Below are 230,686 nucleotides of genomic sequence, written 5' to 3'. Positions count from 1 at the left end.
CGGGGTCACCCCCGGCCTGGTGCGGCTGGCGGTCGGTATCGAGGGCATCGACGACATCCTGGCCGATCTGGAACGGGGTTTCGCCGCGGCCCGGAAGGCCGGCGCGCGGACGGCGGCGGCAGTGTGACCGTGTCAGACACCCGCCCCGTCGTGTCCCTGCCGGCCGAAGGCGAAACCGGTCTCGTCGATATCGGTGCGCTGACGCTGGAGAACGGCGCGGTGCTCGATGACGTCACCATCGCGGTGCAACGCTGGGGCGAGCTGTCCCCCGAGCGCGACAACGTCGTGATGGTGCTGCATGCGCTGACCGGCGACTCGCATGTCACCGGTCCGGCGGGCCCGGGTCACCCCACGCCGGGTTGGTGGGACGGGGTGGCCGGCTCGGGCGCCCCGATCGACACCGACCGGTGGTGTGCGATCTCGACCAACGTGCTCGGTGGCTGCCGCGGGTCCACCGGCCCGAGTTCGCTGGCCCGTGACGGTAAGCCGTGGGGTTCGCGCTTCCCCGCCATCACGATCCGCGATCAGGTGAACGCCGATCTGGCCGCACTGGCCGCCCTGGGTATCACCCGGGTGGCGGCGGTGATCGGCGGCTCGATGGGCGGAGCCCGTGCGCTGGAGTGGATCATCGGTCACCCCGACACGGTCCGCACGGCACTGGTGCTGGCCGTCGGGGCGCGTGCGACCGCCGACCAGATCGGCACGCAGAGCAGCCAGGTCGCGGCCATCAAGGCCGATCCCGACTGGCAGGGCGGCGACTACCACGGCACCGGACGGGCCCCCACCGCCGGGCTGGAGGTCGCGCGGCGGTTCGCTCATCTGACGTATCGCGGTGAGGCCGAACTGGATTCGCGATTCCGCAACGATACGCAGGGCGACCTCCAAGGTGACGATGACGCCCGCTTCGCGATCCAGAGCTATCTGGAATACCAGGGCGAGAAGCTGGTGGCGCGCTTCGATGCGGGTACCTATGTGGCGCTGTCGGATGCGCTGTCCAGCCACGACGTCGGCCGCGGTCGCGGCGGCGTGCCCGCAGCGCTGGAGTCCTGCCAGGTGCCGGTGATCGTCGGCGGGATCACCTCCGATCGGCTGTATCCCATTCGCCTGCAACAGGAACTGGCCGACCTGCTGCCCGGCTGTGCCGGGCTCAACGTCGTCGATTCGATCTACGGCCATGACGGATTCCTGGTCGAGACGGACTCGGTGGGTGCCCTCATCCGGCAGACGCTGAAGCTCGCGGCGCAATGACCGATTCCGCGCGCAGTCGGTCACTGTCGTTCGGAGAGGAGGCCGCGGCGTACGAACGCGGCCGGCCGTCGTATCCGCCGGAGGCCATCGACTGGTTGCTGCCGCCGGGCGCACACACGGTGCTCGACCTCGGCGCCGGTACCGGCAAGCTGACCGTCCGGCTCGCCGAACGGGGGCTCGACGTGATCGCCGTCGACCCGATCCAGGAGATGCTGGAGGTGCTCAGCGCGTCGCTGCCGGACACTCCCGCCCTGCTGGGTACGGCCGAGGACATCCCGCTGCCCGATGACAGTGTGGATTCGGTGCTGGTGGCCCAGGCCTGGCACTGGTTCGACGCCGATCGTGCGGTGCGTGAGATCGCCCGGGTGCTTCGTCCCGGCGGGCGGCTGGGCCTGGTGTGGAACACCCGCGACGAGCGGATGGGCTGGGTGAAGGATCTGGGCCGGATCATCGGCCACGAGGATCACGCCCTGGAGCAGAAGGTGAGTCTGCCCGAGCCGTTCGCGGTGGTCGAGCGCACGCAGTTCGAGTGGACGAGCTACCTGACCCCGCAGGCCCTGATCGACCTGGTGGCCTCGCGCAGTTACTGCATCACCTCACCGGCCGAGGTGCGTACCCGGACCCTGGACCAGGTCCGCGAGCTGCTGAAAACCCATCCCGCGCTGGTCAATACGTCCGGTCTGGCGCTGCCCTACGTGACGGTGGGCATCCGGGCGACGCTGGGCTGACCGCACCAGCGGGCGAGCGCGGCGCGCAGACCCGAGACGGCCGGCGCGTCGACGCTGTCGGCAGCCCAGGCGACGTAACCGTCGGGCCGGAGGAGCAGCGCCGCGGGAGCGTGCCGGCAGGCTCCGGTCACCACATCCACCCGCTCGGGGAATTCCGCCACATCGAGCGCCCCACCGGAGAGGTCCAGTACGACCGGCCGGGCCTCATGCAGCAGATCGGCGACGCGGCGACCGTCGTCGAGGGTCAGATCGGGCACCAGCCGACCGGCCCACGGGTGGTCATCGCCGACGTCATAGCGCACATCGGAGCCGGCCAGCAGGTGGGCGAGGTGCCCGGCCACCTCCGGTTTGGCGGCCAGTTCACCGAAAAGCGTGCGTAGCGCGCCGACTTCGGGTCCGGGGGCCGCGAGCGCCAGTTGTGCCATCGAGTGCATCATCACCCGCTCCCCCACCGGGTGTCGCTCGCTCTGGTAGGTGTCGAGCAGGCCGTCAGCGGCCCGTCCGGCGATGACATCGGCCAGCTTCCACCCGAGGTTGACGGCATCCTGCAGGCCCAGGTTCAGGCCGGGGCCACCCATCGGCGAGTGCACGTGCGCGGCATCGCCGAGCAGCAGCACCCGCCCGACGCGGTAACGCTCAGCCTGGCGGGAGTTGATCCCGTCGAGTCGCCGAAGTGCATGTGCGCCCGGCTTTCTCGGGGGCTGGACCGGGACGTCCACGCCGAGGATCCGCCGCAGGCTGTCCCGCAACTCGGCCAGCGAGATCGGCCCTTCCTGGCTTCCGACCGTCCAGCCGTACTCGATGGTGCCGATCATCGGCCGGTCCGGCTCGAGCGGGAAGACCACGATCGAGCCGTTCTCGAATCTGCTGTTACCGAAGGGCAGCAGACCGAAACCGGGCAGTTCGTACCCGCGGCCGGGAACCAGGAGCTCGTCGGGAAGATACACATGAGCGATCCGGCTGACGATGTCCGAGGTGTGACCGACAAAGCCGACGCCGAGATTCTTGCGCACCATGCTGCGGCCACCGTCGGCACCCACCAGATACCCGGCGACCAGTTCGTCGGTCCGGTCGCCCGTGCGCACCGCCACGTGCACGGCGTGCTCGTCGGTCCGGAAATCCACCACCTCATGACCCCACCGGATATCCACCCCGAGATCGCGGGCCCGCGTTTCCAGCAGGCGCACCAATCGGGGCTGCGGCAACAGCAGCGCGTACATCGGATTGTCCGGCAACCCCAGAAACCCCAACGAGATCCCGGCGAACATCCAGCCGTAGGCAGGCTTCGGCGGTCCGTTGTCGCCACCGAACAGGTGAAAGAGGCCGCGCATATCGAGTTGCCGGATCACTTGTCCGACAAGGCCATTGGCCTTCGGCTCAGCACTCGGACCCGGCAGCCTGTCCAGCACCACCGGCCGGACGCCGGCCAGCGCGAGTTCACAGGCCAGCATCAGCCCGTTCGGGCCGGCACCGGCGATCACCACCTGCTCAGTCATGGGTTCCTTCCGGTTGGGTCAGACCGCCCGCGACGGCGGCGAACCCCTGTCGGAGCAACTCGGGGAAGGCCACCGGCGGATCGGCTTTGGCGTAGGCGTCGGCGGCGGCGTCGCCGACCGCGTGCACCACGCCGGCCACCAGCCGCGGATACATGTCGCGATCCGGATCGGTGCCGGTGCGCTCGGCGATCACCGTGATCCACTCCTCGATGAGCGCCCTGCCCACGACGCCACGAATCTCCGGACTCATCAACAGTTTCCGGACCTCGACGAGTTCGGCTCGGGTGGGCACGGCGTTTTCGGGGCCCGCCGTGGCGAAGTCCTCGTCGACCGGGATGAGGATCGATTCGGTGATCGCCGTCCACAGCGGCTCGCCGGCCGGGCGCTTTTGCAGCTCGGCGATGCTGCGCCGGACCCGTTCGGTCTGACGGTAGGCCAGGGCCTCGTACTTGCCGGTGAAGTAGTTGTTGAACGTCCGCAGCGACACCCCGGCCACCCGGGCGATGTCCTCGCGGGTGACGTTCTCCAGGCCGTGCCGGAACGTCAGTTCGAGTGCGGCATCGCTGAGCGCCCGGCGGGTATCGGCCTTCTTGCGTTCTCGCAGCCCCGTCATGACGACCACGTTAGGCAATTTTTGCCTAACGTGCAAAATTGCCCGGTGGGCAGGTTTCTAGCTGGTGCCCAGCGGGTCGATGGTCCAGGCGATGTACAGCATGACCGCACTCACAGTGGCCGTCGTGGCGACGTCGATCACCCTGGATCGCACCACCAGCAGCCCGGCCCGATCCTCGGTCAGGGCCAGGCGCAGCGCGGCGGCCACCCCGACCCCGATCGCGATCACCAGCGCGCCCCGGCGCCAGTAGCCGGCGACCACCAGCACGAAGGCCAGCACGAAAATCAGCCCGACCGCCAGGATGGGCCACTGCCCGCCGAAAACCTTGCGGGCGAAGTCCTTGAGCGTCACGGCTTTCTGGCTCTTCGCGCCAGCGCTCATCGGTGCGCTCGGCTCTTCGCGCCAGCGCTCATCGGTGCGCTCTGCTCTTCGCGCAAGCGCTCATCGGTGCGCTCTGCTCTTCGCGCAAGCGCTCATCGGCCCATCTCCGCGCGCTCGACCACGTTGGTCAGCAGGAACGCCCGCGTCAGCGGACCCACCCCACCGGGGTTGGGCGACACGTGGCCCGCCACATCCCACACGTCCGGAGCGACGTCGCCGGTCAGTTTGCCCTCCACCCGGCTCACCCCGACATCGACCACCGCCGCACCGGGTTTCACCATGTCGGCGGTCACCATGTACGGCACGCCGACCGCGGCCACGATGATGTCGGCCTGGCGGGTCAGCGCGGCCAGGTCACGAGTTCCGGTGTGGCACAACGTCACCGTGGCGTTCTCGGACCGGCGGGTCAGCAGCAGGCCCAGCGGACGGCCCACCGTCACGCCACGCCCGATCACCACGACATGCGCACCGGCGATCGGGACGTCGAACCGCCGCAGCAGATGCACGATGCCGCGCGGGGTGCAGGGCAGTGGCGCTTCTTTGCCCAGCACCAGCCGGCCCAGGTTGGTCGGATGCAGCCCGTCGGCGTCCTTGTCCGGGTCCACCCGTTCCAGTGCCGCGTTCTCGTCGAGATGCTTGGGCAACGGCAACTGCACGATGTAGCCGGTGCACTCCGGGTTGGCGTTGAGCTCGTCGATGGTGGCGTCGAGTTCGGCCTGACTGATATCGGCCGGCAGGTCCCGGCGGATCGAATTGATGCCGACCTTGGCGCAGTCGGCATGCTTGCCGCGCACATAGGCCTGCGAGCCCGGGTCGTCGCCGACCAGGATCGTGCCCAGCCCGGGCGTCCGCCCCGAAGCAGTCAACTTCGCGACGCGCTCTTTGAGATCGACGAAAATCTCGTCGCGCGTGGCCTTGCCGTCCAACGTAATCGCACCCACGGGTGCCATTCTGTCAGGCGCCGTGGCAGGCTCCGTCTATGAACAGTCCGCAGAATGTGTCCACCGATGTGTTCGGCGCAGCCCGGCTCGGTCCGGTGACCCTGCGTAACCGCATCATCAAGGCCGCCACCTTCGAAGCCGCCACGCCAGATGCCCTGGTCACCGACGATTTGATCAACTACCACCGGCTGCCCGCCGCCGGTGGTGTGGGGATGACGACGGTGGCGTATTGCGCAGTCTCCCCGGGCGGCCGCACCGACGGCTGGCAGCTGTGGATGCGCCCCGAGGCGGTGCCGGGACTGCGCCGCCTCACCGACGCCATCCACGCCGAGGGCGCGGCGATCAGCGCACAGATCGGCCACGCCGGCCCGGTGGCCAACTCCCGCACCAACAAGGCGCAGGCCCTGGCGCCCATGCGATTCTTCAACCCGCTGTCCATGCGCTTCGCCAAGAAGGCCACCAAGGACGACATCCGCGAGGTGATGGCCGCGCACGCCAACGCCGCGCGGCTGGCCATCGAATCCGGCTTCGACGCCGTCGAAGTCCACCTCGGGCACAACTACCTGGCCAGTTCGTTCCTGAGCCCGCTGCTCAACCGCCGCAGCGACGAGTTCGGCGGCTCCCTGGAGAACCGCGCCAAGGTGGCGCGCGGACTGGTGCGCGCAGTACGCGAAGCCGTCGGGGACCGGATCGCGGTGACCGCGAAGCTGAACATGAGCGACGGCGTGCGCGGCGGCATCAACACCGAGGAATCCCTGCAGACGGCGAAGTGGCTCGAAGAAGACGGTGGCCTGGACGCGATCGAGCTGACCGCGGGCAGTTCCCTGGTCAACCCGATGTACCTGTTCCGGGGCGATGCCCCGATCAAAGAGTTCGCCGCCGCGTTCAAGCCACCCATCAGTTGGGGCATGCGGATGACCGGTAACAAGTTCCTCCGCCAGTACCCGTACCGCGAGGCCTACCTGCTGCGCGAGGCCAAGCTGTTCCGCGCCGAGTTGAAGCTGCCGCTGATCCTGCTCGGCGGTATCACCAACCGCGACACCATGGACATGGCGATGGCCGAGGGATTCGACTTCGTCGCGATGGGACGCGCGCTGCTCGCCGAGCCCGACCTGATCAACCGGATCAAAGACGCCGAAGACCCAAGCTCGGTCCGTTCGACGTGCACGCACTGCAACCTGTGCATGCCGACCATCTACAGCCACACCCACTGCGTGGTGACCGGCGCCCCCGACGCCCTGGTGCACTGACCTCGGCCCCGCCGATACCGAATCGGCATGTACGCCGCCCCATACGACGGCGCCGCTACCGATAGAGTTGCAGACGATGAGCCGACCCGCCGCGCCCGCCCTGTCCGTTCGCTACGACGGGTCCGCACGGACCTTCTCCGCCGGCAACGATGTCGTCGTCGGTCGTGACCTGCGCGCAGACGTCCGGATCGCCCACCCGCTGATCTCCCGTGCGCACCTGGTGCTGCGCTTCGACCAGGGCCGCTGGATCGCCATCGACAACGGCTCCCTCAACGGGATGTACGTCAACGGCCAGCGGGTACCCACCATCGACATCACCGACGGCCAGCGCCTCAACATCGGTAACCCCGATGGTCCGCTGCTGACCTTCGAGGTGGGGCGCCACCAGGGATCGGCCGGTACGCCGCCGCAGACCGCCTCCATACCCGTCACCGCGCGGCAGAGCACGGCGTGGCCGACACAGCCGCCGTCGTCCAGCCCCTGGCCCACAGCGGGACCGCCGGTGTCACGGCCGCAGCCGCAGTACCCGTCGGCTCCCGGGGTGCCGGCCCAGCCGCACTACCCGACCGGCCCGCACTACCCGTCCGGCCCGCAGCCGAGCGCGCCGTACCCCGCCCAGCAGAGCGCGGCGCACCCGACCTACCCGCCGCCTGCGCCCGCCGCCGACGACTACCCGCCGCCGACCACCATCGGGCCGACCGCGGTGCCGCGCAGTGGCGGCGGCGACAACATCGGCACGACGATGCTCAAGATCCTGCGCCCGGGCCGCTCCCCCGAGGTGCCGCCGGGCGGGATCAAGATCGGTCGGGCGACCGACAACGACATCGTCATCCCCGACGTGCTCGCCTCGCGGCATCACGCCACCTTGGTGCCCGTGCCGGGCGGCACCGAGATCCGCGACAACCGCAGCATCAACGGCACCTTCGTCAACGGCCAGCGGGTCGACGAGGCGACGCTGCGCGACGGCGACGTCGTCACCATCGGTAACGTCGACCTGGTCTTCGCCGGCGGCACCCTGGCCCGGCGCACCGAGACCGAGGCCGACACCCGGACCGGCGGCCTGGAGGTCCGTGGCCTCACCTGGACCATCGAGGGCAACAAGACCCTGCTGGACAACATCTCCCTGGACGCCCGACCCGGCACCCTGACCGCCGTGATCGGGCCGTCCGGCGCCGGTAAGTCGACGTTCGCCAAGCAGGTCGCCGGGTACACCCACCCGACCAGCGGCACCGTCACCTTCGAGGGCCACGACATCCACGCCGAGTACGCCTCGCTGCGTTCCCGGATCGGGATGGTCCCCCAGGACGACGTGGTGCACGGTCAGCTGACCGTCAAGCAGGCCCTGATGTACGCCGCGGAACTGCGGCTGCCGCCGGACACCACCAGAGAAGACCGCGAGCAGGTCGTCATGCAGGTCCTCGAAGAACTCGAGATGACCAAACATCTGGAGACCCGCGTCGACAAGCTGTCCGGCGGTCAGCGCAAGCGCGCCTCGGTGGCGCTGGAACTGCTGACCGGTCCGTCGCTGCTCATCCTCGACGAGCCGACGTCCGGTCTGGACCCGGCGCTGGACCGCCAGGTGATGTCGATGCTGCGCCAGCTGGCCGATGCCGGCCGTGTGGTGCTGGTGGTGACCCACTCGCTGACCTATCTGGATGTGTGCGACCAGGTGCTGCTGCTGGCTCCCGGCGGCAAGACGGCGTTCGCCGGCCCGCCGAACCAGATCGGCCCGCAGCTGGGCACCACGAACTGGGCCGACATCTTCAGCAGTGTGGCCGGTGACCCGGCCGAGGCGTATCGCCGTTATCTGGAGCGCAGCGCACCGACACCCCCGGCGCCGCCGTCCGAGCAACCCGGCGATCTGGGCAAGCCCGCGAAGACCAGTCTGGTGCGCCAGTTCTCGACGATCGCGCGCCGCCAGTTCCGGTTGACCATCTCAGACCGCGGCTACTTCATCTTCCTGGCGCTCCTGCCGTTCATCATGGGCACACTGGCGCTGACGGTGCCCGGCGACGTCGGGTTCGGCCTTCCGGTGCCCGCGATCAAGGGTGGTGAGGCACCCAACGAGCCGGGGCAGATCCTGGTGCTGTTGAACGTGGGCGCCATCTTCATGGGTACCGCGCTGACCATCCGCGCCCTGATCGGCGAGCGCGCGATCTTCCTGCGCGAGCAGGCCGTCGGGTTGTCGACGACCGCCTACCTGTTGGCCAAGGTGGCCATCTTCACCGTCTTCGCGCTGGTGCAGTCCGCCATCGCGGTCACCATCGCCATCCTCGGCAAGGGCTGGGGCGAGGGTGCCGTCGCGACCGGTCTGCTGCTGCCGCGCAGTCTCGAGCTCTACGTCGACGTCGCCGCCACCACCGTGTGCGCGGCGATGGTCGGTCTGGCGTTGTCGGCGCTGGCCAAGTCCAACGAACAGATCATGCCGCTGCTGGTGATCGCGATCATGTCCCAGTTGGTGTTCTCCGGCGGCATGATCCCGGTGACGGGCCGCATCGTGCTGGACCAGATGTCCTGGATCACCCCGGCCCGCTGGGGTTTTGCGGCAACGGCATCGACGATCGACCTGACCCAACTCGTGCCCGCCCCGCTGTCGCCCGACGATTCGCACTGGAAGCACACCACCGGGACCTGGCTGTTCAACATGGGGATGCTGGCGGGCCTGTCGCTGTTCTACGTCAGCTTCGTGCGGTGGAAGATCCGCCTCAAAGCGGGCTGATTCCCTGCGATTTGTGCACGTTTACCGGCGGGCAGCGCCGCTGAACGTGCACAAATCGCCCGGTTTACTCGCCGTGGATGTCGAGGCCGTGCGCCGCGGCGTAGGCCAGCCCCTGCGGAATGTCGATCCGGGCGCCCCGCACCTTCGCGGTGGTCCAGAAGGTCGGATCCAGCCGGGCGCCCCGCAGATCCGCCTGCTCGAACTTGGCGTCCTGGACCCGCACGCCGGACAGATCGGCCTGCCGCAGCACCGCCTTGCGCAGGTCCGCACCCACCAGGCTGGCCTCCCGCAGCCGTGACCCGGACAGGTCGATCCCGCGCAGATCGCAGCCACCGAGGACGGCCAGGGTCAGGTCGACCTCGGTCATGACCACCGGCCGCAGCCGGGCCTCGGTGAACACCGACCCCAGCAGGCTGCAGTTGGTGAACGTGCTGTGCCACAGCGTGGCCCGGCGGAAGTTGCAGTTGCGGAACGCCGACCCGACGTGCACCGACTCGGTGAGGTCCACGCCGCTGAAATCGCATTCGTCGAACACGGTGCGCTCGGTGCGGATCCGGCTCAGATCGTCATCGCGAAAGTCGTGTCCGGTGAACTCGCGGTCCACCCAGACCTGTTCGGGTTCGGTCATGATGGCAGCGCAGCCAGGGCGTACTCGGTGACGGCGATCAGGGCGTCCCGCGCCGAGTTCCGGTCGCGGGCATCGACCGTGACGATCGGGATGGTGTCCGACAGCGCCAGGGCCTGACGGATCGCCGCCGCGGGATGCCGCGCTCCCCCGTCGAACTCGTTCACCGCGATGATGAACGGGAGCTTGCGCGCCTCGAAGAAATCGACCGCCGCGAAACTGTCCTGCAGCCGGCGCACGTCGACCAGGATCACCGCACCGATGGCCCCGCGCACCAGGTCGTCCCACATGAACCAGAATCGCCGCTGGCCCGGTGTGCCGAACAGGTACAGCACCAGATCCTCGGCCAGGGTGATGCGGCCGAAGTCCATGGCCACCGTGGTGGTGCTCTTGTTCGGGGTGGCCTCCAGCCCGTCGACACCGGCCGACGCGTTGGTCACCAGCGCCTCGGTGCGCAGCGGCATGATCTCTGAGACCGCGCCGACGAACGTCGTCTTGCCCGCGCCGAAACCGCCGGAGATGACGATCTTGGTGGAGGAGGAGCGCTTGCGCGACGACAGTGGAGGATGTGCGGTGCCTCCTTCAAAGAGCCCGTAGGCCACGCAGAGTCCTTCCGATCAGTTCGCGTCGTTCATCGGCCGATGCCGAGTCACCGAGAGTCGCGTGCACTCTCAGATACCCCTGCGTGACGAGATCCCCGATCAGGACACGCGCCACACCGAGCGGCAACGATAGACGAGCGGCGATCTCCGCGACGGACGGACCATCCCTGCCGAGTTCCAGTATCCGCGCGCGGACGTCATTGCCGGGCCAGTGCGGCGCCGGGCCGAAATCCAGGGTACGGATCGGCGCCTCCCAGGGCAGGTGGACGGCGGACTCGGTGCGCCCGGCGGTCAGCGTGTACGGCCGCACCAGGTTGGGTTCGCCGACGTCCGATTCCCACTCGTCCACGAGCGTGGCTTACGAAGGCCGGCCGGCTCGCCGGGCCGATTGGATGACGGTGCCGACGCGTTCGACGAGGATGGCCATCTCGTAGCCGATCTGCCCGATATCGCAGGACCGGGCGGCCAGCGTCGCGAGGTTGGACCCGTCGCCGACCCGCATCAGCAGCAGGTAACCGTTCTCCATCTCCACGATCGACTGCATGACGTGGCCACCCTCGAACAGCTGCGCGGCCCCGGTCGACAGGCTGGCCAGCCCGGAGGCCACCGCGGCCAACTGGTCGGCGCGCTCGATCGGCATGTGCTCGCTGGCCGCCATCAGCAGGCCGTCGGCGGATACCAGCACGGCGTGCGTCACCCCGGACACCTCGTGGGCGAACTTGGAGACCAGCCAGTCGAGAGACTCACGGGTCGTCGTCATTCGGGTTCCTCCACGGGGGCGAGCGAAGCGACGGGATATTCGCCAGGGGCGAGCGCGACGGGATGTTCGCCGTCGCGGGCATGGGTGCGGCCCGCGTGCACACCGCCGAAGTGGCTGCTCAGACTGGCCCGTACGGCGGCCGGGTCCGGCAGCGGTCCGGTGTCGAACTCGTGGTCGGCGGAGTCAGATGCTACCGGGGTCCCGGTGTCGCCCGCCTGACCCGCCCCGGGTACCAACCGGGCACCGGGCCGGCGCACCGGGAGACCGTCGGAGGTGTGCTCGGTGACCGGCGCGTCCTCGGCGGCCGCGGCGGCGGACCAGCCGTTGTCCCACACCGACTTCCAGTCCAGGTCGGCGCTCGGCCCCAGATCGGTCGGATCGACCAGCCATTCCGACAACATCTTCTGGTAGATGGCGTCCTCGGAGCCGCTGCCGGATTCACCGTGCGCCGCTGGCGCGGGCTGGTCGTCGCGCACCTGTGCCCGGGCGGCGAAGAACGCCGAGGTGTCGGCGGGCTGGTCGACCGGCCGGACCTCCGGCTCGACGTCCGGGGGGCCGCCGGCGATCCCACTGGCCCCTGGATGACGTTGCGGGAGAAGGAGACTCTGCTCTTCGACGGTGGGTTCAGGTTCGGGTGCCGCGATGGGCGGGTCGAACACCGGCGGCGCCACCGAGGTCACCGGCGCAGGCACGAAATCGGCGAACGGGGCGGTGGCGAAACCGCCGACAAGCAGGGCCTGCGGAACGTACACACCGGCGGTGGTACCCGATGCCGGATTCCCGGCCTCGGTGCTGCGCAACCGCACCACCAGCCCGTGGGTCACCGCAAGGCGCCCGATGACGAAGTGCCCCATATGCCGCGCGGTGTACGGGTTGATCTCACCCCCGGACTGCAGCCGGATGTTGGCGACACGGAGATCGGCCTCGGTCATCCCCAGCCCCTCGTCGCCGACCTCGATGACGAGCGCACCGTCGCCGGTGTGGACGGCCGACACCCGCACCGTGGTGCTGGGCGGCGAGTACCGCAGCGCGTTGTCCATCAACTCGGCCAGGACGTGCACCAGGTCCGCGGCCACCGCGCCACTGATCTCGCTGTCGGGTACGGATCCGGTGACCACCCTGGTGTAGTCCTCGACCTCGGACGCCGCGGCGTGCACCACCGCTGCCAGCGGCACCGGACCGGACTGCTCGCGGGACACCTTGGTGCCCGACAGCACCAGCAGGTTCGCGCCGTTGCGGCGCATCCGCGCGGCGAGATGATCCAGCCGGAACAGGCTCTGCAACCGTTGCGGGTCGGCCTCATCGCGTTCGAGTTGATCGATCAGGGCGAGCTGCTGATCCACCAGCGACCGGCTGCGCCGCGACAGCGTCTCGAACATGTCGCCGACCTGAAGCTGCAGCCTGGCCTGCTCGCCCGCCAGCAGGACGGCCTGTTCGTGCAACTCGTCGACCGCGTGCGCGACCTGGCCGATCTCCTCGGTGGTGTGCACGGGCAGCGGGCGGATCGGACCGGGATCGCCACCGGAGCGCACCTGCTCCAACTCGCGGGCCAGGTCCTTGTGCGCGACCTTGAGCGCGCCGTCACGCAGTCGGCGCAAGGGCCGGACCAACGAACGCGCGGCCAGGGCCACCACCGCCAGGGCAACCAGGATGGCCCCGACGACGACGATGGCGTCCCGGACGGCGGTGGTGCGCTGCTTGGCGGCCTGGCTCTCCACCGCGGCCGTCACCGACGCCGAGGTATCGGCGATGATCTTGCCGGCGATCTCGTTGGTGACCTGGATCGACTGGGCGAGGTCAGGATTGTTCGCCAGTACCGCCGCCGGGTCGGACATCATGCCCATCCGGCGGACCATCTGTTCCTGCAGCTTCTGCGCTTCCGCTGACCCGACACCGAGCACCTGGCTCATCCCGAACAGGGTGGACGGTTCGGTACCGGCCAGGGTGATCATCGAGGTGCGCAGTTCCGGCTCGGGCAGCTCAGCACCGCCATTGACCAGCAGCTGCTGCATCATCATCTGCCCGCGCGCCCCGACGGCCCGGGACAGGCCCAGCGTTTCGGCACGGATCTTCTCGTCCTCCACCCGCACCGAGCCGTTGATCGCGTCCTCCGCGGTCAACAGGATGGGCGCGTAGGTGGTGATCCGGTCGCGCAGGCCGATGCTGTTGGAGCTCACCCCGTCGAGCAGTTGTCGACCACCCTGCAGAATCGCATCGACGCCTTTGACGACGTCGGGCACCGCGTCGGTGCCGGTGAGCTTGTCCGCCAGGGCCTTACGGCGCGAGTCGAACGCACTCAGTGCCTGCTGCGCGTCGGTTCCCGTGGAGTTGGCCAGCAGCGCGGAATCCAGCGCAGCCATGTAGTCGGTGATCGCGGGCACCAGTTCGGCGCGGTCGGCGGCGCGCCGCAACTCGGCGGCGGTGCTGAATCCGGAGTAGATCCGCAAGCCGCCGAGAACGCCGGCGAGCACGAGCGGAACCAGGGCGATGGCAAGCACTTTCCAGCCGACGGGCCAGTTGCTCAGCGCCCAGCGCGACGGCCTACGGACCGGAGGCGCCGCGTCTTGCGCTGTGGCGTGGGTGAATTCGTCGCTCATCGGCTTCCTGCTGCGTTTGCCCGCACAGGGGCCGGCGTGGCACGCCTGTCGCAATTTTTCGAGTATGACAGCCGTATGCAGCGCTTTCTACAGTTCACAGGTAACGCGCACAGTTCGTGACCGAGATGTTGCTCTGTTGTGTGATAGCGCGGATGACATCATCGTCGGATGTTCCGCGTGCTGTTCTACTCACCCCGGATCGCGCCGAACACCGGAAACGCGATCCGGATGGTGGCGGCGACGGGGTGCGAACTGCACCTGGTCGAGCCGCTGGGCTTCGATCTGTCCGAGCCGAAGCTGCGCCGGGCCGGGTTGGACTACCACGACCTGGCGTCGGTCACGGTGCATGCCGACCTGGCCTCGGCGTGGGCATTGCTGATGCCGGCCTCGGTGTACGCGTTCACCGCGCACGCCGACACATCCTTCGCCGAGGTGTCCTACCAGCCCGGCGATGTGTTGATGTTCGGCCCGGAGCCGACCGGCCTGGACGCCCAGACGCTCGCCGATCCGCATATCACCGCCCGGGTGCGTATCCCCATGCTGGACGGCCGGCGCTCACTGAATCTGTCGAACGCGGCCGCGGTGGCGGCGTACGAGGCATGGCGCCAGCACGGGTTCGACGGCGCGGTGTGACCGTTACCAGGTGTCCCAGTGCGCGAACTGTTCCGCCGGCAGCCGCTTGGCCTTCTTGAAATCGGCGCCCTTGGTGTAGGCGATCGGGAACAGGCCGGCCTGTGAGTACTTCTCGAACGGGATACCGAGCAGTTCGGCGGCTTGCTTCTCGCCGTCGCCGAGCAGGTGCAGTGTCGTCCACGCCGAACCCAGCCCGCGGGCGCGCAGCGCGAGCATGAAACTCCACACCGCGGGCAGCAGCGACCCCCAGAACGAGGCGCTCAGCCCGGCGGGCGCACCGTCGGGCCGGCCCTCCAGGACCGGGATCAACAGCACCGGGGCCTTCTCCATGTTCTCGTTCAGGTAGCTCGCCGAGGAGCGCACCGCGTCGATCTGCTCATCGCGGGCGTCACCGAAGGAATCCTTGGGCGAGGCCAGGTACGGGGTGGCGTTGGTGCGGTAGATGTCGGCGATGGCCTTCTTCTTGGCCTCGTCCTCGACGAAAACCCATTGCCAGCCTTGGGCATTGGAACCTGTCGGCGCTTGTAACGCCACGTCCAGACATTCGAGCAGCACCTCGCGGGACACCGGTTTGTCGAAATCGAGACGCTTGCGCACCGAACGCGTGGTGGTGAGGACTTCTTCCGCGGACAGGTTGAGTGTCATACCGCGAGACTACATTCGCGTCCATGACCATTGAGTTGACATCGGATATCGCAGACCGGCTGAGAACCGACGACTACGGCTGGCTCACCACCGTCGCCAAATCCGGCCAGCCGGTGCCCAAACTGGTGTGGTTCTACTTCGATGGAACCGACATCGTCGTCTACACCACGCCGAGTGCCGCCAAGGTGCGTCACATCCGCAACCACCCGCAGGTAAGCCTGAACCTCGACTCCGACGGCCACGGCGGCGGAATCGTCGTGATCGGTGGCGCCGCCCGGATCGATGCCGACGGGGTCGACGGTCGCGAGGACGCGCCGTACTGGGCCAAGTACGAGGCGGCCGCCGCACAATTCGGGCTGACCGAGGCGATGTCCGGGTACAGCACCCGCATCAAGATCGGCATCGACAAGGTGTGGACCACCCCGACCGAGGGCTGACACACCGAAAGCCTCTCCCCCGTCCGGGAAGAGGCTTTCGGTGGTTGATCAGTGGTTCTGCAGGTGCGCGATACGGGCCGGGCCGTGGTTGTTGTGCCAGCCGGGCATGGCGGTCGGGGCCGGGTGGGCGTAGGTGTCGGGGCTGTAGGAGTAGCCCGGCCCGCTCGGGGCGGTGGTCGTGGTGGCCGCGGCGGCGGTGCCGGCCAGGCCGAGGGCGCCGGCGCCCACGATGCCGGCGGTGACGATGCTGAGTCCGAGGGTCTTGATCATGTTCGTAATCCTTTGTGTGAGTGAGGCTTTGGTGTGTCTTGTCGGCTTGTTTCGCCGTTGAGACAAGAATGCCCCGGTTCACGCCCGAGATCTGTCGGGTGACCGGTGGATGCACCGGGTGAACTGCGTGTCCCCCGATCGGAGGAAGCCGCCGGTCAGCGGAAATCGCGGGACCGCGACCCCACCCGCAGATCCACCGGCGCCATCCGGTCGGCCACCACGGTGACCGCCCCGCTCGCGTTCTGCACGATGCCCCGGATGATCAGCGCCGACGCGGTCTGGGCCAGCTTGCGATGCCGCGACCACACCCCGGGCGAGCACAGCACGTTGACCATGCCGGTCTCGTCCTCCAGGTTCATGAACGTCACCCCCGCCGCCGTGGCCGGCCGCTGCCGGTGCGTCACCGCCCCCGCCACCAGGATGCGGGTCCCGTCGGGCACCTCCAGCAGCCTGCCCGCGGGGACCACCCCGAGCTCGTCGAAGTTCTCCCGCAGGAACTGGGTGGGATAACGCTCCGGGGACACCCCGGTCGCCCATACATCGGCCGCGGTGAGTTCCAGTTCCGTCATCCCGGGCAGCGACGGGATATGCGAGGAAGCACCCACCCCGGGGAGCCGGTCCGGGCGTTGCGTCGCGGCCGCTCCTGCCGACCACAACGCCTCGCGGCGGGAGATCCCGAAACAGTCCAGTGCGCCGGCGGTGGCCAGCGCCTCGGTCTGCGGGACCGACAGCTGCACCCGTGCAGTCAGATCCAGCAGTGAGGCGAACGGTCCGTGCGCCTCGCGTTCCTCGACGATGCGCTGCGCCAGCCCCTCGCCGATATGCCGGACGGCGCCGAGCCCGAGCCGCACGTCCGATCCCTCGTTCTCGCAGGTGGCATGCGGACGGCTGGCGTTGACGCACGCACCGTGCACGGCGACACCGTGCCTGCGGGCGTCGGCCACCAACGATTGGGGTGAGTAGAACCCCATCGGCTGGGCTCGCAGCAGGGCCGCGCAGAACACCGCGGGATGATGCAGTTTGAACCAGGACGAATAGAACACCAGCGACGCGAAACTCAGTGAATGGCTTTCCGGGAAACCGAAATTGGCGAAGGCCTCCAGCTTGTCGTAGATGCGGTCGGCGATATCCCCGGTGATGCCGTGCTTGTCCCGCATCCCGTCGTAGAACCGGCTGCGGAGCCGGCGCATCCGCTCGGTGGAGCGTTTGGAGCCCATGGCGCGGCGCAGCTCGTCGGCCTCGGCGGCACTGAACCCGGCGCAGTCGACCGCCAACTGCATGAGTTGCTCCTGGAAGAGCGGCACCCCCAGCGTCTTCTTCAGCGCCGGCTCCATCGACGGGTGGTCGTAGGCGACCTCCTCCAGTTCGTTGCGCCGCCGGATGTAGGGATGCACCGACCCGCCCTGGATCGGGCCGGGACGGATCAGCGCCACCTCGACCACCAGGTCGTAGAACTCGCGGGGCTTCAGCCGCGGCAGGGTCGCCATCTGGGCCCGCGACTCCACCTGGAACACCCCGACCGAATCGGCGCGCTGCAACATCTCGTACACCGCGGGCTCGGAGAGATCCAGCTGCGCCAGGTCGACCTTGAGCCCCTTGTATTCGGCCGCCAGGTCGATGGCGTAGTGCAGGGCCGAGAGCATACCGAGTCCGAGCATGTCGAACTTCACCAAACCTATTGCCGCGCAGTCATCTTTATCCCACTGCAGCACGCTGCGGTTTTCCATCCTGGCCCATTCCACCGGACACACGTCGGCGATCGGACGGTCGCAGATCACCATGCCGCCGGAGTGAATACCCATATGACGGGGCAGGTTGGAGATCTGCGTGGCCAGGTCCACCACCTGGGCGGGGATATCCTCTACATCAGGTGAGTCGGCGAGGCCGTTCCACCGGCTGATCTGCTTGCTCCACGCGTCCTGCTGCCCTTGCGAGAAACCCAGGGCACGCGCCATATCCCGGATCGCACTGCGCCCCCGGTAGGTGATGACATTGGCGACCTGCGCGGCGTAGTCCCGTCCGTACTTCTGATAGACATACTGGATGGCGTTCTCGCGCAGGTCCGATTCGATATCGATATCGATATCGGGCGGGCCATCCCGGGCCGGGGATAGGAACCGCTCGAACAGCAACTCGTTCCTGACGGGGTCGACATTGGTGACCTTGAGGGCGTAGCAGACCGCCGAGTTCGCCGCCGATCCCCTGCCCTGGCACAGGATGCCGTTCTCCCGGCAGAACCGGGTGATGTCGTGCACCACAAGGAAATAGCCCGGGAAGTTCAACTGCTCGATGATCTTCAGTTCGTGCTCGATCTGCGCATAGGCTTTGGGCGCCTGCTGCGGCGACCCGTAGCGTTCAGCGGCGCCGGCGTCGACGAGGTGGCGCAACCAGCTGTTCTCGGTGTGCCCGTCCGGCACCGCGAACGGGGGCAGCCGGGGTGCGATGAGCCTCAGCTCGAAGGCGCACTGCTCGCCGAGATCCACTGCCGCCGAGACAATATCGGGGCCGAACAGCCGCGTCATCTCCTCTCCCGAGCGTAGATGTGCCCCACCCAGCGGGGCCAACCAGCCGGCCGCGGAGTCCAGCGAGTGGCGTGACCGGATGGCTGCCATCGCCATGGCCAGCCGACCACGGGACGGCTCGGCGAAATGCGCACCGGTGGTGGCCACCACGCCCACCCCGAACCGCGGCGCCAATGCGGCCAGCGCGGCATTGCGCTCGTGATCGCGCGGATGACCGTGGTGGCTCAGCTCGACACTGACCCGATCGCGTCCGAACCGGTCCACCAGGTCGGCCAACGCGCGCACGGCCGCGTCCGGGCCGCCGTCGGACAATGCTTGGCGGACATGCCCTTTGCGGCAGCCCGTGAGGATGTGCCAGTGCCCACCCGCGGCCTCGGTGAGCGCGTCGAAGTCGTAGCGCGGTTTACCCTTCTCCCCACCGGCCAGATGCGCGGCGGCCAGCTGACGGGACAGTCGCCGGTATCCCTCCGGCCCCCTTGCCAGCACCAGCAGGTGCGGGCCGGGCGGATCGGGATCCTCGGTGCGGGCCACGTTACCCAGCGACAGTTCAGCCCCGAACACCGTGGCCACGTTGAGCTCGCGGGCGGCCTCGGCGAACCGCACCACCCCGTAGAGCCCGTCGTGGTCGGTCAGCGCGATGGCCCGCAGATCAAGCCGGGCCGCTTCCTCGACGAGTTCCTCCGGCGTGCTGGCCCCGTCCAGGAAGCTGTATGCCGAATGCGTGTGCAGTTCGGCGTACGGGACCTTGGACCGGGCCCGTTCGACATCCGCAGGACGGTAAGCACCGCGCTTGCGCGACCAGCCGGGGCTGTCCCCGCCGTCACCCGGCGGGGCCTCGATCCGGCGGGGCCCGCCACCCTCGGCAGGCCGAGGGAACCGGCCAGAGAGCACCCGCTCCATCTCCGACCAGGTCGGCGGTCCGTTGTGCCAGCCCACCCGACCCAGAGTAATCGAACATTTGTTCGATGACCAGTCGGGTTCGGGCCGGTCCATCGCGGAGGTCAGGACTTGTCGGTCCCCTCTGCGATGATGGGTTCATGTCCGGTACCGCAACACCTTTGGCCGCCGGACAGCGGCTGGAGGTGTTGTTCGACGAGATCGCCGAGTTGTGCGGGCAGCGCAATGCCATCGACGGGCGCTTGGTGCAGATCGTGGCCGAATTGGAGCGCGAGGAGCTATGTGGCCTGACCGGCGCACGGTCGGTGTCGGCGTTGGTGGCGTGGAAGACCGGGGTCGCCCCGCGTAACGCCGAGACCGTCGTCGCGGTGGCACGGCGGCTGGAAGAGTTTCCGCGCTGCGCCGAAGCGCTGCGTGAGGGGCGGTTGTCGCTGGATCAGGTCGGGGTGATCGCCGAACGTGCCGCCGAGGGCTCCGATGAGCATTACGCCGAACTGGCGTCGGTGGCCACGGTCAGCCAGCTGCGCACCGCGGTGACGATGGCACCGCGTCCCGATCCTGAGACACCGACCGAATCGGGGCCGGAGGTCACGAAAACCTCCACCGGGGACCGGTACACCACCTACCGGATCCGGCTACCCCGGCTGGAAGCCGCGACATTCGATGCCGCCGTGCAGTCCCACCACGATGCGTTGATCGCCGAACACCCCGCCGACACCGAAGAACCGTTCCCGACTCGGGTGGATGCGTTCATGAGCCTGGTCGAAGCCGGCTGGGATTCTGATGTGGCCCGGCGCCCGCACGGCCAGCACACCACCGTGGTGATCCATCTCGATATCGACAAGCCCGCCGCTGCACTGCACCTGGGCCCGGTGCTGTCCGAGGATGAACGGCGCTACCTGCTCTGCGATGCCACCTGCGAAATCTGGTTTGCACGCCACGGCCAACCGATCGGCGCCGGCCGGGCCACCCGCACCATCAACCGCCGCCTGCGCCGGGCACTCGAGCACCGCGACCGCTGCTGTGTGGTGCCCGGCTGCGCTGCCACCCGCGGACTGCACGCCCACCACCTCCAGCATTGGGAAGACGGCGGCCCCACCGAACTGTCCAACCTGGTGCTGCTCTGCCCGTTCCACCACCGCCTGCATCACCGCGGCGGCCTCACCCTCACCGGCCCCGCGGACCGGCTGGTCGTCACCGACAGCGACGGCCGAAAACTCGACGGCGGAGCCTTGGCCCGCCCACCCACCACACCGGCACCGAATGTCCCGCCCTACCCCGGACCGACCGGCGAACGCGCCCAATGGTGGTGGTACCCACCCTTCGAACCCCAGTCGCCGCCGAACGACAACTGATATGTAGAGAACTTTGTCAAGGGGCATGGGGAGGCGCCGTCGGGGAGCTACCCCGACGGCGCCTCGTTGCTTCCTTGGCGAGTCCGTGTGGTGAGCGTGTCGTTGGCGACGCGCGGTCAGACTGATATTCGCGGGTTGGCTACCGCAGGACGGGGTTTCGGCTGGATCGCATCCGCGGGTCTAGTGTCGAGCGTCGACCCGAAGGTCTGCTCATAGTTGGGTCGCGGGTCGATCCACGCGCTGCTACCACCGTGCTCGCGAGGAAGCAGTCAGGTGGCGGTCAGTCGTCCATGACCGCCAGTGACCAGCACCAGCCGGCCAGTTCACGGGCGATCGCAACGTTGGCCACGGTGGACCGCTTGCGCCGCGCCAGGAAATCCACCCACCGGTTGTGCAGACGACGGTTGCCCTCGTGACCGCGAGCACGGGCCGCCGCGGGGGCCTTCTCCCACCGTGCACGCATGACCGCTCGCGCCTGATACTTGGGTCGGTGATGCCAGGCGGCTTCGACCAGTAGTCGGCGCGCGTGAGTGTTTCCGGTCTTGGTGATCGGTCCCTGCGATCGCGTGGAACCCGACGAGGACTCCGAGGGCACCAGCCCGATGAACGCACCGATCGTGTTGCCGGTGAACCGGTTCCAGTCGCCGATCTCGACTGCCAACGCGAACGCCGTCAACGTGCCCACCCCGCGCAGGCAGGACATCCTGCGCACCACGGGGGTGAACTCACTGTCGGTGGCGATGTTCTCGATCGCCGAGTCCAGACCTCGGCGCCTGGCCTGCAACATCAACACCTGCTCGTAGTCGGAATCGAAGGCCATCCGGGTCGCCAGCGTCGGCAACTGCGGTGCCACCCGGCTCCTGAGCCACCGATCGTGCGCATCGGTCCAGGCCGCACCTTCGTAGTAGACGATGCCGTGGCGTAGCAGCAGCTTGGACAGTCGATGCCGTGCCCTCATCAGATCACCGCGGCAGTCTTCGCGTGCACGTACCAGATCACGGGCAGCTTCCTGGTTCACACTGGGGATCGACACCGAGGTGACCTCGTCCAGGCGCAGTAAACGCGCCAGATGCAGCGCATCCCGCGCATCGGTCTTTACCCGGTCCCCGGCGGGCTTGTGCAGCTTTGACGGCGCCACGACCTCGCATCTGACGCCCGTATCGGTCAGTGCCCGATACAGCCCGAAGCCGGTTGGGCCCGCCTCATAGGCCACCGCCACCGGACCAGGCAACTCCGCAATCCACGACTGAATGTGCTCATAGGACGGCGTCAACCTGGCCCGGATCACCTCCCCGGTGACGCCGTCAATCGCTGCGGCCACGACAGAACGTGCGTGCACGTCCAGCCCAATACTCGTACGCTCAGTGAACACCGGGGCCTCCCACCACTGTTGGATAGACCGGGCGGACCACTACCCACCCGGTAACCCACGAACATGGGTGAGCGAGGCCCCGGCCCGCAACCCCCTGCCACAAACGCCGACGGTCACCCCATACCGTCTAGCGTTACGGCGCCCGGCCGACGATCTCCGGACTCATGCTGCCCTCGTCCCGGTACGGGGTTCGGGGAACCACGACGATCGGGACTTCGACGACGCGCAGTATCTTGGCCGCGGTCGATCCGAGAAAGAGCTTGCGCGGCGCGGCCAGCCGGCTGGACCCGACCATGATGAGATCGCCGTCGCGCCAGGGCAGCTTGTTCACTGCGTCTTCCACGGTCGAGCCATCGGTCACTGTCGCCGTCACCGGAAAGTCCTTCGGCAGAGATTCTTTGGCGGCGTCCAGCACCTGGCGTCCATGCGTCAGGGCGTGTTCACGCACCGCGTCCGGGTCGTCGCTGCGCAGCCCACCCAGCATCGGGTCCAGCGCCACCAGAGAGACCAGTCGCAGCGGCGTGCCCGCGGCCCGGCTGGCCGCCACCGCCGTGTCCAGCAGCACGTCGGCGCCGGCGCGCTCACCGAGTGCGCAGGTGACCTCACGGACCCGTTCGACGCCGGAGAGTCGAATTCCCCTGGGTGCCACGGCCACCGGAACGGGTGCCGAATGCAGCAGTTCGTTGACCACCGAGCCCAGCGACAACCTTCCGGCCAGGCCGCCGCCGGCGCCACCCACCACGATGGCCACGGCATCCAGTCGCAGCGTCTCACGGATCAGCCCGTCGGCGAACGAATCGCTGAAGCTCACGTGCGGGTTCACCACGACATCGGCAGGCACACCGGCCATCGCCTCGGCGAGCCATTCCTGCGCCTGCCGGGACAGCACCTGTTCGTAACCACCGGCATTCACCAGTGCGGGCACCATCCGGTCCGGCGGCAGCACGACGCACAACTCGATCTCGGCACCCAGAGTCCGCGCGAACCGGACTCCGAGTGCCAGCGCATCAGCGCCACCGGGGGTGGCCAGATATCCGACAACCAGTCTCATCGGCTCGAGTACTCGGCGGCCCCGTCGTCGAGGACCACCCGCGCACCGGATCCGTCCGGCGCGGCGGCCTCGGTGCGGAACACCGCGCGCCCGTCCTCGGTGCGCCAGATCGAGGTGGTCAGCGTCTCACCGGGGAAGACCGGCGAACTGAAGCGGGCGGCCACCGCGTGGACCTTCGTCGCGTCACCGCCACCGAGTTCGGCGACCAGCGCGCGGCCGGCCACCCCGTAGGTGCACAGGCCGTGCAGGATCGGCTTGGGAAAGCCGGCCAGGGTCTGGGCGAACCAGGGGTCGCTGTGCAGCGGGTTGCGATCGCCGGAGAGCCGGTACAGCAGCGCCTGGTCCTCGCGGGTGGGCAGGGCCACCGTCGCATCGGGTGCCCGGTCGGGGAACTCGGGGGCGGTCGGTCGCCGGCCGGGCTGCCCGCCGAATCCGCCTTCGCCGCGGATCACCACCGTGGTCAGGGTTTCCACCACGACCTCGCCGGTCTCCGGGTCGGCGCCGTAGCCCTTGAGCATCACCACGGCGTTCTTGCCTTCACCCTTGTCCTGGATATCGGCGACCTCGGAGTGCACACGCAGCCGGCCGGCCGGGGGCAGCGGCTTGTGCAGCCGGATCTCCTGGGACCCGTGCAGCAGCATGCCGAAGTTGAAGCTGCCGATCTTGAGCGCCGCCGCGAACGGTGAGCACGCGATGATCGCGAAGGTGGGCAGCACCTGTTGTTCGATGTCGTGACTGTTCTCGGTGGTGAAGGCCAGATCGTCGACGCCGGCGCCCACCCCGAGTGCGTAGAGCAGGGTGTCGCGGTCGGTCCAGGTGAAGTCCTGGGGATCGGTTGTGGCGCCGACGGCGCGCGGATCGATCGGCATGGCGGGGTCTCCCTTTTTCGTCAGGCGAGGCGGTGTGACGAGCTCGTGTCGAGACGCTAGTTGACTGTAGATTCTCAGATCCTTTGTCATATGGCGATGCGCTGAGCTGCGGCGATTCGGGAGGGTTATCTCACGAGATTCAATGGAATCTGTCTCAGATTCGTGTCATATCCCATAAGCCCGCATCGGGCCGGCTCGATGCGGGCATCGAGCCGGCCAGTCCCACACCAGCGTCACCCCGGCAGGATGCCGAAGGTCGATGCACCGGTGTCGGGGATCCCAGCTCGTGCGGCAGTCCGGTCGGCCAGGTTCAGTAGTCGTCGAATTCGGCCTGCAACAGTGTCTTTGGTCATCGGTGGCTGGGCGCGGCCACCCAATTCGGTCAACGTCAGGCCGGGATTGGCCAGGCGTAGCGCTGCGACCTCTTTGAGATGTTCGGGTGCGGTGTCACCCAGGATGTGCATCGCTCGCTGCACACGTGCTGTGGACTCGGCTGCCGCCGCGGCCGCGCGCCTGGTGTTCGCCGACTCAAAGGTGGGGCTTCGTCCGGTTCCGGTCTGGGATGCGAGCCGATGGTGGTGGCGCCGATTCGACCATTGGGTACTTGTCTGTGGCGCTCCGATTTGCGCCAGCAGTGTGGTCACGGCGTCGTCGCCGCGCACGACGATACAGTCGCGCCCGCGGTCTTCGCGTCGCTGCGCAGTGACCCCGAGCCGGCGCGCCAAGCCGACCAGTGCCAGCGCCGCTTCCGGGCCCGGGCTGGACACGGTGAGCCCTTGGCGATGCCCGGTCAACGACAGGCGCCCGGTAGCGAGAATCGCTCCGCGCCAGGCCGCTTCGACCTCGTCGCGGGTACCACGGATGATCCACGGGGGCATCCCGCTGATGGGTCGTCCGCGGTGGTCGATGAGCCCGGTCTGCCGGGCGAGGTTCTCGGCGTGGGTGACGCGCAGTAGGTAGTGGTCGCTGCTACGCGTGCTGTTTCGCATGGTGTGCAGCGCCGGTATGGAGCCGTAAAGGGTATGGACAGCGCTGACCAGGCGTTGGGCACTCGGGAGGTGATCGAGTTCGGCGTCGACGACGACCTTGTTGCCAATGATGGCGAGCCCACCGGCCAGCCGTAGCATCGCCGCGACCTCAGCCTTGCGGGCATGTGCCCTTGCCACCGCTACGGAACTGAGCTCGTCTTTGACCAGGTTCACCGGTTGCGTTGATGGCATGGACTACTTTGCCGCTCGTGCAACGAGTCGCTGGGTATCGAGGATGGTCAGGCCGCTGGAGTCGAACAGGATCCAGCCCCGGACCGCGAAGTCGGCCAAGGTCTTGTTGACCGTTTCCCTGGACGCGCCGACCAGCTGAGCTAGTTCGGTTTGCCGCAGACCGTGATGGACCCGCAGGACCGAGCCCTGTTGCGTGCCGAACTGCCGCGCCAGATGCAGAAGCTGTTTGGCGACACGACCTGCGACGTCGGTGAAGATCTGGTCCATGATGGCGTCGTTGGTTCGGCGTAGTCGCCGGGCCAGGACACGCAGCAGTTGCTCGGAAATTTCGGGCCGACCACTAATCCAGCTGCGCAGGACCGCCCGGTCCATCGACACAGTGCGGACGTCAGTGATCGCGGTGGCCGTGGAGGTGCGTGGACCAGGATCGAATAAGGCGAGTTCACCGAACATGTCCGAGGGCCCCATGACCGCGAGGATGCTTTCTCGATCGCTGGTGGTGGCGTCGCTGATCTTCACTTTGCCCGAGGCAATGATGTACAGCCGATCCCCGCTGTCGCCCTTGGCGAAGATCACTGTGCCCTGATCGAAGTCGATCGGCATGAGCTGACCAGCGAGTGCGTCGACCGCTTCGGTACCCACCCCATGAAAAATGGCTGCACGGCGCACCACGCTATCCACTGATATCCCCGTGCAGCGTCCTCATCCCCAATCGATGTGCTCTGCGGATGCCAAACGTGTCGGTGTAACAACACTTTTCGTCATCGCCAACGATGGCCCCGACGGCCCACTGTGGGCGGCCTCGCTCTCGTGAGCCCGTAACACGGCGGCGGCGAACGCTATCAGCGCGGCCACCCACGCGAGAACAACGACAATGCGCCAGACAGCGGCACTCATCTCGCTTCCGCAGCAGGGCCTTTCGGGATCTCGGCGCCCGGTACAGCCCGGCCCCCTGGAACATCGGCCGTACACACAGCGGTGAAACCTGAATGCGCACAGCGATCCTTTCGTCGGAGGGGCACCGGTGGCCGGGAACTGCGGTGAAGCTTGCGGCGAATCGCCGGCCATCGAAGCCACCACTGCCGGCGCAGGACGGTGTTGCTCACCGCGTGGGTGAAGCCAGGGTTGTCCTCGATGAGCACGGTGACATCGGTGGGACCCGAGACCGGATAGTCCGCCGGCGGATCGCTGAAGTGGATCACCTCGTCGGCGGTCTCCACCAGCACCGTGACCCGCAGTGTGGCGGGGATTCCGAACAACAGCTGGCGATCCGGGTTGCGGGCCTCACCGATCGCCAAAACCCCACTGGCAATAGTGAACTCACCTCGGTACACCGGCCTTCCAAGTCCTCGGGTGTCGGTGCCGACCAGGACCCGCACCCGAACCTGGTGACCGAGAAGCTCACCGTCGAGCATGCTCATGGTGTGCACCCAGATCGCATGCATAGGTCGGGGCGGAGTCACGACACAGCCCATCGCCTCGTGCGCATAGAGCCCCGGCACGCCACGAGCACCGACATCCTCGATCACCACGACAGCACCGTCGGGTGTCACCTGCGCATCACAGAGCACCGTATTCGTCATCATGGATAGACCCCCAACCCTGTGTTCAGCCATCCCGCGACTGAACACACCCCCCGGTGTTTCACCCTGACGCACACTCTGTACGACCATCGCATATGCCGACTGACGCGTCAACCCGACACCGACCGATCTTTGCCGGGCTCCGCCATGACCCAGCCTGGCGGCGACCACGTGGACAATTCCACAGCCAGCCGACGGCTGGCACCGAGCGAGCTGAACGCCACAGCGATCTCACGCAACGGCATTCTCGCCCAATGCGGCCATTCACCCGAGCTGAAATAGCTGAAGCCCGACTAGAACACCGTGATCGACAAAGTCGCTGCCGGTCAGCGGTGGACGGCTGGCGATGAGGACGCCAAGGTTGGAGTCTCCGTCAAAGGTGAGGCGGAGACCCACTCGGCCACCCAGGTAGTCGCCAATCCGGGCGAGTGCGATGGTGATGACGTACATGCCTGAGAATCGCCAGTTGACGTCCGGCGCCCCGAGGACGACCATGACCGCATGAATTATGTCGTTACCGGCGGTACTGGGTTTATCGGCCGCCGCATCGTGTCCCAGCTCGTGCATGACCGCGACGACGCGCAGGTGTGGGTGCTGGTGCGACGGGAATCGCTCGGCCGGTTCGAGCAGCTCGCCCAGACCTGGGGACCCCGGGCGAAACCGCTGGTAGGAGACCTGGCAGAAGCCGGCCTGGGCCTCAGCGAGGACGCGATCGCCGAACTCGGGGATATCGATCACGTGGTGCATTGCGCGGCGATCTACGACATCACTGCTCCGGAGGCGGCGCAGCGCGCCGCCAACGTCGACGGCACCAACGCCGTCATCGAGCTGACCCGGCGCCTGGACGCCACCCTGCATCACGTGTCGTCGATCGCGGTGGCCGGTAGCTATCCGGGCGTCTATACCGAGGACGATTTCGACGTCGCCCAGAACCTTCCGACGCCGTACCACCAGACCAAGTTCGAGGCCGAACAACTGGTTCGCGGCAGCGGGCTGCGGCACCGGATCTACCGGCCCGCGGTGGTCGTCGGCGACTCCCGCACCGGCGAGATGGACAAGGTCGACGGGCCGTACTACTTCTTCGGGATTCTCGCGAAGCTCGCCGTGCTCCCCCGCTTCACCCCGATGGTGCTGCCCGATACGGGCCGCACCAACATCGTGCCGGTCGACTACGTGGTCTCAGCGATCGTTTCGCTCCTGCACAGCCCCGGGCGCGACGGGCAGACCTTCCACTTGACCGCACCGAAAACCATTGGCCTGCGCGGGATCTACCGCGGGGTGGCCAAGGAAGCAGGTTTGCCGCCGCTGCGCGGATCCCTGCCGACGGCGACGGTGACACCGGTGCTCAAGGCCACCGGTCGGGCCAAGGTGCTGCGCGATATGGCGGCCACTCAGCTCGGCATCCCCGCCGAGATCCTCGACGTCGTCGACCTGGCGCCCACCTTCACCGCGGACCGGACCGAAGAGGCGTTGCGCGGCACCGGGATCGAGGTTCCCGATTTCGCCTCCTACGCCCCGAAGCTGTGGCGCTACTGGGCCGAACACCTGGACCCGGACCGGGCCCGCCGCGATGACCCGGGCGGTCCGTTGGTCGGTCGGCACGTCATCATCACCGGGGCCTCCAGCGGTATCGGGCGCGCCTCGGCCGTCGCCGTGGCTCAGCGCGGGGCGACGGTGTTCGCCTTGGCGCGCAGCGCCGACGCGCTCGACGATCTGGTCGCCGAGATCCGTGCCGCGGGCGGTCAGGCCCACGCCTTCACCTGTGATGTCACCGATTCGTCGTCGGTGGAGCACACCGTCAAGGACATCCTGGGCAGGTTCGGGCACGTCGACTATCTGGTGAACAACGCGGGCCGGTCCATCCGCCGGTCGGTGTCGGCCTCCACCGATCGCCTACACGACTACGAACGGGTGATGGCGGTCAACTACTTCGGTGCGGTCCGCATGGTGCTGGCACTGCTACCCCATTGGCGCGAAAGACGTTTCGGCCATGTGGTCAACGTGTCCAGCGCGGGGGTGCAGGCCAACAGCCCCAAGTACAGTGCGTACCTACCGAGCAAGGCAGCCCTGGACGCCTTCTCCGAAGTGGTCGGCACCGAGACGTTGTCGGACCACATCACGTTCACCAATATCCATATGCCGCTGGTGAGCACGCCGATGATCGCGCCGTCGCGCCGGCTCAATCCGATACCGCCGATCACCGCCGAGCACGCAGCCGCGATGGTGGTCCGCGGCCTGGTGGAGAAGCCGGCCCGGATCGACACCCCGGTCGGCACCCTGGCCGACCTGGGCACCTATTTCACTCCCCGGTTGTCGCGGCGAGTGCTCCATCAGATCTACCTGGGCTACCCGGATTCCGCGGCGGCGCGGGGTGAGGCCGCACCGCAACCTGCCCTCGACTCGCCGCCCCCGGTGCCGCGCCGCCCCAAGCGCGCGGTCCGCGCCGCGCGTACCGCCCGGGTACCCCGCCCGGTGAAGCGGGCCGTCCGACTGATTCCAGGGGTGCACTGGTAACCGACGGGTCCTAAGGTGAGCGACGTGACGGGCGCAGTGAGGCAGCCGGTGTTCGCCGACGTGGATACGGGAGTCGATGACGCGATGGCGTTGGCGTACCTGTTCGCCAGCGCGGACGCCGAGGTCGTGGGCATCGGGTCGACAGCGGGCAATGTGCCGGTCGAGCAGGTATGTGAGAACAATCTGGGCCTGCTTGAACTGTGCGGAATGACCGGTATCGAGGTGTCCAAGGGCGCCGACGGCCCGCTGAGCATTCCGTTGCGCACCGCCGAGGACACTCACGGCCCCGCAGGCCTGGGCTACGCCCGGCTGCCGGCGAGCCGGCAGGTGCTCGCGCCCTATACCACCGCCGACGCCTGGGTCGGCGCCGCGCACGCGTACCCCGGTGAGCTCATCGGGCTGGTCACCGGACCACTCACCAATCTCGCGCTGGCGCTGCGCAAAGAGCCGGCCCTGCCGAAGCTGTTGCGCCGCCTGGTGATCATGGGCGGTGCGTTCGACTACCGCGGTAACACCACGGCCGTCGCGGAATGGAACATCAGTGTCGATCCGGAGTCCGCGGCCGAGGTGTTCGCCGTCTGGGGTGCGGCATGGGGTCTGCACAAACCCACCCATCTGCCGATCATCCTGGGGCTCAACCTCACCGAGAACGCGATCATGACTCCGTCGATCCTGAGCCGGCTCGCGGTGGCGGCGGGGTCCCCGTCGGCTCAGATGAGCGTCCTCGACGATCGCGGTACCCCGTCGGCCGCGAGCAACCCGCTGATCCGGGTACTCGAGGATGCGATGCGGTTCTATTTCGAGTTCCACTTCGACCAGGGTGAGGGTTATCTGGCTCATCTGCACGATCCGCTGGCCGCCGCCGTGGCCCTGGATCCCGACCTGGTGCGGTACCGGCAGGCCACCGTGGATGTCGAGTTGACCGGTACCCTGACCCGCGCCATGACGGTGGCGGACTGGAACGGACGGTGGGGTCGCGACCTCAACGCCCATGTCGGGATCGAGATCGACCCGGCGGCGTTCTTCGACCGATTCATCGATCGGGTCGGACCGTTCGCGCAGAGGCTCGGCTAGACCGGGATCTGCGGTGCCGGAAAACTATTCATAGATCCCCTCCACATACCAACGGCGCTGCCGGTAACACAGCAGCATGGCCGGACCGGGTTCGGCCATGCTGCCGAGTAGCACCTGCGCCCGCGCGGTCCGACCGGCCCGCGGCGACCCTGGATCCCACCACCGCTCGTCCACCGGCCAGGGCCCGGCCCACCACTGCAATACCGCGGCCGACTCCGGTGATCTCAGGTGCACCGGATCGGCGGAGAACAGCCCACGGTTGGTCACCCGCACCGGATTGCCCTCCGCGTCAAGCAGTTCCACCGGATCGTCGAGCAGGACAGCCGGCGCGGGCTCGGGTAGCTGCCCCGGCCATGGCTGGTGCGGATCCGCCGCAGGCGCCGGTTCGTCCCCCAATGCGGTGAAGGTGATCCGCTCGGCCGGTCCGCGGCCCCCGCTGAGCACCGGTACCTGCACCGCCTCCGGCCCGAGCAGACCCTGCACCCGCACCAGTGCGCACCGGGCCCGCAGTCGGTCATCGTCGCCGGAGGACCCCCACAGCGGAAGCTGGAGTGCGCCCGCCGACACCACCTCCACCGGATGCAACCGCAGCGTGGTGATCGGGCCGGTGGGCCCAGCGGGACCGTTCCTCAGCGCACGCTTGGTCAGCCAGCCGTCCAACTGCCAGCGCACCCGATCCGCGGTGGCGTCCTCGGTCAACGGTTCGGCACACCGCCAAACCCGGTTCAGCTCTTCCCCGTTGGCGGTGACCGCCTGGATGGCCAGCCTGGTGCAGCCTACGCCCGCCGACTCAAGACTGCGATGCAGCTCACCGGCCAGGGATCGGCCGGCGAAGGCCGCCGCGTCCACCCGATCGATCGGTGGGTCGCAATGCCGCACCGCATCGAGATCGCGTTCCGGCTCACGTCCCGACGGGCCGCGGGACTGCTCACCGCGGGCGAACCTATGGGCGACGATCGCGTCGGCGCCGAACCGGGACGCGACATCGGTGCGCGACAACTCGGCGAACTGACCGATATTGCGAATACCCATGCGCCAGAGCAGATCCGTGAGCTCGCCACGTCCAGCCGAGGCCAGACTCGGCTCGGTGGCCAGTTCCCGGATGGACAGCCCGGACAGGAACCGGGCATCCTCCCCCGGCTCGACGATCCGGCCCGCCCGTGCCGCGAACACCGCGGTGGCCAACTGGTCTGCGATCCCGGTCTGGCATTCGGCCCCGGCCGCAGCCACCGCGTCGACCAACCGTTCCGCCGCGGCATGCTCGGACCCGAAATAGCGGGCGGCACCGCGCACCGGCATCACCAGCAGGCCCGGCCGCAGTACCTCCGCCCGCGGCACCACCTCGTCGACCGCCGCCGTCACCTCCTCGAAATGCCGGGCGTCGCGCGCCGGGTCCGCAGTGCTGACATACAGCTGTGGGCATCGGGCCTGGGCCTCCCGGCGCCGCAGGCCACGCCGCACCCCGACGGCCCGCGCCGAGGCCGAACAGGCGATGACCCGGTTGGCAAGCGTCACCGCGACCGGATCCGTCGCGGTCAGGCCGGCCGCCGAAGCCGCCGCCACCGCAGGCCAATCCATGCACCAGAGCGCGAGGACCCGGGACACGCTAGCCACCCACGGCGGCCACGCGCGGCAAGCCGGGGATCCGGCCGCGGGCACGGGTGACCAACCGCACCCGGCCGATCCGTCCGCACCCGGGCACCGGCCCGGCCTCACCCGCGCCGACCACCTCGTAACCGCTGACGGTGGCATCCAGCCGGACTTGGGCGCCAGACCAATCACCTCCGGTGACCAACAGCGTGCACCCCTTCTGCCGGGCCCTCGCCGTCACCGCACGAGCCCGGGCACCCGGGACAGAGCGGCCGCCCAGATCGAGCACCACCAGATCCAGGCCGTCCAGCAGCACCGCGGCCACCTCGACCGGATCAGCACCGGGGTCCGGGATGACCGCGACCCGGCTCAGGTCCGCCCCCATCTCGACCGCGGCCAGCAGGCCCGCCCGTGGCTGGCCGATGATCGCGGCGTGCCCACCGGCAGCCGTCACCGCGGCCACCATGCTCAGCGGTAGCGAGCGGGCACCGGTGAGCACCGCCACCACTCCTCGCGGCAACGCGGCGGGGACCCTCTCGGCAAGGGTTTCCGGAACCTCCAGCAAACTTTCCGAGGCGGGGGTCGGGTCGCCCGTGTGCACCCTTCCCTGACTCCGGGTACCTATCTTGGCGGAGACTTCCGCCATCCTGCGGCGCAGATGTTCGACCTGATCAGCGCGGCTTACCAGGCGCGATTCAAGGCTTGAAGCCGCTGTCACAGCAGCACCTCCCGCACCACCAGATTCGATCGTATTCGAACACATGTTCGATCACTCGAGTAAACACCGCACCGGAACCGTCGTCAAGCGCAGTCCCCCGGCCTGCCCAAACGTCACACCACACCGTCGACCAGCGCAGGAAGGCCTGTGGAATGCCTGTGCGGCACGGTGAACGCTGCGCTAAAGTCTGGGCACCAGAACCCCGCTTCGGAATGGGACTGGTGTGCGGGAACACAGCGAATCACCAGGTAGGCTGTTTATGAACCGTGCGGAATCGATATCGATTTCCCGAAGGCCGGCTCATACACCACTCGGGGGAGAGGTAAGGACCGCAACATGAACTCACATCTGACCCGTCGCGTCTCAGCAGCAGTCGGGGGCGTCGCCATCCTGGCCATGATCGGCTTCACCGCTGCGTGCGGGAACGAGGAGAAGAAGACTCCCGAAACGTCGACGACCACCACGACGACGACCAGCACCACCGCCCCTTCGGTCGAGCCGACCGAGAAGTCGATCAGCCCCAGCGGTGGCAACAAGTTCACGCCCACCGTCAAGGCGCCGCCGGCTCCGACCGCCATCCCCGGCGACAACTGACCGGCGACAACCGACGTAGGCACGAGCGAGCCGGGTCTGCTGACATGCGGGCCCGGCACCTCGGAACGTGAACCGCCACCACACGGGCATCGCCCACTGGCTACCGGCGCTGGTGCTCGCCGGTGTACTGGTCTTCGCCTCTGATCTTCCGATCAGTCGTCACTTCTCCGGGCCCCACGTCATCGACGGCCCCTATGCGTCGCTGTTGGCCGCCTCGACCGACCTCGGTCCGGCCCGGCCGCAACAGATCCAGCTGACGGCCGCCCTCACCGATCAGCAGCGCCCCAGCGAGCTCATCGACTGGACCCATGATCATGGACTCTCGGTCTCGTGGCGCCCCAGTGACAACTGGGCCATCGTCGAGGGCACCCCGGATGCCATAGCGCGCGCCTTCGATGTCACCGTGCACGACTACCGCGGCCGGCAGGGGCAGCAGTTCTACGCGTCACCGCAACAGCCGGTGGTGCCCGAAGCGCTGCGCGACGAGGTCGCCGAACTCGGACGCATCCTGGGCTACACGCCGCACCACGTGTCCCGCCCGGAGATCGCGCTGGACGTCCCGGATCGCGGACTGACCCCGAGCGCCCTGCTCACCACCTACAACGCGGACAAACTGGCCACCGCCGGCTTCACCGGCAAGGGCACCACCATCGTCATCTTCGCGTTCAGCGGTTACGACCAGAAGGACCTCGACAGCTTCTCCGCCATGTCCGGCCTGCCCCGGTTCACCCCGGAGACGCTCGGTGAGCCGCTCCCGGTGGCGCACGGTGAGACGACGATGGATCTCGAACTGGCACATGCCGTGGCCCCCGATGCACGCAAGGTCGTCGTGAACGCCCGGCCGACCGTCCAAGGCGATGGTGCCTATCAGAAGATCGGCACGCTGTTCGAGGACACCGACCGCGCCTATCCCGGCGCGATCTGGAGCCTCTCGATCGGCTGGGGTTGCGACAAGCTGCTCACCGCGGCGGACCTCGCCCCGGTCCGATCGGCGCTGCGCACCGCGCAGTCGCACGGCACGACCGCCTACAACGCCAGCGGCGACCTCGCCGGCCTGGAGTGCAAGGGCGGCACCGACTGGGATTCGGTGCCGGGACCCGACGATATCGGGCTGGACTCGGTGTCCTCGATTCCCGAGATGACCAGCGTCGGAGGCACCACCCTGTCCACCGACGACCGTGGTACCTGGCTGGCCGAGCAGACCTGGTTCGACGTCCCGCTGTCCCAGGGCACCGGCGGCGGGCTGTCCGCCCTGTTCGACCTGCCACCCTGGCAGCGAGCCGCGGCCACGCAGGTGTCCCCCGCGCGCAACACCGGCAAGCGGATGACCCCGGACATCTCGGCCGTGGCGGACCCGTTCACCGGCGTGAAGATCGTGCTCGACGGCAACGTGGTGATCGGTGGCGGTACCTCTCAGTCCGCCCCCATCTGGGCCGGCCTGACCGCCGTGATGGACCAGTACCTGCTCGCCAACGGCGGCAACCTGATCGGTGAGATCAACCCCCTGCTGTACCGCATCGCCACCGGTGCGCCGCTGCCGGCGTTCCGGGATATCACCCTGGGCGCCAACGCCGTCGACGTTGCCGGCCCCGGCTATGACCTGGTCACCGGATTGGGTACGCCCGATATCGACAACCTGGTCCGCAATCTGCTCATCGCACAGAGGATCCAGGCCTGATGACCACCACCTCCGACGGTCCGGATACGTCGCCGGCTCCCGGCATGGTCGAATGCCCCATCTGCCGGGTCGACGTCCCCGCGGGCAAGTACTGCGGGCTGTGCGGGGTACCGCTCTCCGAGCACCAGGCCGGTGACGGCCCGCATTGGCTGCGGGCCCGGACCTTCAGTGCCGCACCCGGCCAGCATCTGCTGACACCGTCCATCACCAGCTCGCTGTTCCCGCATCTGTCGCCGCGGTCACGCAAGGCATTCCTGCTGGGGCTGGCGATGCTCGTCGCGGCACTGATCATCGCGACGGTGTTCCGGTTGCCCGCCGCACTCATCACCGTGGCCTCCCTCGGCCTGCCGTTGTTGTTCGCGATGTACATTCGCGAATCCGATCTCGCCAAGGACATTCCGCGCAGCACGCTGGCACTCACCGCGGTACTCGGGATCGGGCTCGGCGTGATCTGGGTACTGCTGACCGGAGCCGCGGTGGCGCGCGCCTACGGCGTACCGCTGGGTGCGGGCATCGCCGGGGGCCGCATCATGCGCGACGGTATCGGCATCCCTGTCGGCGCCATGATCATCATGCTCGTCCCGGCGGTGGTGGTGCGTCTGTCCCGGCCCGGTACGCGAGAAGCCCTGGACGGCTACGCAATCGGCGCCCTGGGTGCGCTGACCTTCAGCGGCGCGGCCACCTTGACCCGGCTGGCCCCGCAGTTCACCACCGGCATGGTCGCACGCGCCCGGCCGCTGGACGGCCTGCTCGTCGAGGCGGGTATCCGCGGGATCGCCGTCCCCCTCACCGCGGCCGCCGTCGGTGGCCTGATCGGCGCAGCCCTGTGGTTCAGCCGGCCCCCCTCCAAGGTCGGCAAGAACCGCGGGTTCGTGCGCTTGACCCTGATCTCGACCGCCGTGGTCGTCATCGCCGTCTATGCCGGGTTCGGCCTGATCGACGTCGCCCGGGTGCCCCAATGGCTGCAATTGGCCGTGCATTTGACGTTATCGCTGCTCGCCCTGCTGGCCCTGCGTATCGGCCTGCACCTGGCACTGCTGCACGAGGCCCAAGACGAGATGCGGGCCGACGAACCGATGCTGTGCAACGAGTGCAATCACGTCGTGCCGGATGCCCCGTTCTGCGCGAACTGCGGCGCGGCGATGCACGCGTCGTCGCGATCCTCCCGGAACTCCCGGCGTGAGGAACGCCCGATCCGGCTCGCCGAAGAGGCGCCGACAGGTGAGATCGTCGTCGGCCTGACACCGGGCTACTCGCTTCATTCCGGGTCCTTCACCGCCCCACCGCCGTCCAAGACCACGTTCCGCTGGATCGCACTGGTGCTCAGCACCACCATCCTGGTGGTGGCCGGTGGGCTCGTCGGACTGTCCGGACTGCTGGCCACCCCGTCCGCGCGGTACGTGTGCCCGCCGGACTGCGGCCGCCCACCGATGGGGCAGCCGGTGAACGTCAACCCACGTTTCATCGCGGCGGACGGATCCTTCTCGGTGTCCTACCCCTCCCCCGATTCGGCCTACGCGGTCACCAAGACCGACAACAGCGTGACGGCCGTCTTCCAGGCCAGCGACGGCGGCACCCTGCGCCTGTTCAGCGAGCCGGCCCGCGGCCGGTCCCCCCGCGATATCGCGAACACGCTGCTGAAGCAGACCTTCCCGGACACCAAGATCGCCTACGAGATTCCCAACGCCATGGTCGGCTACCAGCCCGGCTACGGGCTGGTAGCCGACTGCTGGCCCCAAGGTGCGATGAGCAGCTACACGCGGATGCGGGTCGTCGTGCTGGTCTCGGTGAAGAACGACGTCGCACTGGTCGCCGGAGCGGTCGGGCCCTATCACGCTTTCGGCCCGGATTTCGGTTCCGGCAAACCGTCGGCGGTCGGCCTGGAGATCGCCCTGGACATGGGCAAATACGTCAACAGCTTCAGCTGGCGCGGAGACCCGCCCCGCTGATTCTCCGGTGACCCGCGGAGCACCACTCGTCCGCCAACACTGACATTGACAAATGTCATCAATCGTTGGTGTACTCGACGGAGGCTTCGACCAAGGGAGGTCCAGATGCCCACACACCCCACCCGCCGCGGCACCACGGAGCTTCCCCCCCGCGGATTGCTGCAGTCACGGGCAGCGGCCACCGTCGGCGGCTTCACCCTCCGCCCGCTGAGTGGACTCCTTCCGGCCGAACAATTCTGGGGCGTGTGGGCGGCCCGGCAGGTCATCGCCGGGGTGATGGACACCTTCGGCCCCTCGCTGTCCGGCACCAGGGTCGAACCCGTCGATGTGCGCTTGGCCGATGGCCGCCGGGTGGTCGGCGAATGGGTATACGGCCGAGGCGTCCCGGGGAACCACGACAGTGCGATCTACTACCTGCACGGCAGTGGATACGTGCTGTGCTCACCCCGCACCCACCGCAGGCTGACGGCGTGGTTGTCCCGGCTGACCGGGCAGCCGGTGTTCTGCGTCGACTACCGGCTGGCACCGAAGTACCGATTCCCCACCGCCGCAACCGATGTGCGTGCCGGCTGGGACTGGCTGCACACCGAACTCGGGATCGCGCCGGATCGCATCGTGATGGCCGGCGATTCCGCCGGCGGACACCTGGCCGTCGACCTGCTGCTGCAGCCGGGCGTCCCGCATCCCGCGGCGCTCGCGTTGTTCTCCCCGCTCTTCGATATGACCTTCGGCCTGGCCCGCACCCGCGATGCGCTGCGCCGTGACCCGGCGATCAGTCCGCGTGACGCCGCCCGGCTGGTCGGCTTGTACTGCGGCGCAGCCGATATGGCCCACCCGGGATTGACGCTGGACGTCAGGAACGGACGCCGGCTACCACCGACGCTGATCCAGGCAGGCGGGGCGGAGATGCTGCTCGGCGACGCCCGCAGATTGCACGAGGATCTGCGCGCCGCCGGCGCCGACTGCGAACTCCAGGTCTGGCCCGACCAGGTGCATGTCTTCCAGGCCCTGCCCAAGCTCAGCCCCGAGGCCCGCCCGGCGATGCACAGCGCGACCGCATTTCTCGCGGAGGCCTTGCACCGCAACACCATCGCCGACGTCGCCGGATGACCATCGTCGTGGCCGCCCCGCCGGCTGCACCCGCGCACGCTGCGCACGCCGCGCTCACCGCGCTCAGCGGGCCCGCGTAGATGCCGCCACCCCAGCCGCCCCGGCCCCAGGCCGGCGCCATCGCGGCCATCCTGGGCGGTCTGCGCCGGGCACCGCAGCAGATCCGCCGGAGCTCACGCGATGTGGTGGAGACCGCGGTATCGCAGTTGTTCGACGCGGCAGTCCAGCCGCACGGGGTGGCGGCATCCGGTGAGTACCGCATCGAGGAGTTGGCACGACTGGCCGGCAGCACCACCCGCAACATCAGGGTGTATCGGGACCGCGGGCTGCTACACCCCCCGCTGCGGGTCGGCCGCATCGTCCTGTTCAACGACACCCATCTGACCCGGCTGCGGCTGATCACCTCGATGCTCGACCGCGGGTACACCATCGCCCATGTCCACGAGATGCTCAACGCATGGGAGCAGGGCAAGGACATCGGTGATGTGCTCGGCTTGGAGAACGCCATCGCGGGCAGCTGGGCGACGGAGAAATCCGAGCGGATGCCGGTGGCGCAGGCCAGGGAACTCATCGACGACGACGCGGCCTTCGACCGGCTGTGTGACAACGGTCTGATCAAGCTGGCGGGCGAAGACGCAATCATCCTGCGGCCCAAGTTGATCGAGGCGTTCAACGATATCCGTCGGTACGGCATCGGTATCGACACCCTGATCGACGTCCACGAACGGGTGCTGCCCCACGTGGACGAGATCAGCTCGATCCTGGTGCAGGCCGGGGTGGATCATCTCGCCCACCGGATCAAGCCGGGCGAACCTCTGCCCGCCGATACCGAGGTCGCCGAGCTGATCACGATGCTGGTCCGGTTCCGCACCCAGGCGGTGGCCGCGGTGACGGCGACGCTGGCCGTCTCGATCGAGTCGACGATCGAGAACGTCGTCGCTCAGATGCTCACCGAATACCTCGGGAAGGATCCCGGCGCGGACGAGCCGACGTAATACCGCCGGCACGTCACGGCGCGGCCCACCGTCCCGGCCGGCGCGGGAAGTGCGCCACCATCCCGGCCCCGTCCGAACGCGGGTCGGATGCCGCGGCCATGTCATCGCCCGCGACGAACACGACATTGCTCTGTCCCATCGACTCGGTGTGCTGGGGCACCTCCCGCACCGCCAGACCCGACCTGCGCAGCGCGTCCCGCCCCTGGTCGCACAGCTCTGCCTCCACGGTCACGGTGTCGGGGGTGTCACCGTCGGCCTGGCTGCCGACGATCGCCCGGGGCTCGGACACCGCGTCCGCGGCGGACGCTCCCTCGACGGCCCGCAACAGCACCTGGGTCAGAATCTGGGGCTGGCCCTGACCACCCATGGTCGCCAACACGTGGCGCACCGTCCCGTCGTGCGTCGTCATGGCCGGCATCAACGTGTGTGCGGGCCGTTTGCGCGGTGCGAGCACATTTGGCGATTCGGCGGCCAGCGAGAAACTCGTGCCGCGATTGTGGAACAGCACACCGGTGGCCGGATCGATGAGACCGGACCCGAAGGCGTGATAAACGCTCTGGATCAGGGACACCGCATAGCCGTCGCTGTCGGCGACCGCGATACCGACTGTGTCGCCCTTGGGTACCAGCACGGGCCCCGGTACCGGCTCGGTCACGCCGAGCTCACCCAGTGCATCGTTGACCAACGCGGCGCTGTCGACACCGATGTGACGTGGGTCGGCCAGATATGTCGAACGTAACCGGTTGCCGTGCAGAAAGATCCGCATCAGGGTGCCGATATCCGCGGTCAGCGGGTGGCGCAGCCGAAGTTCCTCGATGGCACGCAACGCCCGCAACATCAGGAACCCATGGGTGTTCGGCGGGCTGGTGAAGACCGTCAGGTCGCCGAAGCGAGCAGACAGGGGTTCGACGACATCCGGTACGTAGTCAGCGAAATCCTCTGCCGTCAAACATGATCCGCAGCGGCGCAGGTATCCGACCATACTGTCGGCCAGAGCGCCGGTATAAAAGGCGTCGGGGCCGTCGTGGCGCAGCGCGGCCAGGGTGGCGGCCAGCTCCGGCTGAACCAGGACGTCCTCGGCGGTCAACGCCCGACCGCCGGGCCGGAACACCCGGCAGTAGTCCTGCACCTCGGCAAGATCGGTGTTCTCCGGGTCCGCGATATGGCGGGCCAGCGATGGCGCCACCGGCACACCACGTTCGGCGACCCGCTGGGCACGTTCCAGGTTCTGCGACCATGGCAGCCGCGCGCCCAGTCCACGCAACACCTCCCACCCCCGGACCGCGCCGGGGACCGTCACCGAATCGGCGCCGCGCAAGGGCAGGGCCGCGCCGTGCCGGGATCTCATCCCGGCGGCGGTGCTGCGCCGGCCCGACCAGCCGGAGGCATTGACACACCGCACCATCGCGTCCGGGGTGCGCACCAACGCGATGAGGTCACCGCCCAGCGCGACATTGTGCGGATAGACGACGGTGAGAACGGCGGCAGCACTGATCGCGGCGTCGATCGCGCTGCCCCCTTCGGCGAAGGCGGCCATCCCCGCGTCGGTGGCCAGGGCGTGCGGTGCCGCCAGCGCACCGGTGAAAGTGGACACGATGTGTCGAGCTCCTAGTGAATGGTGGACAGAAATGCCTTGGTACGCGCATGGCGCGGGCTGCCGAACACCTCGTCCGGCGGCGCGTCCTCGATGATGCGGCCGGCATCCATCACGATGATCCGGTCGGCCACCTCACGGGCGAAACGCATCTCGTGCGTCACGACCACCATCGTCATATGTTCGGCGGCGAGCTCACGCATCACGGCGAGCACCTCGCCGACCATCTCGACATCCAGTGCGCTGGTCGGCTCGTCGAACAGCATCACCTTGGGCCGCATGGCAAGTGCACGGGCGATGGCCACCCGCTGCTGCTGGCCACCGGAGAGCTGACTCGGCCGCGACGACGCCTTGTCGGCCAATCCGACGCGTTCCAGGAGGGCCAGCGCATCCTGTTGCGCCTTGCCTTTCGGCGTACCGAGCACTCGGACGGGACCGCTCCACACGTTCTCCAGCGCGGTCATGTGCGGGAACAGGTTGAAATGCTGGAACACGAAACCGATCTCGCGGCGCCGTTTGGCGAGCTCGGCGGTGCCGACCTTGCGCATGCTGGTCAGATCTCGATGTCCGATCGGCATCCCGGCGATCAGGATCTCACCATTGTCGACCTTCTCGAGATGGTTCAGCGAGCGCAGCAGTGTCGTCTTGCCGGCACCCGAGGGTCCGATCAGGACGACGACCTGTCCACGCCGGACATCCAGGGACACGTCATCGAGGACCTTTCGACCACCCAGCGTGCAGGACACCCCACGCACCGAGACGACTGTTTCGGCAATCGCATCGCTGTCGCTCATCATGCTCTCTTTCAACATTTTTCAGCTCACCCCGGCCGGCTGCGGCGATGCGTCCGAGGTCCGGCGGGCGCCCAGGAGCCGTCGACTGATCGGCACCCGCTGTTCGATACCGAGCTGGCGGGCCAACCGGTTCTCGATGCCGGCCTGGATGAACGTCCAGACCGTGGTGAGGGCCAGATAGTAGATCGCGGCGACAATGAAGATCTCGAAGGTGTGGAACGTGGCGGAACTGATGGCCTGGGTGACCAGGAACATCTCACTGACCCCGATCACGCTGAGCACCGAGGTCGTCTTCATCAGCCCGTTGAACGAATTGCCCAGCGGGGGCACCATGACCCGCAGCGCCTGCGGGACGATGACCCAACGCATCAGCTTCACCGGTTTCATCCCGAGTGATGCGGCGGCCTCGAACTGCCCCTTCGGCACGGAATCCAGACCGGCCCTGATGATCTCGGCGATATAGGCGCTCTCGTTGACCATCAGGCCGATCACCGCAGCCTGCACGGCGGCCTTGACCGACAAGCCCAGGATCGCCACATCACGGAATTGATAGAGACCCACGGCCGCCAGACCGGTGTAGATCAGCACCAACTGCACCAGCAGGGGTGTGCCCCGGATGGACCAGATGTACACACCGGCCACCCAGCGCAGCGGCGCCAGGGCGGACCGCCGCATCAATGCCACGACGAGCCCCGTCGCCGTCGCCAGCACCATCGCGACGACCGAGATCACCACGGTCAGAACCAATCCGTCGAGGAACGGAGCACTGGGTGTGAGCAGACTCTTCCAGAAGAACGGCCAGTCGAAGTTCATACCGATTCAGGTCACTTCTCGATCGACAGATCCGTCTGGCCCCACTGGGCGAGGATCTTGTCGTAGGAACCGTCGTTCTCCAGCGATTGCAACGCCTGCTGGATCGCGTCCCGCAGGACGGTGTTCCCCTTCAGGGTGGCGGCACCGATCTTGATGGTGCCGAACGGCCGGCCCGCCAGCTGGATCTGCGCGCCGGTCTTGGTCGCGTAGTACCCGAGCGTCTCGGCGGTGTCGAGGTAGGCGTCGACCTGACCGTTCTGAACCTGCTGTATCGAGACGTCGGCGTGGTTGTTGCGGTTGATGTCGATGGCCTGTTGCCCGGCTGCGGTGCATTTGTCGGACTGATCCTGGGACAGCGCCTCGGCCGTGGTGCCGACCGCGACCATCACTTTCTTACCGCACAAGCTGTCGTCCATTCCGGTGATCGCCGCGGGGTGCTGTTTGGCCACGGCGATACCGGTTCCCGAGTAGACATACGGCACGAAATCGACGACCTTCTCGCGCTCGGGCTTGATGTAGAGCTGCGCCATGATCACGTCGCATTGCTTGGCCTGCAGGGTCGGAATGACTGCGGCAAAAGCGGATTGGACGAATTGCGGTTGCAGGCCCAGATTCTGGGCGATCGCCTTGCCGAGGTCGACCTCGCTGCCCACCAGAGCGCCGGTCTCGTCGTGGTAGACGTTGGGCGGCGTGCCGTCGTTGGGGGCACAGATCTTCAGCGTGCCCGCCTCCAACAGGGCCGGTGGCGCCACCTTGGCCGGGCCGGAGGCGACCGGCGCCGAGGGGGTGGGCGACGAACAGCCCAGTACGAACAGCGCGATACCTGCCGTGACGGCACCGAGTGCGGTCTTCCTCACGATTCCTCCCGGATCCATCAGGCCGACTGCTCGCGGCCCTCTCTATCGAACGATAGGGGACTATCGGTCGATAGGGGCGCCGAATCGGATCACTTCATGAGGAATTAACAACAACCGTCGAGACGAGGGCGCAGGTCAGCCGCCGGCCGGGACCGCGGCCTCACTCAGCCGGCGCTGCGTCACGGCGCGGATCCGGTCCAGATCGGCAGGCTCGACCAGCAGCGCGCGCAGCACGAAGTCCGCAGCTTGCAGTGGTCGCTGCACCCGCATCCGGCCCCTCGGTCCGCCCTGTTCACGAAGGGTCTCGAACAGCACTCCGTTGGCCGCGCGCAGCACGAAGCCGGCATCGCATTCGACGAATTCCCCGTCGCGCGTGCCCGAACGGATGAGTTCCTCGACCAGATCGTGGAATATCTCGATACCGCGCTTCTCCTGCACGAATTCCGACATCGCCAGCACCGCGTCCTGGTACAGGCCGCGCGCGTCGAAGGGCTGCACCAGCATTTCGCGGACGTCACTGGCGACGGTCAGATGCAGCTTCTCCCCCCACGTCGTCTGTTCGGTCAGGCGGCTGCGCACCCGGCCGATGGACGGGCCGAGGTCCATGTCGATCAGGGTCCGGAAGATCTCGTGCTTGGCGCTGAAATGGTGAAACAACGACGGTTGGCGAATCGCGACCGCTTCGGCGATATCCCGCGTCGAGGTACCGAAATAGCCGCGCTGGGCAAACAATTCCGAGGCGGCGAGCAGGATCCTGCCTCGTGTCGAGGTCCAGTCCACCGGCGTCGGCTGCCAGTCCGCCATGTACTTCACCGGGCCGGCTACTCCCACTCGATGGTGCCCGGCGGCTTGCTGGTGATGTCCAGCACCACCCGGTTCACCTCGGGCACCTCGTTGGTGATGCGGGTCGAGATGCGCTCCAGCACGTCATAGGGGACCCGGGTCCAGTCCGCGGTCATGGCGTCCTCGCTGGACACCGGTCGCAGCACGATCGGGTGTCCGTAGGTGCGGCCGTCGCCCTGCACACCCACCGAGCGGACATCGCCGAGCAGCACCACCGGGCACTGCCAGATCTGGTGGTCCAGGCCGGCGGTGGTCAGTTCCTCACGGGCGATCGAGTCGGCGCGGCGCAGGGTGTCCAGCCGCGAGGCGGTCACCTCGCCGACGATGCGGATACCCAACCCGGGGCCCGGGAAGGGTTGGCGCGCAACGATTTCCTCGGGAAGGCCGAGCTCTCGCCCGACCGCACGGACCTCGTCCTTGAACAGCAGCCGCAGCGGCTCGACGAGCTTGAACTTCAGGTCGTCGGGCAGGCCGCCGACGTTGTGGTGGCTCTTGATGTTCGCCGTGCCGGTGCCGCCGCCGGACTCCACCACGTCCGGGTAGAGCGTGCCCTGCACCAGGAAGTCGATATCGAATTCACTGAGCGAATCGCGCACCGCACCTTCGAAGGCGCGGATGAACTCACGGCCGATGATCTTGCGCTTGCCTTCGGGATTGGTGACCCCGGTCAGCGCCTCCAGGAAACGGTCGGCGACATCGACGGTCACCAGGTTGGCCCCGGTGGCGGCGACGAAGTCCCGCTGCACCTGGGCCCGCTCCCCCGCCCGCAGCAGGCCGTGGTCGACGAACACACAGGTGAGCCGGTCCCCGATGGCGCGCTGCACCAGCGCCGCGGCGACCGCGGAATCCACGCCGCCGGACAAACCGCAGATCGCCCGGCCGTCGCCGATCTGTTCGCGGACCTGCGCGATGAGCTGGTCGGCGATATTGGCCGGCGTCCACGTCGCACCGATCCCGGCGAAATCGTGCAGGAACCGGCTCAGCACGTGCTGGCCGTGCGGCGAATGCAACACCTCGGGGTGGTACTGCACACCCGCCAGGCGCCGAGCCCGGTGCTCAAAGGCGGCCACCGGCGCGCCGGCGCTGGTGGCGACCACGTCGAATCCGTCCGGAGCGTCGGTCACCGCGTCACCATGGCTCATCCACACCGGCTGGGTGGCGGGCAGCTCCGAATGCAATTGCCCGCCGGAGACTTTCAGCTCGGTGCGGCCATACTCGCTGGTGCCGGTGTGCGCGACGGTGCCACCGAGCGCCTGGGCCATGGCCTGGAAGCCGTAGCAGATACCGAAGACCGGGACATCGAGGTCGAACAGTGCGGGATCCAGTTTCGGCGCCCCTTCGGCGTAGACACTGGCCGGACCGCCGGAGAGCACGATGGCTTGCGGGTCGCGGGCCTTGATCTCCTCGACCGTCGCGGTATGCGGGATGACCTCGGAGAACACTCTGGCTTCGCGCACGCGCCGCGCGATCAACTGGGCGTACTGAGCCCCGAAGTCGATAACCAGGACAGGGCGGGTCTGCGATGACGCGCTCGCGCGAAGAGCGTCTTCCGAAGCTGATTCCACCTGCTCAGTCTAGTGAGGGGCCGCGCAGCGCCGCCCTCTCGGCTCGGGTTTGTCACGCACGCCGCAGGGTACCCACCCAGCGGCGTCGTCCCCGACACCCCGGAGACACCACCCACGAGACGCCGCACGAAAGGAGCCACGGTGACCGGAAACCAGCCCACTCCGACGACCACGGACGCCGGCATCCCCGTCTACAGCGACGAGCATTCGCTGACCATCGGCCCGAACGGCCCGATCCTGCTGCAGGATCACTACCTGATCGAGCAGATGGCGACCTTCAACCGGGAGCGAATCCCGGAACGCCAGCCGCACGCCAAAGGCGGCGGCGCCTTCGGCCATTTCGAGGTCACCCACGACGTCAGCGCCTACACCAAAGCGGCGGTGTTCCAGCCGGGCACCAAGACCGAGACGCTGACCAGGTTCTCGACCGTGGCGGGGGAACGTGGCAGCCCGGACACCTGGCGGGACCCGCGTGGATTCGCGACCAAGTTCTACACCGCCGACGGCAACTTCGACATGGTCGGCAACAACACCCCGGTCTTCTTCATCCGGGACCCCTTGAAATTCCAGCATTTCATCCGGTCGCAGAAGCGCCGCGCCGCCAACAACCTGCGCGACCACGATATGCAGTGGGATTTCTGGACGCTGTCCCCGGAATCGGCGCATCAGGTGACCTGGCTGATGGGCGACCGCGGCATCCCGAAGGACTGGCGGCACATGAACGGCTACTCCAGCCACACCTACAGCTGGATCAATGCGGCCGGCGAGATCTTCTGGGTGAAGTATCACTTCAAGTCCGACCAGGGCGTCGAGTTCCTGACCCAGGACGAAGGTGACGAGCTGGCCGGCGTCGACGGTGACGCCCACCAGCGCGATCTGTACGACGCGATCGAGCGCGGCGAGTTTCCGAGCTGGACGCTGAAGATGCAGATCATGCCGTTCGAGGACGCGAAGGACTACCGGTTCAACCCGTTCGATCTGACCAAGGTGTGGCCGCATGCGGACTATCCGCTGATCGATGTCGGCAGGCTGACCCTGAACCGCAATGTCAGCGACTACCACACCGAGATGGAGCAGTCGGCGTTCGAACCCAACAACGCGGTGCCGGGTACCGGTTTGAGCCCCGACAAGATGCTGTTGGCCCGCGACTTCGCCTACGCCGACGCGCACCGCGCCCGGCTCGGGGTGAACTACAAGCAGATCCCGGTCAACACGCCGAGAACCGAGGTGCACAGCTACTCCAAGGACGGCGCCATGCGCGTCAAGAACGTGACCGACCCGGTGTACGCACCCAATTCCTACGGCGGCCCCCAGGCCGACCCGGCGCGGACCGGCGAGCCGCTCTGGCACGCCGACGGCGACATGGTTCGCGCCGCGTACTCCTTGCATGCCGAGGATGACGACTGGGGTCAGGCGGGCACTCTGGTGCGCGATGTGCTCGATGACGCCGCTCGGGATCGGTTGGTGTCCAACATCTCCGGCCACCTGTCCAAGGGTGTGTCCGATCCGGTGCTGGAGCGCGCGTTCGAGTACTGGCGCAATGTCGACAAGGATCTCGGCGATCGGGTGGCGGCCGCCGTCGGCAAGGGCAGCTGATCAGTCCGGGGTGAGGATCCGCGCGGCGGCTGCCGCGGCCGAGGTGTGCACGGCCGCGTCGGGCACCTCGGCCAGACCCGTGGCCGACCGCAGGAACGGTTCGAACAGGCGCCAGCCCAGTTGCAGGGCAACGGCATTGGCGACGGCCAGCCGGCCGGCTTGCTCGTCTGCGAACTCCGGCAGCACCCGGTCCAGCAGCAGCGCAACGTTGGGGAATTGCGTCTGCAGCCGGCCCACCGGATAACCGTCGAGCAGAGCCCTGGCCATGACGCGGGTGTGCCGGTCGGTGGCACGTTCGATGTCCTCGGCCGGGGCGTCGGCGGCGACCAGGACGCGCAGGGTGGCGCCCAGATGGTCCAGCACCGCGCCGACCAGTCGTTCCTTGGTGCCGAAGTGGCGGTACACCAGGCCGTGGTTGACCCGGGAGCGGGTGGCGATATCGCGAATGGAGGTGGCGGACGGCCCGCGGTCGGCGAAAAGTTCGGCCGCGGCGTCCAGGACGGCCGCGACCACTTCCTCGCGGCCCGCTGGTGGCGCGTTTGTAGTCACTTGACTACGCTAGCCCATATCGCGTGTAGTCAACTGACTACACCGCCTCGGCCAGCGCAAAGGATCGACATGACCATCACCGTGACCCAGCTCGGCAGCCGTATCGGCGCCCGCATCGACGGCGTGGAGCTGACCGGCGATCTCGACGCCGGCACGGTCGCCGAGATCCGCGCCGCCCTCCTCCGGCACAAGGTGGTGTTCTTCCGCGACCAGCACCACCTCGACGACGACCGCCAACAGACCTTCGCCCGACTGCTGGGCAGCCCCGTCGGGCACCACGCCTTCACGCGGCACGGCGGGGTCATCGCGCCCATCGATTCCGAGTACGCCAAGGCCACCCGCTGGCACACCGATGTCACCTTCATGCCGGACTATCCCGCCATCTCCGTGCTGCGCGCGGTGACCCTGCCCCGCTACGGCGGTTCGACGCTGTGGGCGTCGACCGCCGCCGCCTACGACCACCTGCCGGCACCGCTCAAGCACCTCGTCGAGAATCTGTGGGCACTGCACAGCAACCGGTACGACTACGCCGCGGCGCAGGGCGAGATCACCGACACCCAGCGCGCCCTGCGGGAGGCGTTCGAGAAGCCGGATCTGCGCGCCGAGCACCGGTGGTGCGGGTGCACCCCGAGACGGGCGAACGGACCCTGGTCGCCGGCGATTTCGTCCGCGGCCTGCTCGGCCTGGACAGCCACGAGTCACATACCCTACTGGAACTGCTCCAGCGTCGGATCACCTTGCCCGAGAACACCATTCGCTGGAACTGGGTACCGGGTGACGTCGCCATGTGGGACAACCGGGCCACCCAGCATCGCGCCGTCGACGACTATGACGACCAGCGCCGCGTCATGCACAGGGTCACCCTGGCCGGCGACGTGCCCGTCGACGTGTACGGCCAGCGCAGCCGCGCCGTCGGCGACACCGTGTACCAACAAGCCGGCTGACGTCACCACATCGCCGAGCATGCCCACAGCCGGAAACGGGCATGGTGGAGTGGTACCCGTCCGCCACCGGAAAGCGAGGGCTGTCATGCTCGGCCTGCCCAAGAACGTGCACGCGTGCCTGTTCGACCTCGACGGTGTCCTCACCGACACCGCCAGCGTGCACAAAACGGCATGGAAGGCGATGTTCGACCAGTACCTGCGCGAGCATGCCGACCGCACCGGTCAGTCGTTCGTCCCGTTCGACATCGACCAGGACTACCTGAGCTACGTCGATGGCAAGCCCCGCGAGGACGGTGTGCGCACCTTCCTGAACAGCCGGGGTATCGACCTGCCCGCGGGCACACCCGACGACGGTCCCGACGCCGAGACGGTGGCCGGTCTGGGCAATCGAAAGAACCAGATGTTCCAGAAGGTTCTGCACACCGAGGGTGTCGAGGTGTTCGACGGCTCCCGGAGGTATCTGAAAGCGGTCGCCGCCGCCGGCCTGGGCGTGGCGGTGGTGTCGTCCAGCGCCAACACCCGCGAGGTCCTCGAGGTGACCGGGCTGGCCCGGTACGTGCAGCAGCGCGTCGACGGCGTCACCCTGCGCGAGGAACACCTCGACGGCAAACCGGCACCGGACTCGTACCTGCGTGGGGCCGAATTGCTCGGCGTCGCGCCCTCGGCCGCCGCGGTGTTCGAGGACGCCCTGTCCGGGGTCGAGTCCGGGCGAGCCGGACACTTCGGCCTTGTCGTCGGGGTCGACCGGGTCGGTCAGGCCGACCAGTTGCGCGCCCATGGCGCCGATATCGTCGTCACCGACCTCGCCGATCTGCTGGAGGCCGGCCGATGATCGACCACGACGCCTTCCCCATCGAACCCTGGCGTATCCGCGAGACACGGCTGGACCTCGACCTGCTGGCTCAGTCCGAATCCATCTTCGCGCTGTCCAACGGGCACATCGGGCTGCGTGGCAACCTCGACGAGGGCGAGCCGCACGGACTACCGGGAACCTATCTGAACTCGTTCTACGAAACCCGGGCCCTGCCCTACGCCGAGACCGGCTTCGGCTATCCCGAAGCCGGCCAGACGATCGTCGACATCACCAACGGAAAGCTGCTGCGCCTGCTGGTCGACGACGAGCCGTTCGATATCAGGTACGGCGAACTGATCGACCACGAACGGGTTCTCGACCTGCGTGCCGGCATCCTCACCCGGGTGGCCCAGTGGCGCTCCCCCGCCGGCAAGCAGGTGAAGATCACCTCGACCAGGTTGGTGTCGCTGACGCAGCGCAGCGTCGCGGCGATCGAGTACGTGGTCGAGGCGGTCGACGAATTCAGCCTTGTCACAGTGCAATCGGAGTTGGTGGCCAACGAGGACCAACCCGAGATGTCCTCGGATCCGCGGGTGGCCGCGGGACTCGATCACCCGCTGGAGGCGGTCTCGCACGAGCACACCGAACACAGCGGCCTTCTGGTGCACCAAACCCGCAACAGCGGCCTGATGATGGCGGCTGCGATGGACCACGAGGTCGAGGTGCCCGGGCGCGTCGAGGTGACCACCGAGGCGCGTGCCGATGTGGCGCGTACGACGGTGATCTGCGGTCTGCGGCCCGGTCAGAAACTGCGCATCGTCAAGTATCTCGCCTACGGATGGTCCAGCCTGCGGTCGCGCCCGGCGCTGCGCGACCAGGTCGCCGGGGCATTGGCGGGCGCCCGCTACAGCGGTTGGCAGGGTCTGTTGGATGCCCAACGCGCCTACCTGGACGAGTTCTGGGATGCCGCCGATGTCGAGGTGTGGGGTGATCCGGACAGACAGCAGGCCGTCCGGTTCGGGTTGTTCCACGTGCTACAGGCCAGCGCCCGCGCCGAGCGCCGGGCCATCGGCGGTAAGGGGCTGACCGGAACGGGCTACGACGGCCACGCTTTCTGGGACACCGAAGGGTTCGTGCTGCCGGTTCTGACCTACACCAAACCGCATGCCGCCGCCGATGCCCTGCGCTGGCGCGCAGCGACGTTGGATCTCGCCAAGGACCGCGCCGAGCAGCTCGGGCTCGCCGGCGCCAGTTTCCCCTGGCGCACGATACGCGGTGAGGAGTGCTCGGCCTACTGGCCGGCGGCCACGGCCGCCTGGCATATCAACGCCGATATCGCGATGGCCTACGAGCGCTACCGACTGGTGGCCGGCGACGACAGCCTGGAACGCGAATGCGGGCTGTCGGTGCTGGTGGAGACCGCGCGACTGTGGATCTCGCTGGGCCACCACGATCGGCACGGGGTATGGCACCTCGACGGGGTCACCGGTCCGGACGAATACACGGCGCTGGCAAGCGACAATGTGTTCACCAACCTGATGGCCGCCCTGAATCTGCGGGTGGCGGCCGACGCATGCCGGCGCCATCCCGACGGCGCCGCGGCCATCGGGGTCACCACCGAGGAGACCGCGGCGTGGCGGGATGCCGCTGCGGCAGTGCACATCCCGTTCGACCGCGAACTCGGGGTGCACTCCCAGTCCGAGGGTTTCACCAGCCTGGCCGAGTGGGATTTCACCGAGAACACGAACTATCCCCTGCTGCTACATGAACACTACGTCCGGTTGTACCCGGCCCAGGTGCTCAAACAGGCGGACCTGGTACTGGCCATGCATTGGCAGAGTCACGCCTTCACCGCCGAGCAGAAGGCCCACAATGTCGACTATTACGAGCGCCGCACCACCAGGGATTCCTCCCTGTCGGCGTGCACCCAGGCGGTGCTCTGTGCCGAGGTGGGCCATCTGGAACTGGCCCACGACTATGCCTATGAGGCGGCCCTGATCGACCTGCGCGATCTGCACCACAACACCCGCGACGGCCTGCACATGGCCTCGCTGGCCGGCGCCTGGATCGCGCTGGTGGCCGGGTTCGGTGGCCTGCGTGACGACGAAGGCGTGCTGACGCTGGACCCGCACCTGCCCGACGGGATCGACCGATTGCGATTCCGGTTGCGCTGGAGCGAATTTCGCCTGACCGTCGATGCCACGCACGCAGAGGTGATCTACAGCCTGCGCGACGGCCCGCACTCGCACCTGACAATCCGGCACGCCGGGGCCGAACTCACCGTCAGCACTCAGGAGCCGACCACCGTCGCCGTGCACGTGCGCAAACCCCTGCTGCCCGCGCCGTCGCAGCCGCCCGGCAGGGAACCGATCCGGCGCCGGCTCGGTTCGGACGTCACATCTTGATCGCCGGCATCAGCCGGGTCATGTTCCACATCCGGTTGCGCCGGGCCGACAGCGAGGAGATCACAAACGCCCCGGCCCAGATGATCAGCAGTGCGATCACGGCCTGCCACAACCGGTGATCGATACCGCCGAGGATCAACTGGCGTAGTCCGTTGACCCCGTAAGTCATCGGGTCGTAGTTGTGGAAGACCTGGAACGGCCGCGAGGTGGTCTCCACCGGGTACATGCCACCGGCGCTGACCAGCTGGAGCATCAGCAGCGCCATGATCAGCACGCGCCCCACCGCCGGTCCGACGAGGGCGTTGATCGCTTGGGTGGCCGCGACGAACGCGCACGAGATCAGCACCATGAAGGCCAGCATCGCCACGGGGTGAGCCGCGTGCATACCGAGCGCGAACCGCACCACGCAGTACAGGATCACCGCCTGGCACAGCCCGATCGCCACCGCCGGCAGATAACTGGCCAACACCACCCGGATGGCCAGGACCTCCGCGGCGATCGGCCGGGTCTGCAACGGCCGCAGCACCATCCAGAGCACCAGGGCACCGAAGAACAGCGCCAGGGTGATGAAGAACGGGGCCATACCCGTGCCGAAGTTGGGCGCGGCGTTCTCGTGCGCGGTTTCCAGATGCACCGGACCACCGATGGTGTCGGCGATCGACTCCTTCTGCTGCGCGCTCCAGTCCGGGACTTGCTTGGCACCGTCGGCGAGCTTGGTCGCAAGCTCTGCCGATCCGGCGCGCAGCTGGCCGGTGCCCGTCTTCAACTGCTGGGCGCCGTTGTCGAGTTTGACTATTCCGCTTGCCAATTCGGCGCTGCCGGAGGCGAGCTTCTGGGCGCCGCCACGCAGTTCGTTGAGTTTGTCGGTGAGTTCCTGGCCCTTGGCCCCCACCTGATCCAGGCCGGTGCCCAGCGGGCTGCCCGGGGTGCGCATCGACGAGGTCATGGATATCGCGGCGTTCTCCGCGTCGGTCAGCTGCTGACGGATCTGCGGGGTGAACTGGTGCGCCTGCAACTGGTCCTGCACACCACGCAACGTTCCGGCGGCACTGTTGGCCAACGGATCTGCGCTGGTGGAGAGCTGGTTGATCACCGCGGTGAGCGAGTCGGCCGCGGTGTCCTGAGCGGTGGCGATGGCACCGATCTGGTCGTTGGCCTGCCGCAGGGCGGCCGTGCCCTGTTGCAGCTTGTCGGTGTCACCACCCATCTGCGAGAGGGCCCGGGTGACCGCGACCAGCGGGTCGGTGGCCTTGGTGATGCCGTCGGAGAGCTGTTGGGCGCCGGTGGCCAATTGCGCCGAACCGGACCGCGCGGTGTGCAGACCCGTGGACAGTGCGGCGGCGCCGTCGTCGACCTTGACCGCGCCGTCGGCGAGCTGGTGGGCCCCGTCGGCCGCCTGTTTGATGCCGGCCCCCGACGAGACCACCACGGACAGCACCTGATTGACGGCCTGCCCGGAGATTCTGGTGGACACCGCATTGAGCACCTGGTCGGTGGCGGTGCGCCCGATACTCGACGAGATGTAGTTGTTGGCGTCGTTGTAGACCGCGATCAGGTTGGCCTGTTTCGGCTGCCCGGTCAGCGGTGAGGCGATGGCTTCGCTGAAGTCCGAGGGCAATTCGAGCATGAAGTAGTACTTGCCGTGTTCGACCCCGGTGCGCGCCTCGTCATCACTCACGACATTCCAGTCCATGCTGCCGTCGGCGGTCAGGCTCTTGGCGATCTCGTCTCCGACGTTGACCTGCTGCCCGGACACCACCGCGCCGCGGTCCGAATTGACCAGTGCGACAGGCATTTTGTTGACATGGCCGAAGGGATCCCAGTAGGCCCACAGGTACAGCGCGCCGTACACCAGGGGCAGCAGCATCAGCACCACGATCGCCACCCGGGTCAGCCGGCTGCGGGCAAAGCGTTTGATCTCGGAGCCGAAGGCGAGTCCTGCCAGCGGGGATGAGCCGCCGCTTGCGCGAAGACCTTTCAGCATCAGGAGTCCTTTCCGGTCAGGCTGCGGTGATCGTGGAGGTCGTGGTTGGGTGCATCCGCGCCCAGCGGATTGGTCACGCCCACCACGACGGTCTGCGTTTCGGCGAGGGCGCCGAGCCGCTGGACGGCCAGCGCGCGGCGGGCGTTGTCCCGAACCTGTTCGAGATCGCCGACCACCAGGATCGGCCGATCCGAGAACCGGGCCAGGGTGACCCGCAGCAGGAACAGGTCCAGATCGGACAGTTCACTGATGAAGGTCGTGGCCGACGGCGCCGGGATCTCACCGAACACCTCACGCAGGGCGGTCTCGCCGGCCTCGATCGGCACCTGCCGGTACCACGGCGCCAGCCAGCGGCGCTGCTCGGCGAGCACGGTCGCCACGGTCACCGAGTCCTCCAACTCGTCGATATCGTCGAACGCCGCGATCGAGCAGTGTCTGCGGATGTCGCGCGGCCGGGTGTCTCCGCAGACGGTGACGGTGCCGTGGGTGGGTTTCAGGCGGCCCGCCAGGGTCAGCAGGAGCGCGGTCTGGCCCCAGCCGCCGGGCATCTGGATGGCGTGGAAACCACTGCTCAGCTCGAGATCGATATCCGAGAACAACGGTCCGTGTTCGCCGTCGACGCCGAGCCCGACGGCCGTGATCAGCGCCGGAGCGGCGTCGACGGATTCGTCGGCGGCCAGGGTGTCCTGCGCGTCTGCCATCTCTCAACCTCTCCGCACCTTTCGATACCGACTGGTATCGATTCGATACTGTCGAGTATGCTGTCGTCCATGTCCTCTGTCAAACCCGCACGGACCCGCCCCACGCGCGATGAGGTGCGCGATCGGATACTCGACGCGGCGCTGGAGGTGTTCGCCGCGGAGGGTTTCGCAGGCACCACCATCGACGCGATCGGCCAGGCGGCCGGCTTCACCAAGGGTGCGGTGTACTCCAACTTCGAATCCAAGGACGAGCTGTTCCTGGCCTTGCTCGACCGCCAGTTCGAGACACGCAGCGCCTTGATCGCGACGGCGTTCGGTGCCGGCCGTGGCGACATCAAGGCGACAGCCGAGGCACTCAGCCGATCCATGCTCGGGTCGATCCACGACGAGAGCCAGTATCAGCTGGTGCTTTTCGAGTACTGGCTGCGCGCCGTACGCGACCCCGCACTACGCGACCGGCTCATCGCACGCAGGCGCGCCGCCGTCGAACAGGCCATGCAGGTCGTCGAGGGCGCCCAGACCGGGCTACCCAGTCAGCGGCTGGCCGACCTGGCCCAACTCGTAGTCACCGTTACCGCGGGTGTCGCGCTGGAAGAGATGCTGCAACCCGGGGTCATCCGCGCCGACATGATCGAGCGCCTCATCACCAGACTGCTCGAATCGGTACCCGGTGAACCCGTCAGCCCGCAGAGCTGACGGGGTGAATCGGCAACCGGCGCAGGGCACCCGGCGCGTCGGCGGGGACCACCGGACGGACCGGCGCGACCGGAGCCAGACGCTGATAGGGCTCCCCCTGCGCGGGACGCTGGTCCTGCTCACCCTTGTTCGGCCACATCGAGGCCGCGCGCTCGGCCTGCGCGGTGATCGAAAGCGACGGATTCACACCGAGATTGGCTGAGATCGAGGCGCCGTCGGTGACGTAGAGCGTCGGATAGTTGTACACCCGGTGATACGGGTCGATGACACCGGTCTCGGCACTGTCACCGATCGCCGCCCCACCCAGGAAGTGCGCGGTCAGCGGAATGTTGAACAGCTCGCCCCAGGTGCCACCGGCCACGCCGTCGATCTTCTCCGCGATCCGGCGGGTCACCTCGTTGCCGACGGGTATCCACGTCGGGTTGGGCTCACCGTGGCCCTGTTTCGACGACAGCATCCGCTTGCCCAGCGGCCCGCGTTTGGTGAACGTGGTGATCGAGTTGTCCAGGTGCTGCATCACCAACGCGATGACGGTGCGCTCACTCCAGTGCTGCGGATTGAGCAGCCGGATCATGCCGCGCGGATCCTCGCCGGCCAGGTTCAGGAACTGCCGCCACCGCGGGGTGTCGGTGCCCTGCGGCCCCGCGCCGTCGGTCATCAAGGTCTGCAACAGGCCCATGGCATTGGAACCCTTGCCATAACGACACGGCTCGACGTGGGTGTCGGCGGTCGGGTGGATCGACGAGGTGATGGCGACGCCGTGGGTCAGGTCACGACGCGGGTCCACCGTGAGGGTTTGGGCACCCACGATGGACTCCGAGTTGGTGCGGGTCAGCACGCCCAGACGCTGCGACAACCTGGGCAGCTTGCCGGTGTCACGCATCTTGAACAGCAGCTTCTGCGTGTTGTACGTGCCGGCCGCGACGATCAGGTTGGTGGCGGTGAAGGTCTTGCGCTTGCGACGCAGCTTGCTGCCGGTCCGCGCGGTGCTGACCTCCCACAGCCCGTCGGGCCGCTGACCGAAGCTGGTCACCGTCGTCATCGGGTGCACCTGCGCCCCCGCGGCCTCCGCCAGGCCCAGGTAGTTCTTCACCAGGGTGTTCTTGGCGCCGTGGCGGCATCCGGTCATGCATTCCCCGCATTCGATGCACCCGGTGCGGGCCGGGCCCGCGCCGCCGAAGTACGGGTCGGGGACCGTCTTGCCCGGCGTCTTCTCCCCGTCGGGTCCGAAGAACACGCCCACCGGGGTGGCGACGAAGGTGTCCCCGACACCCATGTCGTCGGCGACCTCTTTCATCAACCGGTCGGCGTCGGTGAAGGTCGGGTTCTTGACCACACCGAGCATGCGCTGCGCCTGCTCGTAGTGCGGCATCAGCTCGGAGCGCCAGTCGGTGATCCCCGCCCACTGCTTGTCGGCGAAGAACGGCTCCGGTGGCACGTACAGGGTGTTGGCGTAGTTGAGCGAGCCGCCACCCACCCCGGCGCCGGCCAGGATCATGCAGTTACGCAGCAGGTGGATGCGCTGGATGCCGTACATGCCCAGCTGGGGCGCCCACAGGAAGCGGCGCAGATCCCAGGAGGTTTTGGCGAAGTCTGCGTCGGAGTACCGCGGGCCGGCCTCCAGGACCCCTACCCGGTAACCCTTCTCGGTCAGTCGAAGGGCGCTCACGCTGCCCCCGAAACCCGAGCCGATGATCAAGACGTCATAGTCCGGCTGCATGTGACCAGTATGACGCTACCGACAGGTAACTTCTAGACAGGAACGCCTAACTTGTAAAGAAAAGCCCGGTTGATCAGGCTGCTCAAGCCCCCACGGTCAGGCCGACCTTCTGAAATTCCTTCAGGTCGCAGTACCCGGCCTTGGCCATCGACCGCGCCAGCCCGCCGACCAGATTCAGCGAACCGAACGGATCGTCCGACGGCCCGTCGAGCACCTGCTTGAGCGAAGGCCGGTCGCCGAGGGTCACCTGCAGCAGCGCGCCGCGCGGCAGCGACGGATGCGCGGCCGCCGACGGCCAGAACCAGCCGCCGCCCAGCGCCTCGGCGGCGGTGGCCAGCGGCGTCCCCAGCACCACGGCGTCCGCACCGCAGGCGATCGCCTTGGCCAGATCACCGGAGGTGTGGATATCCCCGTCCGCCAGCACGTGCACGTAGCGCCCGCCGGTCTCGTCGAGGTATTCGCGGCGCGCGGCGGCCGCGTCGGCGATCGCGGTCGCCATCGGGACGCTGATACCCAGCACCTCGTCGCTGGTGGTCACGCCCCGGGTCGAGCCGTAGCCGACGATGACGCCGGCCGCACCGGTGCGCATCAGGTGCAGCGCGGTGCGGTGGTCGAGCACACCGCCGGCGACCACCGGGATGTCCAGTTCGGAGATGAACGTCTTGAGGTTGAGCGGCTCACCGTCTTGAGCCACCCGCTCGGCGGAGATGATGGTGCCCTGGATGACCAGCAGATCGATGCCCGCGGCCACCAGCGCCGGCGTGAGGGCCTGTGCGTTCTGCGGGCTGACCCGCACCGCCGTGGTCACCCCGGCCTCGCGGATACGGGCCACGGCCGCACCCAGTAGTTCGGGATCCAGCGGGGCGGCGTGCAGCTGCTGCAGCAACCGGATGGCCGCCGACTCATCGTTCGAGGTGGCGGCAACTTCAGTGACCTGGGCGATCTTGTCCTCGACATCGGCGTGCCGGCCGATCAGGCCCTCCCCGTTGAGCACGCCAAGGCCGCCGAGGCGGCCCATCTCGATGGCGAACTCCACCGAGACCAGCGCGTCGGTCGGATGCGCCACCACCGGGATCTCGAACCGGTAGGCGTCCAGCTGCCAGGCCGTGGACACGTCCTTGCTGGAGCGGGTGCGCCGCGACGGGACGATGTTGATGTCGTCGAGTTCGTAGGTCCGGCGGGCGGTTCTGCCCATGCCGATTTCAACCATGTCACGCATAGGGGGTTTGCTCCCAGGCCCTAACGGGCGTAGTAGTTCGGCGCTTCGACAGTCATGGTGATGTCGTGCGGATGGCTTTCCTTGAGCCCCGCCGCGGTGATCTGGACGAACTGCGCCTGCTGCAGGTGTTCGATCGTGTCCGATCCCGTGTATCCCATGGCGGCCCGCAACCCACCGGTGAGCTGGTGGATGACGGTCGAGAGCGGACCGCGGAACGGCACCCGGCCTTCGATGCCCTCGGGGACGAGCTTGTCCTCGGAGAGCACATCGTCCTGGAAGTAGCGGTCCTTGGAGAACGACTTCTGCGTGCCGCGGCCCTGCATGGCGCCCAGCGATCCCATGCCGCGGTAGCTCTTGAACTGCTTGCCGTTGACGAAGATGAGGTCGCCCGGCGATTCGGCGGTGCCCGCCAGCAACGAGCCGAGCATCGCGGTGGAGGCACCGGCGGCCAGCGCCTTGGCGATGTCCCCGGAGTACTGCAGACCACCGTCGGCGATCACCGGCACACCCTTGGGCGAGCAGGCCGCGACGGCCTCCAGGATCGCGGTGATCTGCGGGGCGCCCACCCCGGCCACTACCCGGGTGGTGCAGATCGAGCCGGGCCCGACCCCGACCTTGACGGCGTCGGCACCGGCTTCGACGAGCGCGGCGGCCGCGGCGCGGGTGGCCACATTGCCGCCGACCACGTCGACCTTGTCCCCGACGACGGACTTCAGGCGGTGCACCATGTCGAGCACCAGGCGGTTGTGGGCGTGCGCGGTGTCCACGATGAGCACGTCGACACCGGCGTCGGCCAGTGTCATCGCCCTGGTCCAGGCATCATCGCCGATACCGACGGCGGCACCGACCAGCAGCCGGCCGTCACTGTCCTTGGTGGCCAGCGGGAACTGCTCGGTCTTGACGAAGTCCTTGACGGTGATCAGGCCGGTCAACTTGCCGTGCCCGTCGACGATGGGCAGTTTCTCGATCTTGTATCGGCGCAACAGGCCCAGTGCCGCCTCCGCGGACACCCCCGCCTGCGCGGTGATCAGCGGCGCCTTGGTCATCACCTCGGCGACCGGCTTGGACTGGTCCACTTCGAAACGCATATCGCGGTTGGTGATGATCCCGACCAGGGAGCCCTGCGCGTCCACCACTGGCAGTCCGGAAATCCGGAACCGGGCGCACATCGCGTCGACCTCGGCCAGCGTGTTCTCCGGCGAGCAGGTCACCGGGTCGGTGACCATCCCGGCCTCCGAACGCTTCACCGTCTCGACCTGACCGGCCTGTTCGGCCACCGAAAGGTTGCGATGCAGCACGCCCATACCGCCGGCGCGGGCCATCGCGATGGCCATCCGAGACTCGGTGACGGTGTCCATCGCCGAGCTCACCAACGGCACCCGCAACCGGATCCGCTTGGTCAGCTGGCTCGAGGTGTCCACATTCGCGGGGACCACGTCCGATGCGGCCGGCAGCAGCAGGACGTCGTCGAACGTCAGCCCGAGCATCGCGATCTTCGTCGGATCATCGCCGCCGGTCGGCACCGGTACGGCCAAAGGGATGCTGCTGCTTTCAGCAATCGACATAGGTGGAGCCTCCAGGAACCAACACGGCCAAACACAGGCGTGGATCTAAAAGACCATCTTATCGGCACTGACCTCGATGCTCGTGACCACACCGCCACACCCGCCCGTTCGGGCGACACCCGGGCGGACGGCTGGCGCGGATGTGGCGGGGCTGCGTACGCTAGAACCGTGCGTGATGACCTCCCGCCGGGGCTGCCGCCGGATCCCTTCGCAGATGACCCGTGCGATCCCTCGGCGGCACTCGACGCGATCGAGCCCGGTCTGCCGCTGGATCCGCAGGAACGCAGCGCCGTCGAAGCCGACCTCGCCGATCTGGCGGTGTACGAGGCCCTGCTGGCCCATAAGGGAATCCGCGGTCTGGTCGTGTGCTGCGACGAATGTCAGCAGGACCACTATCACGACTGGGACATGTTGCGCGCCAACCTGCTGCAGCTGCTCGTGGACGGTACCGTGCGCCCGCACGAGCCGGCCTACGATCCCGAGCCCGACGCCTACGTGACATGGGACTACTGCCGCGGCTACGCGGACGCGTCACTCAACGAGGCCACGTCGGAATCCGACGGGTACCGCTGACTTCCTGATCGACAACCCCGCCCGGTGTCAGTGACCGCTGGGCACGGTGGTCGTCGTCACCACCACCTCGGGCGCCCGCTGCGGCGCTGACGTCGACTCCACGGCGGGCGCCTTCGTCGTCTGCACGGGTTCCTCCGCATGCGACTGGGGCGCCTGGGAACGGGCGGGCGGGGCGCTGGGCTCCTCCTGCTGTACCGGAGGGGCCGCGGAGGTGACCGACGGCGAGGCCGCCGCATTCGGTGCCACCGTGCTCGTCGTGGTCGCGGTACGCGACACCGTGGCCTGCGTCGTCGTGGTGGCGGTCGTGCTCGGCGCGACCGACGTGGTGGTCGTCGGCGGCGCCGTCGTGGACGTGGTCGTGCTCGGGGCGGCCGTGGTGGTGGTCGTGCTCGGGGCCACCGAGGTGGTGGTCGTCGTGGACGGTGCCACCGATGTCGTGGACGTCGAGGACGTCGAGGACGTCGCCGGCTCAGATGTGGTGGTCGTGGTCTCCGCGCCGGGGGACGTGGTCGTGGTGTCCGACGACGGTGTGGTCGTCGTCAACAGAACCTCGGATCCGGTGGTCGAGGTCACGCTGGTCGCCTCCGGCGGCGTCGTGGTGGCCGTGGAGGTATCCGTACGGCTGTCGATCACCGGGACCGGCAGCAGCGTCAGAGGTGAGGACGGCAGCACCGGCATCGGCTCACCCGCCGGCGGCAGGGTGGCGGCCGGATTCTGCTCGACGACCTTGTAGGTCAACGCATTCCACTGCTGGATGAGTTCGGACTTGCGCTCGACCGTCTCCACGCTCTGCACCTTGGTCGACAGCGCTGCCAGTCTGTCCTGAGCCTGGTCCCACTGGCCGGTGTTGATCAGCTGCTGGACCTGCTCCATCTCGGTCTGAGCCGCCAGCACCACCGCGTCGTCGCGGGTCTGGCGCTGATCGCCGAACAGCATGCTGTGCAAGCCGTACAGACCGTCGCCGGGGTTGGCGCTGTACACCACCGAGGCGAAGCCACCGAGGCACAGCACAGCGGCCGCGGCGGAACCGATCACGGCCAGCGAGCGCCGGTTACGGCGCCGCGTCGAGAAGTCGAGCGCGTGGTGCAGCGCAGACTCGGCCTCGTGCGGCGGGACCACGTGGTCCATGGGGACCTGTCGGACCTCGTCACGCCATCCGGTGAGCAGGAAGGCGAGTTCGGCATCGGCGCGGTCGGTGGAGAACACCGGCTGTTCCGAGGCCAGCGCGTCGAGGAACTTGTCGGCGCGGTTGATGTCGTTGAGGGACGGATCGCCCCCGTTGGCGGTCCAGCGACCAAAATCAGGCATAGTCGCCCCCGCCCGTGCTGATCTCGGACTTGAGCTTGGCCAGGGCGCGATGCTGCGCGACGCGGACGGCGCCGGGCGTGCTGCCGACGGCTTCGGCGACCTCCTCGGCGCTCATCCCGACCACGACGCGAAGGATGATGATCTCGCGCTGCTTGTCCGGCAGGGTCGCGAGCAACCGGTCCATCCGCGCGGACGCCTCGGAGTCAAGTGCCCGCTGTTCGGGCCCGGCTTCCCCCGAGAGCCGCTCAGGCACCACATCGGTGGGCTCAGAGCGGTTACGCGCAGACGCCCGGTGGGCGTCGGCGATCTTGTGCGCAGCGATGCCGTACACGAATGCCAGGAAGGGTCTCCCCTGATCCTGGTAGCGCGGCAGCGCCGTGATGGCGGCCAAGCACACCTCCTGCGCAATATCGTCAGCCGATAGACCACTTCGTTCTGCTGACCCGATCCGCGCCCGGCAATACCGGACGATGATCGGGCGGATGGTCTCCAGCACCACCCGGAGTGCATCCCGATCGCCGGCCACCGCATGAGCGACGACATCATCGAGACGTTCTCCCGAAATTGTCATCGTGGGCGATATCTCCAGCGTTACGTAAGGGACACATCCAGGCAGGATGCGCGTCAGATAAACACTAACGATCCGGGCGGGCCGAACCGCTTCAGCGACGCGACCACACGCCGCCTCTGCGTCGCACTGTATCGGCGGCAGCGTCGCGAACAGCGACGACGTGCGCGGGCGGATGGACGGCACTGCCGATATCCGCGAGCAGGCATCCCAGCGCCCAGCGCAGGGGCACGAGCCCGAACCGCTCGGTGTCACCGAACGCTTGGTCGGCGACCGAACGCGCCTGCTCGAGGCGTCCGGCGCAGCACAGAGCGGCCGCCAGCACCACGGCCGACTTGACGGTGTGCCGCGGCGAACCGACCGATGCGGCCAGCTCCACCGCACGTTCGGCATGGACGACGGCGGCCGCGCCGTCGCCGCCGGCCATGTTGAGTTCCGCCGACACCCACTGCAGCCGCACCGGCAGCCGGGCGGGGCCGGATCCGTCCACCAGCCGCTCCGCACGGGCCAGCAACCGCGCCGAGAGCGCGAGCCGCCCCACCCCGAGTGCGTCGGCGGCCAGACCCACCAGAGCATCGGCACCGGCCTCGGGATCCGTGCCCGCGGCCGCCCAGGCTCGGCCGTCCCAGCCACGCGCGCTGTCGTGCCCACCCAGCTGTCGGAGAAACGAGGCCCTGGTGCTGTGGGCCAGCGACAGCAGCGGTCCTGGGTGTGCGGCGCGGCAGATCTCGCCGAGGTCGGTCAGCGCGCTGGCGTAGCGCCCTTGACCGCCCGCCGCGACGGCGCGCAGCCAGCGATCCCGCTGTGAGGTCGCCGCGGGCAGCGGCCAGAGCTCCGGATGCGGACCGAAAGCGGCCTCGGCCAGGGACGTTGTCGTGGTGGTCATCGGATTGCGACGTTATCAACGCGCTCGGGAAGCACCGGAGTCACGTGACGAAGCCAACCTTGGTTAACAGTTGGTGGTCTCCATGTTTCCAATAGATCAACCACCTAACGGCTGCTAGGTAATTGCAATTACGGCGAACAGCGGAAATGCACACAAGCGTCAACTTCGCAGCGTTTGTTGAACACTCTTCTCGTTGCGTGCGGGTCGCAATGATGAACGTGATGTAAATTCTCACGCTGCTGCTATGCGGTTACGCACACGACCTGGCTATTGACGATTTTTCGGTAGCCCTTCTACGTTGTGTGCACGAGTAGTCATCGGCGACAAGTGCTCGGATCGGTTCCGCGACTCACGCACCTACGCGTTTCGCGAATTAGGTGCGACGAGAGGGGTTTTCCAAATGCCACAGCCGCAGCAACTACCCGGACCCAATGCCGACATTTGGGACTGGCAAATGGCAGGACTTTGCCGAGGTGTCGACTCTTCGATGTTTTTCCATCCGGACGGCGAGCGCGGCCGGGCCCGTGCCCAGCGCGAAATGCGGGCCAAGGAGATGTGCCGCAGCTGCCCGGTGATCACGCAATGCCGTTCACACGCCCTTGCTGTAGGTGAGCCGTACGGTATTTGGGGTGGGCTGAGCGAGTCCGAGCGCGAACTCCTCCTCAAGCGCGGGATCCGCCGCACCGCCTGACACTCGACTGACGGAAGAGCCCCGCCCCGATGCCCCGGCGGGGCCTTTCTGTGTGCTTGGCCTGTTCCCGATACCGGACACCGCGCACGGTCGGCGATGGTACTTCTTGAGGATCCGCGAGCGCGCACCGTCCAGGAGGCCCGATGTCCACCAACCCGCCCGCCGAGGGCACCGTGATCGTCACGGAGACGGGCACCGGCACCTACACGCAGGAGATCATCGCCGGACAGCACCGGTTGACCGCCGACGAGCCACGTCCGGTCGGCGACGATGCGGGACCGACTCCCTATGATCTGCTGCTGGCCGGCCTCGGTGCCTGCACCTCCATGACGGTGCGGATGTATGCCGACCGCAAGGGTTGGCCCCTCGAGCAGGTACGCGTGGCCCTTCGCCATTCCCGGATTCACGCCAAGGACTGCGCCGACTGTGAAACCACCATCGGGTGGATCGCTCAGATCGATCGCGAGATCGAACTGATCGGGGACCTCGACGACGGTCAACGTCAGAAGCTGATGGACATCGCCGAACGCTGCCCCGTCCATCAGACGTTGACCGGCGAGGTTCGGATCACCACGACCGCGCACTAGTCTTCTCAGATCACCCGGCGCGGAACCAGCACCACCCGCCACCGGTCGGGGTCCTCGAACGTCAACGCGCCCACCTTGTTCCAGTATGGGTTCTCCGGTTCCACGGGGGCACATCCGGCCGCGGCGAGACGTTCGACCATGGCGTACATCTGCGCGTCGCCGTGGAAGTACAGCACCAGGAGGTTGTCCGCCGTGGGCGCCGGACACGGGCTTCCCGCGACGTGCGTGGTGAACTCCAGGTGATACTCGGACCCGGGCAGACCCAGCATGACTCCGGAGTACCCGTCGTGGTCGTCGAACCGATAGAGGACAGGCAGGCCCAGGTACTCGGCGTAGAACCGCTCGACCTCCGCGAGCCGATCGGTGGGGCGGGCGACACGGATCTGGGCGAATTCGACAGTCACGGATCGAGCATCCAACCTCAACTCCACTTGAGGTCAAGTGCCGGCCTGCAGTGAGGTGCGCGACAGGACCGGTTACCAAAATGCGGCCGAAATCTCGGACTGGACAGAGCCAACTCTCAGTCCAGTCTCAGCCACCGCCGGATGATTGTGGTTAAGCAACTGTGCTATTTCATCATTCAAGAAAGTGACGCACACTCCACAATGACAAGCCCTGAGCAGCAACCGTTTCAGCCACACGACCCGAATGCTCCTCTGACCCAACCGATCCCACGCGCCTACGACTGGCGATATGCCACCCAGCAACCCGTGCCGCCGTTCTACCAGGCTGCCCCTGCGCGCAATATCGCTCCTGCGGGCCGCAAGCGTTCCAAGGCCGGACTGCTCACCGTCGGCGCCTTGGCGGTCGCGGTGGCCGGTGGTGGAATCGGTGCGACCGCTGCGTGGGTCGCGCATCCCGACAGCCTCACTCCCCCGCCCGCGGTCGCGTCGCCGGCACCGCACGCGGCGGCGTCCCAGCCGGCCGCCGCGGCGCCTGCCGGATCCGTCGAGCAGGTCGCGGCCAAAGTGATGCCCAGCGTCGTGAAACTGCGGATCCAGATGGGCCAGGGCGAGGCCGAGGGCTCCGGCGTCGTGCTGACCTCCGACGGATTGATCCTCACCAACAATCACGTGGCGGCAGCAGGCGCAGACAGTGCCGACGGCGCTCAGCCCGCATCGATGAACGGGGGCGAAGCCACGCGGACCGTGACCTTCTCCGACGGTCGCTCGGTCCCCTTCAGCGTTGTCGGCACCGATCCGACCGGTGATCTCGCGGTGGTGCGTGCCGAGGGCGTTTCGGGGCTCACCCCGATCGCCATCGGATCGTCCAAAGACGTCAAGGTCGGCGAGCAGGTGGTGGCGATCGGATCACCGCTGGGCCTGCAGGGCACCGTCACCACCGGCATCGTCAGCGCGCTCAACCGCCCGGTGGCGGCCGGCGACGGCTCCGGCGGTCAGGCGTCCGTCCTGGACGCCATCCAGACGGATGCGGCGATCAACCCGGGTAACTCCGGCGGTGCGCTGGTGAACATGAAGGGTGAGCTGATCGGGCTGAACTCCGCGATCGCCACCCTGGGCGCGGGCCAGGGCGGCCCGGGCGGCGGTGGCGGCGAGAGCGGTTCGATCGGGCTGGGCTTCGCCATCCCGTCCGACCAGGCCAAGCGCATTGCCGACGAGCTGGTGTCCACCGGCACCGCCAGCCACGGGTCGCTCGGGGTGCAGCTCAGCACCGATCCGACGGCGAGCAGCGGCGCCGCGATCGCCAATGTCGCCGACGGCGGCCCGGCCGCATCCGCCGGGATCCCGGACGGCGCGGTGATCACCAAGGTCAACGATCAGGTCATCGATGGGCCCGAGGCGCTCGTCGCGGCGGTACGTTCAAAAGCACCGGGCGACAACGTGTCTCTGACCTACCTGGATCAGTCTGGTGCTTCCCAGACCACTCAGGTCACCCTCGGGAAGGCCTAGCCCACCCCGGAGTCCACCCCCAGACCACGGCCGCCGCAATGCCCCCTCCCCCTCGTTGCGGCGGCCGTTTCGTCTACGTGGCCTGCTGGGCCGACGGCACCGACGGTGCCGGCTGACCGAGTTGGCGGACAACGAAATCCGCGGCCTGGAGGGCCATTCCGTTGTCCTTGTAGGCGCTGTGCGCAGCCCGGTCCAGGCTGATCCCCGGCGAGCACACGGGATCGCCGGGTGCACACAACTCCAACGTCTTGGCTTGATACCGGTCGCCGATCGCGATCGGTGGAGCATCATGGTCCGCCAGCCCGAGAAACAGCGGTGACGGCGTTCCGAACAGCACGACCGCGGCGACATGCGAGGCCACCGAGGCCGGCATGGGGCCGGAAATGCCCGCGGGCAGAACGAATCCGGCAGGCACACTGTCCGCCGTCGTATAGCCGGCCACCGCAGCGCCTTGCGAGTAACCACCGAGGACGATCTTCGTGTTCGGGCAGCCGGCCGCCAAGGATTCGAGCGTGTTGCTGGCATCGGCCACGCCCTGCGCCGCCTGCTCGAAGTCCAGTGAGGCCGGATAGTTCACCGCATCGACGGCCACCGCCTCGCCGGGCAGCCGGGAGTTCAGCGCGTCGACGAAGGCCTGGCCGGTGGCACCGACGCCCGGCGCCTCGAACGTCCCACGCGCGAACACCACCTCCACGTCCGGACAGGCGGGGGCCGCCGCGGCGGTTGCCTGCGGCCCCAGTACCGCGGCAAGCGACAGGCCCGCGGCCAGGAGTGTGGATCCGGTGGTGAGCTTCATGATGTGACCTCCCTGTTGGTGGTATCAGCGTCGCCTGCGCATGACCTCCGACACATCGCAGCTGGCAACCAGCTGGGAATACCGGCTACCCGGTAGTCGAGACGGGGGCCAATCGGGATGCCCACCACGGGCGTGCGGGCAGACGATGGTGTGACCATCGAGTCCAGCAAGGGAAATGTCATGAAGATGAATGTGTTTCGGGCATCCGGTATCGCCGTCATCGCCGCTGCTGCGGGCATCGGCCTGGCACCAGCGGCCGCGGCCGCCCCGGACCCGGCATGCAACCGGGTCAGCATCACCTGCGCCGGATCGGGCGACTACAGCGCCAACTTCACCGAGCCGGTCTCACAGCCGGATCCGTACGCCTTCCTGTTCTGGCAGCAGCCCTAGGAACGCCGTTTCTGCCATCCATCGATCAGTTCCTGCCGGGCGGAATGACACTGCCGGACATCCTGTTTCAACCATCAGAGCAACAACGACCACAGAAGAAGATGATCCAGATGAAGAAATTCGGATTCGCCACCCTGATCGCCACCAGCATGACCGCAGCAGTCCTGGGTCTGGCCGCACCCGCCCAGGCCGCCATCGGGACGCCGGTCGGTCCGCACTACAGCGTCGACAACCACGACGAGGTGAACACCACCAACGGCTTCGTCGACCAAGCGTTCTGACCCCGCCGACCAAGCACCCCCGGCCCATCGGACCGGGGGTGCTTTCGTATCGTCATCGCGTGGCGACCCAACGGCTCGATGGCGGCGGCGCTTCGCTGCTGGTGAACGAAGAAAACCACCTGATCACGGCCCGCGGTATCCGCTACGCGCGCGCCGAGCGGTTCGCGGTACCGGAGTTGACGACATTCGGGAGCAGTACAGTCGACGCGACCCAGCGCGGTCCGGCGTGCCCCCAGTTCCCCTCGAGGTTGCAGTTCGTCACGGGTGCGGTCGGCGAGGGGCTGGCGATCAGCGAACACTGTCAGGTGCTCAGCGTGACCGCACCGGCCGACGCCGACCGGCTGCCGGTGATGGTGTGGTTCCACGGTGGGGCCTATGTGTCCGGCAGCGGTGAATCCGACAAGTACGACCCCGACGCGCTCGCCGCCGAGGGCCGGGTCGTCGTGGTGAACGTCAGTTACCGGCTGGGCGTCTTCGGCTACCTGAACCTGCACGACCAGGACACCCAGAATCTGGGGTTACGCGACCAGATCTGCGCGCTGCGCTGGGTCCGGGACAATATCGCGGCGTTCGGCGGTGACCCGGCACGGGTGACGGTGTTCGGGCAGTCAGCCGGCGGTGATTCGGTGATGTCGCTGATGTTGTGCCCGGACGCCTCCGGATTGTTCATGCGGGCCATCCTGCAGAGCGCGCCGCTGGGGCTGTCCTCCGGCCGGCCGGCGATGGCGGAGGCGATGCTCGCCGCGGCGACCGCGTCGCTGTCCGGGGTACCCGCCCTGCAAGCCGACGTCGCGCAGCTGCTGGACGCTCAACTGGCCGCCGCGCGGGCCGCCCAGCAGTTCGGCAGGCTGGGACTGATGCCGTTCGCGCCGATCCTCGGGTTCGCGCCGCTGCCGTCCGCCGCCGACGTCGACGCGCGGATCGCCGACGCCGCGGCACGTATCGAGATCCTGGTGGGCTACACCCGTGCCGACGCACGGCCGTTCGTCTCGATGGATCCGCGGGGCAACCGGCTCCAGCAGGCGGGGCCGGCCGGTCCCTACCTCGCCGCGGCATTCGGACGCATCATGACCCGGCGCATCTTCGGGCGCCCGGCAGCTCAACTCGCCGAGAAGTGGAACCGCGCGGGTGGACGGTCCTCGACATTCCGCGTCGACTGGACACCCCGGCGGGCACCGCTGGGAGCGTGTCACTGTATCGAGTTGCCGCTGTTGCTGGGATCCCGCGGAGCCTGGTCGGATGCTCCGATGCTCGGGGCGCAACCCATCGACGAGGAGCTGGCCCGCCGGACACGCGCCCAGTGGAGTGGGTTCGCGCACGAGGGTCTGGCCGCGTTGGGGCCGGCACCGCTGCGCATCGGATGACGATCGCCCCACACACCTCACCCGCGCGACCGGTCAGGTAACTCTTCTCACGAACACGACGATGACAGTTCTGTGATCCCGAAACCGCGCATCCGCGCAACGGCCGCGATCGGCGCGCTGGCGATGGCGGCCTCCGTCAGCCCCGTCCCGGCGCACGCCGCCCCGCCGCTGCCCGATTCTTGTGGTTCCGCCAACGTCGTCGACGATATCTGCACCGCCCGCCTGACGTCGGTGACGGCCGATGTCGTCAACGGGACGATCACCGGCACACCGGTCGACAGTGACACACCGATAACCCTTGCAGGACAAGGGGATGCGTATCTGAAGTCGACAGGATTCGGGACTGCGGCACCGGAGGCGGTGCAAAGCTGGGACACCGCGATCGACCAGGTGGCCGACCTCGACGTCGACCCCGCCAACCCCAATTGGTACGGCAACGCCAAGGCCAGAGTGTTCCTGCCCAGGACGCTCAATGACCTGGCCACCCGGTTTCCGCCCGGCAGCCTGGTGGTTCGGTTCGCAGCCGACGACGCGCAGCCCGGCGCCTACCGGCTGGTGTCGATTCAGCCGACGGCCCGGTGAGCGCGCCCGTGAGTCAGCGCGGCGGCCCGAGAATGATCTGACCGAACTTGTCCGCGCCCTCCGCCATCCGAGTGGGAGAGATCTCGAAACCGTCCGGGCGCGGTGTTGCCCTGTCGCGGCCGGCGTAGCGGAACATCCCCTCGATTCCCGCGGGAGTGTTGATCATCAGCAGATCGGCCTTCTTGGACGTGATGCGGTACGCGTGTGGAATGTCCTTGGGCAGAAAGACGATCCCGCCTTCGGACAGTTCCATCTCCTCGTCGTCGTACCACAGCAGCGCGGTCCCCTTGATCAGCATGAAGACCTCGTCCTCGCGGGTGTGCTTGTGATACGGGGGCGCTTCACCCTCACTGACATCGAAGCGTCCGACCATCAACTGGCCGTTCGTGGCCTTACCGTCGAGCAAGATCGCCAGCGTGCCGCCGTCGAGCCATTCCAACTGCTGTTGCTGGCTCGGCTGTGCCAGGTACGCCATGCTCACGCGTCACCCCTCCGTCGTCATAAGCGATGACATCCGTGTCCGATGGTCGAGAGTATGCCCGTCCGCACCCGGCCCCGCGAGGTTTATCCGGTGCCACACCTGCGCGCACTGGGCCGACCGGACGCAAAACACCCCCGGCCCAAGCGGACCGGGGGTGTTTCGCGGAGCTACGTACTAGTGAGCGTGGCCGTGGTGGCCGTGCCCGTGATCCTCTTCCTCGGCCGGCTTCTCGACGATAGCCGTCTCGGTGGTCAGGATCATGCGCCCGACCGATGCGGCGTTGAGCACCGCCGAGCGGGTCACCTTCACCGGGTCCACGATGCCGTCGGCGAACAGATCGCCATAAGTCAGCGTGGCGGCGTTGAAGCCCTGTCCGTTGGGCAGCTCGGCCACCTTGCCGACGACGACGGCACCGTCGAGGCCGGCATTGGTGGCGATCCAGAACAGCGGGGCCGACAGCGCCTTGGCGAACACCTCGACACCGAGCAGCTCGTCGCCGCTCAGCGAGCTGCGCAGGGCGTCCAGCGCGGCGCCGGCCTGCACCAGCGCAGCGCCACCACCGGTGACGATGCCCTCCTCGACCGCCGCCTTGGCCGCGGAGACGGCGTCTTCGACGGCTTCCTTGCGCTTCTTCAGGTCGGTCTCGGTGGCCGCGCCGACCTTGATGACAGCGACGCCGCCGGACAGCTTGGCCAGACGCTCCTGCAGCTTTTCGCGGTCCCAGTCCGAGTCGGTGTTCTCGATCTCGCTGCGCAGCTGCGCAACCCGGGCCGCGATGGCGTCCTTGGTGCCGCCACCGTCGACGATCACGGTGCTGTCCTTGGTGACCACCACACGCCGCGCCGTTCCCAGCACGTCGAGGCCGGCCTCGCGCAGCAGCAGGCCCACGTCGGGGTTCACGACCTGCCCGCCGGTGACGACGGCGAGATCGTCGAGGAACGCCTTGCGGCGGTCACCGAAGAACGGCGCCTTGACCGCGACGGCCTTGAGGGTCTTGCGGATGGCGTTGACGACCAGGGTCGACAGGGCCTCGCCCTCGACGTCCTCTGCGACGATCAACAGCGGCTTACCGGCCTGAGCCACCTTCTCCAGCAGCGGCAGCAGGTCGGGCAGCGAGCTGATCTTGTCACGGTGCAGCAGCACCAGCGCGTCCTCGAGCACCGCTTCCTGGGAGTCGAAGTCGGTGACGAAGTACGCCGAGACGAAGCCCTTGTCGAAGCCGACACCCTCGGTGACCTCGAGCTCGGTGTTCAGCGTGGAGGACTCTTCGACCGTCACGACACCGTCGTGACCGACCTTGGTGATGGCCTCGCCGACCAGCTCGCCGACTTCCTCGTCACGCGAGGACACGGTGGCGACCTGGACGATGGACTTCTTGTCCGACACCGGCGTGGCGGCGGCCAGCAGGGCCTCCGATACGGCATCGGCGGCCTTGGCGATACCCGCGCCCAGGGCGATCGGGTTGGCACCGGCTGCCACATTGCGCAGCCCGGCCTTCACGATGGCCTGGGCCAACACGGTGGCGGTGGTGGTGCCGTCGCCGGCGACGTCGTTGGTCTTGGTGGCCACCGACTTGACCAGCTGTGCCCCGAGGTTCTCGAACGGGTCTTCCAGGTCGATCTCGCGGGCGATGGTGACACCATCGTTGGTCACGACGGGTCCGCCGAACGCCTTGGCCAGCACCACGTGGCGGCCACGAGGCCCGAGGGTCACCCGGACAGCGTCGGCGAGCTTGTCGACACCGGCTTCCAGGGCCCGACGCGCAGTTTCATTGAATTCAATCTGCTTGCTCATAAATGTCCTTAGGGGCAATGCGGACCGCCCCGGACGTCACCCGCACAAACGCGGGGATTTCCGGGGCGGTACACGAAGTGCTTACTTGTTGACGACGGCCAGCACGTCGCGGGCCGAGAGGATCAGGTACTCCTCGCCGCCGTACTTGATCTCGGTGCCGCCGTACTTGCTGTAGATGACGGTGTCGCCTTCGGCAACGTCCAGGGGGATCCGCTTCTCGCCATCCTCATCCCAGCGGCCGGGGCCAACTGCGACGACGGTGCCTTCCTGCGGCTTTTCCTTGGCGGTGTCGGGGATGACCAGGCCCGAAGCGGTCGTGGTCTCGGCCTCGTTGGCCTGAACGAGGATCTTGTCCTCGAGTGGCTTGATGTTGACTGCCACGATGGAGCCCTCCACTTAGTTGGGTGTGGGTCCGGATATCCCGGGCCCTGCGTTTTTCAGGTGTTCGGCAGACGTCCGTGCCCTCGCTCCGTCGTCGCGGGTGCCGGCGCTGGGGTTGGCCGCTGCCATCTAGCACTCTATACACGAGAGTGCTAGTGCTCAAGGATTGGGTTGGCCGAAAAACTCCCAGCAAGCATCCAGGTTCGCGCCGATAGCGTTGTTCGGATGGGTGGGGATGGAATTCTCGGGGTCACACCTGAGGAGTTGCGACGGGTTTCGGGAGACGTTTCGGCGACCGCTGACGTGACGAAGGCGTGGTACACCGCATTCACGTCTGCCTGTAAGGCACGCCGGATGCGGTTCGTCAGCAACACCGGCTTCATCGTCGATGACGTCTACATCACGTCGTTGAGCGTCACCGTGCATCGGGTCGGCAAAGACCTCCTGCAGATGTCGTGGACCACCGGCATCAAGCCCATGGCCGTCGATGACATCCTGTGGGCGTCGTTCCTGCCCGACGTGCAGATGGGCACGCGAATGCGTCTCAACCGCCGGATCAATGGGACGTTCAGGGTGTGGCCCCTCACCCTGGACGAAGGACGGCGTCAGGTTGCCATCGCAAGTCAGCCGGATTGGAGCGATGCACTGGGCCAGTTCTCGCGCGTGCACGCGGAATTCGTCGCCAAGCACCCGACCGCCGCGAGCTTCGTCGAGGCAGTCCGCGCCCATTCCGATGCCGAACAGCGCCCCTCGGTCAACATCGTCCGGGAGATCACCGCGCTGCTGGCGACCGGGGCCAACGCCGAGGCGGCGGATGTCGCTGACGCCGCGATCGCTCGCGGCGAGCAGGGAAACATGTCGTCGGCCACCTATGTGACGAAGTATCTCGCGGCCTATGCCAAAGGACCGCAGGCATATTCGGCATTCACGGCCAGCCTGGTGCCCACTCACGATGTCACCCGAATCTCAGCCGAGCAGCCCCCGTGGTCGACAGAGCTGATGCGGGCACATCACCAGGGCAGATTCGACCAGGAACTGCGGGCGCTCGACGGCGCCGACCGATGGGGTCTCGTCCTGGAGGTCCGGCCACCCGTCGGAGCCGAGAAGGATCACGCGGCAGTCCGCTACCTCCAATCCGCCGGGTCTGCGGCGGCGATGATGCTCGAGATCAGGCAGCCAGACGGTCTCGACCATGGCGACGTGTCGGTCCGGTCGGTGATCGGTCGCTCCGGTGTGAATCCAGGTCTGCAAGACGTCGCGGTCACCTCACACCTCTCGGAAAACGTCTACCATCACGAGGCTTTCACCGCAGCAGAGGCCGCGGATGTCTTCAGGGCGTACTACCACGACGACGCCTTGCCTGCCGGCTACACGTTGCGTCCCGTCGAGGCCTATTCGGTTACCGGCGAGGCCCGTCGACTCTGAGCTATCGCCCGTACTGCGCCGGGTCGACGTTCAGATGAGCCGAGACATCACCGACCATCTCGACGTCCACGATGCGCTCGGTGAAATACCAGCCGGAGTCATCCCGGGTGAACGCGTCGGCGTAGCGCCCCACCACGATCGGCTGCAGCGGCACCGTCACCGGCCCGTCCGGAACGTGTTGCACCACCACGAAAGTGGATCGTGCCGTGGCCACCTCCCGGTCGACGTCGATGATCGGGTTCAACACGAGGTGCCGGGTGCGCGGGCGATTTCCGTGCTCGGGGTAACGCCGGGTGGTCAGCGCGAACAGTCCGGCGATGTTGTCGGCCCCGAACACCGACCCGGTGGCCGGTCCGCCGAACGACGCCCGGCCCAGCAGCTGCCCGACGCCGTCGAAATCCCCGGCATCGATCAGCTCGGCATAGGTGTAGAGCAGCCGGGCGATATCCTCGGACGAACTCACGCCACCTGCCCCTTCACCACCGGCAACCCGGGATCGCTGGCCACGCTCAGCGGCGACGGCGGCGCCCCGGCGTCGATCAGGTGCGCGGCGAACGACGCGATCATCGCACCGTTGTCGGTGCACAGCCGCGGCCGTGGCACCCGCAACGTCAGTCCGGCTGCCGCGCAACGCTCCTCGGCGAGTTCGCGTACCCGCGAGTTCGCGGCGACACCGCCGGCGATCAGTAGCGTCGACACACCCAGGTCGGTGGCGGCCCGCACCGCCTTGGCCGTCAGCACATCGGCGACCGACTCCTGGAACCCGGCGGCCACATCGGCAGCCGAATAGTCCTTGTTTCGTTCGAGATGACGAGCCACCGCGGTCTTCAGGCCGGAGAAGCTGAAGGTGTACGGGTCGTCGCGCGGGCCGGTCATCCCACGCGGAAACACGATCGCCGCGGGATCACCGGTCCGGGCCAGTTCGTCCAGTGGTCGCCCACCGGGGTACCCCAGCCCCAGCAGCCTGGCCACCTTGTCGTAGGCCTCCCCCGCCGCGTCGTCGACGGTGCTGCCCAACTCGACGATGGGCTCCCCGAGGGAACGCACATGCAACAGCTCGGTGTGACCTCCCGACACGAGCAGACCGACGCACTCCGGCAAGGGGCCGTGGTCGTAGACGTCGGCGGCCAGGTGCCCACCCAGATGGTTCACCGCGTAGAACGGCACCCCCCAGGCCGCCGCGTAGGCCTTCGCCGCGGCGACCCCGACTAGTAGCGCGCCGGCCAGGCCGGGGCCGATGGTGGCCGCGACCGCGTCGGGGCGACTGATCCCGGCGGTCTGCAGGGCGCGTCGCATGGTCGGCCCGAGTGACTCCAGATGCGCGCGGGACGCGATCTCGGGTACCACGCCACCGAAGCGGGAGTGCTCGTCGACGCTGGACGCGACCTCGTCGGCGAGCAAGGCGACGGTGCCGTCCTGCCACCGCGCGATGCCGACTCCTGTTTCGTCACAAGAGCTCTCGATGGCCAAGATGATCATTTCGGTTCCCGCTTCATCGTGTGGGCATCCGCGCCACTGACTTTGTAATACCGCTTACGCAGCCCGACTGCGACGAAACCGACGCTTTCGTAGAGAGCGATCGCCGCATCGTTGTCGGTGCGGACCTCCAAGAACACCACGCCCCGACCGGCGAACTCCAGCAGATCCGCCAGCAGCAGCCTGCCGATACCGCGGCCCTGGTGGTCCGGGTCGACACCGATGGTGTGCACCTCATACTCGAACGGTGGGATCCGGCCCAGCCGGGCGATTCCCGCATAGCCCACCAACCGGTCACCGTCCCGCGCCGCCACATAGTGGGTGTGTTTTGCCTCCAACGCCTGCAAGAACGCCGATGGCGGCCAAGGATCGTCTCCGGCGAACAGTTGCGCCTCCAACTCGGCGCATCGGTGGGCATCGAGCGCGGTCAGCGCATCGATGACCGTCACGCCAGGCCCCGTTCGGCCAGCGACTTGGCATCCGGGCGGCGCAGGTACAGCGGCACCAGGGCTCCCGGATCGGCGGACCAATCAGGAACGGCCGCAGCCAGTTCCCTCGACGAGGGAACCTCCGGGCCGATCACCGGCAGACCGAATGCCGCGGCGTGGGTGGGTGAACCCGCGACCGCCTGAACACCGTCGATGGCCACGTCGGCGGCGGCGCTGACCGCCGGCTCACCGATCCGCACGCCGTCTCGGTAACGCGCCCAATACACCTCGCGGCGGCGGGCGTCGGTCACCACCAGGACGTCCCCCTGCGTCGCCCTGCCGATGGCATCCAGGCTGCACACGCCGAACACCGGGATATCGAGCGCATGACCGTATGCCGCGGCCGTGGCCATGCCCACCCGCAGCCCGGTGAACGGGCCCGGGCCGCAACCGACCACCACGGCATCGAGATCGCTCATGGATTTTCCGCTGTCGGCCAGGGCCGCAAGCACATTCGGGGTGAGGCATTCGGCGTGGGCACGGGCGTCCACGGTGAGGCGTTCGGCCAATGTGGCGATGGTGTCGCCCACCGCGACGATCCCGGCCGTCACCGCCGGGGTGGCGGTGTCGATGGCCAGTACCAACGTCATGCCCTGCTCCAATGCCATGTCGCGGTGCGGGTATCGGTCTCTGCGTCGCGCTCCAGCCGGATGTCCAGATGGTTGTCCGACAGCCGCTCGGCCAATCCTTCACCCCATTCCACCACCACGACGGCATCGTCGAGATCGGTGTCCAGATCCAGTGAATCCAGTTCACCGAGAATGTCATCGGTCTGGTCCAGCAGCCGGTAGATGTCCACGTGTATCAGAGCCGGCGCCCCGGGGCGGTGCGCCGGATGCACCCGCGCCAGCACATAGGTCGGCGACGTCACCGGACCGTCGACGTCCATGGCCCGGGCGATTCCCCGGGCCAGCACCGTCTTTCCCGCACCCAACGGCCCGGCGAGCACCACCACGTCCCCGGCACGCAGTTGGGCACCCAGGCGCACCCCCAGTGCGATGGTGTCGGCTTCGGTTGCGAGTACGGCGGTTCCGCTTTCCCGCTCAACCATGGTGGCGGGCTCGTTCTTTCAAGCGCCGGGTCAGTGCGACCAGCTTGGACGGGGTGGCCCGTTCGACGAGTCGCACCAATGCGTCATCGATCACTTCGGGCTGTTCCAACTGCACCAGGTGCCCGGCACCTTCGACGATCACCAGTTCCGATTTCGGCAGGGCCACCGCCATCTCCCGCGAGTACTCCATCGGGGTAAGCAGATCATGGTCACCGCACGCGATGAGCGTCGGCACCTTCGCCAACGTCTTCAGCCCGGCCGTCTCGTCGTGGACCTCGAGTGCGTGCAGGAATCCCACCATCGTCGTCACCGGGGTCTCATGCATCATCTTCTCCGAGAACGCCACCACACTGCGACTGACCTTCTCGTCGCCGTAGGAGGCGGCGCGCAGCACCGGGCCGATGATCGACCGGGTGGCGCCGCGGCCGTGGTTGACCGCATTCGGCGCGTACCGGACGGCGAATCGGGCCGCCTCCAAGGCCGGGTTTCGCAGGATCTCTCCGAGCGGTGATCGCGAAACACCCTCCGCGGCAGAGGCGATCATCGCCGCACCCACGATCCGGTTCGGGTAGCTCTTCGGGAACTGGCGGGCGTGTGAGAGGACCGTCATCCCACCCATCGAGTGCCCGACCAGGACGACGGGACCGCGTGGAACCGTCACCGACAGCACCGCTTCCAGATCCTGGCCCAACTGGGGAACAGTGAAGGTGTCCGGCGGGGCGTCCCCGGACATTCCATGGCCGCGCTGGTCGTAGAACACCATCCGCACCTGGTCGCCCCATTGTTCGGCGAGCCGGGCCCGCTGGAAATGGAACGCGCCCATGCGCAGACAGAACCCATGCGAGAACACCACCGTCAGGCGCGCATCGGGCGGCCCGACCTCGCGCACCGCCAGCGGCACCCCGTCGGGTGTGGTGACGATGACGCTGCGATCGGCACCGAGCAGTTCGAAATCCTCGTCCCGATAAGGGTCCTCATCGGCGATACGGTGTGCGACCGATCTGGCCACGGATACGCCGGCGCCGGCTCCCACCGCGACCAGTCCCGCGAGCCCGGCCAGCCAGGGTGCCTTGCCCCGGCCGTGGTGCGGCCGAGCCTCGTCGTCGGTCACCGGTGTCAGCCCGCCTCGCCCTTGTAGACGCGAGTGACCCGGCCGCGCGGGCTGGTGACCACCTCGTAGTTGATGGTGCCCAGCAGGTCGGCCCAGTCCTGGGCGGTGGGTTCACCGCTGTCCCCGGGGCCGAACAGGATCGCCTCGTCGCCGACTGTCACATCGTGGCGCCCGGGGCCGAGGTCGACCACGAACTGGTCCATACAGATCCGGCCCACGTTCGGTCGGCGCCGACCATTGATGAGCACTTCCAGACGTCCGCTCAGCGGCCGGTACACGCCATCGGCGTACCCGATCGGCAGCAGCGCCAAGGTGGTGTCGTGTGGTGCCACCCAGGTGTGCCCATAGGACACACCCTCCCCGGCCTGAACGGAACGGAGCAGGGCGACAGGACATTTCAGTGTCATCGCGGGCCGCAGACCCATATCCCCGAGTTCGGGGATGGGGCTCTGCCCGTAGAGCGCGATACCCGGCCGGATCATGTCGTAGGCCAGGTCGTGGCGCGTCATCGCTGCGGGTGAGCTGCACAGGTGCGCGATCTCGAAATCCACCCCGGCCGCGCGGGCCGCGGCACGCATCTCGTCGAATCGGCGGACCTGCCGGTCGGTGGCCGCCGGGTGCGCCGGGTCGTCACCGTTGGCCAGATGGCTCATGATCCCGCGCAACCGCAGCGCGCCCTCGGCCGCGCCACGGCGCAGCGCCGCCAGCGCCTCGGGCAGGTCCGCGGCGGCGACCCCATTGCGGGTCATGCCGGTGTCGACCTTGAGCGTGACCGCAGCCGTGACGCCGGTCCGCCGCGCCGCCTCGACAAGATCGTCGATCTGAGCCGTTGAGGACACCGCGATCTGCACGTTCTCGGCCACCGCGGGCCCGAAATCGGTGCCGGGTGCGTGCAGCCAGGCCAGGATCGGCGCGGTGATGCCGTCCCGGCGCAGGGCGAGCGCCTCGTCGATGGCCGCGACCCCGAGTTCCCCGGCTCCCGCGGCCAGTGCGGCACGAGCCACCGGCGTGGCGCCATGGCCGTAGCCGTCGGCTTTCACCACGGCCATCACGGTGGCGGACCCGGCGTGATCGCGAAGCACACCCACGTTGTGGGCCACCGCATCGAGATCGATGAGGGCCTGCGCGCCGAGAACATCAGTTGTCTGCATCAGCACCATTTTCTCATGCCCGCGAACGTAGGCTTGTTTGCGCGGAAGGCTCGAGACCTCCATCACATGCCGGCGTACCGCGGGCCGGCGTCACTCAGTGCGTGAACGGCTGCACGAGGTCGAAATGCCCACCAGGTTTCAGCTCGTCCAGGCTCTTCAGCACGGTGACGGTGTCCTCCTTCAGCGCCCGGGCCAGGTCGGCGGAGAATCCCTCCCTGACCACCACCCGCAGCACCGTCACGTCTTCGGCACCCTCGGGCATCGTGTAGGCCGGCACCTGCCAGCCATAGGCACGCAGTGCATGCGACACGTCGAACTCGGTGTAGCCCGGGTCCCCCTTGAGCCGGAAGCTGATCACCGGGATGGCCGAGCCGTCGGTGATCACCTCGAAGTGTTCGCTGTTGCGCAGCTGGTCACCGAGCCACCGCGCGGTCTGCGACAGGCATTGCATGACCTGGGTATATCCGGCCCGGCCTAACCGCAGGAAGTTGTAGTACTGGCCGACGACCTGATTTCCCGGGCGGGAGAAGTTCAGCGTGAAGGTGGGCATGTCGCCACCGAGGTAGTTGACCCGGAACACCAGGTCCTCGGGCAGGTGCTCGGCGCTGCGCCACACCACGAAGCCGATGCCGGGATAGGTCAGCCCGTACTTGTGCCCGCTGACATTGATCGACACCACCCGCGGCAACCGGAAATCCCATTGCAGGTCCGGGTGCAGGAACGGGACCACGAATCCGCCGCTGGCGGCATCGACGTGGACCGGCACGTCTGGGCCGCCGTCCGCGGCAAGCTTGTCCAGCGCCGCGCAGATCTCGGCGATCGGCTCCAGTTCACCGGTGAAGGTGGTGCCCAGGATGCCGACGACGCCGATGGTGTCCTCGTCGACGGCCGCGACGACCTGCTCGGGGGTGATGACGTAGCGGTTCTCGGCCATCGGCAGGTAGCGAGGTTCGACATCGAAGTACCGGCAGAACTTCTCCCAGACCACCTGGACGTTGGAGCCCAGGACGAGGTTGGGAGTGCGGCCCTTCCAGGCTCCCTCCTTGCCGGCTGCGACCTTGTCCCGCCAGCGCCATTTGAGGGCCAGTCCGGCCAGCATGACGGCCTCGCTGGAACCGATGGTCGACACCCCGATCGCGGTGGACGGATCGTCGTCGCGCAGGTCCTCGGCGTGGAACAGATCGGCCACCATGGACACACAGCGCGCCTCGATGGCCGCGGTGGCCGGATATTCGTCCTTGTCGATCATGTTCTTGTCGAAGGTCTCGGCCATCAGCTTGTCGGCCTCGGGTTCCATCCACGTGGTGACGAAGGTGGCGAGATTCAGCCGGGAACTGCCGTCGAGCATCAGCTCATCGTGGATGAAGCGGTAGGCCGCCTGGGAGTCCATCGAGTCGTCGGGCATTCGCAGCGCCGGCACGGGGTCGGTGGACAGCCGACCCGTGTAGGCGGGTGTGATCGACGGTCCGGGCTGGTGCCGCAGTGGCATGTGTTGTCCCTTCTAGAGTTTCGCGACGGATGAACGAAGGTGAGCCAGAATTCCCTCAGCCGAGATCGGCACCGGACGCGGTCCCGGATCGGCGGCGGCCAGGCACGCGGCGCGGGCGTGCACGAACGCCGCCATGGCGGCGGCCTCGATCGGCGGCAGCCCGGAGGCGAGCAGCGCGCCGACCACACCGGAGAGCACATCGCCGGATCCCGCGGTGGCGGCCCAGGATTGACCGGCCGGGTTGAGGTAGGTGGTGTCCCCGTCGGTGATGACGGTGACGTTGCCTTTGAGGAGCACCGTGGCCCCGAGCCGGCCGGCCAACTCTTGTGCCGCACCGACCCGGTCCGGGCCGACCGGATGCCCGGCCAGTCGCTGGTACTCGCCGGCGTGCGGCGTGAGAACCGTAGGCGCGGTGCGGGTGTGCACCAACTCGGGCTGGGCGGCCAACAACGTCAACGCATCGGCATCTACGAGGACCGGCAGATCGGTGGCCAACGCGAACCGTAATGTCGCGGCGGCAGATTCGTCGGTACCCAGCCCGGGTCCGACAGACCAGGCCTGTACCCGTCCGGCGGCGTCGGGTCGGGGGGCGACCACCACTTCGGGCCAGCGGGTCACGACATCGGCAGCGGCACTGCCGGCGTAGCGGACCATTCCGGAGGTCGCGGCCACTGCCGCGCCGGTGCACAGGATCGCCGCACCCGGGTAGGTGGCCGAGCCGGCGAGTACCCCGGTGACACCCTGGCTGTACTTGTCATCGTGCGGGCCGGGCAGCGGCCAGCGGGCGGCGACATCGGCCGCCTCGAAACCGCGCACCCCACTGGGCGGCAGCTTCAGTCCGATGTCGACGAGTTCCACGCGCCCACAATCCCCCAGCGCGTGCACGGGTTTGAGGCCTCCGAACGTGACGGTCAGCGCCGCGTGGACATGCGGCCCGTCGGCGACCCCGGTGTGCACGTCGATCCCGCTCGGGATGTCGACAGCGACCACCGGTGCGGCACTGGAGGCGAACACCGTTGCCGCCTCGGGGCGCAGCGGCCCGCGTCCGGAGATCCCGACGACGCCGTCGATCACCAGATCCGTTGTCGCCGGGATGCCGTCGACGAGTCGGCCGCCCGCCTGACGGAACGCCGCCAGCGCCTTGGCGTGGGTGTGATCCGGATTGAGCAGCACCGCCGTCGCCGTCACTCCTCGGCGACGCAGGAACGTCGCCGACCAGAGCGCGTCGCCGCCGTTGTCGCCCGAACCGACGACCGCACACACCTGCCGGCCCGCCACCGCGCCGAAGCGGGCCCGCAGCTCCCCCGCGATGACCGTCGCGAGCCCGTAGGCGGCGCGGCGCATCAGGACCCCGTCGGGCAGGGATGCCAGCAATGGCGCCTCGGCGGCCCGAATGGCATCCGCGGTGTAGTAGTGGCGCATCGGCTCCCGTTCTCACGTCGCCGCACCAGGTTACGTGTCGTGGATTGGTCCGACCCGACAATTGACGCCTCCGGGCCGAAACCGAAACGAGGGCGCAGTTTCCGGAACCGCCTTCGGTGACCTCCAGCCGGTGGTCAGCACGGCTAGAGTGACCGCTCATGAGCTACGGCTATCCGCCGTTTCCACCGCCCCCACCGGTGCCACCACCCCGCTCCGGTGTCGATCTCGCCATCTCCATCACCTTGTTGGTGCTGACCTATGCCGGCGGCGGTGTCGCCGCGTTCCTGGCGGTGTTCATGTTGGCCTTCACCGACTACTGCCCGCCGGCGACCTGCCATATCGACGCCGGGGTCACCGCGGTAATGACGGGTTTCGGCGTCGCCGTGCTGATCGCCATCGCCGGCACCGTGATCACCATCGTGCAGATGGTCCGCCGCGCCAAGGCCTGGCCATGGGCGACCGGGACGCTGGTGTTGTGCGCGGTGGCGTGCGGGCTGGGCATGGCCGGGTATATCGCAGCCGTGGGCGGCTGATCGGGCCTGAGCCAGGGACTCAATGCACCCCGGTACCGACGGCGACCGCGCTCGGCTCCACGGTGACCTTGATCGCCTCGCCCTTCTTGACGATGTCGAAGGCTTCGAGCACGTTGTCGATCGGGATGTGCCGGGTGATGAGATCCTTCACGGGTACCTGCCCGGTCGAGATGTACTGCAGGGCACGCTTGTTGTGCTCGGGCGCAGATCCGTTGGCACCGTGGATGTGCAGCTGGCGGTAGTGCACGACGTTGGAGTCGCAGGTGATGGTCGGGTTGGTCTTGGGTAGCCCGCCGAAGAAGGAGATCCGGCCGTTGCGCGCGGCCATGGCGATCGCCTGCTCCTGGGTGATATTGGCCGCGGTGGCGGTGATGATGACGTCGGCGCCCCGGCCGCCGGTGAGCTCCATGACCCGGGCCACCACGTCGACCTCGGCAGCGTTGATGGTCTCGTCGGGATGCACCGCATCGGCCGAGATCTTCAGCCGGTGCTCATTCACATCGACGAGGTAGATCGGGCCGGCGCCGTGCACACCGCGGGCGATGCGGATGTGCATACAGCCGATCGGGCCGGCACCGAAGACCACGACGGTGTCGCCCTCCTCGATACCGAGTAGGTCCTGGGCGTTGATGGCACAGGCGAACGGCTCGGCCGCCGATGCCTCGTCGTATCCCACATTGTCCGGAATGCGATTCAGCCCATCGACTTTGAGCACCTGCCGGGGCACGATCATGTACTCGGCGAAACCACCGTCGTACTGGTAGCCGATCGAGGTCTGGTTCTGGCATACCGCCATCCAGCCCTTGCGGCATTCGTGGCATTCACCGCACGGCACAGCCGCGATCACCTGTACCCGGTCGCCCACCTGCCAGGTCGCGCCGTAGGTGGCGTTCACCTCGGCACCCACCTCGACGATTTCGCCGGCGACCTCGTGCCCGAGGGTGCGCGGCGGGGTCAGGTTCTGGTGTCCGTTGTGGAAGATCTTCACGTCGGTGCCGCAGGTCGAACAGTTACGCACCCGGATCTTGACCTCGTCCGGCCCGCACTGCGGCTCGGGAACGTCTTCGAGGCGGACGTCCTCGGGCGCGTAGTAGCGCAGAGCTTTCATGGCAGGCCTCCTGTGTCCGGCGTTACATGCTGAGCCGACTCTAACCGCAAAACGGTCATAACTCCACATTCTTCTGTGCCCATTTACGCCTGAATGCTTGCACTCATGCCCACTTGTGCGGTTAACTTGGTCTCATGTGACCGGCGTCACCCACTGCCGGCAGCACACTGGAACAAGACGGAGGTCGCAAGATGTCCCTGGTCGAAGCCCCCAGCACCCCTGCGGACGGGACGCCGCGCACCGGCGCGCGCGTGCGGGTGCAGAAACTGGGCACCGCGCTGTCGAACATGGTCATGCCCAATATCGGCGCATTCATCGCCTGGGGCCTGATCACCGCGTTGTTCATCAAGGCCGGATGGCTGCAGGGCATCTTCCCGGCGCTGCGCAATCCGGACGGCTGGGTCGCCCAGATCGGCGGCTGGGGCAGCTTCGACGGCGCCGGCATCGTCGGCCCGATGATCACCTACCTACTGCCGGTGCTGATCGGCTTCACCGGTGGCCGGATGGTGCACGGCAACCGCGGCGCCGTGGTGGGGGCGATCGCCACCATGGGTGTGATCACCGGCGCGGACGTCCCGATGTTCATGGGCGCCATGATCATGGGTCCGCTCGGCGGCTGGGCCATGAAGAAGCTGGACGCATTGTGGGACGGCAAGATCCGCCCCGGCTTCGAGATGCTCATCGACAACTTCTCCGCCGGCATCCTCGGCATGGCCCTGGCGATCTTCGGATTCTTCGGTATCGGGCCGGTCGTCTCGGCGTTCACCCGCGGGGCCGGCAACGTCGTCGACTTCCTGGTCAGCCACGACCTACTGCCGCTCACCTCGATCCTCATCGAACCGGCCAAGGTGCTGTTCCTCAACAACGCGATCAACCACGGCGTACTCACCCCACTGGGCACCACACAGGCCCTGGCGACCGGCAAGTCGGTCCTGTTCCTGCTGGAAGCCAACCCCGGTCCGGGCCTGGGTCTTCTGTTGGCCTTCATGGCATTCGGCAAAGGCGCCGCTCGCGCGTCGGCACCCGGCGCGGCGATCATCCAGTTCTTCGGCGGCATCCACGAGATCTACTTCCCGTACGTCCTGATGAAGCCCAAGCTGATCGCTGCCACCATCCTCGGCGGCATGACCGGCGTCTTCATCAACGTGCTGTTCGGGTCCGGGCTGCGCGCCCCGGCGGCACCCGGCTCGATCATCGCCGTCTACGCCCAGACCGCCAGCGGCAGCTTCCTGGGTGTCACGTTGTCGGTGCTGGGGGCCGCGACCGTGTCCTTCGTCGTCGCCGCTCTGCTGCTCAAGACCGACCGGGCCACCGACGAACCCGATCTGGCCGCGGCCACCGCAGAGATGGAAGCTTTGAAGGGCAAGCGCTCCAGTGTGGCCGCCGCACTGACCGGCGGTATCAACGGCAAGATCACGACCATCGTGTTCGCCTGCGATGCCGGGATGGGGTCCTCGGCGATGGGCGCCTCGGTGTTGCGCAAGAAGGTGCAGTCGGCCGGCTTCGGCGATGTCAAGGTGACCAATCAGTCCATCGCCAACCTGACCGACACCTACGACGTGGTCGTCACGCATCGCGACCTGACCGACCGCGCGAAACTCAAGACCGGCTCGGCCGTGCACATCTCGGTGGACGACTTCATGAGCAGCCCACGCTACGACGAGGTCGTCGAACTGCTGGAGCAGACCAACGGTGACGCCCCTGCCAGGCCCGGCGCGCAGCAGACCGAGCCCGCAGATGCCACGGACGACGTGTTCCGGGTCGATTCGATCGTGCTGAACGGCGCGGCGTCCAACGCCGAGGAAGCCATCACCGAAGCGGGGCAGCTGCTGGTGGCCGCCGGGGCGGTGGACCCGTCCTATGTGGACGCGATGCACGAACGGGAGAAGTCGGTGTCGACCTATATGGGCAACGGACTGGCCATCCCGCACGGCACCAACGACGCCAAGGGCGCCATCCGCAAGACCGGCATCTCGTTCGTGCGCTACGCCGACCCGATCGACTGGAACGGCAAGCCGGCCGAGTTCGTGGTCGGGATCGCCGGGGCCGGTAACGATCACATGGCGCTGCTGACCCGGATCGCGCACGTATTCCTGGACAAGGACGAGGTGGCTCGGCTGCGGGAGGCCGGCACGGCCGAGGAGATCCGCGCCGTTCTGAGCGCGAGCAAGTAAGTTCTTCGAAAGCCCTGGCCCGCGGGCCAGGGCTTTCGGACCGCCGATCAGAATGTCAGCCGTGGATTCAGAGACCCGTCAGAGCCGCATCGTCGAGTTCGCCCGTACTCGGGGCCGGGTAGAGGTGCTGCCGCTGGCCGAGGAACTCCACGTCGCGTCCGAGACCATCCGCCGCGACCTCAAGGTCCTCGCCGGGCGCCGGCTGCTCAAACGGGTGCACGGCGGCGCGGTGCCACTGGAGACCGTCGCGTTCGAATCCACCGTCGAGTATCGCAGCCAGGTCGACCTCGCCCAGAAGCACCGGATCGCCGCCGCGGCCGTCGAACTCCTGCACGGCTCCGAAACCGTCTATCTGGACGAGGGATTCACACCTCGCCTGATCGCCGAGAAGATCGCCGACCGGGAGCTCACCGTGGTGACCTCCTCGCTGCTGGCCGCCGAGGCGCTCGCGCACAGCGACACGGTCACGGTACTCCTGCTGGGCGGCCGGATGCGGGGCAGAACTCTTGCGACGGTGGATCATTGGGCCGTGGAGCGGCTGCGCACACTGGTGATCGACGTGGCGTATCTCGGCACCAACGGGATCACCGTGGAACACGGCCTCACCACACCGGACCCGGCCGTGGCCGCGGTCAAGCAGACGGCCGTACACGTCGCCGGGCGCAGGATTCTCGTGGCCGCCCACACGAAGTTCGGGGAGACCAGCTTCTGCCGGTTCGCCGAGGTGTCGGATTTCGAATCCATCGTCACCGGATCAGAACTGCCGACGGCCGAGGCGCACCGGTATGAAGCCTTGGGGCCCAGCGTCATTCGCACCTGACATCCCGTCGGCCTCAGCTGTCGACACCGTCCCAGAACCGATGCGCCCGCGCGGCGATCTCGTCCGGGAACTCTCCGCTGATGGCGTGGGACGCCGACGCCCAGAGTTCGACCTGACCGTGCCGCAGCACTGACCGCGCGGTGTCGGCCGCCCGTCGTCCTTCGTGGATGACGCTGCGGCCGGCGATCAATGCCAGCACCGGCATGTCCAGCGCACGCAGCTGGGCGTCGGTGAACAAGGTGGGCGTCGGCTGATGGAGCGCTACATCCGGCCCGCCGAGGAGGCAAGCCCTAGGGCATGGCCCCGATTCTGCGATGTCACATGAGGTTGGCTAGTCTGGCGGAATTGAGGTCGAGCGCCATATCTGCGTATCGACGGGTCTGGTCGGCGATGACGCGATCGAAACGTTCTGATGGTGGGATTTGGCTGGATAGGCCGCAGAAAAGGAAGACAGCGTAGATGGCGCCCTCTCGGTAGTCGCGCAAGCACGCGTTGAAGTCGTAGTCGGCGGCTCCGACGGCAACGAGGTGGCGGTGGAACTCCTTGAGCAGGTCTAGTTCGTATGCGCGGCGGTTCTGCGTGGACAGTGACGAGCCGAGGAAGTAGGCGGGATCGATCCCGGGCGGGCCGAGGCGCACGGTTTGGAAGTCCACGATCGTAGCCCGTGGAACTGGGTCGAGGCTGAACAGGATGTTGTCGGTGCGTAGGTCTCCATGCTGGACCACTGAAGGTCCGTTCCACGATCTGATCCATCGGCCTGCCTGGGGAATGACGGTCTCGAACAGGGCGACCTGTTCGGGCTCCAGCGCGTGACCGAATCGATCGAGCCACGGCTGTAGTCCGGCGGGCATAGAGTCGAAGACGGTGTAGGTGCGGTTGCGATCCGCGAGCCACGGCATCGCTGCGGCAGCGGATAGGTTCCAAGATGCCCCTTGCAGGTGTGCGAGTTGGTCAAGGACCGCGGCGCATTCGTCGGCGGTGCTCTCGGTGAGAACGTCTCCGGGGCGGGTCTTTCCACGGAGATCTTCCAACACGAGGGTGAAGGCGCTGGTGGTGTGATTGAGCTCCGAGAAATAGCAGGTGGGGATACTCACGCCGGCCAGGTGGGGCGCCAGGTCGCGGTAGAACTGGACTTCGAGTTCATACATCCTCATCGCTTCGGCGAGGGCTCGGGTGCCAGGGTCTGCGGTCGGGTATTTCACGATGACTGAGGCGGGTTCATGGCCAATCGTGTCCCACGTCAGCCCTGCGCGCGTCATGCCGCACATCGCGCCGCTACTGAGCTGTTCGCGATGCACGTCGATGACCATCGCCCCGGAACTTCCGAGAACACGAGTGAACCATTCGGGTGTGAGGTCGTCGGCGTTGGATATCGACATTGAAACCACGTCTCCGTTCTGTTGTCGGCGTGATTCGTTACGGCTGCCCGGCGCCCATTGCCCGGCGTTGGTGGGCGCGGATCACGTCGATGTCGAACCAGTCCTGGTTTTCACCCCACCCGCTTTCGCAGTCGACTTCCCAATACGCGAGGCACCATTGCATATGCCAGATACTGTGCCACTTAAGGCAGTTCACTACTTGCGATTGTGCGTGCATCTCGCGTCCGTGCTCGTCGATCAGATGCAGTACGACCCGGCGCGGTCTGCCGTCCGATTCACGTTCAAGCACTTCCCTGGTGCCGTCGACCACCTGCGCCATGAGGCCATCTTTGGTCATGTGCCCGTAGCTGATGCGGTCGATGGATCGGGCGGTGACCGGCGCTTTGGGGTCCGGGCGGGCCGACGTCACCGCAAATGAAGTCTCCTCCGAGGCCCAGGCGAAGTCGAATCCACCGCCGGGCAGGTTATGGGCGGGACCGGGCCGCAACCCACGGGAGTGGTCTCGAAAGTGGTGGCAATCAACGGAAATTGTTTCGCCATGCAGTGTGATGCTGCCGGTTACCGAGCCGAGTTGTTCGTAGTGCACGCCACCATAGATGTCGAAGCCGTGCTCGCCGGAGTAATGCAGATTCGGGGGCGGGTAGGCGCCGGTCCATAAGAGATCGAGAGAGTAGGTCTCACTGGTGTAGCCCAGCCGGTACTGCCGCAGCGGCTCGATCACCCTGCAGCTCATGCCATTGGTGAGTTTGAAGTCGAACATGTCAGTGTCAGCAGACATGGGGTTGAAATGAAACCACTCCGAATACAGACAATCGTGCGATTCCATTCCCTTGTCGTCCCACAACGCGACACCCGCCGACGTGAGATTCATGTTCGGACGGTGCCAGATGTAGAAGTAACCGTCGATCTTGCGCTCGGGGATCATGAACCCGAATAGGCCTGACTCATTCCAGAATGGGTCCGCGGGCCGCTCGTGGAACCGCCACGAGTCATCCTCGGGAGTGATCTCACGTTCGGTGTCAATGGTCATGGCGTGTCCTCGTTTCCGCAGTTGGGCTTGTGTTTGGAGCTCGGCGTACTCGGGTGGATGCTGGGGTTGCAGTTGGCAAGTAGCCTGCTGGGGTTGCTAGCGCCTGGCGCGTCGGGAATGACGGGCTCTGCGATGGCTCCGCATTGCGCGTTGTAGTCCTGCAGGTTGTCGACGGCCTGAGCGAACCTCCGTTCATGAGTTCGGCTTTTTAGCCTCGATCCACCGACTGACCTCGGTGACGGGAGTCGTTTCTCGTTGATGCCGATGTTCGGGATGCGGGCATGAGGTGGCCCCGCTGGTCTGGCCAGCTTTTCCTGTGTGCTCCGGTCGGGCCTGTTTGGCAGTTGATCAGGGGATCGCGCGTTGTGGTGGGCTGTGTCCGATGATGCTGCGCCACAGGGCAAGCCAGGCCTTCGACCAGGGCCAGCGGCTAGGTAGGTGCAGGGCTGGTCGGCGCTGTGGACGGGCCAGTCGGGCTGGCACGTTGACGATGCGGCGGCGCAGCGTCGATCCCCGCGCTCGGCCGTGACGTTCTCCGGCGAGGACTCCGGCGGCGCGCAGCAGGTTGTGGGCGATCGCCGCGCACAGCACCCAGGCGGAGTTCGCGCCGAACCGGCCCGACGGGATGTGCGCCAACGCTCCGTCGATCAGATCGGCGAACACGGTCTCGATGATCGCGTGCTGGCGGTGGGTGACGTCGGCCTCGGTGACCGGCAGGTCGGTGTTGGTCAGGAACGGGTGATACCGCCACACCGGGAACAGCGCGTCGGGGTAGCGGGCGTCTTTGACGCGGCGCACGACCAGGCGGGCGGTGATCGCATCGGGGGTGGATGCGAATGCGGTGTAGGGGATTTCGGCGACTTCGGCATCGGAGATCCAGGCCCCCGTATCGGGATCTTGGACCGCTCCGGGGTAGGACACCGGTGTCCACGCGTCGTCGTCGATGGCGGCCAACGCGCGGTCGATGGCCGGGTTGCGGGTCATCACCAGCGAGAACTGGGCGCCTGCGCGGACACACGCGGCGACCACCTTGCGGTTGCCGTAGGCCGAGTCGCCGCGGACCAGGATCTTCCCGCTGGCACCGGCGGCGCGGGCGGTGCTGATGGCTTGGGCGACCATCCGTGCGGCACCCTTGCCCGAGTTGGCCTTTCCGGCGCGGAGCCGCATCCCGGCGATCACCGGAGCCGAGGACGCGGTGCTGATCGTGGTGGCGAGCGGGGACAGTCCCTTGCGCAGGATCTGCTTGCCGGCGATCTTGGTGTGCCCGTAGGAGGCGCCTTGTTTGGCGTGGCCGTAGACCGGGCGCAGCAACGAGTCGATGTCGATGAACACCCGTTGTTCGGCGGCGTTGGGGAGCAGGTCGACCCGGCCGCACAACGCCACCAGGTGCTCGCGCAGCACCGACTCCAACTGGCGGGCGTGACCGAAGGTGAACTCCCGCAGCAACGTTCCCACCGTCGACGGTGCGTACACGCCGTCGAAGAGCGACTTCATCCCGCCGCTGCGCAGGATGTCGACGTCATCGATGCAGTCCGCACCGGCAACCATGCCTGCGACCACGGTGGCCAGCTTCGGTGCCGGGTTCGCCGACCCGGACTTTATCCGCGGCGCGCTGATGTGGACCTTCTCGCCGAGCAAGCGCGAAAGCCCGGTCTGCTCGGCCAACGTCATCACCGCAACCACACCGGCACACGACACGAGATTGCCATCGTCGAACACCGCTGAATCCGAGGCGAACCTATGCGAAACTTGCACCGGAAGTGCCTTTCCGAACTGGACCGATTGATGCGTGAGAACACCAATCATCCCAGCCCAGAGGGCACTTTCCTCATTCCGACACCCCTATACAACCAGGTCAGTCGGTGGAACGAGGTTTAGGCATCGTCACGTGTGGTCAATGTCAGATTTCGGCGAGCAGAGTCTTTAGTCGTGGAAGCTGGTCGCCGAGTACCCTGGCTGATTCCTCAGGCGCATAGGTCGTTCCGGTGACGTCGCCGAGCATCAGGTGCGTTGCGCCAGCTTCGGCGAATGGTGCTATACGCTCGGCGATTTCGTCGGCATTACCGAGCCATACAAGTTCCTCGACCAGTTCGACCGGGATTTTGCGGGCGATCTCGATGAGCTGCTCGGCGTCAACAGCGTGCGGGATGATGTCAGACTGGCCGCGGCAGTCGGGCCCGCCGGGATGGTCCAAGCCGTACTTGCGCCATGTCGCCGCAGGCAGATAATAGGCGATCAATCGCGCGACCGGAACCTGGTCGAGAGTCTGCATGACGTGCTCACGGGAGTCACCAAAGATAGTGGCGGGCACCAGCGATGCAACAGGAGCGGGACGGCCTGCCTTCGCAGCGGCCGTTTTGATGACGTTGTGTTGTTCTCGGTACGACTCGATACTGCTGGGCAGTGGCAACCAGCCGTCAGCGTAGGTACCCGTGAGCCGCAGCATGCGTGGTTGTTGAGCGGCGACCCACACCTGGGGGACCCCCTTGGCGCCGTCGCGGGACAGCCCCGTGCGTCCGACACCATCGGGCATCTGACCGTGGTCGAGCATCGACCTCAACTCGCGAAGTGCACATTCGACATTGCCCACGGGAGCCCCATAGTCGTATCCAAACGGCAAGATCGACTCGGCTTCGCCGGAGCCGAGGCCAAGAATGAAGCCGCCGTTGCAGATGTCGTGCAGCGTGAGCGAGGCGCGCGCGAGGTCACCGCCGCGGCGCCGCGTGGCATCGGTGACGCACACACCGAGAGGGACATCGGTGATAGGTCCGAGCGCCGCAGCAAGGCAAAAAGGGTCCAGCAGCGCGTCGGGGTCGGGAAGCGCTTGGGAGGCAGGGAACAACGGCCATACAGCGGGATGTGTCAGACCCATCATGTGGTCAAGTACCCATACGTCGTCCACTCCTAGCCGCACAGCGGCGTCCAGCGCCATGCGGTTGACGTCCAGCGAATGCATTGTGGGCAGCAAGAAGCCAAGTTTCACGTTTCTACCATCGGTCGGGAAGTCGACGAGCGACGAATATTTACGCCGTAAATTTACTTGGTAAAATTTTGTGATGTCAACCCCCGTGCTCTATTACTGTTTGTCATGACGACGGATAATCAGCGGGGACGTCCAGGGCGTCGGGCACTCCTGGACGTCGAGCAGGTGATCACTGCGGCGCTCGCCGTCCTCGACGCGGATGGCTTGGAGGCCGTGACGTTTCGTCGCGTCAGTGCCGACCTCGGCGTCAGTCATATGACGTTGTATGGGTATTTCGACTCGAAGGAAGCACTACTCGAAGCACTCGTCGCCCACACCATCGCGGTGCCATCAATTCGAACCACTGAGAAAGCACCATGGGATGAAGTGCTCTTCAAGGCCATTGAGGATCTTCGCCAGACGTTAGTCACCCGCCCTGGCATCGCCGAAGTTCTGATCACGCAGGAATTGAAAGGCTCCTGGGTTGCTGAAGTTCGCGAGAGCCTCCTCAACATTCTGCGCAGCGGCGGCTACAACGAACACCAGGCGATCGACGGAATCAGCATCATCTTCAACTACCTACTCGGCGCCGTCATGATTCAGACGAAACGCGGACAAGGCGGGTCACCAGAATCATTCGAACGCGGCCTGTGGTACTTGATCAACGGCATCAAGACCGACCAGGCGTAGTCAAGCTTCTTTGGCTCAGTACCGCTCGGCCGCAACCGAACATCCGTGTGCTGATATTAGACTGGTGTGCGCACAAGTGATTTGACCTTCACACAATTCGAGGGGTCCACTTTGGCGATCCACGACCACCGAGAGGTCGGCCGAGTTCGACGGCGACGAAAAACCTAGGCCGCCGTACCGAACGTCGTCGGCACGTCGACGGATTCACCCACCACCGGCAGCGCGGCCATGCCCGCCTCGTACACGGTGAGAAAGTGAGCGCGGGCGGCGGCGCTGCGCCAGCGGCCGACCTCACCCACCGTCAGCCCGCTACTACTCGACCGTCACCGACTTGGCCAGGTTGCGCGGCTTGTCCACGTCGTAGCCGCGCGCCTGCGCCACCCCCGCCGCGAACACCTGCATCGGAATCGTCGACAGCAGCGGCTGGTAAAGCGTTGACACTGCCGGGATTTCGATCAGGTGGTCGGCATACGGCGCCACGGTGTCATCGCCCTCCTCGGCGATGACGATGGTCACCGCGCCGCGGGCCTGGATCTCGCGGATATTGCTGAGCAGCTTGGCGTGCAGGGTGGCCGAGTTCTTCGGCGACGGCATCACCACGATCACCGGCAGATCGTCCTCGATCAGCGCGATGGGTCCGTGCTTGAGTTCACCGGCGGCAAAACCTTCGGCGTGCATGTACGCCAGCTCCTTGAGCTTGAGCGCACCTTCCAGCGCCACCGGGTAACCGACGTGCCGGCCGAGGAACAGCACCGCCGACGACCGCGCGAACCGGCGGGCAAGCTCGCGCACCGGTTCCATGCAGGTCAACACTCGGGCGACCTGATCGGCCATCGCCTCCAGATCGTGGTACTCGCGGGCCACCTCGTCGGGGTACTTGGTCCCCCGTGCTTGCGCAAGGGCAAGTCCGACAAGATAATTCGCGGCCACCTGCGCCAGGAACGTCTTGGTGGACGCCACTCCGATCTCCGGACCGGCACGCGTGTAGAGCACCGCGTCGGCCTCGCGCGGGATCTGGCTGCCGTTGGTGTTGCAGATGGCCAGCACTTTGGCCTTCTGCTCCTTGGCGTGCCGCACCGCTTCGAGCGTGTCGGCCGTCTCACCCGACTGCGAGATGGCGATCACCAGCGTGCTGCGGTCCAGAACCGGGTCGCGGTACCGGAATTCGCTGGCGAGCTCGACCTCGACCGGCAGCCGGGTCCAGTGTTCGATGGCGTACTTGGCCAGAAGTCCGGAATGGTAGGCAGTACCGCAGGCGACGATGAAGACCTTGTCGACCTCGCGCAGTTCCTGATCGGACAGGCGCTGCTCGTCGAGCACGATGCGACCGTCGACGAAATGACCGAGCAGGGTGTCGGCGACCGCGGCGGGCTGCTCGGCGATCTCCTTGAGCATGAAGTAGTCGTAGCCACCCTTCTCGGCGGCGCTCAGGTCCCAGTCGATATGAAACGTGCGGGCACTCGCGGTCTGGTCCTCGCCGGCGAAGTCGGTGACCCGATACCCGTCAGCGGTGATCACGACCGCCTGGTCCTGCCCCAGTTCGACGGCGTCGCGGGTGTGCTCGATGAACGCGGCGACATCGGAACCGACGAACATCTCGCCGTCCCCCACCCCGACCACCAGCGGGGTGGACCGGCGGGCCGCGACGATGGTGCCGGGTTCTTCGGCGCTGGCGAACACCAGCGTGAAATGCCCTTCGAGCCGTCGCAGCACCGACAGCACCGAGCCCACGAAGTCCCCGGCGGTGGGGCCCTCGCGGTAGGCGTGGGCGACCAGATGCACGGTCACCTCGGAGTCGGTGTCGCTGGCGAACTCGACGCCGACGGCTTCCAGCTCGGTGCGCAGCGCCGCGAAGTTCTCGATGATGCCGTTGTGCACGACGGCGAATTTGCCGTCGGCATCCCGGTGCGGATGCGCATTGCGGTCGGTGGGCCGGCCATGAGTGGCCCACCGGGTGTGCCCCATCCCCGTCGTACCGGCGAGCAGCGCCGCATCCGTCTCGGCGACGGCTTCCTCCAGATTGGCCAGCCGGCCGGCTCGGCGCCGCACCACCAGACCGCCGTCGCCGTCGAGCAGGGCGACACCCGAGGAGTCATAGCCCCGGTATTCCATCCGCCGCAACGCGTCGACCACGATCCCGCAGGCAGGGCGCCGTCCGACGTAACCGACGATTCCACACATGGTTACCCAGGGTAGTGCAGCGGACGGACTCCCTGTCGCTGCGTTCGCGGCGGCTCGCTCACACGAGACACCGCCGCGGGCGGTTCGGTTAGGGTCAACGGGTGGCCAGGACGAAGAAACTATTCGCTGCGCTGACCCGGCGCGGCCCGCATCGTGTACTCCGCGGCGACCTGGCCTTTGCCGGTCTGCCGGGCGTGGTCTACACCCCTGAATCGGGGCTGGGCCTGCCCGGCCTGGCGTTCGGGCACGACTGGCTGACCGGCGCCGACCGGTATGCGGGCACCCTGGAGCATCTCGCGTCCTGGGGCATCGTGGCGGCGGCACCCGATACCGAGAAGTCCTTGGCCCCGTCCGTGCTCAACGCCGCGTTCGACTTGGGCACCGCGCTCGACATCATCGCCGGGGTGCGCCTGGGACCGGGCAAGATCAGCGTCCATCCGGACAAGCTGGCCGTGGCCGGGCACGGTTTCGGCGGATCCGCGGCGGTGTTCGCCGCGGCCGGTATGCAGGGCAGGCTCAAAGCCGCAGCCGCCCTGTTCCCGGCCGCATCCAGCCCGCCGGCCGAGCAGCCGGCCGCCGGGCTGACGCTGCCCGGGCTGATCCTGCGGGCGCCGTCCGACGGCACCGCCATCCGTTCCAATGCCGACGCGTTGGCCGGCGCGTGGCGCACCGCGACGACGCGCACGGTGTCCAAGGCCGAACCCGGCGGGCTCGTGGAGGGTCGGCGCCTGAGCAGGCTGGTCGGCCTGCCCGGTGCCGATCGGGGCACGCAGAAGGCGGTGCGGGCGCTGTTGACCGGCTACCTGCTGTTCGTGCTGGGCGGCGACAAGACCTACCGGGAGTTCGCCGACCCGGAGGTCACGCTGCCCAAGACCGCACCGATCGACCCGGAAGCCGTCCCGCCGACGCTGGAGGACAAGGTCGTCGCCCTACTCAAGGGCTGACAGCCGAACCGTCCAAATCCCAACCAACCGGTTGGTGATATAACTCTGGCATGCGGACAGGGATCTTTCTGGGCTACGCCGGCGGCTTCAAGGAGGCGGCCGAACAGGTCGTGGCACTGGAGCAGGTCGGCATCGACATCGCGCTGGTCGCCGAGGCCTACTCCTACGACGCGATCAGCCAGCTGGGCTACCTGGCCGCCAAGACCTCGACAATCGAGCTGGGCACCGGCGTGGTCCCGATCTACACGCGCACCCCGTCCCTGCTGGCGATGACGGCGGCCGGGGTCGACTACGTCTCCGAGGGACGCTTTCGCCTCGGCATCGGCACGTCCGGGCCGCAGGTCGTCGAGGGCTTCCACGGCGTGCCGTTCGATGCACCGCTGGGGCGCACCCGCGAGGTGGTCGAGATCTGCAGGCAGGTGTGGCGGCGCGAGAAGGTCAGCTACGACGGCAAGTACTACCAACTTCCGTTACCCGCCGGCCGCGGCACGGGACTGGGCAAGCCCCTGAAGCTGATCAATCACCCTGTACGGGAACGTATTCCGATCACCATCGCGGCACTCGGACCGCAGAACGTGGCGCTCACCGCCGAGATCGCCGAAGGCTGGCAGCCCGTCTTCTACTACCCGGAGAAGGCCGACGAGGTCTGGGGCGAGGCGCTGCGCGCCGGCGCCGCCAAACGCGATCCGGCACTGGGCCCGCTCGACGTGATGGTCAGCGCCAGCCTGGCCATCGGCGATGACGTCGAGGACCGCCTGGCGTGGGCGAAACCGCAACTGGCCCTGTACATCGGAGGTATGGGCGCGCGCGGGAAGAACTTCTATCACAATCTGGCCACCCGCTACGGTTACGGCGAGGTCGCCGACCGTATCCAGGACCTCTACCTGGCGGGCAAGAAGGCCGAGGCGATCGCCGCCGTGCCCGACGATCTGGTGCGCCACGTATCCCTGGTCGGGCCAAAGGGATTCGTCAAGGAACGGCTGGCCGCTTATGCCGAGGCCGGCGTGACGACCATCCTGGTACATCCGCTGACCGACGACGCCACCGAGGCCGTCGCGTTCGCCGAGGATCTCGTCGCACTGACCGACTGAGCGGGTCGGCGCCGCGCCGTCCCACGTGACGCGCGCCTCACAATTGGGCCGGATGCGCCATTGTTGGGTACGCTTTAGTCCAGCGGCATCGTCTGTTCTGCCTTTTGCCGCCTCGCCAGGGCCTCTTCGGGCCCTGCTCGATCGTCACACCGAGCGCCGCGGGAACCACCCCGCGCCGGGCAGGACGACCACACTCGACTTTTCTGGAGTTCATTCGTGTCCACGTTTGCCGACCTCGGCTTGCCCGAGGCCGTTGTCACCACCCTTGCCGCCAACGGCATCACCAGCCCCTTCCCCATCCAGTCTGCGACCCTGCCGGATTCCCTGGCCGGTCGCGATGTGCTCGGCCGCGGCCGCACCGGATCGGGTAAGACCTACGCGTTCCTGCTGCCCCTGGTGAGCCGCCTCGCGGCCAACCCGGCCCCGCGGCGCTCCAAGAGCTTCCGCGCGCTGGTCCTGGCCCCCACTCGCGAACTGGTCAGCCAGATCGACGCGGCCCTTGCGCCCCTGGCGCAAGCCACCGGCCTGCGGTCGGCCACCATTTTCGGCGGCGTCAGCGCCAACCCCCAGATCGACAAGCTGCGCAACGGCATCGATATCGTCATCGCCTGCCCCGGCCGGTTGGAAGACCACGTCAAGTCCGGTCACGCCGACCTGTCCGGCGTGCAGATCACCGTTCTCGACGAGGCCGACCATATGGCCGACCTCGGCTTCCTGCCCCCGGTCAAGCGCCTGCTGGACCGCACCCCGCGCGACGGTCAGCGCCTGCTGTTCTCGGCCACGCTCGACAATGGCATCGATGTGCTGGTGGACCGCTACCTGCACGATCCCGTGGTGCACAGCGTCGATTCCGAGCAGTCGCCGGTCGCCGCCATGGCCCACCACGTGCTGCACGTGGACGGGGCCGCACGGTTCGACGTGCTCGCCGACCTGGCCGCGTCGCCGGGCCGCACCATCGTGTTCGCCCGCACCAAGTACGGCGCTAAAGGTCTTGCGCGGAAACTTAATTCGCGTGGTGTCCCGGCAGTGGAACTGCACGGCAACCTTTCTCAGAACGCCCGCACCCGGAATCTGGCCGCGTTCTCCGATGGGTCGGCCACGGTCCTCGTGGCCACTGATATCGCCGCCCGCGGTATTCACGTCGACGATGTCAGCCTCGTGGTGCACGCCGATCCGCCGGTCGAACACAAGGCCTACCTGCACCGGTCCGGGCGCACGGCCCGCGCCGGCAACGACGGCACCGTCGTGACGTTGATGGTCGACGATCAGGTCTCCGATGTCCGCGTGCTGACCCGCAAGGCGGGCATCAAGCCGACCGTCACCAAGTTCAGCGGTGCCTCGCATCCGGTGCTTCAAGAGATCGCCCCGGGCGAGCGGACTTTCACCGGTCCGATCGCGCTGTCCACCCCTGAGCCTGCAGCGACGCGGTCGCCGCAGCAGCCCGGTCGTTCGTCCGGCCAACGCCGTCGGCCCAACCGGGCCACGGGCGCCGGTGCCGGCCGCTCCGGCGGTCACAGTGGTGCCGGGGGCCGGGCACGCCACGGCAGCGCCGGGCAGCACCGCTAGGCCCTGACACTGCGGCGGCCACCCCGTCGAACCGACTGCGCACCTTCAGCATCGAATGCTGAAGGTGCGTAGTCGTATCGGCTGCGCGCCCGGCCGGCGCGCTCAAAGTCGACGTGGCGTCGTCAGCCTTGATCCGTGGTGGCATTGCCGCCACGGGTTCTGCGGTCACGAGGTGGCGCGACCCCCAGTCGGACGAGGTGGATCGCGGTGTCCGCGATCTCCTCGGACGTGATCTGCTCGCGAGGGCGGTACCAGCGAGACACCCAGATGATCATGCCCAGGATCAGCCGCGCGGTGACCGTGGGATCCCCTTCGTCGAGGTATCCGCGTTCCATGTTCGCACTGACCACACCGACCCACATCTTCTCGAAATGGCGGCTCCACGAACGCCACCGGTTGTACACCTCGGGCGGCAATCCCGCTCCCCCGAAGAACACCGGCAGGTAGCTGCGCATACTCACCGCGGCATCGGCCTGCAGTCTGATCATCGCCATCAGTTGTTCACCGGGGTCGGACGAGCCGGCGATGGCGGCCTTGGTGCGCTCAGTCAGTTCCCCGGTGCAGCGTTCGAACAGGATGCCGAGCAGGTCCTCTTCGGTCGGCACCGCCCGGTACAGCGTGGCACGAGAAACACCCAGCTTGTCGGCGGTATCGACGATCGTCACCGCCTCGTACCCGCCCTCGGCGAACAGAGCCGCCACCGCGTCGGCGACCGCGTCACGATCGATCGCCAGTCGAGGTCTTCCCCTGGGACGCTTCGACTGTTCGCCGTTCGCGACCTCCGCCACGGATCTCCCCTCGCTGCGGTCAACAAATCTTCTCCCAGCGAGTTTAGAGCCTCATCGTCGCATTACTCCGTGGCCTGAGCCAACCGGCCGGCGATGAGGAGCGACTATGGATTCGAACAGCCCGATACGACGGCTGGGCGCCGGTACCAACGCCTGCCTCAGTGGCGTCAGGTCGACGTTCGAAACCAGCAGGGGATTCGGTGCACAGTTTGCCACTCCGAACGGGTGGTACTTGCCCAGGCGTTGGCGAACGCGGCCATCACCGCCGCCGACGTACCTGCCTTCGACTCGTCCCAGCCATTCGCGGTGACGGCGGCCGCGGCCGCACGCTCAGCACTTTGTCCGCGCATCGAATATGTCGGCGTCCGAAAGGTTTTCGGGCGACCGTTGGCCGAGTTCGAGAACACCTGGTTCCGGCTGGCTGAACTGTCGGCCACAATGGCGACCAACGCCGCATCCGGCGCGTTCGCCGATGCCCGGTTCCTGCGCCTGGCTGCGCAGAGGTTCTCCGATCCCCGAACCGCACTCGCCGGCCGGATCGGACTGTAGCGCAGCCGCCGACCGGTCACCGAGCGAAAACTACAGAGCGTGAGGCATTTACGGTCGTCACGGAGTGGTGACGAGTTCAGGCCGATGCCTCGTCGATACTGGCACGGTTCTCGTCTTCGAGCAGGACCCCGTACAGGAAACTACGGATCCGTTCGGCGAACATCTCCTTGACCGTCATTTCGTTGGCGGCCAAAGCCTCTGCCAGATGCGGGTATTCGGTCGCATTGATATCGGGGAACAAGGCATGCCTGCCACGCGGGTTACGCACCGCCTCGGCGAGAACGGCTCCGATACATAGCGTTTCGATCCCGTCGAGAATGCGCACGTGCAGGCGGACGGGAACGCCGGACGCACCCAGGAATCGGGCGGCATCCTCGAAGCTGTTGACAAGCGTCTCGCGCGGCAGGTGTTCGACCAGGATCGGTGCCGTATTACGGTGCCGAAGCACCGACTGCCGGAAGTTCAGCGCGAGCGTCACGAAGTATTCCGGCCAGTCCGGTCCGGGCGCACGCCTCGGCTTGATGACAGATTTGCCCGCGACGTGCCGCGCGATCGCGGTGAGGATTTCGTTCTTGTCGGAGAAGTGGTGATAGAGCGACGGGGCGCGAACACCCATATGGCTGGCAAGCCGCGGCAGGCTGAAAGCGTCCAAACCCTCGGAGTCGATGATCTCGATGGACGCCTGCACCGCTGCTGCTCTGCTGATCAGCGGTTTGGACGGTCGCGCCATGCCACACTCCCCGATAACCTAATGAGACTCGGCTAGCATACCGCAGCGAAAGTTGCATATGGGCTTTCTGTCCGGCGGCCGAAAGCTCGACCAGCGGATGCTGCGGCGCTCTGGACTACCGATCCCGCCCGGCGCGGTCGATTTCACCGACGTGCCCTGAGCCCCAGCCGCCGCCGCCAGTCGTGCGCACCGAGCAGCCTCGCCGCGCGGCTGATCAGACGCGCCTTGGCCGGGAGCACGGGGTACCAGAGTGGCTCCGACTTCAGCGAAAAACGCTCTTCCACAACTGATTGCTGACGGCAGTACTTCAACACGCCGTTGGCGCCGCCGAATCGCGTCCCCAGTCCCGAGTTCTTCCATCCACCCATCGGGATGGGCATCTGGAACGTTGCCACGAGCGCATTGTTGACCGAGACCGATCCAGCCTCGATACGCCGGGACAGCCGGTCGGCCGTGCCGCGATCACGCGTCCACAGGCTCGAGCTCAATCCGTACTCGGAGTCGTTGGCAAGGGCAATCGCCTCCTCGGCGTCGGCGACGCGCATGATCGCCAGTGTGGGCCCGAATGTCTCTTCCCGCATGCACGTCATGGAATGGTCCACGTCGACCAGGACCGTGGGTTCGAAGAAGTTGCCCTCCGTGCCGGGCTCACCCCCGCACAGGATCCTGGCGCCCTTGTCGACCGCATCGTTCACGTGATCGGTCACGATGGCGACCTGGGCGGCCGTCACCATGGCGCCGATATCGCAGGCGAAGCTGCCCGGCGCGTCCATCCCCTGCCGCAGCGCTTTCACCTTGGCCGTCACCAGCGCCACAAATTCGTCGTAGACGGCTGACTCGACATACACCCTCTCGACTCCCACGCAGGCCTGCCCTGAGTTGGTCATCCCGCCCCACACCGCGGCCCCGGCCGCTCGTTCGATATCGGCGTCGGCGAGCACGATGAACGCGTCCTTGCCGCCGAGCTCCAAACTGCACGGGATCAGCCGCTCCGCACAGCGGACGGCAATGGCCCGGCCAGTCCGGACCGAGCCGGTGAACATGACCATGTCCACCTGGTCGACGACGGCGGCACCGGCGGCACCGCCGCCGGTCACACAGCCGAGTACGGGCGGGGCGCCGATCTCCTCGTTCCAGCCTCGCACAGCCTCGGACCAGGCCAGCGGAGTTACCTCTGACGGTTTACACAACACCGCCGCACCTGCGACCAGGGCGCCGGCCACGTCCATCATCGGTCCGGCCAGCGGGCCGTTCCACGGCGTGATCAAGCCGACAAGTTGATGGGGCCGCACCTGCACGCGCAGGCGGCGTACCGAGTTCGCCGGACCTGCCGGTTTCACCTTGCGGTCAGCCAGGAAGCCCTCGGCGTGCTTGGTGAAGTAATTGATGACGTCGATGACGACCGCCATCTCCATCGACGCATCAGCCCAGGATTTACCTGTTTCCTGTTGTACCAGCGTCAATATCCGGCGCTCGTTGTCCAACAACCAGTCCAGCCATCTCAGCAGGTGGGTGCTGCGCCCGCGCGCACCCAGCGCCTCCCACGCAGGCTGAGCCGAACGCAGCCGGGCGGCCATGGCGGCGACATCAGCGGGTGTCAGGTCGGGCACTGCGCCGGCCACGCTGCCATCGGCCGGACAGCGTACGACGATCTCAGATCTCGCGTCGGACGCTGGGGCAGTGGTGGTTTGGTCCATCGACGATACTTCCCCTCGGTCAAGGTAACGCAATATATCTAAAGTCGTGAGGTTTATACCCCGCGTTACCCACTGTGGACTTCAATACACCTAAATCCTATAGTTTTACTAGGCAGTAAATGTCCTCTCAGCCTAGGAGACACCACATGAAGATACGACTGGATCGGCCCAAGTGTGCCGGCCACGCCCAGTGCTACGCGGTCGATCCCGACCTCTTCCCGATCGACGACGACGGGTACTCCATTCTGGAAACCCGCACCGTCGCCGCGGACGAGGAACAAACGATCCGCGATGGCGTGGCGTCCTGCCCCGAACTCGCGCTGATCCTCGAAGAGGACTAGGGCCCCGGTCCGTCCCATGAGTTACGTCATCACCCAGAACTGTTGCAAGGATGCCAGCTGCATAGCGGTGTGTCCGGTCGACTGTATTCGGCCGTCCGGCGCGGGCGGCGAGTACACGGACACGGAGATGCATTTCATCGACCCGGAGACCTGCATCGACTGCGGTGCGTGCATGGAGGAATGCCCGGTCGACGCGATCTACTACGACGAAGACCTGCCTGCCGAACTCGCCATCTTCCGCGATATGAACGCGCGGTACTTCGACCGGCATCCACTCACCGCCGGCGAGCCGGTATCGCCGGCCGACCACCCGGCCGTCGAGCCAGGGGCACTCCGGGTCGCCGTGGTCGGGGCGGGACCCGCGGCGTGCTACGCCGTAGCGGCACTGACTCGCACCCCGGGCGTGGAAGTCGATGTCTACGAACGACTTCCCACTCCTTTCGGCCTGGTGCGCGCCGGGGTCGCGCCCGACCACCAGCACACCAAATCGGTCGTCGACATCTTCAACCGCATGTTTGGTGACAGTCGGGTGGGCTGCCATTTCAACGTCCAGATCGGGCGCGATCTGACACATGACGACCTGATGGCACACCACCACGCGGTGATCTACGCCGTCGGAGCCTCCCGCAGCCGCGAGCTGGGAATCCCGGGCGAGCGGTTACCCGGGAACTCGCCGGCCGCCGACTTCGTCGGTTGGTACAACGGGCACCCCGACCATGCCCGACACGAGTTCGATCTGTCGGCCGAGCGGGTCGTGATCGTGGGCAACGGCAATGTCGCCCTCGACGCGGCCCGGGTCCTGCTCATGGACGCCGCCGAGCTGGCCGGCACGGACATCGCCCAACATGCCCTGGATGCGTTGTCGAACAGCTCGATACGCGAGGTGGTCATCCTCGGGCGGCGCAGCGCCCGTTACGGGGCGTACTCGGTGGGTGAGTTCGCCGCGCTGGAGCACCTTCCGGGCATCGACGTCGTCGTCGACACCAACGATCTCGCCGATCTTCCGGATGATGACGTGGAGACCACCCTGAAACTCGAGATCGCCCGTCGTTACGCCCAACGGGAGGCCAACCCTGGCAACAAGCGCATCGTCTTCCGGTTCGACACCACACCGGTCGAGATCACCGGGACCGACCGTGCCGAGGGGATACGAGTTGGCCTCGCCGGCGGCATGACCGAGGTGCTGGACACCCCGTTGATCCTGCGTTCGATCGGCTATCGCGGAATACCAAGTCCCGGATTGCCATTCGATGAGGACCGTGGCGTGATACCCAACGACCGGGGGCGCGTGGTCGACCCCGACGGCGCACCGGTCGAAGGCGTGTATGTGACCGGCTGGATCAAGCGCGGACCACGTGGCGTGATCGGCACCAACCGCACCTGTGCGGAAGAAACCGTCGAGAGTCTTTGGCAGGACTTCGACGGGGGACGACTCAGCGGCCAGGTGGGCAATCGCGAGGCATTGCGACAGACCTTGGCCGACCGCGGCGCAGACCCTGTCGGCTGGAAGGGCTGGCGTGCCATCGACGCCGAAGAGCGGCGCAGGGGCAGTGCTACGAAACGCCCGCGAATCAAGTTCGTGGACATCGCCGAGATGCTGGCAGCGGCACGCGGATAACCACCCCTGAGCAGGCAATAGAGATCAACGAAAGCGTCATACGACACTTCTTGATTGACGTCTCATACCTATCGGCGTAAGGTTTTTTGCACCGGTGGTACGGGGTCACAGGCCACAAGCCGAGTACCGATTGCCACCGATGACGTGAGGCGAGCCAAAAAGGGAGGGTCATGACACTCCGGTCCGCCAGTGCACGCCCTCGCCGGTCACATTCACCGCAGAGAAGTAAAGGCACATCATGACAACATCGCTTCCCCGGCAGGATCGCATCCGACGGGCGCTGGAGTTGCTACGCAACGAGACGACCGACAAGCTCGACGACGTCGTCGATTTCGCCGCACACGAGTTCACCGACCCGGTGCTGGCCCAGCAGGAGCGAGACCACATCTTCGGCAAGGTGCCGTCGATCGTGGCGCACAGTACCGAATTGGCGAAGCCTTACGACTTCCTCACCGTCCAGATGCCCCGGAACAACGTCATCGTCGTCCGCCAGAAGGACGGCGGGATCAAGGCGTTCGTCAACCTGTGCCGGCACCGCGGCGCCCTTCTGGAAGAGAACGAAAAGGGACGCTGCCGGTTCTTCTCGTGCCAGTACCACCGCTGGTCGTACAATCCCGACGGATCGCTGCGAATGGTGACCAGGGACAACACTTTCGGCGAGATCGACCACAAAGAGCACGGACTCATCGAGTTGCCGTGCGAGGAACGGCACGGGTTCGTCTGGCTGGTCGACAACGCGAACGCCTCGATCGACGTCGCCGACTGGCTGGGCCCGGAGATGGACACCATCCTGGCGGGCTACCGCCTTGACGAGCTGGAATGTGTACGGTCGGCCGGTTTCGACGAACCCACGAACTGGAAGATCATGCAGGATGCGTTCCTGGACGGCTACCACATCCAGTACGCCCACCCGAACACCGCGGGCAAGATCATTCACACCAACGTGATGGCGTTCGAAGACTTCGGCAGGCACTGCCGCTTCATCGCGCCGCGCAAGTCGATCGACCGGTGGTTGGAGGAGGATCCCGGAGACCGGCCGCTCGATCGCTACGTCACCGAGACGCACTTCCTACTACCCAACAGCACCCTGCTGCGCCAGCCCGACCACTTCCAGTTGCTGACCTTCCGTCCACACCCCCAGGACCCGACCCGGTCTCGTATGGAGCAGCGCCTGATGGTGCCTTCGGTGGAGAAGTCGGGAATGACCGAAGAGCACTGGAACAAAGTCTGGGACAAAAACTGGGAGATCCTCCTCGCGGTGCTGCACAACGAGGACTTCCCCCTGCTGCGCAATTCTCAGCGCGGTATGGCCAGCGCCGATGCCGGCGATATGCTGTTGGGCCGCAACGAGGCCGCCAACCAGGTGTTCCGCCGCGAAACAAAGAAGCTCGTCGCCGAAGGTATCGGCGAATCCTGACCCGATGATCAAATACGAATGGCGGAACAGCCTCAGTGAGGCTGAGTCGACCGAACTCGCGGACCTGCTGCATCGAGCCGCCGAGTACGATGCCGAACCCGAGTACACCACCATCGACTTCCGCGATGTCGAATACGCCATGGCACAACCGGATTCGTTGAGTCGCCACCTGCTGGTCTGGATGCTTCCCTACGCCACCGCGCTCGGTGAACGGGACCGGCCCGAACGTATCGCCGCGCTGCTGCGAATCACCTCTTCGGGCAATGGCTTCGGCGAGGCATTCCTCGTCGTCGACCCCGATCTGCGGTCCATCGGCATCGTGACCCTGTTACTGGAGCGCGTCGGCCTGGACACCTCGGCACCCGGCGGCTGGCTGGGCACCGGTGTGCACACACTGACCGCGTGGGCGCAGGGTAACCACCCCGCCACCGGCCGTATCAGCAATCGATTCCTGATCCCGCGGACACGGCGCGTGTGGAAGCTCATCCGCGCCACCGATTCGTTCGAAGACGCCACCAGTGCACCCGTGCTGGAACCCACCTCGGTCTCGGCTCTTGAGGACCTCGGATGGGCGTCCGGCTTCCCGGCGACCGCGGCGTGTCACGCTCTACGCGAGGGCGGACGGGTCATCGGCGCGGTCGCCCTCGACCTCGCGCCCGTGTCGTCCGAGGAGTTTGGCGCCTGCGCCACGGTCCGGTCCGTGGCCAGCGCACCCAACGCCGATGCGCGCCATCGTAAGCAGCTGCTCAACGGTGCCGCGGCGATCGCACACGAGGCGGGCCGTACCGGGCTGATCATCCACGTCGACTCCGACGATTCAGGCCTGGTCAACGCGTGCCGCCTGGCCAACTTTCAACATGACCGCACCGATGTGCTTCTACAACTCGGAGGCCACGCATGACAGTCGACGTCCAGACACTTCCGCCCGATCTGGCCGATACCGTAGAGGCCCACGGCAAGGCCGTGGCCGCCGGTGACAACCGCTCCGTTCTGGCGGATTTCATGCCCGACCGGATCGGGCAGCTGATCGCCTCAGCTGATGTGCCCAACCGGCTCAAAGGTGCTGAGGTGCGCAGTATTTCCGATGTCGGAAACGGTCGCTACGACGCCGTCATCCGGTACACCAAACTCGATGACGAATGGTTCGAGCTGCGCAGCCGTTGGTTGCGGTTCGAAGACGGCAGCTGGCGGGTCTTCAGCGTCCGCAATATTCCGGCCACTGCGCCGTGGATGGACATCACCGGCTCGGCCGAGGACGGTTCCGACCAGCCACACTGGGACGGCCTGCGCGACGGTGTGCTGCGAATCCAGCGGTGCGGCACGTGCCGGACCTGGATCTGGTCACCGCGCCCGATCTGCCCGTCCTGCCATTCCTTCGACACCCGATGGGAAGCGGTGGAACCGACCGGCACGGTCTACTCCTGGACCCGGACCTGGCAGCCGTTCACCCCCGAGAGCACCGGGCATCTGCCGTATGTGGTGGTCCTGGTGGAGTTGCGCGGCGCAGGCGGATCACGCGTGGTCGGCGTCCTCGCAGATGCCGACGGCATCACCCCCGTCATCGGTGCACCCGTGCGTGGCACCATCGAGGCGCCCCCGGACGAAGAGCACTGGCCGTTGTTGCGTTGGCACCTCGAAAGTGAGACGAAGTGAGCGGGTTCCGCGGATCCACAGCCGTGGTCGGCGTCGGCAGCACCGGTTACTACAAGCGTGGGACCAGCCCGCTCACCTCACCACAGCTTGTCCTCCAAGCCATTTTGCGCGCCTGCGAGGATGCCGGTGCCGACCCCCGCACCGTGGACGGATTCGTCTCCTACGGCGGGGATTCCAGCGAAGGCATGGCCATCGGCGCGGCGCTCGGGGTTCACGAGGTCCGGTGGTCCACGGAGGTGTGGGGTGGCGGAGGCGGCGGTATCGCCGCGGCGATCAACTGTGCCGCGGCGGCAGTGCACAGCGGGCAGGCCGAGTGCGTCGCGGTGTACCGGGGCCTGTCCGAGACCACCGATGGCCGTCGTGCCTTCGCCAAAGGCCATCTCGGATCGCTCTATGCCGCGCACGGCGTGCTCGCGCCTGCCCAGGTGTGCGCCCTGCGTACCCAGCGGCTGCTCGAGGTCGATGGGGTGCCGCGGTCGGCGTTGGAGGCGGTCTCACTGGCCGGCTACCACCATGCGCGCAACAATCCCGAAGCAGTGGGCTACGGGAACACCGTCGATCACGAGCGCTACGACAACAGTCGGTGGATATCCGAACCCCTGCATCTGTTCGACTGTTCCAGGGAGAACGACGGCGCGGCTGCTGTACTGGTGGTCAGCGCCGAGCGCGCGGCCGACTACCTCGGGGTGCCTGCCTACATCCTGTCCGGGGTGCAAGGTGCTGCCGCCGGCTGGACCGAGTCGGTGGAGAACGAGAAGAACTACACCACTGCGGGCTTTCATCCGGCGCTGGTTCAGCGGCTGTGGTCGGGTGCCGGTATCGGACCGAAGGAAGTCGACGTGGCGCAGGTCTACGAGAACTTCACCGGGCCGGCCGTCGCCGCGATCATCGACCACGGATTGAGTCCGGCCGGGCCGGCTGCGGGTGACTTCCTCACCTTGGAGAACCTCACGGTGGGCACCGGCGGACTCCCGATCAACACCGCAGGCGGCAACATCGCGGAGGGGTTCGTCCACGGCATCGGTCTCGTGGTCGAAGCCGTGCGGCAGATTCGGGGCGGCTCTCCCAATCCGGTGGACGGTGCTGAGGTCTCCCTGTTGATCGGCGGTCCGATGGCACCATTGGTCAGTTCGACATTGTTCGGGTCGCCGGCGACGGTCTGACACCGGTATTCCTGGAGCGAGGAGAAAGATGGCAGCGACGGTCGGTTCAGCCCTCAACTGGTGGGCCAGAACCAAGGGCGAACACACCGCTCTCATCGTGGCAGAGGACCGGTTGACGTACCGGGAGCTGCATGACTGGTCGAGCAGGCTGGCGCGGCGGCTCACCGACGAAGGCGTCAAGCCCGGCGATCGGGTCGGACTGCTGGGTTCGAACTCGCTGGAGTGGCCGGTGGCGGCGCTGGCGATCGTCAAGTCCGGCGCGGTGCTGGTACCGCTGAACGCCCGGCTCAAAGCAGCCGAGATTCGCAAGATCGCCGATGACTCCGGACTGAGTCTCATCGTGTCCAGCCCGGCACACCTGCCGACAGCGGAAGAGGCCCGCGCCGGTGGTCGGGACTTCGCTGTTCTGGACTTCGGCATCGTGGACGCCGAGCGGGATGGAGCCCCGGACGATTTCAAGATCGATCGGGCACCGGAAGAACCCATCGCGGTGATCTTCACCAGCGGGTCGACCGGCCTGTCGAAAGGCGTGATCCTCACCAGCGCAACGCTGCTCGGCATCGTACTGGAGAACACGCTCACCCAGGACGGATTCAGTCCGGGCACGGTCGCGCTCCTGGTGCTGCCGCTGGCCTTCACACCGGGGTTGGTCTACGGCGTGCTGGTCACCACCATTCTCGGCGGAACCCTCATCGTCGAACCCGAACTCAACCCGTCCCGTGCGGTTAACCTCATCGAACAGCACCGTGCGCGTGTCCTCTTCGGTGTTCCACTGATCTTCGAGGCACTGTCGAAAGCTCCGGAATTCGCCGAAGCCGATCTGGGTTCGTTGCAGACCGCGATCATCGGCGGTGCAGCGGTACCCGTCGAACTGTTGGGCCGCTGGGCGGCCAAAGGGGTTCTGCTGCGCCAGATCTACGGAATGACGGAGTCTGGCGGGGTGGCCACGGCGACGCTGCCCCACGAGGCACTCGAGCATCCGGGCTCCTGCGGAATGGGATCCATCTTCACCGAGGTGCGGGTGATGGGCACCGACGGTGCGCTGCTGGGACCGGGTGAATTGGGCGAATTGGTGGTCCGCGGCCCCGGCGTGACGCCCGGGTACTGGGAGGCACCGGAGGAGACCGCGGCCGCCATCCACGACGGATGGTTGCACAGCGGCGACCTCGGCACCTGCGACGAAGCGGGCCGGATCAGCTTCGTCGACAGGCTGAAGGACCTCATCATCTCCGGGGGTATCAACATCTCTCCCGTCGAGTTGGAGTCGGCCATCGCCACCTTGGACGGGGTGGCCGAAGTGGCGGTCATCGCCGCTGCCGATGCACGGTTCGGCGAGACGCCTGCCGCGATCATCACCGGAACGGTCGGTGACGAAGCGGTGGTGATCCAGCACTGCGAGGCGCTGCTGTCCGACTACAAGGTGCCGCGGTATGTGGTGCTGCGGGACGAGCCATTACCGCGTCTGCCCAGCGGGAAACTCGACAAACGCACCATTCGCGCCGAGTATCGGGATGTGGCAGAACGGTTCCCACGCGCCCGGTGAAGGGTCCTCCGGGGGAGATGTGAAGCCTAAGCCTCGTTCCACCGACTGACCTGGTTGTATAGGGGTGTCGGAATGAGGAAAGTGCCCTCTGGGCTGGGATGATTGGTGTTCTCACGCATCAATCGGTCCAGTTCGGAAAGGCACTTCCGGTGCAAGTTTCGCATAGGTTCGCCTCGGATTCAGCGGTGTTCGACGATGGCAATCTCGTGTCGTGTGCCGGTGTGGTTGCGGTGATGACGTTGGCCGAGCAGACCGGGCTTTCGCGCTTGCTCGGCGAGAAGGTCCACATCAGCGCGCCGCGGATAAAGTCCGGGTCGGCGAACCCGGCACCGAAGCTGGCCACCGTGGTCGCAGGCATGGTTGCCGGTGCGGACTGCATCGATGACGTCGACATCCTGCGCAGCGGCGGGATGAAGTCGCTCTTCGACGGCGTGTACGCACCGTCGACGGTGGGAACGTTGCTGCGGGAGTTCACCTTCGGTCACGCCCGCCAGTTGGAGTCGGTGCTGCGCGAGCACCTGGTGGCGTTGTGCGGCCGGGTCGACCTGCTCCCCAACGCCGCCGAACAACGGGTGTTCATCGACATCGACTCGTTGCTGCGCCCGGTCTACGGCCACGCCAAACAAGGCGCCTCCTACGGGCACACCAAGATCGCCGGCAAGCAGATCCTGCGCAAGGGACTGTCCCCGCTCGCCACCACGATCAGCACCGCGTCCTCGGCTCCGGTGATCGCCGGGATGCGGCTCCGCGCCGGAAAGGCCAACTCGGGCAAGGGTGCCGCACGGATGGTCGCCCAAGCCATCAGCACCGCCCGCGCCGCCGGTGCCAGCGGGAAGATCCTGGTCCGCGGCGACTCGGCCTACGGCAACCGCAAGGTGGTCGCCGCGTGTGTCCGCGCAGGCGCCCAGTTCTCGCTGGTGATGACCCGCAACCCGGCCATCGACCGCGCGTTGGCCGCCATCGACGACGACGCGTGGACACCGGTGTCCTACCCCGGAGCGGTCCAAGATCCCGATACGGGGGCCTGGATCTCCGATGCCGAAGTCGCCGAAATCCCCTACACCGCATTCGCATCCACCCCCGATGCGATCACCGCCCGCCTGGTCGTGCGCCGCGTCAAAGACGCCCGCTACCCCGACGCGCTGTTCCCGGTGTGGCGGTATCACCCGTTCCTGACCAACACCGACCTGCCGGTCACCGAGGCCGACGTCACCCACCGCCAGCACGCGATCATCGAGACCGTGTTCGCCGATCTGATCGACGGAGCGTTGGCGCACATCCCGTCGGGCCGGTTCGGCGCGAACTCCGCCTGGGTGCTGTGCGCGGCGATCGCCCACAACCTGCTGCGCGCCGCCGGAGTCCTCGCCGGAGAACGTCACGGCCGAGCGCGGGGATCGACGCTGCGCCGCCGCATCGTCAACGTGCCAGCCCGACTGGCCCGTCCACAGCGCCGACCAGCCCTGCACCTACCTAGCCGCTGGCCCTGGTCGAAGGCCTGGCTTGCCCTGTGGCGCAGCATCATCGGACACAGCCCACCACAACGCGCGATCCCCTGATCAACTGCCAAACAGGCCCGACCGGAGCACACAGGAAAAGCTGGCCAGACCAGCGGGGCCACCTCATGCCCGCATCCCGAACATCGGCATCAACGAGAAACGACTCCCGTCACCGAGGTCAGTCGGTGGATCGAGGCTAAGCCCGTCTCCCCCGGCCACCCGGGCACATCTGTCGGGTCAGTGGCCGGAAGTACCTCCATCGACCGCGAGCGTCGATCCGGTGATGTAACTGGAGGCGCGGGAGGCCAAGAACACCACTGCAGTGTCGATCTCCTGCTGAGTGGCCACGCGTCCGAGCGGACAGGTGGCCAGAAATCCCGCCAGCGTATCCTCGGACATCTCACTGATCATGTCGGTCTCGACAAAACCGGGTGCGATGGCATTCACCCTGATTCCCTTTCGCGCCGACCACTGATTGGCCAGATCACGTGTCAGCCCGATCAATCCGGCCTTGCTCGCCGCATACGCCGCCTGGGGCAGTGTGGATTTCACCAACCCCAGCATGCTGGACACGTTGATGATGCTCGAACCGCGTCCCATCACCCGGGCACCGGCCTGCGCCATCCAGTACGCCCCGTTCAGGTTCACATCAAGCACCGCGCGGAAATCCTCGGGCCGCTCCGCGGTCGCGGGCGCAACGTGCGACATTCCGGCATTGTTGATCAGGACATCGACGTGGCCGAACTCCGCCACCGCCGCATCGACGAGCGCAGCACAGGCGTCGGGTGCCGTCACATCGGTCGGCACTGCCAGGCAGGCACCCCCAGCGTGGCGAACCTTCTCCGCGGTGGCCTCGAGCTGTGGGCGGCGCCTGCCCGCGATCACCACGTCGGCGCCGGCTTGGGCAAGGGCTTCGGCAAAGCCGGCGCCCAGCCCGCTTCCTGCACCGGTGACAATCGCTACCGCGCCGTTGAGACGGAACAGATCGAGCACCGACCCCGATTCCGACAGCATTGGTATTCCCCTTCAGCCGATCTGATCGCCATGAACTGTGGGAGTGGGTGCGCACATACACCACGCCCCACCGACAGCTATATAAATCTAATGTCATTAGTATTATCGACACCGAATGGTACGTGATGTATCGCAATTCGCCCAGCGCGATCAGCACGAGATTAGCCGCCACCACCACGCAACGCCGCCCTGAGCACCGAACCACCCCACCCCGTCGACGTGTCCGCCTCCCAATCTGCGCCGCCACCTTCAGCTAATTCGCGGTCGACCGCCGGACAGCACCTCGGCGCCGTCACGCCCGCCTGCTCGCGACAGCACCGAAGCCCGCACAGGTCGACGATTGCGACGCGGGCCGCCGTCGCGGGTACCGACCCCCAATGGGCCGACTGGCTCGGTGGACGCGGTCGCGCGATGGGGATAAGCGGGCTTCCGGTTCACGCGCCGAATATCCGCATTACGTGGGTAAACACCCGTAAATTATCGTCTGACACTTTTTGATTGACGTCTCATACCTATCGGCGTAAGGTTTCTCCAGCAGGTGTTGCACGTCACAGTGCCGCCAAGTTGCGAATTGCACTGCATACCGCCCCTTGGGCGGGGTAAACCCAGAGGAGGGTCATGAAGCTAGACGGCAAAGTCGTGTTGATCACCGGGGCCGGATCCGGCCTGGGCCGGCAGAGCTCACTCTTGTTCAGCGCAGAGGGCGCAAAGATCGCCATCGTCGATATCGATGGCGATCGTGCCGAGCAAACGTTGAAGCTGGTCTCGGAGGCCGGCGGCGACGCGATCGCACTCACCGCCGACGTGGCGTCGAAGAGCGAGATCGACACGGCGGTAAGGGAAACCGTCGATCACTTCGGCAAGCTCGACATCGCCTGGGCCAACGCCGGTGTGGTGTCCCGCGGCGGTGTCCCCTCGGTGGCGGGCGGCGAGTTCGTAGCCTTCGAAGACCTCACCGAATCCGATTGGCAGCACGTCCTCGGCGTCAACCTGTCCGGCGTCGTATACACGGCGCAGGCCGCTGTGCCTCACCTGAAGGCCAACGGCGGCGGCACCATCCTCGCCACGTCTTCGGCAGCGTCGATGGTCGCCTACCACAACATCGCGCTGTACTCGGCGACCAAGGCCGGCGTCAACGGTCTCGTCCGTGGCTTGGCTCTTGACTTGGGCCGCTGGGGAATTCGGGTCAATGCCCTGGCCCCGACGCACGGTATGTCGCCGAACTTCCTGATGCCACCGGGAACACCGGTGGTGGGACAATCCTACGAAGAGGTCGCGGGCCCGTGGAATCCGACGGTATCCCCCATCCCGCTCAAGCTGCAGCGGCCTCCTTCGCTGGACGACAACGCGAAGGTGGCGCTGTTCCTGGTCAGCGACGATTCGGCTTACATCTCCGGTGCGACCATCGGAGCCACCGACGGGGGCACCCTCACGCGTGTCGGCATGTGGTTCGACGAAGACCTCAACCCGCAGCCCATTTCCTAGAACACCGCGAAGGACAGCCCTGATGACCACAGCAGCAACCAGTGTTCCGGCCGAGCTCATCGTGGACTTCGACGTCTATGATCCCACGTTGGCAGCACCGATCGATGTCATGCGCGAGAAGATCGCGGAGTTGGCAGCCAAAGGTCCCGTGGTGTATTCCACTGCGCACGGCGGTCATTGGATCGTCACGCACTACAAGGAGATCCACCAGGTGTTGGCCGATGCCGATACCTTCTCCAGCTACCCGAACAATCTGCTGACGCCGGCCGATTTCGGCAAGTTCATACCGTTGGAGCTCGATCCACCGGATCACACGTCCTACCGTCGAGTGCTACAGCCGCTGTTCAGCCCGCAACGGATGAGAAAGCTCGGCGACGACATCCGCAGCGTCGTCAACGATCTGATCGATCAGATGGCGCCGAAGGGAGAGGCCGAGTTCATCTCCGAGTTCGCCCACGAGCTGCCCGCGCGGGTCTTTCTGGCGCTGATGGACTGGCCGCTAGAGGACGCGGCCCTGTTCTCCGAGGCAACCGACGCGATCCTGTTCGGCAAGCCGGGCGGAACCGAGGAAGAGTCACAGCAAGCCATCATGGCCGCATCGCTGACGGTGGCCGGCTACTTCAGCGGGGTCATCGCCGAACGCCGAGGAAAGTCCGGCGATGACGTCACGACTACGTTGATCAACACCGAGGTCGAACTCCCTGACGGCACCCGCCTACTCACCGACGAAGAACTGTTCCGGATGTTCTTCCTGTTGTTGATGGGTGGGCTCCACACCGTACAGGGATCGCTGGCATGGTCCATCGTGCACCTGACCAAGAATCCCGAACAGCGTGCTGCGCTGATCGCCGATCCGGCTTTGATCCCTCAGGCTGTGGAGGAGATCCTGCGAATGGAGGCCGCAGTCATCCCGGGTCGCCGAGCCACCCGCGACGTCGTCATCGGCGGTGTCCAGATCAGCAAGGACGATCAGTTGATCACACCGCTGTGCGCGGCCAACTGGGACACAAAGGAATTCGGGAATCCGGACGAACTGGACATCGAACGTCGGCCTAACCGGCACCTGTCCTTCGGCGCCGGAGTGCACCGCTGCCTGGGCTCACATCTGGGCCGGGTCGAGCTTGTCATCGCGTTGGAGGAACTGCACCGCCGCATTCCGGACTACCAGCTGGTCGATGCGGACCGGCCGGAGTTCCATGCGACGCAGGTCCGCGGATGCAAGCGGATGCCCATCACGTTCACCCCGCAGTCGTAACACTGCTTCAGTAGCGGCCGCTGTTCTGTCAGCTGTAGGCAATACGGCTGACAGAACACGTCGCGCTGTGACAGCAAGTGCGCGACACCTGGGGTTAGCGACAGGAGAGATGACATGGCTCGCCGCAGGAGCGGCACCGGCCTGAGCGCTGACGTCGATGAAGCACGTCAACAGATCCTCACCGCTGCCGAGCGGGTGATCGTTCGTTTCGGTGTGCACAAGACCACGATGGACGACATCGGCAAAGAGGCCGGTGTTTCACGGCCCACCGTCTACCGGTATTTCGGGGATCGTGACGCCCTGCTGGGTGCGCTCATCGAACGCCGGTCACGGCTGCTCTTCGCCCGAGCCTACGAGTTCATCCTCAGCCATGACACCTTCGCCGACCAGTTGATCGAAGGTCTGGTGTACATGGTCGATCACGGCCGCAAGGATCCCATCGTCCGCGTCCTGGTGAGTCCAGAGCACATGGAACTGACCACGCCCATCGTCGGCGGCAGTGACCTGGCGACCCGTCTCACCGCAGAGATGTGGGCACCCATCTTCCAGCAGGCCGTCGACCGTGGCGAGATACGCACGGGCTTGGATATGGCCGCCGTCGCCGAATGGATTGCGCTGGTCCAGTTCATCCTCGTCGGTCGGCTCGACTTCGCCAAACCAGACGATCCCGTTCACCGAAAGATGTTGCGGGAATTCGTGTTACCCGCATTCGCACCCGTCGGAGCCGCGTCGGCCGCCCAACAAGCGCACGCCTGAGCCACCACCTCACCGGTCCACGCACCACCGGCTCACAAAGGACCCGAAGCACACCCTCGCCAATGCCTTCCTATAATCTATTTTAGTTAGGTTTCATGACGCCGGCGGATATCCCGCCGGCGCACTGGTGACGGGATCGTTCCCTCCGCGGACCGCGACGCCCTTCCCTTCTCGGCATCAGATTCGTCGATCAACGGAGGTTCTGCTCCATGGAATTCACCACCATCATCTATGAGGTGTCACATCGGATCGCCACCGTCACGCTGAACCGGCCGGAAGCCCGGAATGCATTCACCCTCACCATGGCGGACGAACTGAACGCCGCCTTGCTCGCAGCCGACCGCGACGATTCGGTCCGAGTCGTGATCCTCCGTGCCGCCGGAGAACACTTCTGTGTGGGCATGGACATGACCGATGGGGAACCGACGGTGGGAGACTCGGACGATCCTGACTGGGATGAGCCCGCCACCAGGGTCGCGCGACCCCTGACCAATCTCAACAAGCCGGTCATCGCAGCCATCCAGGGAGCAGCGGTCGGAGTTGGCCTGTCGATGACGCTGCCGGCAGACTTCCGCCTCGCCTCCGACGATGCGCGCTTCGGCTTCGTCTTCGCTCGCCGCGGGCTGTTCCCCGAGGGCGGGTCGTTGTGGTTCCTGCCGCACCTGGTCGGACTCGCGAAGGCCAAGGACTGGATGATCAGCGGGCGGGTCTTCGATGCCCGCGAAGCGCTGGCGGCCGGCCCGATCACCGGTGTGCACCCGCCCGAGGAACTCTGGCCGGCCGCCGATGCTCTCGCACAAGACATCTGCGCCAACATCGCACCGGTATCCGCGGCGGTGATTCGGCGGGGGCTTGTCGCCATGGCCGCTCGCGGCAATCCAGAGGCGGCCTTCTCGATCGACAAGCAGACGATCTCCTATGGCTTCGGTACCGAGGACATGACCGAGGGCGTGGCCTCGTTTCTGGAGAAGCGCACCGCCGAGTTCACTGGTGTGGCACGCGCAGTCGTCGCCCGCTTCCCGTGGCTGGTGTTCAGCCGGGAGTAAGCCGCCTCCGGCACTCCCCCGCGGCGGTTAAGTCCAACACGGATCTAAATCAGCGCGAATGCCTGAGCGCTGTCCTCACGGGACAGATGCGGGGACAACGGTTCAGCGAGGGACCACGCAAGTGAACACTCTTGCGATGGGCTGACATACACCGCTGACACTCCTCTCACTGCCGAATCGGCACGCTCGGATCAGAACTCACCGGGTCGCTGGAAAATCCACCGTCGCCTCGTCGGCGAAGTCGCGCACCCTGTACTTGTGGGTGCCGTCCAGGTCGTCGAGGATTGCGGCCTGGGCGGCCGGCGGCAGGGTGTGCAGGATCTCGCGCACCCGAGCCTGACGACGCGCCACACCCTTACGCTCAGGCATCCCCGGCGTCGCAATGAGCTGCGGCGGCACACCCTCGATCTCCTCGACACCACCATCGCTCTGACCGGCATCCATCATCGCCTGCTCAGCCGCCGCGGTCGCCTCGTCCTTCTCCTCCGACATACCGATCGGACCAATCCGACGACCATTGAGGAACTGCTTGACCACCGGCTCCTCCGAGGTCAACAACACCTCACGCGGACCGAACATCACCAAATGCTTGCGGAACAACATCCCGATGTTGTCCGGCACCGTCCGCGCAATATTGATGTTGTGCGTCACGATCAGCACCGTCGCATCGATCTGGGCATTGATATCGATCAACAACTGCGACAGATACGCCGTACCCCTCTCTGCCAACCTGGGTTGAGGCACCCGCCCCCTGATAATTAGTGACCCGAGGGCGGGGATGGAGAGACTCCCCGAAATGACAAGCAAGGTGACGACGTTGGTCCGCTCGGCCGGGATGGAAGATCCTGGTCGGGTGGTTAACGATGCAACGCAACGTCCCGATCCCGAGGTGCCCGAACGCGCCAGGCGGCGGACCTTCACCGCGAAGTACAAGCTGGAGGTCCTCGCTGCCTACGACGCAGCACCCGACGGCGAGAAGGGCGCGGTGCTGCGCCGTGAGGGGCTGTATTCCAGCCACATCACCGAATGGCGCAAAGCCCGCGATGTCGGCGCGTTGGCGGGGCTGGCCGCCCCACGTGGGCGCAAGCGCCGTGATCGGCAGGCCGAGCAGATCGCCCGCCTGCAAGCAGAAAAGCAGCGACTGGAGCAGGAGCTGGCGAAGACCCGCGCCGTGGTGGATGTGCAGGCAAAACTGCACGCGCTCTTGGAGACGCTCTCCGAGAGCGCGGACATCGATCCGAGGTCGACACGATGACCGATCAAGCCATCATGGAGCTGGCGCCGCAGCTGGGCGTGCGGGCCGCCTGCGAAGCCGTTGGTGCCGCGCAGGCCAGCTACTACCGACGCCACCGGCACAGTCCGGTACCGCAGCGGCCAGAGCCCATAGCGCACCGTGAGCGGCGGCAACCGCGTGCGCTGAGTGCCGCCGAGCAGCAGGTGATCCTCGACGTGCTGCACAGCGACCGGTTCGTTGACCTGGCACCGGCTGAGGTGTGGGCCATCCTGCTCGATGAAGGCGTCTACCTGGGCTCGGAGTCGACGTTCTACCGGCTGCTGCGCGAAGCCGGCGAGGTGCATGAGCGCCGCCGGCAGGCCACCCACCCGGCGAAAGTGAAACCCGAACTCGTCGCCAACCGCCCAAATGCGGTGTGGTCGTGGGACATTACGAAATTGCGCGGCCCAGCGAAGTGGACCTACTACTACCTGTACGTAATCTTGGACATCTTCTCCCGCTACGTCGTTGGCTGGATGGTCGCCAGCCGCGAATCGGCCGCGCTGGCCGAGGTGCTGATCCGCCAGACCTGCGCCAAGCAAGAGGTCAACCGTGACCAGCTGACCATCCATGCCGACCGCGGCAGTTCCATGACCAGCAAGCCGGTTGCGTTCTTGCTCGCCGATCTCGGTGTCACCCAGTCACATTCGCGACCGCACGTCTCCAACGACAACCCGTTCAGCGAGTCCCAGTTCAAGACATTGAAGTATCGGCCCGACTTCCCCGGCCGGTTCGGCTCGATCGAGGAAGCTCGATTGCACTGCCAGGGCTTCTTCGGTTGGTACAACGATGAACATCGCCACACCGGGCTGGCCCTTCATACCCCCGCCGACGTCCACTACGGCCTGGCCGAGGCAATCCGCGACAAGCGTGCCGGCGTACTCGACGCCGCCTACGCCGCACGCCCGGAACGGTTCGTCCGCAAGCCGCCCGAACCACCGAAGCTCCCCACCAGCTCGTGGATCAACCCACCCGACCATCCACAGGAGGACGCTCAGTAAATACCGCGCAACGGTGCCTCATTCAGGTTGACAGGTTCCGTACGCACCGGATCCAGACCCGAGTCCGGCTCATCACACAAGATGATCTGCGGGTCCAACACCAACGCCCGCGCCAAACCGGCACGCTTGCGCATACCGCCGGAGATCTCACCGGGGAACTTATGCCCATCATTGGGCATACCCACCAGTTCGAGCTTCTCCATCACGATCTTGCGGATATCGGACTCGGACTTCTTGGTGTGCTCCCGCAACGGGAACGCCGTGTTGTCATAAATGTTCATCGACCCGAACAGCGCACCATCCTGGAACAGCACACCGAACAAGGTCCGGATCTCGTAGAGCTCCTTGGCAGAGCACTCCAAGATATTGGTCCCATCGATGACGATCGAACCCTTCTCCGGACGCAACAGACCGATCAACGACTTCAAGAACACCGACTTACCGGTACCCGACGGGCCCAGCAACACACTGACCTCACCCTCGGGAACCTTCAGCGTGACGTCTTCCCAAATCTTCGACGACCCGAACGACTTACTCAGTCCAGTTACGTCGATAGCGACACCCACGTGGTCTCCTCCTCATTGGCGCAACAGTTACCGCGCCCTCGTGTGCTTGGCTCGTGATTCGGTCAGCTGCAGTCCGGCGTACACGGGCTTGAAAGGTGATCCGCCTACTCGCCGCGACTGGCGACGAGCACAGACCGCACATCTCAGCTCAGTCGACGAACAACCCACTCCATTGCGGGCACCACTCGTTCGCAGACACCAGCGAGAATTGGCGGGCCTGATCCTGGCTGATGACGAACGTCCGCGCGATCTTGCCGCTGATCTCATCCGGGGGCCGGTTGCCCAACCGCAGCACGTAACAGACCGATCGACCCGCGCTGATGATATTGACATCGCTGTTCGCGATGCCGATGTCGTGCGCTTGGCGAATGACGTCGGCGTCATCTGCCTGTGCGACCGGTGATGCCGACAGCGCAAGCATCATTGCTGCGATGCAGCCGAACAGTGCAGCAGAGGTTCGCATGCGCATTCCACTTCGTCGATTCGTCATGTGCGTCACGGGGGGCTCAACCACGTGCGCGTCGGCGTCACGAAGAATCTGAACGGGCCGCGCGCGCAGTAGGTACTCGCATCGGCCATGGTTGCGCACCGAGTCCCGTTGTATTCGATATAGCTGCGCGGTGCCAGTTCACGTTCGGCACGCCCCGAGGGGAACTGAACTCCCAGCAACCAGTCGTAGCGTGTGACGACATTTCCGTTGACCCAGCCGATGTTCGTCGTACCGGGAGGAGCGCCGCGGATATCTCCGGAACATCCGAAGCTACCGCGGTCCCAAATGCCGCAGTTCAATCCCAGCGGTGTCGAAAACCACACGCCTCCTGCACTACTGGTGAAGTAGTCGTCGTACTCGACCTTGTCGTAGTAATCGAGGATGAAGTAGGTCGCGGGGTACGGGCTTGCTGGAGATCCACCGTTGGGTTCCGCGAGCACGGGCGGCGCGCACACCAGCGTGAGGGCACTTGACCATGCAAACGCACTGAGCCAGTGAACAACTCGTCGACAGTTGTCACGCTTCCGGCGGATCATGGCAGGTTCCCTGGCGACGACTCGTTCTCCGGTGTGTGCGGCACGCTGCCGTAGCAGGTGGCATTTCCCAAGTCGAGAATGCTCTCACAGAGGACGTCGTTCCCCTTCGTGATGCGCACCGTCACGAAATGCCCCTGCAATACGCGCGCGACGGTCGCGGCGGTGCGAAAGTTGGGGCGCCAATCAGCCCGCAGTTCAGCGCCGTCGGCCGTTGGGCTGGTGGCATCGACCACAGGTACCGTGAGACTCCACGGCAGCGGCACGCCCTCCAGAAGATGCTTACCCGACGTGTCGCGATATTCGACGCCGGCCAGCTCGCCGACTGTATCCGAGAAGATGTCGTAGGTGACCGTATCCTCCGCGTGCGCCACTGGCTGGCACAGCAGACCGGCCAACACCACGGTCACCGACACCGTCGCCGATCGAATCCGATTCACCTGGCTTCCTCCCACTGTGAACGATGAACGTCGAAAGTTGGTTGTGATCGAGATGTCCACTCAAGCTGCCAGTACAACGGTTGTCAGGATCATGTCCTTTTTGGCGTTGTACAAGGTGCTCACGCCGTAATCCTTGTACGAGCAGTCTGGGAGCAGCTGAAAGCCCTGAATCAGCGTGGCCTTGATCGCATTGGTGGCCGACGTCGAAGCACCTGACAGTATCGACGCCTTGGACCCGCCGTAACCAAGCTCTTTCAGTATCGGCAACGCATTGGTTTCCGGGACAGCCCGAGCCGTGTTGTTGATCCATCTGTCGGTTGTCTTGTTGATTTCGTCCGCCGCCTGGTCGATCACCGGGTCAGACCGCACGGGACATGCCGCCGGCCGCGCCGCCGCGACTGCCGCGCGCAGCAGATCAGTGGAATCCGCGGCCGCCGACGGCGCCATGGAGACGCTGAAAGCTGTCAACGCTACTGCCATCAGCCATGTTTCGCACCGAGTGTGTATCCGAGTCCACGATCGACGTGTATTCGGGCACTGGCCCCCGGGCTTGGCCTGCGCACTCTTCATGACAGCCCACCTCGTAAGTCATTGGTCACTGTTCACACACGCGCGATCGGTAGATGTCACTGCCCCAGCGCTGGGCCTTCTGTACCGACGGTGCGGTGAACCAATCTGGTTGATGCGCCAGTATCCCGGCGTTCACATTGGACAGCTGCTCCCACAGTTTGTAGAAGGCCTCGCCCTTGTAGATGGGGAAATAGTTGTCGCCGAAAGGATTCTGCGCCTGGGTAAGAGCCTGGACGCGTGGTGTCAGGAAGTCGAGGGCCTGGCCGATGTTTCCTGTCACGATGTCCACCTGCTGCGCAATGTTGTCTCTGCTGTAGTCGAAGTCGTTGCCATCCGGACCGATTCGATTGGTCTGCAGTCGTGCGATCTGCGCGCGCAGCGTGGCGTACTGGGCGTTGTACCACTGGCACATATCACTCATGGCCGCAATGTCGGCAGGGGTGACCTTGTCTTTCGTCTGGTCATAGGGAAACGGGAATTTCGGCGCCCAGTTCGAGGGTGTCGGGACGATGACAGGAAAGGGCTTGATCAACGAACTGTCGGACGGCGGACCCGGAATCGGGATCTCGTCGTTGGGATCTGCACCCGCCGACGGTCCCGTCATGAAGCCCGCTGCGCAGAGACTCACCGCGCCGACGAGGACAGCTGCGCCGCGCCGAATTCGATGTCTCACTTCGGCCCCATCGCTGATCCGATACCCCCGACATCGGTGATCAGCCAATTGTTGTTGCTGTCGATGGTCGTGCTGTAGGTCGCCGTCGATTGCAGGGCTTCGGGCGCTTGCACGGTCTTGGTTTGCACACTGACGAAACTGTCCACGACGTAGATGCCACCTGTGGACGACCTGACCTTGGCGAGCAGGGGTTTCGCGTTCGAACTCCACTGCAGCGGGACCAGGACCTGTTCCATCGAGGCCCCCGCGTCGGAGAGCTTCTTGTTGAGCTCTGGCGTGGTTCCGGCGACCAGCTTCACATGCCAGGCCTGGAGGTCCTTGTAGTCCATCGTCGCGGCGTTGACCGCATAGTCCAGCGCGATCTGCTCTGCGCGTGCGTCGTTCGCGGACTTGACGGCTTGAGCGTCAAGCTGATGGCGCGCGCCCAGGTACAGCCAACCCAGGCAGGCAACTGCGGCCACGAGTGCCGCTATCACCGCACCGAGGACAAGGCCCCGCAGACTCAACGAGATCGACCGTGGCCGTCGCGATGACTTCTCGCTGTCGGACTCCTCCATTGCATCCGGGGAATCCCCCTTGTGCTCAGCGGACTCGGCGTCTGCGGCGGGGGCAGTGGGATCGTCTTCGCGGGTTTCCGAAACTTCGGTGTCGTGGATGGTCATGCGGTCGCCTTTCTCGAAATGGATGCCGGATGGGGCAACTTCTCACCTACGTGCGTCATGGCTTCACCCGTAGCGTGATCAGCCCTTCGGCAGGCACTTGCGCAAGGAAGTGGTCCAGGATCTGCCCGCTGTCGAAGTTCATCAACGTCGCGGCGATGGTGTTCAGTTTCGGTTGCAATGCCTCCCCCAACACCTTCAAGTCCCCGCCACTCTTGTCGAGGAGCGCTTGCAGCCGCGCGACGAGGTTGTTCAGCCCCGCGATGCTTTCCGGCTCGTTGCGACTGAGGAGGATTGGCAGATGCTTGTAGAAGTCCTGCCAATTCACGCCCGCTTTCCGGGCGATCGGAGTGAACGTGGTGAGATCCGGATTGACCCACTCGGAGTTGTGGATGAGCGTCCCGAAATTACTGAGCAGCTCGCGTCCTTCGCCGTTCAGACCGTTGAGCATGTTGTTCAACGTGTTACTGGCGCGGGACAAGTTGGGGAGCACCGTGACGGGATCGGGCAGCGCGGCATCGGACTCGGCGATGATGCGTGCGAGCGCTTCGGGATTCATCTGATGCAGCACGCGCACCACGCTGGTCGCCAATTCGGAGATCGACGGAGGCTGGATCACCGATTCGGTGGAGATGTGTTGATTGTCCTTCAGCATCTGACCGCCGTCGCTGCGAGGCACCAGCTCGATATAGGACTCGCCCAGCGCCGACAGATTCTGCAGCTGCACCTCGGTGTCGACGGGAATCTGATAAGGACTCTCGACGTAGAAGGTGATGGACGCCGAGTTCAGGGACGTCTTCGTCTTCGTCACTTTGCCCACTGGCACACCGCGCAACAGCACATTCGAGTCGACCACGAGGCCGTTGACATCGGGAACGTCCATGGACAGGTTCGTCCGGTTCGAAGGCGGCTGGACACGCAACCCCAGTGACCCGAAATAGAACAGCACGACGGCGATGATGATGGCGAACACAAGGTAGGAGATGACGTCCTTCGCCTTGATGGCGTTCATGGCGTAGCCCCCAGAATCCGCAGCACGTCCTGCACGTTGCCGGACAGTTCCCGACCATCCGGCCCGACTATCGAGGTGATGTTGATGGCCGGATACTTGTCGACCGGGAGGAACATGTCGGTGAAGACCTTGCGGTACTTGGGTATTTCAGCCTCGCCCGCCACCTTCGACATCTGCAGTGCACCTGCGGAGTCCGCCAGTGAATTGAGGAAGGGCACCAGCCAATAGCCCCCCAGAGTGATGCTTCCGACGCTGGGCAGAATGGTGCCGATGTAGTTCAGGACAGCCACGAGATGCTCGAAGCCGAGCTGCCCCTTGGGCGAGAAGAGGTATTGCAGGTCCGGAACTCTGTTCTTCACGACCGCAGCGGACGCCGCTACGCCGTCGAGCAGCCGATCGACCGAATCGAGATTCCCGGCCAAGGCCGAGAGATCGGTTTCGACCCGGCCCGTCAAGATCCGCACCTCGTCACTGGACGGCACCACGCGATTGAGCCGGATGATGGTGTTCTGTGCGCGTTGGATGGACCCGCTGGACACAAAATTCGCAAGGCTGGCGATGGTGTCCTCCAGCTGCGGTGGGGACGTGGTCTGAGTGACCGGAATGACACCGCCACGCTCCAGCGCAGGGGCCGGGCCGGCGTCTGCCGCCGGCCGCTCAAGTGCGACGTAGATGTCACCCAACACCGTCGCCTGTTGCAGAACGGCTTTGATGTTCGACGGGACGACGACGCCGTGCTTCATACGAGCGGTGACGTCCACGTCCGCACTGCTGAGGCTCACCTTGGACACGACGCCCACGGTCACGCCGTCCAGCACCACCTTCGCGCGATCGGGCAGGTTCAGCACACTGCTGAACTGCATGACGACGTCATATCCGTCGTCGTAGGAGGGTCCCGGTTGCGGTAGCGCGTCGACATTGATTGCTGCGCAAGAGGAGACCGTCAGGACCGTGGCTGTGGCCAGGACACCGGCCAGGAGTCGGGAGCGCCGGATCATTTGTTCGCCGCCACGGTCAGCACGTACTGAAGCAAGGCCACGTCCACCGCGTACGGCGTGCCGTGAACGTTGGCACAACTACCCGGCACCGCCGCGTTCATGATGTTGCACTGAGCGACGCCGTCGGGCGTGCGGATGCGGTACAGCGGCGGCCGGTAGTGAAGCGTGAAGTCGTGGTTGTTCGCGAGATTGATCAGTCCGTTGAGTACGCGCGGCGCCACGTTCAACAGGCTCGCGTAGTACGGTGCGCGCGGACTGGCCTTTCTGAGAGCGACCGAAACCACGTCGAGCAGTTGCTGGATCTGCGGACCCAACTCCTTCTCGATGGCTCCGGCAGCCTCGATGACGGGAATGATTCCCTCCATGGTCTTCGATGCCCCTTCGAGGGTCTCGGCCGCATCTTCCCCCGCGGAGTTCGCCAGATCGTCGAACACCCCGTGCAATGTGGGCTCGACGTCCACCAACGTCGTGGTCAATTGTCTGAGGTTGCGGGTCACCGACCCGAGATCACCGATCGCCTGTTCAGGCGAATCGACCACCGACGACGTCGTGGTGAGCAACTTGTTGGCGCCTGCCCCCTGACCACGAATCGCCTCGTCGATACCGGTCACCATCTGTCCGATGTTGTCCGATCCGGCTGGGTTGATCGAGTTGATGAAGTTCGTCGAGGACCCGATGACTTGGGACAAACTCTTCGGAGTCAATGATCGGCCGAGCGGAATACAACCGCCCGGGGACAGCTTCTGCGTCACTTCGTAATTGCCGACGAGTTCCAATGCTCGGTCGGCAAGGATCGATGTCGATCTGGTGACTGCTTTCGCGTCTGCGGGGATCTGTCGTCCGTCATCGATGGTGAACTCCACCCGGACGGATTGAGCAGACGGGGTGAGGGAGTCGATCTTGCCGATCGGAAAACCCAGATGTGTGACAGGGTTGCCCACGTAGAGCCCGACGCTGTCCGGCATCACCGCGCAGTAGTGGGCCGCTGCCGGCTTGCCGACAGACGTGCACGAGGTGGTGGCGGCTACCGCCGCCAGAGCGATCGACAACGATGCAAGGCGACGAACCCGTGGTGAACGCAGAGGATTCATCAGCAGGCGCTCCCCGGAACCGGGACGCACATGTCGGTTGCCAGTAGTCCTGGGCCTGCGTTCTGTGCGTTGAGGATTCGATCGAACAGATTCTGCACTCGCTTGAGTGCACGTATGGTCAGCCCATTGCGTTCCACGAAATCGCGACCTCGCTCGAGGTAGGCCCGTATCTTCTCCACGAATTCGGCCTGGTGGGCTTCGTAGGCGTCGGCGAGCGGTTTGATGGCCAGCAGGACTTCACCCAGACCCTGCAGCGTCTGCGAGATACCCTTGTCGTAGATCACCATTGTCTGGGTCGCGATGGAGATCTTGCGCACCAGTTGCGCAAACTTGTCCCGATACTGCGACAGCGCCTTGATGTACTCGTCCGACAGGTCGAGGATCTTTGTCACCTGGCCGCGCTGTCTTTCCACAGTGGACATCAGCGCGTTGCCCGCATCGATGGTGGTCTTGATCGCCTGAACATTGGTACCCGTCAAACCCTGCGAAATCTGGTTGAGTGACTCGTTGATGGGCTTCGTGTCGACATTCTCGGTGATCTTGGTGGTGTCGGCCAACGTTCGAATAAGGCTGTACGGCATCGTTACTCGTGACACCGGGATGGGTTGAGCACCGAGCGGCATGTTACCCATCGACGCAAGATTGATGTAGTAACCACCGACGACAGTGAGCATGCGCACGTCTACTTGCGACTGGTCACCGACGAAGGCGTCGTTCTTGATCTTGGCCTTCACCAGTACCTGGTTCGGCTCCAGCGCCATTTCTGTCACCGCGCCCACCTTGATTCCTGCCATCCGGACCTCATCGCCGACACGGATCGCGTTGGCGTCGTCGGTGTAGAAGGAGACCGCCTTCCCCTGACTCGGCGGGTTGTAGTAGATGTACGTCAAGACCAACCCGATGACGGTCGCCACCACCATGGCTGCCACACCCCAGGACACCGGGCTATGGAGAAGACGGTTCGACTTCAGGGATTGCATAACACCACCCTTTGACCATTCAGCAGCACGTCCATCGTTTCCGGGAGTTGGAAGTTGCCGCGTGAGCACGGCTCCACTTCGGTCCCGTCGTTGCCCGGGGGCGGGATGTTCTCGTTGATCACCGGCACCAACTTGAATGCATCGAAGAAGTTGTCGAGATTGCTGGATGCTCGGTCCAACGCGTCATCGACGTTGTTTCCATTCCTGAATCCGGCATTGTGCAGCAGGCGTGTCACCGGATCGAAGAAGTCCTTGCTGTACAGGAGGTCCTTGCGAAACTCGTCGAGCACCGAATTCACCTTGTCCACAGGCTGGTTCACCAGGTCGATGATGTGGATGAATCGTTCGGACGTGCCGCCGAGACCGTCGGCGATACCTGACAGATTGTTCATCAAGGTGGCGACGACCTGCTGCCGATCCGATACGAACTCCGTGAGCCGGCGGATGCTCTCGAGCAGGGGTGCCAGTCCACTTCCGTCACCGGTGAGGAACGACGCGGCGTTGGCGGTGAACGTGTTGATCTCGTCGGGGCTCAGCGTCGCGAGCACTGGCTGAAGACCGTTGAAGAGGGCGGTCACGTCGAAGGAAGGCTGCGTCATCGACGTAGGTATCTGCTTCACCAGTTCCTCTTCGCGATAGCCCTCTGCCGGATTCGTCACGTCGACATAGCGGACACCGGTCAGGGCTTGGAACTTGATCGCCAGCCTGGACGCACTCACGACGCCATACTTCTTGTCCAGCGTGAATCTGACCTGCGCGACGTTCTGGCCACCGACTCGGGCCAGATCGACCGACTCGACCTTGCCGACGCGGACTCCGCGCACGCGCACGTCGCCATCCTGATGAAGTCCAGACGCGTCGGTGTACTCGGCGACGTACGTCCGGGTACCGACATCGACAGGATTGACAAGGGTGTTCGACAGCAGGATGAAGAGGACGACCGATACGGCGAGTGCCACACCGATCCGCCACATGGCGGCCCTTGTTTTCACGGCGTTCCCTCCGTCACGATGCCGACCGGGGCCGCCACGCCGGGGAGGCTGTCCAGCAGGATGCGGACCGAAACTGCGTGTTGCGTAACGTTTCCGGCATAGAGCTTCTCGAATCGAGAACGCAATTCCGATAGCTTCTCCGCCACGTCCTGAGGTCGCAGCAGGACAGGTCCCGTGTCAGTGATCGCCTTGATCCCGCTGATCAACGGAAACAGATCATCCACGTGACTGCTGACGAGTTTGCCCACCGCGCCGAACAGGCCGTTCTGTGCGAGGTTCAGGAACGCGTCCCAATGCTTCATATAAAAGTCCTGAGAGATGTCACCAAGACTGGGAGTGTCCACATCCGTGAGGAATGGGAACTCCAGTCGTGGACCGCTCGATACCGCAGGCCCACGAACTTGCCCGGGGTAATAGCTGTAATCGATGATTCGCCTGCCTGCCATGATCGCTTCATCCGCGAATGGCGGTACGGCCTCGGCCGCCGAAGACAGTTTGGTCAGTTGTTCCTCCGTGGGATAGGTCTGCACGGCCTCGACGGCTCGCGCTACCGTCACTGCGGTCTCGAACAGTGGGTTCAATCCGTCGGTATAGCGGGTCACCCGATCAATGACCTTGATCAGCTGCGGTGTGAGCGAGGCTTCTGACACGTTGCCCAATTGATTGAGCAATTCCGAAAGGGTGAAGTTCCCCGAAGGTGTCAGAGCGACCCTGCTGCCATCCTGAAGAGCATCGCCGCCGGGCTTCGGCACGAGGTTGATACCAGGGACGCCGAAGTAGTTGATCGGTCGAAAATCTATGCCCACACGGTTGGTCAGGCCTTGAGTGGACTCCTTTTGCAGGTCGGTGTCGAGCTGGACGCCGCCGGCGATGTTGGTGACGTCGGTAACTTGGCCGACCTTGACGCCGTGCAGGACCACCGCCGTGCCCGCCTGGACACCCTGTCCCACATAGGGAGTCGAAATCACTACGGAATAAACGTCTTTGGCCCGACCCCCAAAGGGATCCACGACGAAGAAAGACACCGCCAAAACGACGCACAGCACCACGGCACCGCCGATGGACAGCAATACCCGCTGCTGGCGCTGGGCTGATCCTCGCAGCATGAAATTCCCTCTATCCCTTGAAGATGAACTCGGGCTGAAGGCCCCACAGCAGAACAGTCGTCGTGAAGTCCAGGACCACGATCGTCACCAGACTCGCACGCACCGCGCGGCCCGAAGCCATACCGACACCGACCGGGCCCCCTGAAGCGAAATAGCCGTAGTAGCAGTGGATCAGCGTCACCGCGATGCAGTAGATACTCAACTTTATCGTCGAGTAGAGGAGGTCGGTCGGATTCAAGAACATCACGAAATAGTGGAAATAGGTGCCTCCGTGTTCACCGCTGAAGGTGACGACCACCAATTGGATCGTGTAGAAGACGCCCATAAGGGTCAGTAGATAGCCGGGTATCACACACGTCAGTGCGCCGATCAGGCGAGTGCCTACGACGAACGGGATGGGCCGCAAGCCGATGGCTTCGACAGCATCGATCTCTTCGGCGATGCGCATGGCTCCGATCTCGGCCGTCATGCGAGTACCCGCCTGGGACATGAACGCGATGCCCGCGACGATCGGGCCGAGGATACGGACGGCACCGATGCCACCGATGATGCCTGACAGCGAACCGAATCCCAAGATGTCCAACACCGCAAGCGCTTCGATGCCCAGAGAGGCACCAGTCGCCACGCCGAGCAGCAGCAGGACGCTGATAGTGCCGCCGTCAACGACCAACGACCCTCTGCCCCAAGCCATGTTGATCGTGGCAGCCAACGTTTGGCGAGAGTATCGACGCACCGTCAGCGGTAAGTAGAAGAACACCTGACCGATGAACAAGGTCCACTGTCCGATGCCACTCAACGGCTTCTTCGCTGTTTCCGCAGCAGCGGTACGCACACGCCCCAGGGCCGCCGGCGCCGACATCACGCCACCGCCGTCGGAAAGAACATCGTTGAGATCTGCGTGATGATGAGGTTTGCGAACAGAATGAGCACGACGTTGATGACCACCGCCGCGTTGACGGCATCCGCGACACCGCGTGGACCGCCCTTCGCTTCCATCCCTCTCATCGACGAGATGATGGCCACAATTGCGGCGAAGACCAGACCCTTCCCGAGGGCGAAGTAGACGTCGGTCATCTTGGCGAACGTCCCGAACGAATTCCAGAAGCTTCCCGGAGCCACGCCGCTGACCGTGACCGAGAGCAGGAACGCGGAGGCCGTGCCTGACACGATGATGACCAAGGTGAGCATGGGGGCGATCAGCAGCAGCGCCAAGAACCGTGGCACCACGAGACGCCGGATCGGGTCCACGCCGAGCACCCGCATGGCGTCGAGCTCCTCGCGTATGGCTCGTGCACCGAAGTCCGATGCGATGGCTGAGGCCGCAGCGCCGCCCATCAACAAACCTGCGGTAACGGGTGCCCCCTGCCGAAGTACCCCCACTCCGCTTGCGGCACCTAGCAGCGCCGTTGCTCCCACTTGGGCCACCAGTCCCGAAACGACAACCGTGACGATCCCGCCGATCGGTATTGCCATCAACACCGCCGGAGTCGCAGTGACCTTGAACAGCGCCCACGCCTGCCAGACGAACTCACCGACCGGCAAGCGACGAGTGAGAGTGTCCTGAACCGCATAGCGAAGCACGGAAAGCGCAAGAGCGATGCCGCGGCCGGTCGTGGCCGCGGCGGCCACCGGCGCCTGGCCAAGTCTCGAGAACTTCTGTCCGACCGTGCGCAGCGCTCCGGACGACCTCGACTGGTGCAGAGGATCTTCCGGCCGATTGGAGACGGTCGGCAGGTCCGCAACGCCTACCATCGGGTGACCCCGAGTTCGACTGGCGCTGAGATGCCGGCGCTGGGCGCGACGCCTTGGAGGCTCCCGCGTGGGCGTGGTCGCGAGATCATCGACGCACACCTCGATGCTCGTTGTCCGCGAGCGTCGACTGAGCCACTCTTGCTCTCCCATCGTTGTTGGCGGAGTCCCGGCCGGCGACCCCACTTGCGGCGACCATGTCGCGCATCCCGTCGTGGACCGACCTGAGCCCTAGACGGATGTGACGCTGAGACCTGCACGTAGACCTTCCGCGACGCTGCCCCTGATTGCCTCGCGCAAACGGGGTGTGACCAGCAAAGCTAAACCTATAGCAAAGTGGTTTGAATCACGTCGAGCAACAATTTATACCTAATAGCTTTAGTTGCCAAGCCCCGAGGTCGACGGAGTTATTGACATTTCCGTCAACGTTGGACGCCCGCCTCGGGACACGGGTTCGATCGACGCCCGGGGCCGCGATCGCTACACAGACATCTCAGGGTGCGATGACAACACCCTGACATGGGCGACCGTCGTCTTGACGCCGGCGACCACGCCGGATCGTCGACCGTCGAACGGCTCGGGAAACGAAAAAGACTGTAAATCTGCACTTTTCGATCGGCTACCCATGGAGTCCCATACGCCTTTACGCGCGCACTCACACTGACAGACTCCCAACGGACATCGACCGAAGCTCGTGACCCGGGTGCACCGTCTACGGCGTTGCCGTAGCCCGGGCCCGCTTGTCAAAGGCAGAGCGCCGGGACGGCAGCCACCGAAGTCACACGTCACCAACCGCCCGATCGGCTCGTATGGTGAACCCGTGGACTGCCGCGCTGCTATGGGCACAGGTAAATGAATGCCAATTGAGTGAGCGCGGGCGTGACCAACGTCGCCTCGGTTCCCACGAAGCCCGCCGCTCGCTTGTCACACGCATACCAACCGTCACTCAGCAACTGACCATCGCTACGGAATGACACCGGGTTGTGACTGACTGCAAACACCTGGCGGGCATGGCCGAGGTAGTCGATTTCAGCCTGCGTGAGGGGAAGCAACGGATCAGCATGCGCTGGTTGCGCGGCCACCATGTTGATGGTCAGCGCAGCGATCAGCACAGCCCACAAACACTTCCACGTCTTCAACGCAATCTCCTTATGAGTTTCTTCTCTGAGCACTGATTCCCGCCGGTTGCGACAGGCTGCAATGCGCGCCGGATCGAGCCAGGGCTGTTGCGTTCAGCGCTGAAAAGGGCAGCGGCGAAGCCCGTTTCCATGGCGATCAGGTCGTCGGATCCGGATGGAAAGATGTCATTCGAGAGGGCCTGAATCCGGCACTTCGTCCGATGTTCCCGGAATCGCACTCCCCGCGAACGTCGACCGAACCCGCCACAATGGAGTCCTTCACTACGAATTCCACGTTGCGATCCGCAGTGGTCGCGCATTTGCCAGCCATCACGTCGAGCAACGCTCCTCTCGCGGATCAGCGACGCAGAACGACGTGGCTCGCGTCACACATAAACTTATGCACTTAGGTTATTCCTGTCAACCACGACCCGCCCCACGACAAGCGCTCGGGCAATCTTCCTTCCTTCCAGGTGAACCCGACACCGTCCATGACCAGGCACTGTTGCCCGGCGCCGCATGCCGCGGCGCCGGCAAAGCTTCACGCCCGCCTAGACCCCTTCCAGCACCTCATGCCGATGACCTCGCCGCCCGGTGCGCAGAAGGTCCAGTTATCTACAGTGTCTCGATTTAGCGCGATGGTTGAGCAGGACGCGGACTCGGCCGCGCACGCCCTGTCAAACTGCCACAGATCCGTTGTCGCCGGCTTTATGATCGGAGTCATGATGAGAACGCTTGCAGCGACGTTCGTTTCGCTATCGCTGCTGATTTCGCCCGGAGTGCCTGCGCACGCAGCCCCCGACACCTTCGACCCCAACGCCAACTACTCCGTATTCCTCCAGGCGATTGCCGGAGACGGCATCAGGATGGACAGCCATCAGGCGATCCGCGAAGGTCAGTCCGTATGCATGTTGATGCAATCACCCCACGATGGTTCGCTCTGGGACGCCGGGCAACAAGTCTTGTCGACACATTCGGACTGGACAATCGGTCAGGCCCTGAAATTTGCCGATCGGTCGGTTCAAGACATCTGCCCCCACCGGGGATCGTTCTGACCAAGGCCGTTCGCACTCGGGCAACGATCCTGCTCAGCCAGGCCTCGTTACGGGCATGAAACACTGCAGTACGGACTACGAAGCCGGTATCCGTCGTGAGACCACGGTGATCGCGACGAAGCTCAGCACCACACGATCGCAGGCATCGACGAACGTCGCCCGATAGGACACGTCCGCCCGTCTGGAGTGCATCACGATATCGGTGATCTCCACAGCCCCGGCCAAGGTCGATCCGGGCCGCACCGGAGCGGGCATCCGGAGCCGGTCGACACCCTTGCCCGCGACGATGGCCAGGCGTGGGAGGAAGACCCGGGACGCCAGGCTGGAGAACAGGGCCATGGTGTGCACCCCGCTCGCGATCACTCCGCCGAATGTGGTGTTGGCTTCATCGAGATGGATCGGGAGCGGGTCGAACCGACCCGCAAAGGCAAGGACCTCTGCGAGCTCCACCTGGACCGTGCCGAGCTCCATCCAGTCCCCGATGTTCAGATCCTCCGCGTGCCAGGGTGCTTCGCCGATCAGGCGAGCAAGGTCACGCCCGCCACCGGCGGTGTGGTCTGCGTTCGTCACGCGCTAGCGGCCGATCGGATCGGCGCAGTACATCGACTTTGTCACGCGATATGCGTCCAATCCCTCGGGACCGAGTTCCCGTCCCAGACCACTGGATTTGACACCGCCAAAGGGTGATTGGATGTCCAGTTGATAGTGATTGACGCCGACTGAGCCGGTGTGCATGGCCCGGGCTATCTCAAGGGCACGATCGCTGTTCTGCGACCACACCGTGCCGGCCAAGCCGAACTCGGTGTCGTTGGCGAGTTGAACCGCCTCGGCATCGCCGTCGTACGCGGTGATTGTGACGACAGGCCCGAAGATCTCTTCCTGGGCGATACGGTCGCGGTTGTCGACGTCAGCGAATACCGTCGGTGATACGAACCATCCCCGCGGGCGATCAGCTGGAACCGCACCGCCGGCGACCAGACGCGCCCCCGTCCCGCGGCCGATCTCGATGTACTCGAGCACCCTGTCGCGTTGCCGCGCGCTGACCAGCGGACCGATCTCGGTGTCGTCGTCGAGCGGATCGCCTACCGTCATGCTCTTCGCCAGATCTGCAATCGCGCAGACGAACTCCGAGTATCGGGATTTCGGCACCAAGATGCGTGAACTGAGATGGCAGGTCTGGCCGTTGTTGACGAAGGAGACCTCACGAAGCCCGGCAACGGTTCTGTCGAGGTCCGCGTCGTCCAGCACGATCGCTGCGGACTTTCCGCCGAGCTCCAGAGTGACAGGCTTGATCAACCGGCCGCATTCCGCGCCGATGACCCGGCCCGCGCCGGTGGAACCGGTGAACGCCACTTTGTCGACACCCGGGTGGCTCACCAGATGTGCGCCCGCCTCGGTGTCACCGGGTACCACGTTCAGCACTCCGGCCGGCAGGCCTGCCTCCACGGCGGCTTCGGCGAATGCCATTGCATCCAAGGCGGTTTCTGGCGCCGCCTTGAGCACCACGCGACAGCCTGCGGCCAGCGCAGGTGCGATCTTCATGATCGCCAGCGCTTGCGGGTAGTTCCACGGCGTGATCGCACCGACCACACCGACCGGTTCCCGCCGCACGATGGTGTGGCCGACAAATGCTGGGCGGCTCTCCTCCGGTTCCCATTCCTTGATCAGCTTCGCGTAGTAGGCGACCAGAGCGGCCGGGAAGATCCCGTTCACCGACCGCGACAACGTGATCGGCATCCCGTTCTCCCGGCTGACCACCCGCGCGGTGTCCTCCGCGCGCGATCGCAACGCGGCGGCGTATCGCTTGAGCACCTCCGCCCGTTCTGCCGGCGGTGCCTTCCCCCACCGCACCGCGGGGCTCTCGTGCGCAGCGGCCACGGCTGCATCGATATCGGAGGGGGTGGCGCAGGGGCCATCCGCGAAGACCTCTCCGGTGGCGGCCTCGACGACAGGGATGGTTTTCCCGGCCTGGCGGAAAGCGCCGTCGATGAACAGCCGGTCGGTGGGTCGGGTCATGCCAGTTGCTCCTGCGCAGTCGGTTTCGGAGTGCTCGGTACGAACAGCACTCCGTCGGCAAGGTGGTGTTCTATCTCGGCTCGGTCCATGCTCAGGACGGTCTGGCACACCTCGATCGTGTGCTCGCCCAGCACCGGAGCAGGGCGCAGGTCCGCCGGAGGGATGCGCCGATAGGGTGCAGGTCCGGTCTCGGCGGGCAGACCGGTGTCGAACAAGGGGTGCTCCATCACCGAATACAGTCCCCGCGCCCGGACCTGCGGTTCATCGAGGATGTCGGCGCCACGCAGCATCGGCGCAGCGGCCACCCCCCGGTCCTGCAGAGCAGCTGCCGCGCTTTGCGGGTCCAGCCGCCGGGTGAATTCGGCCAGCATCGCTGTCAGCTCCGCACGATGCCGCGCACGATTCTCGGCGCCGGCGAACCGAGGATCGGCTTCGACGGCTGTCGCCCCGAGGACCTGAAGCACGGAATGCCACTCATCGTCCGAGCCGATCGTGATCACGCACCACTCATCGTCACCAGCGCAGGGGTACACGCCGTGCACGGCCGGGTCGTCGGTGACCGACGACCCGGCCTCGCGCGCCCAGTGCGCCGCGTACAGGACGTCGAGTTGGCTGACCGCCGTCTCCGCTTGGGAAATGTGGATGTGCGCGCCGCGGTCGGTGCGACGTCGACGGATCAGTGCCGCCAAGGTGGCGATCGCCGCCAGGCGAGCGACGACGTGGTCCGGGTAGACCGTCACCGCATCCGAGAACGGGTAACGACCCTCGGGATCGTCGTTGGCCCACAACTGGGTGATTCCGGTGGAGGCTCGCACCAGGGGGCCATAGCCGAGCCGGGAACTCCAGGGTCCGCCGTCACCGAACGCACTGCTCTCGGTGAGGATGATCCCCGGATTCAGTTGCTGTAGGGAGTCGAACGAAAAGCCCAGCGAAGTAAGCGTTCCCGGCTTGAAGTTGGCGAAGACCGCATCGGCGCGCTGCACCAGTCTGCCGAACACCTCAGACCCACCGCGCGCACGCAGGTCAAGTCCCAGCCCCCACTGGTTGCGGTGAGTCCAGGCGAAAGACTCGCTCATCGCCTGGCCGGGTCGAGCCTGCCGCAGCCCGTCCGGATAAGAGGGGCTCTCGATCTTGATCACCTCGGCGCCCATGTCGGCGAACAGCCGGCCCAACTCGCCACCCGCCACGATCACCCCGAGGTCGAGGATCCGGATCCCTTCCAGAGGGCGCCGGACGGATTCGACGCCGTCCGCCACCGCAGGCCGGTCGGCCCACACCGCAGCTGATTCCCCTGCGCGAGGTCCGAGCCACCGCACGCCGGCACGCCCGCCGTCGATCACCACGCAGCCGTCGGGCACCGTCACACGCGTCCCGTCGGCGATATCGGCTTCGGTCCACGCGGACACCGCATTGAAATGCTCACCGGACAGCACCTCGGCCGGCGTCAGGATGCCCGCCACGGGGACGCCGCGTGCGGCGCCCTGCGCGACGAGATCCGCTGCGGTCTGCCCGGCGAACAACTCGCCGATGAGGGCACGGATCTGTGGGAAGTCCGCAGCGCGGGCACTGATCGTGTCGTATTTGGGGTCCTGGAACTCGGCCGGCTCCCCCAGCCACGACCACATGGCACGCCACTGCCGTGGAGCCAGGATGCAGATCCGGACCCAGCCGTCACGGCATGCGACGATCGGGTACGCGTCCTGATTCTTGGGACGACCGCGGGGGGCCGCGCTGCGGCCGCGCGCCGCCGCGGCCTGCCCCTGGGCTCCGAACGGCGGATCAAGCGCCTGCAGAACGGCTTCGAATCGGGAGAAGTCGATGTAGTCGCCGCGTCCCGTCCGCAGCCGGTGGTGGTAGGCGACCAGCACGGCCCATGCGGCTTGTGTCGCAGCGGTGGAGGAGGCGATCCCGTTCGGCGGCAGGACCGGTGGGCCGTCCGGCGCCCCGGATCGGGACAGCACCGACGTCATGGCGACCAGTACCGCATCGGTCGCTCGCCAGCCGGAACGCGGCCCATGCAGCCCGAAATCGGTCACCGACATCGCCACCAAGTGAAGGAAGCGATCTGCGAGCGCTTCACACGTCGTGCCGAACGCGCCGACCTGCCCGGTGATTCCGCTGTCGACGACGATGTCGGCGGCGCCCACCAGGTCCAGGAACCGCCGCCGGTCCTCGTCGTCAGCGGGATCGAGGACGACGCTGCGCTTGTTCGCGTGATGCAACGCGAAGGTCAAGCTGTGACTGTTGACCAGCGGAGGTCGCAGTCGCCCGGGACAACCGGCGGGCGGTTCGATCTTGGCGACATCGGCGCCCAGATCCGCCAGCAACCGCGTGACTTGGCCGGCCTCCCCGACCGTGGTGTCAACGACCCGCAGGCCGGCCAACGGCGCGCCCAGTGCTGTCACTTCGTCTCCTTCGTCATCTCACGGTGAGCGGGCCTCGCCCAAGCCCATCCAGCAAGCGAACCGAATCCGAGCGGTCATGGACGCGCCGGAACCGACATCAAGTGACGTTTGCCGACAACGTATCTCGGCCTGACGAGAAGATGGTCACGCCGAGGACACGTGCACCGAACCGGCCTCAGCATCCAGATTATGCACGCCGGCGCACCCTCGTCAATATCTCATGACATTAGGTTTATGACTGTCCGCCGTCACGCCCGTCAGAAAGGCTCGCACCTTCACCTCGAGCAACCCCTCGGCGCTCAGCCCCGATGCGTCGACCGCCACGGCCAGAGCGGACTGAGTATTGAGGTCGACATTGCGAAAGATCGTGCCGCCGTCGAAGAACGGGTTCATGATCTCGCAGATTGCCGTGCCGATCAGCAAGGTCTCCATTCCATCGAGAATCCGAATGTGGAATGCCACTGGCACCCCCGATCGATGCAGGAACTGTGCCGCGGCTTCGTATCCGCCCGGAAGCAGATCTCGTGGCCGGTAGTGCAGCAGCAGGGGGGCGGTGTTCTTGTGGCAGACGAAGGACCGCCGGAAGCTGGTGGCCAAGGCCACGAAATGCTCGGGCCAGTCCGGACCGGGGACGCTACCTGATGCCACCACCGCAGCACCGGCGACGTACTGCACCACGGCCAGCAGGATATCGGCCCTGTCACGGAAATGGTGGTAGAGCGAGGGGACCTTCACCCCCATCTCTGCGGCCAGTCTCGGCATGGTGAACGACTGAAGTCCGTCGGCGCCGATGATGTCGATTGCCGCCTGCACCGCCGCCGAACGACTGATCAGAGGTTTACCGGGGCGTGGCACTTAAACGCTCACCCCGCAGTGGCGCAGGCGTCGGCCCCCAGCGCCACTCGGCCCGGGTGGCCGGCAACCCACCACCCCTTCGTGAGCTTCCAGCCGCTCTCGACGGCCCAGAATTCGCAGACCACAAGCCACCCTCGTTTCACCGGAGGCGAGCGTGCCGCCGACCCTTTTATCTATCGAATGTAGAATACTAGGCGCAGAACGATACGTGGGGCGACCGTCGAAGAGACATGACGGCTCCTATAAGAGCGTGGGGCAACGCCCTGTCGGCGCTCACTCCCCCGCCTGCGGCAACTCGTCAGCCGCGATCTCGCACGGGGTGCGCGGCGGCTCCGGAGGGGGTTCAGCTGCCATCGGTGCGGCCACCGGTGCCGCCGGCACCGGCTGGGGTACGGGCGTGGCAGCGGGCGGATCGGGTTCCGGTCCAAGGACTTCCGTCTTCTCGGCGGTCACCGGAGTGGGCTCGTCCTCCCCCTCACCCTCGTTCTCCTCGTCTGCGCCGTCCTCCGGGTCGTCCTCGTCCTCCTCACGATCATCGTCCGGCTCCGGCTCCGGCCCATCGGTGTCCCGCTCGCCGATATCCAGCGGTTCATCAGGTATGGAGTCCGCGCCCGTGCCGAACAGTCCCCCGAGGAGATCGGCGAGCTGCTGCCCCGTGCCCGCGAAACCTCCTCCCACCGAAGACATTCCAGAACCCAGCCCGCCCAACGGCAGCCCGCCGGAGAACGGATCGCCCGCCGGTGCCGGTACCGGTGCCGACGCCGGTGAGGGTGCCAACGCGTCCACCGGAGGCGCGGCCGCCGCGGGTGTCACCCCGCCAGCAGATCCCAAGGAGCCGAACCCTACCGGTTGATCGGCCGAAAGACCGGCCGCGGCCGTGTCGTACGCGTCCCGCACCGATCGCTTCGTCGACTCCATCACCTCAGCCCAGTCAGAGCCGATCGCGACGGTCACGAACGGATTGACCTTGCCGTCGACGATCTCGCTGGCACCGTCCTGGGCCCCGGCACCCGTGGTGACGGCCCGCGCCGCCGGCCACCACTGGGCGCGTTCGGCACGGTCTTCGATGTCCTGGACGGCGGCGACCTTACCGGTCACCAAGTGCCAGAGATCATCCCGCAATTCGGTGAGCGTATCGGCCACCCGGCGCAGGGCGCTCACCGTCTGCTCCGAGGACTGCGCATGCGCCGCGATGACCTGTGCGGCGATATCCGCGCCCGGCCCCTGCCAGGCGGCGGCCAGCGCCGCCCGCGCCGACTCCTGCAGCCGGGCCGCCTCCTCAACGGTGCCCAGCGCCGCAGCGATCTCCGCGCAATCGGCATCCAGTGCCCCCAGGTCCATACCGTCCTCGGCGGTGTACGCATCGTGCAGCTGGGCCGGATCGGTGACGGTGCAGCCGAGTGCGCGGCAGGCCGCGACGTAGTCGGAGAGCACCTCGACAGCGGGCCCGCCCCGGGCCAGGGCGCCGTCGACGTCGTAGCCGGTCATCCGAGCCGGTGGGCCGCACGCCCGTCGGCGTCGGCGTAGCTCTGGACCGAAGCCCTGAGCAGCGTGGCGATCTCACGCGCGGAGCGGGACCAGTCAGCCAATCTCGCGCAGGTCCGCTGCACGGCGTCGCGGACGGCGTCACCGGAGTCGGTGTAGGACCGTCCGGCTCGCGTCCCGTCGAAGTTCAGCCGAGTCAGCTGCGTGTGCAGCACGGTATCGAGCAATTCGGCGGCGGTGTCATAGCGGTGCGCGGCATCCAGGACGGAGCCGGTGTCGACGCGGGTGGCAGTGAGGTGTCCCATGCTTGGTTAGGACGCGGCGGGCACCCGATCGGTTCCCTGCGGAGCAGAGAAACTATTTGTGGCCGCTCACCGATTCGGCCACCCGGACCGCCAGTTGGCGGGCGGTGTCCTCGTCCGCGGCCTCCACCATCACACGAACCACCTGCTCGGTCCCGGAGGGGCGCAACAGGATTCGCCCGCTGTCTCCGAGTTCGGCCTCGGCCTGGGCCACCGCGGTCTGGACCGAGGGGGCCTGGGCCACCGTGGCCTTGTCGGTCACCTGCACGTTGATGAGCACCTGGGGCAACGTCTGCATGGGCTGACACAGCTCGGCCAGCGAACTCCGGGTTTGCGCCATCCGCGACATCAGCCGCAGGCCGGTGACGATTCCGTCGCCGGTGGTACCGAACGCCGGCAGCACGATATGCCCGGACTGCTCACCGCCCAGGGAGAACTCACCGTCGCGCAGTTCCTCGAGCACGTAGCGGTCGCCGACTGCGGTGGTCCGCACCTCGATACCGGCGGCGCGCATCGCCAGGTGCAAACCCAGGTTGCTCATCACGGTGGTGACCAGCGTGTGGGAGGCCAGCTCGCCGGCGTCGCGCATGGCCAGTGCGAGCAGCACCATGATGGCGTCGCCGTCGATGATCTGACCGTGGGCGTCGACGGCCAGACAGCGGTCCGCGTCACCGTCGTGGGCCAGGCCCAGATCGGCGCGGTGGGTGAGCACCGCCTGCTGCAACGTCTGCATATGGGTGGACCCACACTGGTCGTTGATGTTGAGGCCGTTGGGCTCGGCGTGCAGGGCGATCACGTTGGCACCCGCGGCGCGATATGCCCGGGGGGCAGCCTCGAACGCCGCACCGTTGGCGCAGTCGACGACGACGGTCAGGCCGTCGAGCGGGGTGGTGACGGCCTGGTGCACATGCGCCAGATAGCGCTGCAAGGCGTCACCGGCGTCGATCACCCGTCCGATCCCGGCGCCCAGCGGACGACTGCCGGGCCCGGCGTTGACCAGTTCCTCGATGCGGTCCTCGGTGGCGTCGTCGAGCTTGTGCCCACCGGGGCCGAAGATCTTGATGCCGTTGTCGGGCATCGCGTTGTGGGAGGCCGAGATCATCACGCCGAAGTCGGCGTCGTAGGCGTTGGTGAGATACGCGACGGCGGGGGTCGGTAGGACTCCGACCCGCAGGGCGTCGACGCCCTCGGCGGTCAAGCCGGCGATGACGGCGGCTTCCAGCATCTCCCCGCTGGCCCGCGGATCCCGTCCCACCACCGCGACCCGGCGTCGGGTACCGGTGACGTTGCCGAGCCGCGCCGTCGCCGAACCCAGCGCGAGGGCCAGCTCCGCGGTCAGCTCACGATTGGCGACGCCACGCACACCGTCGGTGCCGAAAAGTCGACGCATCTTCGTTTGGTCCTCCTCCGGTGCGGCCCCGCACACTCTCCATGAAATGCCGAAGGCGGGCGTGTCCATAGTGCGACACGCCCGCCCACGAGCAGAAACGATCAGCGCTTGCTGTACTGCGGCGCCTTACGGGCCTTCTTGAGGCCGTACTTCTTGCGCTCGATGGCACGCGGGTCCCGGGTGAGGAAGCCGGCCTTCTTCAGGGCCGGGCGATCCTCAGGCTGGACCAGGATCAGCGCACGGGCGATGGCCAGGCGCAGCGCACCGGCCTGCCCGGACGGGCCGCCACCATCGAGGTGGGCGTACACGTCGAAGCTGTCCACCCGATCGACGGTCACCAGCGGAGCCTTGATCAGCTGCTGGTGCACCTTGTTCGGGAAGTAGGCCTCCAGTGTGCGGCCGTCCAGGTGGAACTTGCCGGTGCCGGGCACCAGACGCACGCGGACCACGGCCTCCTTACGGCGGCCGACGGTCTGGATCGGGCGGTCGAGGTAGACCGGCTCACGCGGAGCGGCCTCTTCGATGACAGCCTCCTCGAAGACCTCGGTGGTTTCACCGGTCTCGGGGGACTCCTCGAAGACCTCTTCGGTCACCTCGGTCACCTCGGACTCGGTCCCAGTCAGTTCACTCATTGGGCCACCTGCTTGATCTCGAACGGAACCGGCTGCTGCGCGGCATGCGGATGATCCGGGCCGGCGTACACCTTCAGCTTCTTCTGAATCTGACGGCTGAGCTTGTTGTGCGGGAGCATGCCGACGATCGCGTTCTCGACGACGCGGGTCGGGTGCTTCTCCAGCAGCTCGCCGATGGTGCGCTTACGCAGGCCGCCGGGGTAACCCGAGTGGCGGTAAGCGAACTTGTTGTTGAGCTTGTCGCCGCTGACGGCGACCTTCTCGGCGTTGATGATGATGACGAAATCGCCACCATCGACATTGGGCGTGAATGTCGGCTTGTGCTTGCCACGGAGCAGCTTGGCTGCTTCCACGGCGAGCCGGCCGAGCACCACGTCTTGGGCGTCGATGACATGCCACTGACGCGTGGTGTCACCCGCCTTCGGCGTGTAAGTAGGCACAGTTGCCACCTTCTCTTCTCGGGCTGGTTGCCGGTCCGGTGCACGCCCGTCGGTATCCCAGCGACCGACGTTGACCTGGGAACCACCTCCCCTTGCGGGGGCGGCGCACACCAACGGAGCAGCTTACCGGGAGCTGTCACCGCAGGTCAAAACGCCCAACGTGAGCGTGTGCGCGGAAAGGGCCGGCTCAGGGCGCCAGAATCGGGCGCAGCGCGTGCAGTACCGACGGATCCTCGATGGTCGAGGGCAGCGGCTCGTCCTTGCCGTGCGCGATACCGCGCATCGCCTTGCGCAGGATCTTGCCCGACCTCGTCTTCGGCAGTGCGGGCACGATGTCGACCAGTTTGAAGCTGGCGACCGCGCCGATCTCGTTGCGGACCGACGCGATCAGCTCCGCCACCAGGTCGCCGGTCGACACTCCCGCCGCGGCGTTGGCCTTGAGCACCACCAGCCCGCGCGGTACCTGGCCCTTGATCTCGTCGGCAACCCCGATGACAGCGCATTCGGCCACCGACGGATGGGCGGCCAGGACAGCCTCGATCGCGCCCGTGGAGAACCGGTGCCCGGCCACGTTGATCACATCGTCGATCCGGCCCATGACGAACAGGTAGCCGTCCTCGTCGAGGTAACCGCCGTCGCCGGTGAGGTAGTAACCGGGATGCTCACACAGGTAGGAGGCCTCGTAGCGGGCGTCGTCACCCCACAGGGTGGGCAGGGTTCCCGGCGGCAGCGGCGTGCGGATGCACACGGCGCCCTCCTCGCCCGGGCCGCACGGCACCCCGTCCGCGGTGAGGATATGTACGTCGTAACCGGGCATCGGCACGGTCGGCGACCCGGCTTTGAACGCCAACGTCTCGACCCCGACCGGGTTGGCGGCGATGGCCCATCCGGTCTCGGTCTGCCACCAGTGGTCCACCACCGGAATGCCGAGCTTGCGCACCGCCCAGTGATAGGTGTCGGGGTCCAGCCGTTCACCGGCCAGGAACAGATGCTTCAGCGATGAGAGGTCGTACCGGGTCAGATGGGCGCCGTCGGGATCTTCCTTGCGGATGGCCCGGATCGCCGTCGGCGCGGTGAACAACACCTTCACCCGGTGCTCGTCGATCACCCGCCAGAACGCACCGGGGTCGGGGGTACCCACCGGCTTGCCCTCGTAGAGCACCGTGGTGGCCCCCAGCAGCAGCGGCGCGTACACGATGTAGGAGTGCCCGACGACCCAGCCGACGTCGGAGGCCGCCCAGAACACTTCGCCGGGCGCCATGTCGTAGATGTGGCGCATGCTCCACATCAGGGCGACTGCATGGCCGCCGTTGTCGCGGACCACGCCCTTGGGCTTTCCGGTGGTGCCCGAGGTATAGAGCACGTAGAGCGGATCGGTCGCCGCGACCGGCACCGCATCGTGCGGTGTGGCGGTGAACATCGCCTCGTGCCAGTCCACGTCGCGGCCGGCCACCAGCTCACAGGGTGACTGCTCGCGCTGCACGATGACGCAGTGCGCGGGCGGATGCACCGACGCCGCCAGCGCGGCATCCAGCATCGGTTTGTAGGCGACGGTGCGCGACGGTTCGATTCCGCACGATGCGGAGACAATCACCACGGGACGGGCATCGTCGATGCGCGCCGCCAGTTCGTGCGCGGCGAACCCGCCGAACACCACGGAGTGCACCGCCCCGATACGGGCGCAGGCCAGCATGGCGATGACCGCTTCCGGGATCATCGGCATGTAGACGACCACCCGGTCGCCCTTGCTCACGCCGAGGCCGCTGAGCACACCGGCGAAGCGCGCCACCTCGTCGAGCAGCTCGCGGTAGCTGAACGTGCGGGCGCTGCCCGAGACCGGTGAGTCGTAGATCAGCGCCGGCTGCTCGGCACGCCCGTCGGCGACATGGCGGTCCAGGGCGTTGACACACGTGTTCAGCTCACCGTCCGGAAACCACCGATAGAACGGCGGATTGGTGTCGTCGAGCACCCTTTCGGGCCGGCGGGTCCACGTCACCGCGTCGGCGGCCTGCGCCCAGAACCCTGCGGGGTCCTTGATGCTGGCTTGGTAGAGCTCCCTGTAATCGCCCATGACGGGGCATACCTCCACTGTTTCTCTGGGTCTCACGCCCGACGACGGCCGGCAAGGCAGAGCGTAGCGCCGTCGCGTGCTTCGGTCAGATTCGATTGGGCCAGCTCGATCATGCTGCGCCAGAAGTCATTCCGCTCCAGCGATACCCGTCCCACCACGGCTTCGCGCCACTGCGCGACGAACGGGGTGAAAGAACGGTTCTCATCGAGCAGTTCCACGGTGACCGCGACCAGGGCGCGGCCGGCCGGTTCGTCGTGGCCCATGGCGCGCCACATCCGGGCGGCGGTGCGCAGCCGGCGGCGGTGCTCGACGAGTGCGGTCAGCAACCACCGGATGGCCCGGCGCTCGTCGTCGCCGATCCAGGCGGCGTCGCCGCAGCTCTTGAGAAACGCCTGCTGCGCCTTCGTCGTCTCGTTCAGCTCATTGAGCACTCGGATGGCGTCGGCGTGGATCAAGCCGTCTTCGCCGAGGGTCACGGGGCCACCGCACGCAGGGGTACGCCGACCACGATGCGGGCTGCGTTGTGGCCCAACGCACGGGCCACCTCGGCGGGTGCGGCGGCACCGCTGAACAGCCCGGGCGTCGCCCCGGTCACCTTCTGGTGTGCCACGCTGATCCGGCCGAGCGCGTCGACCCCGACACCCACCTCCAACGTGGACACCTGCGCGGCCAGCCGGGCCAGCGCGTGCGCGTCCTGGTCGTCACGACGGTGTTCGACGATGGCGGGCACACCCTCCTCCTCGATGCCCGCGAGCACCTCGTTCACGACAGCGTCGGCGCCGCAGCTCATCACGACGATCACCGGCGGCTCCGGCTGACCACCCTTAAGCATGGGCGCCGACCCCCAGCCGGGATGCCGTCGCCGCGTACGACGCGACCAGTCCGGAGGCCACGGCGTTGCGCGGACCTTCCGTGCCGCGGACATTACCGGTGCCGCAGACGATTCCGTACGGGGCGACGGCATCGGCGATCTGCTGCGGGATCTCGAAGTCCAGGGCGCACCCACCGAGTAGCACCACGAAGCCGATCTGCCGTAGATCCCCACCGGGGGCGATGCTGCGCAGGGCCCGCAGGGCGTTCACCACGAAGACCCGCTCTTTCGCGGTCCTGCGTACGGTCCGGATGCGATCCAGGGAGTGCCGGGTGGGAATGGGGCTCATCCCGGTATCGCCGAGTGCCACCACCCGGGCGAATGCTGTGGCCGGAAGTGGCTTTTCGAAGAACTGGACGGTGCCGTTCTCCAACCGGATGTGAAAGAAGCTCTCCGCCTTGCCCAGTGGGCAGCGTTTGATCTCCTCGGCCAGTTCCAGGTTGTCCAGGCCCAGTTCGGCATCGATGAGTTTGGTGACCAGGTCACCCGCACCGGCCAGGTGGGTGGCGTCGGTGCTGCCGTCGGTCTGGATCACCGCGGCATCGGTGGAACCGCCGCCGAGGTCGAGCACCACCAGCGGCTTGTCGGTGCCCGGCGTGGTGAGCGCCCCGAGAACCGCCATCTCGGCTTCGACACCGCCGACGACGACGTCGACATTCGTGGCGCCTGCCGCGCGCAGATGTGCCGCGACCGCGTCGGCGACGGCCTTCATCCCGCTTTCCTTGGTGCGCACCATGGCCGCCAGCGCGACGGCGTTCTCCAGCGCGACCTCACCCGCGACACCACCGCGAACCTCTTGCGGCACAGCGGTGTCGATGGCCAGCAGGTCCTGAATCCGCACGTCGGCCAGGGCGTGGTGGGACAGGTCGGCCATGCTCTGCCGGACATTGGCGATCATGCCGCCCGAATTCGTCCCGGCTTCGCCGGTGACGTCGACGAGTGGGCTGACCCGTTCGACCGCGGCCATCAATTCCGTTGCGCCGCGCGACACGTCGATGGTGGCGGTCTTCTTCGCGCCGATCAGGCTCAGCGCGCCGGCCGGGATGGTCCGATCGGCGACATCGCCCGAGGGCGTGCGCACCACGACCGCCGACCGGTTGCCGGTGAGAGCCCGCGCCACGGGCGAGACCACCCTGGTCTGATCCGGGTCCAGGCCGAAAATCGTGGCCAGGCCATAGGCATTCGACAATGTTCTGATGGATTGACCCGGTGCGGCCACCTCGACGGCGGCGATCATGCCACGCGGGACGGCCTCGATGCGCGACACCTCGTCGATGATCGGGATCTTGGTCTCCAACCGATTGGACACCAGCACCGCGTCGTCATTGCACAGGATGGCCCCGGAGATCTCGACCCCACGGTGGGCAGCCGCATTGATGGTGGCCGCGACGAGGTCGAAGTCGACGTTGCCGGGTACCACCGGGATGATCGGTTCACCGGTCGTGATCTCGGCCAGCGCCGCGAAGTCGACGATGGTGCCGACACCCAGTCCGCGGCCGCCCGGGGTGCGCGGGTCATGACCGATCATCGTCGATTCGGTGATGATGGTCTCGGTGATGGTCTCCATCGCCAGTCCGCTGATCACCGGCGTCGCCTCGTTGAGCAGCACCAGGTCGAGGTCGGCAAGCGCAAGACCGGCGCCCTGCAGCGACCAGACCACTGCCTTGGCGACACCTTCGACGTTCTTGACCGTGCCTTTGATGCCGGTGGTCCGGGTCAGCGCGACCCCGATGAACGTCGGTGTGCCGTCGGCGTCGATCGTAGCCAGACTGGCCTCCGTGGTGGAGTTTCCGATGTCCACCCCGACGACCGTGCGGGTAGCTCTGTCCTTCTCCAAGCCCGAAACCCGTATCAACCCACCACAGCCGCGGAGAATTCCGGCATGACCTCGATGGCCTTCGCGTCCTTGCGAACCAGTTCGGTCTCTTTCAGGTGCAGCAGCGCGGCCTTGGCCTGCCAGCGGGGCCGGGCCATCTGATCGTTGAGCGTCGGAACCGGTTCCGGCGACTCCCCTTTGGCGTACTGCGCCGCGTTGGACCCGATCTGCCGGTAGGTCTGCAGTGTCAGCAGCGGGCACTGCGGAAACAGTTCGAGGCTGGACAGTCGCGGCAGGTCGCGCTGGTGGATCATCGAGGTACCGCGCGACAGGATACCGATTCCGATACCCGATCCGGACAGCCTGGCCGCGGTGTGGGACATGGCCGCCAGATCGGACGAATTGCGGACCCGGATCACCCGTGCACTGACCTCCTGCTCCTCGATACCGGCCAGCACCTGGCGGATCACCTCGGACAACGGGATGTCGACGATGGTCTTGCTGAACAATTCACCGAAGCCCGGCGAGATCGCGATGACCACCTCGTCGGGCCGCGTGCCGCGGGCGGCCGGGCCGATCTCGGTGAAGGTCAGGTCCCGCTGAATATCGTTGGCCGACACGGCTATTCCACCTCTGCTTCCGGGTTCGATGCGCTCGTGACGTGGCGCAGTCGTTTCATCTCTTCCCACCGGGCACCCGACGGGCGGTACCCGGTGCCGGGCCCCGCGTAGTCGTTGGCATCGTTGATCGCCGACAGCGGCCCGCCCTTGGTGAGGATGGCCGAGGTCTGCAGCAGGTCACCGGACACCCGCTGACGCAGGCTGGACAACATCCGTTCGGCGATATCGGAGAAACCACTCGCCTCCAGCGCCTTCACCAGATCCAGACCGGTGACGTTGCGGTCCATCACCTGCTGGGCGCCCTTGAGGTCCTCCAGCACATCGCGCGGGATGAGGTCTTGACTTCCGTTGGCGTACACGGCCGTTTCGATCTCGTTGTCGGTGATGGGCGGCAGGTCCAGGTACCGGAACACCGCCTGCAGCGCCTCGGCCGCGCGGGTGCGCGCCGCCAGGATCTCGGACTCCTTCACATGTCGCAGCCCGCCGTCGATCTGCAGGTCACGCTGAATGGTGTTGAAGTCGTCGAAATCGTCGCTGTCGACATTGGACCCGGCGAACATGTTGTCGTAGTTGGGCACCGCGGAGTAGCCCGAGCACACGAAGTCGGTGCCCGGCATCATCTGCGGCATCAGCCGGGCAGTGCGACGCATCGGGGAATGCGAGAACGACTGATCGTTACCGGACGCGCACTCCAGATCCACCGCGGAGGCGATGAGATTCTCGGCGGCCACCGCGCGGATGCCGCCGGGCACCGCTCCGGGCACGCCGATACAGGAGATCGAGCCGTTCTGCAGGCCCTGCACGCCGGCGCCCTTGGTCACCAGGATGCAGCGGATCTCCAGGTACAGCATGGACTTTCCCTGCGCATTACCCATCTGCACCTCGGATCCAGTACCGGAGGTGAACCGCATCTTGATACCGCGCGACGCGTAGGCGGCCGCCAGGAAGGCCTTCGACCAGGGGGTGTCGTCACCGTCGACGAAGACCGGTTCGGTGCCGTACACCGAGATGGTCTCGGCGTATCCGGTGATCCCGCGCATCCCGAGATCGAGTTCGGTGGCCTCCTCCAGGGCGCACTGGGTCTGCGGCCCCTCCGCACCGGCCTGGCTGCCGATGGCCTGGGCCATGGCCACCAACGGCGCGTAGCGGACCACACCCAGCGTGGTCTCCACTTCGGCGAATCCGCGCAGGGTGGCCTCGGCCGCCTCGCACGCGACCTGCAGCGGGTTGTCCCTGGCGCTGGTGCAGTGCGCCTGGTTGGCCGGCGTGCGGCGGGCCCGCATCTTCTGCATACCCATCATGATCTCGACGATGTTGAGGTTCTTGGCCACCGCGAGCAGCTTCGCCGGCGTGAGCCCCTTGGTCACCGCGAGGACCTCATCGCGGGTGACACCCGGATCGACGAGCATGCCGGCGATCTCGGCGGCCGGAATGGCCATCGACTGCTCGGTCGTCTCGACATCGATCGCCTTGTCGGCGATGAACTGGTCGATCGAATCGAAGTCGGCGCGTGCGGTGCCGTCCATCTCGACGATCAAGCCGTTCTCCACCCGCACGCTCGGTTGCGGGTCGAAGGGGCTGTCCATCGCGACCATGCCGACCTCGGGCCATTCCTCGACGAATCCGTCGAGGTTGACCGGTCGCGCCTCCAGGGCCTGGGTGCGCAGCGAGTGCCGCACGGTGGCGGTCTCGGTCACCGGGTTCGGTACAACTGCAGTCATCGCTTGTCTCCTATTCGCTCTTGGCCAGCAGGTCGCGGCGCTCGTACACGTCGGCGGCCTCACGCACCAGGTCGGCGAGGTGGGTCGCGTTGTACTGCGTGGTCAGCTCGTCGGCGATCGAGTCGAGCTCGGATTTGGACGACGCGTTGGGCCGCAGCGCGTTGTAGATCTGCAGCACCCGCTCATCGGAGATCGCGGTCATCTCGGCCGCGCGCCGCAGGTTCGCCCCGAGCTGCGGCCGCCCCACCCGTTCGGAGATCTGGGCCTGCAGACGCAGGGTGTCTGGGGTGATGCGCAGATCGGTCGCCTGGATGTCACCGGCGACGACGGCATCGATCGTGATGTCCTCGATCGATTTGCCGTTGGGGGTGAACAACAGATCGCGCCGGTGGACACTCAGCGGATAGTCCGTCGCGGGGTCCAGGGTCGGTTCCGTCATGTGCTGCTCCCAACTGAGGGATGACCCACGAATGGGCCACCTTCATCCGTATTTCCAGGTCCATATTCGTGACACGGACCGGCCTCGACCCGCCCATTGTGTCTTGTGTCACGTTGCACCGAGGTTGCAGCGAAGATCACCGGCATTTGTCCAGTTCCGGGCCCTCCGGCGATCCGGCCCGGCCATCCGGTGAGGTGCCGCACTGCCACGGCGGACAGGCTTTCCCGAGACACCTGGCGGTGGTGCCACACCGCGGGCTAGCGTGGCCGCACCATGAACGCCAGGCCGGCACCGACAGGTCGCGACGACGGCGCCGGGTATCTCGCCGAACTGGCGGAACTCGGCGAGTACTTCGCGCTGCCCGTCCACAACGGGGACGAATGGTTGCCGCTGCCAGAGCTTTTCACCGATGCGACGCTAGGTGACCATGTGCAGCGCACCCGTCTCGCGATCGCCGCGTCGACAGGCCGTCCGAACGGACAGATCCCGCTCCGCGTCGCCGCGTCATCGTTCCAGCTCGGAGTGGCCGCCCGGCTGCTGTCTCCGGTCATCGGATCGGCGGTGTGCTTCGGCGTGGTCCCGATCCTCGATGAGCGGTCGGTGCGCTGGCAGCCTTCGGGCACCCACACACCGCGGTTCGCCATCGCCGGCGCGGCGTGGACCTCGACCCCGGATCTCCCGGCCGCGGCCCGGGTCATCGCCGCATCCGCGGTGTCCGCGCTGACCGCCCTCGGCGCCACGTTGAGTGCGCTGACGTCCCTGTCTGCGCGCATCACCTCGGGCAACATCACCTCGGCAGCCAACGGCGCGGTGACGGTGTTGGGGCTGTCGCGGCCGGACCGCGTGATGCGGGGACGCGCGCTGGTGCGCGCGCTGCTGGACACCGCCGCACTGACCGGCACCGGAGTTTTCAGCGACGGCCATTTCGTCCGGCGCAGCTGCTGCCTGTACTACCAGGTGCCACAGTCCGGTCTGTGTGGGGACTGTGTGCTCGCGGTGCCCACCGCGTCACACCCGGGCTCCGGGAGCTGACTTCGTCTCTTTGCAACCCCGGTGCAACGCACCCGGCGTTAGCATTCGCCGCTCAGCGGCAGGATGGAGTCAATCATGGGCTGGTCTCAGACGCGCTACGCACCGCTCCCCCCGGTCGGGCGCAGTACCGAGAGCGACCAATCAGCTGAAACACCGGACATATCAGCATCTTTCGATATTCCGGCGGTATTGCGCACCGTGCTGGTGATGGACGACGAGCTACTGCGGCACGGACTGATGCATGTCGCGGCGCAACTGGGCGCGGTCCGACTGGTCGGCGATCTACAACGCGGCGCGGGGCTGGTGGACCGGCTACGCGAGCTGGCGCCCGAACTCTTGGTCGTCGGCGCCGAGGCCGGTCCCGATCTGCCCGCTCTGCTCGCCGAGCTCGACCCGGTGCCCAGGGTGCTGGCCGTGATCGACGGGGACGACCCGCGCGAGCTGGCGCTGCCACTGATCCGCGCCGGCGCCGACGGGCTGGTCGATCGGCGCTCCCCTTCGGACGAGCTGCGCGCAGCGTTCCTCCGGGTGATCGACGGTCACCACGCTCTCGATGCGCGCAGCGCAGATACCTTGATCGACGAACTGCGGGCCCAGGCCGAGCCTGACTATGCCCGTTTGCTGACCCGGCGCGAAGGCGAGGTGCTCGGACTGCTCACCAACGGACTGGACAACCGCGCAATCGCGGGAACCCTTTTCATCTCGGAGGCCACTGTCAAGTTCCATCTGCACAACGTCATGGACAAATTCGGGGTGCACAACCGAGCCGCGCTCGTGGCGACGGTGCTGCGCGGACACCATGTCTGACGCCCTCGCCACGGACCTGGACCGCGACGGACTCGACGGCGAGATCGCGCTGCGGCTGCCCGTCCGGCACCGTGAGGTGACGGTCGTGGGTGCCGAAGACCGCGCGCTCAGCGTCGTCGGTGCCCTGGTGGCGGCCGGCGCGGTGGTCACCGTGGTGTCCCCGCGACCGCCGGCCTATCTGTTCGATCTCGCGGATCGGGGCCTGATCACGTTGCAGGATCGCGATTTTCATCCGGCCGATATCGATATGGCTGAGCTGTTGTTCGCCCATACCGGTATCCCGGACACCGATCACACCATCGCCGAGCTGGCCCGCCAGCAAGGCGTGTTCTGCATCGGCTCGGACCAGTCGGCTTCCCGGCGCGACTCCCCCGCCACGGTCTCCCGTGGCCGGGTGATCATCGTCGGTGGCGGCCCCGGCGATCCCGGACTGCTCACCGTCGCCGGCCGGGCCGCACTGGCCGGTGCCGATGTCATCGTCACCGACCGCCTGGCACCCGTGGGTGCACTCCATGAGATCGCGCCCCGGGCTCAGATCATCGATGCCTCGAAGATCCCCGGCGGCCGGCGGACCGAACAGTACGAGATCAACGAGATGCTCATCGAGCACGCCCTGGCCGGCCGCACCGTGGTCCGGCTCAAGGGCGGCGACGGATTCGTCTTCGGCCGCGGCGGCGAGGAAGCCGACGAGTGTGTACGAGCCGGGGTCACCGTGGAGGTGATACCCGGCGTGAGTTCGGCGATCGCCGCCCCGGCCGCAGCACTGATCCCGGTCACCCACCGCGGCCTCACCCAGGGCTTCACCGTGGTCTCCGGCCACGTTCCTCCCGACCATCCGGACTGCACGGTCGACTACGCCGCGCTGGCCCGCACCAATACGACGATCGTGCTGATGATGGCGGTCGGCAACCTGAATCCGATCACCCGGGCACTCATCGACGCCGGCATGCCCGACACCACCCCGGCAGCGGTGATCGCCGATGGCACCCTCGCCGGCCAGCGCGAGTTGCGCGGTGATCTGGGCACCATCGCCGCCGCCGCGCACGCCGCCGGGGTGCGGCCACCGGCCACCACCGTCATCGGTGCGGTGGCCGGCTTCGTCGCGGGGAGGGCGGCGCGACCGGTCGCCGCACAACTGAGCAGTTGACGCCCGGACCGTCGCTCTGGGTGATACGCCACGGTGAGTCGACCTGGAACGCCGAGGGCCGGATGCAGCGCCAGATCGCACACCCACCGTTGACCGAGCGTGGCCTGAGCCAGGCATTCGCCGCCGGTAACACCCTGCGGGACAAGAATATCGACCGCATCGTCACCTCGGATGCGGTGCGCGCGGCTCAGACCGCACGGGCCATCGCCGGCGTGCTGGAGGTGCCGGTATTCGCCGACGTCCGGTTTCGGGAACGTGGATGGGCTGCCCCGGGACGGCTGGAGGATCCCACCGAGCGGGTGCTGTCTGCGCTGTCTGAAATCGCCGCCTCCGGCGACCGTGTCGCGGTCATCACCCACGGCGATATCGTCTACCTGATCCGGGACATGCTCGGCGTCCCAGGCTGCTGGGAATCCGGATCGGATGTCCCCAATGGCCTGGTCCTCGAACTGCGCCCGGACGCGCTGCTAGGCCGGCAGTAGCGCAGCCACGCCGGCCGCCAGGGCTGCACCGATCAGCGGGGCGACCACCGGTACCCAGGCGTAGTTCCAGCCCGCATCGGCTTTGCCCTTGATCGGCATCAGGGCGTACGCGAGGCGCGGGCCGAGGTCACGGGCCGGGTTGATGGCGTAGCCCGTGGGGCCACCTAGACCGAAGCCGATGGTGATGATCACGAAAGACACAGCGGCGTAACCGAGTGTCGAGTTGATCTGCGGGTTGGTCAGGATCCACAAGATCAGCACGAAGGTCGCGATGACCTCGGTGACGATATTCCACGGAATCGCCCGCACAGCCGGCGAGGTGCAGAAGATGCCCCGGGTGCCGGAGTTGTCGTCGTTCTTGTCGAACTGCAACTTGAACGCGGCCCAGCACAGCCAGGCGCCGAGGAAGCCACCCAGCAATTGGCCGGCCCAGTAGACCGGGACCGACGACCACGGAATACCACCGGAGATCGCCACCGCCAGCGTCACCGCGGGGTTGATATGCGCTCCGGACGGACTGGCGATACTGGCGCCGGCGAACACCGCAAATCCCCAGCCCATCACGATGATCACCCAGTCGCCGCCACCGCCGTGGGAGAACGAGTTCTTCAGGACCACCGCGGCCACCGAGCCATTCCCGAGCAGACACAGCACCGCGGTGCCCAGGAACTCCCAGACGAAGATGTCGATATTCGACACTGACCCACCCTCTCTTGGCCACCAAAGATTCTGTGGCACAGTCTTTGTGCAGTCGCCGGGCGCGATGGCGCTTTCTGCCGGTTCCCGCCCGCATACTGGCCGGGGGTGGGGCGCAGGCTGACCCGTGGGTGAGTTTTTGGCTAGGATCTGACGCCGCGACGCCGGAAGAGGTTGAAACACCTACTCATTGCGGTTGCGGCCATTATGATCGATGGCGGGTGAGTACACCCCCGTGAACGTCAAAATTATTGCGGGAAAACCGATTCGAAAGGTTCATCAATGAGCGCCATCAGTCTGTCAAGCGCCACCAGAGTCGTCGACGCGGCGATAGCGAAGGCCCGGGATATCGCGCAGCCGATGAACATCGCGGTCGTCGACGACGGTGGCCATCTGGTGGCATTCGCCAGGATGGACGGTGCCATCAAGGCGAGTATCGACATCTCGATCCGTAAGGCGCGCACGTCGATACTGATGAATGCTCCCACGAGTGCGCTCACCGCGATCGCACAACCCGGCGCCGAACTCTATGGCCTGGAACAGACATGTGGCGGCCTGGTCATCTTCGGCGGCGGGATTCCGCTGACGGTCGACGGTGTGGTGGTCGGCGCGATCGGCGTCAGCGCAGGAAGTGTCGAGCAGGATGTCAAGGTGGCCGAGGCCGGGGTCGCGGCACTGTAGAGCCGACCGACGGCCCCGGCGCGGTGCACCGGGGCCGTCGCCCGGCTAGGAGACGTCCACCCAGTCCAGGGTGCGCTGCACGGCCTTCTGCCAGCCCGCGTACCCGCCCGCCCGCTGATCCTCCGACCAGGACGGTGACCACCGCTTGTCCTCCTGCCAGTTGGCCCGCAGGTCGTTCGGATCACTCCAGAACCCGACCGCCAGGCCCGCGGCGTACGCGGCACCCAACGCGGTGGTCTCTGCCACAACAGGTTTGACCACGTCGACCCCCAGCACATCGGCCTGGATCTGCATGCACAACTCATTGGCGGTGATCCCGCCGTCCACCTTGAGCACCTCCAGGTGCACGCCCGAGTCTGCTTCCATCGCATCGACGACGTCGCGGCTCTGATAGCAGATCGCCTCCAGCGTCGCCCGCGCCACGTGCGCGTTGGTGTTGAACCGCGACAGCCCGACGATCGCGCCGCGGGCATCGGAGCGCCAGTACGGCGCGAACAGCCCGGAGAACGCCGGCACGAAATACACCCCGCCGTTGTCTTCGACCTGGCGGGCCAGCGCCTCACTTTGGGCGGCTCCGCTGATGATGCCCAGCTGATCACGCAGCCATTGCACGGCCGAACCGGTCACCGCGATCGAACCTTCAAGGGCGTAAACGGGTTTCGCATCACCGAACTGATAGCACACGGTGGTGAGCAGCCCGTTGTCCGAACGCACGATCTTCTCACCGGTGTTCAGCAACAGGAAATTGCCTGTGCCGTAGGTATTCTTGGCCTCACCGGCCGCCAGGCAGACCTGGCCGACCATCGCGGCCTGCTGGTCGCCCAGAATGCCCGTCACCGGCACCTCGCCGCCCATCGGGCCCGCGGTCAGCGTCATCCCGTACGGGTCCGGCGAAGAAGACGGCCGGATCTGGGGCAGCATCTGCCGCGGAATACCGAAGAAGGACAGCAGTTCGTCGTCCCAGTCGAGGGTCTCCAGGTTCATCAGCATGGTGCGGCTGGCGTTGGTGACGTCGGTGACGTGCACTCCGCCACGCGGACCACCCGTCAGATTCCACACCACCCAGCTGTCGCTGTTGCCGAAGAGGGCGTCGCCCTTTTCGGCGGCCTCGCGCACGCCGTCGACGTTCTCCAGAATCCACTGGATCTTGCCGCCGGAGAAGTACGTGGCCGGGGGCAGACCTGCTTTGCGGCGGATGACATCACCACGTCCGTCGCGATCCAGCGCCGAGGCGATCCGATCGGTGCGGGTGTCCTGCCAGACGATGGCGTTGTAGTACGGCCTGCCGGTCTTCTTGTTCCACACCAGCGTGGTCTCTCGCTGGTTGGTGATACCCAGCGCTGCAATGTCATTGGGCTGCAGATTGGTGTTGTTGAGCACCGAGGTGAGCACCGAGGCGGTGCGCTCCCAGATCTCCACCGGGTTGTGTTCCACCCAACCGGCCTGCGGCAGGATCTGTTCGTGTTCGAGTTGATGCCGCCCCACCTCGGCACCGGCATGATCGAAGATCATGGCGCGGGTACTGGTGGTGCCCTGATCTATGGCTGCGACGAAATCGGGCAACACTGCTCCTCATCTTCGAAGGTGATTGAACTCGAACATCTTCGGGATTCGCTACCGTCGCACCCCCTGCTCGGTGGCGCCGGAAGTCACGATGCATCCTCGCACGGAGCGCGGCAGCACCGCGGCGTTTCGCTCCGGCACGACGCGCGCCCGAGAGAGGAAGCGCAGGCCGACTGATGCCTCCAGACTGAACCCCGCGGCACGACCGGGCACCACGTCGATCACCAACTGGCTGTGTTCCCACACCGTGTACTGCGGACCGGAAACCCAGACCGGAACACCATAGGGTTGACGCTCGGAGACCACGTCGAGCACACCGAGCAGCACGTCGCTGTCCCCGATCGCGTACTCGCCCACCGGGTAGCACATCGGGGACGATCCGTCACAGGTGCCACCGGACTGGTGAAACATCAAGGCGCCGTACCGGTTCTGCAGACGTAGCACGAGGTCGGCGGCACCCCGGGTGATCAGCACCCTGGTTGCTTGAGACATGGCAGCTCTCCGGCGTGGATCAGAAGAAGCCGGCGGCGTTTTCGCTGTAGCTGACCAGCAGGTTCTTGGTCTGCTGGTAATGATCGAGCATCATCTTGTGATTCTCCCGGCCGATACCGGACTGCTTGTACCCACCGAACGCCGCATGCGCCGGATACTGGTGATAACAATTCGTCCACACCCGACCAGCCTTGATATCACGACCCGCCCGATACGCGGTATTACCGCTACGACTCCACACCCCCGCACCCAACCCATACAACGTGTCATTGGCCTGCGCGATCGCATCCGCATAATCAGTGAACGACGTCACCGCCACCACCGGCCCGAAAATCTCCTCCTGGAAAATCCGCATCTTGTTATGCCCGGTGAAAATCGTCGGCGCCACATAAAAACCACCACCCAGATCCCCACCAAGCTCCGCACGCTCACCACCAGTGAGCACCTGAGCACCCTCACCCTTACCGATCTCGATATACGACAGAATCTTCTCCAACTGATCATTGGAGGCCTGCGCACCGATCATCGTCTCAGTATCAAGAGGATCCCCCTGACGCACCGCCTTCGTCCGGATCGCCGCCAACGCCAAAAACTCGTCATAAATATCAGCCTGAATCAACGACCGCGACGGACACGTACACACCTCACCCTGATTCAGGGCGAACATCGTGAACCCCTCCAACGCCTTATCCTGATACGCGTCGTTACTCGCCAACACATCACTGAAGAAAATATTCGGCGACTTCCCACCCAACTCCAGGGTCACCGGGATCAGGTTCTGGCTGGCGTACTGCATGATCAACCGGCCCGTCGTCGTCTCCCCGGTGAACGCGATCTTCGCGATCCGATTCGACGACGCCAACGGCTTACCCGCCTCCACCCCGAAACCATTCACAATGTTCACCACACCGGCAGGCAACAAATCCCCGATGACCTCGAACAAATACAGAATCGACGCTGGAGTCTGCTCAGCCGGCTTGAGCACCACCGCATTACCCGCCGCCAACGCCGGCGCCAACTTCCACACCGCCATCAAAATCGGGAAATTCCACGGGATGATCTGGCCCACCACACCCAACGGCTCATGAAAGTGATACGCCACGGTGTCCTCATCGATCTGCGACAACGACCCCTCCTGGGCGCGCAGCACACCGGCGAAATACCGGAAATGATCCACCGCCAACGGAATATCAGCATTCAGCGTCTCCCGGACCGGCTTACCGTTATCCCAGGACTCCGCCACCGCGATCGACTCCAGATTCTCCTCGATCCGATCCGCGACCCTATTCAAGATCACCGCCCGCTCCGCCGGACTGGTCTTACCCCACCCCGGGGCCGCCGCATGCGCGGCATCCAACGCCGCCTCCACATCAGCCTCATCCGAACGCGGAATCTCACAAAACACCTGCCCCGTCACCGGCGTCGGGTTCTCGAAATACCGGCCGGCCACCGGGGCCACCCACTGCCCACCGATGAAATTGCCATAACGGGACTTAAACGACATCAAAGCGCCTTCAACACCCGGGCGCGCATAAACAGTCATGGGAATCTCTCCTGCATGGGACAGCGAAGTGTGTCGGTCGTCACTAAAGGTACGAATGGCAGGGTTGCACCACCGTTGCACGGGGTGCCGGATACGGGCGGTTCAGCCCAGTTCGAAGTCGAGCCCGGCGAGGTGTCCGCCGGCCTGCGCGCGTCCCACGGGACCGATCGAGGCACTGTTGCGCAGCGCCTCCCAACCTTCCCGATCGTCGCGCCCCTCCGGCAGGTCCAGCCAGCGCCGTAGCGGGGACATATCGCCGCGTGAACACTCGGCAAGCACCGCGCCGCGCATACTCGCCGACAGCTGCATGCGTAGTCGCGCGATCGACGGTGACACCGACTGCGGCAGCAACGGACCGTGGTAGGCGGCCAGCGCGGACTCGACATCGCCGAGGTCAAGGGCGTCGAAGACCTCACCGATATCGGTGGTGATCGGGACCAGCAGGCGATACGGACGGGACTCCAGGTACTCGGCGCCGATGACCTTGCGCAGCCGCGACATCTCGGCCCGCACCGTCACCACGTCCAGGTCCTTGTCGTCGAGAAGGACGGCCAGGTGGTCTGCGGACAATCCCTCGGGGTGCCTGCTGAGCAGCACCAGGATGTCGGCGTGTCGCCCGGTCAGCATCGTGGCGCGGAGGTGGCCGTAGACGTCGGTGGTCACCCAACGCGGGCGGTCTGAACCCAACACCACCAGGTGCGGCTTGCGCGTCGCCGGTTCCGGGACGCTCCCGGTCAGCCGCAGCAGGGCCAGATGATTCTCCACAGCCAACGCGGTGGCCCTGACCAGCGCCAACGTTTGGGCCGACGCGGCCTGGGCGCCCCCGGTGAGGTCGATGGCACCGAGCAGTGCCCCCGTGTCCGGGTCGTGCAGGGGGGTGGCGGTGCAGCTCCACGGCTGCACGACGCGGGAAAAGTGCTCCGACCCCCTGATCTGCAGCTCGCGGTCCAGCGCCAGCGCGGTCCCAGGCGCATTGGTGCCTGCGCTGCGCTCACTCCAATCCGCACCGGGCACGAAGTTCATCTGTTCGGCTCTGCGGCGTGCTCTCGGGTCGCCCTCGACCCACAGCAGGGTGCCGTCGGCCGAGGTGACGGCCACGACAACGCCCGCATCCACGGCATCGTCGACGAGGAGCCGGCGGATCACCGGGAGTGCGGGTGCCAGTGGGTGGGAATCACGCAGTTTTGCGATGCCGGAGCCCACCGCGGCGGGCCGAGCCCGATCGAAATCCGGATCCACGCCCTTGGCGAGGCTGCGCTGCCAGCTCTTGGCGACCACCGGCCGCACCGTGGTCGGTTCCAGCTCCGCGACGTCGACCTCGCCTGCGACGAAGAGTTCGTGCACAGCACGAAGCTCCCGAGCACTCGGCCCTTTGGTCGTCCTCACAGATGATCACGCTCCCGATCACGGCCCGACGCCTCACTGCATCGGCCGCATTCCACACCATAGCCCTTATCTCCGGCCCCGGGGAGGATCCCGACGAGGAGCCGAACAGACCGCCGGACAGAACCCGCCGCATCCGGCCACTCGTGAGTGGCAGTCCGACAGGACATTTGAGTTCGTTTGTCACTTCGCCACGCACCGAGTTGGTCGGACTGCGCGGTCCCGCCGGTCCTCCCCCCGGCGGGACCGCGCAGGTTTCATGGCAACGCCGAGGCGTCAGTAACCCCAGGCATTGGCGGCTTGCCGGTCGGTTGCGGCGATCTCGTCAGCGCCGTCGCGGACCGCGTTTCCCAGCCGGAACAGGATGTCCTGCAAGGCCGATGCCGACTGGTCCCAGCGCATCTGTTCAATCCGGTAGGCCTCGGCGGCGTGGCGGGTCCAGGTCTGCTGCAGTGGCGTGATCTGTGCCCGCAACTCGTCCAGCGCCGCACTCAGCCGCGCCGAGGTGCTGTGAATCTCCTGGCGGACCGTGTACTCGATCTCGTCGAAGTTATAGGACAGCGTGGCATCCATCGTGACTCCTTACAGGTGGGTGGTAATGGCGGCGATCTGCTGGGAATGGCTGTCGCCGGCCTCGCGCAGGGTGCGCTCGTTGAGCCGGATGGTCTCGGAGATCCGCGCCAAGGCGTCGTTCAATGCCATCGATTCGGCGTTCCACCGCTCGACGACCTCGCGGAAACGCACCGCCGCAGCACCGCCCCACACCGACGGCGGGACGGAACTCATCCGCCCGATGAACGATCCGAGCATGGCCCGGATCTCCTCGTTGCGCGTGTCGATCTGTCCTGCCACGACGTGCATGAGATCGAAATCGGTGTTCAGCGAAGTCATCTGAGTCCTCTCGTCGGGTACTACTGAGGTTAGACGCAGCGGGGGGCGTTTCGGTTCCATTGATCCGGATCTTGCTCACCGCACGCTGTGGGCGGATGCGATGGTCTGGTCACAGATCTCCCGCGCATCCCGGGCGGTTGTGCTCTGGCATCCGACGGCGATCCGCACTCCGCCCTCGAGGAAGACGGACCATTCGATCTTCCTGTCTGCCCTGGCCTCGGTGTAACTGATCACGGGCCGGCCGGCGCGCCGGCCGGTGGCCTCGAAATCGGTGAACACCGTGGGGTCTTCCCTGCGCAGTGCAGTGGCGAGAGTCGTTGCCGTCGTGGCCATATCGACTTCGGCCGGTGACTGCACGATGAGCAGCGCACGCTCGCCGCCGGATTCGGTGACCTGGACGCGGCGCGACCCGGTTCCGGCGGTGATCCGTTCGACCAGCCAGTCTGCGGGAACCCGTGCGGCGACCCGGCCTTCCGTGATCAACACCGTTGTGCGGTCCGATGGTTCGCGTGGTGGGCGATGCAGTGCCACCGCGACGACGGTGGCCACGGCCAGCAGACACACGACGACCACCCATGGCCACCGGTGGCGCGGCGGGTCGGCGGGCGACGCGCACATGTCGCCGGCAGTCTGGAGCAACTGATGGTCGCCGACGATGGCGACCTCGCCGCCCCGCTGCAGGCCGGCGGCAGTCTCGCTGGCGACGGCCCGCGCGCCCGCGATGCCGCCCGGCACATCGATGAGCACCGAGGCGGGCTCGTCGAGGCCGGCCGCCACTGCTGCGGCCACCCCCGTGCGTCTCGGGACGACGAGCAACGTGGTGTCCGCTGTCGCAGCGAGGACGAACTCGTCTGTGATCTCCACGATGATGTCGGCGCCAGGATGTCGGCGCCGATGTACTTGCGCCCGGGTCACCACGACGGCTTCGGCGCAAGCCGCGGTGGCCGCCGCGCGGATACGATCCAGCCGCGCCGACGGCCACCACCCGGGGCAGACGAGCACCAGTCCGTCGGCGACCCGGCGGTCGCCCCCCACCACGGTGCCGATGATCTCCCTCAGCACCGAATCCACCGATACCGGCAGATCGTCGATGATCGTGTCGCGGTCGTCGAGGAAATCCAGTCCCGCCCTGACCAATTCGCCGCGCACGGGGCACGGGCCGCGCACCGTCGCCGGGCCGAAGAGCACCGCGACCGCCGTCACTGCGGCTCGGTCCACGCGAGCTGAACCCGTTCGGCCGCAGATCCCCGGAGGACGAGGGTGGCCCGGCCCGGCGGCAGCGGCACCGGGCGCACCGAGCCGAGCAATGCCCCCTCCTCGGGCCCCGCACTCATCATCAGGCCGGCGCTACCCAATTCGCGCAGCCGGGCCAGAAACGGGTCGAACATGGCCCGGGCGGCTCCGCCGGAGCGCCGCGCAACGATGATGTGCAGGCCTATGTCCTTGGCATGGGGTAGATATTCCAGCAGCGGGCTCAGCGGGTTTCCGCCGTCCGCCGGGACCATGTCGTAATCGTCGATCACGACGTACATTTCCGGCCCGGACCACCAGGAGCGGTCACGCAACTGTTGTTGCGATACGTCGAGTCCCGGTAGCCGGGCGCACAGCTGCTCCAGCATGGGCGGCAGTTGAGCCGCTACGGCCTCGGCCGATATCGCGTACCCGGCCAGATGTTCCGATTCCACCACGCCGAGCAGGCTGCGCCGGTAGTCCACGATGAGCAACCGGACGGCCTCGGCACCACTGGAACGCGTCAGCGCGCGGCACAGGGTGCGCAACGCCGCCGTCTTTCCGCATTCGCTCTCACCGAGCACGATGAGGTGACCGTGCTTGCGGAAGTCGATCGTCACCGGCTGCATCCGGCTCTCCCCTAGGCCGACGGCCACCGTGGTCGAAGCAGACCCTTCGGGTGTCGAGCCGCCGGACCAGCGGACCATGGCAGGCAGCACCTCGATCCGGGAGATCGCGTGCGCGGCGTGCCGGGTACGCAAAACCTGCACCGCCGCAGGCGTATCCAGACCGAACAGGGTCGGGCATGCGATCAACAGGGACAGCCCGTCGCGGTTGAGGCCGGTGCCGGGCCCGCGGTGGGCGAGCAGCCGTGCCCGCTTGCGGTCCATCTCCGACTCGGCGGGATCGCCGAGTCGGAGTTCGATGCGGGTACCCAGGTGATCCTTGAGCGCGGGCCGCAGGTCCGCCCAGCGGGACGCGGCGACGACGACGTGGATCCGATGCGCGAGACCCTGCACCGCCAGCGCCGTGATCGCTTCCTCCAAGCCGTCGCATTCCTGCCGCATGGCCGCCCACCCGTCGACGATCAGGAAGATGTCACCGTGCTCATCGCGCACCCCCGCTTCCCGTCTCCGCAGCACGTCGTGGACATGCGCGACGGCCCGGCGGGCCAGCTCGGCATCCCCGAGTCCGGCGCAGACACCCGTGTGGGGCAACGCGTCCAGCGAGGACAGCGCGCCGCCACCGAAATCCAGCAGGTAGCAGCGCACCTCGCCCGGATCATGGGTCGCCGCCAGCGCCAGGATGAGAGAGCACAGCGCGGTGGATTTTCCCGACCGGGTGGCACCGATCACCGCGGCGTGCCCGGCAGCACCCGCGAAGTCCACCATCAGGGGCTCGTGACGTTGCCCGAAAGCGTTGTCCACCAGACCGATCGGTACCCGAAGCCGGCCGGACCCGTGCGCGGCGAGGAGATCGCCGAGCGCCGGCGGTTCGTCCAGCGGCGGCAGCCAGACCCGGTGTGCGGGGACGCCGCGGCCGGTCAGTCGGTCCAGTACGGCATCGAGCATCGTGGGCGCCGCCGATACCTCGTTGTCCATGTCATTCCCGGCGGGGGCGGCGGTGAACAGGCATGGCGCACCCGAGACGTTCGGTGCCGGCCCGCCCACCGGCCCCGAGACGAACGCGGTGCGGAAGCGGACCGTCTCCCCTGACGGCGTCCTCAGATAAGCGGAACCGGGCGCGGCCGGTAGATGGTAGGCGTCCGGAATTCCCAGCACGGCCCGGGACTCGCTGGTGGAGAACGTCTTCAGGCACACGCGATAGGACAGGTGGGTGTCGAGCCCGCGCATCCTGCCCTCGTCGAAGCGCTGACTCGCGAGCAGCAGATGCATCCCCAGAGAGCGGCCGACCCGTCCGATCGCCACGAAGAGCTCGGCGAAATCCGGTTGTCGGCTGAGCAGTTCGGAGAACTCGTCGACGATGATGAACAACACCGGTAGTGCGGGCAGGTCAGCGCCGGCCGCCCGCGCCTGCCGGTAGTCGTGCACACCGGCCAGGTTTCCTGCCGCCCGAAGTAGTTCCTGTCTGCGGTTCATCTCACCGGTCAGCGCATCCCGCATGCGGTCCACCAGGTGTGCTTCGTCGGCGAGGTTGGTGATGACGGCCGCGACGTGCGCGGCGCGGTCCAGCCCGAGGAACGTCGCACCACCTTTGAAATCGATCAGCGCGAGATTCAGTTCCTCGGGTGGGTGCGTCGCGATCAGCCCGAGGATCAAGGTACGCAGGAACTCTGACTTCCCGGAACCCGTCGCACCGATACACAGTCCATGTGGCCCCATGCCGCCGTGCGCGGCCTCCTTGATGTCCAGGACGACGGGACCTGGGGCACTGTCGGTGTCTTCGGTGAACCCGATCGGCACCCGCAGCCGCAGCCCGTCCGTGCGTGGACGCCACGCCACGTCCGGATCGAGGGCTCCGGACGCCCCGATGCCGATCAGTTCGGGCCAACCCGTCACCGCCCCGGCCGATCGGTCGGGCATATGCGGTGCCAGCCGGCGGGCGCAGATCAGCGCCTCGGCCAGACTGATTCCATCCGCGCGGCATCCGGGCGGAAGGCCCGCGGCCCCGACGTCGGAGAGCTCGATCACCGTGACACCGGCACCGACCTCTGTTGCCGGTACGTCCACGCCGTCCACCACGATCACCACCTGGACGGCACGCAGCGCCCGGCAAGCTTCCCGTGCTGCATCGAGATCGGGGAACGTGAGCCGGCGTGGACCCGCAGCATCGACCACCTCGCGGTCGCGGTGGTGCGGCAGCCATTTCAGCCAGTCCCAGTGCCCGTCGCCGACCGGTACCACGGCCGCGATCCTGACATCGCGTGGACTGTGCAGCATGGCCAGTTGACAGACCATGGCGCGCAGCAGGTTCCGCGCCGAAGCGCGGTCCATACCGATCGGCACCCGGGGACAATCCGCCAGCCGCAGCGTGACCGGCACGTCGTCGAGCAACGCGCAACGGTCCAGGGCGTCCTTCAGCGCACCGACGGTCACCGGGTCGGTCTCGTCGTCCGTGCCGGCCGGCGGAGCTATCAAGGGTGTCGACAGCGCCACTGCGCCGAGCCCCACCCTGATCACTCCGAAGTCCGGGTCGCCGGGGCGGCGTTCCCACATGCGCGCCCCACCGGCCATCGTCCACAACGCGGCCGGATCCGGGTGGGTCCAGTGCAACACCTGATGTTGCCGGCGTGCCGTCTCCGTGGCGTCGTCGACCACTGCGTCGAGATACCGAAGGTAGCCGCGGCGCCCCGCATCGATCTCTCCGGTACGGCCGCGGAAGGTGTGCGCCAAGGTACCCATCGCCGACGCCAGCATCATGACGGGAAAGAGCAGGAAGATCGGATTGCGGGCAGCTGACTGCGCCGAGGTCAGGTACACCGCGACCATACCGCCGACGGCCACCAGCATCACCAGCGGAAGCAGGCGCGCCAACGGGTTGACCGGAGGGACGGCAGGCAGGTCCGGTGGGCGCCGCAGCTCCACCGGCCCCGAAGCCGGCGACGGTGGCTTCACAAGTTCCACACCGGGTTCGACGCATCAGGGCGCCGGTCGGTTCCACCCGATATTGGTGCGTCACCGCCGATCTCCGGGTGGCTACCGTGGAAGCAGCGTGAGGGGGTTCGCTGCGGTGGAGGATTCGCTGTGCCGGGTGGCGGTCGCATGGTCGGGCGAGATGACCGATCTGGTCCTGCCGAGATGTGTACCGCTGGCGGCATTGTTGCCCGAGGTCGTCGATCTCGTGGCCGGTTCCGGTGTGCGCACCGAGAACGCCCGCACCTGGCGGCTGCACCGGGTGCCCGAGGGGCCGCTCGATGAGTCGATGACCTTGCAGGAGTGCGGTATTCAGGACGGCGATATCCTGACCATGTCAGGTGTCTCCGCGCCGGCGTTCCTGCCCTCCACACGCGGCGATTTCCGCACCGTGATCTCGGCCGGGGCGCCTCGACACGAGGCTCGGGCACCCGAGGCGTGGGCGTGGTGCGTCACGATCGCCGTCGCCACCCTGATATACACGCTGACGGGGAACGGCCATCCGGCAGCGGCGGCGGCCGTCGCCGCGTTCGTCGTCGGCCTGTCCGCCGTGGTCGCCCGTCGCGCACCCGGTGCACGCACCGCAGCGTGCACGGTCGCGGTCGTGTTCAGCGCAGCCGCAGGCCATCTCGCCACCGGAGCGGCACTACACGCCCCCGGAGTGCTGTTGGGATCCGCCGCCGCCGCGTTGACCTCGGTCGTACTCGGACGGCTGAGCGCCTGCGCTACCGCGCTTCTCACCGCGTACGCCACGTACGCGTCCCTGCTGGCGGTGGCGACCGCCCTCGCCGTGATCACCCCGGTCGGGGTCATCGTCATTGCCGCCATCCTGGTGCTCACCGCGCTGGCCGGCGTGGGTACCGCGGCCCGGTTGACGATCGCGCTTACGGGTTTGGCGCCGGTGATCCCCGGTCATGGCGATTCGCGCATCACCGATCGACGTGCCGGGTACGCCGGCGAGGTGCTGGCCGGCATCGTGTCAGGTGGCGCCGCCGCAGCCGCGACGGGTTCTGTCCTGATGGCGGTGGGCTGCGCCCGGGCCGGCACGGTACCGACGGCGGGGCCGATACTGGTCGCCGTGGTGGCCGGCGCGCTGCTTCTGCGGTCGCGACTGTACGCCGAAAGCTCGTGCCGGATCGCCCTGGTAACAGGTGGATTGATCAGTGCCACAGCGGCTTCCGCGACACTGCTGATGGCGGTTCCGGCTCAGGCCGGTTGGATCGCGGTGACGACGGTAGGGGTGACCGGCGGGTTGTACGCGCAGCGCCACACCTTCGGCCCGGTGTGGCTCCGCGGCGTCGATGTGCTGGAACACGCCCTGTTGGTTGCCGCCGTCCCGTTGGCCGGATGGGCCGCCGGAGTCTTCGGTATCGCGCGGCATATGGATCTGCCGTGGTGACGCGCGTGACGCGGCCGATTGCCGCGGCTGCGCTTGTCATTGCATCGCTGAGCTCGGCCCCGCCGGCGAACGCGGTCGGTCCGCCGACGGTGGACGGTACGTTGCTGCCTGCCCCGGGCCCGGCAGCAGCCCCCTACCGAACAGAGCAATTCAAGGCATGCGCCACGACCAGCGGGGCCGCCGCGTCCCGTCGAGTCCCGGCCCGGCCCGATCTGCGAGCGGCGTGGGCCGTGACCCGGGGAGCCGGTCAGACGGTGGCCGTCATCGACACCGGGGTCGCGCGCCATCGGCTCCTGCCCCGCCTGATACCCGGCGGGGACTTCGTCTCCACCGGTGACGGGACGCAGGACTGCGACGGGCACGGAACCATCGTCGCCGGCCTCATCGGTTCGGCACCCGACGAGGAGTCCGGATTCAGTGGGGTCGCGCCTGAAGCGACGATTCTCGGTATCCGGCAGACCAGCAGCCGATTCCGTGAAGTCGGCGGAGCTGAGGGCGTCGGCGACGTCGACACCCTGGCGGCATCGGTACGTCTGGCGGCGGACCTCGGTGCGACGGTCATCAACATCTCCACCGTGGCCTGTGTCGCGGCTGGTGAGGCCCTCGACGATCGGGTACTCGGGGCCGCCCTGGCCTACGCGGTGGAGGTGAAGAACGCGGTGGTGGTGGCGGCCGCGGGCAACGTGGGCGGACATGGCAGCTGTCCGAAGCAGAATCCGACATCCGGGAGCGTCCCGGACTGGGAGCGCGTGGAGGTCGTGGCAAGCCCGTGCTGGTACGACGAGTACGTGCTGACCGTCGGGTCGGCACGCACCGACGGTATGCCGTCGGAGTTCACGCTGGGCGGCCCCTGGGTGGATGTGGCCGCGCCCGCCGAAGCGGTGGTGTCACTGAGCCCGTCTGGCGAAGGCCTGGTGGACCAGGCTCCCGATGACGCTGCACCGCAGATGATTTCCGGAACCAGCTATGCCGCACCGATCGTCGCGGGGATTGTGGCGCTGCTGCGGTCGGCCATGCCGAACCCGACCGCACGCCAGACGATGAAGCGGATCGAGGACACCGCGCTCACCCCGGGATCCGGATGGAATCCGTTTGTCGGGAAGGGAATCGTCGATGTGGTGGGCGCACTCGACGGTGTCGTACCCGATATCTCGGGTGCCTCCCCCGCCGTGCGCGCAGTACCACCGGCGGTCGAGCGCCCTTCCTCGGGTACCGGCCGGCGGGCGCTCGTGGGCGCAGCACTGTGTATGACCGCCGCCGCGGTGTTGATCTCGTCGGCGCGTCTACGCCGGCGGCGTGATCCCGTCACGTTGGACGGACGCAGCGGCACTGCTGAGCGCTGGTCCCCGCGGTAGCGCGGCGAGGATCGGCCACGGCCCGCTGCCAGGTGTGCCGGGCAATCCCAGACTCTGCGCGGTCTCCGGGCTCTCGAGTCCGTACGCCACACCCGCCTGGTCGACGAGGAACAGCGGTCCGGTCGCCGCGCCCGCCCCCGCTGCGCCGGTCGCGTGCACGTACGCGCCATCCGGGATCGCGACGGCATCGATGTGCGGGCCGTCCCCGTCGGCTTGGGCCAAGGCGATCGTCGGAAATTGCGTCGACGGGGACTTGTCGACCATCACGGTGACATCCGGCGCGGCACCCGTGCCCGAGGGCACCCAGCGCACACACACCTGCCCCGCGAGGTCACGTCCGGCCGGTGTCGCGCCGCTGCGCGGGAGATACCGCAGCGGCAATGCCTCGACCACGGGGATCTCGGCGATCCGATCCGCGGGAACGTCTCGAACCGGTTCGCCTTGTACGACGGCGAATCGGATGAGATCGGCCGCCACCGGTCCGATCCGCTGTATCCCGGATGTGAGTACGACGTAATGGTCGGGTGCGGCGTCGGTGCGGCGCACCTGAAGTACCGAGCCCACCCGGCTCCCGGGCAGGCGCGACGGACCGGGTCCGCCGAGCCCCTCGATGACGGGTACACCGATGGCGGCGATCTCGGGCACCAGATTCAGCATCGTTCGCGAGATCGTCAGTGGCTCAACATTGTCGAGGCGCAAAGCCCTCGTCACGGCCCGGTCCCGCAGGTCGACTTGTGCTCGCCGGCCGTCGAAGAGCAGGTAGACGGTGGCCGCGCCCTCACCGGCCGGGCGGACGAGCAGCGGCGGCGCGCTCTCGGCGCCCTGGGTCTCGCCCACGAACACCGTGGTCGCATCGCCGTCGCACACCGTCCACGTCACTGCCGCCGAAGGCTCGGTGGGCAACGCCGCCGGTGCCCCGGGGATACCCATCAGGGGACCGCGTTGGGCCACCGAGATGCTCGCGGCGCTGACAAGTGCCGGCGTCGCGGGCGTGCGGGCGATCAACCGGGCCGACGCCAGATTCATTGCCGGATGGAGCGTGTCGCCCACCCGCACATAGATCGCCCCTGACTCGCGAGCCATCACGATCGGCGCATCGCCGATGGTGCCGCGCGGCCTGATCACGGCCAACGCGACGCACACGCCCATGACCACGACGGTCAGCACCGCACCCGCCGCAAGAGCCAGCGAGTGCGCCCGGATCGGGTCGCCGAGCATGCGGGTGTCGCGGCACGCCAGTGCGTATTCCATTCGCCGCAAAAGGAAGCGGTGGCCGCTGGCCTGTAGTTTGGTGGTCGCGTTCCGGTCCATGTGTCCCCGGTTTCGAGCCTAAGGGCATTCCGGCGACGGGTAGCACGCCAGTTTTGTTGCGTTATCAACTAACCGTGGCATGGCGCAGCAACCTGTTGCCGGACCGTTCAGCAAATCTCCCGCATGATGGGAACGCGTCAGCGCGAACCTCGGCCGCACGAACCCCGTCGTCGTGATCAACTCTCGAACCGCAGGAAAACGCTAAGCTGTCGCATTGCGAACGCGCAGGCGAACACCGTCGACAGCGCTGGGGAGGAGCCGGCACGAGAATGGAACCGGTTCGACGGTGACAACCCCGGTGCTTGATTTCGACGGACGGGTGGTCGACCGGCGGCAGGAGATGATCGACCTGCTCACCGCCGTCGAATCGGCCGGGCGCGCCGACGGCGTATGCGTCCTGATCAGCGGTGTGCCCGGAGTCGGCAAGTCGACCCTGGTCCAAGCCTTCGGCGCCGAGATATCCGAGCGCAACTGCGTCTTCGCCTACGGACGATGCCGCGATGGGGCGCCCGCGCCGTATGCCGCCCTGGGCGAGGCCCTCGGTGCACTCGTGCGCACCATGGAATCCACCCCCGCCGCCGAACGCCAGCACTGGCGATCCGCCCTGATCAGTGGGACTCAGCCACTCGCGGTGGTACTCGAGGAACTCGTTCCCCAGTTGGCCCACCTCCATGCGCCGGCGGAAGACGTCCCGATGGTGCATGCGGCCGACGCCCGTCGACGGCTGCACCGAGCCGTCATCCAACTGCTCTCCGAAACCGCCGCGTTCCGGCCAGTCGTCCTCGCGATCGACGACCTGCAGTGGGCGGACCGTGATTCGCTCATGTTCCTGTCCGAGCTGCTGACGGTGTCGTTGCGCAACGTGCTGGTGGTCGGCGCCCATCGCGCCGGCGAGTTCGACCCGGCCGGCGCGGGTCTGACGACGTCGACGATCCAGCGTATCGACCTCGAACCGCTCTCCCGGCTCGATGTCGAAGAGTTGCTCGCCGGAGTGAGCGGCCACAGCGTCGAGCTCGGTGACGTCGCCGCCGAGTTTCATCACCGGACCGAGGGCAACCCGCTTCAGGTCCGCCAGCTGCTGTACCGCGCGCAGCAAGCCGGCGCGCTCATTCCCGCCGGCCCGGACGGTCAGCCCAGATGGGATCTTCGCGTTCTGAGTTCCATCGAGATCTCGGCGTCGGCGGCCGAATTCCTCGGCCGTTACCTCGACCAGCTCCGCCCTGCCGACCGTGCGGTGCTGAGGTCGCTGACCTGTATCGGCGGCGAGTTCGACCTCGACGACGCCACCGCGGCCGCCGGTGCACCCGCAGACGTGGTGGCCCACGCCCTCTGGTCAGCGCTCGAACTGCGGTTGATCGAAGCCCTGGACAATCACGGACGACGCATCGCCAACTCCATCAGCCACCAGGCTCGCTACCGTTTCAGCCACGACCGGGTGACCGAGTCGGCGTGCGAGGGGCTCTCGGCCGAGACACAGCGCAACGTCCACCTTCGCATCGGCCGGCGGTTGGTGGCACTCGGCGACGACCGGCTGTTCGAAGCGGCACGCCACGTCAGCCTGGGCGGCGGGGAGACCGTCGAGCCCGCGGAGCGTCTGCACTTCGTCGAGGTACTGCACCGCGCCGCACGCAAGGCCAGGGCCCAGGCCTCGTTCCCGCTGTGCCTGGACTATTGCCGCAATGCACTCAGCCTCCTGGGTGCGCAACGCTGGTCGTCGGATTTCGACCTGACCCTGGAACTGCAGCTCGACGCGGCGGAGGCGGCCTTACTCATCGGTGACGTGCCGGCGTTGCACGGGTTACTCGACGAGGCCGAAGGGGTGCTGCGCGATCCCGCCGATCGGGCGCGGCTTGCCTACCTGCGCCTCAAAGGCCGGATAGCGCAGAACCGGCTCCAGGACGCCTTGGCCATCGGGTTGCGCGCGCTCGAGGAGCTCGGCGAGCCGCTGCCGCCGGACGCCGGCACGCCCCGAATCCTCAATGCGCTGGGCCGGATGAAACTGACGGCGCGCCGTTGGGGCACCGAGCAATTGCTGGAATTGCCGGCGTGCGAAGACCGACGGGTCATCGAAGCGCAGCGCATCCTCGCCGAGATGCGCAGCATGTCCTACATCGCGCGCCCCAATCTGTTCCCGTTGATCATCCGCAAACAACTCACCCTCAGCCTGGCGCACGGTCACACACCGTCGTCCCCGCTGGTGCTGGTGAGCTACGGAGTGCTGCTCGTGATCTCGGGCGACCGCGCCGGTGCCCAGCGCTTCGGTGAGGTCGCTCTTGCGCTGACCGAACGGGCCGGTTTCCGGGAGGCGCGGCCGGAGACGCTGTTCCTCTATCTGAACTTCATCCGGCACTGGCGCCACCCGGTGCGCGACGGTCTGGTGCAGATCCGCGAGGCGATCACGGCCGCCCTCAACCAGGGTGATCAGGAATACGCCGGATTCCTGGTCACCGTGCTGATCTCCCAGTCGTTCTGGGCGGGCAGTCCACTGTCCGAGATCGACGCGCTGGCCCGGTCGCTGATCCCACAGATCCGTTCCCAACCCGTACCCAGCACCCTGAGCCAAGCCCTCCATCAACTCTGCCTCAACCTGCTGGGACGCAGCGAGGATCCCATGCTCGTCGCCGGCGAGAGCGGCTATGACGAACGCGAGATCGTGCCCGCGGCGCGCCGCGAAGGTGACGAGGTGACGTTGAGTGTCGCGGCCGACGTCACCCAGGGCCTCCATTTCTGGAGTGGCGATTACGCCGGCGCGGTCAGCGTGACCGATGAGGTGATGCAGCATCTGGCCGGGACCACGGGCACCACCGGACTTCAGCTCGTCCACATGGTGAGCGCCCTGAGCCACATTCATGCCGCACCGAACGACCGTGCCACGAAGAAGGCCGTGCGCGACTCGCTGTCGCTGCACCGGAAATGGGCGGCCGGGGCGCCCGCCAACTACGCGGCGCCGTGCGCGCTCGTGGAAGGGTCATGGGCACGGGCCCGTCGGCGCTACCTCGAGGCAGAGCAGTTCCTGGACAAGGCGATCGAACTCGCCGAAGAACATCAGCTGCCGCTGATCGCCGCGCTCGCGCACGAGGAGGCGGCCACCCTGTATGCCGACACCGGCCGGACCCGGCTCCACGAGCACATGCTGCGGACCGCCTACCAACGATGGCTGGCATTGGGGTTCGTGTTGCGCACCGACCGGCTGGCCCGCCAGCACCCCTGGCTGCTCAGCCGTGAACTCGTGCAACCCGGCTCGGGCGGAATCGATCCCGTGGGCGCGCATCACCTGGTGCGCACGCTCGCGGCCGCGCGAACCCCGGACAGCCTGGCCAAGCTGGCCCTCGGCGCCGCCGCGGACATGACCGGCGCAGAACGGGTGCTGTGTCTCACCGGTCAACCGGACCAGCTGACCGTCCGCGCGGTCCACCAGGCCGGTGTCACCACCACCATCGAAGGGCCTTGGACAGCGGTACCCTACGACAGTTCCGTGGTGGCGCGCGTGGTGGAAACCGGTGCCCCGGTGACCCTGGTGTCGGATACGTCGGTCTTCGCCGCTCCGATCCGGTTGCAGGACAGGATCATCGGGGTGCTCTATGCCGAGCGGACCGTCCCGGGTCAGCGTTTCTCGGCTCAGGATGAAGAAGCGATGACCTTCCTCTGCGCGCAGGCGGCGGCGCCACTGTGGAACTTTCAGCTCGAAGCTCAACTGCGGGCTGCCGACGAACATCGCCTGTCCCTCATGGATGTTCAGTCCAAGTTCGTCCCCAACGAGCTGTTGCGCATGCTCGATATCGACGATGTCCGCCGGGTACGCAGCGGCTACCGCGTCGAACGGCAGATGACGGTGCTCGTCACCGACATCAGGGGATACACCACCCTGCTGGAGGACATGGACGTCATGGAGGCCAACAACCTGGCCACCGGCTTCCTGCGCGCTGTGGAACTGCCGATCGTGGCCTGTAACGGCATGATCCAGGATATGCGCGGCGACGAGGTCCTCGCCGTGTTCGAGGGGGCGCCCGACAATGCCGTCCGGGCCGGGCTCGGCATGCTGCGCTCACTGCGCGAGCACAACGTCGAGCGCCTGGCGCACGGCTCCGAAGAGCTGCGGGTGGGGATCGGGATCAACTCCGGGGTCGTGGGACTGGGCTTGGTGGGCGGCGTCAACCGCATGGTGCTGAGCACTGTCGGCGATGCGGTCAACCTGGCGGCGCGTATCGAGGGCACCAACAAGCGCTACGACTCGGCCATCCTCATCTCCGACGCCACCTACGCGCAGCTCGCCGATCCGGCCCAGTTCTTGATCCGCAGGATGGAGCGGGTGATGGTGGTGAATCGCCGCCAGCCGGTGACCCTTTACGAGGTCTACAACGAGGATCCGGAAGTCCTTCGCTTTGCCAAGATCTCGGCGCAGCCGGCGTTCGACGAGGCCTTCGCCCTGTTCTACGACGGCGACGTGGTGGCCGCACGGGCAGCCTTCGAGCGATGCCGGCAGTTGTTGCCCGACGATCCCGTCGCCACCCTGCACATCGCACACTGCGATGCGGTCACGCGGGGAGAACTGTCCCCAGGTCAAGAGGTCGCGCTGCACCAAAAGTACGCCGATTGACTGACACCGACTCGCGTACGGGGGGCGGGTGGGTCTGCGATGATTTGAGCCGAACCTGAGGGGGTCGGCATGTACCTGAGTGCAGAGCGCGTCGCCATCGTCACTCGCACGATTCAGGAGACGTTCGAGCAGACCTGCGTCGCCTGGCAGGCCATTCCGCATTGGGATACCGGTGATCCGGGTCAGACCGAGGTGTCCGATGAGAACTACGGGGTGGTGCCGATCCAGGGCGTACCGCAAGATGTGTCGGCTTCGGTCGCCGAACTGATCGCGCCGACCCCGGATTCGCTGCTCACGAAGATCAATGCGGCGACCGTCGCCCTTGCGGCATCCGTCGACGATGTCGTGTTTCCGGCCTTGCGCGCAGCAGCGCTCGGCCCCAACACGTTCAACTTGACCGCGAGCACCACCGACGCCATCCTCAGCGCCGTCATCGACTGCCGCGGGGCGGTGGAGAAGGGCGGATACCGTTCCCCTTCGTGCTGGATCACCAATACCGATGGGATCAAAGGGCTCTACCAATTGGTGAACAGCTATACCTCGCCGAGTGACACCATCCTCTACGCCGGCAACATCAACTCCGTTCACCGCGTGGAGAAGCTGGAGACAGCTGTCGGCACGCCCCCGGCCAACGGCATCGTTCTGGGCCGCCGCCAGCGGATTGCCCCCGGCCAGGCATCGGGGGCCTCACCGGGTGAGGAACCGGTGGACCTCGCCATCAGTGTCCCGCCCAGCTTCGAGATCGTCGGCGAGTCGGCGGCCAACCTGATCAAGCTGAGGGTGCGCATCCGGTACGCGGTCCGGGTGAAGGTACCCGCAGGAATAGCCCTCATCACCGGTCCCTAATGACGCCGTCCTCACCCGGGACGCTTTCCCGCCCGGCGTCACCCGATCAACTTGAGCAGTACCTCGCCCACTGCAAGGAGATCTGCGACGGCGAGATCGACCGGCTCTACGGATCGGGTCGGCAGGGGGCGGGCAGCCTGCACGAGCTGATCCTGGACTACCCACTGCGCGGTGGGAAAGCGCTGCGACCCGCACTGAGCATCGCGATCTGCCTGGGTCTGGGCGGACACCTCGACGCCGTGCTACCCACCGCCGCCACGTTGGAGCTCTACCACAACGCCTTCCTCATCCACGACGATATCGAGGATGAATCCTGGTGGCGCCGTGGCAAACCCACCCTGCACATCGACCACGGCATCCCGATCGCCGTCAACGTCGGCGACGCGATGCTCTCCCTCACCCTGCAGCCGTTGCTGGACAACGTCGAACGCGTGGGACTCGGGCCGGCACTGCGCATCCTGCGCGCCGTCGCCCACATGACCCGGCAGACCGTCGACGGCCAGGCGATCGAACTCGAGTGGGTCAAATCCAACGCCTGGCAACTCGACGACGCGGACTACCTGAAAATGGTCGAGCTCAAGACGAGTTGGTACTCGTTCATCACTCCACTACAGGCCGGCGCACTTGCCGCCGGCGCCGACCTCAGCCAACTCCCCCCGCTGGAGGCCCTCGGTCGACACATCGGGGCGGCCTTCCAGATCACCGATGACCTGCTGAATCTGCGGGCCGATCCGGAGGACTACGGCAAAGAGATCGGCGGCGACCTGTGGGAGGGCAAGCGAACCCTGATGCTGCTGCACGCCCTTCGATGCGCCACACCGGAGGAACGCGACCACGCCGTCGAGATCCTGGGCAGACGCCGACCCGGCGCAGACGGTGAACTCGGCCTCACCGACCTGCTGGAACGGCTCACCGCACGCGGCGACCTGTCCCACAGCGGACGCACTGAGATCGTCACTTTCCTTGCCGGACAGCACCATTCGGAATCGAAGAAGCTCGATGACATCCGCTGGCTGTTCGACCTGATGCAGCGCATGGGGTCGCTCAACCATGCCCGAGATCTCGCCGCGCGGCATGCCCGGGAAGCTGCCGCCGTCCTCGCGGATCTCGATTGGCTGCCCCCGAGCCAGCACCGCGACATGCTCACCGGCCTGGTCGACTACGTGCACGGGCGAACCCGATGAACCCCGAGATGCTGATCGGCATGCTGGCCGAGCTGGAACGCATCAGGGAAGCCACCCTTGATCTCGTCGAGCGCAATGCGCCACAGTTGCTGCCCGCCCCCGCCGACGATGCCGACGGCACCGAACGCGCTGCATTCGACCTGCTGCTCGGGGCCCGCCGCGCGGTGCTCGGCAATCCCGTGGCCGCCCGCGGCGTGCACGACATGCTGATCGCGGAAGGCGCGCGCTACGCGCAGACACCCGCCGGGGCCCAGTTGCGTGACGCGCTGGCGGGATCGCCCGCCGTCGAGAATCTCCGCCGCATCTGGGAAACGTTGAGCCTCAACGTGCTCGACGGCCCCGCCGAACCCCACGCAGCCCCGACCGCATGGTCGGAGTTGCTGGCCGACGCCCTCGTCGGCCACGGACTGAACGACACCATACTGGCCCGGCTACGCCCGGAGGGTTTCGCATGACGATCACGGACCCGCAACCGGCCCTCGCCGAGCAGAGCAGCTTCATCGGCTACCTGGTGGGCCTGGCCGGACTGGGGCAGCTGGTGCGGTCGTTGGCCGTACCGGGCTGCGCCGGCCCGCATCCCGGCCCGCACCCGGAGGATGACTTCGTACACCTGTTACTCGGGCTGGCCAGTATCGGCACTGCCGTCGAGAGGCTGGCCGGGCCGGCACCCGACGTACCGCCGGTGAGCGGAGCAACTTCTCTTCCGGACTCCGGGCGGTGGTTGCGATGACAGCATCACTGGCGGCCAGCGACTTCATGCGGACACCGATGCTCGGTACCGCCGAACCGGAGGGCTTCAAAGAGTGGCACCACTTCGTGGTGCACGCCCGAGGTCTCCGTCTTCTCATCAACTTCAGTCTGAACAGCGAGACGGCCCCGGACGGACGATTCCGGCCGGCGCCCCGGGTGATCGTCATCGCGCACGACTCCGAATGGCGTGGCGAGGTGGCGCGATTCGACGCAACGGATGTGGACATCTCGGCGTGCCTCGGCGATCTGACCATCGGCGGCAATCGCATGCAGGTGCTACCCGACGGTTACCTGGTGACGGTCGACCTTCCGGCCCAGGGCATTCGCGGTGAACTGCAGTTCGTCTCGGTGAGCCGGCCGTTCGTCGTGAACAACCAACCGATCGGGTCGGGCCGGATGAACTGGCTGTTCGTGCCGCGACTGCACGCCACCGGCTGGCTGACCATCGACGGCCACGAACACCGGTTCGACAACGACGTGTCCTACCACGACCACAACTGGGGCCGGTTCTGGTGGGGAGACGACTTCGGCTGGGAGTGGGGCACGGTGCTTCCGCACGACTCCGGTGACCCGTGGTCCCTGGTCTATCTGCGCATGACCGACAAACGGCGGCTGCGTTACCTGTCCCAGGCGCTGTACGTGTGGCACCGAGATGAACCGGCAGCCATCTTCCGGCACGCGTCGGTGCAGGTGCGGACATCCGGGCTCCTCGGCCGGCCCGCCGACTGCACCCTGCCGCCACCGATGCGACTGCTGCTGGACGGTGAAGTCCCCGGTGTGCCCGCGAGAATCGAGGTCACCGCGGCCCGCTGCGCCGACTCGGTGCGTGCCGAATTCCTCCCGCAGTCCTACGCGCGGCTGGCGCAGCCCAGTGAGCTGGCGCTGGACGGGACGACCGTCCTGTGCGAGTCCAGCGGGACCGCCCGGATGACAGGCACGATCAACGGCGAGACCATCGACTTCATCGGCACCGGTGTATTCGAGTTCCTCTATGGCTGAGAAGGTTTCGTCGCTGCTACGGATGTCGGTCGCCCATCTTGCCGATGAGGTGCCCGACAGCTACCGCCTGGTCCTTCGCACACTCGGCCCGCTGGTGGTCGACCTCGACGTGGACGGTGAGCGCTTCGCGCTGCGCGGCGGACACCGCCTTGAGGTGTCCACCGGGCACGTCGAGAACGCCGGCGCGCGCGTCGTCACCTCCCGGACCGGGATCCTCGACATTCTCGACGCCGCGATCAGCCTCGACCACGCCGTGGAAAGCGGGGTGCTGCAGGTCTGCGGCTCCCTCGAGGACATCCTGCGGGCACACGACACCATGCGCGCCTACGTCCACGCCGCGGTGCGCGCTCCCTCGCAACCGGCGCTCCTGTCCGCACTCCGGGCGGACGCGTCATGACCACGCCGATCATCCCTCCGGCCGCCTGCCGGCGGCGCCCGACCGTGGCGGTCCTGGGTGCGGGCATCGCGGGCCTCAGCGCGGCACACGAACTGGCCGAGCGTGGTTTCGACGTCACCGTCTACGAGCCACGAATCGACGAGCGTGCCGAACCGGGAAACGGCCATCCGGCGGTCAAGCTCGGTGGCCTGGCGGCGTCGCAGTACGCGAAGGCGGGATCCCACAACGGAACTCATGCCGAACTTCGGCCCTTTCCCGGAAGGCGGGGCCAACCGACGGTTCCCGGTCGGGCCGTCGCCGGGGAGCACGGATTCCGTTTCTTCCCGGCCTATTACCTGCACACTTGGGATCTCTTCAACCGCATCCCGATCTATCAGCACACGGCATCGGCGACCGGCATTCAGCGCTGGACGACGACGTCGCGCACCGTGTGGGACAACGTCCGGCGGGTGGTGACCCAGGGCACGACCGTGAACGGCAAACCGTCGTTGGTGTTCCCGCGCGAAGCGCCCCGCAGCCTCGCCGAATTCATCAGTACCGCCGGACAACTCACCGAGTTTGGCTTCACCGCGACCGATGTGCAGACCTTCGTCGGCAGGCTGTTGCGCTATCTGGTCACCAGCCCGTTGCGACGCGCGACCGAACTGGAGAACCTCTCTGCTTACGACTACTTCGTCGGCCGGCAGCCCGACGGCACCCGACGATTCTCCTACACCCCGCGTTTCGACGCCCTCCTGCTCGAGATGCCCAGAGTGCTGGCCGCATTCGATTCACGATGGGGTGACGCCCGCACCAACCTCACGACCTACCTGCAGCTACAGCTGCAGATGGACAGGCGGGACAACAAGGCAGACGGGGTGCTCAACGGACCGACCACCGAATCGTGGTTCGACCATTGGTATCGCCATCTGACCCAGATCGGCGTGCGCTTCGTGCGCGCCTCGGCCGAATGCATCGATCCACCGGTGGTGGATGCGCGGCAACCGCCGCATCTGCGCCCCCGGGTCCGGGTCACGTTCGCCGACGGAACCCGCGTCGCCCCGGACTACACCGTCGTCGCGGTCGATGCCCCGTCCGCCGAGAGGATCACGATGGCGCTGCGCGCGGCCGGCACCGGGGGCACGGTGGCCGACCTCGACGGGTTCACGACCTCTGCCCCGCCGCCGGACGGTCCGTTGCAGCCCGACGCCACCCGCTCGGGGGCACGGCGCGATCCCTACGCGATGGACTTGATGGGCCGGGTGCCGTGGGATCGATTCCAGACCCTGTCGGGCGTGCAGTACTACTTCGACACCGAGTTCCAATTGCTCCGGGGACACATGTACTACTCGGGTACCGAATGGGCGCTGTCGTCGATCAACCAGCACGGCATGTGGGAGAAGCGACCCAACCTGGCCGATGACGGTTACGTGTCGGTGCTTTCGGTCGACATCGGCGATTTCAACACGCCGTCAAGGCATCTGGTGGACGCGACAGGCCGGGGCAAGGCGGCCCGCGACTGCACGCCCGACGAACTCGCAGCCGAGGTGTGGCGCCAGATAGTGGCCGCTCTGACCAGCGACGCCCGCTGTTCCCCGGAGGAGATCATGCCGTGGCCGGCGTGGTACACGCTGGACCGAGGGCTGATCACCGCCGCGGACACCGGGCTCATCGTCCGCAACGAGACGCCGTACCTGGTGCCGATCATCGGAGACTGGCCCAATCGTCCCGGCGGCGACCCGTGGAATCCGCATGGGACGTCGTGGACCTACCGGCCCACCCAGGCTCGGTGGCTCGAAGACCTGCACGTGCGCAATGTGTGGCAGGCCCGCCATGGCGGCTTCCAGGTGCATCACAATTCTGTGGTGTTCGCAGGTACCTGGACCAAGACGTTCACCAGGATGACGTCGATGGAGGCGGCCTGCGAGTCGGGACGGCACGCCGTCAACGCGATCCTGGATCACTACTTATGGGTGGGATCGGACGGCACCGACCTGCGGGAGAACACCACGCTCGAGTGGCGGTTCCCCTTCGGGTTTCTGGACCAGGGTTTGTCGAGTCCCATCCGGATGCCCACCCCCGCGGGTGACTACTGCTACGTCTTCGACATCGAGAACCGTGAGCCGGCCGACGCGCGCCCGCTGCGGACTCTCGATTCCGATTTCGCCGCGGAGTCGTTGCCCCATCCGTTGGACGTGCCGACGACACCGTACGAGGGAAGCCAGCCACCGCCTGTCCAGATTACGGAGGCCCACACATGACTGCACCACAGTTCGATCCGAATCTTCTTGCCTACCTGCAGGCTTGGCGGCAGTACCTGGAACAGATGGCGGGTGCGGCGACGACGGGCTTCGGCATACCGCCGACCCCGCAGTGGCCGGTGGCCGCACCCCCGGCGATGCCGCTGCCCCCGGCCTTGCCGCCGATGCCGCCGGCGTCTGCCGGCCCGCCGTCCCACCTGCCCACTCCGGCAACGGATTACACCCAGCAGCTGTTGACCGTCCTGCAGGCGTGGCGGCAGTATCTGGAGCAGTCGGCCGCGCTGGCCACGGTGTCCGCAGATGTCTCACCGAGTGCGGCAGATGAGCAGTACACCAGACCCCGTCCCGATATGGAGCCGGTGCCGCCGCCGAACGGCGGGGGCAGCATGCTGTCTGCGGCGGACATCGCGAGCCCACCCCTTCGGACGGGTTCGGCGTACGCGAGTGAGTCCGGTTCGGGCGGATACGGTGCCCACGGTCCGGTTCCGCCACGATCCCTCTACCGCAACGCCGCCACTGCAGATGCCGGCAATCCCGCTGCCACCACCACGTGGTGGAACCACGGCCGGCCGCCGGCAGGGGCCACGTCGACAGACGCCTCGACGACGACACCACGGCCGAATGCCTCGGCTCCGATGTCCGGCGGATCTCAGCGGGGTGACGGAGCCAAGATCCCGCCGGACGTCGAGTTGGTCGCTCCGTCGGTCCACGGCTCAGCGATGGCACCCCTGAGGCGGCCGGTTCAGCCGTCCTTGTTGCGTTCCCTGGACCGATAAGCCGCCACGTGCTGCCGGTTCCCGCAATTGCCGGTATCGCAGAACATCCGGGACCGGTTGCGTGACACGTCGAACAGCACCGCCTCGCAGTCGGGCGCCGCGCAGATCTTGAGCCGGCGCAGTTCGCCACCTCGGATGAGGTCGGCCAGTGCCATCGCCATCTCGGCACCCATCCGCTGCCACAGCGGGTCATGGATGGATGCCAGGTGCAGATGCCATTCGGGCATCTCCTCATGCCGGGTCAGCCAGGGTGAGGCCTCGGTGTCCGCGAGCAACGCGTTCACCTGACCGACCACGCGCTCCTCGTCATCGGCGACGGTCCAGATCCGCCCGATGCGCTCACGCAGTCGGTGCACGGAATCGAGCTCCGCACCGTCCCGGTCCCGGCGACCGGTCCAGCCGAAGCCGTCCAGGTAGGCGTCCAGCGCAGCGGTGTCACCGAGTTGCTCGCCGTCGACCCGATTGCTGTTGACCAGCACACAGGCAGCCCGCAGTGTGAGCTCTGTGTCATGAGTAAAAATCATTTGACGCATGACTCCCATCCACGCTAGCGTCATGACCAATCCACATTTTACTCATTACAGCTCGGGGGTTTCCGATGAGCGCGACGGACACGCGTGCCGATACCGGCCACTTCCGGCTCGGCATGTTGTTCGCCGTGGCATCCGCCTTCACCTTCGGCATGTCCGGCCCGCTGGCCAAGGCGCTGATGGAAGCCGGCTGGTCCCCCACCGCCGCGGTCACCGCGCGACTGGCCGGCGGCGCGCTCGCCATGGCCGCATTTGCCGGCTTCATCAAGCCGGACTGGATCCACGAAGCACTGGCGCACCGCAAGACCGTCATCGCCTACGGCCTGATCCCCATCGCTGGCGCACAACTGTGCTACTACAACGCTGTCGCCCATCTGTCCGTCGGCGTGGCGCTGCTGCTCGAGTACACCGCGCCGATCCTCGTCGTCGGCTGGCTGTGGGCGACCACCAAACGGGCACCCGGCAGGCTGACGCTCGCCGGTGTGGCGCTGGCCATCGCCGGGATCATGTTGGTGCTCGATGTGTTTGCCGGAGCGCGCATCAACTCGGTGGGCGTCAGCTGGGGTCTGGCCGCCGCGGTGTGTGCCGCCTGCTATTTCATGATGTCCGACGCCGCCACCGCCGACGGTGACGGGCTGCATCCCATCACCCTGGCCGCCGGCGGCTTGGTGGTCGGCGCCGTCACCGTGGCCGCAATCGGGGCCTCCGGTGTGATGCCGCTGACATTCAGCACCCACCACACCGTCGTCGCCGGGCTCACGCTGCCCTGGTACATCCCGGTGATCGCGCTGGCGCTCATCCCGACGGCGATCGCCTACACGCTGGGCATTTTCGGGGTGGCCCGGTTGCGCCCCCGCTTCGCATCCCTCGTCGGCCTGGCCGAAGTGCTCTTCGCGGTCCTGATCGCGTGGGCATTCCTCGGCGAGGCCATCACCGCCACCCAGGCGCTCGGGGGTGCGGTGGTACTGCTCGGACTGACCCTGGCCCGCCTCGGCGACCGGGCCGACGCCGTGCTGGAGGCGGGCTGGCCCGACGTCCCGCCGGCTCAGCCACACGCCGAACCGGCGATTGGCAGCAACTAGCCTGCAAGTGTGAAGATGCTGTCCGTGAAGTTGCTCAGGATGTCAGCCCGGACCGCAGCCGTCGGTTCCGCCATCGTGTCGGCCCTCGCTTTCCTGGCCGGACCGGCACCGCTGGCGACCGCGGAGCCGTGCTCGGATGTCGAGCTCATCTTCGGCCGCGGGACGAGCGAGGATCCGGGAATCGGTCGCGTCGGCCAAGCCCTCGCCGACGCCCTCACACCCCAGCTCGGTGGCCGCACCCTGAGCACCTACGGGATCAACTATCCGGCGACTTACGATTTTCTGGCCGCTGCCGATGGCGCGTACGACGCGACGGCCAGGATCAACGCCCTGGCGGCACAGTGCCCGTCGACGAAGGTCGTGCTGGGCGGTTATTCGCAGGGTGCGGCGATCGTCGACATGCTGATCGGCGTCCCACCCGTCGGCGACAAGATCGGCGAGTTCGGATCGGCACCGCCGCTGCCGGGCAGCCTGGCGGGCAAGGTCGCCGCCGTCGCGGTGTTCGGGAACCCGGGCGCGAAATTCAGCCATCCAGCCAACACCGCGCCGTCGCCCTACGGCGGCCGCGCCATCGACCTGTGCGCCGACGGTGATCCGATCTGCTCGCGCGGTCGAAACCCGTTCGCCCACACCCACTACGAGAGCTCGGAATTCATCCCCCAGGCTGCAGGTTTCGTCGCCGCGCTTGTTTAGCTGTGCTCGGCGTTAGAATGTGGCGTGACTTCTGATCTTGTTCGCCGCATCGGACTGGCCACCTCTGCCGCGCTGGTGACCGCAGCCGCGGCGATCATCTCCCCCGCATCGGTGGGCAGCCTGGCTTCGGCACACGCCGACGGGTGTCCCGATATCGAGGTGGTGTTCGCTCGCGGCACGAACGAAGATCCCGGTCTGGGCCGGATCGGCAACGCGTTCGTCAGCTCCCTGCGCAGCAAGGTCGGCGGGCGTTCGGTGGGGACGTACGCGGTCGGTTACCCGGCCAGCTACGACTTTCTGGCAGCCGCCAACGGCGCAAACGACGCCAGCGGCCACGTCCAGTGGATGATGGAAAACTGCCCCAACACGCGACTGGTGCTGGGTGGCTATTCCCAGGGCGCCGCGGTGATCGACGTCATCAGTGCCGTGCCGTTCCCCGCGGTCGGGTTCAACGCTCCCCTGCCGCCCAACGCACCGGATCATGTGGCAGCCATCGCCGTGTTCGGCAACCCCTCGGCCAAGATTGGCCTGCCGATGACGTCCAGCCCGGTCTGGGGCGCGCGGTCGATCGACCTGTGCAACGGCGGCGACCCGATCTGCGGCCCCGGCGAGGACGTCGAGGCGCACCGCGCCTACACCGGCGGCCCCACCAACCAGGCTGCGGGCTTCGTCGCCGGCCTACTCTAAACACCCGCCAACATCACACTATTTGGCTCAGCGCGACGGGAATCAGCCGAGTGCACGGGCTGTTGATCTTGTTGAAGTGATCGTTATTACTGACAAGATTGATGGGGGTTCGTTCGATCATGAACGCGCACAAGATTTCCCTGAGTAACGTCCGGGTCCGGGTCGCCGCCGCGGTGGGTGGCCTGGCGTGCCTCGGCGCACTGGCCACCGGAGCGCTGCTGCAACAGTCGAACGTGGCCGTTGCCGACGGCGAGATGCAGTTGGGTACCACCGTGACCCCGACCGCCCCGGCAAACGCGCCAGCCATCGCCAAGGCTGAGCCCGCGATCAAGGGACCGGCCCCGCTGCCCACCGAGGAGCAGGGTCTGCCCGGCTGACCTGTCAGCACCTGAACACGGGCAGGACCAGCCATTACCGGAGTGCAGCTAGTATTTGCTGGGTGCACACCTTACTGAAGTCTGTACGGCGCTGCGCCGCCGCCATGGTGGCGGCGGCGAGTGCCGTCGGCGGGCTGATGCTGATTTCCGCAACAGCGCCGTCGACGACACTGGCCACCGCGAACGCAGATCCGTGCCCGCCGGTGGAAGTCATCTTCGCCCGGGGTCGCAACGAGGCGCCCGGCCCCGGTCGGCTCGGACAGGCGTTCATCGACGCCTTGCGGGCCCGAGTGCCCAAAGACATCGCCGTGTACGGCGTGAACTACCCCGCCGACACCCAGATCGCCGCAGGCGCCAACGACACCAGCCGGCGTATCCAGTACATGGCAGATGCCTGCCCCGACACTCGCCTGGTCGTCGGCGGCTACTCGCTGGGTGCCGTATCGGCGACCGTGGCACTGTCGGCCACCGAGAATGGATTCGGTTTCAAGAACCCGCTACCGCCCGGCGTCGACAGCCATATCGCGGCGGTCGTACTCTTCGGGAATTTCAGTCACCGCGCGGGCGCGGGCAATATCGCTCCGGTATACCGGGACAGGACATTTGACGCGTGCAACGGCACCGATCCGATCTGCAGTGACGGATTCCCGCAGACGCTCGGCGAAATGCAGCGCGACTGGCCCAACCATTTGCAGGACGGCTATATCGGTTCGGGCCTGGTGGATCAGGCTGCCGATTTCGCCGCGGCGCGGGTGCAGTAATTCATCTCCGACAGGTCACGGCTCGAATCCATTTCGGGAACATCAAGATTCGATAAACGCCTACGTCAATTCGCGTGGCTAGACTCGAGCCGGTGATCTTGATGTCGAGAGGTCGACTTCGGTGGTATGCCGCAATTCTGGCCGTGGTCGGTGGGGTACTGACAGTGACGGCACCTGTCGGCGTTCTCCCGTCCGCGTCCGCCGCCGGCTGTCCGGACGCTGAACTGATCTTCGCCCGCGGCCGGATGGAACCGCCCGGTGCGGGGCAGATCGGCAATGCACTGGCGACCGCGCTGCGGCAGAAGACCAAGAAGAACATCTCGCTGTACTCGGTGAACTACCCGGCCGACACCCAGATCGATCTGGGCGCCAACGATATGAGCCGGCGTATTCAGGCGACCATGGCCAACTGCCCCAAGACGCCAATTGTGCTGGGCGGCTATTCACTCGGCGCCGCGGCCACCGATGTGGTGCTGGCTATGCCGTTTCCAGTGCTCGGATTCAAACTGCCACTACCGGCGACAGCGGATCCGCATATCGCCGCGGTCGCGTTGTTCGGCAACGGGATCCAATGGGTCGCACCGATCACACAGTTCAATCCCGCTTTCCAGAGCCGGACCATCGAGCTGTGCCATGGCAACGACCCGATCTGCAATCCGACGGATATGGAGAACTGGCAGGCCTATTGGCCCGAGCACCTCGCGCCCGGCTATATCAAAGCCGGCATGGTGAACCAGGCAGCCGATTTCGTCGCCAAGAAGCTGAGATAAGCACCGCGACTACGGTTCTTGGCGGCTAATCGGCTGTTCCTCAGCAGAACCCGTCGTCTCGGCGGCCCCGGGCCGGGTTCGCAGATCCCGGGTGATGAGGATGCGCGCCTCCAGCTGATCGTCGGGTGGGTAGTCGACGCCGACAAGTGACAATCCGCGCGCAGGAGCCACGGCGAACGCGCTGGAACGTGCCGAAGCGTCCAACAGGCCCGCGCACCAGGCGGCATCCCGGCGGCCCTCCCCGACCGCGAGCAGTGCCCCCACCAACGACCGAACCATCGACCAGCAGAACGCATCCGCGGTGACGTACGCGGTGACGGCGTCGCCCTCGGCATGCCAGTCGAATCGCTGAAGGTCACGAATGGTGGTGGCACCGTCGCGGTGCCGGCAGAATGCGGCGAAATCGTGCAAACCCACCAGCACGCGGGACGCCTCGGCCATGGCCGGGACATCGAGCTTGCGCGGCCACGGGGTGATGAACCGGGCCTGTTGCGGGATCACGCCGAATACGGCGGTGCTGAGCCGGTATTCGTAATGCCGTCGCAACGCGGAGAACCGGGCGTCGAATCCCGTTGGAGCCCGGACGATGTCGAGTACCCGCACATCCTCGGGCAGGAACCGGCACAGCCGGCGCACCAGCGGCTGGAACTCGGGGTCCTGCGGCCGCGGGGTACGTGGATAGGCGTGACCGAGCGCTTCAGCGGGGACGTCCACATGCGCCACCTGCCCGGTGGCGTGCACTCCGCTGTCGGTGCGGCCCGCGGCGTACAACACCAGCGGAGTGCGGAACACCGTCGCCAACGCGTCCTCGAGCACACCGGCGACGGTGCGGTGCCCGGACTGAGTGGCCCAGCCGGAGAAGTCCGTTCCGTCGTAAGCGATCTGGAGACGCAGCCGCACCGGGGCGAGCGAAGCGACGGGAGAACGATCCTGGGCGAGCGGAGCGACGGGAGAACGAACAAGCCCGCCATCGGATTCGATGGCGGGCTCGTTCGGCACTTCGTTACTTGGCTTCATCCTCGGAGCCGGCGGTGTCCTCAGCCGGTGCCGCGTCCTCGACGACGTCGTCGGCAGCCTCAGCGGTCTGGGCATCGGCGATCGCCTCATCGGCGACCTCAGCCTCGACCACCGGGGTCTCCTCGGCCACGGGGGCCTCGGCGGCCGCCGCCTTCTGAGCGGCGTCGGCACCCGACTCGATGTCGCCGCCGGCGCGGCTCCGGCGAGCACGGTTGGCCTCAGAGGTCACCGTCTTCTCCCGCACCAGTTCGATGACCGCCATGGGCGCGTTGTCGCCCTTACGGTTCTCGACCTTGATGATGCGGGTGTAGCCGCCCTCGCGGTCCGCGAAGAAGGGTCCGATCTCGGCGAACAGGGTGTGCACCACATCCTTGTCGCGGATCTTCTTGAGCACCTCACGCCGGTTGTGCAGCGAGCCCTTCTTGGCGTGGGTGATCAGCTTCTCGGCGTACGGACGCAATGCCCGTGCCTTCGGCTCGGTGGTCTTGATGCGGCCGTGCTCGAACAGCGACGTGGCCAGGTTGGCCAGGATCGCCGCCTGGTGCGAGGACGACCCGCCGAGACGAGCACCCTTGGTGGGCTTGGGCATGGCGACTATCTCCTAAATGGGGCCGGCCCCCGTATCAGGTAGGACCGGGACGGAATTGCTTAGAGTTGTTCGGTTTCGGCGAAGTCCTGGTCGGTATCCAGGTCGTAGCCGGCGTCACCGGTCCAGGTGCCGGTGGCCACGTCGTAGCCGGCGACCTCGGACGGATCGAAGGTGGCCGGGCTGTCCTTGAGCGAGAGACCCAGCTGATGCAGCTTGATCTTGACCTCGTCGATGGACTTCTGGCCGAAGTTACGGATGTCGAGCAGATCGCTCTCGGTACGAGACACCAGCTCGCCGACGGTGTGCACACCCTCACGCTTGAGGCAGTTGTACGAGCGCACCGTCAGGTCGAGGTCGTCGATCGGCAGCGCGAAGCTGGCGATGTGATCGGCCTCGGCCGGCGACGGGCCGATCTCGATGCCCTCGGCCTCGACGTTCAGCTCGCGAGCCAGACCGAACAGCTCGACCAGGGTCTTACCGGCCGAGGCCAGCGCGTCCCGCGGGGTGATCGAGTTCTTGGTCTCGACGTCGAGGATGAGCTTGTCGAAGTCGGTGCGCTGCTCGACACGGGTGGCCTCGACCTTGTAGGTCACCTTGAGCACGGGTGAGTAGATCGAATCCACCGGGATCCGGCCGATCTCGGCACCGGAAGCCTTGTTCTGCACGGCCGGCACGTAGCCACGTCCCCGCTCGACGACGAGCTCGACCTCGAGCTTGCCCTTCTCGTTGAGGGTGGCGATGTGCATTTCGGGGTTGTGCACCGTCACACCGGCCGGCGGCACGATATCGCCGGCGGTGACCGCACCGGGGCCCTGCTTGCGCAGGTACATGGTGACCGGCTCGTCCTCCTCAGAGGAGACGACCAGGCCCTTGAGGTTCAGGATGATGTCGGTGACGTCTTCCTTCACCCCGGGAACGGTGGTGAACTCGTGCAGCACACCGTCGATGCGGATGCTGGTGACCGCCGCGCCCGGGATGGACGACAGCAGCGTGCGCCGCAGCGAGTTCCCGAGGGTGTAACCGAAGCCGGGCTCCAGGGGTTCGATGGTGAACCGGGACCGGTTTTCGGCCAGCACGTCCTCGGACAGTGTGGGTCGCTGAGAAATCAGCATGGTGTTCTCTATCTCCTTCTCGGCACCCGCTATTTGATGCCGTTATGGGGTATCCGCCGCCGGTTGGACGGCAGATGCTCTTGCGGCCTACGGCCGCGAAAGCCGATTACTTCGAGTAGAACTCGACGATGAGCTGTTCGGTGAGCGGCACCTGGATCTGCGCCCGCTCGGGCAGCTGGTGCACCAGCACGCGCTGCCGTTCGCCGACGACCTGCAGCCAACCCGGGATCGGACGCTCGCCGGCGGTGGCCCGCGAGAGCTCGAACGGCAGGGTGTTCAGCGACTTGTCGCGAATGTCGATGATGTCGTACTGCGACACCCGGTAGCTCGGGATGTTGACCTTCACACCGTTGACGGTGAAGTGGCCGTGGCTGACCAGCTGGCGAGCCATCCGGCGGGTGCGGGCGAGCCCGGCCCGGTAGATGACGTTGTCCAGACGGCTTTCCAGGATCTGCAGCAGGTTCTCGCCGGTCTTGCCAGACTTGCGGTTGGCCTCTTCGTAGTACTTGCGGAACTGCTTCTCCATGACGCCGTAGGTGAAGCGAGCCTTCTGCTTCTCCTGCAGCTGGGTGCGGTATTCGCTCTCCTTGATCCGCGCGCGGCCGTGCTGGCCGGGCGGGTAGGGGCGCTTCTCGAACGACTGATCGCCGCCGACGAGGTCGACGCCGAGGCGACGCGACTTGCGGGTCGCGGGGCCGGTATAACGAGCCATTGTCTAAATCCTCTTCCCTAGACCCGGCGCCGCTTGGGCGGACGGCAGCCGTTGTGCGGCTGCGGTGTGACGTCAGAGATCGCGCCGACCTCCAGGCCTGCGGCCTGCAGAGAACGGATCGCGGTTTCGCGGCCCGAACCCGGGCCCTTCACGAACACGTCGACCTTCTTCACGCCGTGCTCCTGCGCCTTGCGGGCGGCGTTCTCGGCGGCCAGCTGCGCGGCGAACGGCGTCGACTTGCGCGAACCCTTGAAGCCGACGTGGCCCGAGGATGCCCAGGCGATGACGTTGCCCTGCGGATCGGTGATCGAGACGATAGTGTTGTTGAACGTGCTCTTGATGTGCGCGGCGCCGTGCGGGATGTTCTTCTTTTCCCGGCGGCGGGTCTTGGCGGCACCCTTCTTGGGCGCGCCCTTCTTGGCTTGTGCCATCTCGGATTACCTGGCCTTCTTCTTGCCGGCGATGGTGCGCTTGGGACCCTTGCGGGTACGCGCATTGGTCTTGGTCCGCTGACCACGCACCGGCAGGCCGCGACGGTGGCGCAGGCCCTGGTAGCAGCCGATCTCGATCTTGCGGCGGATGTCTGCCTGAACCTCGCGGCGCAGGTCACCCTCCACCTTCAGGTTGGCTTCGATGAATTCGCGGAGCGTGCTGACCTGATCGTCGGTCAGGTCCTTGCTGCGCTGGTTCCGGTCGATACCGGTGGCGTCCAGGATCTCCTGGGAGCGGGTACGGCCGATGCCGTAGATATAGGTCAGCGCGATCTCCATGCGTTTGTCGCGCGGGAGGTCAACGCCCATGAGACGTGCCATCAGGCAGTGTTTCCTTCTAGGTTGCGGAGGTCTGTTCCCAGTCCGTTCCCCTCACGGGGTCCGGCCTCCGTGCCGGACGTGTATGAGTGGCCCATCTCTTCAGATGCCAGCCACTCAGTGGTACTGGGAGGTCTGCATTCAGTTGTGGGTGGAACTGCTCGACAGGCTGTTGACTAGCCCTGCCGCTGCTTGTGCCGCGGATCAGAGCAGATCACCATGACCCGCCCATGCCGGCGGATCACCCTGCACTTGTCGCAGATCGGCTTGACGCTCGGGTTCACCTTCACGGCTTCGCGATCCTTCTTGGTTGTGCGGTGACGCGCGCTGACGCGTCACACATCTACTGGTAGTTGCGTTTCGAGGGCGAGTTACTTGTACCGGTACACAATGCGGCCCCGGGACAGGTCGTATGGAGAGAGCTCCACCACGACGCGGTCCTCGGGCAGGATGCGGATGTAGTGCTGCCGCATCTTGCCGCTGATGTGGGCCAGGACCTTGTGTCCGTTCTCCAACTCAATGCGGAACATCGCATTGGGCAGGGGTTCGACCACGCGACCCTCGACCTCGATGGCACCGTCTTTCTTGGCCATACTGTCTAGCGATCCTTGCTTTAGTTTCGTATCGTGCGCCCGCTGTTGCAGTCGGTGCACCCATCGTTCCGACTACAAAACGTGAGCTCGATCGGTAGAACGGTAGAGTTCCAAAGACAGGGCACGAGAAGAGTCGGCGCGGAAGCCGCACCGTTGGTCCACAATACCCTCTGCTGGGGCATGCACCCAAATCGCTGCCCGCGCACCCCGCCGGCGGTCATGTGCGGAGGTCAGCGCCAAAATTACTGGACGGCGGGCGCATAATTGAGAACGATATGACTGGACCCGCGCCCCAGCCCCGCAAACCCGTAATTCTCAGCGTCGACGACGACCCTGCCGTGTCCCGTGCCGTGGCCCGCGATCTGCGCCGCCACTACGGCGAGCGGTACCGCATCGTCCGTGCCGAATCCGGCCCGGACGCCCTGGAAACGCTGCACGAACTCAAGCTACGCGGCGACGCCGTCGCGGTGTTCGTCGCCGACTACCGGATGCCGCAGATGAGCGGTATCGAGTTCCTCGAATCCGCGATGGACCTCTACCCGATGGCCCGGCGGGTCCTGCTGACCGCCTACGCCGACACCACCGCCGCGATCGACGCCATCAACGTCGTCGACCTGGACCATTACCTGCTCAAGCCGTGGGATCCACCCGAGGAGAAGCTGTACCCGGTGATCGACGGGCTCCTGGAGGCCTGGCACGCCGTCGGCGACCGCGCCATCCCGTACACCAAGGTGATCGGCCACCAGTGGAATCCGCGGTCCTGGGAGGTGCGTCAGTTCCTGGCCCGCAACGCGTACCCGTTCAAAGCCTTCACGGCCGAGGAGCCCAAGGGCAAACAGCTGCTCGACGCCGCCGGCCTGGACGGCAGGCAGCTTCCGGTGGTCATCACCGAGGAAGGCACCCCGCTCGTCGAGCCGACCGACTCCGAACTGGCCGACCTGCTGGGCTTGTCCACCAACCCGTCACTGAAGATGTACGACCTGGCGGTCATCGGCGGCGGACCCGCCGGCCTGGCGGCCGCGGTCTACGGCGCCTCCGAGGGGCTCAACACCGTGCTCATCGAACGAGCGACCACCGGCGGCCAGGCAGGTCGCAGTTCCCGCATCGAGAACTATCTCGGATTCGAGAACGGTGTCTCCGGAATCGAGCTCACCACCACGGCGCGGCGCCAGGCCGAACGGTTCGGCGCCGAGGTGATCACCACCCGCAAGGCGGTCAAGTTGCAGGCCGGCGAGGTCGGCACCGCCCGCACGATCTCGTTCGAGGACCACAGCACCATCGGCGCCCGCGCCGTCATCCTCGCCACCGGCGTGGAATACCGCGAACTCTCGGTGACCGGCTGTTCGGCCTCCGACGACGCCAATCTCATCGGCAAGGGCGTCTACTACGGCGCCTCGGTGTCGGATGCCTCGGAGTGCGCCGGTGAGGACGTGTACATCGTCGGCGGCGCCAACTCGGCCGGTCAGGCCGCGATGTTCATGTCCAAGCAGGCCAACTCGGTGACGCTGCTGGTGCGTGGGCCGTCGCTGGAAGCGTCGATGTCCTACTACCTGATCCAGCAGATCGAGCAGACCCCCAACATCAGCGTCCGGACCTGCACCGAGGTGGTCGGCACCACCAGCCGGGACGACCATCTGGTCGGGCTGACGCTGGAGGACCGACGCACCGGCGAACGCGACGAGGTGCCCTCCACCCGGCTGTGCTGCTTCATCGGCGCGACGCCGCGCACCAAGTGGCTCGACGGCGTCGTGGCCCGTGACGACCACGGTTTCATCTTGACCGGACCTGATCTCCGCGACGTCGTCGGCTGGACCTTGGATCGTCCGCCACACCATTTGGAAACAAGTGTGCCCGGTGTGTTTGTTGCAGGGGATGTACGTGCCGAATCCGCCAAGCGGGTGGCGGCCGCCGTCGGCGAAGGGTCGATGGCGGTGATGCTCGTGCACCGCTACCTGGCAGAAGCGTGATGGCCGGCACCCCCCGGCGTGGCATAGAGGAGCAGATGACCATGGGTGAAACCTGTGTGCGCGACGAACTGCGGACACTGTTCCTGTTCGAGCACCTGTCCGACGAACAGTTGGACACGTTGTGCCAGGCCGGCACCATCGAGACGTTCCCGGCGGGCCCGATCGTCACCGAAGGCGAACAGGCCAGCTGTTTCTATGTGCTGATCGACGGTGAGCTGATCATGTCGAAACGCTCCGGCGGTGTCGACATCCAGACCAACCGCACCTCGCAGCGCGGTGTGTACTTCGGCGCCTGGTCGGCCTACATACCCGGCGAGGAGCACGTCTATCAGGCTTCGGTCCGTCTGGTCGAGCCGTCCCGGGTATTCGTGCTGGACGCGAACGCGTTCGCGGCCTTCATGCGGGCCCAGTTCCCGATGGCCGTGCATCTGCTCGAGGGCCACCTCGTCGGCGGCCGCCGGCAGAGCCAGATCATCGGCCAGCGCGAGAAGCTGCTGGCATTGGGCACCATCACCGCCGGCCTGACCCATCAGCTGAACAACCCGGCCGCCGCGACCGCCCGCGCGGTGGCCGATCTGCGTGAGGGTGTCGGCAAGATGCGGCACAAGCTGGCCATGCTGGCCGACGGCAAGTTCTCCCCCGAGGCGCTGCGGATGCTGGTGACCATCCAGGACGAGGTCGCCGAGCAGGTCGCCAAGAACAAGGGCCTGGAGCTCACCGCGCTGGAGACCTCCGATCGCGAGGATCAGATCGGTGAATGGCTGGAAGACCGCGATATCGTCGGCGCCTGGGACTACGCCCCCACCTTCGTCGAGGCGGGCCTGGACATCGACTGGCTGGAGCGGATCTCGGCGTTCTGTGAGGACGCGGATGTCACCGCCTCGCTGCAAGGCGCCCTGGGGTGGTTGAAGTACACCATCGACACCGAACTGCGGATGAACGAGATCGCCGAGGCCAGCCGGCGCATCTCGGCGCTGCTCGCCGGCGCCAAGCAGTACTCGCAGATGGACCGAGGCTCCTACCAGCGCGCCGATGTGCATGAGCTGCTGCGCAGCACCATCATGATGTTCGGCGACAAGATCGGCCATCAGGGCAAACCGATCACCCTGGTCAAGGACCTGGACAAGTCGCTACCCGAACTGCAGTGCTACCCGGGCGACCTCAACCAGGTCTGGACCAACATCATCGACAACGCCTTGCAGGCCATGGACGGACACGGCACGCTGACGCTGCGCACCGCCCGGGAAAGCGACCAGATGATCCGCGTCGAGATCTGCGACGACGGCCCCGGCATTCCCGAGGACATCATCGGCCGCATCTTCACCCCGTTCTTCACCACCAAGCCGTTCGGCGAGGGCACCGGGCTGGGCCTGGATCTCGCCTGGCGGATCGTCGTGGAGAAGCACGCCGGCGATATGCGGGTGGTATCCGAACCGGGCAACACCCGGTTCATCGTGTGCCTGCCGCTGGTGGCGCCCCGACCCGCCGAGGCCGATCCCGCCGAATAGTTTCCGTCATGCGGATCGAATCGGAATATCGTCGCAAGCCCGACGGGTTGACTTGATCCATGACCCAGACCACACCCTCTTCGCGCGAGCGCTCCCCGAAGCCAGACCTCGGCTCATTCGGCGTCTTCGGTCACTACACCCAGTGGCAGCAGTTCTCCCCCGCTCAACTGCAAGAGATCGAAGCGCTCGGATACGGCGCCATCTGGGCCGGCGGATCGCCACCCGCGGAGTTGGACTGGGTCGAGCCGCTGCTGGCGAGCACCACCAACCTTCAGGTGGCCACCGGCATCGTGAACATCTGGACGGCCGAGGCGGGCCCGACGGCACAGTCGTTCCATCGCATCGACGAGGCCTACCCCGGACGCTTCCTGCTCGGCATCGGCGTCGGTCACCGCGAGGCGATCACCGAGTACAAGAAGCCTCTCGACGCCCTCAGCGACTACCTGGACAAGCTCGACGAACACGGAGTCCCCAAAGACCGCCGCGTGGTGGCCGCGCTCGGTCCGAAAGTCCTGCAGCTCTCCGCGGAGCGGTCCGCGGGCGCGCATCCGTACCTGACCACCCCGGAGCACACCGCGCAAGCGCGCGCACTGCTGGGCACCGAAGCGTTCATCGCCCCCGAGCACAAGGCGGTGCTGACCACCGACGCGGAGCAGGCCCGCGCCGTCGGCCGCAAGGCCCTGGAGATCTACCTCAATCTGGACAACTACCTCAACAGCTGGAAGCGGTTGGGGTTCAGCGATTCCGACGTGGCCAAGCCGGGCAGTGATCGCCTCGTGGACGCGGTGGTCGCCCATGGAACCGTCGACGCGGTCGCCGCGCGCCTGCGTGAGCACCTCGATGCCGGCGCCGACCATGTCCCGGTCCAGGTGCTGACCACACCGGACAAGTTGGTGGCCGCATTGACCGAACTCGCCGGGCCACTGGGCCTGCGGTAATCGAAGGGATAGCCATGACGATCAACGTGGGCCGTTACGGAGTGTGGACGTTCGGCAAGGTCTCCCCCGAACAGGCTGCCGCCATCGAGCAACTCGGTTATGGCGCGGTGTGGATCGGCGGCTCCCCCGCCGGGGATCTGCCCTTCGCCGAGGAGATTCTGGACGCCACGGATACCTTGCAACTGGCCACCGGCATCATCAACGTGTGGACCTCGCCCGCTGAGCAGGCCGCTGCGACCTATCACCGGCTGGAGAAGACCTACCCGGGCCGATTCCTCTTGGGCATCGGAATTGGGCATCCCGAACACACCCAGGAATATCGCAAGCCCTACGACGTGCTGGTCGAATACCTCGACGCACTCGACGCCGCCGAGGTGCCCGCCGACCGTCGCGTGGTGGCCGCTCTCGGCCCCAAGGTGCTACGGCTGGCCAGGGATCGCAGCACGGGGGCGCACCCGTATCTGACGACGCCCGAGCACACCGCCGAGGCAAGGAAGGTGCTGGGCGACGGCGTCTTTCTCGCTCCGGAACACAAGGTGGTGCTGACCGACGGTTCGGCGCAGGCAACCGAGGCCGCCCGAAAGGTCGGCCGCGACACCGTCGACTTCTATCTGAATCTGAGTAACTACCTGAACAACTGGCGCCGGCTGGGCTTCAGCGAAGAGGACATCGCCAAGCCGGGCAGCGACAAGTTGATCGATGCGGTGGTGGCGCACGGGACGGCCGACGCGATCGCCGCCCGGTTGAACGAGCATATCGACGCCGGCGCCGACCACGTCGCCATCCAGGTGCTCGGCGGATGGGACCAGCTACTCCCCACGCTCACCGCGCTGGCCGGGCCACTCGGGCTCGGAAAGTAGTGCGACACAGTGGGGCCCGTCACCGGCCGTTGACGGGCCCCACTGTGTCCTCTGTGACCTCTGCGACCTCTGTGACCACTGCGATCTAGCGGCCCCCGCTGCCGGCCCGGGCGCCGCGCCGCTGATGGTCACCGGACCCTTTGCCGGCGTCGGCGCGGTCGCGGTGCGCACCCGGTCGACCGGGATGCCGATCCGAGGAGTCATCGCTGCGGCTGCGGGTGGGCGCCCCTCGGGAATCGTCCCGCGTGGACGCGCGCGGGGTGTCCCGGGGTGCGGGCTTCGGGGTGGCCGACGCTCCGGTCATCGAATCATCCGAATCAGGCGTGGCCGAAGGCGCCGGCCCGGCCGCATTCTCACGGCCTGCGGTCTGAGCAACCTCGTCCCGATCCACCACCGCGGCCAGCCGCCGCTCACCAGCCGACGTGTTGCCGGTGGTGACCGTATCCGCCGGCGCCACGGATTCAACACTCGCCAATTGCCGGTTGAGCTTCGAGAGTTGTTTTACCACAGCCTGATCCACCGCTTCCGGGCTCGCATCCGCCAACTGCGCGGTCAGGGTCTGCAGTTGCGTGGCCACTGCGGGATCGGTGGCGGCGACCGCGGCGAGCTGTTGGGCCGGCGTGGCCGCCGGATCCGTGAGCGTCACCATCCGAGACGAATCGAGCGGCGACGTCAGGGCCGTCAGAGCGACCCCGGGATCTGCGGCCGCACTACCGGTCAACGATTTGATCACGGCCACAGCCGCTTTCGGTGTCCAGTCCGTCCGATACACCCCGAAGTTGTCCTCGTCGTTGGTACTTCCGGTGTTGGTGTCGCGCAGGGTGTAGATGAACGCGGGCCCCGCATAGGGCAGTGTGCGCCAGTCGGTCACCATGTCCTGGATGTAGTCGGCCTGCTGCTGCTCACCGACCGCGTTGGTCGGCAGCCCGTACTCTGAAGACCAGATCTGCTTGCTTGCATCGCCATTGGCCACCATCAGGTTCCGGATGTCGGTGAGCTGGTTGATCGGCGAGTTGGCCAGGTCCGCGCCCTCGGAGAACTTCGTCGTGTACTGGTAGGGGTGAAACGACAGCGCGTCGAAGCTGCCCTCAGCCCCGGCCGCGTACATACCCTCGACGAAGTCCACCGGGTTCATCGTCGTGTCGCCGATGGTCACCCCGGATCCGACCACCCCTCCGATCACGGTGGCGTTCGGGTCAGCAGCCTTGATCTTCGGATAGGCAGCCTTCAACAACTCGGTGTAACTGGCCGGATCCGGCTTGGGACTGTAGAAGAACGCCGCGTTCGGTTCATTCCACACCTCGTAGGCCGAGATCTTGCCGGCGTACCGGCTGGCCAGCACCCCGGTGAAGTTCCCGAATGTCTGCGGGTTGGCCGGCGGCGTGTAGTACGGCGCCGACCCCGGTGTCGCCGCCCAGGGCGGTGTGGTGGTGACCGCGGCGAGCACACCCATATTCCGTTCGGCCGCCGCGTTGATCAGACCGTCGAGCGCGCTCCAGTTGTACACCCCGGGGGCCAGCTCGATGCCACCCCAGAAGACGCCGACACGAACGGTGTTGACCCCGAGGGCCTGCATCGCGTCGAGCGCCTGAGCCTGTTGAGCCGATGTCTCCCAAACCAATTGGGAATCCGCGATACCCAGCGTGTCTGAAGAGGTGTCGATCTCGGCCGCGAGCACAACACCCATCGGCATGGTGCCCGGACCCGTGTACGCGATCACCGCCGAGGCGCTGATGATCGCGATCGAGCCGACCACGAAATTACTGGTTCTGCAAATGTTGCTCCTCACGATAAATCCCTTTCGCCACAGTGATCTGCCTCACTACGGCCATACCCCCATGCGCCGTCCGCCATTCATCACATTTGCCCACCGCAGTAACTCGAGAAATTGTCAGCATCGTCATGAAAGCAGCTCAGAACCACAAGTTGGCAAATCAGCGATCTTGATAATAATTAGCTGACAGGAGTGGCGGGAAATATATAAAGGATGGCTATTCGACCGCGCCAAACTGCGGGATCACCGATATTTCAGCATCAGATAATTGCTGCCCGGCAAACACGGATGACCACCTGTGCAGGGATAGCAAAAGTACAGGCGTTCACGCTCTCGCACTGCCGACCGCTCGAAAATTGCCCGGAATTCGCTGCTACCGCGGGGCAGCCGGCGAGCCTCAGCGGGGCCGCACTGAATGCCGAGGCTCGCAACGGACGTCGAAGTTGACCGAGTTCGCGATGAAGCACAGGTGATGCGCGCGTTCGTGTAACTCAGGGAGCGCCTCGGCATCCGATGCGTCGGCGATCTCCACCTGCGGGCGCAGAATCACCTCGGCGAAATGGCCGCCGCCGTCCGGCGTCTCGACCATTGTGCCCGACGGGTGATCGGTGTAGCCGGTGACCACGATCCGCTGTTGTGCGCACAACGCCAGCACCCACAGCATGTGGCACTGCGACAAGCTGGCCACCAGCATTTCCTCGGGGTTCCACCGATCCGCCGTCCCCCGGAAGGCAGGGTCGGCGGTACCGGGGATCGTCGGCTTTCCCGGTGCACGGAGCTCATGCGAGCGCGCGTAATCGCGATATCCGCTGGTGCCCGTACCGGTGTTACCGGTCCACGTCACGTCCAGTTCGTACTCGTGCGTCCCGGCCATCCGCCGATTATCTCCGGCACCGCTCCCACACTCGAGGCAATTCCCGTCGGCGGTCAGGCTCGAGTGCACCCTTGCCAACCACGCCGCGCCATTACTAGGATATGCAAGTATCTCGGGTAGCGGCCCGGGTTCTTCTGAGTACAACTTTCTGGGCACCAACTTTCTAAGCACCAACTTTCTGGGCACAACCTTTCGGGACGGACGCCATGACCACACAGATTCAGCACTTCATCAACGGCGAGCGCAGCAACCTCGCATCCACCCGCACCGCCGATGTGCTCAACCCGAGCACCGGCGAGGTCCAAGCCCAGGTGTTGCTGGCCTCGGTGGCCGATGTCGAGACCGCCGTCGCCAACGCGGTGCAGGCCCAGAAGGTCTGGGCCGGGTTCAACCCGCAGCGCCGCGCCCGGGTGTTCATGAAGTTCGTCGACCTGGTCAATCAGCACGCCAATGAGTTGGCCGAACTGCTCAGCCTGGAGCACGGTAAGACCGTCCCCGACGCGCTGGGCGACATCCAGCGCGGTATCGAGGTGATCGAGTTCGCCATCGGCATTCCGCACCTGCTCAAGGGTGAGTTCACCGAAGGCGCCGGTACCGGCATCGACGTGTACTCGATCCGCCAGCCGCTCGGCGTCGTCGCCGGCATCACCCCGTTCAACTTCCCGGCGATGATCCCGCTGTGGAAGGCAGGGCCCGCGCTGGCGTGTGGAAATGCCTTCATCCTCAAGCCATCCGAGCGCGACCCCTCGGTGCCGCTGCGGCTGGCCGAACTGTTCATCGACGCAGGTCTGCCCCCGGGCGTGTTCCAGGTGGTGCAGGGTGACAAGGAGGCGGTCGACGCCATCCTCACCCACCCGGACATCCAGGCCGTCGGTTTTGTCGGCAGCTCCGATATCGCGCAGTACATCTACTCCACCGCGGCGGCGCACGGGAAGCGCTCGCAGTGCTTCGGCGGCGCCAAGAACCACATGATCGTGATGCCCGACGCCGACCTGGACCAGGCCGTGGACGCATTGATCGGCGCGGGCTACGGGAGCGCCGGTGAACGGTGCATGGCGATCAGCGTCGCCGTACCGGTCGGTGAAGAGACCGCAAACCGCCTGCGCGCCAGACTTGTTGAGCGCGTCAATCAGCTGCGCGTCGGACACAGCCTGGACCCCAAGGCAGATTACGGGCCGCTGGTCACCGGCGCGGCACTGGAGCGCGTCCGTGACTACATCGGCCAGGGCGTGGAGGCCGGTGCCGAACTGGTGATAGACGGCCGCGAGCGTGCCACCGACGAACTCACCTTCGATGATCAGGACCTGTCGAAAGGCTTCTTCATCGGCCCGACCCTGTTCGACCACGTCACCACCGACATGTCGATCTACACCGATGAGATCTTCGGCCCCGTGCTGTGCATCGTGCGCGCCGAGGATTACGAGGCCGCACTGGAACTGCCCACCAAGCACGAGTACGGCAACGGCGTGGCCATCTTCACCCGCGACGGCGATGCCGCCCGCGACTTCGTGTCCCGGGTTCAGGTCGGCATGGTGGGCGTGAACGTGCCGATCCCGGTGCCGGTGGCGTACCACACCTTCGGCGGCTGGAAGCGCTCGGGCTTCGGCGATCTCAATCAGCACGGCCCGGCGTCGATCCAGTTCTACACCAAGGTCAAGACCGTCACCGAGCGCTGGCCCTCGGGTATCAAGGATGGGGCCGAGTTCGTCATCCCCACCATGAAGTAGCCGGCGATGGACCTGCACGACTTGGACGACGACGAACGCGTGATCGCCGAGACGGCGGCCGCGTTCGCCGAGAAGCGCATCGCGCCTTACGCATTGGAATGGGACCAGACGCACCACTTCCCCACCGATGTGTTCAGGGAGGCAGGCGAACTGGGTATGGGCGGCATCTACTGCGCCGAGGATGCCGGCGGCACCGGGCTGCGTCGCATCGATGCGGTGCGCATCTTCGAGCAGCTCGCCGCCGCCGACCCGAGCATTGCCGCATTCATGTCGATCCACAACATGTGCGCATGGATGATCGACACCTACGGCACCGACGAGCAGCGCAAGACGTGGGTGCCACGCCTTTCCTCCATGCAGTCCATCGCCAGCTACTGCCTGACCGAGCCCGGCGCCGGATCCGACGCAGCGGCGCTCCGCACCAAAGCGGTGCGGGACGGGTCCGATTACGTGCTCGACGGCGTGAAACAGTTCATCTCCGGCGCCGGCAGCTCGGATGTGTACGTGGTGATGGCACGCACCGGCGCTGACGGGCCGAAGGGGATATCGGCCTTCCTGATCGAAAAAGATGCGCCAGGGCTGAGTTTCGGCGCTCAAGAGGTCAAGATGGGGTGGAACGCCCAGCCGACCGCGCAGGTGGTGTTCGAGGGTGTGCGGGTGCCCGCCGATGCGCTGCTGGGTGCCTCCGAGGGCACGGGCTTCGGCATCGCGATGAACGGGCTCAACGGCGGTCGTATCAACATCGCGGCATGTTCGCTCGGCGGTGCGCAGGCCGCACACGACAAGGCCGTCGCCTACCTGGCCGACCGTCAGGCCTTCGGTGGCACCCTGCTCGACGAACCCACCATCCGGTTCGCCCTGGCTGATATGGCCACCGCACTGGAGACCTCACGGAACATGTTGTGGCGCGCGGCCTGTGCCCTGGACAGCGGCCACCCCGACAAGGTGATGCTGTGCGCGATGGCGAAGCGGTATGTCACCGACGCGTGCTTCGATGTGGCCGATCAGGCCCTGCAACTGCACGGCGGCTACGGATATCTGCATGAGTACGGCCTGGAGAAAATCGTCCGCGATCTGCGGGTGCACCGCATCCTTGAGGGAACGAACGAAATCATGCGCGTGGTGATCGGTAGATCCATCGCGGGCAGTGCCCGCAATACAACAGTGGCGGGCGGTGCCCGCAATTCAACCGAAGCGTCGCGTGCGAGTGCATGAAAGGACCCGCAATGAGTACGATCGCGTTCCTCGGACTGGGGAACATGGGCGGCCCGATGGCCGCCAACCTGGTGACCGCAGGGCACACGGTGCGCGGGTTCGACCCCGTTCCCGCTGCTGTCGAGACCGCTAAAGGTAACGGCGTCAACGTCTTCGGCAGCGGAGCCGAGGCAGTCGACGGCGCCGACGTGGTGATCACCATGCTGCCCAACGGTGCACTGGTCAAGAGTGCCTATGCCGAGGTGCTGCCGGCGGCCGCGGCCGGGGCGCTGTTCATCGACAGCTCCACCATCTCCGTCGACGACGCCCGAGAGGTGCACAAGCTCGCCGGGGAGCACGGGTTCGCCCAACTCGACGCGCCGGTGTCCGGCGGGGTCAAGGGCGCGGTGGCCGGCACGCTGGCCTTCATGGTCGGTGGCGAGAGCGAGGCCGTGCAGCGCGGCCGGCCCGTCCTGGAACCGATGGCCGGCAAGATCATCCACTGCGGCGACTCCGGTGCCGGTCAAGCCGCGAAGGTGTGTAACAACATGGTGCTCGCGGTGCAGCAGATCGCCATCGGTGAAGCGTTCGTCCTGGCCGAGAAGCTGGGATTGGACAAACAGTCACTGTTCGACGTCATCACCGGTGCCACCGGCAACTGCTGGGCGGTCCAGGTGAATTGCCCGGTCCCCGGACCGGTTCCGACGTCGCCGGCGAACAATGACTTCAAGCCCGGGTTCGCCACCGCCCTGATGAACAAGGACCTGGGATTGGCGATGGCCGCAGTCACCTCGACGGGTTCGGCCGCACCGCTGGGTACGCATGCCGCCGAGATCTACGCCAAGTTCGCCGCCGAGCACCCGGACAAGGATTTCAGCGCCGTCATCGAGATGATCCGAGGCTGAATCCGCCGTCGCTTCGCGCACCCGGGAGCGCGTGAGCCCGACCCCTCGAACAAGCTCAGCGCGCCATCCACCAATGGCGGTGCAGCCGCGCACATCCGTCGGCCGACCAACCGTCGTAGTCGCGGCGCACCGCGGCGGCACCGGTGAAGTCCTGGCCGCCGGTGTACGCCGTCGGCACGATCACCGTCGCCAGCTTGGCCGCGGTGGCGGCGCACAAGCCGTGTGCCGACCCCGTCACCGCCAGCGCGCACTCCGGCCCCAGCCCGAGTTCCCACAACGCGTGCCCGTGCAAGTCCGGTTCGCGGGTGGGGCGGGGTAGGTCATCGGGGGTGACGATGGCCCCGGCGATCCCCTCGCCGATCAGCTGACGCACCAGCGGCTCCACCCAGTGCGGTGACCCGGTGCTGATCACCGCGATCGCGATACCCGCGGCGTACAAGCTGTTCACCAGATCGTCCAGGCCCGGTCGCGGGATGACGTCACCGTCGAGCACCCACTCGGCGAACAGGTCGTTCTTGGTGTGCTGGATGTGGGTCGCGATCTCGGCGCTGATCCGCCCGTAGCCCCGCCTGCGCAGGGCCGAGGCGATGCGGCGGCGTTCGTCACCGATACATACCAGCCTGCCGTACTCGGCGACCGTCCAGCTGATATCGAAACCGTGCGCCGCGAATGCCGCGTTGAACGCGCGCCGCTGACCGTCCCGCTCGATATCGGCCAAGGCGCCGTCCACGTCGAAGATGACCGCCTGCAGCGGTTCCACCACGGCGCCGGCCGGCCGGCCGGCCTCCCACCAGTAGCTCCGCACCCCGATGTCACCCCGCATGTACACAGCGTGGCCCAGGTCACACTCCGGCGGCCTCCCCCAAAGGGGGGATTCGGGAGGCCAACTTGCGCAGAATGGTCGCCATGGGACCAGAGCGAGAAGCCGAAGGCGGATCGCGCAGCCCGCTGCGGCTGGTCCTGGTCGACGACCACGAGATGGTCATCGAAGGGCTCAAGGCGATGCTGGCCGCGTTCGGCGAGCGGGTGCAGGTGGTAGGCCAGGCCGTCGGAACCGACCGCGCGGTGACCGTCATCGACGGACTCGACCCCGACATTGTGCTCTGCGATGTCCGGATGCAGGGCTCCAGCGGCCTGGACCTGTGCCGCGAACTGCGCGAACGCAACCCGAACCGCAAGGTGGTCATGTTGTCGGTCTACGACGACGAGCAGTACCTCTTCCAGGCGCTGCGGGTGGGGGCATCGGGCTATCTGCTCAAGAGCATCAGCAGCGACGAACTGGTGCGCCAGCTGGAGTTCGTGCGCCTCGGGCAGACCGCGCTGGATCCGGGAATGGCCGCCCGCGCCGCCGACACCGCAGCACGCTTACAACGCGACGAGTTCTGGCCCGGGGCGCGGCAGGGCCTCACCCAGCGGGAGAGCGAGATCCTGTCCTATGTGGTCAACGGGCTGTCCAACCGCGGGATCGCCACCAAACTGGTGATCGGCGACGAAACGGTGAAGAGCCATCTCAGTTCCATCTACCGCAAGCTCGGAGTGACCGATCGCACCGGTGCCGTCGCCACCGCACTGCGGGAGGGGATCTACCGATGAGCGCCGACGAGGATGACCCGGGCAGCTCCGATCTTGCCCGCCGGACCGTGCTCACCACCGACGGCGAGCTGACGCTGCTGCGCGAACTCATCCAGGCCGCCTCCAGAGGCCCCGGTGTGGAGCCGCTGGCCGCTGCCGCGGCTCGGATGATCACCGCCGCCACCGGCACCGACGTCTGTTTCGTGCATGTGCTCGACGACACCGAACGCTCACTGACCCTGACGGGGGCCACCCCACCGTTCGACAGTGAGGTCGGCAAGATCCGGCTGCCGCTCGGGCACGGCGTCTCGGGGTGGGTGGCCAGCCATCGTGAGCCGGTGGTGATCATCGCCGACAAGGAAGCCGATCCGCGCTACCTGCCGTTCGAGTCGCTGCGTGGATCCGACTTCACCTCGATGGTGTCGGTGCCCATGGAGACCGATCCGGGCGGCCTGGTCGGGGTGCTCAATGTGCACACCGTGGCGCGCCGGGAGTTCGGCGCCCGCGATGTCGAGCTGCTGCTGGTGATCGGCAAGCTGATCGCCGGCGCCATGCACCAGGCGCGTCTGCACCGGCAACTGGTGGTCCGTGAACGTGCCCACGAGAACTTCGTCGAGCAGGTGATCCAGGCTCAGGAGATCGAGCGCAGACGGCTGGCCGGAGATATCCACGACGGGATCTCGCAACGGCTGATCACCCTGTCGTACTGGCTGGACGCAGCGACCCGGACGGTCGCCGAAAACCCCTCGGAGGCAGGCGTTCAACTCGGCCGAGCCCGTGAGCTGGTCGACCTGACCCTGCAAGAGGCGCGCGCGGCGATCAGCGGACTTCGTCCCCCGGTGCTCGACGATCTCGGGCTGGCCGGCGGGTTGGCCAGTCTGGCCCGGTCCATCCCGCAGCTGCGCCTGGAGCTGGATCTGGCCGATGAAAGGCTGCCCGACCACATCGAGGTGGCGTTGTACCGGATCGCCCAGGAATGCCTGCAAAACGTCGTCAAACACGCCCAGGCGAGCGCAGCTCGACTCACCTTCGGGGTGTACGAGGACACGGCCCGCCTCGAAATCATGGACGACGGAATAGGTTTCGACACCTTCGAGAACCCGCTCGGCAGCGATGAGATGGGCGGCTACGGCCTGCTGTCGATGGCCGAGCGCGCCGAGATCGTCGGCGGACGGCTGCACATCCGGTCCCGCCCCGGCGCCGGGACCGCGGTGACGGCCACGATCCCGCTCCCTTCGGTCTAGCGCCGTCAGAAGTCGCCGGCGTGCCGGCGCAGGGTCTCGATGGCCGTGGTGAGCGCCCGAGAGTCCGCTGCCGACATCCCGATATCGGCGAAGACCTCCTTGTTCAGCGTCTCGGTGGCGTCCTCGACCGTGGACCGGCCCAGATCGGTCACCCGCACCAGCGTGGTGCGGCCGTCCGTCGGATGGGGTATCCGTTCCACCAGACCGTCGGCCTCCAGCCGCCGGATGGCGTGGGTGACGCTGGTGACGTGCAGCTGCAACCGGTCCGATGCCTTGGTGATGGGTAGCGCGCCGCTGCTGCTGAAGGCCAGCAACCGCAGCAGCTCGAACCGCGAGAAACTCAGATCGTAGGGCCGCAGCGCGGTCTCCACCCGAGCCAGCATGATCTGGTGCGCCCGCATCACCGAGGTGATCGCCACCATCCCATCGGCCACATCGCCCCAGCCCGCGCGTTCCCAGTTGGCACGGGCCTGGGCGATCGGGTCAGGTCTGCCAGGTTGTGGGGGCATCCCCTGTTCTTACCGCATCCGTGCCCGCGAGCGCGGATTCGCCCCGTGTGCGGTCGCGATATGCGGCGACCGCCGACAACACCGCCCGGGTCGACTGGCGCACACCGATGGTGATGCGGACGCCCCCGTCGCCGTAGTGCCGCACGCGCGGGCCGGCCCCGTCGAACACCTGCCGCCAGACCGCCCGGTCTCCCCCGGGTGCGGGCAGATAGACGAAGTTGGCGTGCGCATCGGTGCTGTAGATCCCGACCGCCCGCAACCGGGCGCTCAACAGCCGGCGCTGGGCGGTGATGATCCGGATACGCTGCCGCATCTCGTCTTCCGCGTCGTAGCACGCCGCCACCGCGACCAGCCCCGTCAGTCCCACCCCGAACGGCAGCTGCATGGTCCACAGCCGGCGGGCCAGATCCGGGCTGCAGAACCCATAGCCGATTCGCAACCCAGCCAACCCGTAGGCCTTCGAGAAGGTGCGTACCACAACGACATTCGGGTACTGCTGCACCAGCCCGCGGGTATCCAGCCGTTCGCCCGCCCCGAGGAACTCGACATAAGCCTCGTCCAGCACGACGACGGTGTCGGCCGGCACCCGGTCCAGGAAGCGATGGATCTGCGCGGCGGACTCGACCGTGCCGGTCGGGTTGTGCGGACGGCATACCACCACCACCCGAGCGGAACGGGCCGCAGCGGCCATCGCGTCCAGATCGTGGTGACCATGCGGGTCCAACGGCACGGTGATCGACCGCAGACGGGCGATCTGCGCGAAGATCGGATAGCCGTCGAACGTCGGGGTCGCCATCACCACCGCGTCGCCGGGCGCGGTGAAGGCCTGCAGGACCTGCATGATCACGCCGGTGGCACCGGTCCCGATCACCACCTGCCCATCGTCGACCCCGAGATGATCGGCGATCAAGGTGCGCAGCCGCTGCGGCAGGAACTCCGGGTAACGGTTGGCCGAACCGATGGAGGCCACCAACGCCGAATGCACCGAAGGCAGTGGCGGGAAAGGATTCTCGTTCAGCGACAACGCCAACGGGTCCCGCGCATCGGGGAGGGTTTCGACCACGTCGGTGAGCGCACCGGCCGGGATGCTCATCGTCCGCCCCAGCGCACCGCGGCCGCACCGGCGAAATCCCCGGCGTGCGCGAAGGCCGCCATCAGCACCGTGTCACCGGCCTTGACTCGGCCATCGGTGATCGCGCGGTCGAAGTTGATCGGGATCCCCGCGGCGAACAGGTTTCCGCAGTCCTCGAAGGTGTCGACGTGACGCTCCTTGGGCAGCTCCAGTGCGTCACGCCAGTTGCGCAGGAACGCACGGTTGGGCTGATTGGTGACCAGCAGGTCGATATCCCTGGGCGCCACCCCGATTCGGTCGCACACCGCATAGGACACCTCGGGCACCTGGCGGTTGCCGCGGGCCAGCACCTTCGTGATCTTCGACTCGGTGAAGCCGATGCAGCCCTCACCCGGACCGTCGGCCCACCATTTGCGCGGCGGGTCGACGGCGATGGTCATATCCCCGGCGAACTCACCGTAGGTGCGGCATTCCACGTCCAGGATCGGCGACGAGTCCGACAACGTCACCAGGCCGACGGCCGCGCCGTCACCCGGCACCGCAGCCTGGGCCTTGCGCCGCACCGTCTCCTGCTCGAAGATCTGGCCCGCGGCGTTCTGCGCGACGGCGATCAGCGCGGTGCGCCCCTCACCCGAGGCCAGCAGGCTGCGCGCCATCTTGAGCCCCAGCACGAACGCCGCGCAGCCGCCGTTGTGCAGGTCGACCACCCAACCCGGCTTCATCCCGAGACGGTGTGCAATGGCCCCACCGCCACCGTAGAACGGCATATCGGGCAGCTGGGTGTGTGTGATGAGCACATCGACATCGGCCAGCACATCGGCGCCATGCCGCTCGATCAGACCGGCGGCGGCCCGCTCGATCATGTCGGTGGCAGTCTCGTCCGGGGCCACGTGGTGCCGGTATCTCGGTGCCCGGAACATCAGATTGTCACGCAGATCATCGGAATCGGCGAACTTCGCGTAATACTCGGCCCCGATGGGTTCACCGGGCAGATAGGTCGACACGTCCAGCAGGCTGACAGCAGCGGTTCCGGTCATCGAAGACACCTCACTTCATCCAGTCCGGGGTGATGGGCAGGCCGTTGTGGTGCCGGTACTCGGCGATGGCCTTCAGATTGCGCAGCTCCAGTTCGTGGCCGGCGCCGAACATGTCCCAGAAGTCGCCCACCCACACCGGCCGTTCCGGGGGTGCCGCCTCGGGGTAGGGATTCTCGTCGTAGAACGGGTGATGGCAGTTGGTCCACAGCACCACCGAGCCCGGCTTGTTGAGCACGACCTGCGCGTCCACCACACGCATCAGGTAGATCATCCACAGGTGGTGGCCCTGGTCCCAGGCACAGTGGTAGTCGACGGTCATCGCATCGGGATTGGCGACGGTGCGGGTGTAGATCTCGGTCTCCGACCCCAGCCGGTCATAGGCCAGCCAGAGGTCCGGCTCTTCGGTGGGGGTGAATCCGCGCAGACTGTAGGTCCACTCCTACAGGCTCCGGGTGTCGGCCAGATACTCGTAGAGTTCCCTTGGCGGACAATCGATATAGCTGTTGACGGTGCAGAACTCACCGAATACCTGGTCGTGCGGATACACCGACCGCATCATCTCCATGATGATCGGTGTGGCCTGTTCACGAGGTGACGTCTCGATGCGGACGACTCCCTCGATCGGGGCGGCGATATCGGCAAGTGCGGGCAACGCTATGGGCTTAGCCTCGTTCCACCGACTGACCTGGTTGTATAGGGGTGTCGGAATGAGGAAAGTGCCCTCTGGGCTGGGATGATTGGTGTTCTCACGCATCAATCGGTCCAGTTCGGAAAGGCACTTCCGGTGCAAGTTTCGCATAGGTTCGCCTCGGATTCAGCGGTGTTCGACGATGGCAATCTCGTGTCGTGTGCCGGTGTGGTTGCGGTGATGACGTTGGCCGAGCAGACCGGGCTTTCGCGCTTGCTCGGCGAGAAGGTCCACATCAGCGCGCCGCGGATAAAGTCCGGGTCGGCGAACCCGGCACCGAAGCTGGCCACCGTGGTCGCAGGCATGGTTGCCGGTGCGGACTGCATCGATGACGTCGACATCCTGCGCAGCGGCGGGATGAAGTCGCTCTTCGACGGCGTGTACGCACCGTCGACGGTGGGAACGTTGCTGCGGGAGTTCACCTTCGGTCACGCCCGCCAGTTGGAGTCGGTGCTGCGCGAGCACCTGGTGGCGTTGTGCGGCCGGGTCGACCTGCTCCCCAACGCCGCCGAACAACGGGTGTTCATCGACATCGACTCGTTGCTGCGCCCGGTCTACGGCCACGCCAAACAAGGCGCCTCCTACGGGCACACCAAGATCGCCGGCAAGCAGATCCTGCGCAAGGGACTGTCCCCGCTCGCCACCACGATCAGCACCGCGTCCTCGGCTCCGGTGATCGCCGGGATGCGGCTCCGCGCCGGAAAGGCCAACTCGGGCAAGGGTGCCGCACGGATGGTCGCCCAAGCCATCAGCACCGCCCGCGCCGCCGGTGCCAGCGGGAAGATCCTGGTCCGCGGCGACTCGGCCTACGGCAACCGCAAGGTGGTCGCCGCGTGTGTCCGCGCAGGCGCCCAGTTCTCGCTGGTGATGACCCGCAACCCGGCCATCGACCGCGCGTTGGCCGCCATCGACGACGACGCGTGGACACCGGTGTCCTACCCCGGAGCGGTCCAAGATCCCGATACGGGGGCCTGGATCTCCGATGCCGAAGTCGCCGAAATCCCCTACACCGCATTCGCATCCACCCCCGATGCGATCACCGCCCGCCTGGTCGTGCGCCGCGTCAAAGACGCCCGCTACCCCGACGCGCTGTTCCCGGTGTGGCGGTATCACCCGTTCCTGACCAACACCGACCTGCCGGTCACCGAGGCCGACGTCACCCACCGCCAGCACGCGATCATCGAGACCGTGTTCGCCGATCTGATCGACGGAGCGTTGGCGCACATCCCGTCGGGCCGGTTCGGCGCGAACTCCGCCTGGGTGCTGTGCGCGGCGATCGCCCACAACCTGCTGCGCGCCGCCGGAGTCCTCGCCGGAGAACGTCACGGCCGAGCGCGGGGATCGACGCTGCGCCGCCGCATCGTCAACGTGCCAGCCCGACTGGCCCGTCCACAGCGCCGACCAGCCCTGCACCTACCTAGCCGCTGGCCCTGGTCGAAGGCCTGGCTTGCCCTGTGGCGCAGCATCATCGGACACAGCCCACCACAACGCGCGATCCCCTGATCAACTGCCAAACAGGCCCGACCGGAGCACACAGGAAAAGCTGGCCAGACCAGCGGGGCCACCTCATGCCCGCATCCCGAACATCGGCATCAACGAGAAACGACTCCCGTCACCGAGGTCAGTCGGTGGATCGAGGCTTAGACATGAACGTGGGCCTCCTTGGTCTCCAGAAACGGTGCGAACGGTGGAATTTCATCGGCAGAACATTCGATGCTGACGACCGACGGTCCCTCCTCGTCGAGGGCGGTCTGCAGGGCGTGGGGTAACGCGCCGATCTCGGCGACGTCGACGGCGGGCAGGCCCGGGAACATCGCCGCCAGGCCGGCGCCGAGCTTACTGGGCGTAAATCTGTTGTAGCTGTACAGGTCCCGGTAGAACAGCTGCTCGCGGGTCACGCACATGGCGTGGGCGTTGTTGTTGAACAGGACGACGGTGACCGGCAGCCGATACTGGATGGCGGTGTGCAGTTCCATACCGTGCATGAAGAACGAACCGTCGCCGGCGATGATGACCGTCCGGTGGCCCCTGGCGAAGCACATTCCGATACCGGCGCCGAAGCTGTAGCCCATCCCGCCCATCCCGAGCGCCACCACGAACCGTCCGCCGCGGCGTACCGGCAGGTAGTGGATGGCCGACGCGCCGGTGTTCCCGGCGTCGACGACGATGTCGGTGCCGTCCGGCAGCGCCGCGTCCAATGCGGCCATCGCGGCCCGATACCGAATTCCGTTGCCCTCGTGGACGGGTGGGGTGAGCTCGGTGTGCGTGATCCTGTCCGGCACCGTCACTCCGTCCGGCGGGCAGGAGCGTAGCGACTGGGGGCCTGACCCGACCCGGCCGGACCCGGACAGGACGGCGTTGAGCATCGTCAGCGACCGGCGCAGGTCGTCGGTGTGCACATGCAGACTCGACAGGTAGGGCGGCTCCGATCCCAGCGACAACACCGGCAGTGCCGCCAGCGCGGCGTCCAGCCCCGCGCGCGCGGTGGCCGGCAGGCGGGTGCCCACCAGCAGGCAGACGCCACTGGCGGTCAGCGCTTCGGCCACCCCCGGGTGACCCATCACACCTGTCACCCCCAGTGCCGACGATGATCCCGGGCCGGGAGCACCGCTGACGTCCTTGGCATCGGGCACGGTGGCCACCCGGGCCCGCAGAATGGCCCGAAGCCGCTCCAATTCGTCGCGGGCGTCGTCGCGGGCCACCTGTTCACCGGCGATGATCGTCACGGGGCCACACGCCCGGCGCAGTTGCTCTGCGATCGGGTCCGGGTCACCGATCGGAACGGCGAACGGCAGTCCGGCGCCGGCGGCACCCTCAAAGATGCTTTGCTGTACATCTTTCGGCAGTAGCAACACGGCCGGGCCGCGGCGGGAGGCGGCCAGCGCCTCGCTCAACGCAGTCTCGATCCGGGCCGGATCCACCACCCGCCGGCAGTACACCGACACCGCCGAGAACAAGGCTTCGGCGTCCAGCGACCCTCCCAGCCCGCTGGTGTCCTGGAACGATCCGCGGCCGTCCATCGCCGTCGGCGGCTGTCCCACCAGGGCCAGTACCGGCACCCTGCTGGTCAACGACTCCCCCAGTGCGGCAACGAGATTGAGGGAACCGCCCCCTGACGTGGCGGCCACCACCCCGAGCGGCGCACCCGAGCGCCGGTATCCGTCGGCCATGGTGGCGGCCGAGAACTCGTGCTTGGCCAGCACCGCGGTGAGGTCTGCGCGGAAATGCGCCGCGTCGTAGAGGTCCTCGATGTTCGCGCCGTCGACGCCGAAGATATGCCGCACCCCGTGTGCCGCGAGGCGGTCGACGATGTGGTCGACCACCCGGCGCCTGCCGGTCTGCCCGTTGGTCACTGCTCACCTGCTTTCTCGTTCTGCAGGTGACACGGCCCCGGTCGGGATCGAGTTCACCCGCGAGACCGATTCACAGGTTCTTTTCGAGCAGGACCTTTCCGTCGTCTGCCGAAACCAGTTGCACAGCAGCGATTTCGTTCATAGGCCGCGGAGTGTTTCCGCTGGGCAACGCGGTCGCACCGGACAATCCGAGCCAGGTCGCGATCTGGTCGCGACTGCCGTCCTTGCCCACCACCACCATTCCCAGGTTCTGGGGCTTGTTGTCCCGTTGACCCCAGTCGCCGTAGCTGCACGCCATATCGATCCGCGTGCCCCAGCTGTACTCGGACATCGAGATGCTCGCGGCGATGGTCGTGGGGTTGACCTTGTTCATCTCCAACGACGGCGCCGCCTGCTGGGTCTCCTGCTGGATGCCGAACACGTCGGGGCGAACGGCCACCACGACGCCCACCGCCAGCAGTGCGGCCGCCAGGCCCACCGCAGCCGAGGTCAGCCACCGCGAACGCCGCCTGCGCCAGCGCACCTGCTCGACCACCTGCTCGCGCAATTCGGGGCGTAACGGCGGCTCCGACTCCCGCACCGTGTCAGCATCGTCCATCGCCTCGACATCGGCGAGGTCGACCATGGCCAGCAAGGCCGGCATCCCGGTCAGTTCGGCCACCGCGGCGCGGCACTGCGCGCAGGTCGGCAGGTGCGCCTCGTACTCGCGGCGTTCGGCCGGCGACAGCGCGCCCAGCACGTAGGAGGCGTCCCAGGTCGTGTACTGATCTCCGTCGGAGATCGAGTCGTTCTCGGTCATCGCGTCACCCCCATTTCCTGCAGATTGAGGCGTAGTGCCCGGACCGCGTAGTGCAGCCGTGATTTCACGGTGCCCTCGGCGATCTGCAGATCGGCAGCGATCTGGGCTGTGCTCATACCCTGGTAGTACGCACGCTTGATGACCGCGCGATGGTCCTCGGAGAGTTCGCTCAGCGCGGTGCTGATCAGTAGGCGGTCCAGCGCAGAATCCACTTCGTCGGGGCCGGCAGCGGCTCTCGAATGGTTGTCGGCGACCGTCTCCATGTCAGGGGTGTCGGTTTCATTGCGGAAACGGGCGCTTCTCCGGTCGTCGATGACGAGATTACGCGCGACCGTATACAACCAGGGACGTACCGGTCGGTCCGGGTCCGTCGTCACTTCGGGATGCCGCCACGCGCGCAGCAGCGTTTCTTGCACCACGTCTTCGGCGCGGGCGGCATCGCCCGTCAATCGCAGGGCATACCGCCACAACGCGCCGGCGTGCTCGTCATACAGCACCCGCATCATCGCGGCCTCCGGATCGTCCACTCCAACCTCCGCCCCTTACACGACGCCGGCAGCCATCCGGTTCAACCGGAAATGTTTGCCCCGGCGGGCGGGAGCGAAGCGACCCGGGGAATCGATCCGGCGGGCGGGAGCGAAGCGAGCACGGGATCAGGCGGGCAGAAGGGTGAGGATCCGTGGCCCGTCCTCGGTGACCGCGACGGTGTGCTCCCAGTGCGCGGCGCGGGAACCATCGGTGGTGACGACGGTCCATTCGTCATCGAGGATCTTGGTCTTGACGGTCCCGAGCGTGAGCATCGGCTCGATCGCCAGCACCGAGCCGACGGCCAGGTAGGGGCCACGCCCGGGTGCGCCCTCGTTCGGCAGGAACGGGTCCATGTGCATCTCTCGACCGATCCCGTGGCCGCCATAGCCGGCGACGATGCCGTATTTGCGGTCATGGCGCGCCTCTGCGGCGTGGGTTCCGGTCTCGATGGCGTGTGAGACATCGGTGAGCCGGTTGCCGGGCACCATGGCGGCGATCCCGGCTTCCATCGACAGCCTGGTGGCTTCCGACAACAGTTCGTCGGCCTCGATCAAGGTGCCGACCCCGAACGTGACCGCGGAGTCGCCGTGCCACTTCTCCAGGATCGCCCCGCAGTCGATGGACACCAGGTCACCGTCGGCCAGCACCTCGTCGTCGGACGGGATACCGTGCACGACGCGGTCGTTCACCGACGCGCAGACGGTCGCCGGATAGCCGTGATAGCCCAGGAAGGACGGCACTCCGCCGCCATCGCGGATCACCGATTCGGCGATGCGGTCCAGTTCGCCGGTGGACACCCCTGGTGCTGCGGCCCGCTGCACCGCCTGCAGAGCCGCCGCCACCAATGCGCCGGCGGCCGCCATGGCGTCCAGTTCGCCCGCACTGCGCTGGGGAATGGTCTTACGCCGTCCCGGCACCGAGATCATGAGCGCCTACTTCAGCGGCCGAGCGCGTGCAGCGCCCGCGCGAACACCTCGTCCAGGGAACCCACGGCGTCGACCGTCTTCAGTTCACCGGCGTAGTAGTCCAGCAGCGGTGCCGTCTCGTCGCGGTACACCTTGAAGCGGTTGCGGATGACGTCTTCGGTGTCATCGGCGCGGCCACGGCCCTTGAGCCGCTCGACCAGCTCGTCCTCGGGCACCCGGAACTCCACCACCGCGTCGAGCGTCAGCCCGCGCTTGGCCAGCATGTCCTTGAGCGCCTCGGCCTGTTCCACCGACCGCGGGAAACCGTCGAGGATGAAACCGTCGGCCGCGTCCTCGGCGTCGATACGGTCGTCGACCAGCGCGTTGGTCAGTGTGGCGGGGACCAGGTCGCCCGCGTCCAGGTACTTCTTCGCTTCCAGCCCCAGCGGGGTGCCGTTGCTGATGTTGTAGCGAAACAGGTCGCCGGTGGAAATCTGCGGGATCCCGAGCTTCTCGGCCAGCTTCTCTGCCTGTGTGCCTTTTCCGGCGCCCGGCGGGCCGAGCAAAACGATTCTCACTTCAGGAACCCTTCGTAGTTGCGCTGCATGAGCTGGCTCTCGATCTGTTTGACCGTGTCGAGGCCGACACCGATCATGATCAGCACGGCCGTACCGCCAAACGGCAGGTTCTGTACTGATCCGGAGTTACCGATCTCCAGGAACAGGTTGGGCAGCACGGCGATCACACCGAGGTAGATCGATCCCGGAAGAGTAATACGGCTCAGCACGTAGCGCAGGTAGTCCGCAGTCGGCTTGCCCGGCCGGATGCCTGGGATGAAGCCACCGAACTTCTTCATCTCGTCCGCCCGCTCGTCGGGGTTGAACGTGATGGAGACGTAGAAGTAGGTGAAGAAGATGATCAGGCCGAAGTAGATCGCGATGTAGACCGGGTCCGCCGGGTTGGTCAGGTAGTTGGCGACGAACTGATCCCACCAGCCGTTGCTGGGGCCCGACCGGCCGCTCTGGATCAGCTGGGTGATCAGGTGCGGGATGTAGATCAGCGAGGACGCGAAGATCACCGGGATGACGCCGGCCTGGTTGACCTTCAACGGCAGATAGGTCGACGTCCCGCCGTACATGCGGCGGCCGACCATGCGCTTGGCGTACTGCACCGGGATACGGCGCTGTCCCTGCTCGACGAACACGACGCCGACGATGATCGCCAGCGCGGCCACGCAGACCGCGGCGAAGACGATCCCGCCGCGGCTGTCCAGGATGGTCTTGCCCTCGGACGGGATGCGGGCGGCGATACCGGCGAAGATCAGCAGTGACATGCCGTTGCCGATACCGCGCTCGGTGACCAGCTCACCCATCCACATGACCAGCGAGGCACCGGCCGTGAGCACCAGCACGATGACGATCAAGCCGAAGATCGACGTGTCATCGATGATGTCGAGGTTGCAGCCCTGCAGCAGGCCACCGTTGGCGGCCAGCGCCACGATGCTGGTGCCCTGCAGGATCGCCAGGGCGACCGCCAGATAACGCGTGTACTGCGTCATTTTCGCCTGGCCCGCTTGACCTTCTTTGCGCAGCTGTTCGAAGCGCGGGATCACCACCGTCAGCAGCTGCACGATGATGCTGGCCGTGATGTAGGGCATCACGCCGACGGCGAACACCGTCAGCTGCAGCAACGCACCACCGGAGAACAGGTTGATCAGGGAGTAGATCTGCGCCGAGTCGCCGCCGCTGACCTGCTCGATGCACTTCTGCACGTTCGGGTAGTTGACACCTGGCGACGGGATGGACGCGCCAACGCGGTACAGGATGACGATCGCAAGCGTGAAGAGAATCTTGCGCCTGAGGTCGGCCGTCCGCAGTGACGATATGAAAGCCGAAAGCACTCTTCCTCCTGCGCAGCCGAGCACTTGTCGCGGCGTGCCAATGGGGCTGGTTGGTCCAGCGTTTGGTCAAGTCGTGCGACGTGCCCCGATCAGCTGCTCCCAGCCTGCACAGTCGCGCGTCAAACAGTCTACGAGAGTAACAGTCGCACGCCAGCGCCCCGCCGGGGAAACCGGCTCCCGGCACACCCCATCATCGGGGCATCTTCGATTCGATCCTGTCGGCGATATCGACCGCCGCACTGATCGGCTCCTGCTGCGCAGGCTTGCAAGCCTGGATGTCGAGGATCACGTTGGCCGCCAGTGCCAGCGCCCGCTGACACGATCTGGTCTGGCTGTCGGCGCCACGGGTGTACGGCATTGACAACAGGGTGTCGGTCTTGGCGAGGTTACCGCTCACCCACTTCGGCAGCGCCTGTCCGTTGACCCTGATGTTGATCGTGTGATTGGTGCACTTGGACCACCGGTCCGCCGAATCGTCGAAGAATGCCCGCGCGGCATCGGCCGTCCGGTAGGTCACCGCCGACTGCACCACCAGGCTGTCCCACTGATCCGTATTGGGTGTCCGGAGCATTTGCTGGCGCAGCGTCTTGTAGTGGCTCGGGTCGTAAATGGGGGCTTCGTTCACCTGCCACACCCCGAGGCAGTTCAGGTTCGACAACAGGTTGCGATGGTCACCCATCACATCCACCGGGTTCTGCGGCGTCATGCCGGTGACGCCCATGGCGGTGTCGACATCCTTGGCGCTGAGCAGCAGTCCGGGTAGCGCCGAGTCCGGCACCGATTTGGGCGGTTTTGCGGAGTCCGAGGCTGCCCCGTCCGAGCAGCCGGCCAACGCGAGGCTGAGCGCGAGCGCCCCGATAGCAAGGATCCTCACCGGGTCAGGCGTGCGTCCCGGCCGCAGCGCAGGCTTCCTGTACGCGGGTCGCCTGATTGTTCATCTCGGTGGCGGTGCCGTTCAAGCTGTCACCGGGAATGCGCAGTCCCATCTTGACCAGCAGCTTGGTGGCGCCGAGCGACCACGTGCGCATCGGGTCGGAGATATCCGGTGGCAGGCCCGGGGTGTTCGCCGCGTCCATCGAGATTCCGGCGGCCTCGCGCAACGCGGTCCGCCCGGTCGAGTTGCTGCTCGCCACCGCCGGATCGCTGTAGCCGGAGCCTTCCAGGGAGTCGGCGAAGTCTCCGTAGTACTGCGCGGAACCGTCGAGCACCTGAGCGAACTGTGCGCACGCGGCGACCGCGGCCGGGTTGGCCCCCTCCGATGTGATGGCACCGACCTGTACCTGCGCAGCCTGCACCGGTGCCGGCGCCGGCGCCGGATCGGCGTCGAGGTCATCGGCGTACGCCGGCGCGGCGCTCGCGAAACCCATACCGAGTGCGATAAGCGACACGACTCCGGCTTTGCGGGCCTTCTCGTTCAGCCGAGGTGACTTCAAGGCGCTTCCTCCAAACAATGTCGGTCTCGCGCGGTCCGGTTGGAGATCGGCGCCGAGACTGCAATGCGCATCACGGTCCATTCATCAGGTGTCCAAACAATGAACGAACCACCAACGGCTGGTTTCCGGCTGCCGTCCATTCGTTTGCATCGCTCTGTGGAACTCATTGGGCCCGAATGTGATTCTGGAAAGAAGCCCAGCTCGAAGACGCGCACTAGACGGGAACAGGGCGTGAATAATTTCCCCTCCGTTCACCGTCTAGAAACCCCGCCATTAGAGGCTCCGACGCGACGTATCCGTTACATAACCGTTCGACCTTCGGTATTCCGAATATGAGAGGGCGATATCACCACCATGTACAAACATCTTGCCGCTCTGGCTGCCTGCGTGCTGGTGCCGGTTGCGCCTCTCGCACAGGCCGACCCGCCACCGCCCCCCGCCAACCCCGATTCAGCCATCACCCCGCTCGATCCCACCAATCCCCTTCCGCCCGAAGGTGACGTTCCCTCTGCGGCACCGGGCGTCCTGAACACTCCGGACGGCTGGCACCTCGAGGTGGTCGGCAGCAACGAGACCCAGCTGCCCGTGGCTCCGCTGACCACCGCCGTGTCCTCGCGCGAATACCTGGTCGCCGGCACCTTCACCGGCAAGATCACCGGTGGCGGCAAGACCAAGCTGACCGGCGGGTCGCTTGAGGCCGGCGAGCAGATCGGTTGCGGCATCGTCTCCGATGAAATGGAGATCAACCCCGGCGCCAGCTTCAGCCCCGGCATCAAGATTCCGTTAACCAACGACGTCAGCGCCGGTTTCGGTGTCTCCCTCCAGGGCAAGGTCTACCTGAAGCCCGGCACAGTGACGACGGTTGCCATCGACAAGAAGAAGTTCAAGGGCACCACGACTCGCGTGACCATCACCGGCGTCCGGATCAAGACCGACCAGTGCGCGGGCCAGTCGTTCATCCGCTCGTACGCGACGCTGACCAGCTCGACCGACAACACCGACGACGTCGTCACCTACCTCGGCGTCACCAAGGCCGTCTGACCACATGCGCACCGGAACGGAAGAAAAAATGTTGAAGCGTATTGCCACAGTTGCCGCTTGCATGGCGCTGCCGCTTGCGACGGCGCCGATCGCCCTGGCCGATCCGCCGGTCGATGACGCCGGACCGCCGCCGGACAACGGTGTGGTCGCCTCTGCAGAACCCGGCATCGTCACCACCCCGGACGGCTGGGTGCTCACCGTGGTGGCCAAGGATGAGACGCAGCTGCCGGTCGCGCCGCTGACCACCGCCGTCTCCTCGCGCGAGTACCTGGTCGGCGGAACCTTCACCGGTACCGTCACGGGCAAGGGCAAGACCACCCTCAAGGGCGGAACGCTGGAAGCCGGCTACCAGATCGGTTGCGGTATCGAGCTGGGCCAGGTCCGTCTCATCGGCTCGGTGGGTGTCAGCACCTCCGGTTCGTCGCTGGCCGGTGGGCTGATCCCGAACGCTGTGTCGTTCCCGATCTCGGGCACCATCGAGATCCACGCGAAGCCCGGCACCGTCTCCAACGTCGCCGTCGACAAGAAGGAATACAAGGCGGCACCGGTCCGGGTCACCCTGAAGGACACCCATATCAAGGTCGACGGTTGCGTCGGTCAGTCCTTCCTGCGTTCCTACGCCACACTGACCAGTTCGACCGAGGACACCGATGACGTCGTCGCCTACTACGGCGTGACCAAGTCTGTCTGACGTCGGCATGGCTTCCACACCAGATCGCTACGCCCGCAATCGTTCTACGGTGGCGGCGGCAGCTGGTTTAGTGGCTCTGGCAGCGGCGGTCGCCTTCCCGGCGACCGCCGTTGCGGACCCGCTGCCACCGGATCCGCTGCCTGTTCCCGGCGACCCCGCGCCGCCTCCGCCTGCACCGAATGCGCCGGTGATAGGCGCACCGCTCGGGCCGGCGGGTTGGAATATATTGGCACAGAACGGATCTCAGGCCGCCCCAGGGGCACTCGGGGCTCCGCAGGATATTTCCGGGCTCGACCGCAACACCGTTCTCGGTCAGCTCCCGGCGCCGTCAGCTCCCGGCGCGGGTCCCGGCGCAGTACCCAACCTCAACCCGTTCAACAACGCCTATGGGTTGCCGCAGTGCGATGTCCCGTCGGCTCCCGGCAAGTGTGAACAGTTCGACGTTGCACCTGGCGAAGAGCATGCCGATGTGAGCCGCCGGGAGTGGCTGGGCCGGTACATCGACCTCTACCGCGACGGCAGGCTACGGGGCGGATTGCTCGGCCAGCTTCCGCAGCAACAGCTCGGAGAACCGTTGCCGGGCACCGCACCCCCGCCCGGCACCAACATTCCGTCCGGCCTCGGCCAGTACCTGCCCGACCCGCCGGCACCCGCGGACGGCGCTCCCCCAGCCCCCGCGCCAGCACCGCAGGGCTGACCACAACACACACATATAGTCACGAAAGAGGCCGTATCCCAACGGGTTTAACCTGCGGGATGCGGCCTCTTGCCGTCGACACGAGAATCCTCCACAGCGGAGAGCCACGGCATCCGTGTCGAAATGTACTGATTTACAGATAAATTCACCCTTGGCAAAGCTCGCGCGATCGCAACCCTCGGCTCGCACCCCAGGCTCCACTCCACCGAAACGGGCATGCTCGATACGCGGGGAAGGTCTCGCGCGTGGCGCGAAATACGGCTTACTCAGCGAGATTTCGGTGAATTCTAGGAGAACTCACGCTGGGAGATTGTCCTCAGCCGCAGGTAGAAGACCTGCGGTTTCAATACCAGGTGATTTAAAGACCTTGCTGGGTAGTGGATTAGCAATTCCTAAGGTAATTTCTGTCTGTCAAACTCACCCAGACCCAGGGAGTTTCCGCTGTGAACCGTAAGTCCGCTTCACTGACGGCCGGTGTGTGCTCACTCTGCATCACCGCATCGTTGGTTACCGCTCCGCCGCACGCCGCAGCGGCCGCCACTGCGCCCGCCGTTCAGCACCGCACCGTTTCCACGCTCGAACAGCCCTATGAGCTGACGGCGTCGATCGACCAGTTGCTCGCCGTGGCCGGCCTGCCGCTGAACAACTTGAACACGACGATCAACACGGTCGGTCAGCTGCTGGTGTTCGTCAAGGGCCTCAACCTGGCGATGGGCCACCTTTACACGGGCGCTTGGGGTTCCGTCCCGGCAGACCTCCTGCAGGCGTGGACCGATGAGCAGAAAGCGATCCAGAACGTCATCGCGCTGCCCGCCAAGCTGATCGCCTACGACCTCGCCGTCATCGGCGGTGCGTTCGGCGCCACGGCGACTGCCGCCACCGCGGCGAAGTCCGGCACCGCTGTCGCCACTGCGAGTGCGGGGAGCACCGTTACCGGCATCGCCACACTTCTTTCGCTGCCGCTGCAGAACTTCAACACGGCCGTGAACACCGTGGGTCAGCTGCTGGTGTTCATCAAGGGCCTCAACTCGGCGATGGGCCACCTTTACACCGGCGACTGGGCGGCGATCCCGACCGATCTGGCGAAGGCCTTCACCGACGAGGTGACGGCCATCAAGAACGTCTTCGCCCTGCCGGGCAAGCTCATCGCCTACGACTTGGGCGTCATCAGAGGTGTGGTCGGCGCCACGGCGACCGTGGCCGCCGCAACGCCCGTCGCGAGTTCGCGCGTCCAGACGCTGGCCCTGACCGCCGCTCCCTCCACTGAGGGCAGCACGGGCAAGACCGCCGAGGAAGCGTCGAAGTCCGGCACGGAGACCAAGGACGGCACCGGCGCGACCGAGGTCAAGGACACCACCGAGACCAAGGACACCACCACCGAGGTGAAGGATCCCACCGAGGTGAAGGATCCCACCGAGGTCAAGGACACCACGACCGAGGTGAAGACCCCCACCGACGAGAAGACCTCGACGGAGACCAAGGACACCACCGGTAGCGGTACCACCACCGCCGGCTCGGAGTCCGGGACGTCCACCGATACGACCGGCGACAAGACCGGTGACGCGGCCGGGGCCAAGGACGCCACCGACGGCAAGGGTTCCACCACCGGCAAGCAGGGCACGGGCAAGAAGGGCTCGACCTACGGCAAGCACGCTCGCCAGGACGACGGCACCGACTCCACTGCCTCGGCGTCCACCGGTACGACCAAGACGTCCACCGGCGGCGGCCGGCACCGCAAGACCGAGGGTGCAAGCTCCGAAGGTTCGTCCTCTTCGGCGTCTTCCTCCTCGGCAGGCGGCTCCAGCGCTGCGGCGTAACTGACGCATCACGCACGTATCGACGAGGCCCCCGGCAGCACTGCCGGGGGCCTCGCTTGTGTCGGCCGGCCCGTTTGGTGACGGCGTTTCGTGACGGCGTTTCGTGACGGCAAGGAAGCAAACAGATTCAAGGCGTACAGTCGGAAGCGTTCATTACATCAGCTAAGTAAAACGGCGAGAGGGGCCTTGTGATGGCACGCGTAGACGGCGATACCTGGGATCTGGCATCCAGCGTCGGCGCCACCGCGACCATGGTGGCGGCCGCCCGGGCAATGGCCTCGGCCGCCCCCAATCCGGTGATCGACGATCAGTTCGCGGCCCCACTGGTACGGGCGGTCGGCGTCGACTTCTTCACCAAGCTCGCCGACGGTGAACTCGGTGAATCGGATCTGGGTGACGATCCCCGGATGAACATCGCGCGGTTCGCCAACGGTATGGCTGCACGGACCCGGTTCTTCGACGACTTCTTCACCGCCGCCGGGAACACGGGTGTGCGCCAGGCCGTGATCCTGGCCTCGGGTCTCGATGCCCGTGCCTACCGGCTGGACTGGCCGGCAGGCACGGTGGTCTACGAGATCGACCAGCCCGAGGTCATCGAGTTCAAGACGCAGACACTGAGCGATCTGGGTGCGCAGCCCACCGCGGATCGCCGGACGGTGGCCGTCGACCTGCGCGACGACTGGGTGTCCGCGCTACGGGGCGCGGGGTTCGACCCGGCCGCGCCGACCGCCTGGATCGCCGAGGGCCTGTTCGGTTACCTGCCCTCGGAGGCGCAGGACCGGCTGCTCGACCTGATCACCGCGAACAGCGCCCCTGGCAGCCGACTGGCCGCCGAGGCGGTTCCGGGCACCGGCGACGTCGACCCCGAGGTGCTCAAGGAGCGCATGCAGTCGGTCACCGACAAATGGGCCGAGCACGGGTTCGACCTGGACTTCAGCGAGCTCGTCTATCTGGGCGACCGCACCGACGCCGGCACCCACCTCGACGACCTGGGTTGGCAGACTTCCGGCGTGCCCACCAACGAGCTGCTGGCCCGCTACGGCCTGCCCACGCTCGACGAGGACGCACAGTTCGGGTCGCCCATCTACATCACCGCGGTGAAGTGATGGCGCGGTCCGAGACGGACAGCTGGGACCTGGCCTCCAGCGTGGGCGCGACCGCCACCATGGTGGCCGCGGCCCGCGCGCTGGCCACCGCCGAACCCGACGCGATCATCGACGACCCGTATGCCGCGGACCTGGTGCGCGCGGTCGGTGTGGATTTCTTCACCCGGCTGGTCAATGGCGATATCGAGATCCCCGACGATGAGGCCGCCGCCGGCGGTATCCGGCTCATCACCGACACCATGGCCGTGCGGACCCGGTTCTTCGATGACTTCTTCATCGCTGCCGGGGACGCCGGCGTACGCCAGGCAGTCATCCTGGCCTCCGGCCTGGACACCCGGCCGTACCGCCTGCACTGGCCTGCGGGCACCGTGGTCTACGAGATCGACCAGCCAGACGTCCTCGCCTTCAAGACCCAGTCCATGGATGCCCTTGGCGCGAGGCCGTCAGCGCAGCGCAGGACCGTCGCGATCGACCTGCGCGAGGATTGGCCTTCGGCTTTGACGGCAGCCGGATTCGATCCGGCTGCACCGTCCGCCTGGAGCGCCGAGGGCCTGCTGATGTACCTGCCGCCCGACGCGCAGGACCGGCTCTTCGACGAGATCACCGCCTTGTCTGTGTCGGGTGGCCGGCTCGCCACCGAGTATCACGGCGGCGACTTCGGCCAGTCGCTCGGCGAACGCGCCAAGGAGATGGTCGGGCAGTGGGGCGCGCAAGGATTCGACATCGATCTGTCCGAGCTGTTCTACAAGGGTGAGCGCAACGACGTCGTGGACTATCTGTCCGCCCGGGGCTGGCAGGTGCACAGCCGCAGCCGCCGAGACGTGTTCGCCGACTACGGCCGGCAGTTCCCCGAACTGGCCAACCCGCTGCAGCACTCGGTATCCATCACTGCCATTCGGGACTGAAGGAATTTTCATGGCAACCCACAGCACTGCGCGCTCCGACGGCGACTCCTGGGATGTCGCCTCCAGCGTCGGCGCCACCGCCACCCTGGTGGCCGCCGGCCGCGCCATCGCCAGTACCGAACCGCACGGCTTGATCGACGATCCCTACGCAGCGCCGCTGGTACGCGCGGTCGGCATCGACTTCTTCACGAAGATGATCGACGGCGAGCTCGATCTGACGGACATCTCGCCGGAGGCTGCCAAGCGCGCTCGCGCCAATATCGACGAGATGGCCGTCCGGACAAAGTTCTTCGACGAGTATCTGATGGCCGCCACGGAGACGGGCATCCGGCAGGTCGTCATCCTGGCATCCGGACTCGACTCGCGCGCCTACCGCTTGGCCTGGCCCGCCGGGACGGTCGTCTACGAGATCGACCAGCCGGAGGTGATCGAGTTCAAGACCAGCACACTGGCCGACATCGGCGCCGCGCCGACCACCGAGCGCCGCACGGTGTCGATCGACCTGCGCGAGGATTGGTCCACCGCGCTGCGCAACGCCGGCTTCGATGCCGCCGCCCCGTCCGCCTGGCTGGCCGAGGGATTGCTGATCTACCTACCTCCGGAGGCCCAGGACCGCCTGCTCGACGTCATCGACCAACTCAGCGCCCCCGGAAGCACCGTGGCCACCGAGTTCGTTCCGGGACTGCGCGACTTCGACCCGGAGGCGGTGCGTGACGAGGCCGTGAGCCTGAAGGCGCTCGGACTGGACCTGGATATGTCGTCGCTGGTCTATCCCGGCGAAAGGCACTCTGCCGCCGACTATCTGGGCGCCAGGGGCTGGGAGATGACCGGTGTGCCACGGGCCGAACTCTTTGCGCGCTACGGGTTGCCGCTACCCGAGGTGGTTGCGGACAACCCGATGGCCGAGATCGTCTACATCAGCGGCACTCAGAAGCGATAGTCCCCCAGCCACAGTGCCGTCACACCGCTGACGGCACTGTGCGCCTGATCCAGCGCCCCGACGACCGAACGGCCCAGCAGCGCGCCGAGTGCCTGCGGCAGGGAGGCGGCCACGGGCTGCGATGACGCCTTGGGCCGCAACATGTCCAGAAGCGACGAGCCCGGGCAGCTCACCAAGCGGGCGGCGGCGTCGGGCGCCACGCCGGCGAGCACCTTGGCCCGGGTGATCGCGGTGCGCAGACCGCCGAGTTCGTCGACCAGACCACGCTCCTTCGCGTCCGCCCCGGTCCACACCCGGCCTCGGGCCACCGCGTCGACATCCTCGACCGACAGCTTGCGGCCGTCGGCGACCCGCTGCACGAAGTCGGTGTAGAAGAGATCGGCCTCGGCTTCCACGTGGGCGTGCTGTTCCGCGGTGAACGGCGCATTGACCGACCAAGCGTCGGCATTGGCGTTGGTGCGCACCGAATCGGTACCCACCCCGAGACGGTCCTTGAGCTCACGGGCCACCAACTTGCCGGTGACCACACCGATCGAACCGGTGATCGTGCCGGCGTTGGCGACGATCTCGTCGGCGGCCATCGACACGTAGTAGCCGCCGGAAGCGGCGACGGCACCCATGGACGCCACCACGGGCTTGCCGGCGGCCCTGGCCCGGACCACCTCCCGCCAAATGGTCTCCGAACCCGTCACCGAGCCACCGGGGCTGTCCACCCGCAAGACGATCGCCGATACGTCGTCATCGGCGACGGCCTCGCGCAGGGCGGCGGCGATGGTGTCCCCGCCCGCGCTGGAATTGCCGATCGGCAGCACCTGCGGTCCGCCGCGCCCACTGACGATCGGTCCGTGCAGCGTGACCACCGCGATGGTCGGTTTGTTGTTCAGACCGGGGATGTTCGGTATCGGTTTGGCGGCGGTGGCCCGCGCGTATCGAGACAGGAACAGCCGAGGTGGCGCGTCCTCACCGTCGGCAACCGCTGCGCCGCCGCTGAGTTCGGCGATCCGCGCGTAGGCCTCGTCGCGGAAACCGATGCGGTCGATCAGCCCGCCGGTCACCGCGTCATCGCGCAGCAGCGGGGCCTTGTCGGCCAGCGCATCCACCGCGGCGCCGTCGAGGTGCCGCGATGCCGCGACCGCGGTACGCACCTGCGCGTGCAGGCTCTCGATCATCGCGCTGTCCGCTTCCCGATGCGCGTCGGTGTAGCTGTCCTGCGTGAAAAGGTTTGCCGCCGACTTGTATTCGCCACGGGCCACGAACTGGGCCTCGATCCCCACCTTGTCCAGGGCATCGCGCAGGAACATCGCATTGGTCGCGAAACCGACCAGCCCGACCGTGCCCGACGGCTGCATCCACACCTCGCGGAACGCCGAGGCCAGGTAGTAGGACAACGTGCCGGGATACGTTTCGGCCCAAGCCAGTGTCGGCTTCAGCTCGCCGAAGGCGACGATGGCCTCGCGCAGTTCCTGCACCGAGCCCGGCGCTGCCGCGGGGATCTGTACCCGGGCGATCAGACCGGCCACCCGATCGTCCTTCGCGGCACGGTCGATGGCGGCGACGGCCTGACGCAGGGTGATCGGCTTGCCGCCGGCCGAGATCAGCGCCATCGGATCGAATCCGGTGGTCTCCGGCGGCATCGCCTGCAGGTCCAGTTCCAGCACACACCCGTCGGGCACGCCGTTGTGCCGGGCCGTGTCCACCTTGCGGACGATGGCGCGCAGTTCTGTGGTGCCTGGGAGAAATCCGAACATCACCCGAGCGTACCGATCGCCGGGAGACGGGCAGCGGCGCTCGATCGGCCGTACCGTGTGGCCGTGAGCTTCTCCTTCTCCCTGCCCCAGTTCGTGGACACCGCGTTCGACACCACCGGCGTCAAGGAGTATCTGGCCCGGGCCGAGGAGCTCGGGTTCGACGGCGGCTGGACGCTCGAGCAGACGGTCGGCCCCGCACCGCTGATCGCCCCTCTGGAACTGCTCTCCTATGCGGCGGCGTGCACGACACGGTTGCGGCTCGGGGTGGCGGTCTTGGTCACGTCGTTGCACGACCCGCTGCAGCTGGCATCGGCGGTCACCGCCGTCGACCGGCTCAGCCACGGCCGGCTCGATCTCGGAGTCGCCCCAGGCGGCGGCGGACGTCAGTTCTCGGCGTTCGGCGTCGACGGGTCGTCGTTCATCTCCAGCTTCACCGAAGGACTGGAATTGATGAAGGCGGCATGGTCGGACGAACCCCGGCTGACTTTCCACGGGCGGTTCCGCGATGTCGCCGACCTACAGATCGTGCCCAAGCCGGTGCAGCGCCCCCATCCGCCGATCTGGTTCGGCGGCAACGCACCTGCCGCGCTCGCCAGGGCGGTCCGGCACGGAGACGCGTTTCTGGGGGCGGGATCGTCCACCACCGTCGCCTTCGCGACCGCAGTGCACGCGCTGCGCCGCGAACTCGACGAACAAGCCAGGGACGCGGCCCGGTTCACCATCGGCAAGCGGGTCTACCTGATCGTCGACGACGACAGATCCCGCGCGTGGGATCGGACCGTGGCCGGGTTGGACCGGATCTACGGCCGTGGCGCGGGGCTCGAGGGCGTCGCGGTGGTAGGCACACCCTCCGACGTGGTGCGTGGACTGGCCGAGGTGGCCGCCGCGGGAGCACAGACCATCCTGCTGAACCCCCTGGGCGCGACAGTCGCCGAGGATCGTGAGCAGATGGAACGCCTTGCGGCCGAAGTAATCCCGCAGCTGCCTGAATGAAGGACGAGGTGCCCGCAGACGACCGGGGGTATTGGCCTGCCCGACCCCTCGCCCCCAGGCAGGCCAATACGAACGTATTGTTGCACGATACATTCGTACTTGCCACGTCGGGCTATACGGTGGGTCGGTGACTCGCTGGCCGCCGGATTCCACCCGCGATCCGGCCGCTTCGAATGCCGACAAGATCCGCAACGCCGCGCTCGTCAACTTCGCCGCGCGCGGTGTCGGGGCGACCTCGTTGCGCGAGGTCGCGTGCGCGGCAGGGGTGTCCATCGGACTGGTCCAGCACCATTTCGGGACCAAGGCCGGGCTGGTCGACGCGGTCGACCGGTACGTCGTCGAAGTGATCCAGACAACGCTCGCGTCCGGGCCGGGACCCACCACGCTCGAGGCCTTCGGGCAGAAGGTCACCGCACTGTTGGTACAGCACCCCACTGTCGTCGACTATCTGGCCCGGTCACTCGTGGAGGTCACACCGGTCGGGTCCGCGATCTTCGACACCTTGATCGAACAGGGCCTGACCCGGTGGGAGCGGCGGGCTGATGAGGGCCTCGCCCGCGACGATCTGGACCACACCTGGGCGGCGCTCAATCCGGTGCTGTTGTTCTTCGGCACGGTGCTGCTGCGGCCGCATATCGAGCGGCACCTACCGGCCCCGTTCACCTCACCCGCCCAGCTGGAGAGGTGGGGTGTCGCCGTCAACGACATGATGCGCAGGGGCCAGATGCGCCCCGAGGATTAGCGTGCCCATGCAAACGGCCCCCGCCTGAGGCGGGGGCCGTTTGTGAAGAGAACTACTACAGCTCGGTCGCCGAGCCGCCGGCAGCAGTGATCGCCTCGCGGGCGCTGCCACTGAACTTGTGCGCGGTGACATCGACCTTGGCCGACAGCTTGCCGTCGCCGAGGACCTTCACCAGCACGTTCTTACGCACCAGGCCCTTGGCCACCAGCTCGTCGACACCAACGGTGCCGCCGTCCGGGAACGCCTTGCCCAGCTCGCCGATGTTGACGACGCCGTACTCGGTGCGGAAGCGGTTACGGAAACCCTTCAGCTTGGGCAGACGCATGTGGATCGGCATCTGGCCACCCTCGAACGTCGAGGGGACGTTCTTACGGGCCTTGGTGCCCTTGGTGCCGCGGCCCGCGGTCTTACCCTTGGAACCTTCACCACGGCCGACGCGCGTCTTGGCGGTCTTCTCGCCCGGCGCCGGCTTCAGGTCGTGCAGTTTGATGACGCTCATGATTCCTAGACCTCCTCAACCGTGATGAGGTGATGGACGGCCTTGATCAGGCCGCGGGTCTGCGCGTTGTCCTCACGAACGACCGACTGACGGATCTTCCGCAGTCCGAGGGTCCGCAGGCTTTCGCGCTGCTTCCAGCGTGCGCCGATGGTTCCGCGCACCTGGGTGATCTTCAGTTCAGCCATGATCACGCATTTCCTTCACGCGCGGCTGCAGCAGCCAGCGCCTCGCTCTCGCGACGGGCCCGCAGCATTCCGGCCGGCGCGACATCCTCGATGGACAGGCCACGACGGGCCGCCACCTCTTCGGGGCGCTGAATCATCTTCAGCGCCGCCACGGTGGCATGCACCACGTTGATCGCGTTGTCGCTACCCAGCGACTTCGCCAGAACGTCGTGCACGCCGGCACATTCGAGCACCGCGCGGCAAGCACCGCCGGCGATGACACCGGTACCCGGGCTGGCCGGTCGCAGCATCACGACACCGGCCGCGGCCTCACCCTGAACCGGGTGGACGATGGTGGCACCGATCAGCGGCACGCGGAAGAAGTTCTTACGCGCTTCCTCGACACCCTTGGCGATGGCGGCCGGAACTTCCTTGGCCTTGCCGTAGCCGACGCCGACCATGCCGTTGCCGTCACCGACGATGACCAGAGCGGTGAAGCTGAAGCGCCGACCACCCTTGACCACCTTGGAGACGCGGTTGATGGTGACAACGCGCTCGATGTAGTTGCTCTTCTCGCCGCGGTCGTCACCGCGGCCACGACCGCCGCGGTCGTCGCGACGGCCACGGCCGTCACGGTCGCCACGACCGCCGCGATTGTCCTGCGCCGAACCGGCGCCAGCCTGCTCGGCCATCATGCAGTCCTCTCGTTAACAGTCATCAGAATTTCAGCCCGCCTTCGCGCGCGGCATCGGCAAGCGCCGCGATGCGACCGGCGTAGGTGTACCCACCGCGGTCGAACACGACGGCCTCGATACCGGCGGCCTTGGCGCGCTCGGCGATCAGCTGACCGACGCGGGTGCTGACGGCCTTCTTGTCGCCCTCGACGGCACGCACGTCGGCCTCGATCGACGACGCGGCGGCCAGCGTGGTGCCGGTCAGGTCATCGATGAGCTGCACGTGGATGTGCCGCGCCGAGCGGTTCACCATGAGCCGCGGCGTGGTAGCGGTGCCTTCGACCTTCTTGCGCAGCCGGGCGTGGCGGCGCAGGCGCGCGTTGCGCCGGGTCTCGGAGATGTTCTGCCCCACCGGCTTACGGGTGGCGGCTTCAGTCTTCGTGGTAGCCATGGGTTACTTACCTGTCTTTCCGACCTTG

Annotated in this window: 221 protein-coding genes and 5 pseudogenes (2 of these 226 only partly in view); 91 read left to right on the top strand and 135 right to left on the bottom strand. The window is 66.7% G+C overall.

Going from position 1 to position 230,686, the window contains the following annotated elements; all coding sequences use genetic code 11:
• The 3 genes in view from FHU31_RS07890 to FHU31_RS07880 are tightly spaced (each overlapping or abutting the next) and all read left to right on the top strand, a layout consistent with a single transcriptional unit that may run on beyond the window.
• A protein-coding gene (locus tag FHU31_RS07890; protein WP_167157228.1) for a bifunctional o-acetylhomoserine/o-acetylserine sulfhydrylase crosses the window boundary here: on the top strand, window positions 1–127 show its 3' portion. 1,214 nt of this gene lie to the left of the window's left edge; only the last 127 of its 1,341 coding nucleotides appear in the window; its start codon lies off the left edge, out of view; it ends in the stop codon at window positions 125–127.
• A complete protein-coding gene (gene metX, locus FHU31_RS07885; protein WP_167157226.1) occupies window positions 124–1,248 on the top strand; it encodes a homoserine O-acetyltransferase MetX in 1,125 nt (374 codons plus the stop codon). The genes FHU31_RS07890 and metX overlap by 4 nt, the downstream gene beginning before the upstream one ends.
• Entirely contained in the window at window positions 1,245–1,976 is a 732-nt protein-coding gene (locus FHU31_RS07880; RefSeq protein WP_167157224.1) for a class I SAM-dependent methyltransferase, read from the top strand. The genes metX and FHU31_RS07880 overlap by 4 nt, the downstream gene beginning before the upstream one ends.
• Here FHU31_RS07880 and FHU31_RS07875 read toward each other — a convergent pair.
• From FHU31_RS07875 to FHU31_RS07860, 4 genes are all read right to left on the bottom strand, one after another.
• Entirely contained in the window at window positions 1,940–3,472 is a 1,533-nt protein-coding gene (locus tag FHU31_RS07875) for an FAD-dependent monooxygenase (RefSeq protein ID WP_167157222.1), read from the bottom strand. The two genes, FHU31_RS07880 and FHU31_RS07875, sit on opposite strands and share 37 nt — an antisense overlap.
• Window positions 3,465–4,085, bottom strand: coding sequence for a TetR/AcrR family transcriptional regulator (locus FHU31_RS07870; RefSeq protein WP_167157220.1), 621 nt, complete (start codon window positions 4,083–4,085; stop codon window positions 3,465–3,467). Before FHU31_RS07870 ends, FHU31_RS07875 begins: the two co-directional genes overlap by 8 nt.
• Window positions 4,086–4,142: 57 nt before the next feature.
• Entirely contained in the window at window positions 4,143–4,436 is a 294-nt protein-coding gene (locus FHU31_RS07865; RefSeq protein ID WP_167160766.1) for a DUF3017 domain-containing protein, read from the bottom strand.
• Between the two features lie 122 nt (window positions 4,437–4,558).
• Complete coding sequence (locus FHU31_RS07860; RefSeq protein WP_167157218.1) at window positions 4,559–5,407, bottom strand: bifunctional methylenetetrahydrofolate dehydrogenase/methenyltetrahydrofolate cyclohydrolase; 849 nt, start codon at window positions 5,405–5,407, stop codon at window positions 4,559–4,561.
• Between the two features lie 38 nt (window positions 5,408–5,445).
• Here FHU31_RS07860 and FHU31_RS07855 point away from each other — a divergent pair, with 38 nt between their 5' ends.
• A complete protein-coding gene (locus FHU31_RS07855; RefSeq protein WP_090356144.1) occupies window positions 5,446–6,657 on the top strand; it encodes an NADH:flavin oxidoreductase in 1,212 nt (403 codons plus the stop codon).
• 76 nt (window positions 6,658–6,733) lie between these two features.
• A complete protein-coding gene (locus tag FHU31_RS07850; protein ID WP_167157217.1) occupies window positions 6,734–9,376 on the top strand; it encodes an FHA domain-containing protein in 2,643 nt (880 codons plus the stop codon).
• Window positions 9,377–9,440: 64 nt separating this feature from the next.
• Here FHU31_RS07850 and FHU31_RS07845 read toward each other — a convergent pair whose 3' ends face one another.
• From FHU31_RS07845 to FHU31_RS07825, 5 genes are read right to left on the bottom strand one after another with little or no spacing between them, the layout of a single operon-like run.
• Complete coding sequence (locus FHU31_RS07845; RefSeq protein WP_167157215.1) at window positions 9,441–10,004, bottom strand: pentapeptide repeat-containing protein; 564 nt, start codon at window positions 10,002–10,004, stop codon at window positions 9,441–9,443.
• Window positions 10,001–10,561, bottom strand: a complete 561-nt coding sequence (locus tag FHU31_RS07840) for a GTP-binding protein (protein ID WP_167160764.1) — start codon at window positions 10,559–10,561, stop codon at window positions 10,001–10,003. The genes FHU31_RS07845 and FHU31_RS07840 overlap by 4 nt, the downstream gene beginning before the upstream one ends.
• A 22-nt stretch (window positions 10,562–10,583) precedes the next feature.
• On the bottom strand, window positions 10,584–10,952 hold the full coding sequence (locus FHU31_RS07835) for a DUF742 domain-containing protein (RefSeq protein WP_167157214.1): 369 nt from the start codon (window positions 10,950–10,952) through the stop codon (window positions 10,584–10,586).
• Between the two features lie 9 nt (window positions 10,953–10,961).
• Window positions 10,962–11,363, bottom strand: a complete 402-nt coding sequence (locus FHU31_RS07830) for a roadblock/LC7 domain-containing protein (protein ID WP_167157212.1) — start codon at window positions 11,361–11,363, stop codon at window positions 10,962–10,964.
• On the bottom strand, window positions 11,360–13,960 hold the full coding sequence (locus FHU31_RS07825; RefSeq protein ID WP_167157210.1) for a HAMP domain-containing sensor histidine kinase: 2,601 nt from the start codon (window positions 13,958–13,960) through the stop codon (window positions 11,360–11,362). Before FHU31_RS07825 ends, FHU31_RS07830 begins: the two co-directional genes overlap by 4 nt.
• Window positions 13,961–14,128: 168 nt before the next feature.
• Here FHU31_RS07825 and FHU31_RS07820 point away from each other — a divergent pair, with 168 nt between their 5' ends.
• Entirely contained in the window at window positions 14,129–14,593 is a 465-nt protein-coding gene (locus tag FHU31_RS07820; RefSeq protein WP_167157208.1) for a tRNA (cytidine(34)-2'-O)-methyltransferase, read from the top strand.
• A gap of 3 nt (window positions 14,594–14,596) precedes the next feature.
• Here the strand turns inward: FHU31_RS07820 and FHU31_RS07815 are convergent, their stop codons facing one another.
• Entirely contained in the window at window positions 14,597–15,238 is a 642-nt protein-coding gene (locus tag FHU31_RS07815) for a nitroreductase family protein (RefSeq protein WP_167157206.1), read from the bottom strand.
• A gap of 23 nt (window positions 15,239–15,261) precedes the next feature.
• Here FHU31_RS07815 and FHU31_RS07810 point away from each other — a divergent pair, with 23 nt between their 5' ends.
• The gene (locus FHU31_RS07810) at window positions 15,262–15,675 is read left to right on the top strand and encodes a TIGR03667 family PPOX class F420-dependent oxidoreductase (protein WP_167157204.1); all 414 of its coding nucleotides are present in this window, start codon (window positions 15,262–15,264) and stop codon (window positions 15,673–15,675) included.
• 48 nt (window positions 15,676–15,723) lie between these two features.
• On the opposite strand, the gene FHU31_RS07805 is transcribed toward FHU31_RS07810, so the two are convergent.
• Both FHU31_RS07805 and FHU31_RS07800 read right to left on the bottom strand, forming a co-directional pair.
• A complete protein-coding gene (locus FHU31_RS07805; protein WP_208410167.1) occupies window positions 15,724–15,945 on the bottom strand; it encodes a hypothetical protein in 222 nt (73 codons plus the stop codon).
• Between the two features lie 155 nt (window positions 15,946–16,100).
• Window positions 16,101–19,403 (bottom strand): error-prone DNA polymerase, encoded by a 3,303-nt coding sequence (locus FHU31_RS07800; protein WP_167157202.1) that lies wholly within the window; start codon window positions 19,401–19,403, stop codon window positions 16,101–16,103.
• 101 nt (window positions 19,404–19,504) lie between these two features.
• Between FHU31_RS07800 and FHU31_RS07795 the strand changes: the two genes are divergently transcribed.
• Window positions 19,505–20,719, top strand: a complete 1,215-nt coding sequence (locus FHU31_RS07795; RefSeq protein WP_167157200.1) for an HNH endonuclease signature motif containing protein — start codon at window positions 19,505–19,507, stop codon at window positions 20,717–20,719.
• Window positions 20,720–20,999: 280 nt separating this feature from the next.
• Here FHU31_RS07795 and FHU31_RS07790 read toward each other — a convergent pair whose 3' ends face one another.
• The 7 genes from FHU31_RS07790 to FHU31_RS07760 form a co-directional block, all read right to left on the bottom strand.
• The gene (locus tag FHU31_RS07790; RefSeq protein ID WP_167157198.1) at window positions 21,000–22,091 is read right to left on the bottom strand and encodes an IS110 family RNA-guided transposase; all 1,092 of its coding nucleotides are present in this window, start codon (window positions 22,089–22,091) and stop codon (window positions 21,000–21,002) included.
• Between the two features lie 133 nt (window positions 22,092–22,224).
• Entirely contained in the window at window positions 22,225–23,142 is a 918-nt protein-coding gene (locus FHU31_RS07785; protein ID WP_167157196.1) for a universal stress protein, read from the bottom strand.
• Window positions 23,139–24,011, bottom strand: a complete 873-nt coding sequence (locus FHU31_RS07780) for a MaoC family dehydratase (RefSeq protein ID WP_167157194.1) — start codon at window positions 24,009–24,011, stop codon at window positions 23,139–23,141. Before FHU31_RS07780 ends, FHU31_RS07785 begins: the two co-directional genes overlap by 4 nt.
• A 233-nt stretch (window positions 24,012–24,244) precedes the next feature.
• A complete protein-coding gene (gene whiA / locus FHU31_RS07775; protein WP_167157193.1) occupies window positions 24,245–25,231 on the bottom strand; it encodes a DNA-binding protein WhiA in 987 nt (328 codons plus the stop codon).
• 3 nt (window positions 25,232–25,234) lie between these two features.
• On the bottom strand, window positions 25,235–25,912 hold the full coding sequence (locus tag FHU31_RS07770) for a Crp/Fnr family transcriptional regulator (RefSeq protein ID WP_167157191.1): 678 nt from the start codon (window positions 25,910–25,912) through the stop codon (window positions 25,235–25,237).
• Between the two features lie 212 nt (window positions 25,913–26,124).
• Entirely contained in the window at window positions 26,125–26,817 is a 693-nt protein-coding gene (locus tag FHU31_RS07765) for a hypothetical protein (protein WP_167157189.1), read from the bottom strand.
• A 261-nt stretch (window positions 26,818–27,078) separates the two neighbouring features.
• Window positions 27,079–27,381 carry a hypothetical protein gene (locus tag FHU31_RS07760; RefSeq protein ID WP_167154294.1) on the bottom strand — a complete coding sequence of 101 codons (303 nt, stop codon included), beginning with the start codon at window positions 27,379–27,381 and terminating at the stop codon, window positions 27,079–27,081.
• On the opposite strand from FHU31_RS07760, the gene FHU31_RS07755 reads away from it, so the two are divergent.
• The gene (locus FHU31_RS07755) at window positions 27,316–29,328 is read left to right on the top strand and encodes an SDR family oxidoreductase (protein ID WP_167157187.1); all 2,013 of its coding nucleotides are present in this window, start codon (window positions 27,316–27,318) and stop codon (window positions 29,326–29,328) included. The genes FHU31_RS07760 and FHU31_RS07755 overlap by 66 nt on opposite strands.
• Window positions 29,329–29,352: 24 nt before the next feature.
• Window positions 29,353–30,402: a nucleoside hydrolase gene (locus FHU31_RS07750; RefSeq protein WP_308206773.1), complete on the top strand. Its 1,050-nt coding sequence runs from the start codon at window positions 29,353–29,355 to the stop codon at window positions 30,400–30,402.
• Window positions 30,403–30,426: 24 nt separating this feature from the next.
• Here the strand turns inward: FHU31_RS07750 and FHU31_RS07745 are convergent, their stop codons facing one another.
• Complete coding sequence (locus FHU31_RS07745; RefSeq protein WP_263988180.1) at window positions 30,427–32,016, bottom strand: DNA polymerase Y family protein; 1,590 nt, start codon at window positions 32,014–32,016, stop codon at window positions 30,427–30,429.
• Window positions 32,009–32,710: a DnaE2-dependent mutagenesis accessory factor ImuA' gene (locus FHU31_RS07740; protein WP_167157185.1), complete on the bottom strand. Its 702-nt coding sequence runs from the start codon at window positions 32,708–32,710 to the stop codon at window positions 32,009–32,011. Before FHU31_RS07740 ends, FHU31_RS07745 begins: the two co-directional genes overlap by 8 nt.
• A 336-nt stretch (window positions 32,711–33,046) precedes the next feature.
• Here FHU31_RS07740 and FHU31_RS07735 point away from each other — a divergent pair, with 336 nt between their 5' ends.
• From FHU31_RS07735 to FHU31_RS07715, 5 genes are all read left to right on the top strand, one after another.
• On the top strand, window positions 33,047–33,304 hold the full coding sequence (locus FHU31_RS07735; protein ID WP_167157184.1) for a hypothetical protein: 258 nt from the start codon (window positions 33,047–33,049) through the stop codon (window positions 33,302–33,304).
• 67 nt (window positions 33,305–33,371) lie between these two features.
• Window positions 33,372–34,982 (top strand): S53 family peptidase, encoded by a 1,611-nt coding sequence (locus FHU31_RS07730; RefSeq protein ID WP_409371259.1) that lies wholly within the window; start codon window positions 33,372–33,374, stop codon window positions 34,980–34,982.
• Window positions 34,982–36,931, top strand: a complete 1,950-nt coding sequence (locus FHU31_RS07725; RefSeq protein ID WP_167157181.1) for a zinc ribbon domain-containing protein — start codon at window positions 34,982–34,984, stop codon at window positions 36,929–36,931. The genes FHU31_RS07730 and FHU31_RS07725 overlap by 1 nt, the downstream gene beginning before the upstream one ends.
• Window positions 36,932–37,036: 105 nt before the next feature.
• A complete protein-coding gene (locus FHU31_RS07720; protein WP_167157179.1) occupies window positions 37,037–38,041 on the top strand; it encodes an alpha/beta hydrolase in 1,005 nt (334 codons plus the stop codon).
• An 80-nt stretch (window positions 38,042–38,121) separates the two neighbouring features.
• A complete protein-coding gene (locus tag FHU31_RS07715; protein ID WP_167157177.1) occupies window positions 38,122–39,036 on the top strand; it encodes a MerR family transcriptional regulator in 915 nt (304 codons plus the stop codon).
• Window positions 39,037–39,049: 13 nt separating this feature from the next.
• On the opposite strand, the gene FHU31_RS07710 is transcribed toward FHU31_RS07715, so the two are convergent.
• The 6 genes from FHU31_RS07710 to guaA all read right to left on the bottom strand — a co-directional run bounded on the left by FHU31_RS07710 (window position 39,050) and on the right by guaA (window position 45,502).
• Window positions 39,050–40,630 (bottom strand): gamma-glutamyltransferase family protein, encoded by a 1,581-nt coding sequence (locus tag FHU31_RS07710; RefSeq protein ID WP_167157175.1) that lies wholly within the window; start codon window positions 40,628–40,630, stop codon window positions 39,050–39,052.
• 14 nt (window positions 40,631–40,644) lie between these two features.
• On the bottom strand, window positions 40,645–41,442 hold the full coding sequence (locus tag FHU31_RS07705; protein WP_409371258.1) for an amino acid ABC transporter ATP-binding protein: 798 nt from the start codon (window positions 41,440–41,442) through the stop codon (window positions 40,645–40,647).
• Between the two features lie 3 nt (window positions 41,443–41,445).
• The gene (locus tag FHU31_RS07700; protein ID WP_167157171.1) at window positions 41,446–42,237 is read right to left on the bottom strand and encodes an amino acid ABC transporter permease; all 792 of its coding nucleotides are present in this window, start codon (window positions 42,235–42,237) and stop codon (window positions 41,446–41,448) included.
• Window positions 42,238–42,248: 11 nt separating this feature from the next.
• Window positions 42,249–43,094, bottom strand: a complete 846-nt coding sequence (locus FHU31_RS07695; RefSeq protein ID WP_263988179.1) for an ABC transporter substrate-binding protein — start codon at window positions 43,092–43,094, stop codon at window positions 42,249–42,251.
• Between the two features lie 135 nt (window positions 43,095–43,229).
• Window positions 43,230–43,898 (bottom strand): TetR/AcrR family transcriptional regulator, encoded by a 669-nt coding sequence (locus FHU31_RS07690; RefSeq protein ID WP_208410164.1) that lies wholly within the window; start codon window positions 43,896–43,898, stop codon window positions 43,230–43,232.
• Window positions 43,899–43,915: 17 nt separating this feature from the next.
• Window positions 43,916–45,502 carry a glutamine-hydrolyzing GMP synthase gene (guaA, locus tag FHU31_RS07685; RefSeq protein WP_167157165.1) on the bottom strand — a complete coding sequence of 529 codons (1,587 nt, stop codon included), beginning with the start codon at window positions 45,500–45,502 and terminating at the stop codon, window positions 43,916–43,918.
• 141 nt (window positions 45,503–45,643) lie between these two features.
• Between guaA and FHU31_RS07680 the strand changes: the two genes are divergently transcribed.
• Window positions 45,644–47,098: a catalase gene (locus tag FHU31_RS07680; protein WP_167157163.1), complete on the top strand. Its 1,455-nt coding sequence runs from the start codon at window positions 45,644–45,646 to the stop codon at window positions 47,096–47,098.
• On the opposite strand, the gene FHU31_RS07675 is transcribed toward FHU31_RS07680, so the two are convergent.
• The gene (locus FHU31_RS07675) at window positions 47,099–47,647 is read right to left on the bottom strand and encodes a TetR/AcrR family transcriptional regulator (protein ID WP_167157161.1); all 549 of its coding nucleotides are present in this window, start codon (window positions 47,645–47,647) and stop codon (window positions 47,099–47,101) included.
• A 69-nt stretch (window positions 47,648–47,716) separates the two neighbouring features.
• On the opposite strand from FHU31_RS07675, the pseudogene FHU31_RS07670 reads away from it, so the two are divergent.
• The 3 genes and pseudogenes from FHU31_RS07670 (at window position 47,717) to FHU31_RS07660 (ending at window position 51,789) form a co-directional block, all read left to right on the top strand.
• Window positions 47,717–48,591 (top strand): annotated as a pseudogene (locus tag FHU31_RS07670) (TauD/TfdA dioxygenase family protein).
• A gap of 85 nt (window positions 48,592–48,676) precedes the next feature.
• Entirely contained in the window at window positions 48,677–49,423 is a 747-nt protein-coding gene (locus FHU31_RS07665; RefSeq protein ID WP_167157159.1) for a beta-phosphoglucomutase family hydrolase, read from the top strand.
• A complete protein-coding gene (locus FHU31_RS07660; protein WP_167157158.1) occupies window positions 49,420–51,789 on the top strand; it encodes a glycoside hydrolase family 65 protein in 2,370 nt (789 codons plus the stop codon). Before FHU31_RS07665 ends, FHU31_RS07660 begins: the two co-directional genes overlap by 4 nt.
• Here the strand turns inward: FHU31_RS07660 and FHU31_RS07655 are convergent.
• Together FHU31_RS07655 and FHU31_RS07650 are read right to left on the bottom strand one after the other, a co-directional pair.
• A complete protein-coding gene (locus FHU31_RS07655) occupies window positions 51,779–53,773 on the bottom strand; it encodes a YhgE/Pip domain-containing protein (RefSeq protein ID WP_167157156.1) in 1,995 nt (664 codons plus the stop codon). The two genes, FHU31_RS07660 and FHU31_RS07655, sit on opposite strands and share 11 nt — an antisense overlap.
• Window positions 53,773–54,474 (bottom strand): hypothetical protein, encoded by a 702-nt coding sequence (locus FHU31_RS07650; RefSeq protein WP_167157154.1) that lies wholly within the window; start codon window positions 54,472–54,474, stop codon window positions 53,773–53,775. The genes FHU31_RS07655 and FHU31_RS07650 overlap by 1 nt, the downstream gene beginning before the upstream one ends.
• Before the next feature lie 57 nt (window positions 54,475–54,531).
• Between FHU31_RS07650 and FHU31_RS07645 the strand changes: the two genes are divergently transcribed.
• On the top strand, window positions 54,532–55,170 hold the full coding sequence (locus FHU31_RS07645; RefSeq protein WP_167157152.1) for a TetR/AcrR family transcriptional regulator: 639 nt from the start codon (window positions 54,532–54,534) through the stop codon (window positions 55,168–55,170).
• On the opposite strand, the gene FHU31_RS07640 is transcribed toward FHU31_RS07645, so the two are convergent.
• From FHU31_RS07640 to guaB, 3 genes are all read right to left on the bottom strand, one after another.
• On the bottom strand, window positions 55,154–56,890 hold the full coding sequence (locus FHU31_RS07640) for a GMC oxidoreductase (RefSeq protein WP_167157150.1): 1,737 nt from the start codon (window positions 56,888–56,890) through the stop codon (window positions 55,154–55,156). The two genes, FHU31_RS07645 and FHU31_RS07640, sit on opposite strands and share 17 nt — an antisense overlap.
• Before the next feature lie 82 nt (window positions 56,891–56,972).
• Window positions 56,973–58,109: a GuaB3 family IMP dehydrogenase-related protein gene (locus FHU31_RS07635; protein WP_090363171.1), complete on the bottom strand. Its 1,137-nt coding sequence runs from the start codon at window positions 58,107–58,109 to the stop codon at window positions 56,973–56,975.
• A gap of 20 nt (window positions 58,110–58,129) precedes the next feature.
• Window positions 58,130–59,674, bottom strand: coding sequence for an IMP dehydrogenase (gene guaB, locus FHU31_RS07630; RefSeq protein ID WP_090363169.1), 1,545 nt, complete (start codon window positions 59,672–59,674; stop codon window positions 58,130–58,132).
• Window positions 59,675–59,842: 168 nt separating this feature from the next.
• Here guaB and FHU31_RS07625 point away from each other — a divergent pair, with 168 nt between their 5' ends.
• Window positions 59,843–60,247, top strand: coding sequence for a DUF5319 domain-containing protein (locus FHU31_RS07625; protein ID WP_090363168.1), 405 nt, complete (start codon window positions 59,843–59,845; stop codon window positions 60,245–60,247).
• 27 nt (window positions 60,248–60,274) lie between these two features.
• Here the strand turns inward: FHU31_RS07625 and FHU31_RS07620 are convergent, their stop codons facing one another.
• The 3 genes from FHU31_RS07620 to FHU31_RS07610 form a co-directional block, all read right to left on the bottom strand.
• Window positions 60,275–61,555, bottom strand: a complete 1,281-nt coding sequence (locus FHU31_RS07620) for an anti-sigma-D factor RsdA (protein WP_167157148.1) — start codon at window positions 61,553–61,555, stop codon at window positions 60,275–60,277.
• Window positions 61,548–62,126 (bottom strand): sigma-70 family RNA polymerase sigma factor, encoded by a 579-nt coding sequence (locus tag FHU31_RS07615; protein ID WP_167157146.1) that lies wholly within the window; start codon window positions 62,124–62,126, stop codon window positions 61,548–61,550. Before FHU31_RS07615 ends, FHU31_RS07620 begins: the two co-directional genes overlap by 8 nt.
• 91 nt (window positions 62,127–62,217) lie before the next feature.
• Window positions 62,218–63,009, bottom strand: coding sequence for a tetratricopeptide repeat protein (locus FHU31_RS07610; RefSeq protein WP_167157144.1), 792 nt, complete (start codon window positions 63,007–63,009; stop codon window positions 62,218–62,220).
• A 400-nt stretch (window positions 63,010–63,409) separates the two neighbouring features.
• Here FHU31_RS07610 and FHU31_RS07605 point away from each other — a divergent pair, with 400 nt between their 5' ends.
• Window positions 63,410–63,700 (top strand): WhiB family transcriptional regulator, encoded by a 291-nt coding sequence (locus tag FHU31_RS07605; RefSeq protein ID WP_090363162.1) that lies wholly within the window; start codon window positions 63,410–63,412, stop codon window positions 63,698–63,700.
• A gap of 143 nt (window positions 63,701–63,843) precedes the next feature.
• On the top strand, window positions 63,844–64,287 hold the full coding sequence (locus FHU31_RS07600; protein WP_167157142.1) for an OsmC family protein: 444 nt from the start codon (window positions 63,844–63,846) through the stop codon (window positions 64,285–64,287).
• A gap of 5 nt (window positions 64,288–64,292) precedes the next feature.
• On the opposite strand, the gene FHU31_RS07595 is transcribed toward FHU31_RS07600, so the two are convergent.
• Window positions 64,293–64,691: a VOC family protein gene (locus tag FHU31_RS07595; RefSeq protein WP_090363158.1), complete on the bottom strand. Its 399-nt coding sequence runs from the start codon at window positions 64,689–64,691 to the stop codon at window positions 64,293–64,295.
• Between the two features lie 201 nt (window positions 64,692–64,892).
• On the opposite strand from FHU31_RS07595, the gene FHU31_RS07590 reads away from it, so the two are divergent.
• Complete coding sequence (locus tag FHU31_RS07590; RefSeq protein WP_234901155.1) at window positions 64,893–66,197, top strand: S1C family serine protease; 1,305 nt, start codon at window positions 64,893–64,895, stop codon at window positions 66,195–66,197.
• A gap of 73 nt (window positions 66,198–66,270) precedes the next feature.
• Here FHU31_RS07590 and FHU31_RS07585 read toward each other — a convergent pair whose 3' ends face one another.
• Window positions 66,271–66,993, bottom strand: a complete 723-nt coding sequence (locus tag FHU31_RS07585) for a cutinase family protein (RefSeq protein ID WP_167157138.1) — start codon at window positions 66,991–66,993, stop codon at window positions 66,271–66,273.
• A gap of 180 nt (window positions 66,994–67,173) precedes the next feature.
• Here FHU31_RS07585 and FHU31_RS07580 point away from each other — a divergent pair, with 180 nt between their 5' ends.
• The 4 genes from FHU31_RS07580 (at window position 67,174) to FHU31_RS07565 (ending at window position 69,610) form a co-directional block, all read left to right on the top strand.
• Complete coding sequence (locus FHU31_RS07580; protein WP_139170178.1) at window positions 67,174–67,383, top strand: hypothetical protein; 210 nt, start codon at window positions 67,174–67,176, stop codon at window positions 67,381–67,383.
• Between the two features lie 110 nt (window positions 67,384–67,493).
• Window positions 67,494–67,664: a hypothetical protein gene (locus FHU31_RS07575; protein WP_167157136.1), complete on the top strand. Its 171-nt coding sequence runs from the start codon at window positions 67,494–67,496 to the stop codon at window positions 67,662–67,664.
• 59 nt (window positions 67,665–67,723) lie between these two features.
• The gene (locus tag FHU31_RS07570; RefSeq protein WP_167157133.1) at window positions 67,724–69,028 is read left to right on the top strand and encodes a carboxylesterase family protein; all 1,305 of its coding nucleotides are present in this window, start codon (window positions 67,724–67,726) and stop codon (window positions 69,026–69,028) included.
• 72 nt (window positions 69,029–69,100) lie between these two features.
• On the top strand, window positions 69,101–69,610 hold the full coding sequence (locus tag FHU31_RS07565; protein WP_263988178.1) for a hypothetical protein: 510 nt from the start codon (window positions 69,101–69,103) through the stop codon (window positions 69,608–69,610).
• Between the two features lie 13 nt (window positions 69,611–69,623).
• Here FHU31_RS07565 and FHU31_RS07560 read toward each other — a convergent pair whose 3' ends face one another.
• From FHU31_RS07560 to groES, 3 genes are all read right to left on the bottom strand, one after another.
• On the bottom strand, window positions 69,624–70,085 hold the full coding sequence (locus tag FHU31_RS07560; RefSeq protein WP_234901331.1) for a cupin domain-containing protein: 462 nt from the start codon (window positions 70,083–70,085) through the stop codon (window positions 69,624–69,626).
• 180 nt (window positions 70,086–70,265) lie between these two features.
• Entirely contained in the window at window positions 70,266–71,885 is a 1,620-nt protein-coding gene (gene groL, locus FHU31_RS07555; RefSeq protein WP_167157131.1) for a chaperonin GroEL, read from the bottom strand.
• Between the two features lie 81 nt (window positions 71,886–71,966).
• Window positions 71,967–72,269 (bottom strand): co-chaperone GroES, encoded by a 303-nt coding sequence (groES, locus tag FHU31_RS07550; RefSeq protein WP_036421278.1) that lies wholly within the window; start codon window positions 72,267–72,269, stop codon window positions 71,967–71,969.
• 222 nt (window positions 72,270–72,491) lie between these two features.
• On the opposite strand from groES, the gene FHU31_RS07545 reads away from it, so the two are divergent.
• The gene (locus FHU31_RS07545; protein WP_167157129.1) at window positions 72,492–73,691 is read left to right on the top strand and encodes a hypothetical protein; all 1,200 of its coding nucleotides are present in this window, start codon (window positions 72,492–72,494) and stop codon (window positions 73,689–73,691) included.
• 1 nt (window position 73,692) lies between these two features.
• Here the strand turns inward: FHU31_RS07545 and FHU31_RS07540 are convergent, their stop codons facing one another.
• The 9 genes from FHU31_RS07540 to FHU31_RS07500 form a co-directional block, all read right to left on the bottom strand.
• Complete coding sequence (locus FHU31_RS07540; RefSeq protein ID WP_167157115.1) at window positions 73,693–74,154, bottom strand: nuclear transport factor 2 family protein; 462 nt, start codon at window positions 74,152–74,154, stop codon at window positions 73,693–73,695.
• A complete protein-coding gene (tsaD, locus tag FHU31_RS07535) occupies window positions 74,151–75,170 on the bottom strand; it encodes a tRNA (adenosine(37)-N6)-threonylcarbamoyltransferase complex transferase subunit TsaD (RefSeq protein WP_167157113.1) in 1,020 nt (339 codons plus the stop codon). The genes FHU31_RS07540 and tsaD overlap by 4 nt, the downstream gene beginning before the upstream one ends.
• Complete coding sequence (gene rimI / locus FHU31_RS07530) at window positions 75,167–75,616, bottom strand: ribosomal protein S18-alanine N-acetyltransferase (protein WP_167157111.1); 450 nt, start codon at window positions 75,614–75,616, stop codon at window positions 75,167–75,169. Before rimI ends, tsaD begins: the two co-directional genes overlap by 4 nt.
• A complete protein-coding gene (gene tsaB, locus FHU31_RS07525; RefSeq protein WP_167157109.1) occupies window positions 75,613–76,245 on the bottom strand; it encodes a tRNA (adenosine(37)-N6)-threonylcarbamoyltransferase complex dimerization subunit type 1 TsaB in 633 nt (210 codons plus the stop codon). The genes rimI and tsaB overlap by 4 nt, the downstream gene beginning before the upstream one ends.
• Window positions 76,242–76,706 carry a tRNA (adenosine(37)-N6)-threonylcarbamoyltransferase complex ATPase subunit type 1 TsaE gene (gene tsaE / locus FHU31_RS07520; protein WP_167157108.1) on the bottom strand — a complete coding sequence of 155 codons (465 nt, stop codon included), beginning with the start codon at window positions 76,704–76,706 and terminating at the stop codon, window positions 76,242–76,244. Before tsaE ends, tsaB begins: the two co-directional genes overlap by 4 nt.
• On the bottom strand, window positions 76,699–77,817 hold the full coding sequence (locus FHU31_RS07515) for an alpha/beta fold hydrolase (RefSeq protein WP_167157106.1): 1,119 nt from the start codon (window positions 77,815–77,817) through the stop codon (window positions 76,699–76,701). Before FHU31_RS07515 ends, tsaE begins: the two co-directional genes overlap by 8 nt.
• A 5-nt stretch (window positions 77,818–77,822) precedes the next feature.
• Window positions 77,823–78,968 carry an alanine racemase gene (alr, locus tag FHU31_RS07510; protein WP_167157104.1) on the bottom strand — a complete coding sequence of 382 codons (1,146 nt, stop codon included), beginning with the start codon at window positions 78,966–78,968 and terminating at the stop codon, window positions 77,823–77,825.
• Window positions 78,969–79,062: 94 nt separating this feature from the next.
• Window positions 79,063–80,457 (bottom strand): glutamate decarboxylase, encoded by a 1,395-nt coding sequence (gene gad / locus FHU31_RS07505; protein WP_167157102.1) that lies wholly within the window; start codon window positions 80,455–80,457, stop codon window positions 79,063–79,065.
• Window positions 80,458–80,469: 12 nt separating this feature from the next.
• On the bottom strand, window positions 80,470–81,879 hold the full coding sequence (locus FHU31_RS07500; protein WP_167157100.1) for an NAD(P)H-hydrate dehydratase: 1,410 nt from the start codon (window positions 81,877–81,879) through the stop codon (window positions 80,470–80,472).
• Between the two features lie 158 nt (window positions 81,880–82,037).
• Here FHU31_RS07500 and FHU31_RS07495 point away from each other — a divergent pair, with 158 nt between their 5' ends.
• On the top strand, window positions 82,038–82,412 hold the full coding sequence (locus tag FHU31_RS07495; protein ID WP_167157098.1) for a hypothetical protein: 375 nt from the start codon (window positions 82,038–82,040) through the stop codon (window positions 82,410–82,412).
• Window positions 82,413–82,431: 19 nt separating this feature from the next.
• Here FHU31_RS07495 and FHU31_RS07490 read toward each other — a convergent pair whose 3' ends face one another.
• Complete coding sequence (locus tag FHU31_RS07490) at window positions 82,432–83,520, bottom strand: zinc-dependent dehydrogenase (RefSeq protein ID WP_167157096.1); 1,089 nt, start codon at window positions 83,518–83,520, stop codon at window positions 82,432–82,434.
• A 191-nt stretch (window positions 83,521–83,711) separates the two neighbouring features.
• Here FHU31_RS07490 and FHU31_RS07485 point away from each other — a divergent pair, with 191 nt between their 5' ends.
• Complete coding sequence (locus FHU31_RS07485; RefSeq protein ID WP_167157094.1) at window positions 83,712–85,694, top strand: PTS mannitol transporter subunit IICBA; 1,983 nt, start codon at window positions 83,712–83,714, stop codon at window positions 85,692–85,694.
• A gap of 61 nt (window positions 85,695–85,755) precedes the next feature.
• Window positions 85,756–86,514 carry a DeoR/GlpR family DNA-binding transcription regulator gene (locus tag FHU31_RS07480; RefSeq protein WP_090363352.1) on the top strand — a complete coding sequence of 253 codons (759 nt, stop codon included), beginning with the start codon at window positions 85,756–85,758 and terminating at the stop codon, window positions 86,512–86,514.
• A gap of 13 nt (window positions 86,515–86,527) precedes the next feature.
• Here FHU31_RS07480 and FHU31_RS07475 read toward each other — a convergent pair whose 3' ends face one another.
• The 5 genes from FHU31_RS07475 to FHU31_RS07455 form a co-directional block, all read right to left on the bottom strand.
• On the bottom strand, window positions 86,528–86,752 hold the full coding sequence (locus FHU31_RS07475; protein ID WP_208410160.1) for a hypothetical protein: 225 nt from the start codon (window positions 86,750–86,752) through the stop codon (window positions 86,528–86,530).
• Window positions 86,753–86,831: 79 nt separating this feature from the next.
• Window positions 86,832–87,893: a phosphotransferase gene (locus FHU31_RS07470; protein WP_167157092.1), complete on the bottom strand. Its 1,062-nt coding sequence runs from the start codon at window positions 87,891–87,893 to the stop codon at window positions 86,832–86,834.
• Between the two features lie 37 nt (window positions 87,894–87,930).
• Window positions 87,931–88,923 carry a DUF7064 domain-containing protein gene (locus FHU31_RS07465; protein WP_167157091.1) on the bottom strand — a complete coding sequence of 331 codons (993 nt, stop codon included), beginning with the start codon at window positions 88,921–88,923 and terminating at the stop codon, window positions 87,931–87,933.
• Window positions 88,924–89,271: 348 nt separating this feature from the next.
• On the bottom strand, window positions 89,272–90,678 hold the full coding sequence (locus FHU31_RS07460) for an IS1380 family transposase (protein ID WP_167155782.1): 1,407 nt from the start codon (window positions 90,676–90,678) through the stop codon (window positions 89,272–89,274).
• 145 nt (window positions 90,679–90,823) lie between these two features.
• The gene (locus FHU31_RS07455; RefSeq protein ID WP_167157089.1) at window positions 90,824–91,906 is read right to left on the bottom strand and encodes an LLM class flavin-dependent oxidoreductase; all 1,083 of its coding nucleotides are present in this window, start codon (window positions 91,904–91,906) and stop codon (window positions 90,824–90,826) included.
• Between the two features lie 105 nt (window positions 91,907–92,011).
• Here FHU31_RS07455 and FHU31_RS07450 point away from each other — a divergent pair, with 105 nt between their 5' ends.
• Entirely contained in the window at window positions 92,012–92,575 is a 564-nt protein-coding gene (locus FHU31_RS07450) for a TetR/AcrR family transcriptional regulator (RefSeq protein WP_167157087.1), read from the top strand.
• A gap of 164 nt (window positions 92,576–92,739) precedes the next feature.
• On the opposite strand, the gene FHU31_RS31830 is transcribed toward FHU31_RS07450, so the two are convergent.
• Window positions 92,740–92,874 carry a hypothetical protein gene (locus FHU31_RS31830; protein WP_263988111.1) on the bottom strand — a complete coding sequence of 45 codons (135 nt, stop codon included), beginning with the start codon at window positions 92,872–92,874 and terminating at the stop codon, window positions 92,740–92,742.
• A 13-nt stretch (window positions 92,875–92,887) separates the two neighbouring features.
• Complete coding sequence (gene glmS / locus FHU31_RS07445) at window positions 92,888–94,756, bottom strand: glutamine--fructose-6-phosphate transaminase (isomerizing) (protein WP_167157085.1); 1,869 nt, start codon at window positions 94,754–94,756, stop codon at window positions 92,888–92,890.
• A 101-nt stretch (window positions 94,757–94,857) separates the two neighbouring features.
• Here glmS and FHU31_RS07440 point away from each other — a divergent pair, with 101 nt between their 5' ends.
• The 3 genes from FHU31_RS07440 to FHU31_RS07430 all read left to right on the top strand — a co-directional run bounded on the left by FHU31_RS07440 (window position 94,858) and on the right by FHU31_RS07430 (window position 98,357).
• A complete protein-coding gene (locus FHU31_RS07440) occupies window positions 94,858–95,700 on the top strand; it encodes a dienelactone hydrolase family protein (protein ID WP_167157083.1) in 843 nt (280 codons plus the stop codon).
• 50 nt (window positions 95,701–95,750) lie between these two features.
• Window positions 95,751–96,791, top strand: coding sequence for an LLM class F420-dependent oxidoreductase (locus FHU31_RS07435; RefSeq protein ID WP_167157081.1), 1,041 nt, complete (start codon window positions 95,751–95,753; stop codon window positions 96,789–96,791).
• Between the two features lie 216 nt (window positions 96,792–97,007).
• A complete protein-coding gene (locus FHU31_RS07430; RefSeq protein ID WP_167157079.1) occupies window positions 97,008–98,357 on the top strand; it encodes a DEAD/DEAH box helicase in 1,350 nt (449 codons plus the stop codon).
• A gap of 122 nt (window positions 98,358–98,479) precedes the next feature.
• Here FHU31_RS07430 and FHU31_RS07425 read toward each other — a convergent pair whose 3' ends face one another.
• Window positions 98,480–99,145, bottom strand: coding sequence for a TetR/AcrR family transcriptional regulator (locus tag FHU31_RS07425; protein WP_167157077.1), 666 nt, complete (start codon window positions 99,143–99,145; stop codon window positions 98,480–98,482).
• Between the two features lie 225 nt (window positions 99,146–99,370).
• On the opposite strand from FHU31_RS07425, the gene FHU31_RS07420 reads away from it, so the two are divergent.
• A complete protein-coding gene (locus FHU31_RS07420; protein ID WP_167157075.1) occupies window positions 99,371–99,694 on the top strand; it encodes a hypothetical protein in 324 nt (107 codons plus the stop codon).
• 76 nt (window positions 99,695–99,770) lie between these two features.
• On the opposite strand, the gene FHU31_RS07415 is transcribed toward FHU31_RS07420, so the two are convergent.
• Window positions 99,771–100,424 carry a TetR family transcriptional regulator gene (locus FHU31_RS07415; RefSeq protein ID WP_167157073.1) on the bottom strand — a complete coding sequence of 218 codons (654 nt, stop codon included), beginning with the start codon at window positions 100,422–100,424 and terminating at the stop codon, window positions 99,771–99,773.
• Window positions 100,425–100,567: 143 nt separating this feature from the next.
• Complete coding sequence (locus tag FHU31_RS07410) at window positions 100,568–102,121, bottom strand: aldehyde dehydrogenase family protein (protein WP_167157071.1); 1,554 nt, start codon at window positions 102,119–102,121, stop codon at window positions 100,568–100,570.
• A 146-nt stretch (window positions 102,122–102,267) separates the two neighbouring features.
• On the opposite strand from FHU31_RS07410, the gene FHU31_RS07405 reads away from it, so the two are divergent.
• From FHU31_RS07405 to FHU31_RS07370, 8 genes are all read left to right on the top strand, one after another.
• Window positions 102,268–102,462, top strand: a complete 195-nt coding sequence (locus tag FHU31_RS07405) for a ferredoxin (protein ID WP_167157070.1) — start codon at window positions 102,268–102,270, stop codon at window positions 102,460–102,462.
• A 16-nt stretch (window positions 102,463–102,478) separates the two neighbouring features.
• Window positions 102,479–104,080, top strand: coding sequence for an FAD-dependent oxidoreductase (locus FHU31_RS07400; protein WP_167157067.1), 1,602 nt, complete (start codon window positions 102,479–102,481; stop codon window positions 104,078–104,080).
• A 238-nt stretch (window positions 104,081–104,318) separates the two neighbouring features.
• Complete coding sequence (locus tag FHU31_RS07395) at window positions 104,319–105,497, top strand: aromatic ring-hydroxylating oxygenase subunit alpha (protein ID WP_167157065.1); 1,179 nt, start codon at window positions 104,319–104,321, stop codon at window positions 105,495–105,497.
• Window positions 105,498–105,501: 4 nt separating this feature from the next.
• Entirely contained in the window at window positions 105,502–106,398 is an 897-nt protein-coding gene (locus FHU31_RS07390; protein WP_167157063.1) for a hypothetical protein, read from the top strand.
• Complete coding sequence (locus tag FHU31_RS32015; protein ID WP_167157061.1) at window positions 106,395–107,150, top strand: Zn-ribbon domain-containing OB-fold protein; 756 nt, start codon at window positions 106,395–106,397, stop codon at window positions 107,148–107,150. The genes FHU31_RS07390 and FHU31_RS32015 overlap by 4 nt, the downstream gene beginning before the upstream one ends.
• On the top strand, window positions 107,147–108,313 hold the full coding sequence (locus FHU31_RS07380; protein ID WP_167157059.1) for a thiolase C-terminal domain-containing protein: 1,167 nt from the start codon (window positions 107,147–107,149) through the stop codon (window positions 108,311–108,313). Before FHU31_RS32015 ends, FHU31_RS07380 begins: the two co-directional genes overlap by 4 nt.
• Window positions 108,314–108,341: 28 nt before the next feature.
• Window positions 108,342–109,856, top strand: coding sequence for a class I adenylate-forming enzyme family protein (locus tag FHU31_RS07375; RefSeq protein WP_167157057.1), 1,515 nt, complete (start codon window positions 108,342–108,344; stop codon window positions 109,854–109,856).
• A gap of 149 nt (window positions 109,857–110,005) precedes the next feature.
• Window positions 110,006–111,412, top strand: coding sequence for an IS1380 family transposase (locus FHU31_RS07370; RefSeq protein ID WP_167155782.1), 1,407 nt, complete (start codon window positions 110,006–110,008; stop codon window positions 111,410–111,412).
• A gap of 177 nt (window positions 111,413–111,589) precedes the next feature.
• Here FHU31_RS07370 and FHU31_RS07365 read toward each other — a convergent pair whose 3' ends face one another.
• Window positions 111,590–112,366 carry an SDR family NAD(P)-dependent oxidoreductase gene (locus FHU31_RS07365; protein WP_167157055.1) on the bottom strand — a complete coding sequence of 259 codons (777 nt, stop codon included), beginning with the start codon at window positions 112,364–112,366 and terminating at the stop codon, window positions 111,590–111,592.
• Window positions 112,367–112,984: 618 nt separating this feature from the next.
• On the opposite strand from FHU31_RS07365, the gene FHU31_RS07360 reads away from it, so the two are divergent.
• From FHU31_RS07360 to FHU31_RS07345, 4 genes are all read left to right on the top strand, one after another.
• Window positions 112,985–113,851, top strand: coding sequence for an SDR family NAD(P)-dependent oxidoreductase (locus tag FHU31_RS07360; protein ID WP_167157053.1), 867 nt, complete (start codon window positions 112,985–112,987; stop codon window positions 113,849–113,851).
• 22 nt (window positions 113,852–113,873) lie between these two features.
• Window positions 113,874–115,106 (top strand): cytochrome P450, encoded by a 1,233-nt coding sequence (locus FHU31_RS07355; RefSeq protein WP_167157051.1) that lies wholly within the window; start codon window positions 113,874–113,876, stop codon window positions 115,104–115,106.
• 114 nt (window positions 115,107–115,220) lie between these two features.
• Entirely contained in the window at window positions 115,221–115,862 is a 642-nt protein-coding gene (locus FHU31_RS07350; protein WP_167157049.1) for a TetR/AcrR family transcriptional regulator, read from the top strand.
• A gap of 209 nt (window positions 115,863–116,071) precedes the next feature.
• On the top strand, window positions 116,072–116,908 hold the full coding sequence (locus FHU31_RS07345; RefSeq protein ID WP_167157048.1) for an enoyl-CoA hydratase-related protein: 837 nt from the start codon (window positions 116,072–116,074) through the stop codon (window positions 116,906–116,908).
• Window positions 116,909–117,106: 198 nt separating this feature from the next.
• Here the strand turns inward: FHU31_RS07345 and FHU31_RS07340 are convergent.
• Window positions 117,107–117,622 (bottom strand): annotated as a pseudogene (locus FHU31_RS07340) (ABC transporter ATP-binding protein); the annotation flags it as partial.
• Between the two features lie 121 nt (window positions 117,623–117,743).
• Here FHU31_RS07340 and FHU31_RS07330 point away from each other — a divergent pair.
• A protein-coding gene (locus FHU31_RS07330; RefSeq protein ID WP_234901327.1) for an IS3 family transposase occupies window positions 117,744–119,182 on the top strand; the annotation gives its coding sequence in 2 pieces (ribosomal slippage) (window positions 117,744–118,110 and window positions 118,110–119,182; 1,440 coding nt in all).
• 38 nt (window positions 119,183–119,220) lie between these two features.
• Here the strand turns inward: FHU31_RS07330 and FHU31_RS07325 are convergent.
• The 16 genes and pseudogenes from FHU31_RS07325 to FHU31_RS07250 form a co-directional block, all read right to left on the bottom strand.
• Window positions 119,221–119,748, bottom strand: a pseudogene (locus FHU31_RS07325) (ABC transporter ATP-binding protein); the annotation flags it as partial.
• A 148-nt stretch (window positions 119,749–119,896) separates the two neighbouring features.
• Window positions 119,897–120,238, bottom strand: a complete 342-nt coding sequence (locus FHU31_RS07320) for a DUF732 domain-containing protein (RefSeq protein WP_234901326.1) — start codon at window positions 120,236–120,238, stop codon at window positions 119,897–119,899.
• Window positions 120,239–120,243: 5 nt separating this feature from the next.
• Entirely contained in the window at window positions 120,244–120,774 is a 531-nt protein-coding gene (locus FHU31_RS07315) for a hypothetical protein (RefSeq protein ID WP_167157042.1), read from the bottom strand.
• Entirely contained in the window at window positions 120,771–121,271 is a 501-nt protein-coding gene (locus tag FHU31_RS07310) for a hypothetical protein (RefSeq protein WP_263987739.1), read from the bottom strand. The genes FHU31_RS07315 and FHU31_RS07310 overlap by 4 nt, the downstream gene beginning before the upstream one ends.
• Complete coding sequence (locus tag FHU31_RS07305) at window positions 121,272–121,691, bottom strand: hypothetical protein (RefSeq protein WP_167157040.1); 420 nt, start codon at window positions 121,689–121,691, stop codon at window positions 121,272–121,274. It lies immediately after the preceding gene.
• 115 nt (window positions 121,692–121,806) lie between these two features.
• On the bottom strand, window positions 121,807–122,385 hold the full coding sequence (locus FHU31_RS07300; RefSeq protein ID WP_234901154.1) for a hypothetical protein: 579 nt from the start codon (window positions 122,383–122,385) through the stop codon (window positions 121,807–121,809).
• A 65-nt stretch (window positions 122,386–122,450) separates the two neighbouring features.
• Window positions 122,451–123,116 (bottom strand): hypothetical protein, encoded by a 666-nt coding sequence (locus FHU31_RS07295; RefSeq protein WP_167157038.1) that lies wholly within the window; start codon window positions 123,114–123,116, stop codon window positions 122,451–122,453.
• A gap of 55 nt (window positions 123,117–123,171) precedes the next feature.
• Window positions 123,172–124,125: an MlaD family protein gene (locus FHU31_RS07290; RefSeq protein ID WP_208410159.1), complete on the bottom strand. Its 954-nt coding sequence runs from the start codon at window positions 124,123–124,125 to the stop codon at window positions 123,172–123,174.
• Window positions 124,122–125,123, bottom strand: coding sequence for an MlaD family protein (locus tag FHU31_RS07285; RefSeq protein WP_208410158.1), 1,002 nt, complete (start codon window positions 125,121–125,123; stop codon window positions 124,122–124,124). Before FHU31_RS07285 ends, FHU31_RS07290 begins: the two co-directional genes overlap by 4 nt.
• Complete coding sequence (locus FHU31_RS07280) at window positions 125,120–126,244, bottom strand: MlaD family protein (protein ID WP_263987740.1); 1,125 nt, start codon at window positions 126,242–126,244, stop codon at window positions 125,120–125,122. Before FHU31_RS07280 ends, FHU31_RS07285 begins: the two co-directional genes overlap by 4 nt.
• A complete protein-coding gene (locus tag FHU31_RS07275; protein ID WP_167160743.1) occupies window positions 126,214–127,194 on the bottom strand; it encodes an MlaD family protein in 981 nt (326 codons plus the stop codon). The genes FHU31_RS07280 and FHU31_RS07275 overlap by 31 nt, the downstream gene beginning before the upstream one ends.
• Complete coding sequence (locus FHU31_RS07270; protein WP_167160741.1) at window positions 127,182–128,168, bottom strand: MlaD family protein; 987 nt, start codon at window positions 128,166–128,168, stop codon at window positions 127,182–127,184. The genes FHU31_RS07275 and FHU31_RS07270 overlap by 13 nt, the downstream gene beginning before the upstream one ends.
• Before the next feature lie 14 nt (window positions 128,169–128,182).
• Window positions 128,183–129,292: an MlaD family protein gene (locus FHU31_RS07265; protein ID WP_167157036.1), complete on the bottom strand. Its 1,110-nt coding sequence runs from the start codon at window positions 129,290–129,292 to the stop codon at window positions 128,183–128,185.
• A gap of 10 nt (window positions 129,293–129,302) precedes the next feature.
• A complete protein-coding gene (locus FHU31_RS07260; RefSeq protein WP_167157034.1) occupies window positions 129,303–130,151 on the bottom strand; it encodes an ABC transporter permease in 849 nt (282 codons plus the stop codon).
• Complete coding sequence (locus FHU31_RS07255) at window positions 130,151–131,044, bottom strand: MlaE family ABC transporter permease (protein WP_409371160.1); 894 nt, start codon at window positions 131,042–131,044, stop codon at window positions 130,151–130,153. Before FHU31_RS07255 ends, FHU31_RS07260 begins: the two co-directional genes overlap by 1 nt.
• A gap of 833 nt (window positions 131,045–131,877) precedes the next feature.
• Complete coding sequence (locus FHU31_RS07250) at window positions 131,878–132,180, bottom strand: hypothetical protein (protein WP_234901153.1); 303 nt, start codon at window positions 132,178–132,180, stop codon at window positions 131,878–131,880.
• A 617-nt stretch (window positions 132,181–132,797) separates the two neighbouring features.
• On the opposite strand from FHU31_RS07250, the gene FHU31_RS07245 reads away from it, so the two are divergent.
• Window positions 132,798–133,214 (top strand): DUF732 domain-containing protein, encoded by a 417-nt coding sequence (locus tag FHU31_RS07245; RefSeq protein WP_167157032.1) that lies wholly within the window; start codon window positions 132,798–132,800, stop codon window positions 133,212–133,214.
• Between the two features lie 75 nt (window positions 133,215–133,289).
• On the opposite strand, the gene FHU31_RS07240 is transcribed toward FHU31_RS07245, so the two are convergent.
• The 16 genes from FHU31_RS07240 to FHU31_RS07165 form a co-directional block, all read right to left on the bottom strand.
• On the bottom strand, window positions 133,290–133,784 hold the full coding sequence (locus FHU31_RS07240; RefSeq protein WP_167157029.1) for a MaoC/PaaZ C-terminal domain-containing protein: 495 nt from the start codon (window positions 133,782–133,784) through the stop codon (window positions 133,290–133,292).
• 3 nt (window positions 133,785–133,787) lie between these two features.
• Window positions 133,788–135,230, bottom strand: coding sequence for an aldehyde dehydrogenase (locus FHU31_RS07235; protein ID WP_167157027.1), 1,443 nt, complete (start codon window positions 135,228–135,230; stop codon window positions 133,788–133,790).
• Window positions 135,227–137,635: a CaiB/BaiF CoA transferase family protein gene (locus FHU31_RS07230; protein ID WP_167157026.1), complete on the bottom strand. Its 2,409-nt coding sequence runs from the start codon at window positions 137,633–137,635 to the stop codon at window positions 135,227–135,229. The genes FHU31_RS07235 and FHU31_RS07230 overlap by 4 nt, the downstream gene beginning before the upstream one ends.
• A 210-nt stretch (window positions 137,636–137,845) precedes the next feature.
• Window positions 137,846–138,490, bottom strand: coding sequence for a TetR/AcrR family transcriptional regulator (locus tag FHU31_RS07225; RefSeq protein ID WP_167157025.1), 645 nt, complete (start codon window positions 138,488–138,490; stop codon window positions 137,846–137,848).
• 273 nt (window positions 138,491–138,763) lie between these two features.
• A complete protein-coding gene (locus FHU31_RS07220; RefSeq protein WP_167157023.1) occupies window positions 138,764–139,978 on the bottom strand; it encodes a hypothetical protein in 1,215 nt (404 codons plus the stop codon).
• The gene (locus FHU31_RS07215; RefSeq protein ID WP_167157021.1) at window positions 139,975–140,280 is read right to left on the bottom strand and encodes a type VII secretion target; all 306 of its coding nucleotides are present in this window, start codon (window positions 140,278–140,280) and stop codon (window positions 139,975–139,977) included. The genes FHU31_RS07220 and FHU31_RS07215 overlap by 4 nt, the downstream gene beginning before the upstream one ends.
• A 52-nt stretch (window positions 140,281–140,332) precedes the next feature.
• On the bottom strand, window positions 140,333–141,667 hold the full coding sequence (gene glmM, locus FHU31_RS07210; protein ID WP_167157019.1) for a phosphoglucosamine mutase: 1,335 nt from the start codon (window positions 141,665–141,667) through the stop codon (window positions 140,333–140,335).
• 101 nt (window positions 141,668–141,768) lie between these two features.
• On the bottom strand, window positions 141,769–142,299 hold the full coding sequence (gene rpsI / locus FHU31_RS07205; RefSeq protein WP_167157017.1) for a 30S ribosomal protein S9: 531 nt from the start codon (window positions 142,297–142,299) through the stop codon (window positions 141,769–141,771).
• Window positions 142,296–142,739, bottom strand: a complete 444-nt coding sequence (gene rplM, locus FHU31_RS07200) for a 50S ribosomal protein L13 (protein WP_090363113.1) — start codon at window positions 142,737–142,739, stop codon at window positions 142,296–142,298. Before rplM ends, rpsI begins: the two co-directional genes overlap by 4 nt.
• 187 nt (window positions 142,740–142,926) lie before the next feature.
• Window positions 142,927–144,810 carry a propionyl-CoA synthetase gene (locus tag FHU31_RS07195; RefSeq protein WP_167157015.1) on the bottom strand — a complete coding sequence of 628 codons (1,884 nt, stop codon included), beginning with the start codon at window positions 144,808–144,810 and terminating at the stop codon, window positions 142,927–142,929.
• A 32-nt stretch (window positions 144,811–144,842) separates the two neighbouring features.
• Window positions 144,843–145,286: a hypothetical protein gene (locus FHU31_RS07190; RefSeq protein WP_167157013.1), complete on the bottom strand. Its 444-nt coding sequence runs from the start codon at window positions 145,284–145,286 to the stop codon at window positions 144,843–144,845.
• A complete protein-coding gene (locus tag FHU31_RS07185; RefSeq protein ID WP_167157011.1) occupies window positions 145,283–145,642 on the bottom strand; it encodes a glycerol dehydratase reactivase beta/small subunit family protein in 360 nt (119 codons plus the stop codon). Before FHU31_RS07185 ends, FHU31_RS07190 begins: the two co-directional genes overlap by 4 nt.
• Window positions 145,635–147,482, bottom strand: a complete 1,848-nt coding sequence (locus tag FHU31_RS07180) for a diol dehydratase reactivase subunit alpha (protein WP_263987741.1) — start codon at window positions 147,480–147,482, stop codon at window positions 145,635–145,637. Before FHU31_RS07180 ends, FHU31_RS07185 begins: the two co-directional genes overlap by 8 nt.
• A 50-nt stretch (window positions 147,483–147,532) precedes the next feature.
• Window positions 147,533–148,117 carry a propanediol/glycerol family dehydratase medium subunit gene (locus FHU31_RS07175; RefSeq protein WP_308206678.1) on the bottom strand — a complete coding sequence of 195 codons (585 nt, stop codon included), beginning with the start codon at window positions 148,115–148,117 and terminating at the stop codon, window positions 147,533–147,535.
• Window positions 148,118–148,119: 2 nt separating this feature from the next.
• Entirely contained in the window at window positions 148,120–149,838 is a 1,719-nt protein-coding gene (locus tag FHU31_RS07170; RefSeq protein WP_167157007.1) for a propanediol/glycerol family dehydratase large subunit, read from the bottom strand.
• A 10-nt stretch (window positions 149,839–149,848) separates the two neighbouring features.
• Window positions 149,849–150,277 carry a diol dehydratase small subunit gene (locus tag FHU31_RS07165; RefSeq protein WP_090363103.1) on the bottom strand — a complete coding sequence of 143 codons (429 nt, stop codon included), beginning with the start codon at window positions 150,275–150,277 and terminating at the stop codon, window positions 149,849–149,851.
• Between the two features lie 273 nt (window positions 150,278–150,550).
• Here FHU31_RS07165 and FHU31_RS07160 point away from each other — a divergent pair, with 273 nt between their 5' ends.
• From FHU31_RS07160 to FHU31_RS07145, 4 genes are all read left to right on the top strand, one after another.
• Window positions 150,551–151,309 carry a (2Fe-2S)-binding protein gene (locus FHU31_RS07160; RefSeq protein WP_167157005.1) on the top strand — a complete coding sequence of 253 codons (759 nt, stop codon included), beginning with the start codon at window positions 150,551–150,553 and terminating at the stop codon, window positions 151,307–151,309.
• A gap of 75 nt (window positions 151,310–151,384) precedes the next feature.
• Entirely contained in the window at window positions 151,385–152,116 is a 732-nt protein-coding gene (locus FHU31_RS07155; RefSeq protein WP_167157003.1) for a response regulator transcription factor, read from the top strand.
• Entirely contained in the window at window positions 152,109–153,263 is a 1,155-nt protein-coding gene (cobA, locus tag FHU31_RS07150) for a uroporphyrinogen-III C-methyltransferase (protein WP_167157001.1), read from the top strand. Before FHU31_RS07155 ends, cobA begins: the two co-directional genes overlap by 8 nt.
• A 20-nt stretch (window positions 153,264–153,283) precedes the next feature.
• Window positions 153,284–153,745 carry a phosphoglycerate mutase family protein gene (locus tag FHU31_RS07145; protein ID WP_167156999.1) on the top strand — a complete coding sequence of 154 codons (462 nt, stop codon included), beginning with the start codon at window positions 153,284–153,286 and terminating at the stop codon, window positions 153,743–153,745.
• Here FHU31_RS07145 and FHU31_RS07140 read toward each other — a convergent pair.
• A complete protein-coding gene (locus tag FHU31_RS07140) occupies window positions 153,731–154,444 on the bottom strand; it encodes an MIP/aquaporin family protein (protein WP_167156996.1) in 714 nt (237 codons plus the stop codon). The two genes, FHU31_RS07145 and FHU31_RS07140, sit on opposite strands and share 15 nt — an antisense overlap.
• Before the next feature lie 279 nt (window positions 154,445–154,723).
• Here FHU31_RS07140 and FHU31_RS07135 point away from each other — a divergent pair, with 279 nt between their 5' ends.
• Window positions 154,724–155,122, top strand: a complete 399-nt coding sequence (locus tag FHU31_RS07135; protein ID WP_167156994.1) for a GlcG/HbpS family heme-binding protein — start codon at window positions 154,724–154,726, stop codon at window positions 155,120–155,122.
• Between the two features lie 45 nt (window positions 155,123–155,167).
• Here the strand turns inward: FHU31_RS07135 and glpK are convergent, their stop codons facing one another.
• From glpK to eccCb, 8 genes are all read right to left on the bottom strand, one after another.
• A complete protein-coding gene (gene glpK / locus FHU31_RS07130; protein ID WP_167156992.1) occupies window positions 155,168–156,685 on the bottom strand; it encodes a glycerol kinase GlpK in 1,518 nt (505 codons plus the stop codon).
• Between the two features lie 51 nt (window positions 156,686–156,736).
• Complete coding sequence (locus FHU31_RS07125; RefSeq protein ID WP_167156990.1) at window positions 156,737–157,177, bottom strand: DUF779 domain-containing protein; 441 nt, start codon at window positions 157,175–157,177, stop codon at window positions 156,737–156,739.
• 19 nt (window positions 157,178–157,196) lie between these two features.
• Entirely contained in the window at window positions 157,197–158,720 is a 1,524-nt protein-coding gene (adh, locus tag FHU31_RS07120) for an aldehyde dehydrogenase (protein WP_167156988.1), read from the bottom strand.
• Window positions 158,721–158,822: 102 nt separating this feature from the next.
• The gene (locus FHU31_RS07115; RefSeq protein WP_263988169.1) at window positions 158,823–160,064 is read right to left on the bottom strand and encodes a helix-turn-helix domain-containing protein; all 1,242 of its coding nucleotides are present in this window, start codon (window positions 160,062–160,064) and stop codon (window positions 158,823–158,825) included.
• Between the two features lie 315 nt (window positions 160,065–160,379).
• Window positions 160,380–160,676, bottom strand: coding sequence for a WXG100 family type VII secretion target (locus tag FHU31_RS07110; protein WP_167156984.1), 297 nt, complete (start codon window positions 160,674–160,676; stop codon window positions 160,380–160,382).
• A gap of 9 nt (window positions 160,677–160,685) precedes the next feature.
• A complete protein-coding gene (locus tag FHU31_RS07105; protein ID WP_167156982.1) occupies window positions 160,686–160,994 on the bottom strand; it encodes a WXG100 family type VII secretion target in 309 nt (102 codons plus the stop codon).
• 75 nt (window positions 160,995–161,069) lie between these two features.
• The gene (locus FHU31_RS32010) at window positions 161,070–162,212 is read right to left on the bottom strand and encodes a type VII secretion-associated protein (protein ID WP_167156980.1); all 1,143 of its coding nucleotides are present in this window, start codon (window positions 162,210–162,212) and stop codon (window positions 161,070–161,072) included.
• Entirely contained in the window at window positions 162,194–165,799 is a 3,606-nt protein-coding gene (gene eccCb, locus FHU31_RS07095) for a type VII secretion protein EccCb (RefSeq protein WP_308206770.1), read from the bottom strand. Before eccCb ends, FHU31_RS32010 begins: the two co-directional genes overlap by 19 nt.
• A 97-nt stretch (window positions 165,800–165,896) precedes the next feature.
• On the opposite strand from eccCb, the gene eccD reads away from it, so the two are divergent.
• Window positions 165,897–167,216 carry a type VII secretion integral membrane protein EccD gene (gene eccD / locus FHU31_RS07090; RefSeq protein ID WP_167156978.1) on the top strand — a complete coding sequence of 440 codons (1,320 nt, stop codon included), beginning with the start codon at window positions 165,897–165,899 and terminating at the stop codon, window positions 167,214–167,216.
• Window positions 167,213–168,571, top strand: a complete 1,359-nt coding sequence (mycP, locus tag FHU31_RS07085) for a type VII secretion-associated serine protease mycosin (protein ID WP_308206769.1) — start codon at window positions 167,213–167,215, stop codon at window positions 168,569–168,571. Before eccD ends, mycP begins: the two co-directional genes overlap by 4 nt.
• Here mycP and eccB read toward each other — a convergent pair.
• On the bottom strand, window positions 168,500–169,882 hold the full coding sequence (gene eccB / locus FHU31_RS07080) for a type VII secretion protein EccB (RefSeq protein ID WP_167156974.1): 1,383 nt from the start codon (window positions 169,880–169,882) through the stop codon (window positions 168,500–168,502). The two genes, mycP and eccB, sit on opposite strands and share 72 nt — an antisense overlap.
• Before the next feature lie 298 nt (window positions 169,883–170,180).
• Between eccB and FHU31_RS07075 the strand changes: the two genes are divergently transcribed.
• The 8 genes and pseudogenes from FHU31_RS07075 to FHU31_RS07040 all read left to right on the top strand — a co-directional run bounded on the left by FHU31_RS07075 (window position 170,181) and on the right by FHU31_RS07040 (window position 181,671).
• Window positions 170,181–174,479, top strand: a complete 4,299-nt coding sequence (locus FHU31_RS07075; protein WP_167160731.1) for an AAA family ATPase — start codon at window positions 170,181–170,183, stop codon at window positions 174,477–174,479.
• A gap of 69 nt (window positions 174,480–174,548) precedes the next feature.
• Window positions 174,549–175,325 (top strand): hypothetical protein, encoded by a 777-nt coding sequence (locus FHU31_RS07070; protein WP_167156972.1) that lies wholly within the window; start codon window positions 174,549–174,551, stop codon window positions 175,323–175,325.
• Window positions 175,325–176,509, top strand: a complete 1,185-nt coding sequence (locus FHU31_RS07065) for a polyprenyl synthetase family protein (protein WP_167156971.1) — start codon at window positions 175,325–175,327, stop codon at window positions 176,507–176,509. The genes FHU31_RS07070 and FHU31_RS07065 overlap by 1 nt, the downstream gene beginning before the upstream one ends.
• Window positions 176,506–176,964, top strand: a complete 459-nt coding sequence (locus FHU31_RS07060; RefSeq protein ID WP_167156969.1) for a hypothetical protein — start codon at window positions 176,506–176,508, stop codon at window positions 176,962–176,964. Before FHU31_RS07065 ends, FHU31_RS07060 begins: the two co-directional genes overlap by 4 nt.
• Window positions 176,961–177,239, top strand: coding sequence for a hypothetical protein (locus tag FHU31_RS07055; protein ID WP_167156967.1), 279 nt, complete (start codon window positions 176,961–176,963; stop codon window positions 177,237–177,239). Before FHU31_RS07060 ends, FHU31_RS07055 begins: the two co-directional genes overlap by 4 nt.
• The gene (locus FHU31_RS07050) at window positions 177,236–178,258 is read left to right on the top strand and encodes a hypothetical protein (protein ID WP_167156965.1); all 1,023 of its coding nucleotides are present in this window, start codon (window positions 177,236–177,238) and stop codon (window positions 178,256–178,258) included. Before FHU31_RS07055 ends, FHU31_RS07050 begins: the two co-directional genes overlap by 4 nt.
• On the top strand, window positions 178,251–178,655 hold the full coding sequence (locus FHU31_RS07045; protein ID WP_167156962.1) for an SCP-2 sterol transfer family protein: 405 nt from the start codon (window positions 178,251–178,253) through the stop codon (window positions 178,653–178,655). Before FHU31_RS07050 ends, FHU31_RS07045 begins: the two co-directional genes overlap by 8 nt.
• Window positions 178,652–181,671 (top strand): annotated as a pseudogene (locus tag FHU31_RS07040) (FAD-dependent oxidoreductase). Before FHU31_RS07045 ends, FHU31_RS07040 begins: the two are co-directional and overlap by 4 nt.
• On the opposite strand, the gene FHU31_RS07035 reads toward FHU31_RS07040, so the two are convergent.
• Window positions 181,638–182,195 (bottom strand): CGNR zinc finger domain-containing protein, encoded by a 558-nt coding sequence (locus FHU31_RS07035; RefSeq protein ID WP_090359746.1) that lies wholly within the window; start codon window positions 182,193–182,195, stop codon window positions 181,638–181,640. The pseudogene FHU31_RS07040 and the gene FHU31_RS07035 sit on opposite strands and share 34 nt — an antisense overlap.
• A gap of 74 nt (window positions 182,196–182,269) precedes the next feature.
• Between FHU31_RS07035 and FHU31_RS07030 the strand changes: the two genes are divergently transcribed.
• From FHU31_RS07030 to FHU31_RS07005, 6 genes are all read left to right on the top strand, one after another.
• On the top strand, window positions 182,270–183,283 hold the full coding sequence (locus FHU31_RS07030) for an EamA family transporter (protein WP_167156960.1): 1,014 nt from the start codon (window positions 182,270–182,272) through the stop codon (window positions 183,281–183,283).
• A 15-nt stretch (window positions 183,284–183,298) separates the two neighbouring features.
• Complete coding sequence (locus FHU31_RS07025; protein ID WP_208410532.1) at window positions 183,299–183,976, top strand: cutinase family protein; 678 nt, start codon at window positions 183,299–183,301, stop codon at window positions 183,974–183,976.
• Between the two features lie 24 nt (window positions 183,977–184,000).
• Window positions 184,001–184,663: a cutinase family protein gene (locus tag FHU31_RS07020; RefSeq protein WP_167156957.1), complete on the top strand. Its 663-nt coding sequence runs from the start codon at window positions 184,001–184,003 to the stop codon at window positions 184,661–184,663.
• 119 nt (window positions 184,664–184,782) lie between these two features.
• The gene (locus tag FHU31_RS07015; protein WP_167156955.1) at window positions 184,783–185,040 is read left to right on the top strand and encodes a hypothetical protein; all 258 of its coding nucleotides are present in this window, start codon (window positions 184,783–184,785) and stop codon (window positions 185,038–185,040) included.
• Between the two features lie 104 nt (window positions 185,041–185,144).
• On the top strand, window positions 185,145–185,801 hold the full coding sequence (locus FHU31_RS07010; protein WP_167160727.1) for a cutinase family protein: 657 nt from the start codon (window positions 185,145–185,147) through the stop codon (window positions 185,799–185,801).
• Window positions 185,802–185,902: 101 nt separating this feature from the next.
• The gene (locus tag FHU31_RS07005; RefSeq protein ID WP_167156953.1) at window positions 185,903–186,571 is read left to right on the top strand and encodes a cutinase family protein; all 669 of its coding nucleotides are present in this window, start codon (window positions 185,903–185,905) and stop codon (window positions 186,569–186,571) included.
• Window positions 186,572–186,580: 9 nt separating this feature from the next.
• Here FHU31_RS07005 and truA read toward each other — a convergent pair whose 3' ends face one another.
• From truA to infA, 8 genes are all read right to left on the bottom strand, one after another.
• A complete protein-coding gene (gene truA / locus FHU31_RS07000) occupies window positions 186,581–187,588 on the bottom strand; it encodes a tRNA pseudouridine(38-40) synthase TruA (RefSeq protein ID WP_208410157.1) in 1,008 nt (335 codons plus the stop codon).
• Window positions 187,575–188,177, bottom strand: a complete 603-nt coding sequence (gene rplQ / locus FHU31_RS06995; RefSeq protein WP_167156949.1) for a 50S ribosomal protein L17 — start codon at window positions 188,175–188,177, stop codon at window positions 187,575–187,577. The genes truA and rplQ overlap by 14 nt, the downstream gene beginning before the upstream one ends.
• Window positions 188,178–188,236: 59 nt before the next feature.
• Complete coding sequence (locus FHU31_RS06990; RefSeq protein ID WP_090359763.1) at window positions 188,237–189,289, bottom strand: DNA-directed RNA polymerase subunit alpha; 1,053 nt, start codon at window positions 189,287–189,289, stop codon at window positions 188,237–188,239.
• Window positions 189,290–189,395: 106 nt separating this feature from the next.
• Window positions 189,396–190,001 (bottom strand): 30S ribosomal protein S4, encoded by a 606-nt coding sequence (gene rpsD, locus FHU31_RS06985; RefSeq protein WP_167156946.1) that lies wholly within the window; start codon window positions 189,999–190,001, stop codon window positions 189,396–189,398.
• Between the two features lie 17 nt (window positions 190,002–190,018).
• On the bottom strand, window positions 190,019–190,432 hold the full coding sequence (gene rpsK, locus FHU31_RS06980; RefSeq protein WP_078020665.1) for a 30S ribosomal protein S11: 414 nt from the start codon (window positions 190,430–190,432) through the stop codon (window positions 190,019–190,021).
• Window positions 190,433–190,438: 6 nt separating this feature from the next.
• Window positions 190,439–190,813, bottom strand: coding sequence for a 30S ribosomal protein S13 (gene rpsM / locus FHU31_RS06975; RefSeq protein ID WP_090359768.1), 375 nt, complete (start codon window positions 190,811–190,813; stop codon window positions 190,439–190,441).
• 173 nt (window positions 190,814–190,986) lie between these two features.
• On the bottom strand, window positions 190,987–191,100 hold the full coding sequence (gene rpmJ / locus FHU31_RS06970; RefSeq protein ID WP_003879483.1) for a 50S ribosomal protein L36: 114 nt from the start codon (window positions 191,098–191,100) through the stop codon (window positions 190,987–190,989).
• An 81-nt stretch (window positions 191,101–191,181) separates the two neighbouring features.
• The gene (gene infA, locus FHU31_RS06965) at window positions 191,182–191,403 is read right to left on the bottom strand and encodes a translation initiation factor IF-1 (protein ID WP_003418601.1); all 222 of its coding nucleotides are present in this window, start codon (window positions 191,401–191,403) and stop codon (window positions 191,182–191,184) included.
• Window positions 191,404–191,678: 275 nt separating this feature from the next.
• On the opposite strand from infA, the gene FHU31_RS06960 reads away from it, so the two are divergent.
• Genes FHU31_RS06960 through FHU31_RS06945 form a run of 4 tightly spaced genes read left to right on the top strand, consistent with a single transcriptional unit; the run spans window position 191,679 to window position 196,676 of the window.
• The gene (locus tag FHU31_RS06960; RefSeq protein ID WP_167156944.1) at window positions 191,679–193,370 is read left to right on the top strand and encodes an NAD(P)/FAD-dependent oxidoreductase; all 1,692 of its coding nucleotides are present in this window, start codon (window positions 191,679–191,681) and stop codon (window positions 193,368–193,370) included.
• A 41-nt stretch (window positions 193,371–193,411) separates the two neighbouring features.
• Window positions 193,412–194,878, top strand: a complete 1,467-nt coding sequence (locus FHU31_RS06955; protein WP_090360470.1) for an ATP-binding protein — start codon at window positions 193,412–193,414, stop codon at window positions 194,876–194,878.
• 59 nt (window positions 194,879–194,937) lie between these two features.
• Complete coding sequence (locus FHU31_RS06950; RefSeq protein WP_167156942.1) at window positions 194,938–195,816, top strand: LLM class F420-dependent oxidoreductase; 879 nt, start codon at window positions 194,938–194,940, stop codon at window positions 195,814–195,816.
• 14 nt (window positions 195,817–195,830) lie between these two features.
• Window positions 195,831–196,676, top strand: a complete 846-nt coding sequence (locus FHU31_RS06945; RefSeq protein ID WP_167156940.1) for an LLM class F420-dependent oxidoreductase — start codon at window positions 195,831–195,833, stop codon at window positions 196,674–196,676.
• A gap of 85 nt (window positions 196,677–196,761) precedes the next feature.
• Here the strand turns inward: FHU31_RS06945 and FHU31_RS06940 are convergent, their stop codons facing one another.
• Both FHU31_RS06940 and FHU31_RS06935 read right to left on the bottom strand, forming a co-directional pair.
• Window positions 196,762–198,465, bottom strand: coding sequence for a cellulase family glycosylhydrolase (locus FHU31_RS06940; protein ID WP_167156938.1), 1,704 nt, complete (start codon window positions 198,463–198,465; stop codon window positions 196,762–196,764).
• Window positions 198,466–198,847: 382 nt separating this feature from the next.
• Complete coding sequence (locus tag FHU31_RS06935; RefSeq protein ID WP_167156936.1) at window positions 198,848–199,324, bottom strand: OsmC family protein; 477 nt, start codon at window positions 199,322–199,324, stop codon at window positions 198,848–198,850.
• 206 nt (window positions 199,325–199,530) lie between these two features.
• Between FHU31_RS06935 and FHU31_RS06930 the strand changes: the two genes are divergently transcribed.
• From FHU31_RS06930 to mmsB, 3 genes are read left to right on the top strand one after another with little or no spacing between them, the layout of a single operon-like run.
• Entirely contained in the window at window positions 199,531–201,051 is a 1,521-nt protein-coding gene (locus FHU31_RS06930; protein WP_167156934.1) for a CoA-acylating methylmalonate-semialdehyde dehydrogenase, read from the top strand.
• Window positions 201,052–201,057: 6 nt separating this feature from the next.
• Window positions 201,058–202,266, top strand: coding sequence for an acyl-CoA dehydrogenase family protein (locus FHU31_RS06925; protein ID WP_167156932.1), 1,209 nt, complete (start codon window positions 201,058–201,060; stop codon window positions 202,264–202,266).
• 11 nt (window positions 202,267–202,277) lie between these two features.
• Window positions 202,278–203,150 carry a 3-hydroxyisobutyrate dehydrogenase gene (gene mmsB, locus FHU31_RS06920; protein WP_167156931.1) on the top strand — a complete coding sequence of 291 codons (873 nt, stop codon included), beginning with the start codon at window positions 202,278–202,280 and terminating at the stop codon, window positions 203,148–203,150.
• Window positions 203,151–203,205: 55 nt separating this feature from the next.
• Here the strand turns inward: mmsB and FHU31_RS06915 are convergent, their stop codons facing one another.
• Complete coding sequence (locus FHU31_RS06915) at window positions 203,206–203,973, bottom strand: HAD family hydrolase (RefSeq protein ID WP_167156929.1); 768 nt, start codon at window positions 203,971–203,973, stop codon at window positions 203,206–203,208.
• Between the two features lie 83 nt (window positions 203,974–204,056).
• Here FHU31_RS06915 and FHU31_RS06910 point away from each other — a divergent pair, with 83 nt between their 5' ends.
• On the top strand, window positions 204,057–204,743 hold the full coding sequence (locus FHU31_RS06910; protein WP_167156927.1) for a response regulator: 687 nt from the start codon (window positions 204,057–204,059) through the stop codon (window positions 204,741–204,743).
• Complete coding sequence (locus tag FHU31_RS06905) at window positions 204,740–205,966, top strand: GAF domain-containing sensor histidine kinase (protein WP_167156925.1); 1,227 nt, start codon at window positions 204,740–204,742, stop codon at window positions 205,964–205,966. Before FHU31_RS06910 ends, FHU31_RS06905 begins: the two co-directional genes overlap by 4 nt.
• 5 nt (window positions 205,967–205,971) lie before the next feature.
• On the opposite strand, the gene FHU31_RS06900 is transcribed toward FHU31_RS06905, so the two are convergent.
• The 4 genes and pseudogenes from FHU31_RS06900 to FHU31_RS06885 all read right to left on the bottom strand — a co-directional run bounded on the left by FHU31_RS06900 (window position 205,972) and on the right by FHU31_RS06885 (window position 209,242).
• Window positions 205,972–206,475 carry a MarR family transcriptional regulator gene (locus FHU31_RS06900; RefSeq protein WP_167156923.1) on the bottom strand — a complete coding sequence of 168 codons (504 nt, stop codon included), beginning with the start codon at window positions 206,473–206,475 and terminating at the stop codon, window positions 205,972–205,974.
• Window positions 206,450–207,568, bottom strand: coding sequence for a pyridoxal phosphate-dependent aminotransferase (locus FHU31_RS06895; RefSeq protein WP_167156921.1), 1,119 nt, complete (start codon window positions 207,566–207,568; stop codon window positions 206,450–206,452). The genes FHU31_RS06900 and FHU31_RS06895 overlap by 26 nt, the downstream gene beginning before the upstream one ends.
• On the bottom strand, window positions 207,565–208,584 hold the full coding sequence (locus FHU31_RS06890) for a 3-oxoacyl-ACP synthase III family protein (protein WP_167156919.1): 1,020 nt from the start codon (window positions 208,582–208,584) through the stop codon (window positions 207,565–207,567). The genes FHU31_RS06895 and FHU31_RS06890 overlap by 4 nt, the downstream gene beginning before the upstream one ends.
• 10 nt (window positions 208,585–208,594) lie before the next feature.
• Window positions 208,595–209,242 (bottom strand): annotated as a pseudogene (locus FHU31_RS06885) (SRPBCC family protein).
• Window positions 209,243–209,368: 126 nt separating this feature from the next.
• On the opposite strand from FHU31_RS06885, the gene FHU31_RS06880 reads away from it, so the two are divergent.
• Complete coding sequence (locus tag FHU31_RS06880) at window positions 209,369–210,775, top strand: IS1380 family transposase (RefSeq protein WP_167155782.1); 1,407 nt, start codon at window positions 209,369–209,371, stop codon at window positions 210,773–210,775.
• Window positions 210,776–210,912: 137 nt separating this feature from the next.
• On the opposite strand, the gene FHU31_RS06875 is transcribed toward FHU31_RS06880, so the two are convergent.
• The 8 genes from FHU31_RS06875 to FHU31_RS06840 form a co-directional block, all read right to left on the bottom strand.
• Window positions 210,913–212,625 (bottom strand): thiamine pyrophosphate-binding protein, encoded by a 1,713-nt coding sequence (locus FHU31_RS06875; protein ID WP_263988007.1) that lies wholly within the window; start codon window positions 212,623–212,625, stop codon window positions 210,913–210,915.
• A gap of 70 nt (window positions 212,626–212,695) precedes the next feature.
• Entirely contained in the window at window positions 212,696–213,424 is a 729-nt protein-coding gene (locus FHU31_RS06870; RefSeq protein ID WP_167156917.1) for a zf-HC2 domain-containing protein, read from the bottom strand.
• Window positions 213,421–213,951, bottom strand: a complete 531-nt coding sequence (locus FHU31_RS06865; protein WP_090359805.1) for a sigma-70 family RNA polymerase sigma factor — start codon at window positions 213,949–213,951, stop codon at window positions 213,421–213,423. Before FHU31_RS06865 ends, FHU31_RS06870 begins: the two co-directional genes overlap by 4 nt.
• 126 nt (window positions 213,952–214,077) lie before the next feature.
• Window positions 214,078–214,878: a type I methionyl aminopeptidase gene (map, locus tag FHU31_RS06860; RefSeq protein ID WP_167156915.1), complete on the bottom strand. Its 801-nt coding sequence runs from the start codon at window positions 214,876–214,878 to the stop codon at window positions 214,078–214,080.
• Between the two features lie 11 nt (window positions 214,879–214,889).
• On the bottom strand, window positions 214,890–215,435 hold the full coding sequence (locus tag FHU31_RS06855) for an adenylate kinase (protein ID WP_090359810.1): 546 nt from the start codon (window positions 215,433–215,435) through the stop codon (window positions 214,890–214,892).
• On the bottom strand, window positions 215,432–216,757 hold the full coding sequence (gene secY, locus FHU31_RS06850) for a preprotein translocase subunit SecY (RefSeq protein WP_090359813.1): 1,326 nt from the start codon (window positions 216,755–216,757) through the stop codon (window positions 215,432–215,434). The genes FHU31_RS06855 and secY overlap by 4 nt, the downstream gene beginning before the upstream one ends.
• Window positions 216,758–216,947: 190 nt before the next feature.
• Window positions 216,948–217,631 carry a sensor domain-containing protein gene (locus FHU31_RS06845; RefSeq protein ID WP_167156914.1) on the bottom strand — a complete coding sequence of 228 codons (684 nt, stop codon included), beginning with the start codon at window positions 217,629–217,631 and terminating at the stop codon, window positions 216,948–216,950.
• Between the two features lie 4 nt (window positions 217,632–217,635).
• A complete protein-coding gene (locus FHU31_RS06840; RefSeq protein ID WP_167160723.1) occupies window positions 217,636–218,124 on the bottom strand; it encodes an Rv2240c family protein in 489 nt (162 codons plus the stop codon).
• 420 nt (window positions 218,125–218,544) lie between these two features.
• Between FHU31_RS06840 and FHU31_RS06835 the strand changes: the two genes are divergently transcribed.
• The 7 genes from FHU31_RS06835 to FHU31_RS06805 all read left to right on the top strand — a co-directional run bounded on the left by FHU31_RS06835 (window position 218,545) and on the right by FHU31_RS06805 (window position 225,387).
• The gene (locus FHU31_RS06835; RefSeq protein ID WP_167156912.1) at window positions 218,545–219,231 is read left to right on the top strand and encodes an MspA family porin; all 687 of its coding nucleotides are present in this window, start codon (window positions 218,545–218,547) and stop codon (window positions 219,229–219,231) included.
• Between the two features lie 28 nt (window positions 219,232–219,259).
• Window positions 219,260–219,922, top strand: a complete 663-nt coding sequence (locus FHU31_RS06830) for an MspA family porin (protein ID WP_167156910.1) — start codon at window positions 219,260–219,262, stop codon at window positions 219,920–219,922.
• A gap of 70 nt (window positions 219,923–219,992) precedes the next feature.
• Window positions 219,993–220,619, top strand: coding sequence for a hypothetical protein (locus FHU31_RS06825; RefSeq protein ID WP_263988006.1), 627 nt, complete (start codon window positions 219,993–219,995; stop codon window positions 220,617–220,619).
• A gap of 443 nt (window positions 220,620–221,062) precedes the next feature.
• Entirely contained in the window at window positions 221,063–222,436 is a 1,374-nt protein-coding gene (locus FHU31_RS06820; RefSeq protein ID WP_167156908.1) for a hypothetical protein, read from the top strand.
• A gap of 191 nt (window positions 222,437–222,627) precedes the next feature.
• Window positions 222,628–223,542 carry a class I SAM-dependent methyltransferase gene (locus tag FHU31_RS06815; RefSeq protein ID WP_167156906.1) on the top strand — a complete coding sequence of 305 codons (915 nt, stop codon included), beginning with the start codon at window positions 222,628–222,630 and terminating at the stop codon, window positions 223,540–223,542.
• A complete protein-coding gene (locus FHU31_RS06810) occupies window positions 223,542–224,447 on the top strand; it encodes a class I SAM-dependent methyltransferase (RefSeq protein ID WP_167156904.1) in 906 nt (301 codons plus the stop codon). Before FHU31_RS06815 ends, FHU31_RS06810 begins: the two co-directional genes overlap by 1 nt.
• A 10-nt stretch (window positions 224,448–224,457) precedes the next feature.
• On the top strand, window positions 224,458–225,387 hold the full coding sequence (locus FHU31_RS06805) for a class I SAM-dependent methyltransferase (protein ID WP_167156902.1): 930 nt from the start codon (window positions 224,458–224,460) through the stop codon (window positions 225,385–225,387).
• Here FHU31_RS06805 and sppA read toward each other — a convergent pair.
• Window positions 225,375–227,135: a signal peptide peptidase SppA gene (sppA, locus tag FHU31_RS06800; RefSeq protein WP_167156901.1), complete on the bottom strand. Its 1,761-nt coding sequence runs from the start codon at window positions 227,133–227,135 to the stop codon at window positions 225,375–225,377. The genes FHU31_RS06805 and sppA overlap by 13 nt on opposite strands.
• Before the next feature lie 63 nt (window positions 227,136–227,198).
• Here sppA and FHU31_RS06795 point away from each other — a divergent pair, with 63 nt between their 5' ends.
• Together FHU31_RS06795 and FHU31_RS06790 are read left to right on the top strand one after the other, a co-directional pair.
• Window positions 227,199–228,128, top strand: coding sequence for an LLM class flavin-dependent oxidoreductase (locus FHU31_RS06795; RefSeq protein ID WP_167156899.1), 930 nt, complete (start codon window positions 227,199–227,201; stop codon window positions 228,126–228,128).
• 127 nt (window positions 228,129–228,255) lie between these two features.
• Window positions 228,256–228,870 carry a TetR/AcrR family transcriptional regulator gene (locus FHU31_RS06790; protein ID WP_167156897.1) on the top strand — a complete coding sequence of 205 codons (615 nt, stop codon included), beginning with the start codon at window positions 228,256–228,258 and terminating at the stop codon, window positions 228,868–228,870.
• A 55-nt stretch (window positions 228,871–228,925) separates the two neighbouring features.
• On the opposite strand, the gene rplO is transcribed toward FHU31_RS06790, so the two are convergent.
• The 5 genes in view from rplO to rplF are tightly spaced (at most 25 nt apart) and all read right to left on the bottom strand, a layout consistent with a single transcriptional unit that may run on beyond the window.
• Window positions 228,926–229,369 carry a 50S ribosomal protein L15 gene (gene rplO, locus FHU31_RS06785; RefSeq protein ID WP_090359834.1) on the bottom strand — a complete coding sequence of 148 codons (444 nt, stop codon included), beginning with the start codon at window positions 229,367–229,369 and terminating at the stop codon, window positions 228,926–228,928.
• A gap of 5 nt (window positions 229,370–229,374) precedes the next feature.
• On the bottom strand, window positions 229,375–229,554 hold the full coding sequence (gene rpmD, locus FHU31_RS06780; protein WP_090360514.1) for a 50S ribosomal protein L30: 180 nt from the start codon (window positions 229,552–229,554) through the stop codon (window positions 229,375–229,377).
• A 2-nt stretch (window positions 229,555–229,556) separates the two neighbouring features.
• Window positions 229,557–230,225, bottom strand: coding sequence for a 30S ribosomal protein S5 (gene rpsE, locus FHU31_RS06775; RefSeq protein WP_090360517.1), 669 nt, complete (start codon window positions 230,223–230,225; stop codon window positions 229,557–229,559).
• Between the two features lie 25 nt (window positions 230,226–230,250).
• The gene (gene rplR, locus FHU31_RS06770) at window positions 230,251–230,658 is read right to left on the bottom strand and encodes a 50S ribosomal protein L18 (RefSeq protein ID WP_090359836.1); all 408 of its coding nucleotides are present in this window, start codon (window positions 230,656–230,658) and stop codon (window positions 230,251–230,253) included.
• 3 nt (window positions 230,659–230,661) lie between these two features.
• A protein-coding gene (gene rplF, locus FHU31_RS06765) for a 50S ribosomal protein L6 (RefSeq protein ID WP_090359839.1) crosses the window boundary here: on the bottom strand, window positions 230,662–230,686 show its final stretch. It continues 515 nt past the right edge of the window; only the last 25 of its 540 coding nucleotides appear in the window; its start codon lies off the right edge, out of view — the gene reads right to left on this strand; the stop codon is at window positions 230,662–230,664.

It is taken from the genome of Mycolicibacterium fluoranthenivorans, from assembly GCF_011758805.1.
Lineage (GTDB): Bacteria > Actinomycetota > Actinomycetes > Mycobacteriales > Mycobacteriaceae > Mycobacterium > Mycobacterium fluoranthenivorans.
Note: the sequence above shows the minus strand (reverse complement) of the source record. Positions and strands in the feature narration are given on the sequence as shown.

Coding starts and splice junctions, on each gene's coding strand:
- FHU31_RS07765 (WP_167157189.1), bottom strand. CDS start 26,817: ATGATGACGAATACGGTGCTCTGTGATGCGCAGGTGACACCCGACGGT.
- FHU31_RS06900 (WP_167156923.1), bottom strand. CDS start 206,475: ATGCCCCCACAACCTGGCAGACCTGACCCGATCGCCCAGGCCCGTGCC.
- FHU31_RS07045 (WP_167156962.1), top strand. CDS start 178,251: ATGGCTGAGAAGGTTTCGTCGCTGCTACGGATGTCGGTCGCCCATCTT.
- FHU31_RS07700 (WP_167157171.1), bottom strand. CDS start 42,237: ATGAACTTCGACTGGCCGTTCTTCTGGAAGAGTCTGCTCACACCCAGT.
- FHU31_RS07030 (WP_167156960.1), top strand. CDS start 182,270: ATGAGCGCGACGGACACGCGTGCCGATACCGGCCACTTCCGGCTCGGC.
- tsaB (WP_167157109.1), bottom strand. CDS start 76,245: ATGACGTTGGTACTGGCCATCGACACCGCCACCCCGGCGGTGACGGCC.
- FHU31_RS07575 (WP_167157136.1), top strand. CDS start 67,494: ATGAAGAAATTCGGATTCGCCACCCTGATCGCCACCAGCATGACCGCA.
- FHU31_RS07715 (WP_167157177.1), top strand. CDS start 38,122: ATGCCGCCACCCCAGCCGCCCCGGCCCCAGGCCGGCGCCATCGCGGCC.
- cobA (WP_167157001.1), top strand. CDS start 152,109: ATGTCTGACGCCCTCGCCACGGACCTGGACCGCGACGGACTCGACGGC.
- FHU31_RS07320 (WP_234901326.1), bottom strand. CDS start 120,238: ATGACGAATCGACGAAGTGGAATGCGCATGCGAACCTCTGCTGCACTG.
- gad (WP_167157102.1), bottom strand. CDS start 80,457: ATGCCACTGCGGCACCAGCCCGGACCGTCGATCACACCCGCCTACACG.
- FHU31_RS07155 (WP_167157003.1), top strand. CDS start 151,385: ATGGGCTGGTCTCAGACGCGCTACGCACCGCTCCCCCCGGTCGGGCGC.
- FHU31_RS32015 (WP_167157061.1), top strand. CDS start 106,395: ATGACAGTCGACGTCCAGACACTTCCGCCCGATCTGGCCGATACCGTA.
- FHU31_RS07125 (WP_167156990.1), bottom strand. CDS start 157,177: ATGTCTCAAGCAACCAGGGTGCTGATCACCCGGGGTGCCGCCGACCTC.
- FHU31_RS07390 (WP_167157063.1), top strand. CDS start 105,502: ATGATCAAATACGAATGGCGGAACAGCCTCAGTGAGGCTGAGTCGACC.
- FHU31_RS07580 (WP_139170178.1), top strand. CDS start 67,174: ATGAAGATGAATGTGTTTCGGGCATCCGGTATCGCCGTCATCGCCGCT.
- FHU31_RS07470 (WP_167157092.1), bottom strand. CDS start 87,893: ATGTCGATATCCAACGCCGACGACCTCACACCCGAATGGTTCACTCGT.
- rpmD (WP_090360514.1), bottom strand. CDS start 229,554: ATGGCTGAACTGAAGATCACCCAGGTGCGCGGAACCATCGGCGCACGC.
- FHU31_RS07650 (WP_167157154.1), bottom strand. CDS start 54,474: ATGGCAGACGCGCAGGACACCCTGGCCGCCGACGAATCCGTCGACGCC.
- rpsI (WP_167157017.1), bottom strand. CDS start 142,299: ATGAGTGAACTGACTGGGACCGAGTCCGAGGTGACCGAGGTGACCGAA.
- FHU31_RS07810 (WP_167157204.1), top strand. CDS start 15,262: ATGACCATTGAGTTGACATCGGATATCGCAGACCGGCTGAGAACCGAC.
- FHU31_RS07365 (WP_167157055.1), bottom strand. CDS start 112,366: ATGCTGTCGGAATCGGGGTCGGTGCTCGATCTGTTCCGTCTCAACGGC.
- rpsK (WP_078020665.1), bottom strand. CDS start 190,432: ATGGCACAAGCCAAGAAGGGCGCGCCCAAGAAGGGTGCCGCCAAGACC.
- FHU31_RS06910 (WP_167156927.1), top strand. CDS start 204,057: ATGGGACCAGAGCGAGAAGCCGAAGGCGGATCGCGCAGCCCGCTGCGG.
- FHU31_RS06915 (WP_167156929.1), bottom strand. CDS start 203,973: ATGCGGGGTGACATCGGGGTGCGGAGCTACTGGTGGGAGGCCGGCCGG.
- FHU31_RS07780 (WP_167157194.1), bottom strand. CDS start 24,011: ATGCCGATCGATCCGCGCGCCGTCGGCGCCACAACCGATCCCCAGGAC.
- FHU31_RS07015 (WP_167156955.1), top strand. CDS start 184,783: ATGAACGCGCACAAGATTTCCCTGAGTAACGTCCGGGTCCGGGTCGCC.
- glmS (WP_167157085.1), bottom strand. CDS start 94,756: ATGTGTGGAATCGTCGGTTACGTCGGACGGCGCCCTGCCTGCGGGATC.
- rplR (WP_090359836.1), bottom strand. CDS start 230,658: ATGGCTACCACGAAGACTGAAGCCGCCACCCGTAAGCCGGTGGGGCAG.
- FHU31_RS07560 (WP_234901331.1), bottom strand. CDS start 70,085: ATGGCGTACCTGGCACAGCCGAGCCAGCAACAGCAGTTGGAATGGCTC.
- FHU31_RS07025 (WP_208410532.1), top strand. CDS start 183,299: ATGCTGTCCGTGAAGTTGCTCAGGATGTCAGCCCGGACCGCAGCCGTC.
- FHU31_RS07010 (WP_167160727.1), top strand. CDS start 185,145: ATGGTGGCGGCGGCGAGTGCCGTCGGCGGGCTGATGCTGATTTCCGCA.
- FHU31_RS07450 (WP_167157087.1), top strand. CDS start 92,012: ATGACGACGGATAATCAGCGGGGACGTCCAGGGCGTCGGGCACTCCTG.
- FHU31_RS07215 (WP_167157021.1), bottom strand. CDS start 140,280: ATGGGACACCTCACTGCCACCCGCGTCGACACCGGCTCCGTCCTGGAT.
- FHU31_RS07870 (WP_167157220.1), bottom strand. CDS start 4,085: ATGACGGGGCTGCGAGAACGCAAGAAGGCCGATACCCGCCGGGCGCTC.
- FHU31_RS07610 (WP_167157144.1), bottom strand. CDS start 63,009: ATGACCACCACGACAACGTCCCTGGCCGAGGCCGCTTTCGGTCCGCAT.
- FHU31_RS07170 (WP_167157007.1), bottom strand. CDS start 149,838: ATGACTGCAGTTGTACCGAACCCGGTGACCGAGACCGCCACCGTGCGG.
- FHU31_RS07500 (WP_167157100.1), bottom strand. CDS start 81,879: ATGCGCCACTACTACACCGCGGATGCCATTCGGGCCGCCGAGGCGCCA.
- FHU31_RS07645 (WP_167157152.1), top strand. CDS start 54,532: ATGCTGTCGTCCATGTCCTCTGTCAAACCCGCACGGACCCGCCCCACG.
- FHU31_RS07635 (WP_090363171.1), bottom strand. CDS start 58,109: ATGCGTGACATGGTTGAAATCGGCATGGGCAGAACCGCCCGCCGGACC.
- FHU31_RS06815 (WP_167156906.1), top strand. CDS start 222,628: ATGGCACGCGTAGACGGCGATACCTGGGATCTGGCATCCAGCGTCGGC.
- FHU31_RS07060 (WP_167156969.1), top strand. CDS start 176,506: ATGAACCCCGAGATGCTGATCGGCATGCTGGCCGAGCTGGAACGCATC.
- FHU31_RS07410 (WP_167157071.1), bottom strand. CDS start 102,121: ATGGACCAAACCACCACTGCCCCAGCGTCCGACGCGAGATCTGAGATC.
- FHU31_RS07265 (WP_167157036.1), bottom strand. CDS start 129,292: ATGCTGCGAGGATCAGCCCAGCGCCAGCAGCGGGTATTGCTGTCCATC.
- FHU31_RS06810 (WP_167156904.1), top strand. CDS start 223,542: ATGGCGCGGTCCGAGACGGACAGCTGGGACCTGGCCTCCAGCGTGGGC.
- FHU31_RS07465 (WP_167157091.1), bottom strand. CDS start 88,923: ATGACCATTGACACCGAACGTGAGATCACTCCCGAGGATGACTCGTGG.
- FHU31_RS07415 (WP_167157073.1), bottom strand. CDS start 100,424: ATGGCGCGACCGTCCAAACCGCTGATCAGCAGAGCAGCAGCGGTGCAG.
- FHU31_RS06890 (WP_167156919.1), bottom strand. CDS start 208,584: ATGACCGGAACCGCTGCTGTCAGCCTGCTGGACGTGTCGACCTATCTG.
- FHU31_RS07880 (WP_167157224.1), top strand. CDS start 1,245: ATGACCGATTCCGCGCGCAGTCGGTCACTGTCGTTCGGAGAGGAGGCC.
- FHU31_RS07585 (WP_167157138.1), bottom strand. CDS start 66,993: ATGAAGCTCACCACCGGATCCACACTCCTGGCCGCGGGCCTGTCGCTT.
- FHU31_RS07755 (WP_167157187.1), top strand. CDS start 27,316: ATGAATTATGTCGTTACCGGCGGTACTGGGTTTATCGGCCGCCGCATC.
- FHU31_RS07135 (WP_167156994.1), top strand. CDS start 154,724: ATGAGCGCCATCAGTCTGTCAAGCGCCACCAGAGTCGTCGACGCGGCG.
- FHU31_RS07300 (WP_234901154.1), bottom strand. CDS start 122,385: ATGACGGGACCGTCGGCGGGTGCAGATCCCAACGACGAGATCCCGATT.
- eccB (WP_167156974.1), bottom strand. CDS start 169,882: ATGGACCGGAACGCGACCACCAAACTACAGGCCAGCGGCCACCGCTTC.
- mmsB (WP_167156931.1), top strand. CDS start 202,278: ATGAGTACGATCGCGTTCCTCGGACTGGGGAACATGGGCGGCCCGATG.
- FHU31_RS07735 (WP_167157184.1), top strand. CDS start 33,047: ATGAACTCACATCTGACCCGTCGCGTCTCAGCAGCAGTCGGGGGCGTC.
- FHU31_RS07195 (WP_167157015.1), bottom strand. CDS start 144,810: ATGGGCGATTACAGGGAGCTCTACCAAGCCAGCATCAAGGACCCCGCA.
- FHU31_RS06840 (WP_167160723.1), bottom strand. CDS start 218,124: ATGGGTTTCGCGAGCGCCGCGCCGGCGTACGCCGATGACCTCGACGCC.
- glmM (WP_167157019.1), bottom strand. CDS start 141,667: ATGCGTCGACTTTTCGGCACCGACGGTGTGCGTGGCGTCGCCAATCGT.
- FHU31_RS07805 (WP_208410167.1), bottom strand. CDS start 15,945: ATGATCAAGACCCTCGGACTCAGCATCGTCACCGCCGGCATCGTGGGC.
- FHU31_RS07050 (WP_167156965.1), top strand. CDS start 177,236: ATGACAGCATCACTGGCGGCCAGCGACTTCATGCGGACACCGATGCTC.
- FHU31_RS07305 (WP_167157040.1), bottom strand. CDS start 121,691: ATGGCAGTAGCGTTGACAGCTTTCAGCGTCTCCATGGCGCCGTCGGCG.
- infA (WP_003418601.1), bottom strand. CDS start 191,403: ATGGCCAAGAAAGACGGTGCCATCGAGGTCGAGGGTCGCGTGGTCGAA.
- FHU31_RS07490 (WP_167157096.1), bottom strand. CDS start 83,520: ATGAAAGCTCTGCGCTACTACGCGCCCGAGGACGTCCGCCTCGAAGAC.
- map (WP_167156915.1), bottom strand. CDS start 214,878: ATGATCTCGGTGCCGGGACGGCGTAAGACCATTCCCCAGCGCAGTGCG.
- FHU31_RS06935 (WP_167156936.1), bottom strand. CDS start 199,324: ATGGCCGGGACGCACGAGTACGAACTGGACGTGACGTGGACCGGTAAC.
- FHU31_RS06925 (WP_167156932.1), top strand. CDS start 201,058: ATGGACCTGCACGACTTGGACGACGACGAACGCGTGATCGCCGAGACG.
- FHU31_RS07495 (WP_167157098.1), top strand. CDS start 82,038: ATGAGCTACGGCTATCCGCCGTTTCCACCGCCCCCACCGGTGCCACCA.
- FHU31_RS07615 (WP_167157146.1), bottom strand. CDS start 62,126: ATGACAATTTCGGGAGAACGTCTCGATGATGTCGTCGCTCATGCGGTG.
- rpsE (WP_090360517.1), bottom strand. CDS start 230,225: ATGGCCGAGCAGGCTGGCGCCGGTTCGGCGCAGGACAATCGCGGCGGT.
- FHU31_RS07395 (WP_167157065.1), top strand. CDS start 104,319: ATGACAACATCGCTTCCCCGGCAGGATCGCATCCGACGGGCGCTGGAG.
- sppA (WP_167156901.1), bottom strand. CDS start 227,135: ATGTTCGGATTTCTCCCAGGCACCACAGAACTGCGCGCCATCGTCCGC.
- FHU31_RS07405 (WP_167157070.1), top strand. CDS start 102,268: ATGAAGATACGACTGGATCGGCCCAAGTGTGCCGGCCACGCCCAGTGC.
- FHU31_RS06990 (WP_090359763.1), bottom strand. CDS start 189,289: ATGCTGATTTCTCAGCGACCCACACTGTCCGAGGACGTGCTGGCCGAA.
- FHU31_RS07720 (WP_167157179.1), top strand. CDS start 37,037: ATGCCCACACACCCCACCCGCCGCGGCACCACGGAGCTTCCCCCCCGC.
- FHU31_RS07705 (WP_409371258.1), bottom strand. CDS start 41,442: ATGTTGAAAGAGAGCATGATGAGCGACAGCGATGCGATTGCCGAAACA.
- FHU31_RS07110 (WP_167156984.1), bottom strand. CDS start 160,676: ATGGATGCCACGCTGTCCTATAACTTCGACGAGATCGAGTACACGGTC.
- FHU31_RS07815 (WP_167157206.1), bottom strand. CDS start 15,238: ATGACACTCAACCTGTCCGCGGAAGAAGTCCTCACCACCACGCGTTCG.
- FHU31_RS07260 (WP_167157034.1), bottom strand. CDS start 130,151: ATGTCGGCGCCGGCGGCCCTGGGGCGTGTGCGTACCGCTGCTGCGGAA.
- FHU31_RS07660 (WP_167157158.1), top strand. CDS start 49,420: ATGATCGACCACGACGCCTTCCCCATCGAACCCTGGCGTATCCGCGAG.
- whiA (WP_167157193.1), bottom strand. CDS start 25,231: ATGCCATCAACGCAACCGGTGAACCTGGTCAAAGACGAGCTCAGTTCC.
- FHU31_RS07220 (WP_167157023.1), bottom strand. CDS start 139,978: ATGACCGGCTACGACGTCGACGGCGCCCTGGCCCGGGGCGGGCCCGCT.
- FHU31_RS07820 (WP_167157208.1), top strand. CDS start 14,129: ATGTTCCGCGTGCTGTTCTACTCACCCCGGATCGCGCCGAACACCGGA.
- rplQ (WP_167156949.1), bottom strand. CDS start 188,177: ATGCCCAAGCCCACCAAGGGTGCTCGTCTCGGCGGGTCGTCCTCGCAC.
- FHU31_RS07725 (WP_167157181.1), top strand. CDS start 34,982: ATGACCACCACCTCCGACGGTCCGGATACGTCGCCGGCTCCCGGCATG.
- FHU31_RS06895 (WP_167156921.1), bottom strand. CDS start 207,568: ATGAGCATCCCGGCCGGTGCGCTCACCGACGTGGTCGAAACCCTCCCC.
- rpsD (WP_167156946.1), bottom strand. CDS start 190,001: ATGGCTCGTTATACCGGCCCCGCGACCCGCAAGTCGCGTCGCCTCGGC.
- FHU31_RS07005 (WP_167156953.1), top strand. CDS start 185,903: ATGTCGAGAGGTCGACTTCGGTGGTATGCCGCAATTCTGGCCGTGGTC.
- tsaD (WP_167157113.1), bottom strand. CDS start 75,170: ATGATCATCTTGGCCATCGAGAGCTCTTGTGACGAAACAGGAGTCGGC.
- FHU31_RS07400 (WP_167157067.1), top strand. CDS start 102,479: ATGAGTTACGTCATCACCCAGAACTGTTGCAAGGATGCCAGCTGCATA.
- FHU31_RS07640 (WP_167157150.1), bottom strand. CDS start 56,890: ATGCAGCCGGACTATGACGTCTTGATCATCGGCTCGGGTTTCGGGGGC.
- FHU31_RS06930 (WP_167156934.1), top strand. CDS start 199,531: ATGACCACACAGATTCAGCACTTCATCAACGGCGAGCGCAGCAACCTC.
- FHU31_RS07295 (WP_167157038.1), bottom strand. CDS start 123,116: ATGACCATCCACGACACCGAAGTTTCGGAAACCCGCGAAGACGATCCC.
- FHU31_RS07065 (WP_167156971.1), top strand. CDS start 175,325: ATGACGCCGTCCTCACCCGGGACGCTTTCCCGCCCGGCGTCACCCGAT.
- FHU31_RS07845 (WP_167157215.1), bottom strand. CDS start 10,004: ATGACCGAACCCGAACAGGTCTGGGTGGACCGCGAGTTCACCGGACAC.
- FHU31_RS07690 (WP_208410164.1), bottom strand. CDS start 43,898: ATGGCGGACTGGCAGCCGACGCCGGTGGACTGGACCTCGACACGAGGC.
- rpsM (WP_090359768.1), bottom strand. CDS start 190,813: ATGGCACGTCTCATGGGCGTTGACCTCCCGCGCGACAAACGCATGGAG.
- truA (WP_208410157.1), bottom strand. CDS start 187,588: ATGAAGCCAAGTAACGAAGTGCCGAACGAGCCCGCCATCGAATCCGAT.
- FHU31_RS07600 (WP_167157142.1), top strand. CDS start 63,844: ATGTCCACCAACCCGCCCGCCGAGGGCACCGTGATCGTCACGGAGACG.
- groL (WP_167157131.1), bottom strand. CDS start 71,885: ATGAGCAAGCAGATTGAATTCAATGAAACTGCGCGTCGGGCCCTGGAA.
- FHU31_RS07620 (WP_167157148.1), bottom strand. CDS start 61,555: ATGCCTGATTTTGGTCGCTGGACCGCCAACGGGGGCGATCCGTCCCTC.
- FHU31_RS06950 (WP_167156942.1), top strand. CDS start 194,938: ATGACCCAGACCACACCCTCTTCGCGCGAGCGCTCCCCGAAGCCAGAC.
- FHU31_RS07855 (WP_090356144.1), top strand. CDS start 5,446: ATGAACAGTCCGCAGAATGTGTCCACCGATGTGTTCGGCGCAGCCCGG.
- FHU31_RS06805 (WP_167156902.1), top strand. CDS start 224,458: ATGGCAACCCACAGCACTGCGCGCTCCGACGGCGACTCCTGGGATGTC.
- FHU31_RS07315 (WP_167157042.1), bottom strand. CDS start 120,774: ATGATCCGCCGGAAGCGTGACAACTGTCGACGAGTTGTTCACTGGCTC.
- FHU31_RS07235 (WP_167157027.1), bottom strand. CDS start 135,230: ATGACCCGACCCACCGACCGGCTGTTCATCGACGGCGCTTTCCGCCAG.
- FHU31_RS07665 (WP_167157159.1), top strand. CDS start 48,677: ATGCTCGGCCTGCCCAAGAACGTGCACGCGTGCCTGTTCGACCTCGAC.
- FHU31_RS07070 (WP_167156972.1), top strand. CDS start 174,549: ATGTACCTGAGTGCAGAGCGCGTCGCCATCGTCACTCGCACGATTCAG.
- FHU31_RS07785 (WP_167157196.1), bottom strand. CDS start 23,142: ATGAGACTGGTTGTCGGATATCTGGCCACCCCCGGTGGCGCTGATGCG.
- FHU31_RS07825 (WP_167157210.1), bottom strand. CDS start 13,960: ATGAGCGACGAATTCACCCACGCCACAGCGCAAGACGCGGCGCCTCCG.
- FHU31_RS07360 (WP_167157053.1), top strand. CDS start 112,985: ATGAAGCTAGACGGCAAAGTCGTGTTGATCACCGGGGCCGGATCCGGC.
- FHU31_RS07290 (WP_208410159.1), bottom strand. CDS start 124,125: ATGAACGCCATCAAGGCGAAGGACGTCATCTCCTACCTTGTGTTCGCC.
- FHU31_RS07270 (WP_167160741.1), bottom strand. CDS start 128,168: ATGTGGCGGATCGGTGTGGCACTCGCCGTATCGGTCGTCCTCTTCATC.
- FHU31_RS07285 (WP_208410158.1), bottom strand. CDS start 125,123: ATGATCCGGCGCTCCCGACTCCTGGCCGGTGTCCTGGCCACAGCCACG.
- FHU31_RS06835 (WP_167156912.1), top strand. CDS start 218,545: ATGTACAAACATCTTGCCGCTCTGGCTGCCTGCGTGCTGGTGCCGGTT.
- FHU31_RS07435 (WP_167157081.1), top strand. CDS start 95,751: ATGCGGACAGGGATCTTTCTGGGCTACGCCGGCGGCTTCAAGGAGGCG.
- rplO (WP_090359834.1), bottom strand. CDS start 229,369: ATGAGCGTCATCAAACTGCACGACCTGAAGCCGGCGCCGGGCGAGAAG.
- FHU31_RS07590 (WP_234901155.1), top strand. CDS start 64,893: ATGACAAGCCCTGAGCAGCAACCGTTTCAGCCACACGACCCGAATGCT.
- alr (WP_167157104.1), bottom strand. CDS start 78,968: ATGCAGACAACTGATGTTCTCGGCGCGCAGGCCCTCATCGATCTCGAT.
- FHU31_RS07875 (WP_167157222.1), bottom strand. CDS start 3,472: ATGACTGAGCAGGTGGTGATCGCCGGTGCCGGCCCGAACGGGCTGATG.
- FHU31_RS06905 (WP_167156925.1), top strand. CDS start 204,740: ATGAGCGCCGACGAGGATGACCCGGGCAGCTCCGATCTTGCCCGCCGG.
- FHU31_RS07485 (WP_167157094.1), top strand. CDS start 83,712: ATGTCCCTGGTCGAAGCCCCCAGCACCCCTGCGGACGGGACGCCGCGC.
- FHU31_RS07760 (WP_167154294.1), bottom strand. CDS start 27,381: ATGCACGAGCTGGGACACGATGCGGCGGCCGATAAACCCAGTACCGCC.
- tsaE (WP_167157108.1), bottom strand. CDS start 76,706: ATGGTTGAGCGGGAAAGCGGAACCGCCGTACTCGCAACCGAAGCCGAC.
- FHU31_RS06955 (WP_090360470.1), top strand. CDS start 193,412: ATGGGTGAAACCTGTGTGCGCGACGAACTGCGGACACTGTTCCTGTTC.
- FHU31_RS07255 (WP_409371160.1), bottom strand. CDS start 131,044: ATGGTAGGCGTTGCGGACCTGCCGACCGTCTCCAATCGGCCGGAAGAT.
- FHU31_RS07795 (WP_167157200.1), top strand. CDS start 19,505: ATGTCCGGTACCGCAACACCTTTGGCCGCCGGACAGCGGCTGGAGGTG.
- FHU31_RS07105 (WP_167156982.1), bottom strand. CDS start 160,994: ATGACTTCGCTGAACACCGATTTCGATCTCATGCACGTCGTGGCAGGA.
- FHU31_RS07160 (WP_167157005.1), top strand. CDS start 150,551: ATGAACGCCAGGCCGGCACCGACAGGTCGCGACGACGGCGCCGGGTAT.
- FHU31_RS07655 (WP_167157156.1), bottom strand. CDS start 53,773: ATGCTGAAAGGTCTTCGCGCAAGCGGCGGCTCATCCCCGCTGGCAGGA.
- FHU31_RS07545 (WP_167157129.1), top strand. CDS start 72,492: ATGGGTGGGGATGGAATTCTCGGGGTCACACCTGAGGAGTTGCGACGG.
- FHU31_RS07350 (WP_167157049.1), top strand. CDS start 115,221: ATGGCTCGCCGCAGGAGCGGCACCGGCCTGAGCGCTGACGTCGATGAA.
- FHU31_RS07830 (WP_167157212.1), bottom strand. CDS start 11,363: ATGACGACGACCCGTGAGTCTCTCGACTGGCTGGTCTCCAAGTTCGCC.
- FHU31_RS06870 (WP_167156917.1), bottom strand. CDS start 213,424: ATGACCGAGAACGACTCGATCTCCGACGGAGATCAGTACACGACCTGG.
- FHU31_RS07245 (WP_167157032.1), top strand. CDS start 132,798: ATGGTTGAGCAGGACGCGGACTCGGCCGCGCACGCCCTGTCAAACTGC.
- FHU31_RS07165 (WP_090363103.1), bottom strand. CDS start 150,277: ATGACGGAACCGACCCTGGACCCCGCGACGGACTATCCGCTGAGTGTC.
- FHU31_RS07275 (WP_167160743.1), bottom strand. CDS start 127,194: ATGCAATCCCTGAAGTCGAACCGTCTTCTCCATAGCCCGGTGTCCTGG.
- FHU31_RS07355 (WP_167157051.1), top strand. CDS start 113,874: ATGACCACAGCAGCAACCAGTGTTCCGGCCGAGCTCATCGTGGACTTC.
- FHU31_RS07375 (WP_167157057.1), top strand. CDS start 108,342: ATGGCAGCGACGGTCGGTTCAGCCCTCAACTGGTGGGCCAGAACCAAG.
- FHU31_RS07605 (WP_090363162.1), top strand. CDS start 63,410: ATGCCACAGCCGCAGCAACTACCCGGACCCAATGCCGACATTTGGGAC.
- FHU31_RS06960 (WP_167156944.1), top strand. CDS start 191,679: ATGACTGGACCCGCGCCCCAGCCCCGCAAACCCGTAATTCTCAGCGTC.
- FHU31_RS07185 (WP_167157011.1), bottom strand. CDS start 145,642: ATGCTTAAGGGTGGTCAGCCGGAGCCGCCGGTGATCGTCGTGATGAGC.
- FHU31_RS07035 (WP_090359746.1), bottom strand. CDS start 182,195: ATGATTTTTACTCATGACACAGAGCTCACACTGCGGGCTGCCTGTGTG.
- FHU31_RS06830 (WP_167156910.1), top strand. CDS start 219,260: ATGTTGAAGCGTATTGCCACAGTTGCCGCTTGCATGGCGCTGCCGCTT.
- FHU31_RS07850 (WP_167157217.1), top strand. CDS start 6,734: ATGAGCCGACCCGCCGCGCCCGCCCTGTCCGTTCGCTACGACGGGTCC.
- guaB (WP_090363169.1), bottom strand. CDS start 59,674: ATGTCGATTGCTGAAAGCAGCAGCATCCCTTTGGCCGTACCGGTGCCG.
- FHU31_RS06945 (WP_167156940.1), top strand. CDS start 195,831: ATGACGATCAACGTGGGCCGTTACGGAGTGTGGACGTTCGGCAAGGTC.
- adh (WP_167156988.1), bottom strand. CDS start 158,720: ATGACTGTTTATGCGCGCCCGGGTGTTGAAGGCGCTTTGATGTCGTTT.
- FHU31_RS07345 (WP_167157048.1), top strand. CDS start 116,072: ATGGAATTCACCACCATCATCTATGAGGTGTCACATCGGATCGCCACC.
- FHU31_RS07055 (WP_167156967.1), top strand. CDS start 176,961: ATGACGATCACGGACCCGCAACCGGCCCTCGCCGAGCAGAGCAGCTTC.